The organism is Mycobacterium sp. ELW1 (genome assembly GCF_008329905.1).
GTDB lineage: Bacteria > Actinomycetota > Actinomycetes > Mycobacteriales > Mycobacteriaceae > Mycobacterium.
In genome coordinates, this window is sequence record NZ_CP032155.1 from 2745073 (window position 1) to 2975222 (window position 230150).

Consider the following 230150-nt stretch of genomic DNA (forward strand, 5'->3'; position numbering starts at 1 on the left):
CACTCAAAGTCATCGTTGAACGGATGCCATTCCCGATCCTGGGGGTGGACTCCGACAACGGAGCCGAGTTCATCAACACCCACCTACTGCAATGGTGCGTGGACAACGAGATCACCTTCACCCGGGCGCGGCCGGGCAATAAGAACGACGGCTGTCACGTCGAACAGAAGAACTGGGCGGTGGTCCGCACGGTGGTGGGCTATCACCGCTACACAACAGCGTCAGAGATGTTGTTGCTCAACGAGATATGGCAGTTGCAGTCCCAACTCACCAACTACTATCACCCGCAGCAGAAACTGGTATCGAAGGTCCGTCACGGTGCGAAGGTCACCAAGAAGCACGACGAGGCAGCCACTCCGTTTCGGCGCTTGATCAACCACCCGTCCATGGTCGACGAAGACCGGATCCTCGCGCTGACACTAGCCCAAAGCAACATCAACCCCGCCGCAATCCAACGCCGGATTCACGCATTGACCAACCAACTCCTCATCTTGACCACCAGCAAACCGGGAGACAGCGTCAACAAACGCGCACTCATACACAAGGCAGCCAAAACTCCTACGCGCGCATCTTGACATGAGGCAACAGGACCGACCTGTGGATGAACGCGGAACTGTGGAAAACCCTCAGCGCATTGGTAATTCCGCTAGCGGAACTCCTCGGCGGAGGCCTCGATCCAGTCCGACCGCCACGACTCCGGTGGATCGTCGAGCAGCTCCCCGGGCATCAGCCAGTCGTAGATCTCGGCGTAGGTACGGGTGCGCTGACCCTCGATGCGGCGGTTGAGCATCGAGGGCTCCAGCTCGTCGAATCCGTTGAGCCCCATCGAGGCGACGATCTGGGCAGCGCTGGCCACCGTGGCGCGTTGGAAGTTGACCACCCGCTCGGTCTTGTCGGGAACATAGAGCGCACGGGCCCTCGCCTTGTCCTGGGTGGCCACACCGGTCGGGCATCTGTTGGTGTTGCACTTCATCGCCTGAATGCACCCGATCGCGAACATCATCGCCCGGGCGGACATCGTGAAATCCGCACCCTGGCAGATGCGGCTGACGATGTCGACCCCGCTGGCGACCTTGCCCGAGGCCCCGATCCTGATGTGGCGGCGCAGCCCCGTCCCGACCAGGGCGTTGTGCACCAGCATCAGCCCCTCGGTCAGGGGCATGCCGACGTGGTCCTCGAATTCCTGTGGCGCCGCACCGGTTCCGCCCTCAGACCCGTCGACGATGATGAAGTCCGGGGTGATTCCCGTGTGCAGCATTGCCTTGCAGATCGACAGGAATTCGGTGCGCGCACCGATGCACAGCTTGAATCCGATCGGTTTACCACCGGAGAGGCTTCGCAGCGTCGCGATGAAATGCAGCATCTCCAGCGGGGTCCTGAACGCGGTGTGCGCCGGCGGGGACACCACCGTCTGCCCGATCGGCACACCACGGGTGGCGGCGATCTCCGCACTCACCTTGGCTCCGGGCAGCACCCCGCCGAGGCCGGGTTTGGCGCCCTGGGACAGCTTGATCGAGATAGCTTTCACCGTCGGCCAGGCCGCCTTCTCCTCGAACAGCGCGGCGTCGAAGTGCCCGTCGGCGTCGCGGCATCCGAAGTACCCGGAGCCGATCTCCCAGATCAGGTCCCCGCCGTGCTTGAGGTGATAGGGGCTGATGCCGCCCTCGCCGGTGTCGTGGGCGAATCCGCCGCGGGCGGCGCCGCCGTTAAGGGCCTCGATCGCATTGCCCGACAGTGCACCGAAGCTCATCGCCGAGACGTTCAACAACGCGATGTCGTACGGCCGGGTGCAGTCCGGACCGCCGAGCCGCACCCGGGGCGCCAGTTCGGATGCGAAGTGGGCCCGCAGGGAATGGCGGAGGAATTCGTAGCCCAGCGCGTTGACGTCCCGTTCGGTGCCGAACGGCTCATCGCTCTTGGTGCCCTTCGCTCGTTCGTAGACCATGTCGCGGGTCTCCCGGTCGAACGGACTGGCCTCGGTGTTCGACTCGATGAAGTACTGCCTGATCTCGGGGCGCATCGCCTCGGCCAGCCAGCGCGCGTGCGCGAGCACCGGGTAGGAGCGCAGGAGGGTGTGCCGGGTCTGCAGCAGGTCCCAGGTGCCCAATGCCGCGATCGCGCCCAACGGGGCGGCGATCAGCCACCACCAGGGACCGAAGGCCAGCGCGAGCCCCGCGGCGGCCAGCGCCACCACCCACAGGGACGTGACGGCGAGGGCTCTGAGCATCGGGCTCCCTTAGGGTGAAATGCCTGCGGGGCGTCATTCTGGCATCACCTATGATCGGCACTTGCGTCACATCCGTGGCGGAAATAAGCCCAGCTGCGAAAAAGGAGTGTCTTGCCGCGTGGGTGAGCAACCCGTCGACTTGTCGCAGGAATCGCTGACGGAGGCCGTCAGCGCGGCCCGGCGTGCCTTCGAGGAGGCCGCCGACCTGGATGCGCTGGCCCGCGCGAAGACCGATCACCTCGGTGACCGCGCGCCGCTGGCACTGGCCCGCCAGGCACTGGCAACGCTGCCCAAGGCCGACCGCGCCGAGGCAGGAAAGCTGGTGAACGTCGCCCGCGGCGATGCCCAGCGCAGCTACGACGAGCGACTGGCGGTGCTGCGCGCCGAACGTGACGCGGCAGTCCTGGTGGCCGAGGCCATCGATGTCACGCTGCCCTCGACACGGCAGCCCGTCGGGGCGCGGCACCCGATCACCATCCTGGCCGAGCACGTCGCCGACACCTTCATTGCGATGGGCTGGGAGCTGGCCGAAGGTCCCGAGGTCGAAACCGAGCAATTCAACTTCGACGCGCTGAACTTTCCGCCCGACCATCCGGCCCGCAGCGAGTCCGACACGTTCCACATCGCTCCGGAGGGGTCGCGCCAACTACTGCGCACCCACACCTCCCCGGTCCAGGTGCGCACGCTGCTCGCCCGCGAGCTGCCGGTCTACATCGTGTCGATCGGGCGCACGTTCCGCACCGACGAACTGGACTCCACCCACACCCCGGTCTTCCACCAGGTGGAGGGGCTCGCTGTCGATCGCGGGCTGACGATGGCCCACCTGCGCGGCACGCTGGACGCGTTCGCCCGCTCCGAGTTCGGCGAAGGCGCCCGCACCCGGATGCGGCCGCACTTCTTCCCGTTCACCGAGCCGTCGGCCGAGGTGGACATCTGGTTCCCGAACAAGAAGGGCGGCCCGGGCTGGGTCGAGTGGGGTGGCTGCGGCATGGTCAATCCGAACGTGTTGCGCGCCGCGGGTATTGACCCGGAGGTCTACTCGGGCTTCGCATTCGGGATGGGCCTCGAGCGCACCCTGCAGTTCCGCAACGGCATCCCCGACATGCGCGACATGGTCGAAGGCGATGTGCGGTTCTCGTTGCCGTTCGGGGTCGGCGTCTGATGCGCCTTCCCTACAGCTGGCTGCGTGAGGTCGTGCAGCGTGGCGCACCCGAGTGGGATGTCGAGCCGCAGGACCTGGAACACGCCCTCATCCGCGTCGGCCACGAGGTCGAGGACATCATCACCCTCGGCCCGGTGAGCGGTCCGCTGACCGTCGGGCGGGTCACCGCCATCGAAGAACTCACCGAGTTCAAAAAGCCCATCCGGGCGTGCAAGGTCGATGTGGGCGAAGCCGAGGATCGCGATATCGTCTGCGGTGCAACGAACTTCGCGGTGGGTGACCTTGTCGTCGTCGCGCTGCCCGGTACCACCCTTCCGGGTGACTTCCACATCGCCAGCCGTAAGACCTACGGCCGCCTCTCCGACGGCATGATCTGCTCGACGGCCGAATTGGGTTTGGGCGCCGATCATTCCGGCATTCTCGTACTGCCGCCGGACACCGCCGAACCCGGCGCGGACGGAATTGCCGTGCTCGGACTCGACGATGTGATCTTCGACCTGGCGGTGACGCCGGACCGTGGTTACGGCATGTCGGTGCGCGGCATCGCCCGCGAAATCGCCTGTGCCTACGATCTGCCCTTCGACGACCCGGCCGACGTTGCGCCGCTGCCCGCCGAGGGTGTGGCGCTGCCGGTCACCGTCGAACCCGGCACCGGCGTCAGCCGTTTCGCGTTGCGGCCGGTCACTGGCATCAATCCGAATGCAGTGTCGCCGTGGTGGTTACGTCGGCGGCTGATGCTCTCGGGTATCCGGCCCATCTCGCCGGCCGTCGACGTCACCAACTACGTGATGCTCGAGCTCGGCCACCCGATGCACGCACACGACCGCAGCCGCATCAACGGCGAATTCGTGGTCCGGTTCGCCAAGCCGGGGGAGACGGTCGTCACGCTCGACGACATCGAACGCAAACTCGACTCGGCCGACGTGCTGATCGTCGACGATGTCGCGACGGCGGCCATCGGCGGTGTGATGGGCGCGGGCACCACCGAGATCGACGACGACTCCACCGACATCCTGCTGGAAGCCGCGGTCTGGGATCCGGCCGCGGTGTCACGAACGATCCGCCGCCTGCACCTGGTCAGCGAGGCAGGCCGGCGCTACGAACGCTCGGTCGACCCCGCCATCTCCGTTGCCGCGGTCGATCGGTGCGCCCGGCTGCTCGCCTCGATCGCCGGCGGCGCCATCGAACCCACCCTCACCGACTGGCGCGGGGACCCGCCGCGCGACGACTGGTCCCCGCCGCCGGTGCGGATCCGTTTCGATCTGCCCGATCAGCTGGCCGGGGTGGAATACGAGGGCGGAGCCACGGTCAAGCGGTTGACCCAGATCGGCGCCGAGGTGACCGAGGACGACGCCGATCCGGCCATCCTCATCGTGACCCCGCCGAGCTGGCGCCCGGATCTGGCGCAGCCGGCCGACCTGGTCGAGGAAGTGCTGCGGTTGGAAGGCCTGGACAAGATCCCGTCGGTACTGCCCACGGCACCCGCCGGTCGCGGCCTGACCGCGGGGCAGAAGCGGCGACGGGCGGTCGGCAAGGCGCTGGGTCTGTCCGGCTATGTCGAGGTGCTGCCCACTCCGTTCCTGCCCGCCGGCGTCTTCGACCAGTGGGGCCTGCCGGACCGCGATCCGCGCCGGGTCACCACCACGGTGCTCAACCCGCTGGAGGCCGACCGGCCCAGCCTGGCCACCACGCTGCTGCCGGCTCTACTGGAAGCGCTGTCCCGCAACGTGTCTCGAGGCTTCGGAGATGTCGCGCTGTTCTCCATCGCGCAGGTGGTGTACCCCACCGACCAGACCAAGGGCGTCGAGCTGATCCCGACGCACCGCAGGCCGAGCGACGAGGAGATCGCGGCGCTGGACGCGTCTCTGCCCAGTCAGCCGGTGCACGTCGGTGCGGTGTTGACCGGTCTGCGCGAGCCTCGCGGACCCTGGGGTCCCGGGCGTGCGGTGGAGGCCGCCGACGCCTTCGAGGCGGTACGGATCATCGCCCGTGCATGCGGTGTCGACGTGACGTTGCGCGCCGCGCAGTACCTGCCGTGGCATCCCGGCCGTTGCGCTGAGGTTCTGGTCGACGGGCAGGTGGTCGGCCATGCCGGGCAGCTGCATCCGTCGGTCATCGAGCGGTCCGGGTTGCCGAAGGGCACCTGCGCACTCGAACTCGACCTGGATGCCGTGCCCATCGTCCAGACGCTGCCCGCCCCGCGGGTATCGCCGTTCCCGGCGGTGTTCCAGGACGTCAGCCTGGTCGTCGCCGGTGACGTCGCCGCGGCGGCGGTGGTCGACGCCGTCCGTGACGGAGCCGGGGAGCTGCTGGAGGACGTTGCGCTGTTCGACGTCTACACCGGGCCGCAGATCGGCGCCGACCGCAAGTCGCTGACTCTGGCGCTGCGCTTCCGGGCGCCGGACCGGACGTTGACCGAGGATGAGGCCAGCGCCGCCCGGGATGCGGCGGTGGCCGCGGCCGCCGAGCGCGTCGGCGCCGAGCTCAGGGCCTGATTCCGCGCTGCGCGGGCCGGCCCTGGAATGAATTTGCATACGGCTGCATAACCATGCAGAATCGCGGGATGACTTCGGTGGCGATTGCCGGCGCCAGCGGCTACGCCGGCGGTGAGATCCTGCGTTTGTTGCTCGGACACCCGGCCTATGCGGACGGCCGTCTGACCATTGGCGCGCTGACCGCCGCCGCCAGCGCGGGCACTCAGTTGTCCGAGCATCACCCGCACCTGTTGCCGCTGGCCGGCCGGATACTCGAACCCACCGAGACCGAGCTCCTCGCCGGCCACGACGTGGTGTTCCTGGCCCTGCCGCACGGCCATTCCGCAGCGTTGGCCGAGCAACTCGGCGATGACACCGTAATCATCGACTGTGGCGCCGACTTCCGGCTCACCGACGCCGACGACTGGCAGCGGTTCTACGGCTCGGAGCACGCGGGTAGCTGGCCCTACGGGCTGCCCGAACTGCCCGGCGGGCGGGACCGTCTGCGGGACGCCACCCGAATCGCGGTACCGGGCTGCTATCCGACCGCCGCGCTGCTCGCGTTGCTGCCCGCGGTCGCCGCGGACCTGGTCGAGCCTGCGGTCACCGTGGTGGCGGTCAGCGGCACCTCGGGCGCGGGCCGCGCCGCCAAGGTCGACCTGCTGGGCTCCGAGGTCATCGGGTCGGCGCGCGCGTACAACATCGCCGGTGCGCACCGGCACACCCCGGAGATCGCGCAGGGCCTGCGCGCCGTGACCGACCGTGACGTCACCGTCTCGTTCACTCCGGTGTTGATCCCGACGTCGCGCGGCATTCTGGCCACCTGCACCGCCCGCACCCAGGCGTCGGTGTCCGAGATCCGCGCGGCCTACGAAAAGGCCTATGACGCCGAACCGTTCATCCATCTGCTGCCCGAAGGGCAGTTGCCCCGCACCGGTGCGGTGATCGGCAGCAACGCCGCCCAGCTGGCGGTGGCGGTCGACGCCGACGCCGGCGTGCTGGTCGCGGTGTGCGCCATCGACAACTTGGTGAAGGGCACCGCCGGTGCGGCGGTGCAGTCGATGAACCTGGCGCTCGGCTGGGGCGAGACCGAAGGACTGTCGATCGTGGGAGTGGCGCCGTGACGCGTATCGGAGGGCAGGAGCGAAGCGACTCGGGAATGAACATCGATCAGACCAAACTGGTGCGGACGCAGGGGGTTACCGCGCCTGCCGGGTTCCGCGCGACCGGAATCGCGGCCGGTATCAAGAAATCCGGTGCGCTCGACCTGGCGCTGGTGTTGAACGAAGGTCCCGACTACGCGGCCGCCGGGGTGTTCACCCGCAACCAGGTCAAGGCAGCCCCGGTGCTGTGGAGCCAGCAGGTTCTCACCACCGGCCGGTTGCGTGCGGTGTTGCTGAACTCCGGCGGCGCCAACGCCTGCACCGGAGCGGCGGGTTTCCAGGACACCCACGCCACCGCTGAGGCCGTCGCCGCAGCGCTGTCGCAGTGGGGCACCGAGACCGGACCCGTCGAGGTCGCGGTCTGTTCGACGGGGCTGATCGGCGATCGGCTACCGATGGACAAGGTGCTGGCCGGTGTCACCGAGATCGTCCACGAACTCGGCGGTGGGCTGACCGGCGGTGAGGAAGCCGCGCGGGCCATCATGACCACCGATACCGTGCCGAAACAGGTTGCCCTGCACCATGCCCCGGAAACAGGGGAGAACTGGACCGTCGGCGGGATGGCCAAGGGCGCCGGCATGCTGGCCCCGTCCTTGGCGACGATGCTGGTGGTGCTGACCACCGACGCGGTGGCTGACGCCGCCGCACTCGACACCGCGTTGCGCCGGGCCACCGCCAAGACCTTCGACCGCCTCGACGTCGACGGCAGCTGCTCGACCAATGACACGGTGCTGCTGCTGGCCTCGGGTGCCAGCGAGATCGCGCCCAGCCAGGACGATTTGGACGCGGCCGTGCTGCGGGTGTGTGACGACCTCTGCGCGCAACTGCAGGCCGACGCCGAAGGCGTCACCAAGCGCATCGCGATCACCGTCACCGGGGCGCCCAATGACGACGACGCGGTGACCGCGGGCCGGATCATCGCGCGCGACAGCCTGGTCAAGACGGCGTTGTTCGGCTCCGACCCGAACTGGGGGCGGGTGCTCGCCGCGGTCGGGATGGTGCCGTTCGAGATCGACGCCCAACGGATCACCGTGTCATTCAACGGTTTCCCGGTGTGCGTCGACGGGGCCGGCGCGCAGGGAGCCCGCGACGTGAACCTGGCGGGCGCGGACATCGAGGTGACAGTCGACCTCAAGCTCGGGAACGGGCACGCGACCATCCGCACCACCGACCTGTCACACGCGTACGTCGAGGAGAATTCGGCCTACAGCTCATGACCGCGACCGTGAACACCAAGGCGGCGATCCTCGCCGAGGCGCTGCCGTGGCTCAAGCAGCTGAACGACAAGATCGTCGTCATCAAGTACGGCGGCAACGCGATGACCGACGACCGGCTCAAGGCGGCTTTTGCCGACGATATGGTGTTCCTGCGCAACGCCGGTATTCACCCGGTCGTGGTACACGGCGGCGGTCCGCAGATCAGCGCGATGCTCAAGAAGCTGGGCATCGAAGGCGAATTCAAGGGCGGGTTTCGGGTCACCACCCCCGAGGTGCTCGACATCGCGCGCATGGTGCTGTTCGGTCAGGTCGGCCGCGAGCTGGTGAACCTCATCAACGCCCATGGCCCGTACGCGGTCGGCATCACCGGAGAGGACGCCCATTTGCTCACGGCGGTGCGACGCGGGGTCACCGTGGACGGTGTTCTCACCGACATCGGCCTGGTGGGCGACATCGATCACGTCAATTCCGCCGCCGTCCTGGATCTCATTGCCGCCGGACGTATTCCGGTGATCTCGACCATCGCGCCGGACGCCGACGGTGTGGTGCACAACATCAACGCCGACACCGCCGCTGCCGCGGTGGCCAAAGCCCTGGGCGCCGAGAAGCTGCTGATGCTCACCGACGTCGAAGGCCTCTACACCCGGTGGCCCGACCGGGATTCGCTGGTCAGCCAGATCGACACCGTCACCCTGGCCGAGATGCTGCCGACCTTGGAGACCGGGATGATCCCCAAGATCGAAGCCTGCCTGCGGGCCGTGGAGGGTGGAGTACCCAGCGCGCACGTGATCGACGGACGGGTCGAACATTGTGTGCTGGTCGAACTGTTCACCGACGAAGGCACCGGCACGAAAGTGGTTCCATGAGCGGCGGGCAGGAGCGAAGCGACATGGGGAAGCGACACAGCCTGATTGAGCGTTGGTCCGACGTCATGATGGACAACTACGGCACCCCGCCGCTGGCATTGGCCAGCGGCGACGGCGCCGTCGTCACCGATGAGAACGGGAAGACCTACCTCGATCTGCTCGGCGGCATCGCGGTCAACATCCTCGGCCACCGCCACCCGGCGATCATCGATGCGGTCACCACCCAGTTGAACACCCTGGGCCACACCTCGAATCTGTATGCCACCGAGCCTGGCATCGCGCTGGCCGAGGCGCTGGTCGACCTGCTCGGCGCGCCGGCGCGGGCGTTCTTCTGCAACTCCGGCACCGAGGCCAACGAGGTCGCCTTCAAGATCACCCGGCTGACCGGTCGCACGAAACTCGTTGCCGCCCAGAACGCTTTCCATGGCCGCACGATGGGCTCGCTCGCGTTGACCGGCCAGCCCGCCAAGCAGGCGCCGTTCGAACCGCTGCCCGGCTTCGTCACTCACGTTCCCTACGGCGATGTCGATTCGCTCGCAGCAGCCGTCGATTCGGACACCGCGGCGGTGTTCCTGGAACCCATCATGGGTGAGGGTGGCGTGGTGGTGCCGCCCGAGGGCTATCTGGCCGCCGCGCGCGAGATCACCAGCCGCCACGGCGCGCTGCTGGTGCTCGACGAGGTGCAGACCGGCGTCGGGCGCACCGGGGCCTTCTATGCCCACCAGCACGACGGCATCACCCCCGACATCGTCACGCTGGCAAAGGGACTCGGCGGCGGGCTGCCGATCGGGGCGTGCCTGGCCATCGGCCCCACCGCCGACCTGTTGACCCCTGGGCTGCACGGCAGCACCTTCGGAGGCAACCCGGTGTGCACCGCGGCCGCGCTGGCAGTGCTCAAGGTGCTTGCCCAAGAAGACCTGGTGACCCGCGCCGACGTCCTCGGCAAGACGCTGAGCCACGGCATCGAGGCGCTGGACCATCCGCTGGTCGACCATGTCCGCGGTCGGGGTCTGTTGCGCGGTGTGGTGCTGACCGCGCCGCAGGGCAAGATCGTCGAAACCGCCGCCCGTGACGCCGGTTTCCTGGTCAACGCCGCCGCACCCGACGTGGTGCGACTGGCCCCGCCGCTGATCATCAGCGAAGCGCAGATCGACAGTTTCCTTCATGCACTACCCGCGATCCTGGATGAGGCGGCCCGATGAGCACCCTGAGGCATTTCCTGCGTGACGACGACCTGAATCAGCAGGAGCAGGCCGAGATCCTGGAACTGGCAGCCGTTCTCAAGAAAGACCCGATGAGCCGGCGCCCGCTGGAGGGCCCGCGCGGGGTGGCGGTGATCTTCGACAAGAACTCCACCCGCACCCGGTTCTCATTCGAGGTGGGCATCGCCCAGCTCGGCGGGCACGCCGTGGTGGTGGACGGCCGTGCCACCCAGTTGGGCCGGGAAGAAACCCTCGAGGACACCGGTCGGGTGCTGTCCCGCTACGTGGACGCGATCGTCTGGCGCACCTTCGCTCAGCAGCGGCTGAACGCAATGGCCTCCGCGGCAACTGTTCCGGTGGTCAACGCATTGTCCGACGAGTTCCACCCGTGTCAGGTGCTGGCGGACCTGCAGACGCTGGTTGAACGCAAGGGCTCGCTGAACGGCCTGCGGATGACCTACTTCGGGGACGGCGCCAACAACATGGCGCACTCCCTGATGCTTGGCGGCGTGACCGCAGGCATCCACGTCACGATCGCCGCGCCGGCCGGATTCGAACCGCACCCGATGTTCGTGGCCGCCGCCGAACACCGCGGCAGGCAGACCGGCGCCACCGTCACGCTCACGACCGATGCGGTCGCCGGGGCCAAGGGCGCTGACGTCCTGGTCACCGACACCTGGACGTCGATGGGGCAGGAGAACGACGGCCTCGACCGGGTTGTGCCGTTCCGGCCCTTTCAGCTCAACGCCGGCCTGCTCGACCACGCCGACTCCGATGCCGTTGTGCTGCACTGCCTGCCGGCCCACCGGGGACACGAGATCACCGACGGGGTGATCGACGGTCCACACAGTGCGGTGTGGGACGAGGCCGAGAACCGGCTGCACGCCCAGAAAGCTCTGCTGGTGTGGTTGTTGGAGAACAAGTGACCAGCGAGGTCAGCACCACACGAGCCGGGCGGCAGGCCCGGATCGTGGCGCTGCTGTCCGCGCAGTCGGTGCACAGCCAGAGTGAACTCGCCGCGCTGTTGGCCGACGAGGGCATCGAGGTCACCCAGGCCACTTTGTCGCGCGACCTCGAGGAGCTGGGGGCGGTCAAGCTGCGCGGCGCCGACGGCGGAAGCGGCGTCTACGTCGTGCCCGAGGACGGCAGCCCGGTGCGGGGGATATCCGGCGGCACCGAGCGGGTGTCCCGGCTGCTCGGTGATCTACTGGTGTCCACCGACGCCAGTGGCAACCTGGCCGTGCTGCGCACCCCGCCCGGTGCGGCGCACTACCTGGCCAGCGCGATCGACCGGGCGGCACTACCTGACGTCGTCGGCACCGTCGCCGGCGACGACACCATCCTGGTGGTGGCCCGCGAGCCGATGACCGGCGCGCAACTGGCCACCATGTTCGAGACCATCCACTAGACCCGCTTCAACTAGATCCCAAAGGCAAAGGAGCACTTCATGTCCGAACGCGTCATCTTGGCGTATTCCGGCGGCCTGGACACCTCGGTGGCCATCAGCTGGATCGGCAAGGAGACCGGCAAGGAGGTGGTGGCCGTCGCCATCGACCTCGGCCAGGGCGGCGAGGACATGGAGGTCGTTCGCCAGCGTGCCCTGGACTGCGGTGCCGTCGAAGCCGTCGTGGTCGATGCCCGCGACGAGTTCGCCGAGCAGTACTGCCTTCCGGCCATCAAGTCCAACGCCCTGTACATGGATCGCTACCCGCTGGTGTCGGCGCTGAGCCGGCCGCTGATCGTCAAGCATCTGGTGACCGCGGCCCGCGAACACCGCGGTGGCATCGTCGCGCACGGCTGCACCGGCAAGGGCAACGACCAGGTCCGCTTCGAGGTCGGATTCGCTTCGCTGGCGCCGGATCTCGAGGTGCTGGCCCCGGTCCGGGACTATGCCTGGACTCGGGAGAAGGCGATCGCGTTCGCCGAGGAGAACGCCATCCCGATCAACGTCACCAAGCGCTCGCCGTTCTCCATCGACCAGAACGTGTGGGGCCGCGCGGTGGAAACCGGCTTCCTGGAACACCTCTGGAACGCGCCGACCAAGGACGTCTACGACTACACCGAAGACCCGACGCTGAACTGGAGCACCCCCGACGAGGTGATCGTCGGCTTCGAGAAGGGGGTGCCGGTCTCCATCGATGGACGCGGCGTTTCCGTTCTACAGGCCATCGAGGAACTCAACCGCCGGGCCGGCGCCCAGGGGGTCGGTCGCCTCGACGTCGTCGAGGACCGGCTGGTCGGCATCAAGAGCCGCGAGATCTACGAAGCCCCGGGCGCGATGGTGCTGATCACCGCCCACACCGAACTGGAGCACGTCACGCTGGAGCGTGAACTCGGCCGGTTCAAGCGCACCACCGATCGCAAGTGGAGCGAGCTGGTGTACGACGGCCTGTGGTTCTCGCCGCTGAAGCGCTCCCTGGAGGCCTTCGTCGCCGACACCCAACAGCATGTGACCGGCGAGATCCGGATGGTGTTGCACGGCGGGCACATCGCGGTCAACGGCCGGCGCAGCCCCACGTCGCTGTACGACTTCAACCTCGCCACCTACGACGAGGGCGACACCTTCGACCAGTCGTCGGCCAAGGGATTCGTCCACGTGCACGGGTTGTCGTCGAAGATCGCCGCCCGCCGGGACTTGGCAGGCAATCAGACGTGAGCACCAACGAGGGCTCGTTGTGGGGCGGCCGCTTCGCAGACGGGCCGGCGCCCGCCCTGGCGGCGCTGAGCAAGTCCACCCACTTCGACTGGGTGCTGGCGCCCTACGACGTGGCCGCCTCCAAGGCACACGCCAAGGTGCTGCACACCGCTGGCCTGCTGACCGACGAGCAGCGCGACGGGTTGCTCGCCGGCCTGGACAGTCTGGGAAACGATGTCGCCGACGGCAGCTTCATCCCGCTGGTCACCGACGAGGACGTGCACGGGGCACTTGAGCGCGGCCTGATCGACCGGGTCGGTCCGGATCTCGGTGGCCGGCTGCGGGCGGGACGGTCGCGAAACGACCAGGTGGCCACCCTGTTTCGGATGTGGCTGCGGGACGCGATGCGGCGCATCGCCGACCTCGCGCTCGAGGTGGTGTCCGCCTTGTCGATGCAGGCCGCCGCTCACCCGACGGCGATCATGCCGGGCAAGACTCACCTGCAGGCCGCGCAACCGGTACTGCTGGCCCACCATCTGCTGGCGCACGCCCATCCGTTGCTGCGTGATGTCGACCGCATCGCCGACTTCGACGACCGCACCGCGGTATCGCCGTACGGTTCGGGCGCCCTCGCCGGCTCGTCGCTGGGATTGGATCCCGACGCCATCGCCGAGGAGCTGGGATTCGCTGCCGCAGCGGATAATTCGATCGACGCCACGGCCTCTCGTGACTTCGCCGCCGAGGCTGCCTTCGTGCTGGCGATGATCGGAGTCGACCTGTCCCGGCTTGCCGAGGACATCATCCTCTGGAGCACAACAGAATTCGGCTATGCGACGCTGCACGACGCCTGGTCCACGGGCAGTTCAATCATGCCGCAGAAGAAGAACCCGGACATCGCCGAACTCGCCCGTGGCAAGTCGGGCCGGTTGATCGGTAACCTGACCGGCCTGCTGGCCACCCTGAAGGCTCAGCCCCTGGCCTACAACCGGGACCTGCAGGAAGACAAGGAGCCGGTGTTCGACTCGGTGGCTCAACTCGAACTCGTGCTGCCCGCGATGGCCGGACTGGTCGCGACTCTGCGATTCGACACCGACCGGATGGCCGCACTCGCGCCGGCCGGCTACACCCTGGCCACCGACGTCGCCGAGTGGCTGGTGCGTCGCGGGGTGCCGTTCCGGGTGGCCCACGAGGCGGCAGGTGCGGCCGTGCGGACCGCCGAGAGCCGCGGCGTTGGCCTCGACGAGCTCACCGATGCGGAACTGGCTGAGATCAGCGGCGAGCTGACCCCGGAGGTGCGTGGCGTGCTGACCGTCGAGGGATCGGTGTCCTCCCGCGACGCCCGCGGTGGCACCGCGCCGACGCAGGTGGCCGCCCAGCTCAGTGTGGTGCGGGACAGTGTCGAGAACCTGCGGCTGCGTCTGCGGCGGTAGCGCACTGCCGGCGACCCATTACGATCGCCAGATATGGGGGGAGCGCCGGACACGGCCGCCGCACCGCGGCGGGGCGTTCGTGGCTGGTTGGCCGGCCTCAGTCTGAGCCAGATCGGTCAGCTGCTGACCGTCGTCATCCTGGCCGGCACCGCGTTGTTCGGTGGGCTCGACACTGTTGACTCGGCCGTCACCGAGTTTGCACCCGGTGACGAGTTCAGCGACAACGCATTCACCGTCACGCTCGAGCGCGCAACCCTGGTGGACGAACTGCGGGCGGGCACCACGCTCATCGCACCGAAGACGCCCGGCCGGACGTATCTGGGCATCGTCATGAAGATCCGCAACGACGGCACGGTCCCGGCGTATCTCGATGACGAGATCGACCTCCGCGACCAGCCGCAGAAGCGTTTTTACGGCGTCATCCGGCTGACCGACGGCACCCCGGTTCCGAGCCTCGGCCCAGGTTTGACCGAAGAAGTCGGCGTGCTCTGGACATTGCCCCGGAACGCGCTGCGCCCGGGTGATTCCGTGACCGTCCGGATCTGGAAGAAGAAATTCACCGAGCTCATGGTGACCTACGGCAAGACGTGGGTGGACAGCGAGACCGAATACGGCCAGGCGACAATTCCGGTGCGGGGTAAGCAATGAGCCGTCGCAGTGTGGTCGCGGCCGCGGCAACCGTGGTCGCGATCGCGTTGGCGACCCTGGTGTGGTTGCACCTGCCCGCCAACACGACCATCTATGCGCCGTTTGATGTTCATGCGGGCATCGCCAGCCGGGCCGTCGGCCAGAATCTGTCGGCAACCGTCACACACGCCGCGATGACCCCGACCGTCACGGCACAACAATCCCGGAAACCGTATGCGGCAGCGGGTGTCTGGGTGGTGGCGCTGACGACGCTCGAAGCTTCCCGGGAGCCGGTGTTGCCGCACGCCGACCTGCTGGTCGGCCCCAACACCTACGCGCCGACGACTCAGCTGTTGTCGGGTGCGGATCTGGTGCAACCCGGGATCGCTCAACAGCGCACCTGGGCGTTCGACGTGCCGCCCGATCTCCTGAAAACGGTCCCTTCGGTGGTGATGCGGCTCTGGGGAGGCGACGGTCGACTCGACTCACGGTTGGTGATCGACATCCCGCTCGCCGGTGTCGACCGGCCGGGTTCGATCGTCGTACCACCGTCGAAACTGGGGGCGCAATGAAGCTGCCCATGCCACGAAAACTGTGGCAGCGCAATGCCGTGGCGATGGTCGTCGTGGTCGCGGCTATCGCGGTCCTGGTTGTTGTCGACTTGTGGCCGGACTGGTCACGGTACCGAGACACCGTTCCCCGCCACACGTGATCGCCGCCGGGCGCAGCGGTACGGTCGACGGCCAAACCTGGTCGATATCGGAGGTTCGCCACCTCGACCGGACACCCGGACCGGGTGCTCGGCCGCTACCCAAAGGCACTGTCCTGCAGGTGGTGTCGATCGCCCGATCCAACGCCCGGGCCGGCGACCTGTGCACCGGTGTGATCACCGACGGCGCCCGGCGTTGGCAGGCCGAAGGCATCGGCGGTTACACCGCCGCCTTACCGGACAACGTCTCCGACCGCTGCACCAGGCCCGGTCCCGTTCAGTTCAGTTTCCTGCTTCCGCAGGACGTGGTGCCCACCGCCGTCGACGTGACGAACCTCGACGGCCGGATCAGGCTGCGGCTGCAGCTGTAGGCGACGCCTCGGGTTCGGGATCACGCGAGACGTGCTCGATGCAGTACGCGAATGTGCTGGCAACCAAACAGATCCGCAGCGGTTCCACGATGAGATGCGACACCAGGCTCAGCGTGCCGCCGAAGCCCTGCCAGAAGGGTTGGGGATGAGGGCCGATGACCCAGGCGACGCCGCGGAGGAGGTAGCCGTCACCGAGTTGTGCCCGGTAGAAACTTCCCGTCATGTCGAGCCACGCCAGTCCGAGGTAGCCCAGCACGTACAGCGTCAACGCCAGGACACCGCCGTGCAGCACGATGCGCGCCGAGTCGGTGATGGGCCGGAACTTGCCGACCTGATCCACCCCGTAGTCGACGACCTTCTCGCGGACGGCTTTCGGGACGACGCGCACGCGTTTCTGAAGGCGCTTACCGGTGGGCGCCGAGCGGTCGATCCAGGTGGTCGCGCGCTGACCGCCGATGCGCTGCACCACACTGCGCCAATCGGCTGTCGAGGTGACGCCGTACACGATGCCCGCCACGGCGAGCCAGATCAGCGGCACGGCGGCACCGCCGAACGCGGTACGCAGTGCCCACGTGACGACATCCCACACCTTCTCCAGCGGGGAGAAGTAGGAGAACGCGTCGGCGCGAGTATTGCTCAGCCACACCATCACTCGCCGGTGCGCAACCCAGTCCCCGGGCTTGGTGAGCAGGGTGAGACCCTGGTTGACCGAGAAGCTGAGCACCAGGAACACCCAAAGTGCGTCGACGTACAGTCGCACCGCCACCAACCAGGACGGCAACCGGTCCTTGACCTTGCTCAGCACCGTGCGCAGCACCAGGGCCGCGCCGATGAGCAGCCAGGCGCTCGCGCCCACGGGAAGTTCGGCGGGGTGCAGATCGGTGGGCGGCCCGCCCGCGACGGCCGCCATCATCGCCTCGCCGACGCGGTACTGCAGCGCACGCTGCTCGAACGCCAACCAGTCCTCGCGAAACATCTGCCATGCCAGATAGATCGCGAAGAACGGGACGACGATGGTGGAGAACAGGTCGATCCGCCGGGCCGGTCGGCGCCCGAGCGTCGCAAGCACCGGGAAAGCCGGGCGCAGCACCAGGAACATCGCCACGTAGGAGCCCAGCCGCGCCATCCCGGCCAGCGGCATGATCAGCGACGCCCACCACTGGTTGTCGTGGCCGGCCCAGGCAGCCCATTCGATGGCGCCGCGGCGGCCCAGCACGCCGAGCAGGTACAAGGCTGCCAGTTGCGGCCAGTACCGCGCGAAGACGCGCAACGGCCGCAGCAGGTAGCGCATGGCTGACATCTTACGAAGCGTCCCGTTGATTCACTCGAGTTGTTCCGAAAGTTCCAGCCAGCGCGCCTCTGCCGCGGCGACGGCGTCTTCAAGTGCGCGCAATTCTGTTGTCAGACGGCCGATTTCGACGTGGTCGGACTGATCGTGCGCGGCCAGCTCGGCGTGCATCGCGGTGATGCGGCCGTCGAGTTTGGCCAATGACCGCTCGATCGAGGTGATCTCCTTCTGCACGCTGCGTAGTTCGGCACCCGACAGCGCTTCAGACGAGGGTGCCGAGCCGGATCGGGTGGGCGAGCCAGGAGTCGCTGCGGCCGGTTGTGCCTTCGCCAGCCGCAGGTACTCGTCCACGCCGCCCGGAAGGTGTCGCAGCCGCCCGCCGAGTATCGCGTACTGCTGATCGGTGACGCGCTCGAGCAGGTAGCGGTCATGGGATACAACGATCAGGGTGCCCGGCCAGGAGTCCAGCAGATCCTCGGTGGCCGCCAACATATCGGTGTCGACATCATTGGTGGGCTCGTCGAGGATCAGCACGTTCGGCTCGGACAGAATCGTGAGCAACAGCTGGAGCCGACGTCGCTGGCCACCGGAGAGTTCCCCGACCCGCGCGGACAGGTGTTCGCGGCGGAAGCCGAGCCGTTCCAGCAGCTGAGCCGGCGTGACGTCCTTGCCGTCGACCTGAAAGTCGGTCTGCAGCTGGGCAAGAACTTCGCGGACCATATCGCCCTCGAGGCCGGCCAAGATGCCAGCCTGTTGGTCGAGCATCGCCAGCTTGACGGTCTTGCCGCGCTTGACCCTGCCGCTGTCGGGGGTGACCGTGCCTGCGATCAGGCCGAGCAGCGTCGACTTGCCTGCACCGTTTGCGCCGAGGATGCCGGTGCGCTCACCGGGCGCGATCCGCCACTCGATATCGCGCAGCACCTGTCGGTCGTCGTAGGTCACCCCGACGTCGATGAGGTCGACGACCTCTTTGCCCAGCCGGGCGGTCGCCAGTTTGGCGAGTTCGATCGGGTTGCGCAGCGGCGGCACGTCTTCGATCAGCTGGTTGGCGGCCTCGATGCGGAACTTCGGTTTGGACGTCCGCGCGGGCGCCCCGCGCCGTAGCCAGGCCAGCTCCTTCTTCATCAGGTTCTGGCGCTTGGCCTCGACCGTCGCGGCCTGCCGATCCCGTTCGACCCGCTGCAGAATGTAGGCCGCGTAGCCGCCGTCGAACGGTTCGACGATTCCGTCGTGAACCTCCCACGTGGTCAGGGCTACCTCGTCGAGGAACCACCGATCGTGGGTCACGACGAGCAGCCCGCCGCCGGTGCGGGCCCACCGCGTCTTGAGGTGCCCGGCCAGCCAGGTGATGCCCTCGACGTCGAGGTGGTTGGTGGGCTCGTCGAGCGCGATCACATCCCAGTCGCCCATCAGCAACCGGGCCAACTGGACGCGGCGGCGCTGACCGCCGGACAGCGTCGACACCAGCGCATCCCACCCGATGTCCGCGACCAGGCCACCGACGACATCGCGGACCTTGGGGTCACCGGCCCACTCGTGATCAGCCAGATCGCCGACCAGAACGTGCCCGACCGTGCTGGCGCCGTCCAGCGTGTCGGATTGGTCGAGTGCGCCCACCTGGACGCCCGTCCGACGGGTCACCCGCCCCGAATTCGGTGTCAGTTGCCCGGTCAGCATGCTCAACAGGCTCGATTTGCCGTCGCCGTTGCGGCCCACGATGCCGATGCGGTCGCCTTCGTTGACTCCGACGGTCACGGAGTCGAAGACCACCTGAGTCGGGAATTGCAGGTGTAGGGCTTCAGCTCCGAGCAGGTGTGCCACTGGCATGAGGCTACTGGGGAGAACTCAAAGCGACGGGACGCGGATCGGCCTTATGCCATGATGTGCTGGCTGTCGGGGCCTTACGCAGCAGCGATGTGGGACAGGGGAGAGCCGTGGATCTGAACTTGTCGGCGGTCACCAGGCCTGTGGAGCGCCTGATGGCGACGGCGCAGAACGGGTTCGAGGTCTTGCGCTGGGGCGGTCTGGAAACCGGGGCGGTGCCCTCACCTTTCCAGATCGTCGAGAGCAAGCCGATGTACAAGCTCCGGCGCTACTTTCCGCCCGACAGCAGGGCCCGCGAGCGGCCTGCCGGGCCGCCGGTCCTGATGGTCCACCCGATGATGATGTCGGCGAACATGTGGGATGTCACCCGGGAGGACGGCGCCGTCGGCATCCTGCACGAGGCGGGCATCGACCCGTGGGTGATCGACTTCGGTTCGCCTGACGAGGTCGAGGGCGGCATGGAACGCAACCTCACCGACCACATCGTCGCGCTCAACGAGGCCATCGACACCGTCAGGGACACCACCGGACAGAGCGTTCATCTGGCGGGCTATTCGCAGGGCGGCATGTTCTGCTACCAGACCGCGGCCTACCGGCGGACGAAGGACATCGCCAGCATCGTCGCGTTCGGCTCCCCGGTGGACACGCTGGCGGCGCTGCCGATGGGCATCCCGCCCAACATCGGTGCGGTGGCCGCGGACTTCATGGCCGACCACGTGTTCAACCGCATCGACATTCCGGGATGGTTGGCCCGCACCGGTTTTCAGATGCTCGACCCTCTCAAGACCGCGAAAGCGCGCGTCGATTTCCTACTCCAGCTGCACGACCGTGACGCCCTGCTGCCGCGCGAACAACAGCGGCGCTTCCTGGATTCCGAAGGCTGGATCGCCTGGTCCGGCCCCGCGGTCTCCGAGCTGCTCAAGCAGTTCATCTCGCACAACCGGATGATGTCGGGCGGGTTCAACATCAACGGGCAGCTGGTGACGTTGTCCGATATCACCTGCCCGGTACTGGCTTTCGTCGGCGAGGTCGACGACATCGGTCAGCCCGCCTCGGTGCGCGGCATCAAGCGCGCCGCCCCTGGCGCGGACGTCTACGAGGTGATGATCCGGGCCGGCCACTTCGGTCTGGTGGTCGGATCCAAGGCGGCGACGGCGACGTGGCCGACGGTGGCGGATTGGGTGCGCTGGCTTGCCGGACAGGATTCCCGCCCCGCCGCCATCGCGCCCATGCAGGACAGCGATGCCGAGCCGGACGAGTCCGGGGTGGCCTTGTCGGCGCGACTGATGCACGGCGTGGCCGAGGCGTCGGAGGTCGCCTGGTCGTTGGCGCGCGGTGCGGCCGGGGCGGTGGTGAACACCAGGAAGTCGATGCGAACGCTCGCGGTGGAGACCGCCCGCACGCTGCCGCGCCTGACCCGGCTGGGGCAGATCAACGACCACACCAGAATCTCGCTGGGCCGCATCATCGACGAGCAGGCCGACGGCGCCCCCAACGGCGAATTCCTGTTGTACGACGGGCGGGTGCACACCTACGAGGCGGTGAACCGACGGATCAACAACGTGGTCCGCGGCCTGATCTCGGTGGGCGTCCGCCAGGGCGTGCGGGTCGGCGTCCTCATGGACACTCGGCCGTCGGCGCTGGTGGCGATCGCCGCGTTGTCTCGCCTCGGTGCTGTTGCGGTGCTGATGCCGCCCGACGCTGACCTCGACGAAGCGGTCCGGATCGGCGGGGTCACCGAGGTCATCACCGACCCGGGCAACCTCGACGCGGCCCGCAAGCTCCCGGTCGAGGTGCTGGTCCTCGGTGGCGGCGAGACCCGCGACCTGAATCTGCCCGACGACAGCGACGTCGTCGACATGGAGAAGATCGATCCGGACGCCGTCGCACTGCCGGGGTGGTACCGGCCAAACCCGGGCTTTGCGCGGGACCTGGCGTTCGTCGCGTTCAACACGGTCGGCGGGGCGTTGGTGCCCAAGCAGATCACCAACTACCGCTGGGCGTTGTCCGCGTTCGGCACCGCCTCGGCCGCTGCGCTGGGCCGCGGTGACACCGTCTACTGCCTGACTCCGCTGCACCACCAGTCCGGACTGCTGGTCAGCCTCGGCGGCGCGGTGGTCGGCGGCACCCGTATCGCGTTGTCGCGCGGGCTGCACCCGGACCGCTTCCTCACCGAGATCCGGCAGTACGGCGTCACCGTCGTCTCCTATACCTGGACGATGCTGCGCAGCGTTGTCGACGACCCGGATTTCCGGTTACGCGGCAACCATCCGGTGCGGTTGTTCATCGGCTCGGGCATGCCGCCCGGGCTGTGGCAACGGACTGTCGACGCCTTCAGCCCCGCCACCGTGGTCGAGTTCTTCGCGACCACCGACGGGCAGGCCGTGCTGGCCAATGTGGCCGGCGCCAAGATCGGCAGCAAGGGCCGTCCGCTGCCCGGCGGCGGCCAGGTCGAGTTGGCGGCCTACGACGCCGACGACGACCTGATCCTGGAAGACGACCGCGGGTTCGTGGTGGTCGCCGAGCCCAACGAGGTCGGTGTGCTGCTGGCCCGGCCGTGGGGGCCGATCGATCCGACCGCGTCGGTCAAGCGCGGTGTGTTCGCGCCCGGAGACACCTGGATCTCTACCGAGTACGTGTTCCGCCGGGACGCCGACGGCGACTTCTGGCTGCTGGGCAACCGTCCGCTGCTGATCCGAACCGAGCGCGGCGTGGTGTTCCCGGAGCCGGTCACCGACGCCGTCAGCCGGATCAACGCCGTCGACCTGGCCGCCACCTACGGCGTCGAGGGGCCCGCCGGCGTCGTCGCTGTCACCGCGATCACGCTGCGCGACGGCATGTCGGTGACCACCGCGGACCTCACCGACGCCTTCGCGTCGATGCCGGTGGGGCTGGCGCCCGACGTGGTGCACGTGGTGCCGGAGATCCCGCTCAGCGCCACCTACCGGCCGACGGTGTCGGCGCTGCGCGCCGACGGAATACCGAAGGCATCTCGTAACGCCTGGCATTTGGAGCCCGATACGGGGAAGTACAAGCGTTTGACGGCTGCGGCACGAGCTCAGCTTTGCGGTACCGATGACTCGAGCGGTGCCGAGAACTGAGCCTCTGCCCAGGTCGCGCGGCGCTGTTAGGCTCGCCGATAATCGCAGATCGCCACGCGTCGGAGGAATGCATGACAACCCAGACCGTTTCACGTCACTGGCGTCGCGCCGTTCGCGGCACGGCGATCGGTGCCCTGACCGCTGGGCTGCTGGTCGGCGTGGGTACGCAACAGGCGCTGGCTGACCCGAGCGCCGCGCCTGCCACGCCCACGGCGCCGGCGACCGCCGATGCCAACGGCGTCCCGCAGTTCCAGAGTGCCGACCAGCTGCTGCTGTTCATCGACCAGAACTACGACCAGGGCTCCGGCGGGGGCCAGCTGTCCAACCTGATCAAATCGGTGATGAAGCTGCGCGCACAGGGCATCAAGCCGTCCAAGACGAATATCGCCGAGATCCAGAACGCGCTGCAGTACCGCCCGAATCAGAAACCGCTGATCCAAGCGCTCCAGAACACGTTGGGCTACCAGCAGAAGATCTTCGCCCAGATGCAGCTCCTGCAGCAGGCGCAGCAGCGGCAGCAGAACAATGCCGTGATGGGCGCCGGCCAGATGCCCAGTGACGGCTCACCGACCATCGGCGGCAACAACGCCCCCGCGGCGGCGCCGCCGGCTGTGAGCCCGTAGCCCCACATGCTCGACGAGAAACTGCTGAACATCTTGGTGTGCCCTGCCGACCGCGGGCCGCTGCTCCTGGTGGACGACGTTCTGTACAACCCCCGCCTGCACAAGGCCTACCGCATCGAGGACGACATCCCGGTGTTGCTGGTCGACGAAGCCGTCGACGTCAGCCCCGACGAGCATGAGCGTCTGATGGCGCACTCGGAGTCCTGACCCACCAGGCCGGGTCGGGCGTACCGTTGCGCCATGGGGGACGACGACGTCGCCGAGCCGATGCGTGGCGAACTCGCCAGCTGGGATCCTTCCTTCACCCGGCACGTGCTTGGCCTGATGTGGCCGTTGTTGCGGTTGTACTTTCGCGCCGAGGTGCGTGGTCTCGGGTTGGTGCCACCGTCAGGCGGTGCGTTATTGGTGTGCAACCACTCGGGGGGCATGCTGACGCCCGACGTACCGATCTTCGGGCCGGCGTTCTATGCCGAGTTCGGCTACGACCGACCCTTGTACACACTGGCGCATTACGGAATCTTCATCGCGCCATGGGGTCCGCTGCTGCCACGCCTCGGAGTGGTGCACGCCAGCCCGGAGACTGCCAGGGCGGCACTGAACGCCGGAGCGGTCGTGCTGGTGTTCCCCGGCGGGGATTACGACGCGTACCGGCCCACGTCGCGGCAGAACGTCATCGACTTCGACGGTCGAACCGGGTACGCGCGCACCGCGATCGAAACCGGTGTGCCGATCGTACCGATGGTCTCGATCGGCGCCCAGGAGACCCAGTTCTTCCTCGGCCGGGGCACGCGCTTCGCGAAGCTGTTGGGGCTCACCAAGATCCGGATGGATATTCTCCCTGCGACGGCCGGCCTTCCGTTCGGGCTGACGGTCACCTTTCCGCCGAATCTGCCGTTGCCGTCGAAAATCGTGATGGAGGTCCTCGAGCCGGTGGATCCGGCGGCGTTCGGGAAGAACCCGGACGTCGACGAGGTCGACACCCATGTCCGCCGCGTCATGCAACGGGCACTGAACCGGCTGTCGCGCCAACGGCGTTTCCCCATCCTGGGGTGACTCTCAAGACAGTGCGGGCAGCTCCCCGGTGAGGTAGCGCTGCAACGTGGGCGCGATCGTCGCGCTGATCTGTTCCGGTGTCAGGGACGCGAACGGCTCCAGCCCGATGATGTAGCGCGCCATGACCACACCCACCAGTTGCGAGGCCACGAACTGCACGCGCAATCGTCCCGTACCGGGTGGGTTGTCCACTCGGCGACCGACTTCGGCGGTGACGATCTCCTGGAGGAACGAGCGCACGAGACTCACGTCGGCACCCGCCAGCAGGGACCGCATCGTCGCGATCAACCCTTTGCCCATCTCCGAGTCCCACAGCGGCAGAAGAATCGACGGAAGGACGTGGCCGAGTTCGTCGATTGGCGTGTCGCGCAGCGGAACCAGCACGGCCATCGGGTCGATCGGGATATTGATCGCCGCCGCGAACAGTTGTTCCTTGGTGCCGAAGTAGTGATGCACCAGGGCCGAGTCGACGCCCGCGGCGGCGGCGATCGACCTGATCGACGTCTTGTCGATCCCGTTGCGGGCGAACAGCTCTCGTGCGTTGGTCAGGATCCGTTCGCGGGTGTCGGACGCGCCCCGCGGGCGTCCGGGGCGCTTGGCCTGCCGGGGTTCGCCGGTCACGGGGTGCGCCGTCGCAGGGTGGCCGCGGCCAGTGCCATCGCCGCCATCGCGAAAGCGAGGACCACGATGATGTCCCGGATCGCGACGGCGGTCAGGTCGGTGTGGCTGTTCACCTGCTGTAATGCCTCCAGTGCGTAGCTGGCCGGCATCGCATTGCTGATCCATTCCAGCCAGGTCGGCATCTGATTGCGCGGCACGATGATTCCGGCCAGCAACAGCTGGGGGACGATGACCACCGGCATGAACTGCACGGCCTGAAATTCGGTGCGGGCGAACGCGCTTGCCAGCAAGCCGAGGCCGACACCCAACACCGCGTTGATGACCGCGATGACGAACACCCACAGCGGGCTGCCCTTGGTGTCGAAACCCAACAGCCAGAACGCGACGACGCACGCCAGGATTGCCTGCGCAGCGGCCGCGACCGAGAATGCCGAGCCGTAGGCGGCCAGCAGGTCCAGCCGTCGTAACGGGGTGGTCAGGATTCGTTCCAACGTTCCCGAGGATCGTTCGCGCTGCATGGTGATCGAGGTGATCAGGAACATCACGAATAGTGGGAACAGTCCGAGCAGGATCAGGCATGTCGTCTGGAACGGCGAGACCGCGCCCGGGAACGTCGGCACGTCGTCGAACATGAAGTACATCAACGTAATCACGGCGCTGGGCACCACGAGGATCATTGCGACACTCCGGTGGTCGGCCCGCAGTTGGCGCAGAATGCGGCCGGTGGTGGCCAGGTAGGCGCCCAGGAAGGGACGCGGCCTCAGCTTGCTGGCGCTGCGGTGCTGTGCCTGATGATGGACAGGAACGCTTCCTCCAGTGATGTGCATCCGGTGTCCTCTCGCAGTCGTGCGGGGGTGGTCTGGGCCAGCAGTCGGCCTTCGCGCATGAGCAGCAGTCCCGCGCAGTGGTCGGCCTCGTCCATCACGTGACTGGACACCAGCAAGGTGGTGCCCCGGCGGGCCAGCGCGTCGAACTGGGCCCACAGGTCCACCCGCAGCACGGGATCGAGGCCGACGGTCGGCTCGTCGAGCACCAGCAGATCGGGCGCACAGACCAGCGCGCAGGCCAGCGACACCCGGGCGCGCTGTCCGCCCGACAGGTTGGCGCAGTACGCGGAGGCGTGATCACGCAGTCCGACGTCGTCGACCGCGCGATCGGCCACTGCGGGGCTGGCGCCGTACAGCGCGGCGAAGTAGCGGACGTTGTCGATGACCCGCAGGTCGTTGTAGATCGTCGGATCCTGGGTGACGTAGCCGACCCGGTGCCGCAGCGCGGGGGAGCCGGCCGGGTGGCCGAGCACGGTCACGGTTCCCGACGTGACGATCTGGGTTCCGACGATGCTGCGCATCAGCGTGGTCTTGCCGCAGCCCGACGGGCCGAGTAGCCCGGTGATCGAACCGCGGGGGATCGTGACCGAGATGTCGTGAAGGGCGACCCGCTTACCGCGCACCACGTGCAGGTGCTCGACCAGGATGGCGGCTTCAGTACCGCCGGCCATTAATTCATCAACCGATGAACTCATCACGCGATGAATAATGCTCCCGATCGCGGGGCAGGTCAAGGGCTGGGGCAGAATTTCGTCCGATGGGTGATCAGCTGGACACGGATCCGGTCTCGGCAGCGCGACTTCTGCTCGGCGGGGTCATCAGCTGCCGGGGTGTCAGCGCGCTGATCGTGGAGGTCGAGGCCTACGGCGGCCCGCCGGACGGCCCGTGGCCGGACGCCTCGGCCCACTCGTATCGGGGTCCGAGCATCCGCAACAACGTCATGTTCGGCCCGGCCGGTCACCTGTATACGTATCGAAGCCACGGCATCCATGTCTGCGCCAACGTGTCGTGCGGCCCCGACGGCACGGCTGCGGCGGTGCTGGTGCGGGCCGCGGCGATCGAGTCGGGTCTGGACGTGGCGCAGGTCCGGCGCGGCCCGTCGGTTCGCCCGGCGGCGTTGGCCCGTGGTCCGGGCAACCTCTGTTCGGCGCTGGGCATCGTGATGGACGACAACGGGGTCGACGTCTTCGATCCGGCCTCGCCGGTGACCGTCCAGCTCGGTGACGAGGATGGACCCGAGAGCTCGGGTCCGCGGGTTGGGGTCTCGCAGGCCGCCGATCGGCCGTGGCGATTGTGGCTCACCGGACGTCCGGAGGTGTCGGCCTACCGTCGCAGTCCCCGCGCGCCAATCCCGGGCGCGAGCGACTGAGCGCATCCCATGCGGGAAGATCAACCCATGAGCACGACGATTCTCGACGAGTTGGGCTGGCGGGAGCTGATTGCGCAGTCGACCGATATCGACGCGCTGGCCGCGGCAGCCGCGCAGCCCCCGATGACTGTGTATTGCGGGTTCGATCCGACCGCGCCGAGCCTGCACGCGGGAAATCTGGTGCCGTTGCTCACACTTCGTCGATTCCAGCGGGCCGGACACCGGCCGATCGTGCTGGCCGGCGGCGCCACCGGAATGATTGGTGATCCTCGCGACACCGGCGAGCGGACCATGAACACCACCGACACCGTCGCGCAGTGGGCCGAGCGAATCCGCGGCCAATTGGAGCGTTTCGTCGACTTCGACGAGTCATCCAGCGGGGCGGTCGTGGAGAACAACTTGAACTGGACCGCGCAGCTGAGCGCCATCGACTTCCTGCGCGACGTCGGCAAGCACTTCTCGGTGAACGTGATGCTCGACCGCGACACGATCCGTCGCCGGCTCGACGGTGACGGCATCTCGTACACCGAATTCAGCTACATGCTGCTGCAGGCCAACGACTATGTGGAGCTGCACCGGCGCTACGGCTGCTCGCTGCAGATCGGTGGCTCCGATCAGTGGGGCAACATCATCGCCGGGGTGCGGCTGGTTCGTCAGACGCTGGGCGCGAGCGTCCATGCGCTGACCGTGCCGCTGGTCACCGCTGCGGACGGGACCAAGTTCGGCAAGTCCACCGGAGGCGGCAGCCTATGGCTGGATCCGGAGATGACCAGCCCATACGCCTGGTATCAGTACTTCGTCAACACCGCCGACGCCGACGTGGTCCGGTACCTGCGCTGGTTCACATTCCTGTCTGCCGACGAACTGGCCGAGCTCGCGCAGGCCACGGCGGAACGTCCACATGAGCGCGCCGCACAGCGGCGGCTGGCCCAAGAACTCACCACGTTGGTGCACGGCCCCGCCGCCACTGAGGCCGTCGAGCACGCGTCGCAGGCGTTGTTCGGCAGAGGCGAGCTATCCCGGCTCGATGAACCGACTCTGTCGGCCGCGCTGCGGGAGACGACGGTGGCCGAACTCGGCCCGGGCGGTGCGGACGGCATCGTCGATCTGTTGGTGGCCACCGGTCTGTCGGCGAGCAAGGGCGCTGCCAAGCGCACCATCGCCGAAGGGGGCGTGTCGGTCAACAACGAGAAGATCAACAGCGAGGACTGGGTGGCACAACCGTCCCACTTCCTGCACGGGCGCTGGTTGGTGCTGCGCCGCGGGAAGCGGAATGTCGCTGGGGTGCAGCGGGTTTGAGCCTTCGGCGTGCGGGCGAAACGCCGATCTAGCAGGCGATTTGACTCCCTGTTAGCTCGTCTGTAACTTATTCCAAGTCGCCGCGACACGGCCAGCCCGGAGAGCGCGACGATATCCCCGGGAATAACCCTGGAATACAGGGTGTTCCTACTGTCCGCTCTACGTGATCCGCGGCCTTTTGGTCGCGGGATCGTTGCGCGGCCGGGAGGTTGCCAGGGACTGTTGTTTGAGAACTCAATAGTGTGTTTGGTGGTTTTTGTTTGTTGTTGTTTTTTGCCGCATTCTGATACCCCCGTGTTGGGGTGCGGTTTTTTTGATGCCAAGTGTTTGGTGTCTTGTTTTGTTAGGTCAGGCTTGTTCTGATTCGAATTCTGCCTTGCCTTTGGGTGAGGGGTTTTTGTTTGGAGAGTTTGATTCTGGCTCAGGACGAACGCTGGCGGCGTGCTTAACACATGCAAGTCGAACGGAAAGGCCCTTCGGGGTACTCGAGTGGCGAACGGGTGAGTAACACGTGGGTGATCTGCCCTGCACTTTGGGATAAGCCTGGGAAACTGGGTCTAATACCGAATAGGACCGCATGCTTCATGGTGTGTGGTGGAAAGCTTTTGCGGTGTGGGATGGGCCCGCGGCCTATCAGCTTGTTGGTGGGGTAATGGCCTACCAAGGCGACGACGGGTAGCCGGCCTGAGAGGGTGTCCGGCCACACTGGGACTGAGATACGGCCCAGACTCCTACGGGAGGCAGCAGTGGGGAATATTGCACAATGGGCGCAAGCCTGATGCAGCGACGCCGCGTGAGGGATGACGGCCTTCGGGTTGTAAACCTCTTTCAGCAGGGACGAAGCGCAAGTGACGGTACCTGTAGAAGAAGCACCGGCCAACTACGTGCCAGCAGCCGCGGTAATACGTAGGGTGCGAGCGTTGTCCGGAATTACTGGGCGTAAAGAGCTCGTAGGTGGTTTGTCGCGTTGTTCGTGAAAACTCACAGCTCAACTGTGGGCGTGCGGGCGATACGGGCAGACTTGAGTACTGCAGGGGAGACTGGAATTCCTGGTGTAGCGGTGGAATGCGCAGATATCAGGAGGAACACCGGTGGCGAAGGCGGGTCTCTGGGCAGTAACTGACGCTGAGGAGCGAAAGCGTGGGGAGCGAACAGGATTAGATACCCTGGTAGTCCACGCCGTAAACGGTGGGTACTAGGTGTGGGTTTCCTTCCTTGGGATCCGTGCCGTAGCTAACGCATTAAGTACCCCGCCTGGGGAGTACGGCCGCAAGGCTAAAACTCAAAGAAATTGACGGGGGCCCGCACAAGCGGCGGAGCATGTGGATTAATTCGATGCAACGCGAAGAACCTTACCTGGGTTTGACATGCACAGGACGCCGGCAGAGATGTCGGTTCCCTTGTGGCCTGTGTGCAGGTGGTGCATGGCTGTCGTCAGCTCGTGTCGTGAGATGTTGGGTTAAGTCCCGCAACGAGCGCAACCCTTGTCTCATGTTGCCAGCACGTAATGGTGGGGACTCGTGAGAGACTGCCGGGGTCAACTCGGAGGAAGGTGGGGATGACGTCAAGTCATCATGCCCCTTATGTCCAGGGCTTCACACATGCTACAATGGCCGGTACAAAGGGCTGCGATGCCGTGAGGTGGAGCGAATCCTTTCAAAGCCGGTCTCAGTTCGGATCGGGGTCTGCAACTCGACCCCGTGAAGTCGGAGTCGCTAGTAATCGCAGATCAGCAACGCTGCGGTGAATACGTTCCCGGGCCTTGTACACACCGCCCGTCACGTCATGAAAGTCGGTAACACCCGAAGCCGGTGGCCTAACCCCTTGTGGGAGGGAGCCGTCGAAGGTGGGATCGGCGATTGGGACGAAGTCGTAACAAGGTAGCCGTACCGGAAGGTGCGGCTGGATCACCTCCTTTCTAAGGAGCACCACGAGAATCAGGTCCGCCCACATCGTGTGGGGGTTCGGTGTCCTGGTCGATTCGTTGGATGGCCTCTCGCCTGTAGTGGGTGGGGGTCTGGTGCACGACAAGCAAACATCCAGGACGGGGACCTTCCTTTTGGGGGGTTGTCTGGTGCTGCCAAACACACTGTTGGGCTTTGAGACAACAGGCCCGTGCCCGGGTTCCCGGGTGGCTCTGCGTTGGCGGGGTCGGCGTGTTGTTGCTCCATCTTTGGTGGTGGGGTGTGGTGTTTGATTTGTGGATAGTGGTTGCGAGCATCTAGCGCGCACATGGTGCCTGTCTGGGGTTTCGGCTCTGGTGGGTGGTGTGTGGGTGCGATTGATGTGCAATTTCTTTTTTTCGAATTGGTTTTTTGTGTTGTAAGTGTGTAAGAGCGCATGGTGGATGCCTTGGCACTGGGAGCCGATGAAGGACGTGGGAGGCTGCGTTATGCCTCGGGGAGCTGCCAACCGAGCGTTGATCCGAGGATGTCCGAATGGGGAAACCCGGCACGAGTGATGTCGTGTCACCCGCATCTGAATACATAGGGTGCGGGGGGGAACGCGGGGAAGTGAAACATCTCAGTACCCGTAGGAAGAGAAAACAATTGTGATTCCGTTAGTAGTGGCGAGCGAACGCGGAGGATGGCTAAACCGTATGCATGTGATACCCGGCAGGGGTTGTGTGTGCGGTGTTGTGGGACGTTTCGTCTTCGGTCTGCCGGCCGGGGCGGGAGTGATAAACCGTGGTGTTAGGTGAAGTGGCCTGGGATGGCCTGCCGTAGTGGGTGAGAGCCCCGTAACTGAAAACATCACGGCTCCTGTGGAACTGTTCCCGAGTAGCAGCGGGCCCGTGGAATCTGCTGTGAATCTGCCGGGACCACCCGGTAAGCCTGAATACTTCTCAGTGACCGATAGCGGATTAGTACCGTGAGGGAATGGTGAAAAGTACCCCGGGAGGGGAGTGAAATAGTACCTGAAACCGTGCGCTTACAATCCGTCAGAGCCCTCCTTCGTGGTGGGGTGATGGCGTGCCTTTTGAAGAATGAGCCTGCGAGTCAGGGACATGTCGCGAGGTTAACCCGTGTGGGGTAGCCGTAGCGAAAGCGAGTCTGAATAGGGCGTATCCACACAACAGTGTGTGGTGTAGTGGTGTGTTCTGGACCCGAAGCGGAGTGATCTACCCATGGCCAGGGTGAAGCGCGGGTAAGACCGCGTGGAGGCCCGAACCCACTTAGGTTGAAGACTGAGGGGATGAGTTGTGGGTAGGGGTGAAAGGCCAATCAAACTCCGTGATAGCTGGTTCTCCCCGAAATGCATTTAGGTGCAGCGTTGCGTGTTTCTTGCCGGAGGTAGAGCTACTGGATGGCCGATGGGCCCCACAGGGTTACTGACGTCAGCCAAACTCCGAATGCCGGTAAGTGAAAGCGTGGCAGTGAGACGGCGGGGGATAAGCTCCGTACGTCGAGAGGGAAACAGCCCAGATCGCCGGCTAAGGCCCCTAAGCGTGTGCTAAGTGGAAAAGGATGTGCAGTCGCAGAGACAACCAGGAGGTTGGCTTAGAAGCAGCCACCCTTGAAAGAGTGCGTAATAGCTCACTGGTCAAGTGATTGTGCGCCGATAATGTAGCGGGGCTCAAGCACACCGCCGAAGCCGCGGCATCGAACTTGTTCGATGGGTAGGGGAGCGTCCTGCACACCGGTGAAGCAGCCTGGTAATGGAGCTGTGGAGGGTGTGGGAGTGAGAATGCAGGCATGAGTAGCGATAAGGCAAGTGAGAACCTTGCCCGCCGAAAGACCAAGGGTTCCTGGGCCAGGCCAGTCCGCCCAGGGTGAGTCGGGACCTAAGGCGAGGCCGACAGGCGTAGTCGATGGACAACGGGTTGATATTCCCGTACCCGTGTGTGAGCGTCCCTGATGAATCCATTCTGCTAATCGCCCAAATGGTGTCCCACCAATTCCTTCGGGAAGCGGGGGTCACCGGCTGCGCGAGACCCGGGTGGGTAGTAGTCAAGCGACGGGGTGACGCAGGTAGGTAGCCGTACCAGTCAGTGGTAATACTGGGGCAAGCCCGTAGGGAGTCAGATAGGCAAATCCGTCTGGCATATATCCTGAGAGGTGATGCATAGCCGAGTGAGGCGAATTCGGTGATCCTTTGCTGCCAAGAAAAGCCTCTAGCGAGCGCACACACGGCCCGTACCCCAAACCAACACAGGTGGTCAGGTAGAGAATACCAAGGCGTACGAGTGAACTATGGTTAAGGAACTCGGCAAAATACCCCCGTAACTTCGGGAGAAGGGGGACCTCCTACTGTCATGGCACTTGCTGCCGGCAGCGGTGGGGGGTGGCACAAACCAGTGAGAAGCGACTGTTTACTAAAAACACAGGTCCGTGCGAAGTCGCAAGACGATGTATACGGACTGACGCCTGCCCGGTGCTGGAAGGTTAAGAGGACCCGTTAACCCTTGGGTGAAGCGGAGAATTTAAGCCCCAGTAAACGGCGGTGGTAACTATAACCATCCTAAGGTAGCGAAATTCCTTGTCGGGTAAGTTCCGACCTGCACGAATGGCGTAACGACTTCTCAACTGTCTCAACCATAGACTCGGCGAAATTGCACTACGAGTAAAGATGCTCGTTACGCGCGGCAGGACGAAAAGACCCCGGGACCTTCACTATAGCTTGGTATTGGCGTTCGATACGGTTTGTGTAGGATAGGTGGGAGACTGTGAAACTCACACGCCAGTGTGGGCGGAGTCATTGTTGAAATACCACTCTGATCGTATTGGACTTCTAACTTCGGACCGTATATCCGGTCCAGGGACAGTGCCTGGTGGGTAGTTTAACTGGGGCGGTTGCCTCCTAAAATGTAACGGAGGCGCCCAAAGGTTCCCTCAACCTGGACGGCAATCAGGTGTTGAGTGCAAGTGCACAAGGGAGCTTGACTGCGAGACGGACATGTCAAGCAGGGACGAAAGTCGGGACTAGTGATCCGGCACCCCCGAGTGGAAGGGGTGTCGCTCAACGGATAAAAGGTACCCCGGGGATAACAGGCTGATCTTCCCCAAGAGTCCATATCGACGGGATGGTTTGGCACCTCGATGTCGGCTCGTCGCATCCTGGGGCTGGAGCAGGTCCCAAGGGTTGGGCTGTTCGCCCATTAAAGCGGCACGCGAGCTGGGTTTAGAACGTCGTGAGACAGTTCGGTCTCTATCCGCCGCGCGCGTCAGAAACTTGAGGAAACCTGTCCCTAGTACGAGAGGACCGGGACGGACGAACCTCTGGTCCACCAGTTGTCCCACCAGGGGCACCGCTGGATAGCCACGTTCGGACAGGATAACCGCTGAAAGCATCTAAGCGGGAAACCTTCTCCAAGACCAGGTTTCTCACCCTTTTAGAGGGATAAGGCCCCCCGCAGACCACGGGATCGATAGACCAGACCTATACGCACCGCAAGGTGTTCAGGGAACTGGCACTAACCGGCCGAAAACTTACAACAACCAAAACAAACAACCAGTTGATTCGGACACTGTAAGACGCACATCAACGCCCGCAACCACACCACAGCAGTCACAACACTGCACCCCACCACCAAAACTAAACCTCCCCCACACACGGGGGACACTCAAAAAAGAGTGAATAAAGTTACGGCGGCCATAGCGGCAGGGAAACGCCCGGTCCCATCCCGAACCCGGAAGCTAAGCCTACCAGCGCCGATGATACTACCCAACAGGGTGGAAAAGTAGGACACCGCCGAACACAATTTAGTGAAACGCCCCCCGAGAAATCGGGGGGCGTTTCCATTTGAATTCCGAATTCCATTCGCCGCTTTTCAATTATCCGAATTGTGACTGTCTGAGGCCTGCCCGTATCCTTTACGGGTGGTCGATGACAGGCAAGGCAATTCCGGCGGGCGTCCGCCCCGTCGTCCCTCGGCGGCCGGCGCTGGAAACCGCGACCGCTGGGGCAGCAACGCGCCACGCCGGTCGGGGCCGGGCCGTGCCCGTCCGGCACAGCCACGGCAGACCCCCGGCGACGACAGAAGCAGCGCAACCCAGGCCGGTCCGGTCATTCCGTCGTCTATCGAGGCCAAGCAACTCGCGCCCGAAATCCGCGGCGAGCTCTCGACTTTGGATCGTGCGACCGCCGACACCGTCGCCCGTCACCTGGTCGCGGCCGGCGAACTGCTCGACGAGGATCCGCAGGCCGCTCTGGAACACGCCCAGGCCGCGCGGGCCCGTTCGGGTCGGATCGCGGCGGTACGCGAAGCCGTCGGCATCGCTGCCTACCAGTGCGGTGACTGGGCCCAGGCGCTGTCCGAGTTCCGTGCCGCCCGGCGGATGGGCAGCAAGTCGCAATTGCTTCCGCTGATCGCCGACTGCGAACGCGGCGTAGGCCGGCCCGAACGTGCCATCGAACTGGCCCGCAGCCCCGAAGCGGCCGAGCTGACCGGCGACGACGCCGACGAGCTGCGGATCGTCGCTGCCGGGGCACGTGCCGACCTCGGTCAACTCGAGCAGGCGCTGGTGGTGTTGTCCACGCCCCAACCCGACCCCTCGCGCACCGGCTCGACCGCCGCCCGACTGTTCTACGCCTACGCCGAGACGCTCCTGGCCCTCGATCGCGGTGAGGATGCGCTGCAGTGGTTCATCCATGCCGCCGCCGCCGACGTCGAAGGCGTCACCGACGCCGAAGACCGGGTCGGCGAGCTGGCCTGAGATGACTACCCTTGCGCAGCAACATGATTGCTTGCTGCTCGATTTGGACGGCACCGTGTTCCGCGGTCATGAGCCGACCGAGGGCGCCATCGATGCCCTCGACGCCGCGCAGACCCGCAAGCTGTTCGTCACCAACAACGCGTCTCGCGCCGCAGAGGACGTGGCCGCCCATCTGCGCGAGCTCGGCTTCGTCGCGGACGCCGCCGATGTGGTGACCAGCGCCCAGAGTGCGGCACGGCTGCTGGCCCAGCAGCTGAAGCCGGGGTCGAAGGTGCTGATCGTCGGGACCGACGCGCTGGCCGGTGAGGTCGAGGCGGTCGGGCTGCAGCCGGTCCGACGGTTCGATGACGGACCCGTCGCCGTCGTGCAGGGACACTCGACGACGACCGGATGGCCCGACCTGGCCGAGGCTGCGCTTGCCATCCGCTCCGGTGCGCTCTGGGTTGCCGCCAACATTGACCGCACCCTGCCCACCGAACGAGGTCTACTCCCCGGCAATGGCTCGATGGTCGCCGCGCTGCGAACGGCCACCGACGCCAAGTACCAGGTGGCGGGAAAACCCGCTCCGGCACTGATGCGAGATGCGTTGGCGCGGGGTTCCTTTGACACTCCGCTGGTGGTCGGTGACCGCCTGGACACCGATATCGCCGGTGCCAACGCCGCGGATCTGCCCAGCCTCATGGTGCTGTGCGGGGTGAGCACCGCGGCCGAGGCGGTGCACGCGGTCCCGGAGCAACGTCCTACCTACATCGGCGCAGACCTCCGCGATCTGCACACCGGCTCCGAGGCGCTGCGGGTGGCCGAGCAGGCGGCCTGGCGTGTCGAGGTCAGCGACGGCTCGGTGATCGTGAGCGCGGCGGGCGCAGACCACAGCGACGACGGGCTCTCGGTGGTCCGTGCCACTGCTCGTGCGGTGTGGGATGCCGAACGCCAACTGGAGGTGCGCGCCGGTGACGATGCCGCACGCGCCGCGCTGCGGCGCTGGTCCCTGCTGACGGCGCCGGATCAGCTAGCGTGAACGGTGATATGAACGCCGACCCCGAACAGATTCGCGCCGATATCGACGCCGTGCTGGCCCAGGTGCCCAGCGTCGATCCAGACAGCGTCGACGTCGCCGGTGTCGACATCGATGCCGTCGGACGGCAGCTCGAGGAAGCGCACCAGATTCTGGTCAATGCGCTGGAATCGGTGGAGAAGGGCTGAGTTCGCGCATGACGCGGCGTGCCCGGGTTGACGCTGAGCTGGTCCGTCGTGGACTGGCGCGGTCACGACAGCAGGCGGCCGAACTCATCGGCGCCGGCCGGGTCAGCATCGACGGCATGCGTGCGGTCAAACCCGCCACCGCGGTCGCCATCACCGCCAACCTGACCGTCGAGGCCGGCGACGAACGCACCTGGGTGTCGCGCGGCGCCCACAAGCTCATCGGTGCCCTCGACGCCTTCGGCATCGACCCGGCCGGTCGGCGCTGCCTCGACGCCGGCGCCTCGACCGGCGGCTTCACCGAGGTGCTGCTGGACCGCGGCGCCACCGAAGTCGTGGCCGTCGACGTCGGCTACGGCCAGCTGGCCTGGTCGCTGCGCTCCGATCCGCGGGTGGCGGTCATCGAGCGCACGAATGTGCGGGACCTGACCCCCGATGCGATCGGCGGCCCCGTCGACCTCGTGGTATCCGACCTGTCGTTCATTTCACTGGCCACGGTGCTGCCCGCACTGACTGTCTGCGCGTCGGCGCACGCCGATATCGTTCCCATGGTGAAGCCACAATTCGAGGTCGGTCGCGAGCAGGTCGGTGCAGGCGGGGTGGTGTCCGATCCGGAATTGCGGGCCTCTGCGGTACTGGCCGTGGCCGCTCGCGCCGGTCAGCTCGGCTGGCAGACCGTCGGCGCGACCGCGAGCCCGCTGCCCGGCCCCTCGGGCAACGTCGAATACTTTTTGTGGCTGCGTGCCGAAACAGACAACGGATTGCACGGAGACGAACTGGACGCCGCGGTACGCCGCGCCGTCGCGGAAGGACCGCAATGACTTCTGAGCGGGCGATCCTGCTCGTCGTACACACTGCCCGCGAGGAGGCTATCGAGACGGCTCGTCGGGTGGAAAAGGTGTTGGGCGACAACGGCATAGCGCTGCGTGTGCTCTCTGCCGAGTCAGTGGATCGCGGCACCCATTTCGACCCCACCGAAATGCAGGCGGTGGGCTCGACCACCGAGGTGGTCGACGCCGATGCCAACGCGGCCGTCGGGTGCGAGCTGGTGCTTGTCCTCGGAGGTGACGGCACCTTCCTGCGCGCCGCCGAACTGGCCCGCAACGCGGAGATTCCCGTGCTCGGCATCAACCTGGGACGCATCGGGTTTTTGGCCGAGGCCGAAGCCGAAGCCATCGACACCGTCCTCGAGCATGTCGTCACCCGCACCTACCGCGTCGAGGAGCGGATGACCCTCGACATCGCGGTGCGCGCCAAGGGTGAGGTCATCGCCCGCGGTTGGGCCCTCAATGAAGCCAGTCTGGAGAAGGGCGCGCGGCTCGGGGTGATCGGCGTCGTGCTGGAGATCGACGGCAGGCCAGTGTCCGCCTTCGGCTGCGACGGTGTCCTGGTGTCCAGCCCGACCGGCTCCACCGCCTACGCGTTCTCGGCCGGCGGGCCCGTGGTGTGGCCGGATCTGGAGGCAATGATCGTGGTGCCCAACAACGCTCACGCGTTGTTCGCGCGCCCGATGGTGACCAGCCCGACTGCGCTGATCGCCATCGAGATCGAGGACGACAGCCACGAGGCGCTGGTGTTCTGCGACGGTCGCCGCGAGATGCGGGTGCCGGCCGGCGGGCGGCTCGAGGTGACCAAATGCACGACACCACTGAAGTGGGTGCGCCTCGACAGCGCGCCGTTCACCGATCGCCTGGTGCGCAAATTCCGGCTGCCGGTCACCGGCTGGCGGGGGCAGTGATCCGGCGATGCTGGCTGAGATCCGGATCGAGTCACTGGGCGCGATCAGCGCCGCCACCGCGGAGTTCGACCGCGGCCTGACCGTGCTGACCGGCGAGACCGGCACCGGCAAGACCATGGTGGTGACGGGACTGCACCTGCTGGGCGGGGCGCGCGCCGACGCCACCAGGGTGCGGTCGGGTGCGGAGCGGGCCGTCGTCGAAGGCCGTTTCGCCACTGCCGAACTCGACGATGCCACCGGCAAGAGGATCGACGAGATCCTGGATTCCTCCGGCGCCGACCGCGACGACGACGGCAGCATCATCGCGCTGCGCACGGTCAGCCGCGACGGGCCGTCGCGGGCCTATCTCGGCGGGCGCAGCGTGCCGGCCAAGTCGTTGTCGACGTTCACCTCGGAGCTGCTGACGCTGCACGGCCAGAACGACCAGCTGCGGCTGATGCGCCCCGAGGAGCAGCGAGCCGCCCTGGACCGCTTCACCGGCGTGGACGCAAAACTCGAGCGCTACAAGAAGCTGCGCGACCAATGGCAGGTGGCCCGGCGGGATCTGGTCGACCGGACGAACCGGGCGCGCGAGTTGGCTCAGGAGGCGGACCGGCTGAAGTTCGCGCTGACCGAGATCGACGGCGTCGACCCGACTCCGGGTGAAGACGAATCGCTGGTGGCCGACATCCGCCGGCTCTCCGAACTCGACGCGCTACGCGAAGCGGTCGCCGGGGCGCGCGCCAATCTCTCGGCCGACGACCTCACCGACGGCGAACCCCGTTCGGCCACAGATACGTTGGGGCGTGCGGCGGCCCTGCTGCAGTCCACCGACGATCCCGCACTGGGCGCGCTGGCCCGTCAGCTCACCGACGCGCTGACCGTCGCAGGCGACGTCGCCCGCGAACTCGGCGACTTCCTGGGCGACCTCCCCGATGACGCCAGCGCACTGGAGAGCAAGCTGGCGCGCCAGGCCGAGCTGCGCAACCTGACCCGCAAGTACGCCGCGGACGTCAACGGTGTGCTGGCGTGGGCCACGGAGTCCCGGGAGCGCCTGGCGCAGCTCGACGTCTCCGAGGACGCGCTGGCCGGGCTGGGCCGCCGCGTCGACGAGCTCGCCGGTCAGGTGGCGACGTCCGCCCTGGAGTTGTCCAAAGCCCGCACCAAGGCGGCGAAGGGCTTGGCCAAGGCCATCACGGCGGAGCTGACCGGGCTGGCGATGACGCACGCCGACTTCAGCGTCACGGTGTCGCTGATGCCGGCCCGCGACGACGACAGCGCACCGTTGCGGTTGCCGTCGGGCGAGACCGTGCATGCCGGTGGCGAGGGCATCGACCTGGTCGAGTTCGGGTTCACCGCGCACCGCGGCACCGATGTCCTTCCGCTGAACAAGAGCGCTTCCGGTGGTGAGCTGTCCCGCGTGATGCTCGCATTGGAAGTGGTGCTGGCCGCGTCGGCGGAAGGCACCACGATGGTGTTCGACGAGGTGGACGCCGGCGTCGGTGGCCGGGCCGCGGTGCAGATCGGCCGCCGGCTGGCACGGCTTGCCCGCAGCCATCAAGTCATCGTCGTCACCCATCTTCCACAGGTCGCCGCCTACGCCGACAGCCACCTCGTCGTTGACAGTGCCGGCAACGGGACCAGCGAGGTGCGCCGCCTGGACACCGAACAGCGGGTGGGGGAGCTGGCGCGGATGCTGGCCGGGTTGGGGGAGTCCGACACCGGCCGCGCGCACGCCCGAGAGCTGCTCGACGCCGCCCAGGGCGACCGGGGACTCAGCTGAGCTGGATGACGACGGCATAGCCGTCGTGGTCGCCGGTGGTGCTTGTCCGGCGGTCGAGCTCGTTGTCCATGTCGACCAGACCCAGATCGGTTGCGCCGGTGCGCACCAGCGCGGCGCGGACCGCGTCCCTGGCCCGATTGAACGACACGTAGACGTGGGTGGGGACCACATAGAAGAGGCCGGGACGCTCGCGGCTGAACGAGGCGGTCCACACGTAGCCGTTCCCGCCGGGGGCGGGCGCCGCGCCGAACACTCGGCCGTGATCGTTGGTCAGCAGCCAATGGGCGTTCGAGAACGCCTGCTCGGGTCCGGTGGGCTGCTGCCCGTAGACGACGCCGTCGATCAGACCCTGATACCCCGTGGAGTGGACCGGCTGCGCCGGGAACCCGGCCGCACCCAGGGCGGCGTTGAGCTTGCCGGCCGATTCCTCGGCGGTGGTCGACGTCGGATCGAGGATGATCAGGTTGATCGGTTGGTACAACGCCTTGAACGGATATTGCTGGTTCGGCCAGTCGGCGAGGCCGCCGCTGCGGCCGAGCATCCACTTCCCGATCGCCCCGTAGGCAGTTGTCGTCGTCTCGACCGGAGTGGGACGGGCCTCCGGGGCTCCGGTCAGTGAGTCGTGGAGGTCGTCGAAGAACGTCGTGACCGCCGCGACGAAAGCCGGCACCGGAGGCGGTGACCCCACAGGACGCGGCGCGGGTCTGGCGACGCCCGCCGCGGGGGTGGAAAGCCTTGACGCAGTGGGTGTCTTGCGGGCTCTGGGCACCGTCGCGGTCGACGGCGGCCGCGAGTGGCCGACCGAACCTGCCGAGGTGCTGGACCCGTGGGTCGCTGAACCGGTACCGGGCGACTCGGCGCTGGCGACGCCGCCCCCGGCCAGCAGAGCCGCGCCCACTCCCAGCCCGACGAGCAGCCCACTGACCCAGGTCGCGCGGGATATTCGGCTCATGTTCGGCTCCGTCGATCGGTTAGCTGACGGTAACCGGTGGGGGCCGCGGGGTGTGGGCAATCGCGTATCCGAACTGTGTTACTGCTGTGACAAAATGTGACTTGTGTGGCTGGTGTTACGGCGCGCCTCCGCGGATATCCGTCCGGTCGCCGACAGAATCCCAGCATGAAGATGTCAGCGCTTCTCTCCCGTAATACCGGTGCACGACCAGGAGTCGTGGGGACAGCCCGCGTCGATCGCGATATCGATCGCCTGCTGCGCCGCGTCGGCCCGGGGGACATCGTGGTGCTCGACATTCTCGACCTGGACCGGATGACCGCTGACGCTCTGGTCGACGCGAACATCGCCGGAGTGGTCAACGCCTCCCCGTCGATCTCGGGCCGGTACCCGAACCTCGGCCCGGAAGTATTGGTGGCCAACAACATCACGCTGATCGACAGCGCGGGCCCCGAAGTCTTCAAGAAGATCAAAGACGGCGCGAAGATCCGGCTGCACAACGGTGGGGTGTATGCCGGTGATCGACGGCTGGCCCTGGGCGTCGAGCGCAGCGACGAAGAGATCGCCGACCTCATGCAGGACGCCAAGACCGGGCTGGTTGCGCACCTGGAGGCGTTCGCGGGCAACACCATCGAATTCATCCGCAGCGAGAGCCCGCTGCTGATCGACGGTATCGGCATCCCGGACATCGACGTCGACGTGTACCGCCGCCACGTCCTGGTGGTGGCCGACGGGCCCGGCGCCGAAGACGACCTCAAGGCACTCAAGCCCTTCATCAAGGAGTACCAACCGGTGCTCATCGGTGTGGAGAGCGGCGCGGACCTGCTGCAGAAGAACGGCTACCGGCCCCAGCTGATCGTCGGCAACCCCGACCAGATGAGCGCCGACGTGCTCAAGAGCGGTGCGCAGGTGGTCCTTCCCGCCGACGCCGACGGGCACGCCAACGGCTTGGAACGCATTCAGGACCTGGGCATCGGAGCGATGACGTTCCCGGCGGCCGGCTCGGCCGCCGACCTGGCGCTGCTGCTCGTCGATCACCACGGCGCCTCGCTGATCGTGACGGCCGGTCACTCGGCGAGCATCGAGGAGTTCTTCGACCGCTCCCGCCAGCAGAGCAACCCGTCGACGTTCCTCACCCGGCTCAAGGTCGGCGAGAAGCTCGTCGATGCGAAAGCTGTTGCCACGCTGTACCGGAACCACATCTCCGGTGGCGCAATCGCCATGCTGATCCTCGCGGTGCTATTCGCGATCATCGCCGCATTGTGGGTGTCGCGGGCCGACACATTCGTCATCGACTGGATTGTGACCTACTGGAACCGCTTCTCGCTGTGGGTGCAGAGCTGGGTGACCTAGGCGTAGAGCAGAAAGGCTCACCGCTGTGATTTCGCTACGCCACCATGCCATTTCGTTGGCTGCGGTGTTCCTTGCGCTGGCCGTCGGCGTCTTCCTGGGCTCCGGCGTGCTGTCCGACACGTTGCTGTCCGGATTGCGCGACGAAAAGCAGGACCTCAGCAAACAGATCACCTCGCTCACCGATCAACGCAACGCGCTGAACGAAAAGCTCAGTGCTGCCGACGATTTCGACAAGCAGATGTCGAGCCGGATCGTCAAGGACGCGCTGGCCGGTAAGTCGGTGGTGTTGTTCCGCACCCCCGACGCCAACGACGATGACGTGGCGGCGACAAGTCGGCTGATCGGACAGGCCGGCGGAACGGTCACCGGCACGGTCGCGCTGACGCAGCAGTTCGTCGACGCCAACTCCGCGGAGAAGCTGCGCTCGGTGGTCAACTCCTCGATCGTGCCGGCCGGCGCGCAGCTGAGCACCACGCTGGTCGACCAGGGCTCGCAGGCCGGCGACCTGCTCGGCATCGCGCTGCTGATCAACCGCAACCCCGCGATCCGCCCGGCGGATGACACCCAGCGCGACACCGTGCTGGCCGCGCTGCGCGACACCGGCTTTCTGACCTACCAGGGCGATCGCCTGGCCGCTGCCAACACCGCGGTCGTGGTGACCGGCGGAGCTCTGGGCGATGACGCAGGCAACCAGGGCTCCACGGTCGCCCGATTCGCCGCGGGGATGGCCCCGCACGGATCGGGAACAGTGCTCGCCGGCCGGGACGGATCGGCCACCGGAACCGCGGCGCTCGCGGTGACGCGGGCTGACGCCGGGATGGCCGCCGACGTGACCACCGTCGACGACATCAGTTCCGAGTCGGGCCGCATCACCACCGTGCTGGCCCTGCAGAACCTGATCAACGGGGCACCGTCGGGCAAGTTCGGCATCGGGCCGGGCGCGGCGTCCCTCACCGTCCCGCAGTAGACGCCGGGCAACGCAGAGGTAACGAAGGCCACTGGCGTGTTAGCGCCGGCTTGTCGGCGTCGGTGTTAGGGTGAGATTCCGTGGGTAGGCAGGCCCCAGGCAGTTCCCAGCGATCCCCTGCCCGACGTCACGGAGGTTGCTCTTGCCCCCACTGCGCAAGCACCCGCAGACCGCCACCAAACACATCTTCGTCAGCGGTGGAGTTGTCTCGTCCCTCGGTAAGGGCCTGACTGCCAGCAGCCTCGGTCAGTTGCTGACCGCGCGCGGCCTGCAGGTGACGATGCAGAAGCTCGACCCCTATCTGAACGTCGACCCGGGAACGATGAACCCGTTCCAGCACGGTGAGGTGTTCGTCACCGAGGACGGCGCCGAGACCGACCTCGACGTCGGGCATTACGAGCGCTTCCTGGACCGCAACCTGTCCGGCTCGGCCAATGTGACCACCGGGCAGGTGTATTCGTCGGTGATCGCCAAGGAGCGCCGCGGCGAGTACCTCGGCGACACCGTGCAGGTGATCCCGCACATCACCGACGAGATCAAGGGCCGCATCCTGGCGATGGCCGAGCCCGATGCCGCGGGAAACCGGCCCGACGTGGTGATCACCGAGATCGGTGGCACCGTCGGCGACATCGAGTCGCTGCCATTTCTGGAGGCCGCACGCCAGGTCCGCCACGAGGTCGGCCGGGAGAACTGCTTCTTCCTGCACGTATCCCTGGTGCCGTATCTGGCGCCGTCGGGCGAGTTGAAGACCAAACCCACCCAGCACTCGGTGGCTGCGCTGCGCAGCATCGGTATCAGTCCCGACGCGCTGATCCTGCGCTGCGATCGTGACGTGCCCGAGCCGCTGAAGAACAAGATCGCGCTGATGTGTGACGTCGACATCGACGGGGTGATCTCGACGCCCGATGCGCCGTCGATCTATGACATTCCGAAGGTGCTGCACCGCGAGGAACTCGACGCCTATGTGGTGCGCCGGCTCAATCTGCCGTTCCGCGATGTCGACTGGACGCAGTGGAACGACCTGCTGCGTCGGGTGCACGAGCCCAAGGAAACCGTCCGAATCGCGTTGGTGGGCAAGTACGTCGACCTCTCCGATGCCTATCTGTCGGTGGCCGAGGCGCTGCGCGCGGGCGGGTTCGCACACCGCGCCAAGGTCGAGATGCGCTGGGTCGCCTCCGACGACTGCGAGACCGACAGCGGCGCGGCCGTTGCGTTGGGTGACGTGCACGGCGTGCTGATTCCCGGCGGGTTCGGCATCCGCGGCATCGAAGGCAAGATCGGCGCGATCCGCCACGCCCGCCAGCGTGGGCTGCCGGTCCTCGGCCTGTGCCTGGGGTTGCAGTGCATCGTGATCGAGGCGGCCCGGTCGGTGGGGCTGACCGAAGCCAACTCGGCCGAATTCGAACCGGCCACACCGGATCCCGTGATCTCTACGATGGCTGACCAGCGTGAGGCCGTCGCCGGTGAGGCTGATCTGGGCGGCACCATGCGGTTGGGTGCTTACCCGGCGACGCTGGAAGTCGGTTCGATCGTCGCCGAGGCGTACGACTCGACGCATGTGTCCGAGCGGCACCGCCACCGCTACGAGGTCAACAATTCCTATCGCGACCGGATCGCGCAGAGCGGCCTGCAGTTCTCCGGCACCTCACCGGACGGTCATCTGGTCGAGTTCGTCGAGTACCCGCGCGACGTGCATCCGTTCCTGGTCGGCACACAGGCCCATCCGGAGCTCAAGAGCCGGCCGACCCGGCCGCATCCGCTGTTCGTGTCGTTCATCGGTGCGGCCATCGACTACAAGGCGGGCGAGCGGCTGTCCCTGGAGATCCCAGAACAGCACTCCAACGGCAAGGAACGCCCGGAGGAGGCGGCCCAGCCGCTGGCCGAGCAGGTTCCAGAGCACTCAGCCCGTGGCTGACCACGACTTCGAGACTGTCTCCTCTGAAACCGCTTACCGCGGAAACATTCTCGCCCTGCGAGTCGATCAGGTCCGGATGCCGGGCGGCAACATCGCCAAGCGCGAGGTCGTCGAGCACTATGGTGCGGTGGCGGTCGTCGCGGTTGACGAAGCGGGTCGGGTTGCGATGGTCTACCAATACCGGCACCCGATCGGGCGCCGGCTGTGGGAGTTGCCCGCCGGGCTGCTCGACGAGCCGGGGGAGGACCCGACCGAGGCCGCGGCGCGCGAGCTGCGCGAGGAGACCGGCCTGACCGCCGAACGCTGGGACGTGCTGGTCGACCTGATGTCCTCGCCAGGGTTCAGCGACGAGGCTCTGCGTGTCTATCTCGCCCGGATTCTCACTGATGTCGGGCGGCCCGAGGGCCACGACGAAGAAGCCGATATGGAAGTGCACTGGGTCCACATCGCCGACGCGGTGCAGCAGGTGCTCTCCGGGGAGATCGTGAATTCCACTGCGGTAGCGGGCATTCTGGCCGCACACGCGGTGATCGTCGACGACAAGCGGCCCCGGCCCGTCGATGTGCCGTTCCCGGACCGCCCGACGGCGTTCGCCGCGGGGAAGGCCCGCCGATGACGACGTTCTCCGCTGATATCCCGGGTCGCTCCGCTCCTGCCCTCCGAACCGATCTCCCGGGTCGCTCCGCTCCTGCCCTCCGAATCGCTCTGGACGGGCAGCTGCAGGGCTACCTCGACCACCTGACCATCGAGCGCGGGGTGGCCGCCAACACCATCAGTTCCTACCGTCGCGACCTGCGCCGCTACGTCGAGCACCTGTCGTTGCGCGGTATCGACGACCTGACAGGAGTCAGCGAGAACGACGTTAGCGAGTTTCTGGTGGCGCTGCGCCGTGGCGATCCCGACGCCGGCGTGGTGCCGTTGTCGGCGGTCTCGGCAGCGCGCGCCCTGATCGCGGTGCGCGGCTTTCACCGGTTCGCCGCCGCCGAGGGGATCATCGGCATCGACGTCGCCCGCGCGGTCAAGCCGCCCACGCCGAGTCGTCGGCTCCCCAAGAGCCTCACTCTCGACGAGGTGCTGGCACTGCTCGAGGGCGCCGGCGGGGACAGCCCGTCGGACGGGCCGCTGACGCTGCGCAATCGCGCCCTGCTCGAGCTGCTGTATTCCACGGGCGCGCGGATCTCCGAGGCTGTCGGCCTGGACGTCGACGACGTCGACACCGAGGCCCGATCGGTACTGCTGCGCGGCAAGGGCGGCAAGCAGCGCCTGGTGCCCGTCGGCCGCCCGGCGATCGCGGCACTGGACGCCTACCTGGTGCGAGGCCGTCCCGACCTGGCGCGCCGGGGCCGCGGCACGCCGAAGATCTTCCTCAACGCGCGTGGCGGGCAGCTGTCGCGCCAGAGCGCCTGGCAGGTGCTGCAGGACGCCGCCGAACGGGCCGGCATCTCCTCGGCGGTATCACCGCACACGCTGCGTCACTCGTTCGCCACCCACCTTCTCGACGGCGGTGCCGACGTCCGCGTCGTCCAGGAACTCCTCGGCCACGCCTCGGTGACCACGACGCAGATCTACACGCTGGTCACGGTGCATGCCCTGCGCGAGGTATGGGCCGGCGCACATCCGCGGGCATGATGTCGCGGGTCTGCCTCGTGTGGCGACGACACACCGTTAGACTTTCGCGGATGTTCGCCACGCCGCCGAAAAGCCTGCTGACGGGGGGCACGGCGTGACCGACGAGGCAGACGAAGCCACACCGATCGGTCTCACCGGCCGCCCGCCCCGCCACATTCCCGAACCACAGCCGCTGACCTCGCACGGGCCGGCCACGGTCATCTCGATGTGCAACCAGAAGGGCGGGGTCGGCAAGACCACCTCGACGATCAACCTGGGGGCGGCGCTGGCGGAGTACGGCCGGCGGGTGCTGCTGGTGGATCTGGATCCGCAGGGCGCGCTGTCGGCGGGCCTGGGCGTACCGCACTACGAACTGACCCACACCGTGCACAACCTGATGATCGAGCCGCGGGTGAGCATCGACGAGGTGCTGATCAACACGCGGGTCAAGAATCTGGACCTGGTGCCGAGCAACATCGACCTGTCGGCCGCTGAGATCCAGCTGGTCAACGAGGTGGGCCGCGAGCAGACCCTGGCGCGCGCGCTGCACCCCGTACTCGATCGCTACGACTACGTCCTGATCGACTGCCAGCCGTCGCTGGGCCTGCTCACCGTCAACGCGCTGGCCTGCTCCGATGCGGTGGTCATCCCGACCGAATGCGAGTATTTCTCGCTGCGCGGGCTGGCACTGCTCACCGACACCGTCGACAAGGTGCGGGAGCGGCTCAATCCGCGGTTGACGATCAGCGGCATTCTGATCACCCGGTTCGACAATCGAACCGTCAATGCCCGTGAAGTGATGGCGCGGGTCCTGGAGCGCTTCGGCGACCTGGTGTTCGACACCGTCATCAGCCGCACCGTGCGGTTCCCCGAGACCAGTGTCGCCGGCGAGCCCATCACCACCTGGGCGCCGAAATCGGTTGGCGCACAGGCATACCGGTCGCTGGCCCGCGAGGTCATAGACCGCTTCGGCAAGTGACCGATTCACCGGCGCCTGAAAAGGGCTTCCGTGTCAGGCTGACCAACTTCGAGGGTCCGTTCGATCTGCTGCTGCAGTTGATCTTCGCCCACCGCCTGGATGTCACCGAGGTCGCGCTGCATCAGGTCACCGACGAATTCATCGCCTACACGCGGGAGATCGGTCCGAAGCTCGAGCTCGACGAGACGACCACCTTTTTGGTGATTGCTGCCACACTGCTCGACCTCAAGGCCGCGCGGCTGCTGCCCGCCGGTGATGTGCACGACGAGGAAGATCTGGCGCTGCTCGAGGTGCGCGACCTGTTGTTCGCGCGGCTGCTGCAGTACCGCGCGTTCAAGCATGTCGCCGAGATGTTCGCCGAGCTGGAGGCCGCAGCGCTGCGAAGCTACCCCCGGGCGGTGACGGTCGAGGATCGCTTCGCCGAGCTTCTTCCCGAGGTCATGCTGGGTGTCGACGCCGCAGCCTTCGCCGACATCGCCGCCGCGGCGTTCACCCCGCGCCCGGTTCCCACCGTCGCGACCGAGCACTTGCATGCGTCGCAGGTGTCGGTGCCGGAGCAGGCCGAGCTGCTGTTGGAGTTCTTGTCGGCGCGCGGGGCGGGGCAGTGGGCGTCGTTCAAGGAACTGGTGGCCGACTGCGAGGCGCCGATCCAGATCGTCGGACGGTTCTTGGCGCTGCTCGAACTGTATCGGGCCAGGACGGTAGCATTCGAGCAGCCAGAACCACTTGGTGTGCTCCAGGTTTCATGGACCGGCGACCGGGTTGTGAACGAAGAGCTGGTCCGAGCCGAGTGGGAAGAAGAGTAGAACCAATCATGACCGACGACGCAGCCGACATACCCGAGGTTGACCCTGGGGCCGACTCGGGGTCCGATCTCGGTATCGACGTCGCCCTCCCCGAGATGGACGACGACGAACTGGTCCGGGTGCTGGAGGCGCTGTTGCTGGTCGTGGACTCTCCGGTCAACGCCGAGACGCTCGCGTCGGTGACCGAGCAACCACAGGATCGGATCACCGCCACCCTGGAACGCATGGCGGCAGCGTTGGCGGACCGCGAGAGCGGCATCGACCTGCGCGAGGCGGGCGGTGGCTGGCGGATGTACACCCGGGCCCGGTTCGCGCCGTATGTGGAGCGGCTGTTGCTGGACGGGTCACGGTCGAAGCTCACCCGCGCGGCGCTGGAGACGCTGGCGGTGGTCGCTTACCGGCAGCCGGTGACCCGGGCGCGGGTCAGCGCGGTGCGCGGCGTCAACGTCGATGCGGTGATCCGCACGTTGGTGGCGCGCGGGCTGATCACCGAGGCGGGCACCGACGAGGACAGCGGCGCGACCACGTTCGCCACCACCGAGTTGTTCCTCGAGCGGCTCGGGCTTTCGTCACTGACCGACCTTCCCGACATCGCCCCGCTGCTTCCCGACGTCGATTCGATCGACGATCTGAGTGAAAACCTGGATGCCGAACCACGTTTCGCCAAGCTGGCCGGTGTCTCGGCAGCCGATCCGAACGTCTCGATCGATGTGGACACCGATGCCTGAACCAGAAGGAGTGCGGCTGCAGAAGATCCTGTCGCAGGCAGGAGTGGCCTCGCGACGGGTGGCCGAGCGGATGATCGTCGATGGCCGGGTGGAGGTCGACGGACGTATCGTCACCGAGCTGGGCACCCGGGTCGATCCGGCCAATGCCGACATCAGGGTCGACGGGTCACGGATCGTCGTGGACGACTCGATGATGTACCTGGCGATCAACAAGCCCATCGGAATGCATTCGACGATGTCCGACGAGCGTGGCAGGCCGTGTGTGGGTGATCTGGTGGAGCATCGGGTCCGCGGCAACAAGAACCTTTTTCACGTCGGGCGGCTGGACGCCGATACCGAAGGCTTGTTGCTGCTGATGAATGACGGCGAGTTGGCCCACCGATTGATGCATCCGTCGTATGAGGTGCCCAAGACGTACCTGGCGACGGTAACCGGCTCGGTGCCAAGGGGTTTGGGTAAGACGCTGCGCGCCGGCATCGAGCTCGACGACGGACCGGCCAAGGTCGACGACTTCGCCGTGGTCGACGCGGTGCCGGGAAAGACACTGCTGCGGGTCACGCTGCACGAAGGGCGTAAGCGGATCGTGCGCCGCCTGTTGGCGGCAGCGGGCTACCCCGTCGAGGCGCTCGTGCGGGTGAGCATCGGTGAGGTGACGCTGGGTGAACAGCGGCCCGGCAGCATCCGCGTGCTGACGCGCAAGGAAGTCGGCGATCTGTACAAGGCGGTAGGTCTGTGAGTTCATGCGTTGTGGCGGTCGACGGGCCGGCCGGAACCGGAAAGTCCTCGGTGTCAAGAGGATTGGCGCGTGCGTTGGGCGCCCATTACCTGGACACCGGTGCGATGTACCGGCTCGTGACGCTCGCGATTCTGCGCGCCCACATCGACTTGGCCGACGCCGAGGCCATCGCGGCAGCCTCCGATGTGGCGCTGTCGGTGGGTTCTGACCCGGACGTAGACCGGGCTTACCTTGGTGCTGAAGATGTTTCGGCTGAGATTCGGGGCGACGAGGTCACCCGCGCGGTCTCGGCGGTGTCGGCGGTCCCCGAGGTGCGCACCCGGATGGTGGCGTTGCAGCGTGAACTGGCGGCGGGGGCCGACAGGGTCGTGGTCGAAGGCCGTGACATCGGTACGGTCGTGCTTCCGGATGCCGACGTGAAGATTTTTCTGACCGCCTCGGCCGAGACGCGGGCGCGCCGCCGCAACGATCAGAACGTCGCGAGCGGGTTGCCCGATGACTACGAGACGGTGCTGGCAGATGTGATCCGCCGTGACCACCTGGATTCGACCCGCACGGTGTCACCGCTGCGACCGGCGGAGGACGCGATCATCGTCGACACCAGTGACATGACCCAGGACCAGGTGGTGGCCAGTCTGCTTGATCTGGTCGAAAAACGAAGTGGTGCAATGCGATGAGCGAGGACGGCACGTGGTCTGACGAAAGCGATTGGGAGCTTTCCGAGGAAGGATTCGACGACGACGAGGAGGCGCAGGCGCCGCCGCCGGTGGTGGCAGTGGTCGGTCGGCCCAACGTCGGCAAGTCCACGCTGGTCAACCGGATCCTCGGCCGGCGTGAAGCCGTCGTGCAGGACCTGCCGGGGGTGACCCGCGACCGGGTGTCCTACGACGCGTCCTGGACCGGGCGGCGCTTCGTCGTGCAGGACACCGGCGGGTGGGAGCCGGACGCCAAGGGCTTGCAGCAGTTGGTCGCCGAGCAGGCCTCGGTGGCGATGCAGACCGCCGATGCGGTGATCCTGGTCGTCGACGCGACAGTCGGCGCCACCAGCGGCGACGAGGCGGCAGCGCGAATCCTGCGCCGGTCGGGCAAACCAGTGTTCTTGGCGGCCAACAAGGTCGACAACGAGAAGGGCGAGGCCGACGCGGCCGCGCTGTGGTCGCTCGGGCTGGGGGAGCCGCACCCGATCAGTGCCATGCATGGCCGCGGGGTGGCCGACCTGCTGGACGAGGTCGTCGCGGACCTGCCTGCGCAGTCCGAGGTGGCCCAGGCCACCGGTGGACCACGACGGGTGGCGCTGGTGGGCAAGCCCAACGTCGGCAAGAGCTCGCTGCTGAACCGGTTGGCGGGTGCCGAGCGTTCGGTGGTGCACGACGTCGCAGGAACCACGGTCGACCCGGTGGACTCGCTGATCGAATTAGGTGGCAAGACATGGCGTTTCGTTGATACCGCCGGCTTACGCCGCCGGGTCGGGCAGGCCAGCGGCCACGAGTTCTACGCTTCGGTCCGCACGCACAGCGCGATCGATGCGGCCGAGGTGGTCGTCGTCCTGATCGATGCCTCGCAGCCGCTGACCGAACAGGACCAGCGGGTTCTGACGATGGTGATCGAAGCGGGGCGGGCGCTGGTGCTGGCGTTCAACAAATGGGATCTCGTCGACGAGGACCGGCGTTATCTGCTGGACCGCGAGATCGACCGCGAACTGGCGCAGCTGCAGTGGGCGCCGCGGGTGAACATCTCGGCCAAGAGCGGCCGCGCGGTGCAGAAGCTCGTGCCGGCGATGGAGACGTCGCTGGCGTCCTGGGATTCCCGCATCTCGACCGGGCAGCTCAACACGTGGATCAAGGAAGTCGTCGCGGCCACCCCGCCGCCGGTCCGCGGCGGTAAGCAGCCGCGGATCCTGTTCGCCACCCAGGCGACTGCACGCCCGCCGACGTTTGTGCTGTTCACCAGTGGTTTCTTGGAGGCCGGCTATCGGCGGTTCCTGGAGCGGCGGCTGCGCGAAACCTTCGGTTTCGAGGGCACCCCGATCCGGATCAATGTGCGGGTGCGGGAAAAGCGCAAGCTCAAGCCGCGTTGATTCGGCGGGTTTGACGGTATTTGGCCGCTGCTGGGCATAGATTGCCGGTCATGGAGTTTGCTACCTCATTGGCGCCCACCCGCCGACTGGTCTATGGCGTTGCCGGTTTGATGATCGCCGCGGCGCCCGCCGTCGCCGTGTTCTCAGGAGCGTTCGACGGCGCCGTGCCCCGAGTGCTGGCGTGCTCGGAATCCGACACCGAGGACAGCTTCTCGATGAACTGCGCGCCGTCGGTGATCCCCGATACCAGCGACATGCTGACCGAAGCCGAGGTCGCCGAGCCCGGGTGGAACGGCGGCGACCATGGTGGAGGTCCGGCCGGTGGCGCACCCGGAAGCGGCGGCCACCGCTAGGTCGTGAGCCCGCGGTTCCCGTACGTGTCGAAGTGGACGACGTCCTCAACCGGCCTGCGGGTGGTCGGGCCGTAGCGTCCGCGCGGCCAGCCGAGCGGAACCACACAGATCGGGGTCACCGACAGCGGTAGGCCCAGGATTCTGCGCGCCGAGGTGACGCTCCACAGCGGCATCGTGATCAGGGATGCACCCAGTCCCATGGCCCTGGCGGCGAGCAGCAGGTTCTGCACGCTGGGATAGATCGAGCCGAAGTACGACGTTTCGCCGACGAACGGCGTCGGGATGTAGGGCACTCGGGTGCCGCCGCGAAGGCAGGGAATCACCAGGACCGGTATCTCGCTGAAGTGCTCGACCTGCCACTCCACTGCCTTCAGGATCTTGAGCATCGACTCGTCGTTGGCGGCTTGCCGTCTGCCGAGGGTTCCGTAGATCGACCAGGGCTGGCGGTAGCGCTTGCCGAGTTGATCTTTGACCTTCTGGTCTTTGACGACGATGAACTCCCAGTTCTGTCCGTTGGACCCGGTGGGAGCCCGAAGTGCCAGTTCGATGCACTTCACCACGATGGCGTCGTCCACCGGATCGGGTTTGACCCGCCGGATGGCGCGCTGGGTCATCATCGCATCGAGCAGGGGCATGGAGAGGTTGGCCAGCGCCTCGCCGGTACTCGGAATCTCGCTCATGGGAATAACAGGCTAGGTGGCTTGCTGCCGGAGCAGGGCTGTGTGCTGTATCACGCTGCAGGCGAGCGTGTTTGGTGGCCGCTTCGGGCGCCGTCTGTGCTGATCGGTTCGCCGGATAGGGTTCCTTGGTGTCAGTTGCCCACATGATCGTGATCGTCCTGGCCGGGGTGGGGGCCGGCGCCATCAATTCGCTGGTGGGTTCGGGCACGTTGATCACCTTTCCGACGCTGGTGACGCTCGGGTTTCCGCCGGTGACGGCGACGATGTCGAACGCGATCGGCCTGGTGGCCGGCGGTGTATCGGGTACCTGGGGGTATCGCAAGGAACTGCGTGGGCAGTGGGATCGGCTGCGCTGGCAGATCCCGGCGTCGCTGATCGGCGCGGCGATCGGGGCGTTCCTGCTGCTCCACCTGCCGGAGAAGGTGTTCACGCAGATCGTTCCGGTGCTGCTGGTCGGCGCCCTGGTGTTGGTGGTGATCGGGCCGCGTATCCAGGCCTACGCACGGGCGCGCGCCGAGGCCGCAGGCCGCTCGGCCGAGCATGTGTCGCCCAAACGGATGACGGCCCTGGTGGTCGGGACATTCGCGGTGGGCATCTACGGCGGGTACTTCACCGCCGCACAGGGCATCCTGCTGATCGGGGTGATGGGCGCGCTGCTGCCCGAGGACATGCAGCGGATGAACGCGGCCAAGAACTTGCTGTCGCTGCTGGTGAACATCGTCGCGGCGGTGGCCTACACCATCGTGGCGTTCGACCGGGTGAGCTGGGAGGCGGCGGGGTTGATCGCCGCCGGATCGCTCGTCGGCGGGTGGCTGGGCGCGCACTATGGACGGCGGCTCTCGCCGAATGTGCTGCGGGCAGTGATCGTGGTGGTCGGGTTGATCGGGTTGTACCGATTGCTCACGGTGTAGCTGGCTCGCGCTGGACCAGATACTCGCGATAGGCAGACATCTGAATCGCCTTGAGACCGCCGACCGCGGCGATGGGGATCAGGTAGTAGTTGAAGTCGCCATCGATCACGAAGAAGTAGTCGATCTCATCTGGATCGTAGGTTGTACGTGTTTTGCCGGTCTTGGAGATCCATGCGGTCCAGGAAGACCCCTGTTTCACCGTGGTGGTTTTCACTTGGACCCGCCGGGCAGCGTTGTCGATCCAGACGAGTAAGTCGTAGCGGCAAGGCTCGAGTGGCCACGATACCGAGTGGCCACAGAGCTCAAACCACGCCGCAGCCATGAGTGATCCGGCACGAGAAAGATGGACGAGTCGCGGAGAAGATTTGAGATCGGAAACGGATGCATCCCGTGGCGGCGACAAATGGGCGGTATACAGGCCCAGGCGAACCGCATGGCCGCGGATCGTGGCCAGGCTGGACCCTCCGACGAGGCCAAGTGCCTCGCCGACCTGAGTCCACGACGTGGCGGAACGAATCGCGGCGGCTAGATGTACTCGGTTAGGACGTTGGTGTCAGTCTGCTGATCGGTGGTTGGCCTCCGATAGCTGAGTGGCGTCGTTGATTGTTGTAGTCCTCGAGCCACGGGGCAAGGGCGGCAGTGCGGGCGGCGTTGGTGGTGAATATCTGCCGGTAGGCCCATTCGGTCTGCAGTGTGCGGTTGTAGCGCTCCACCTTTCCGTTTTGCCAGGGGCAGTGCGGCTTGATGAAGACGTGTTTGGCGCCCAGGTTTGCGATGACTGCGGCGACATCGGCGGAACGCCGATAGCTCCAGTGGTTGTCGGTGATGACTCGCTCGATGGTCGAGATCCCGTGGGTTCTGAAGTACTCGGCGGCTCTGGCCAGAAACCCACCGCAGGTCGCGCCCTTTTCGTCGGGCAAGATCTCTGAGTACGCCAGCCGCGAATGGTCGTCGACAGCGGAGTGCACGTAGTCGAACCCGATGCGCGCGTTCTTACGGGCGGCGGTGTCGCCCATCTTTTTGCCGTGTGCCTTCCAGCCACCCCCGTCGGGGATGCGCCCAATCTTCTTGACGTCCATGTGAATCAGTTCGCCGGGGTGCGCCCGCTCGTAGCGCACCGCGGTTGTCTTCGATGCCCGGATTACCTCACCGGTCAGCGGGTCACAATCCCGCAGATACGGCATCTGGCGACGGCGCAAGATCGCCGACACCGTCCGGGCCGGCAGACCCAACTCGGCGGCGATCCAGTCCTGACCCCGCCTGCTGGTGCGGCGCAGCTCTATCACCGCATCTTCAACCACAGATGGTGTGCGACGTGGGCATCGACGCGGTCGTGAGGACCGATCCGACAGGCCGGCAAAGCCTTCAGCGTGGAACCGGCGAACCCACCGGTGAGCGCACTGGCGAGAAACTCCCAGTTCGGCGGCGACATGAGACACCGGACGGTGTCCCTCAACGATCCGCTCAACGAGCAGCAGACGACCATGAACGGTCAAACGGGCATTAGCGTGGGACACGAGGACCTCCGTGGACTGGTGAAGACGTCAGACATCTCCACTAAGCCCGGAGGCCCTCCCTACAGCAATAGCGATCCGTCACCAATGTCTAAGCCGAGTACAGCTAGAGCCTGGTCGGTCCACCGACGCTGACCGGTGAAATGTGTGTAATCGACTTCGAGTCGGTCGGCATGGGCACGGACCGACCGCATAGCCGCGGCCGAAGTACCGGCCAGCCCCAGGGTGCGTAAAACACCACGCCAAGATCGAGAGGCTCGGACAGCGTCGATCAATTCAGCGTCCGAATACTGCCGCATTATGCGGCGCGACCGCGTTGCATAACCATGGTGCAGTCATTCAAGTCGGTCGGGCTGACAGGATTTGAACCTGCGACCCCTTCACCCCCAGTGAAGTGCGCTACCAAGCTGCGCCACAGCCCGCGTGCCCGCCGGAAACAACCGATGGACGCCAAGGAACGATACATCAGGGGCGCCTGAAACTCCGAAACGGTCGACGCGCGCCCATGGAGAGTCGGCACCTCGTCCGGTCTCGCTCCCGAACAACAGCGACACCAGCCTGACTCACACCGGATCGGAAACGGCTTCCGGGCCGGGCCGGTAGGGCGGCAACCGCCATGCGCGAGAACGCTATTCGATCCGTCAGGTGGTCTGCCAGGAGGGCGACTCTGCGGCCAGCGCGGCGCTGAGTCCGCGGGTAGTCGCGGAGAGTTTTCGCCCATCCGGATGACGTCGGCGCCGCTCATCGCCTCAGGACTCGGAACAAGGCTCAGGATCAAGGCGATACGTGAGTACGCAGTCAAGACCGGCGAGTTGATGTGGCTCACCTCGTAGGTTCGGTCACTGTCCAGGCTGACCGGAAACCACTGTTCCTGATGGATCGGCTCGTCGGTCAACGCCTGCGCCAGCTCGCTGAGCCGGGTGGAACGGACCTCGGCACTACGGACGATGAGCGCCAGTTCCTGCAGGCGCAGATCGGGCAACAGATGAAGCCCGACCGCGTAGCCACGCCGTTCGGCGGGCGGTGCACAATGCGAAGGCTTCGATCCTGGCCAGTGTGGCTCGACGAGGCCGACGCCCGTCAGATCGAACAGCAACTCGTCGTTGAGGTCATGCGTTCCGCGGACGCCCAGGAGGGTCTCGCCGCGTTCGGCGAGAAGCGTGCGCCAGGATCCACGGGACGGTAAGAGAGTGGGTATGGAACACACTGGGCCGCTGCGCGGTATTCGCGTTCTGGAGTTGTCGCTGGCGCTCACCGGTCCCTACATCGGCGCACTGTTCGCCGACCAGGGCGCCGACGTGGTGAAAGTGGAACGCCCCGACATCGGCGACATCCTTCGGTGGATCGGACCGAGCGTGAACGGGTTGAGTGCGGTGTTCCGGGTGTGCAACCGCGGCAAGAAGTCGATCGCGGTGGATGTCCGAACCGACACCGGACGCGAGATCGCGCTGGAGTTGGCGGCGAAGGCCGACGTGGTGATCCAGAACTTCCGTCCCGGCGTGGCCGACCGGCTCGGTCTCGGGTACGACGACGTCGTCGCGATCAATCCGGGCGTCGTCTACGTGTCGCTGACGGGCTTCGGTGAGGTCGGCCCATATCGGGACCGCAGCGCATACGACACGGTGATTCAGGCCTACGGCGGGGTGGCCTCCAGCCAGGCCGCGCCCGACGTCGGCGAGCCGATCTTTCTGCAGCAGGTGCTGGCCGACAAGGTCACCGCGCTGTACGCCAGCCAAGCCGTCACCGCCGCTCTGTTCGCTCGCGCGACAGGCCGCGGCGGACAACACGTGCACGTCTCCATGGTGGATGCGGTGGTGTCCTTCCTGTGGACCGATGCGGCCGGCAACGAGGTCCTGCTCGATTCGGACAACTCGCAGCCGTCCAGCTTCACATCGGGATTCAAGCCGTTCCGCTTCATCGACGGGTGGGGCGTGGTGACCCCGATCTCGGATTCCGACTTCACCGGTATGTGCAGAGCTCTGGAAGCACCCGGCGCGGACGACCCGCGACTGCAGACCGCAGACCTTCGAAATCAGCACCGCCCGTTGATGGCCGAGGTGATGGCAGCGTGTTACGCCGGCGCGGAGAAGCTGACGGTGCGCGAAGCGACGGAGAGATTCGAAGCCGCCGACGTACCGTACGCGATGATCGTGCCGCCCGAGGAATTGCCCGACGATCCGCACGCCATCGCGATGGGGCTGTTCGAGGAACTTCACGACCCGGTGGTCGGCAGGGTCCGAATCCCGCGGCATCCCGCCCTCTTCGACGGGACCCCGGCTCAATTAGCCGGTCCGGCACCGAAATTGGGTGAGCACACCGAAGAGATACTCGCCCAGGTGGGTCGCGCGGGCCAGCGGGCCGACTTGCGGGAATCAAGGGTCATCGCCTGACGACGGTCGGCTAGACCGCGACCGCCTCCAGAATGCTGATCGGGCCGACTGTGTCGACCACTCGAGTCAGCCGGAATCCTGCCTTGTCGAGCAACTGACCGTATTCGGCCGCGGTGCGTTCGCGGGCGTCGGCGACGACAAGCATCTCGATGTCGACCCACTTGCCGTGAAAATTCCTGTCGTGGTCTGGAATCACGAACTCGATCAACAAGACTCGCGTGCCTCGGCGAGCGGCAGCGCGCACGGTCTGCAGAATGCGGACCGCATCGCCGTCGCGCCAGTCATGGATGACGTGCTTGAGCACGTAGGCATCGGCGCCGTCTGGAGCTGAATCGAAGAACGAGCCCGGGTCGATTCGGATGCGGTCCTCGACCCCGTACTGGCGGAGCAGCGCAGGTGCGCCGGCGACCACTTCGGGCAGGTCGAACAACACGCCGCGGGCCTGCGGCGCTGATTCGAGGATCGCGGCGAGCAGCCGGCCGTGACCGCCGCCGATGTCGGCGATCGTGGCGAAGCGGCTGAAGTCGTAGGCCGCGACGACAGCGGTGATCGACGACTCCGACAGTCCCGTCATGGCCTGGTTGAAGATCCCGGCGAGCTGGGGCTCATCGGCGAGGTAGTCGAAGATCGGCTTGCCCCGCAATGCCGGAACCACCGCAGACCCCGTTCGTATCGCGTCCGCCAGGTGGCTCCAGTGCTCGCGGTGTTGTGCTGAGCCAACCCAGCGGGCCATACCTGCCATCGAGACAGGGGAGTCGGTGCGCAACGTCTCCGCGAGGGCGGTGAGCTCATAGCGGCCGTCGCTGCGCTGCCGGAACACGCCGACACCGATGAGTGCCCGGAGCATTCGGCCCAGCGCGTTCTGGTCGACGTTGAGCCGGCGCGCGAGATCCTCGCCGGTCGCAGGTCCGTCTGCCAAGGCGTCGGCAACACCCAATTCTGCTGCAGCGGAGATCAATTGGGCGATCCATGCCCCCATGATGAGCTCCATCATCGCCGCGGCCGGCGGGACGGCGCGTTGATTGATCCGGGACAGGTGATGGCGGACGCGCTCGACGGCCCGGACAACTCTCGTCGGTGGCGCTTTGGTGGACGTCACGGGACCATCCCTTCCTGGTTCCTCGCGTAGCCGATAAGCGACCGAACCGTAACCCCACTTCCCATTTAATGCAAGTGGGCACTTGCATTAGTATCTGGGTGTGCCCAAACGCATCGACGAGGACGACCTGTTCCGGACAACTGTCGCGGTCTTCGCCGAATGTGGCTATCGGGCCACCACCACCCAGGAGATCGCGGCGCGGGCGGGTGTCAACGAAGCGACGCTGTTCCGGCGCTACGGAGCCAAGGCGGCTCTGATCAACACGGCCTTGGCGCACGTATTGGCTGACTCATCGTTCGCGAGCGTGGCGATCACGGACGATGTCACGGCCGACCTCACCGCGCTGGTGCGATCGTACGTCGAGACCGCACAGCGCTACGGCGGTGCGGTCGCGACGCTTCTCGCCGAGATTCCCCGGAATCCGGAACTGCGCGAGGCGATTACGGCGCTGATGCCCAATCTCGTCAATGCGGCCGGCGTGATCGCGGCGCATCAGGACGCCGGGCGACTGGCGGCAGGCGATCCACTGCACACGTTGGTGACATTGATCGGGCCATTGTTGGTGTTCGGCCTGTGGGCCCGCACCGGGGCGGCTCCGGCGGTCCCGGACATCGACGCGGGCAGGGTGGTCGCCGACTTTCTGGACGGGCATCGGGACCGCGGCTAGTCGGCCCCGGTGGCCGGCAGGCCGAGTTCGTCGGCAGGCGCGCTGAGGTAGCGCTGAACGCTCGGACCGATGAGTGTGACCACCTCGTCGGCGGTCAGCGTCGACAGTGGCGGCACTCGCATGACGTAGCGCAGCATCGCCGTACCGACGAGGCTTGTGGCGGCGAGCATCGCCCGTAGTCGCGCTTCGTCGGCGCCGCCCAGGGCGTCGGTAACCGCGGTCATCACATAGCTGTGCAAGAACTCCCGAAATGCCTCGTGCGCATCGCTGTTCGACGTCGCCGACTGCAACATCGAGACCATGCTCGTAGCGGTATCGGGCTGCTCCCAGATGCTCAGATAAGCCCGGACGATGCGGAACCCCAACGCGTCATCAGCGTCGGCAGTCAGCTGGTCGGTGAAGAGTTTCGGGTCGAGAACCAGCTTCATCGACTCGCGGAACAGCTCGGCTTTCGAGCCGAACAGATACAAGACCATCGACGGATCCACATGCGCTTCGTCGGCGATCGCGCGCAGCGTCGTCTTCTCGTAGCCGTGTCGAGCGAACTGGTTCTTGGCTGCACGCAGGACCACGTCCCGTGACACGGGTTCGCCATGGCGTCTGCCGCGTCGCTTGTCCATCGCCGCACGTGAAGGCATGTCTGACGATATCATTTCAATAGACATTGAATTATCTGCGCCCGCGGTTTACGCTCTGCTCATGATTTCATCCGTCGTTGAAAAAAATCCGGAAGCTCGGCCGGGGCATGCGGCGGAGCGGGTACGCGTGGCCTCGGGGGCGACCCGTGCGATGGGAATCGTCGTCGGCCTGTCCGTCGTGGTGGCGGTGTTGGCGATCGCGTTCGCGCTGCCGGCGGCCCGCAGCAAGCCACACGACCTGCCGATTGGCGTAGCCGGTCCGCAGGCGGGACAGATCGCAGCCCTGCTGCGGCAGAACGCTCCTGGATCGTTTCGCGTGACCACCTATCTCGACGAGCCGGAGCTACGGGGTGCCATTCGTGGCCGGATCGAGTACGGCGGTCTGACGCTCGGCCCTGCCGGCCCCGTCCTGCTCACCGCCACCGGTGCCAGTCCGGCTGTGGCTCAAACGCTTTCCCAGCTCGGTAATCAGCTCAAGACAGTGATCGCCGTCCCACTGCGAACCGAGGACCTTGCGCCCCCGACCGGCCGGGACCCACGCGGAGCGGGCCTCATCGCCTCCGGTCTGCCCATCACGATCGCGGGCCTACTTCCGGCAATCGTGTTGGTGTTACTGCTCCCGAACCGGGTATGGCTGAGAACCGTTGCACTGCTGATATTTTCAGCGACAGCAGCGGTGACGATCACCGCAGTCCTGTTGTGGGTCGTCGGTTCCCTCGACGGGAACGCCGGCGGTGTCGCCGCAGCTCTGATGTTGGGTCTGAGCGGTGCGGGCCTGGCCGTGCTGGGGCTGGGCACGCTATTCGGGCGCATCGGGTTGGCGCTCGGTTCGGCGTTGGCGTTGCTGCTGGGAAACCCATTGTCGGGCCTGGCCAGTGCGCCGGAAATGCTGCCCAGGCCCTGGGGTGAACTTGGCCAGTACCTTCCTCAGGGGGCGACGGCGACGCTGCTGCGTTCCACCGCGTTCTTCGACGGGGCGGGCGCCGGTTTCGCCACCGCGGTGTTGATCTGCTGGGCAGTGGGCGGCACGGTGCTGATGGGAATCGCAGCCGTGAGGTCCGCGGCGCATCGCGGTCCGACTGTTCGCCGCATTGGTGGCCCTGTTGTCTGGCTGGGTGCCGGTGCGATCGCGGTCGGCATCGGCGCTGCCCTGGCGCAGGGGTCTGCGGTAGCGAACGCCGACACCGGACATGGCGGTAGGAGCGACGCGCGTGGCAGCGCCGGACCTGCCGCGCCCGCCCGTCGTGGTGACGCCGTCAAAGTCACGGCGCCGAAGGCTATCCGGTCATCTGTCGGCGCCAATCGCGCCACGCCCGCGGGTCCGGTCAGGAAGGCTCTCCGCCCTCGTGACGTACTGGGCTGGCTTCGCCGCGAGTTGCGCTACACTCTGTTCAACAAGCCTCCCGTGATCGCCGCCGTTCAGCACTCGGAGGATCCCGTCACCGGTGTCGTCACGGGAGATCTCCACGACGCCAACGGATCTCGGGGTGAAGTGACCTATACGATCACCCAACCCGGCAACGCGGTCGTCCACGTCAACCCAGACGGCACCTTCACCGTTACTCCCGACGCGACTACTGCCCACCGTGGCGGTTCGGTGAGCTTCACCGCCACCGCAGATAACGGCAGCACATACCGGCTGCCCGGCGTACTGGGCCACATCCAATCGGTAATCCACTACTACGCACAGCGGTTGGGTATCAGCGGCCCTGACGCGGCCAGCGCGACGGTGACCGTCACGGTCGCGTCCATCAACAAGGCGCCGACCATCGGCGGCTACTCCGACACCACGTCGGCCGTCGACGGCACCGTCGCCGGGCAGATCGAGGCCACTGATCCCAACCAGGACAACCTCCACTTCAGCGGACCGGCGACGAGTGCAGCTGGGGGAGCCGTCACCGTCAACTCCGACGGTTCGTTCACCTACACGCCGACGTTTCAGATACGCCACGCCGCGGCCGCTGACAACGCACCCGAGGCGGCCGCCACCGACAGTTTCGCGGTCACCGTCGACGACGGCTACGGAGGTTCCGCCACCGAGACGATTACGGTGCCGGTGAGTGCTGCCAACGCAAAGCCCACCGGCGGCACGATCGCCGACTTGGCCGTCGACAACGTCATCGGCGTGGTCACCGGATCCGTCATCGGGGTCACCGACCCGGATTCGGACCCGCTGAGCTACAGCTCGAATCCGGCGACAACGGGCGGGGGTTTCGTCGATGTCTACGGTGACGGGTCATTCACCTACAACCCGACGGCTGAGCAACGTCATCTCGCCGCGGCGTTGGGCGCCCCCTTCACCGTGACCCACGACAGCTTCGTCATTTCGGTCGCGGACGGCCACGGCGGCAGCACCGCGATCACGGTCGTGGTCCCGGTCGCGCCCGAGGTGGATGAACCCCCGACCGGGGTCGCGGCCGGCTGACCCCGCGGGTGTCGAGAACCGACACAGTGACCGGGTAAAGGACTAGAGTTCGCTCGCCGGTCGAGAATTCTCGAAGACGGGAGGGTGGCGACGATGGGATACCTACCCGGTGCCGCCGCAGTGCTGACGGCGATCATGGCCATCGGATCGACAGTGGCGAGTCCGACAGCATCAGCCTCGCCTGCGTGCACATCCGATTCGCTTGCTCTGAGCACCGGCGCGCCTGGGTCACCCGGCGATGCGACGCAAATCCATTTCGAACTGATCGTCACCAACATCTCTCCTCAGCTGTGCGAGCTGAACGGGTATCCCGGCGTGGATCTCATCGGTCCCGACGACCCGATGTGGGGTCCGGATTATCAGTTGCCGCAACAAGCCGACGCTGCAGTGCCGATCACGCTCGCACCCGGCGCCTCCGCGAGCAGCCGTCTGACGTTCCTGGCGGAGCCCAATGGCTGGGTGCCGGACACCATCGCGGTGACGCTGCCGAATGCGCCTGGGCGGATGGAAGTTCCCTGGATCGCCGGCCGGGTGCCCGTTGCCCGGCAGGACGCTGCGAGTCACCCGGGGACCTACGTCGGACCGCTCCACGCGGTGGCGTCCGATGAATAAGGGGGAGCTGGCGGCCGAGCTCAGTCATCCGGGCGCTCAACACCTGCTGTCTGGGGCGATGGCTCGGCTCGCCTACAACGGGCACGACGGCTTCCCGCGGGTCATCCCCGTCGGGTTCCACTGGACGGGGGAACGGATCGTGGTGTCGACGGCGCCGACCTCACCGAAAGCCCGTGCGCTGGCGTCGCGGCCCCAGGTTGCCGTGACCATCGACGGCGGCTCGTCTCCGGACGAGGCCAAAGCGCTGCTGGTGCGGGGCCTGGCCACCCTGGAAACAGTCGACGGCGTCACCGAGGAGTACCTCACGTCGGCGCGAAACACCCTGAGCGGCAGCGAACTCGCCGAGTTCGAACGCACCGTGAAATCCACCTATCCGCAGATGGTGCGCATCTCGATCGACCCGGTGTGGGCACGGTTCTACGACTTCGGCGCAGGCCGGTTGCCGAAGTTCCTGTCGGACTTGATGAATGACGGCTAGGCCGTGATGCTTTGGGCGTAGGAGAACACGTTGGCCGGGTCGTAAGCGGCCTTGATCTGACGTAGCCGTTCGACATTGGCACCCCAGTAGGCGCGCTCCCAATCCGGCATGCCGGCATTCGGAACGTTGACGTAGGCGCCGTTGACGTAGGGCGCCAACGCTTCAGTGAGCTCCGCGACCCACGCCAGAACCGCCTCGGTCTGATCATCTGAGGCCGGCGGACCGCCTCGGACACCCCAACCTGCGCCCGGCTCGGCGTAGTACAGCGCGCCGCGGTGCGCGAACGCCGACCCGCCCGAGGGCTCACTGTCGGGCAGCGCGCCACCGAACGCGTTGGTGAAGTAGTTGCACCCCACTGGTGCCTTCGCCATGAACTCGGCGATGACGCGCACCGCGTCGGACGGCAAGGGCTCCGTCATGAACTGCGAAGCGAACTTCCAGTTCGCCGGTTCTTCTGTGATGGGGATCTGGAACCCGGAGTAGATCTCCGGCCACGCCGCGTCCTGCACGACGATGTCCGGGCTCCCGATCGACAGCATGGGTGAAAGAAGCTGCAGTGCTTCAGCTTCCGTCCCGCCGGCAAGCAGGGCATGTAGCCCGACCTTGTCGCCCTCGATCTCCAGCTGACTCGTCAGCCGACGGTCCGCGTACGGCGCCGACTGCTGCCAGGACTCGAACACCGCCTCCAAATCCTCGAAGCCGGGCCACGTGGCGACGACGAAGATCGCTTGTGTCAACGGATGAATTCGATACGTCAACGACGTGACGATGCCGAAGTTTCCGTTGCCTGCGCCGCGCAACGCCCACAACAGGTCAGGGTTGTTGTGTTCGTCGGCGACGATCACCTCCGCGCCGCCGTCGGCTGAGGCGACGACGATCTCGACCGCCAGCAGGTTGTCCGACGCCATTCCGTAGTTGCGTGTCAGCAGACCGAAGCCGCCCCCCAGCGTCGCGCCGGCCAGCCCGACGCTGCCTTCGGTTCCGGTCGGAGCCACGAAGCCGGCCCTGCCCAGGCCGGTGACCGCCTCGAGCTGGTTGAGCCCCGCGCCGACGGTCGCGGTGCGCGATTCGGCGTCGATCGTCACCGACTTCAACCCGCTGACGTCGATCACCACGCCGTCGTCGACGCCCGACCAACCTTCCAGGGCGTGGCCGCCACTGCGCACCCGGACGGCGAGCCCCTCCTGGCGCGCCCATGTCAGCGCATTGACGACATCCTCAGTGCTGCAGGCGAATACGACCACAGCGGGCCGGTGGACGAAGAGGTGGTTCCACCCCCTGCTGGCCTCGTTGTACTCGATATCGCCGGGGCGAACCACCCGGCCGGTGAGTGCAGCGGTCATGATCACTCCACCTCCGCGAACATATTGGGATCTCCAGGCTCTTGCTCGAGCACCGAGCGATTGAACTTCCACATGTAGAGGAAGTACACGCCGCCGGCCGCGGACAACCCGAAGGCCAGCACGATGGGCGCCCAACCCGGGGACGTCGTGATCACCACGAACAGTGAAATGACCACCCAGACAAGCGCTCCGATTGCGACAGGCCACTCCCAGCGACCCAGGTCGAATCCGCCCGGCTTGCTGTCGAGCTTGTGACGCGTTGCCAGATACAAGATGATCGTGAACAGATAGGGGAGAATCGTGACGATCGCACCGGCCATGATCAGTTGTAGCAGTGCGTCTCCCGGCATCATCGCCATCAGGACGACGCCGACAGCCAACACCAGGAATGTCGCAGGAATCGGTGTGCGGGTGCGCGGGTTGACCCGGCCCATCACCTTGTGGGCGGGAAAGCGCCCGTCGCGCGACATCGCGTAGATGTAGCGGGCTCCTGACACCATGCTGACCAAGGCGGCCCCGAAGAATGCCAGGGCGATCGCGGCCAGCAGTGGCCGCTCGAAGCCAGGCCCGAAGCGCTGATTCATGATCTCGGCGACCGGCGACTCGGTATTGGACACCTTGGCCATATCGGTGATCGACACGGTCAGGATAATCACGAACACCATCCCCAGCACTGAGGCCGCGATCACCGAGCCGATGATCGCCCGCGGAACGGTGCGCGTCGGATTCTTGGCCTCCTCAGCCATATTCGATGCCGTCTCGAAGCCCACCAGGGTGGACAACCCCATGATCGAAGCCGCCATCAATCCGCCGCCGATGATCCAGAAATTCGGGTTGCCTTCGGTGATGCCGCGCGAGAACAGGTTCGCAGGTGCGGCGTTGCCGCTCACCATGATTGCGATGGTCAGGGCGACACCGATGACGAGCAGGATGGCCAGTTCGACGCCAACGGACAGTGAGTTGACCCAACCGACGATCCGCGTTGCGGCGACGGCCAGGATGAATTGAATGATCAACAGCGCCACGGTCATCACGCGCGCGGTCGTCTCACTGGGCTCCATGCCGAAGAGCGGCATCAGGCACTGACTGGCCAGAGCGTTGTCGATGGTGACCGGACTGGCGACCGCACTGAGGACGGCCAGCCAGCCGAAGGCCCACCCGAGCTTCGGGCTGGCCAGCCGCGACGCCCACGCATAGGAGGAGCCGCTCAGCGGTATGCGGGCGGCGAATTGCGCGTACACCAACGCCACCAGAATCTGTCCGATCGCGACGATGGGGAACAGCCAGATGCCGACCGGCCCCGAATCGCGCAGAACGTCGTCGTAGGTCGCGAAGATTCCCACCGCCACCGACAGGGATGCGAACGAAATGGCAAAGACCTGAAAGCCATTCAGCGTTCGCTTGAGTTCCGGCTCGTAGCCGCAGTCCTCACAGAATTCGTCGGCGGCTTCATTGCCCGCTACAGTCTGCGTCATTTTGCCTGATCCTTGCAGTGGTGGGTTGGCAGGTCTTGGCGCGGGCTCAGTGACCGCGAAGGGTTGTGGTTGTGGCGCCGGCCGGATGGCTGGCGCCTGGGATGTGGGTGCCGCTGTCGTCGCCGTGAATCGGGATCGGATGCCCCCGGGGAATGACCTCCTGATCGCCGCGGTCGACAGACTGAAGTTGATGCGTGCCGGTCACCGGAGTCGGGGAGTCGGCCTGTGCCAGGCCGGTGCCGATGCCGAGAGCGGCGGCGCCGATGCCGCCGAGGAGTGCGCCATAGGCGGCCAACTTGGTGATGCCGGTGATCGTGTTCATGCTGTTGAACGTATGGCGCATGGGCACACCGACTCTTCGGCCGAACTATGTGTTCGTCATCGGCGGTATGGGTCAAATGATGTAGGACGTCCGATCATGCAACCGGGCCGGACTGGCCGGGCGCACCCCTGCCACCGCCGGTCCCGGTCACGCCCGTGTTGCCCGACGGTCCGATGGGCGTGTTGTCGCCCGACGGGGCGGGAGGAAGTTTTGCGGTGACGCCGCCGGTGCCGCCGGTGCCGCCGGTGCCGCCCACGCCTCCGCTACCGCCGCTGCCGGGTGCGCCATGGATACCGCTCGAACCGGTCTGACCGCCAAGACCACCCTCGCCGGGCGTACCGGCCATCCCACCGGTGCCGCCTTGGCCACCCGTGCCGTGGCCACCCGTGCCGCCCACTCCGCCACCGCCGCCTGCGCCGCCGTCCCCGCCGATCCCGGACTCGTTGGCGTTGCTGAGGGCGAACGCGCCGCCACCGTCGCCCCCGTGTCCGCCGTTGCCGGCCAGACCGCCGGTGCCACCGAATCCGCCTGTACCGCCCGATCCGGCGGCCCCGCCGACACCGAACCACAGCCCGCCGCGACCGCCGCTGCCGCCGACCCCGCCGTTGCCCCCGGCGCCGCCCGTTCCGCCGACGCCGCCGACCCCGCCGGAGCCTCCGCCGCCCCCGGCAACCGTCACGTCGCTGGTGCTCGACGTGATCGCGGTGCCGCCGGCACCGCCTGCGCCACCGTTGGCGGCCGTGCCTCCGGTGCCCCCGGTACCGCCCGTGCCGCCCCGTCCTCCGGCCCCGCCGCTGCCGAACAGCAGACCACCGGTTCCACCGACGCCACCGGAGCCCCCGGCCCCGCCGGCGCTCTCGGCGTCGCTCCCCACTCCTCCGAGACCACCTGCCCCGCCGGCACTGCCGGCCGCAGAAGCATTTGACAGGGGGACATTGGGGCCATAGCCCGCGCCGCCGGTCCCACCGATTTGACCTAGAGTGCCGTTGTCGCCCGCGCCTGCGGGACCGCCGACATAGCCGAGACTCGTGCCCGTCGTGCCGGTGGCTCCCGTGCCGTTGTCGGGGGTGACGGCCGCCGTTCCGGTGAGTCCGGTTCCGCCTTGGCCGCCCGCTCCGCCGCTGCCGAAGAGGGCGGCGCTGCCACCGGCGCCACCAGAGCCGGGGTTACTGCCGTTGATCCCGAGCGCAGCCTCGCCGCCGAGTCCGCCGGCTCCGCCGTCACCGGAAATGATTCCGCCGCTGCCGCCGCGGCCGCCGTTGGCACCCGCACCACCGGCGCCGCCGACCCCGCCCGTTCCGAACAGGCCTGCGCTGCCGCCGTTGCCGCCGGAGATCCCGCCGGTGGGGCTGCTGTAGCCCGCGCCGCCATTGCCGTACAGCAGGCCTCCGTCACCACCGTTGGGGTGCGCGGCCGTCCCCGCCGCGCCGTTGCCGACCAGCGGACGACCGAACACCGTCGTCGCGGGCGCGTTGATCATGTCCAGTAATGCGGCGTTGACTGCCGCATTTGCATTGGGCGATAGGGCAATTCGTGGTGCTCGCGGTGTCTGGGGAACCGAGGGTGTGCGGTTCGCTGCGCTGGCTCGAATGCGTTGACGGCTCGGCGACGGGTGCCTCGATGCCGGGCCGGTCTCGGCTTTCGGTGACCGGGCATCGGGGCCCGACGCCGAATGTCCGGTCGCCGAGCCAGTCGATGTGTCCGCCCACGCCGTCGCACCACCGCCGGCGATCATCGTGCCCACCCCCAGCGCCACGGCCAACCCGCCGACCCGTCCGATGTACTTGGCGGCGGCACGAGACGGCCGATTGATGCTGCGGTGTAACCCCATACGAATGCCTCCAGGCGAGTAGTCGACGGAGTGTAGCGATAAAGACGTCGTTGCGACGCGACTCCAGCAAAGCGATCCCGGCAACCGGATCATCGTGAACATCAGATGAGCCCCATGCGACGAGTTGTCGAGGGACTCGGCGAGTCCCGGGTGCGTCCGCCTGAAAAAGGTTATGAATCAACGGTGAGCAACCACCACGTGAACCTGACCCCGCAAGAAGAGTCACTGATCGGCGAGAGCCAACCCGAGGCGTTGGCTCGGATGGACGCCACGCAGTTGAAGGATCTGCAAAGCCGTCTCCGGCAGGCGCGGGAAAAGAACTTCAGCCTGTTGCGTCGCCAGGGCGCGGCTCGAGTGGAAACCGAGGGCGGCCGCGGCGCCGCGCAGCCGGCCAACGAAAAGCGTTCGGAGAAAGTCGACATCTTCGACGAGGCGCTGGCTCGGGTGACGCAGCGCCTCGAGCACGTCGCCGAGTAGGCGCTACCGCGCGGGGTCTCCGGGGCGGCCGCCCCGCCCCGCGAGGCCGCCCTTGCCGCCGGTACCTCCATTGGGCGGACTTCCGGCCCTGGCGCCCCGACCGGCTATGGTCCCGCCGACGCCCAGTCCGCCGTTGGCTCCCGAGCCGCCGTTGCCGCCGGACCCGGAATTGCTGTTGCCGCCGTTGCCGCCCGCCCCGCCCGAGCCGCCGACAATGCCGCCGGCCCCGCCGGAGCCTCCGCTGCCGCCTTGGCCGCCGGTGCCGGTGGTCGCGCTTCCGCCCTGACCCCCGACTCCGCCTTGGCCGCCGGAGATTCCGCCCGCACCCCCTGCGCCGCCGTTGCCGCCCAAGCCGCTGACCCCACCGGTGGTGCCGCCGCCGGTGCCGCCGTCGCCGCCACCGCCGCCGACCCCGAAGATGCCGCCACTACCACCGGTCCCGCCTTGGCCCCCTTTGAAAGATCCTCTGTTACTGCCATTTCCGCCGCCACCGCCGGACCCGCCGCGGCCGTCTATCGCGCCGCCGTTGCCGCCGCGACCGCCTTGCCCACCGGCTCCGCTGGTGCCGGCGTCACCCCCTTGCCCGCCGTCGCCGCCACCGTGGAACAGTCCGCCGTTCCCGCCGGCGCCCCCGCCCCCACCATTGCTGATGACAATGCCGACGCCGAGGCCGCCGTCACCACCGTTGCCGCCGTTACCGCCGACACCACCGATCAGACCGGAGTCGCCACCGCGGCCACCGGTGCCGCCGTTGCTGCCCGGGGATCCCATACCGCCGTCACCACCGTCGCCGCCATAGCCGCCGAAGATGCCGCCATTGCCGCCGCGACCCCCGTCGCCGCCGCCACCGGCGCCGAAACCACCGTCGCCGCCGTTGCCCATCAGGACACCGCCGTGGCCGCCGTTACCCCCGTCGATGTGCTCGGATGTCCCACCGCCGCCCCGTCCACCAGAGCCGAAAAGGCCGGCGCTGCCGCCGCTGCCACCGTTGGCCCCGTGTCCGCCGTTGCCGAGCAACCAGCCGCCGTTACCGCCGTTGCACGCGGTGCCACAGGTCGCGGGGTCGGGGCTATATCCGTTGCCGATCAACAGCCCACCATTGGGATGCTCGGCAGTACCCTCGCCGACGAGCATGATCGGGGCGGGCGTGACGGACACCAACATGGCGTAAACCGTGCGGCTGTCGCCGCAGGCCTGAATGTCCGAATTGCATTGTGGTGCAGCGCTTGCCGGGGTTGCGGCCGCCAACGCGACGAAAACATAGCCGGCGCCGGCGATCGCTGCGCCCGCGACACCGCCGCGCAGGCACTGGGTGGTCCTCATGCAGTGGCCCGTCCGATGGCGAGGGATGGACGACCGCCGCTGCCATTAGCCGCGCGCCGCTGCTCGTGCATACAGCCGCGGCCAGTACCGGCGAGGGATGGACGACCGCCGGCATCCCGTGCCATACCGCGGCATCAGCCTGCACTGTGAAGCCGCAGGCCGTCATCATCTGCAAGGTCGGGCGGTTGCACACACATCCGCCTGCGAAACCGCGCCATGGCCGCAGCATCACGTCCTGATACGCGGCAAGTAAACGTGAGCCCGAGCGGATGTGCTCGATGAACAACAGCTGTCCGCCCGGTCGTAGGACGCGGGCGATCTCCCGTAACGCGGCCTCCGGGTCGGGGACCGTACACAAGACCAGCGTCGAGACGACGGTGTCGACCGAGGCGTCGGTGAACGGCAGATGCAGGGCGGACGCATCAGAGATCCGCGCGGCGCGCCCGACCCGTTCGAGCCGCCGGGCGAGTTTGCGGCGCATCGCGGGTTCGGGTTCGGTGAGCACGAGCTCATCGATCCCGTCGGGGTAGTGCGGGAGATTGAGCCCTGTTCCTGCGCCGATCTCAACCACGCGTCCGCGCGCGTCGGCCACCAGCTCGCGCCGCCGGCGTCGCATGCCGATCAACTCGCCCATCCAGACGAAGGGGTCGTAGACCAGCGCCATGACGCGCAGCCACACCGCGTAGGCGGGCGTGGGGTGCTGATCCGTGCGGGAGTTCTCGCGGGCGGTCTCGGTCATGTCGAGAAACTACGGCCGCGCCGTGCCGAGCCGCATCGCGCAACCCGGCCATCTTGCCTGGATGGCCGGATCGGGTCATCCAGGGCCGATTGCCACCCTCGACTCCGGGAAATCAGGTGAACCCGACAGCACCGTGGCTCGTGTCGTAGCAGACGACAGTTCCGGGTCGCCCAACGAGACAAGGGGCACGCGCGCATCGTGGAACACAGTCTGATGGGACTGGCCTTCGGCGCCGGGTTGGTGGCAGTACTCAACCCGTGCGGCTTTGCGATGCTGCCTGTCTATATGACGCTGGTCGTGCGCGGCGACGCCGCCGGTCAGCTCACTGCGCTGCGCCGCGCCGGCGTGGCCACCATCGAGATGGTGCTGGGCTTCATGGCGGTATTCGGTGCTTTCGGCCTGCTCACCGTCTCCGCGGCCGCGGCTGTACAGCAGTACTTGCCGTACGTCACGGTGGCGATCGGCGTGCTCCTCGTCGCCCTGGGGATCTGGTCGCTGGCCGGCCGGCACCTGCCCGGCCTCAACCCGGTGACCCGAAGCAGCCGATGGGCGCCGACGGTGCGCGGCGGCTCGATGTTCGGCTACGGCGTCGGATATGCGATCGCGTCGCTGTCCTGCACCATCGGACCGTTTCTGGCCGTCACCGCGGCCAGCTTCCGCAGCGGCCTGATCGTCGACGGGTTGCTGACTTATCTGGTGTACGCGGCGGGCATGTCGCTGATCGTCGGCGTCCTGGCCATCGCGGCGGCCTTCGCAAACCCGATCGGCGTCTATCGAATGCGTCGAATCCTGCCGTATGTCAACAGGTTCGGCGGCGCCCTGGTGCTGCTCGTGGGGGTGTACGTCGGCTATTACGGTGTCTACGAGATACGCATCTTCACCGGTACCGCGGTGTCGGGCGACCCGGTGATCGCCGGTGCCGGACGCATCCAAAGCGGTCTGACGGTGTGGGTGCACGGCCATGGCGGCTATCCGTGGCTCGCGGCGTTGTCGGTGTTGATGCTGAGCGCGTTCGCGGTGTCCTGGACAAGGCGCCTGCGGCGCACCGCCCAGGTTCGCCGCGTCCTGCGGCTGCATTCCGGTGATTTGAGTCCGTCGTCGTCGTAACTGACCGAATTCCCTTGGTTTCCTGCTGAACCAACCGGAATCGCCACTCGTGACTCAAACTAGAGGACACTGAGTGCGCGATCAGGGAAAGTTCATCACAAAACAAGGAGTGTCGATGTCGACACCAATGGTTGAGGCGAACGACGGTGTCGGCCTGCCCGACATCACGCCTGGCGACGCTCGGCAACGAATCCTGGAGGCGACCGTCGAATGCTTCCGCGCCTACGGGTACGAGAAGTCGTCGATGCGTCTGATCGCCAACACGGCCAAGGTGTCCCAGACGCTGCTGCACTACCACTTCGAAACCAAGGAAAAGCTCTTCGACGCCGCTATCAACGATGTGGCGACGAAACTGTTTGCCGCGGCTGAGACCCAACTGATGCCTGCCGACTCCGTCGGCGACGGCCTGGCCGACGCGGCAGGCCTGCTGTACACCCTGTTCATCGACAACCTCGACACGGTCACCTTCGTCGTCGAGTTCGGGGCGGCCGCCAACCACAACGAGTTCCTGCGCACCGCCTACCTCGAATTCCGGGACACCCAGCGGCGGCAGTTCGCCGGGCTGCTGCGGTCCATCGCCGGTGAGGCGGCGCCGGACCATGTGATCGACGAATCGGTGCGACTCATGGAGGTTGTGCTGCTGGGGATGTCGATGCAGCGCCCTTTCGCATCCGATCAGGAACGGCTGCGTGGCGACTTCGACAGCTTTGTCCTCATGCTGATCACCCGGCTCTTCGAGGGCTTGGCCTCGGGGTGACGTGATGACCACAGTCGACGGTCCGTCGTCACCCGGCGACACCCACCCGTACGCGCTGTGGGATGCGGCATATGTGCTCGGCTCCCTGTCGTCGGCGGAGCGGCGCGATTTTGAGATGCACCTGAGGGCCTGCCCGTCCTGCGTCGATGCCATCAGCGACCTCAGCGGTATGCCGGCGCTCTTGGGGCAGATCGACCGTGGTTACGTCGACTCCCTTGACGATCGCGCCGGCCAGGCCGGGTTGCCGCCGCTGCGGGACGAATTGCTGGCCAGGGTCAATGCGCGACGGCGACGGTCACGGACGGCGACGTGGATGTGGTCCGCGGCCGCGGCGTTGGTCGTTGGGCTTACCGTCGTTGCCCTGCAGTCGAATCCGATCGTGGTGACGCCGGCCCCGGTTCAGGCGGCGGCGCTCACGATGACGCCGATGAGGCCGGTTCCTCTCACCGCCACAGTCACGCTCACCCGCAGGACGTGGGGTACCCGCATCGAGATGCAGTGCACCTACGAGGCGGGACCGATGGACCTCGATTACGACGACGGTGCGGCGAGCGACAAACTGGCGATGGTGGCGGTCGGTCGCGACGGGAGCCACACGCAGCTGGCCACCTGGACCGCGCGGATCGGGATGCCGGCAACACCAGGTGGCAGCACGTCGATGAGTGTCGACGACATCGCCTCAGTCCAAATTGTCTCCGTCGACGCCGGCACGGTGTTGCTCGAGCGCGACCTCTGATTTGCTACCGAAATACCTAGGCGACAACAACTTTCGGGATGGTGCCGGGTGCGGCACTCGAGGCCAGGCCGGCGAAGTAGGCGCCGGACCACATCCACAGTCCCGCCTGCAGCCGCAGTGAGCTGCGGCCGATGGCCGCATCGCCGTCGGCATAGGCGGTCATGCTGGACAACACCGCCGCCTTGCTGACCATCAGGTAGGCCGAACTCAACTGCACCAGTGCCGTATACGAGGCGGGGGAGAAGCCGGCCTGGGCCAACCCTTCCCACACGAACCGCCCCGCGCTGGTTGCACCCTGGAGCGCGGTGGTCCACATCGACACCTCCGACCAGCCAGGCGTGGCCGGGGCGTCGAGCTTGCCCAGTGCGCTGTCGTAACGCGTGGCGAGCTCCAGCGGGAACGCCGTCGAGTTGCACGCCAGGAAGCCGCTGCACGTCAACGTGTCCTGCATCGAGGGCACGCCCGCCGGCGGGTGCTCCAGCACCACCTGCAGATAGCCGCGGTTGTACCCGTACAGCGCCAGCAGCACCGGCACCGAGACGTGTGCGACCGCCGAGACGACCCAATCCGGCGCATTTGCCGCCGCGCCCGTCAACCCGGCCGACACGGCGTCGAACAACCGGATGCCGATCGCCGACGGGGACAGGTCGACTCCGGGGAACACCCCCGTGGGCACTGTGATCGCCGGGGTGCTGGTGGGGGTGGCGTGCAGGTTGTCGCGTAGCCAGATTCCGCCGAAGTAGCCCGATGCCGCCAGGTTGCCCATCAGCGACCGCACCTGTGGTGCCGAGATGTTGTCCTCAGCGAGCGCATCCAGACTCTTGACGGCCAGATCGCCGAAGAAGAACCGTGCGCTGTCGGCCGGATCGCCACCGGCAGCAACGAAATTCGTGGCGAACGGCTTCATGAAGTCGGCGGACACCGTGAATGACGCGCCGCTGACGACTGGCATCGGCGGCAGTGTCACCGATACGTCGGACGTGACGGTCGTTGTCGCGGCTGTCTTTTCGATTGATCGCGGAGCCGGGTGTGCTGCCTGTCGTGTGGCTGGGCGGCGATGTTCACTGCGGGCCGCGGCGGGGCGGCCGGCCTGCCGCGCCGACTTGGCGGCGGGCTTTGTCACGGACTTCTCTACCGAGGACCCGGCGTCGGGAGCGGCCGAGGCCACCCCGTGCCCGAGGAAGAGCCCAGCGCCGATCCCGAGCGCGAGCACACCGCCTGCGAAATACCCGGATACCTGCACGCTGCAGAGACTAGCAGTTCAGCAAATATTGGTGTCGGTGTTTTAACCGTTCAGCTCAGCGCGCGCCTCGGCCACCGTGTCCTCGTCGCAGAGACGCAGACTGCGGGCCAGTTCGGCGGCCTGCCCGGCGTCTGCCACCAGATGCATCGGAATGCCCTCGTCGCGCAGCGTCTGCGCATGCTCGCGCAACGACGCGTTGCGCTCATCGTCGTCGGCGCCGACCTGCCGGATGATGGCCGCGAGCACCCGTCCGGGAAATTCGCGCGCCACCTCCTCGTAGATCAGTGGGTCGCGCTGACCGCTGTCGCCGATCACGACGAAACGCATCCGCGGATAGGCCTCGAACAGCCGGCGAACGGCGGCTCGTTTGTGCTCGGCACCGCTTCGGCGCAGGTAGCGCTCGGTCGGACCCCAGTCGGTGAGAAACATCGGGCCTGGCGGAAAGGCGCGCAGTTCGACGAACTGTTCCAGCATCGAATAGAACGACCAGCTGCCCGTCGAGACGTAGAAGAACGTGGGTTCCGCTCGACGGCTCCCGGTGCGGCTCTCGACTCCGCGGGCCAGACCGCGGTAGAACGCTGCCATGCCGGGGATCGCGCTGCGCTGCTCCACAGCGTGCAGCAAGGTCCTGGCGACCATCGCCACACCCTCGGTCAGGCCGGTGAGAAGAATGGTGTCGTCGATGTCGGAGATCACCAGATACGGCGCGGCCAGCGACGGTTTCATCACCCAGCCGGTGCCGACGGCCGGTTCCTCGTCACTGATCCCCGCGGCGACCGCCTCCGCCGTGTGCCAGCCGACCCGCAGCTTGGGCACCGGCAGCGAGAAGTTGGCGAAGCCGTGGCTGTCGGTGACCTCGGTGGCCCGGTGCGCGCCGATGCGCAGCTCGACCTCGGTACCGACGATGGACAACGTCGCGTGCCGTCGCACATTGCTCTGCGCCACGTCCCAGTACGGGATCCGGCTGTCGCCGGGCAACTCCGGTGTCTCCATCACCCGGACCCGGACCTTGGCGACGTCGTCGGCGACGTACCCGCGGTAGACCACCACATGAACACCGCGGAAGGCGCCCAACTGCACCTTGAGGTCACGACGTCGCTCGGTGAGCTTGCCCTCCAGTCCGGCGACGACGGCGGTCAGATCCGAGGTGATCCGGCGGGGCAGACGAGGCATGAGAACAGCATGGCAGCCAGAGGTCCCCCGATTGGTGGACACCGGATTCATCCTCGGCATCCGCCGACCGACCGATGCCGTCGACGCTCGCAAACCAGCAGAGTGACTGGCAAGGACGTCAACACCGAACAGGGAGGTCAGCCATGAAGGCTCGAATCACGCGTTGGCTGGAGCGGGTGGGTAACAGCCTCGGCGGCGCGGATGCGCTGACCCCGATCGATCCCTACTACGGCGCGACGTGGACCGGTCGCGTGCCCGCCATGGTGGAAGGGCGCGGCATGAGCGCCGGCCGTCTGCCGATGATGGCGGCCGCGCACCTGCCGGTGTTCTGAGCCGGCGGTCTGGGACACTGTCGCGCATGGACTCGCTCGTCTCGAATGTCTCCGACACGGCCCGTTGGGTGACCGCGCATCGGGCGAAGGAATCGGCGCGGCCGGACGCTCTGTTTCGCGATCCGCTGGCGGAACGGCTTGCGGGGCAACAGGGTCACGCCATCATCGCCGCCGCGCCGCGGAGCATTCGCGATGGCTGGTGGCTGGTCGCCCGCACCAAGATCATCGACGACCTCATTGCGCAGGCCATCAGCGACGGGTGCGACCGGGTGCTGAACCTGGCGGCCGGTCTCGACACGCGGCCATACCGGCTGGACCTGCCGGCCGAGCTGGAATGGGTCGAAGCCGACCTGCCTGCCCTGGTCGCTGAGAAGGAGCAGCTGCTGGCAGATCAGACTCCGCGCTGCCGGCTGTCACGCCACGCCGTCGACCTGGCAGATCCGCGCGCGCGGGACGCCTTCCTCGACGAGGCTCTCGCCGGGGCGACGAAGGCCTTCGTGCTCACCGAAGGTCTGCTGATGTATCTGGACGAAGCCGACGTCATCGGGTTGTCCGCGGCATTTCAACGCCCCGAGATTGCTTGGTGGACATTCGATTTCGGATCCGGCGGGATCAAGACGACGATGAACGACAAGACCGACGGAATGATGCGCAACGCGCCGATCAAGTTCGGCCCGCCCACCGGGCTGGCATTCTTCGAAAACCTCGGCTGGTCGGTCGCTTCCGCCGAATCACTGTTGACGGCGGCCCGGCGGTTCCGGCGGTTGCCGCTGCTCCTTCGGCTCGCGGCCCGCTTGCCGCAACCCGATCCGCGTAACCCGGGCGACAGGATGTGGAGCGCGGCGGTGTGTGTCACCCCGCCGGCGCGCTCAGGCCAGTAGCGGTCCGATCGCCGAGCGCGGAACCAGCACCTGGGTGGCACCCGCCGCCTCGGGCAGCAGTTGGCCCTGGCTGAAGAAGAAGATCACGCCGTCGTTGGTGATCGCGAAGTCCCGGTAACTCGCTGGGTCCATGCCCGTGACCGGATCGACCGAGATCGGCTGGCCGGCCTGCTTCTGCAATTCGGCGACGACGATCGGGTACACCACCTTCAGTGGGTCGGCGTCCGCCCGCCACAGCGTGTCGTAGGTGATCGGCGTGCGGGAGGTCTGGTCCCAGTTGAATGTTCTGAACGATGTGTCGGGGTGTGCGCCGCCGATGTTCTCGTAGTTCTGCAGGACCAGGGACTCGCTACTCCGCGGCGGGACCGTCGAGGTGTACGAGGTCGCGGTGATGTCGAGCTCGAAGGGCACGTCGCCCGGATTGGACGCCTTGGCCACGTTGAGGAAGCCGTCGCGGGTCTGGCTGATGTAGTCAGCGACGGACTTGAGGTCCGGGTAGCGGCTGGGGAAGCTGATCTTGACCTGGTAGGCCGGATCGGATTGCTGGATGTCGCATGTCTGCCCGTTGTCGACGCCCTTGAGATCGGCGCAGTAGTTCGTGGGCGCGGCCGCAGCGACGCCGGGGGCGCCCACGATCGCGGCGGCGGTGATCAGCGTCGTCAATGTCACCCTGCGCATGTCCGGGTCCCTCCGCCGTGTCGAGCTCTTCACTGTAAACACTGCGTCCTTGGCTAGGACACGCCGAGCAGTGACTCGATCCCGCTGCGGGCGAAGTACAGCACGAATCCGGCCGCGACGATCCACAGCAGCGGGCTGATCTCGCGGGCCTTGCCGGCAGCGGAGCGCACCACCACCCAGGTCACGAACCCGACGCCGATGCCGTTGGCGATCGAATAGCTGAACGGCATCACCGCGACCGTGAGGACGACCGGCAGGGCGACCGAGAATTCCGAGACGTCGACGTGGCGCAGTTGGGAGAACATCATCGTCCCGACGATCACCAGCGCGGCCGCGGCGACTTCGGTCGGCACGATCTGCGCCAGCGGCCCGACGAACATCGCGGCGAGGAACAGTGCGCCGGTGACGAGGTTGGCCAACCCGGTCTTGGCGCCCTCCTCGATACCGGCACCGGACTCGATGAAGACAGTGTTCGACGAGGCCGACGTCGCGCCGCCGACCACTGCGCCGGCGCCTTCCACCACGAGCGCCGAGCGCAGTCGGGGGAAGTTCCCGCGCTCGTCGGCCAGACCCGCCTCGCGGGACAGCCCGGTGAACGTGCCCATCGCGTCGAAGAAGTTCGCGAACACCAAGGTGAACACGAGCATCGCCGCGGCCAGGACGCCGATCCGCCCGAAACTGTCGAAACTGAATGCGCCCACCAGAGAAAGATCGGGGAGCGCGAACGGCGATCCCGACAGGGTCGGCACCGACAGGGTCCAACCGCCGGGATTCTTGGTCGCCGGCCCGAGATGCCAGATCGCTTCGATGATGACCGCGACGACGGTGCCGGCCACCAGCCCCAACAGGATGCCGCCCCGGACCTTGCGCACCACCAGGATGCCGGTGAGCAGCAGGGTGAACACGAACACCACGGTGGGCACCGTGCTGATCGACCCGTAGCCGCCGGAGCCCAATCCGACCGGGGGAGAGGGCAATCCGGTTGATGAGATGAAGCCGGCGTCGACCAGGCCGATGAACATGATGAACAGGCCGATGCCGGCGGTGATCGCCAGTTTGAGTTGCATGGGCACGGCGTCGAAGACGAGCCGGCGCAGGCCGGTGACGGCCAGCGCGACGATGATGAGGCCGTTGATGACCACCAGGCCCATCGCTTCGGGCCAGGTGATCGTGCCGACCACGGTCGTGGCCAGGAATGAGTTGATGCCCAGCCCGGCGGCGAACGCGAACGGAAGCCGGGCGACCACGCCGAACAGGATGGTCATCACCCCGGCGGCCAGCGACGTGGTGGCCGACACCTGGGCGAAGCCGAGTTTGTGGCCGGTCACGTCAGCGGCCCCGGACAGGATGATCGGGTTCAGCACGACGATGTAGGCCATCGCGATGAACGTGACCAGGCCGCCGCGAACCTCGGCGCCGATCGACGACCCGCGGGCGGTGATCTCGAAGAAGCGGTCGAGACGATTCACGCTTCGCACCCTAAGCGACGACGTATGTCAGGCCGGTGCAGCGGTCATCGGGATGGTGACTGTGCCTTGGCAGGCGCCGCTTTCGATGGTGGTCTCGAATGTGCCCGCCAGCGATCCGTCGGGTTGCGGGGTGTAGGTCGTCACCGAATGCGCCGGGTCGTAGGTGATCGTGCCGTCCGGCAGCGCGCAGTCCCATCGCCAGCTGTTCGACCGCGACCATTGCGAGCCTGTCCACACGAAGCTGGTCGATTGCGCGGCGTTGTCCTTGGGCGTCGGGCCGTCGAGAACCGAGGCGGTGCAGATGTCGGCCGAGCAGTCCGTGGTGATCTTGAACGACGCGGTGTAGGGCGCTTCGGGTTGTGTCGCCGCTTTCGAGGTGCCCGACTTCTGATCGGTGTGGAAGGTGATCTTGTACCAACCACCCCAGAACGCCTCGTCGGCGTGCGCCACAGGTGCGGCGATCAGCAGAACAGCGGCACCCGACGCCACACCAAAAACTTTGAAGCTAGCCAAAATAACTCTCGCCACCGGTGGGATAGCCGCCACCGTTCGTGGCGATGTGAACGTGAGTGTAGTGGTTGGCGTCGTTCCCGCCGAGATTCGGCATGAGGGACGGTTTGCCGCCATGGTCGTACATGATGCGGCGCCAGATCACGTGATTCAGCGACAGCCGGTCGGCGTTGGCCAGGGCGAACGCCGCGATCCGGTCGCCGAGCTCCTTGCCTTCGGGCGTCTGCCAATTCGGGATCATCACGTCGATGGCCAATCCCATCGGATGCCACTTCAACGAGTCGGCCCGGACGCCGCCGATGTTGTGGATCTCCGGGAAGTAGGCACTGATGAGGCGTTCGGCCAGAACCGTTTTGAGCTGCAGGCCCTGTTCGATGCCGACGCCCGCGGGTAGCGCGTGCAGGGGGGTGCGGTTGACCGCACTTCTGCTGGCCACCAACTCGGCCTGGGTCATGACGACGTAGTGCGCACCGATGGGTGCGGCGGTCAGATCCATCGGGGCCGCGGCGACCAATTCGGCACAGCATTCGACGGTGCCTGAGGTCATCCTGGCGGGGCCGGCACCGGTGCTGCCGGACAGCACGGCGGCCAACGGGAGAGCGGCCAGCGCGACCACGGCGACAGACCATCGGCGCCGGGGCCTGGCTAACCGGTGCTTTCCCACGAACGGCACTCTACCTGGACAGTTCCGGCGCACATACACCGTTCGCTATCTTCTGGACTGGTGTCCAGGTCCGCGGTGAGGCGCCGGAATGTTGCTATCGAGCCGGGGTCGCGATCGGCATGGAACGCGCCGAATCGACGCAAAAATAAGCCTTGACGTGCCTGTTCATCTTCTGTTCACCGAACCGAATCCGGACCGATACTATCGTGATTACAGTTCGCTCAGTGGCCGTCAGATGGCGGCGTTCACTTCTTGAATCGGCCCGCGAATCCGCGCAGCGGCAGGTCCGCGCTCGTGATCAATCCCGGTGCGGCGGCCACCACCGCGGGAATGGCGTTGAGCGCCGGCAACCCCGTGACGGTCATGCCGATGGACGCGAACGACTCCACGTTGGACAGGTCGACGCCGGGCTTCGGGAAGATCATGTGCTTGTTGTAGACGTACGGGTCGCCGGCGATCTGGGTGATGTAGCACCCCTTGATGTCCCAGCTCGGATCGGTGTGCGGCGTCATCTGCCACTCGAGGTGCGTCTCGACCCGCGGTACACCGTCCACCATGCCCTGGTACTTGAGGTAATTGCCGCCGAGTGAGCCCTTGGGCAGCTGGTACCAGCCGAGGTCGACGTCCTTGGTGCAGGCGCCCAGTTCGTAGGTGAACTTCACCTCGTCGAGTTCGAGGTCGAAGCAGTCGGCCATCATCAGCACGCTGTCGGCGAAGACGCGGGTGTACTTCTCGAGCATGCCGGGCAGCGCCGGGTCGTCGACAGGCAGGCCGTAGCCGACCTCTTTCCAGGTGTCGGCCGAGTGGTGGCACGAGACGTCGACGGATTCGATGGTGGTGACGTTCTCGATCTCGGCGACGTCGGATGAACAGACCACACCCAGGATCTGGTTGACGCCGGGATTCATGCCGGTGCCGTAGAAGCTGGAGCCGCCCTTCTCACATGCCTCTTGCAGAAGCTGCGACACCTTCTTGCCGGAGTGGTGCGGATGGTTGGTGTCGCGATGCCAACCGGTGATCCAGTCCGCGGTCGTGACGATGTTGATGCCCGCCTCGAGCACCTTGACGTAGAGGTCCTCATCGGGGAACACCCCGTGGAAGGTCAGCACATCGGGTTTGGCGGCGATGATCTCGTCGACGGATCCTGTTGCGGTGACACCGATCGGCGCGATTCCGGCGATCTCGCCGGCGTCGCGGCCGATCTTCTCCGGGGAGTAGCAGTGCAGGCCGACCAGCTCCAGCCCGCGGTGCGCACCGATGCGCTTGATCATCTCGGTGCCGACGTTTCCGGTCGCCACCTGGAACACCCGGATCGGGTTACTGGCTGACATTCGCGGGATCTCCTTGAGGGTCGGATACATAGAACTGGTTGGCCCACTTGCGAATTGCGGTGAAGCCGTCGAATTCGGTGGTCGCGAGCGCGGGCCGGTGGGTGTAGCGCTGGTGCTGCCAAATCTGGATGTCGGCGGCGAACTGGTCGATCACGTCCTGGGCGAAGGCTTGCGCCTTGGCTTCGGCTCTGGGGCTGTCATCGCCGGGCTTGCGGCCGATGTAGACCATGAACCGGACGTCGGAGGTGAACTCGTCGACCGGGGTGACCGCGGAGATCGTGCGGTTGTCCACCATGCCCCAGCTCTTGGTGACGGCGACGCCGAGTCCGCCGTTGATGGCCTCGACGCCGCTGTTGATGTCGTCGATGATCTGGCCCTCGTCGCCTTCGAAGGTGATGGTGAAATCCACGTAGGACACCGGCTCGTCGAAGTCGTGGCGGGTGAACAGCGGGACGATGGGCGTCTGGTGCACGAACTTGAAATGTGCGAAATCCACGCCGTTTTCGAGCACGTACTGCGGGTGCAGTTCAAGCTGCGGGCGGTACAGCCGGGCCTGCGGGTAATAGTCGGCGGCGGTCCTGTCGTCGCCGAAGTCGGCGAAGATGTCCGGTGCCTCGAAGTACGGTTCCCGACCTTCCACGTCGTGCCAGATGTACACCGACGAATTTCGCTCGACGACCGGATAGGTGGGGATCCGGCGGCCGCGATTTGGCCTGTCCTGGTAGGGAATACAGACGTTGCGCCCCTCGTGGTTCCATTGCCAGCCGTGGAAGGGGCACTGGATCACCTCGCCGACCACCTGGCCGCCGTATCCGAGGTGGGCGCCGAGATGTTCGCAATAGGCATCCATCACGGTCAGTGCACCGGACTGCGCGCGCCAGGCGACCAGGTCGGTGTCGAAGTACTTCATGCGGTGGACGTCGCCGACCGCGATCTCGTCGGACCACGCCACCTGGAACCAGCCGGTGGGCTTCATCGACAGGGACGGTTTCGCCACGCTGGCGAGTCTAGAAAGAGATCATAGAAGTGTCAATGAATCTGGGTTAGGCTCTCGGTGTGGCCGAAGCGGACAGTGCGCGACGTCGGCCGAACCGGCGGGGTTCGGCCACGCGCGAGAGTCTGCTCGAAGCCGCGCTGACCGCGCTGGCGTCCGGTCAGCCCGGCGCGGTGTCGGCCAACCGGATCGCGAAGGACGCCGGCGCCACCTGGGGCACAGTGCAATATCAATTCGGGGATACCGACGGCTTTTGGGCGGCGGTATTGCGCTACACCGCCGAGCGGCGAGCCAACATCTTCACCCCGCCGGACACCTCTGCGAGCCTGCGTGAGCGGGTGGCCGGCATCATCGACACGCTCTATGACGGGTTGACGAACCGCGACTCGCGCGCGATCGAAAACCTGCGGGCCGCGCTGCCGCGGGAGCATGCCGACCTCGAGCAGCAGTATCCGCAGACCGCTGCCGAACTGTTCTCCTGGGGTCAGGGCTGGCAGGAGACCTGCCAGAAGGCATTCGCGGACCTGCACGTCGATCCGCAGCGCATCCGGGAGATGGCCTGGCTGATTCCCGGCGCGATGCGCGGGATCGCCTCCGAGAAGCAACTCGGCAGCTACGGCGATCTCGACGCGGCCCGTCGCGGGCTCACCAACGCGATCGTCGCCTATCTCGGGTCCGCCTAGTTCCGCGCCGAGATCGACGAAATGCAGCGATCTACTCGCACTTCCTCCGCGAAACGTCGGTTTCGCGGAGGAAGAGGCGCGCTCAATCCTCCTTGGCGATAAGCCGTTTCAGTGCCGCACGGTCCGGCTCCAGCAGCTCGGCAATGCGCTCCTGATTGACATCGGCGACGATGATCTCGCCGACGTCCTTGTGGACATCGCTGAAAATGCCGTGCGCCTTCATCTTGTCGGCCTGATAGATGTTGTCCTCGGTCGGCGTCACGTAGTAGACGGCGTCCGCCTTGAACCGGTGCACCATCCACAGGTGGATCAACGTCATCAGGCGCTTCTGGCGCAGCTTCTCGGCGTAGGTGTTCTGATCGCGCACCGTCAGAATGCTCCGGCCGTGCCGGTCCTTGATCGGGTCCACCAGCACATTGGCCAGCAGCTCCTGCTCGCCGCCCTGCTCCCGCTCACCCCAGATGCCGAGCTCCAGGACCTCGCCGCCCGCTCGCCGCGGCCGCAAGCTCACCCGCAGCTTCTCGCCGAGCTCGTAGTGCTCGCTCCACAGTGCCAACCAGTCTTCGAGCAGCTTCTTGGGCACTTCGGTCTGCACCAGATGCTGATGCTGGGTGGAACCCTTACCCATCGACTTGGTGGTAGCGGTGCGGCCCGAGGACGCCGCCAGCGCGGCATCGCTGCGCGGACCGCCGACCAGCGTTTGCGGTGTGCGGTAGGGCGATTCGACCAGTCTCATCTTCCGCTGCAGGCGCGCCAGCGCCAGCATGCCGTCCTGGCGCAGGGCGGTGGCGAACTCCTCGGCAGCGACACCGTCGATCTGGTGGCCGCCGTAGGTCATGAAGTTGAAGACGAAGCCCATCTTCCCGAGTTCCTCGGGGAAGGCCCGCATCTCCTCGTCGGTCATCCCGGTGGTGTCCCAGTTGAACGAGGGGGAGAGGTTGTAGGCCAGCATCTTGTCCGGGTACACCGCATGGATGGCTTCGGCGAACTCGCGGGCGTCGGCCAGATCGGCAGTCTTGGTCTCCATCCACAGCAGGTCGGCAAACGGCGCTGCCGCAAGGGATTTCGCGATCGCATACGGAATGCCACCGCGCACCTGGTAGTAGCCCTCGGGGGTCTTGGCCCGCTCGGGATCCCATGCCGCGTCGACGCCGAGTTCACGCGCCTTCTCCCGGGCCGCGTGCAGCGATGCGGTCTTGGCGAACTCGCGCCAGTCCGCGGCGCTCATCTCGTGCGGCTCGCCTTCGCTCTCCCGGAATGCGAGGAGTTCGGCCACCGCGTCGCCATAGGTGTCCAGCGAGGCGTCGTCCTGCCAGGCGTCGACGAATTTCGACTCGACCTTGTCGAACAATGCGTCCAGCGAATGTTCTTTACCGTCGCGCCATGCGCTGGCTTGTTCGGTGATGAGGTCGGAGATGCCCTGCCGCTGCAGCCAGGCGTCGGCCACCGCATATTCACCTTCGGGTAGCGCATAGAGCAGATGACCGTTGAGCTCGGTGACACCCGACTCGTAGAACCGGCGCACCATGGCCAGGAAGCACGACTTGTACGGCGGCACCTTGAGATTGGTCGCGCCGAGCAGGAACGGCTGGTCTCGCTCATCACCGCGGCTGTCGATGAGGTTGGCCGCCTCGGCATCGGTGCGGGCGACGATGATGCCCGGCACACCCATGATGTCGAGCTGGAAGCGGGCGGTGTTGAGTCGCTTGAGCTGCTCGTCCGACGGCACCAGCACCTTGCCGCCCTGATGGCCGCACTTCTTGGTGCCGGGGCGCTGGTCCTCGATGTGATAGCCCGCGACGCCGGCCTCAACAAATCGACGAATCAGGTTGCGCACGTGCGGGTCTCCACCGTGGCCCGTGTCGGCGTCGGCGATGATGAACGGACGGTAGTCGACGGCCGGCGTGGCCGCGCGCTGCTCGGGAGTCATCTGCAGGCGCAGGTACTGCTGGTTGCGGTCGGCGGTCAGCAGCGCGCGCACCAGGCCTGCCGCCTCCTCGGGCACCTGGCTCAGCGGGTAGCTCGCCAGGTCGGGGCCCGGGTCCTCGGTGGTCGAGCCCTTGGCCGAGGTGGCCCAGCCCCCGAGGTAGATGCCCTCGATGCCCATCCGCTTCATGGTCACCGCCTGGCCCGGCGAGTACGGCCCGAAGGTGGTGATGCTCTTCTTGGCTGCGAAGAGTTCTCGCAGCCTCTTGTAGAAGGCGGCCGACGCCTCGCGGGCGACGGTGTAGTCGACGGGGATCGTGCCGCGCTGCTCGACGACCTGGGCGGCGGTGTAGAGGCGGGTGATCCCCTCGAATCGCGGACTGTCGATGTATTGCTGGGTCTCGCTGACCGCGCGCTGATGGGGCGACTGGGTCGCTGCGTCCGCTTCGACGATGGACATAGGTCTCACGCTCCTCGCTGAGCTGTTCCCGCGCCGGCGACACCCCCGGGCGGCACAGTCGATTATCCCGACTCCACCGCTAACCGGAGCGGCTTTGGGGCCAGTTCTGGATACCGTCAGCATCCGGTCGGCGTCCGTCACCCGCCCATGGTCGGCGCTGCACGTGCAGAGCAAATATTGCAAAGGCAAATTCCCACCCCTATCGGCGGCATTGGTGGCGCACATTACTGGGCACGGAATTGCCTGGGCACCTGCGTATTTCACCGCGTGAATTCGCTCGGCCTATATTGACGACGATGCAACGAGAATTGCTGAATTAACGATATGGCTAATTGCGCGAATGGCGACCACTCGACTCTGAAATCAGGTACATTCCTGTGGTCCACATCACTGGCCACGGCCGGGAGGTGCGCTCGTTCGCTTGGGTCGGGGTTGAGGAGGGGCTGGAAGTGAACTGGCGCGACCGTCCGCCGTTGAAGGCCGCCGGCTTGATATTTCTTGCCGTGATCGTCCTGGTCCTGTCGTTGGTTTACCTGCAGTTTCGCGGCGACCTGTCACCGCGGGCGACGTTGACGATGGTCTCCGATCGCGGCGGCCTGGTGATGGACACGGGTTCGAAGGTCACCTTCAACGGAGTGGTGATCGGCCGGGTCATCAATGTCAGCTCCGGTGAGCGCGATGGAAAGAACATTGCGCGGCTGAGGCTCGACGTCGAGCCTCGCTATTTGGCCTACATCCCCGCCAACGTGCACGCCGACATCAAGGCCACCACGGTCTTCGGCAACAAATACGTCGCGCTGTCGACACCGAAGAACCCGGTGTCGGCCCGTCTGACGACGTCTGACGTCATCAACGCCTCCACCGTCACCACGGAGTTCAACACTCTTTTCGAGACGGTCACGTCGATCTCCGAGAAGGTGGATCCGGTCAAGCTGAATCTGACCCTGTCCGCGGCGGCGGAAGCGCTGAACGGGCTGGGCACCAAGTTCGGCCAGTCGATCGTCAACGGGAACTCGGTGCTCGACGACATCAACCCGCAGATGCCGCAGATCCGCCGCGACATCCAGCGACTGGGCGATCTGGCCGACGTCTACACCAAGGCCAGCCCCGACCTGTGGAATGCGCTCGACCACGCGGTGGTGACCGCGAACTCGCTCAACGGCCAGCAGCACGACATCGATGCGGCGCTGCTCGCCTCCATGGGGTTCGGCAATACCGGCGCCGATGTCTTCGAGCGCAGCAAGCCGTACTTCATTCGCGGGATGGCGGATCTGGTGCCCACCACCCAGCTTCTCGACACCTACAGCCCGGAACTGTTCTGCGGCATTCGCAACATCGCACAAGCGGCGCCCAGTGCACTGGATGCCTTCGGCGGCAACGGATATTCACTCAGCACGATGACCGAGATCCTCGGCGCGCCGAATCCCTACGTGTACCCGGACAACCTGCCCAGGACCAACGGTAGGGGTGGTCCGGGCGGAGCGCCCGGGTGCTGGCAGACGATCGACCGCAATTTCTGGCCGGCTCCCTACCTGGTGATGGATGACGGCGCCTCGATCGCGCCGTACAACCACTTCGAACTCGGCCAGCCTTTGCTCACCGAGTACGTGTGGGGGCGGCAGGTCGGCGAGAACACCATCAATCCCTGAGGCGCTTAGCGGAATCGGCGCGTGCGCTCGGGGCCCGAGGTTAACCTGAGCCGATGCGGGTCCGTCTGGAGAGCTCACGGTGCGTGGGCCATGCCCTGTGCTATTCCGTTGATCCCGAACTGTTCCCGGTCGATGACATGGGCTACTCGACACTCGAGGACCGTGACGTCGCCCCCGGAGACGAACAGCGCACCCGAGATGGGGTCGCGGCCTGTCCGGAGGAGGCGCTGGTCCTCGACGAGGGTGACTGATTGGCCGGGCAGGAGGTGTCCGGCGAACCCACGCTGCGCCGGACCCTCAACGTCTGGTCGGCGGTGGGTGTGTCGGTTGCTCTCATGGCGCCGTCGATGGCCGTCAACATCAATCCGCAGGCAACAGCCACCGCCGTCGGTCGTGCCGTTCCACTGGCATTCCTGTTGGCGACCGTCGGCGTGCTGCTGATCGCCCACACGTTCGTCCGGCTCGCGCAACGGTTCAGCCACGCCGGCAGTGTGTACGCCTTCGTCGGCGTCACGCTCGGACCCCGGGCGGGCAGTGTGGCCGGTTGGCTGAATGCGGGGACCTACGTGTTCTTCGGTGCGGTGACCGCGACCGCGGCGGGCATCTTTCTCACCGATCTGGTTCGAAAAGTGGCCGCTCCCAAAGAGTTACCGGATTGGCTGGCGTTCGTGTTCGCGTGGCTGGTGCTCGCCGCGGTGTGGTGGCTCGCGGCCCGCGAGATCAAAGGCGGAGCCACAGTCCTCCTGGTTACCGAAGGACTGACGGTCATGCTCATCCTGGTGGTGGCCGCGATCACGCTCGGCAAGGTGATCGCCGGACGCACTCCTGGCGGTCAGCACCTGGACCTGTCGGTGTTCACCGTGGCCCCCGGTACCTCGGTGTCGACGGTGTTCCTCGGAATCGTCTTCGGTTTCCTGTCTTTCGCCGGCTTCGAGGCAGCGGCGACGCTCGGTGAGGAGACCGAGGCGCCGCGGCGCAACATTCCCCGGGCCATCCTCGGTACCGCACTGTTCGGCGGGGTGTTCTTCGTGGCCATCACGGCGATCGAGATGATGGCATTCGGCACGGATGCTGCCGGGGTAACGGCATTCGGCAGATCCGACGCTCTGATGGGTGATCTTGCCCAGCAGTACGTCGCCTCGTGGCTGTCCTACGTGATCGTCGTCGGCGCGACGTTCAGCGCGGCGGCCTGCTGCCTGGCCAGCGTGGTGGGTGCGAGTCGGCTGCTGTTCGCGCTGAGCAGAGACGGCATCGGACCGGCCGTGCTGGCGGCGGTGCATCCCCGCCGCAACGTCCCGCAGGTGGCGGCGGCGACGGCGGTGGCAGCGGTGTTCGCGATCCAGGCCATCGGCTGGGTTGTCTTGCGGGCGCGTCCGTTCGACGTGTTCACCATCGCGGCCACAGCGGGCACGCTCATCTTGCTGGTGGCATACGGGCTGGCCACACTGGGAGCCATCCGGCTGTTGTTCCTCGCGCGTGACAATCAGATTCGCAGGTGGGAGGTGATCCTGCCGTTGCTCGGCCTGGCCCTTCTGGGATACACCCTGTACCGCAACGTGATCCCGTGGCCGCACGGCAGCGCGCTGTGGGGGCCGTGCCTTGCTCTTGCGGTCCTGGCGCTGGTCGTGGCGGGCGTACTTGCGCGGCCCGCCGCTGCCCGTGAGGCAGGATCGAAACTCATAGCCCAACAAGGATTTTGATGAAATACGCCGCACTGTCAGCGTGGACAGTGCGGCGTATTCGTCGACGTTCTATGCGGGTTGCGGAACGGAATCCCCTGGAGGAGGGGCGATATCGGCGCTGACCGGCACGATCTCGGGGGCCGGCGGAGGAACCTCGGCCGGCGGTGGCGGTGCGTTGATCGCATCGACGAACACCGGTGCGTCCGGAGCCGGCGGGGGAGCATCCGGCGCCGGTGGCGCGAGCGGATCCTGCATGTCCTCGGCGGGCATCGGCAGGTACATGTGGTGGGTGAACTGCGGCTGGTAGGCGCCGCCGCCGCCGACGCGCACGCCGCCGCCCTCACCACTGGAAACGGGGGTGCCGTCGGGCAGCGTGACTGCGGTGTGGCTGCCGTTCCAGCCGATCACCAGGGAATTGGGGGCCGTTCCGTAGTGGAATCCGCGGGCGAGGAGGGCGGATTCCTCGTTGCCGGTGTGGAACCGGCTGCCGAAAGCAGGCCGTCCAGTGGCCACATTGGACACCCAGGAGGCCAGTCCCGAGCAGTCGGTGCCAGCCGGTGTGTCCCCGCCGGGGACGTACGGCGTGCCTGACACCTGACTGATCAGAGTCATCAACGTCGCGATTGCAAACATGCGGCCGAAACTAACAACAATTTGCGCATATACCAAAGTCTGTGCTTTTCACCACGTTTCGCGAAATGGTGTGGCCTGCACAACAATAATTCTAAGAATTATAAGGATAATCCGATTGTGCAGCTTTGCGCACTCCGCGAATTAAACGCTATTACAAGGGATTTCGGCAAGGCCGCGTTGACAGCATTTCGGCAGTGGTTGTCCAACCGAGTGGCCCATCGATCACCGCTCGTGACGGCGCCGAGACTACTTGAACGATTCAGGTGAGCCGGAATCGGGACTTTGCCGTGATCGCGGCGGTGCGCCGAAGATCAGCCTTCGGCGCGGACCTGGTCCTTGACCGCGGGCACGGTCGGCGGGGCGGTCTTCCAGTTCGGCAGACCATCGGACTCCAGACCCACCGGCCAGCCCTCCTCGTGGACCTGTGCCCAATGCGAGTGATTGAGCTGGTGCAGCGTGAAGCAGGCGTTCAGCGCGTTGTAGAAGCCCATGTTGTCTTGCGTCTGATTGACCGCTTCTTTGGCCAGCAGCGCCGCCATCGTGGGCACCTCGGCGATCCGGCGCGCGAATTCCAGCGTCTTGTCCGCGAGCTCGTCTTGGGGGAAGACCTTCGAGATCATGCCCAGCTGATAGGCCTCGTCGACCTCCATGGCGTCACCGGTGAGCATCAGCTCCTTGGTCTTGCGCGGCCCGAACTCCCACGGATGGGCGAAGTATTCGACCCCGCACATGCCCAGCCGGGTGCCCACCACATCCGCGAACCGGGTGCCTTCGGCCGCCACGATCAAATCGCAGGCCCACATCAGCATCAGCGCCGCCGCGTAGACGTCACCGTGCACCTGGGCGACGGTGATCTTGCGCAGATCGCGCCAGCGGCGGGTATTGGCGAAGAAGTGGTGCCACTCCTGCAGCATCAGCTTCTCCGCGCCCTCCCGATTGGCGCCCAGGCCCTGGAAACTCGGGTGCTGGTCCGGCCCGGGGGTGTATTCGGCCCGCGACACCGCCGACCCGAGGTCGTGACCGGAGGAGAACATCGGGCCATGACCGCCCAGGATGACCACCCGAACCGTGTCGTCGGCCTCAGCGCGCAGGAACGCCTGGTTGAGCTCGACCAGCAGGCCGCGGTTCTGCGCGTTGCGCGCCTCAGGCCGGTTGAGCATGATGCGGACGATGCGGCCGTCATCGAGCTCTTCGTAGGTCAGGAAGCGGTAATCGGTGGACATAGCGGCATTCTATGCAGACGAGAACGCCGTTACCCGAGCCGGGCGCGCAATTCGCGCTTGAGCACCTTGCCGTAGCTGTTCTTCGGCAGTTCGTCGACGAAGACGTAGCGCTTGGGCCGCTTGAACCGGGCGATCCGGTCCAGCAGGTGGGCGTCGAGCGTCGGGCCGGCAGCGGAGCCCACGACGAACGCCACGACGACCTCCCCCCATTCCGGATCCGGCGCACCGACCACGCAGGCCTCGGCGACGTCCGGATGCTCCAGCAGCGCCTCCTCCACCTCCCGCGGATAGATGTTGCTACCACCGCTGATCACCACGTCCTTGGAGCGGTCGTGCAAGGTCAGGTAGCCACGGTCGTCGAACGAGCCCATGTCCCCGGTGTACAGCCAGCCCTGCCTGACGGTGTCGCGGGTGGCCTCCGGGTTATTCCAATACCCGGACATCACCACGTCGCCCCGGCACACGATCTCACCGATCTGGCCCGGCTCGGCGCGACCGCCGTCCGCGCGCAGCACTGCCACCTCGACCCCGGCCCGGGGGTATCCCACCGACCCGAGGATCGCGTCGTCGGCGAGTTCGTGGTCGTCGCGCCGCAATCCGGTGATCGTCATCGGAGATTCACCCTGGCCGTAGATCTGCGCGAAGACCGGCCCGAACGCGGCCATCGCTTTCTTGAGGCCGTCGACGTACATCGGGCCGCCGCCGTACACGATCATCCGCAGGGTGGCGGGTGCCTCGCGCCCGGTGTCGACCAGGCGCTGAATCATCGTGGGAGCCAGGAACGCCGACGATCCCGGATATGCCGCGCAGAGATCGAGAAACTCGTCCGGGTCGAACGCGCCGGATGCCGAAACCACCTGCCGCACGCCGCGCAGCACGTAGGGCGCGATGTAGAGACCGGAGCCGTGCGACATCGGGGCGGCGTGCAGCAGGCTGCAATTCTCATCCGGGGAATCGATGTCGGCCAGGTGCGCCACCGTCATCGCGGTGAGGCTGCGATGGGACAGCATCGCTCCTTTGGAGCGACCGGTGGTGCCGCTGGTGTAGAAGAGCCACGCCAGCGTCGACGGGTCGGTCACCGGGACTTCGGCGGGCGGGGCGGTGAACAGCCGGTCGTAGTCCGGGCCACCGATCCGCTCGACGTCGACCGGGCTGTACGGCGTCAGATCGGCCGCGATCTTCGGGGATGCGAATACCTTTGCCGCACCGCAGTCTTCGAGAATCTGTGCCATCTCGCGGGGATGGAGCTTGAAGTTGACCGGGACGACGACACATTCGGCCGCCCACACCCCGTAGAACAGTTCGATGATTTCCGCGCGGTTCTCGCTGGCGATAGCGATCCGCTGGCCTGGTGCGTGGACGCGCCGAAGCGATGCGGCCAATCGCAGCGCCCGCTGCCTGAGCTCGCTCCAGGTGTGCAGCTGCTGCTCGCCGCGGTAGACCGCGCCGCGGTCGGCGAACCGGGCCGCGGCCTGATCGAGGGTGGCGAACAGGTTCACCGAGCGACCCACTCCGAGGTCAGGGCGAAGTCCGACAGATACTTGGTCGAGCTCCAACCGCCGTCGACCACGATGGTCTGGCCGTTGATGAAACTTCCTGCGGGGGAGCACAGGAACGCCACCGTGCCGGCGATGTCCTCGACCCGTCCGAGTCGGGTGTGCGGTGTCATCTCCGTCTGCATCTTCCGGAAGCCGGGATCGTCCAGACGGTGCTCCACCATCGGGGTGACCGTGACGCCCGGCGCCACGGCATTGCTGCGAATTCCTTGTGCGCCATACTGGCACGCGATGTGCAGAGTCAGTGCGGTCAGGCCGCCCTTGGCTGCGGAGTAGGCACCGCCGCGCAGACCGCCGACCACCGCGAAGGTCGAGGTGACGTTGATGATCGCCGAGCCCGGGCGCATGTGCGGGATCGCCTCACGGGCGAGCCGGAACGGAGAGCGCAGCATGACGCCGAGGAAGTAATCCAGTGTCTCGTCGTCGGTTTCGTGCAGTGGTTTGGGGCTGCCGACGCCCGCGTTGTTGACCAGGAAGTCGATGTGTCCCCACCGGGAGACCGCTTCCTCGACGATCCGCTGCGGTGCGTCGTCGTCGGTGAGGTCGACGGCCAGGGTGGCGACCCGGTCGGGGGCACCGACGGCGTCCTCCAACGCAGTCAGCCGTCCCGCGTCGCGGCCGGTACCGAGGACGGCCATCCCCGCCGCGGCGAGTGTTGTGGCGCAGGCGAATCCGATGCCGCTGCTGGCGCCGGTCACTACCGCTACCTGGAAGTCACTCATTCGCTTTCGACCAATCTCGCTCGGATCCGGTGTTTGAGTACTTTTCCGGCGTCGTTCTTGGGCAGCGCGTCCCAGATCACGACCTGCTCGGGCCATTTGAACTTCGCGACACCGGCGGCCTGCAGGTAGTCGCGCAGATCGCCGACGTCTGGTCCCGGTGCCCGGTCGGTGACGATCACCGCGCAGGCGCGCTCCCCGGTGCGCGGATCGGGCACCCCGACGATCGCGATCTCGCTGATGCCGGGGTGGCCGAGCAGCAGATCCTCGACCTCCTTGGGCGCGATGTTCTCGCCGTTGCGGATCACGATGTCCTTGGCCCGGCCCGTGACGACGAGATAGCGGCCGTCCACCCAGTGACCGAGGTCGCCGGTGCGGAAGTAGCCGTCGGCATCGAAGGCGTCGGTGTCGTCGTCCGGGTGCAGGTAACCCAGCAGCATCTGCGGGCCGCGTGCCCGGATTTCACCGTCCACGATCGTGACGTCGGCGATGCCGGGTCGGCCGTCGGTGTCGGCGGCGTGGTCGCGATCGTCGGGAGCGCCGATCGTCGTGACCGGCACCTCGGTGGAGCCGTACACCCGGGTGACCATCGCCTGCTCGAAATAGTCGGCCGCAGTGCGGATCAGCTGCGGCGGGACCGAGGCACCGCCGCAGATGAACACCCGCAGGTCCGGCAACCGGGTGTTCGCGCGTTGGGCGGCGCCGAGAATCGCCTGCAGGAACGGCGTCGCGCCGGCGATGTGCGTGCAGTGTTCGGCGCTCAGCAGTGCGACCGCGTCGTCGGAGTTCCACCGATCCATCAGCACCGCGGTGGTTCCCAGCAGGACTGGGCATTCGAACGCATAAATCGACCCACCGATGTGGGCGATGGGGGAGGGAACCAGGAATGCCGACCCAGGGTCGATCAGCCAGTGCCCGCCGATCTGGCGAATCAAGGCGTGAATCGAATTATGGCTGTGAAGAACACCTTTGGGGTGTCCGGTGGTGCCGGAGGTGTAGAGGATCATCCGGACGGCGTCGGGGTCCAGAGTCGGAGCCGCGGCCGAAGCCGGCCGGCTCGGCAGCGAGTCGAATGCGAGCTGTCCGGACAGCGGGTCGCCGCGGACCACGATGACAACCGGTGGATCGGGCAGCGTCGCGGTGACCCGCTGGAGCATCGCCGCGTAGTCGTGACCGCCGATGTCGCCGGGGACGAAGATCATTCGCACATCGGCGTCAGCCAGGATGAACGCCAGCTCGTGGTCACGCAGCGACGGCAGAATCGGATTGACCACCATGCCGGCCGCCGTCGCTGCGTGGTAGACGATCGCCGCTTCATGCCAGTTGGGCAACATGAACGACACCACGCTCCCGGCGGGGATCCGGGTCAGCATCACGCCGGCCAGCCGGCTCGCCCGATCGTGAAGCGTTGCGCAGTCGAGGCGCACCGGGCCGTCGACGAGGACCTCCCGCCGTGGGGTGTCGCGGGCGGCGGCGGCCAACGCGTCCGCCAGGGTGTCGTGCACCCACGATCCGGAAGCGTAGGCCCGGGTGGCCAATTCGGCGTCACGCTGCGCGGTGCGCACGGCCCGTCAGCCCTTCACCCGTCGCATCGTCATCGAATGGCGGAATCGCGAGGCCGGGTGGGTGTTGACGGTGACCTGGGCGATCTCGCCATCGGACGTGATGTAGGTGCGCTGCATCTCGAGGGCGGGTGTGCCCGGTTCGACCTTGAGCCGTCCGGCCAGTTCGAGGCCGACCTGGACCGCGGAGATCTCTTGCCGCACTTCGACGATGCTGAGCCCGAACAGGTCCTCGATGAGCGGGAAGATCGGCCCGCTGTGGTTCTGCAACATCCGGCCCACCGCCGCGAATGCCCGGTTGATGTAGTACTCGGTCCGACAGACCGGGGCGTCTGCCCCGTCAGCGCCGCGGAATCCCCGCACCGCCAGCCATTCGTCGCCGGCCGCCAGCCCTGTCCGGTGCTCGAGTTCGTCGTCGATCGTGACCATGGCGATCGATTCGATGGCGAACCGGGCACCGGTCGCGAATGCCAGCAGATCGTTGATGGACACCACATCCTGGACGTAGGCGTGCGCCGACGGCCGCGGCACCACCATCGTGCCTGCCCGCGGCCGGGACGACACCAGGTTGTCCTCGCGCAGCCGTCGCAAGGCTTCGCGCACCGTATATCGGCTGACCGAAAATCGCTGACACAGTTCGTGTTCGGTGGGCAGCTGAGAACCGACGGGGTACACCCCGTCCACGATCTCCTTGCGCAGCGTGCGGGCCACCTGGATGTAGCGGTGGTCGCCGGACTCGGGATGCGGCATGTCAGCTCCTCCGGCGCAGGGCCAGGACACTGCCGTCGGCATCCGCCGAGACGTACACGGTGCCGTCCGGCGCGGCGGCGATCCCGGCGAAGGGCCCCTGGGGACCCGAGAACGGTGGCATGCCGCGCAGCGGCTTGGGGGTGACGCCGGGCGGGGCGCCGACCGGAAGACCCGAGGCGATCGTGGTGCGGGATCCGCTGTCCAGATCGACTTCGAGCAGCGACTTGGTGTCGGTGTCGACGATGTAGAGCCGGTTACCGTCCACCAGAATGCCCTGCGGACAACCCAATCCGTCCACCACCGGGTCGATCGTGCCGCCGTCGACCCTGACCACCCGGCCGCGTTCGCTGACCAGCGGGCTGCCGTCGGGCCCGAAGGTCACCCCGACCGGGGTGTCCAGTCCGGTTGCCAGTACCTCGGTGCGACCGGCGTCCGCCGACACCAGCCGCCCGGTGCCCTGCTCGACGGCGACTATGCCGCGCGCTCCGACGGCCACCCCGTAGAGCTGGTCCAATCCGTCTGCCAGAAAATCGCTTTCGCCGTCGGCGGGGCGGAACCGGGCGACCTGCCCGCCTGAGGTCGTCACCACGTATTCGCCCGGCCCTGTCGCGGTGACCCCCCGAATGAAACCGGGGTAGCCCGGGCTGAACAGCATGCCCAGGGTCTCGAGGGTGCCGTCGGCGCGCAGCGCATAGAAGTAGGTGCCGTCAGCGATGTACACCACGCCGTCGGGGCCGACCGTGAGATCCAGCGGCCAGTTCAGCCCGCCGGGCAACGCGGTGCGGGTCTGCAGTCCGTCGAGGATCTCGGTGATCTCACCGGTGAAGTTGGAGACGAACATTCTGTTCCCCACGAAGGTGAGGTTGTCCAGTCCGGGACTGAGATTGGCCAGCACCGTCTGCTGCCCGGTGCGCGGATCGATCTGCAGCACCTGGCCGCTGTGTACCTGGGTGGAGACCAGATTCCCGTTCGCGTCGAACTTGACCGCATCGGGCACGCCCAGGCCGCCGGCCACCACGTCGGGGCCGCCGCCATCCGGATCGATGCGCCAGATCTCGTTGGCCCCCATCACCGGGAAGTACAGCAGCCCGTCGGGTCCGACCTCCATCGCGTTCGGTGAGGGCACGTTCTCCAACAGGATGCGCGGCGGGCCGCCGGCCGGATCGAGCTCGAGGAGGCGGCCACCCTCGCGGCATTCACCGATGAAGAGCCGGCCGCGGTGCACGGTGATGCCGTTGGCGCACGGCAGATCGTCGCGCAGCACCCGGGTGGTGCCGTCGACGGCCCGCATGCTGACCCGCCCGTCCATCACCTCGGTGGCATACAGGTTCCCGGCATCGTCGAACGCGACGTCGTCCGGGGCGATGATGTCGCCGCCCTTGGCGCTGATCGTGTCGAGTGATCCGGTCCCGATGTCCAGGGCGCTGATCTGGCTGCCGGTCACCTGAGCGATGTACACCCGACCGTCCGGACCGGTCCGCAGACCGTTGGCGCCGAACAGCCGGCTGGGCGCGGTCCGGCGCTCGATGGTCCAGCCCTCGGCCACCACCGGGGGTTGGACGAGGGTGAAGCGGCCGTTCTGCTGCAGCATCACGGCGTGACCGTACCAAGCTGATTTAGTCCAGACAATAGCCGCCATAATTCTTCGCAGCGGCCCTTGACGGGCCTATAACCGCTGCGGAATCATGTTCTCCATTCGGCAGAGCGTAGATATTTGTCCGGACAAAGACGAGTGAAAGCAGGGCATGGCGGATCTCCTCAGGCTCGACGGCCGCATCGTGGTGGTGTCGGGCGCCGGCGGCGGCGGCATCGGAACCGCCGTCACCGACATGGCCGCACGGGCCGGCGCGACCGTCGTCGCCGTCAGTCGCTCACAGGACAACCTCGACACCCACATCGGCCCGCTGATCGCCGACGGACTGCCGATCGTGCCGGTGACGGCGGACGCCGCGACCGACGACGGGATCGCTGCCGTGCTGGCCGTGGTGCGCCGCACCGAGGGGCGACTGCACGGCCTGGTCAACGTTGCCGGCGGCGCCGCGCCCTCGACATGGATGCCCGCCACCCGGGTCAGCCGTGAGGACTGGCGAAACCTGTTCACCGCCAACCTCGAGACGATGTTCTTCATGAGCCAGGCGGTGGCCGCCGAGATCCGGGCGGCCGGCGGGCCCGGTTCGATCGTGTCGGTCTCCTCGATCAGCGGGATGAACACCGCGCCCTTCCACATCGCCTACGGCACGGCCAAAGCCGCGATCGTCGCGGCCACCCGCACCCTCGCGGTCGAACTCGCACCCGACGAGATCCGGGTCAATGCGGTGGCGCCCGGAGTCACCGAGACCGCGGCGTCGCGTACCTATGTCGACGCCGATCCGGAACGGGATCGAGCGGCGATCGCGATGGGACGGCGGGCACAACCGGAAGAACAGGCCGGCGCCATCCTGTTCCTGCTCTCGGACCTCGCCGGCTACATCACCGGCCAGACCCTGCTCGTCGACGGTGGTCTGGACCTGCGATGGAGCCATCTGCGCGCCGACAACACCTCGCTGTTCCTCGCCGACGACGACTTTCGCCGCGAGATCAGCAGGCCCTGAAAGGATTTGACGATGGGCGAACTGGAGACTGCCGAAGAACTCGCGGAGCCGATGACCATCGGTGTCGATGCGTACATCTCACCGGAGTACGCCCGTGCCGAACGCGACAAGCTGTGGCGCAAGGTGTGGCAGCAGGTTGGCCGGGTGGAGGAACTGCCCGAGGTGGGCAGCTATCTGACATACGACATCCTCGACGACTCGATCATCGTGGTTCGGACCGGTCCCGACGAGTTTGCGGCGCATCACAACGTCTGTATGCACCGCGGCCGTCGGCTGGTGGACACCCCGGCGGGGGCCAAACATGCTGTCGGACGGGCCCGTAAGTCGTTCGTGTGCGGATTCCACGGCTGGACATACGGTCTGGACGGCACCTGTACCCATATCCGTGAAGAAGCCGACTGGAAGGGTGCGTTGAAACCGGGCAACACCCGGTTGCGGCCGGTGAACGTCGACACCTGGGGCGGCTGGCTGTGGGTCAACATGGACCCCGACTGCGAGCCACTGGCCGACTACCTGTTCCCGGCCGCGAAGATCCTCGACCCGTTCGGGTTGGAGAACATGCGGTGCAAATGGCGCAAATGGGTGCACTTCGACTGCAATTGGAAGGTCGCACTGGAGGCGTTCAACGAGACCTACCACGTCTTCACCACCCACCCCGAGTTCAACAAGTTCGGTGAATTCAAGGGCTGGGCCAAGGCGCAGGGCAGGCACAGCAACATCGGCTACGACGCTCCGGAGGACATGGCCGAGACGAAGTCCAAGATCAGGCTCGGGACCGGCGACCCGCGGATCTCCACCGCGGAAATGCAGGTGTACACCATGGAGGAAACCAACGCCACCACCACGCAGACGCTGGTGGCCGCCGCGCTGCGGCTCGTCGACGAACTGCCCGAGGGCACACCGGCGGACAAGGTGCTCGAGCACTGGCTGGCCGCCGCGCGGCGCGACGACGAGGCGCGCGGGGTCGTCTGGCCGACGATCCCGGCCGACATCCTCGGGCAGAGCGGCACCGCGTGGCAGCTGTTCCCGAACTTCCAGATCGGGCAAGGCCTCACCAGTGCACTGTGCTACGGCGCGCGCCCCGACCCGGGCTACGACCCGGACAAGTGCATTTTCGAGGTGTCGGTGTTCGAGCTCTACCCGAAAGGCGCCGAGCCCCAGACAGAATGGGAGTACACCCCGGTCGGCGATCCGCGCTGGCGCAGTGTGCTGCCCCAGGACTTCTCCAACATGGCCGGCGTCCAGCAGGGGATGAAGTCGCTGGGTTTCCCCGGGACACAACCCAACCCGTACCGCGAGCGCAGCACGGTCAACCTGCACCACCAATTGTCGAAATACATGGGTATCGGGGAACCGAGACCGCTCGCAGAGGAGAACGGCCGATGACCGCCGAGTGCGGACCCACCCCGACGCCCGACGACATCGACATCGATGCGCTTCGGGAGAAGTACCGCGTGGAGCGGGAAAAGCGGCTACGTCCGGAAGGCTCCGCGCAATACCTTGAGCTCGACGGTGAGTTCGCCGAGTTCTACGAAGTCGATCCGTATACGCCGGTGGTGCAACGCGATCCGATCGTCGAAGACGTCGACGTGGTGGTGCTCGGCGGCGGTTTCGCCGGGTTGCTGGCCGGGGCCTACCTGAAGAAGGCCGGTGTGGAGGGCATCCGGGTCATCGAGATGGCCGGTGACTTCGGCGGGGTCTGGTACTGGAACCGGTTCCCGGGGATCCAGTGCGACAACGATGCCTACTGCTACATCCCGATGCTCGAAGAGCTGGGCTTCATGCCGTCGAAGAAGTTCGCCGACGGCGCCGAGATCTTCCAGCATTGCCGCAACATCGGCAAGCACTTCGGCTTGTACGACGGAGCGCTGTTCTCCACCCAGGTGCGTGAATTGCGTTGGGAGGACGACACGCAACGCTGGCGGATCAGCACCGACCGCGGCGACGACCTCAGGGCCAGGTTCGTCGTCATGGCCCAAGGCTCCTACAACCGGCCGAAGCTGCCCGGCATCCCGGGCATCAAAGACTTTCAGGCGGCCGGCGGTCACGTGTTCCACTCCGCGCGCTGGGACTACGACTACACCGGCGGTGACGCCGACGGCGGGCTGCACAAGCTGGCCGACAAGCGCGTCGCTCTGGTCGGCACCGGCGCGACCGGCATCCAGCTGGTTCCGCATCTGGGCCGCGATGCCCAGCAGCTCTTCGTCTTCCAGCGCACCCCGTCCTCGGTGGACGCGCGAACCAACCCGCCGACCGATCCGGCCTGGGCCGCGACGCTGCAGCCCGGCTGGCAGGAAGAACGCAAGCGCAACTTCCACAACTGGTCGCCGTTCGTCGGGGTGGTGTTCGGCGAACCGGACCTGGTGTGCGATTTCTGGACCGAGCTCGGGCGGAACCTGACCGCCCGGATCGCCGCCAGTGAGGATCCCGCATCGGTGTCGATCGAGCAGATCATGGCGTTCCGCGAGGAAGAGGACTTCAAGATCATGGAGCGGCTGCGCCGCCTCGTGGCCGAGATCGTCGAGGATCCGGCCACCGCCGAGGCGCTGAAGCCGTACTACCGCTTCATGTGCAAGCGTCCGACCTCCAGTGAGCACTACCTGGCTACCTTCAACCGTCCCAACGTCACCCTCGTCGACGTGTCGGCGTCCAAGGGCGTCGAACGGCTGACCGAGAAGGGGATCGTCGCGGACGGAGTCGAATACGAGGTCGACTGCGTGATCTTCGCCAGCGGTTTCGAGATCTCCACCGAGATCAGCCGGCGGTTCGCGATCGACGCCATCGTCGGGCGGGACGGGGTGTCGCTGTTCGACCACTGGCACGACGCCTACGCGACCTTGCACGGCATGACCAGTCGCGGCTTCCCGAATCAATTCTTCATGGGATTCATCCAGGGCGGAGTCTCGGCCAACACCACCGCCATGTTCGAGCAGCAGGCCAAGCACATCGCGTACATCATCGCCGAGGCCCAGCGCCGCGGCGCGACCACCGTCGAGCCCAGCCAGGAGGGACAGGACGCCTGGGTCAGCACCGTGCGTGAGCTGTCCATCGACAACTCGGCGTTCGAATTGTCCTGCACGCCGGGCTATTACAACAACGAGGGCCGTGGCGGTTCGGAGAACAACGGATCGTTTCTCGGCGACTTCTACTCGCCCGGCTTCTATGCCTTCGATGAACTCCTCGCCGACTGGCGTGCCGCGGGTGACCTCGACGGCCTGGTGCTCGGAAATTAGATGACACACGCACGATTCGACGACCGGGTCGCGGTCATCACCGGCGCAGGCCGGGGGCTGGGCCGCGAGTACGCGCTGCTGCTCGCCGGACTGGGTGCGAAAGTGGTGGTCAACGACATCGGCGGAGAGTTGACGGGGGAAGGCGCCGACGGCGGTCCCGCCCAGCGGGTCGTCGAGGAGATCACCGCGTCCGGTGGAGAGGCGATCGCGTCGACCGACTCGGTGGTCACCGCCGCCGGTGGTGAGGCGATCGTCACGGCGGCCACCGAGGCGTTCGGCCGGGTGGACGTGCTGATCCACAACGCCGGAAACGTCCGGCATGCAGCGCTGTCGGAGATGACGGTCGACGACTTCGACGCGGTGCTCGACGTTCACCTGCGTGGCGCCTTCCACGTGGTGCGGGCCGCGTTCCCGCTGATGTGTGCGGCCGGCTACGGCCGGATCGTCCTCACGTCGTCGATCGGTGGTCTCTACGGCAACCACGAAGTGGCCAACTACGCCGCCGCCAAGGCCGGGGTCATCGGGTTGTCCAACGTCGTGGCGCTCGAGGGTGCCGCCCACGGGGTGCGCTGCAATGTCATCGTCCCGGCCGCGGTAACGAGAATGGCCGAGGGGCTGGACACGTCGGTCTACCCGCCGATGGAGCCGCAGCTGGTCGCACCCGCCGTCGGCTGGCTGGCGCACGAATCCTGTTCGGTCACCGGCGAAATACTGACCGCCATCGCGGGCCGGGTGGCCCGGGTGGCCATCGTCGAGAGCGTGGGGGTGTACCAACCGGCGTGGACCGTCGACGACGTGGGCGCCCGCATCGAGGAGATCCGCGACCTGACCGTGCCGCTCCAGTTCCCGGTGGTCCCCGACGGACACAACGCGCACATCGGTCACAGCTTCGCCATGGCCAGGGGCACGACATGACCAGCACCGGTCCGCTGGCCGGGATCCGGGTGGTCGACCTCACCGCGATGGTGATGGGGCCCTACTGCACCCAGATCCTCGCCGACATGGGCGCCGACGTCATCAAGATCGAGCCACCGGCGGGCGATGACACCCGCTACGTCTCGGTCGGCCCCGCGCCGGGTCTGTCCGGGGTATTCGTCAACGTCAACCGCGGCAAACGCAGTGTGGTACTTGATCTTCGGTCCGAGCAAGGCCGGGCGGCCCTGCGCGCCTTGATCGCCGGCGCCGACGTCTTCATCCACTCGATGCGGGCGAAGGCGATCGCCAAACTGGGCTTCGCCTACGACGACGTCGCTGCCATCAACCCGTCGATCGTCTACACCAACTGTTACGGGTACGGCCACCGTGGGCCAGATCGCGACCGGCCCGCCTACGACGACACCATTCAGGCCGAGTGCGGACTACCGGCCGTACAGGCCGAACTGACCGGCGAAGCCAACTACGTCGCGACCATCGTCGCCGACAAGGTCGCCGGGCTGACCGCGGTGTACGCGACGACGATGGCGCTGTTCCACCGCGAACGCACCGGTGAAGGTCAAGAGGTCGAAGTCGCGATGTTCGAGACGATGGCCTCGTTCATGCTCGTCGAACACGCCAACGGGGCGATGTTCGATCCGCCACTCGGGCCGGCGATGTACCACCGGACCGTCGCGCCCAACCGAAAGCCGTACCGCACCAAGGACGGCTACATCTCAGCGCTGATCTACAACGACCGGCACTGGGCCAGCTTCATCAACGCGGTGCAGCCCGCGTGGAACACCGAGCGCTACACCACCCTGGCGGCGCGCGCCGCCGAGATCGACACGGTGTACTCGCTGGTGGCGCAGACCATGACCGAACGCACCACTGCGGAGTGGCTGGCATTGTTCCTGGCGTTGGAAATCCCGGCCGCACCGCTGAACACCCCGCAGGCACTGTTCGACAACGAGCAGCTCAATGCGGTCGGCTTCTTCGAGACGGTGGACACCCCGCAGGGCCCGGTCCGGATGCCTGGTGTGCCGACCTGGTTCTCCCGCACCCCGGGCCGCATCGGTGGGCCCACTCGTGAGCTGGGCGCCGACACCGCGGATGTGCTGGCTGAGCTGGGTCTGGCGGAGGTGGAGAACGCATGAGTTTGGACTTCGACATGGGTGCGCCCGCGGCGGCGCTGCGCTCACAGCTGCGCGAACTGGTGAAAGAGCATGTCCCCGACGGCTTTCTCGGGGCGTTCACCGACGACCCGGCGGATCTGGACGCCGCGCAGCGGTTCTGCCGGACGCTGGCCGCCCACGACCTGCTCTGTCTGGCGTGGCCGGCGGAGTTCGGCGGGCGGGGGGCCTCGGTGTGGGAGCAGACTGTGGTCCGCGAGGAGATGTGGGCCCATCACGAGCCGCGCGGCGCGCAATACATGGGGGTCAACTGGGTGGGCCCGACGCTGATGCGCTACGGCACCGAAGCCCAGCAGCGCCAACACCTTCCACCGATCGCACGCGGGGACGTCATCTGGTGTCAGGGCTTCTCGGAGCCGGAGGCCGGCTCAGATCTGGCATCGCTGCGCACGACCGCACGCCGTGACGGTGACGGCTGGCGGATCAGCGGACAGAAGATCTGGACGTCCTACGCGACCATGGCACAGTGGTGCTTCCTGCTGGTGCGGACCACCAAAGCCGACAAGAAACAACAGGGGCTGTCGATCTTCCTGGTGCCCATGGACGATCCGGCCATTCAAGTCCGGCCCATCCGCACGATGATGGGGCCGCATCACCTCAACGAGGTGTTCTTCGACGAATTGCGGGTCACCGAGGCCGATCTCCTCGGGCCGTTGGACGGCGGCTGGTCGATCGTGCAGGACGTGCTGTCGTTCGAACGGGTCGGGATCGCCCGCTACGCCCGCTGCGAACGACTCCTCACGCTGGCGCCGCAGGCGTTGGGGGACCGGTGGGAGCAGCTGCCCGAGGAGCTGCGCGCACGCTGGGTGCGAATGTTGTTGCACTGCAGGAGGGCCCGGTTGATGGCCTACCGGGTGGTGTCGCTGCAGAGCAGCGGCCGGATTCAGCCCGGAGATGCCGCGGCCTACCGGATCGCGGTGACGAAACTGGATCAGGACAGTGCTGAGGTGCTGATGGACATCATCGCCGAGGTGCCCCGTGACGACTCCGCGACGGCGTATTACCGTGCCGAGGTCGAAGACCATTGGCGCTACTCGCAGTCCGCGACCGTGGCCTCGGGCAGCATCGAGATGCAGCGCATTCTGATGTCGAGGGCGCTGCTGGCAGGTGCGCGATGAACATCGAACTATCCGACGACGCAGCCGAATACGGCCGTCAGGCACTGCGCGCCTTCGAGGCTGCCGGCGGGGATTCATTGGTCCAGCAGGCCGAGGCGAAGCCCGGTGAACGCGACGCGCTCGTTGTTCCGGTGCTGACCGAATTGGGCGCCTTCGACCTCGACGTGCGCACCGACCCGGAATCGGCCGAGGCCGCCGCCGCGCTGTGCCGCAGCGCCGGCTACTGGGCGCTGCCGTATCCGCTGGCCGAACGTCTGGCTCACCCGACCGACCTGGATGCCGACGGATTGATCGTGGTGTCCGCCACCGCGCCCGCCGCCGCAGTCCACGGCCTCCGCCATCAATGGATTGCGGTCACCCTCGACGGCGTGCGCAGTTCGGCGACGCCAACTGCAGCGGTGGGCCCGGGCTTCATCTGCGCGCTGGAGCTGACGCCGATCGACACCAGCGGCGCCGATGACGTCGCGCTCGGCCTGGTGCTGCCGTGCTGGACCCTGCTCGGGATGCTGGATCGCGCCATCGAACTGACCATCGCCCACATCACCCTGCGTAAGCAGTTCGGCCAGCCGCTGTCGGCCTTCCAGGGAGTGCAGTTCCAGCTGACCGACGCCGAAGTGGAGCGCAGCGGGCTCGAGGTGTTGGCCAAACACGCGCTGTGGAGCCAGGACACCGACGATGCGCTCGCGCTACGGCTGGCCGCCATCGAGGCTGCCGAGGTGGTGTTCCGGGTGTGCCACCAACTGCACGGCGCCGTCGGCTTCTGTGACGAGACCACCCTGTCGTGGTTGTCCCGGTACAGCCAACCGCTTCGCCGGCTTCCGTTCGGTCTGTCGGCGACCCGCGATCAGTTGGTCCGCCGTACGGGGCGGCGCGGCCTGACAGGGCTGTTCGCGTGAGCCTGGCGGATTTCCGTTCCGAGGTCCGTGCCTGGTGCGCCGACCATGTGCCGGCCGACTGGCGGTCTGCCCAAACCGGTGCCTCCGACGCCGAGTTCGTCGCCTTCCAGAAGGCCTGGTTCGCCGAACTGCACGCCGCCGGCTTCGCCGTCCCGCACTGGCCGGCGCAGTGGGGCGGCGGCATGCCGGTCGATCAGCAGATCGTGCTGTACTCCGAACTCGCAGCCCACGACGCCCCGCGGTTGGTCTTGGCGTTCGTCGGCATCCACCACGCCGCGTCCACCCTGCTGGTTGCCGGCACCGAGGAACAGCGCGCCCGCCACCTGCCCGCGATCCTGGACGGCGAGATCTGGGTGCAGGGATTCTCCGAACCCGAGGCCGGATCCGATCTGGCCGGCCTGCGTACCACCGCCAGACGGGTCGACGACACCTACGTGGTCAACGGTCAAAAGATCTGGGCCAGTGGGGGATTGCACGCCGACTGGTGCCTGCTGCTGGCCCGCACCGATCCGGAGGCGCCCAAACGCCGGGGGATCTCCTACTTCCTGCTGGACATGACCACACCGGGTATCGAGGTGCGGCCGATCCGCAACGCCGTCGGGGAGTCGCACTTCTGCGAGATATTCCTCGACGACGTGGTCATCCCGGCGGCCAACCTGATCGGCGCCGAGAACGAGGGCTGGCAGGTCGCCCAGGCGACATTGGGCGCCGAGCGCGGCATGACAATGCTGGAATTGACCGAGCGGCTGGGGAATGCGGGCTTCCGCTGGCTGGTGCAGGCCTGCTCGCCGGTCACGGATGCGCGGGTCGCCGATCGGCTGGCGCACTTCGAGATCGAGATCGCCGGGTTGCGCGGACTGTGCCGGGACCTGGTGTCACGCAGCCAGACAGAGGTCACCGGTGCCGCAGACGCCTCGGTGGTGAAGTTGTTCTACAGCGAGCTGTTGCAACGGATGACGGACTTCGGCGCCGAGATAGGCGGGCTGGCCGCCCACACCACACTCACCAAGCCCGCGTCCAGCGGATGGGAGTCCGGGGCGTGGATGCTGGACTTCATCGGTTCCTGGGAATGGACCATTCCGGGTGGCGCCAGCGAGATTCAGCGCACCATCATCGCCGAACGCGGGCTGGGGTTGCCGCGCGAACCGAGCCCGAGCGGGGCCTTGTGAGGCCGCGAGAATCGGGCAGGGCCTGATGACAAGCGAATTCGAGCAGTTCCACGCCGACCTCCGGTCGGTGGCCGGCGACCTCCTGGCCAAGGAGCGCACCGTCGAGTGGGCGGTGATCGCCGACGCGGGCTGGGCCGGACTGGAAGTGCCTGAGCACCTCGGCGGCTCCGGCGCGACGTTCGCCGAGGTGGCCGTCATCTGCGAGGAGATGGGCCGCGCAGCCAGCGCCACCAGCTTCCTGGGCAGCGCCGTGCTGGCGGCCGCAGTACTGAACAGCCTGGCGCCCAGCGCTACTCGCGACCGGCTGCTCGCCGGCATGGCCTCGGGAGCCATCAGGGTGGCCGTCGCGCTGGAGCCGCTCGACTTCGTGCCCGACGCCGAGGGCGCCGACACGATCCTGGTGCTCACCGACGACGGGGTCGCCGAGGTCGCTGCGACCATCACCGCCCACCCGGTACTCGACGAGACGCGCCGGCTGGCTCACGTCGCGATCGACCAGCATTCGGAGGTCATGACTTTCGACGGCGATCCCGCTGCTGCGGTGCGCCGGGTACACGACCGGGCCGCCGTTGCCGTCGCCTGCGACAGCCTCGGCGTGGCCGAGGCCATGCTCGCGGCGACCGTCGCCTATGTGACGATGCGGCACCAGTTCGACCGGCCCATCGGCTCATTCCAGGCTGTCAAGCACGCCTGCGCCGACATGCATGTGGCGATCGCGGTCTCCCGTCAACTGGTGCGCGCGGCCGTACGCGCCGTCGCCGAGAACCAGCCCGATGCCGGGGTGGCCGTGGCAATGGCGAAGTCGTACTCCTGCAGCACCGCCGTCGACGTGGCAGGCAAGGCACTGCAGTTGCACGGCGGCATCGGCTACACGTGGGAAAGCGGCATCCACATCTACCTCAAGCGCGCCGCGCTGAATCGTTCGCTGTTCGGCTCGCCGGCAGCGCATCGTCACCAACTCGCACAACGCTATCTGTAACGGAATCAAGGAGTTTCGCATGGGTGTACCGGTCTACAAACGCATTCTCGACCTGTTCGAGGCCGAGGGTGTGAACACACTGTTCGGCATCCCGGACCCCAACTTCGTGCACATGTTCACCGAAGCCGACGCTCGAGGCTGGTCGGTCGTGGCGCCGCACCACGAGCTGAGCGCCGGCTTCATGGCCGAGGCCGCATCCCGGATGACGGGCAAGCCCGGCTTGTGCATCGGCACGCTCGGCCCGGGCATGGCCAACATCGCCGGGGCCATCCAGTGCGCACTCGTCGAGAACTCACCGGTCATCTTCCTGGGTGGGCAGCGGGCCCGGGTCACCGAACGCCGGGTGCGCCGCGGACGCATCCAATTCGTCCAGCAGGAACCGCTTTTCGCCGCATCGGTGAAGTACAGCAGCTCGATCGAGTACGCCGATCAGACCGACGAGATCATCCACGAAGCCATCCGGCGGGCCATGTCCGGAACCCCCGGCCCGACCTACGTCGAGTTCCCGTCCCACGTCATCCTCGAAGAGCTGGACGTCGACGATGCACCCCCGCCGTCTGCGTATCGACTGGTCAACCAGGGCGCAGGCAGCCGCGAGGTGGCCGAGGCGGCCGCACTGATCCGCGACGCCCAGCGACCGGTGCTGCTGGTCGGTCACGGCGTGCACACCTCTCGCACGCAGCAGGAGGTCAAGGAACTGGCCGAACTGATGGCGTGCCCGGTGATCCAGACCTCCGGCGGTACGTCGTTCATCCCGGGTCTGCAGGACCGCACCTTCCCGTACCTGTTCTCCCCGGCCGCCAACGAGGCCGTCGAACAATCCGACCTGTGCGTCGCGCTCGGCACCGAACTCGGCGAACCCATGCACTACGGCAAGACCCAGCACTGGGCCGCCAACAGCGCGACGCGCAAATGGGTGATGGTCGAGCAGGACCCGACCGCCATCGGCGTCAACCGGCCCGTCGACGTGGCGCTGGTCGGTGACCTGCGCGGTGTGGTGCCGCAGCTGGTCGAGGCGCTGCGGGACACCCCTCGCTCCCCGTCGCCCAATCTCGAAACGCTGATCAAAGCCGACGCCGCCGAGCTGGTGCGGGTCGCCGACGAGGCGCCGAGCGGACGAACCCCGGTGCACCCGGCCCGGTACGTCGTCGAGGCGACCAAGGCGTTCGACGAACTCGACGACGGCATCCTGGTGCGCGACGGCGGTGCAACGGTGATCTTTCAGTGGACCTATTCGCAAACCAAGCCGCGGGACGTGATCTGGAATCAGAACTTCGGTCACCTGGGCACCGGACTGCCGTATGCCGTGGGCGCTTCGGTGGCCGAGGGCGGCAAGCGCCCGGTCATGTTGCTCACCAGTGACTCGGCCTTCCTGTTCCACATCGCCGAGCTGGAGACCGCGGCTCGGCTGAACCTGCCGCTGGTGTGCGTGGTGGGCGTCGACCACCAGTGGGGCCTCGAGGTGGGTGTGTACAAGCGGACCTTCCAGCAGCCGTCGCCGCAGCCGGGCGTGCACTGGAGCAAGGACGTCCGGATGGACAAGATCGCCGAGGGCTTCGGGTGCCACGGTGAGTATGTGGAGAAAGAAGAGGAAATCGGCCCGGCGATCGCCCGCGCCTACGCCAGCGGAAAAGTCGGCGTGGTGCACGTGTGCATCGACCCGAAGGCCAACTCCGAGGAGATGCCGAAGTACGACCGATTCAGGACCTGGTACGCCGAAGGCACCCAATAACCCACCCGGATTGAGGAGGATGTGATCATGCGCGAATATCTGAAGTTCTACATCGATGGCCAGTGGGTGGATCCGGTCGAGCTGCGGACGCTCGACGTCGACAACCCGACGCTCGAGCAGGTCGGCGGCACGATCGCCATCGGCAGCGACGCCGACGTGGACAAGGCGGTGAAGGCGGCCCGCAGGGCATTCGGCACGTGGTCGGTCAGCTCCAAGGAAGACCGCCTCGACGTCTTGCAGACGATCCTCGACGAGTACCAGAAACGTCTGAAGGATCTCGCTGATGCGGTGCACGAGGAGATGGGCGCACCTCCGACACTGGCCGCGGGGCCGCAGGTGATGATGGGTCTCGGCCACCTCTCGACCGCCATCGACGTGCTGAAGAACTACAGCTTCGAAACCGAGCGCGGCCAGACCATGGTGGTCAAGGAGCCGGTCGGGGTGTGTGGCCTCATCACGCCGTGGAACTGGCCGATCAACCAGATCGCCTGCAAGGTGTTCCCGGCCCTGGCTGCCGGTTGCACCATGGTGCTCAAACCGTCGGAGGTCGCGCCGTTCTCCGGGCAGATCTTCACCGAGATCATGGACGCCGCAGGGCTTCCCGCCGGTGTCTACAACATGGTCTTCGGTGACGGGCCGGGCGTCGGCGCCGCGCTGTCCAGCCATCCCGGCATCGACATGGTGTCGTTCACCGGCTCGACCCGGGCCGGCATCGAGGTGGCGCGCAACGCCGCCCCCAGCGTCAAGCGGGTCAGCCAGGAACTGGGCGGAAAGAGCCCCAACATCGTGCTCGACGACGAGGCGTTCGGCCAGAGCGTGGCGGCCGGCGTCGCAGTGATGATGATGAATTCCGGGCAGAGCTGTAATGCACCGTCGCGCATGCTGGTCCCGAAGTCGCGAATGGACGAAGCGGTGGCGGTGGCGAAGGCCACCGCCGAGGGCGTCAAGGTCGGCGACCTGTCCGACAGTTCGGCCATCGGGCCGGTGGCCTCCCGCATGCAGTTCGAGAAGGTCCAGGGCCTCATCGAGAAGGGCATCGCCGAGGGAGCGACGGTGGTGGCCGGCGGCCCGGGCCGTCCTGAGGGCCTCGACACCGGCTACTACGTGCGCCCCACGGTGTTCGCCGACGTGAACAACGACATGACGATCGCCCGCGAGGAGATCTTCGGACCGGTGCTGTGCATCCTGGGCTACGATGACCTGGACCAGGCCGTCGAGATCGGCAACGACACCGACTACGGCCTCTACGGCTATGTCTCCGGCGCCGACCTGGACCAGGCGCGTGCCCTGGCCCGGCGCATCCGTGCCGGCGCGGTCGCCATCAACCACGCGTTCGACATCAAGGCCCCCTTCGGTGGATACAAAACCAGTGGCAACGGCCGGGAGTGGGGCGAAGAGGGTTTCGCCGACTTCTTGGAGACCAAGGCGATTCTCGGGTACGCGCCGGTGGGCACCGGGGAGTAGGTCGGACCCGGCTGTCTCGCACTAGCATCGGCACCCATGCGGGTGCTGGTGCAGCGGGTGACGTCGGCGTCGGTCTCGGTGGGCGGCGAGGTGGTCGGGGAAATCCGGCCGTCCGGCCAGGGTCTGCTGGCCCTGGTCGGCGTCACCCATTCCGACACCGACGCCATCGCCCGCCGGCTCGCCGAAAAGCTGTGGCAGTTGCGGATTCTCGACGACGAACGGTCCGCGGCCGACACCGGCGCACCGATCCTGGTGATCAGCCAGTTCACCCTGTACGCCAACACCGTGAAGGGGCGCAGGCCGACCTGGAACGCGGCTGCACCGGGCGCCGTCGCCGAGCCGCTCGTCACGGCCTTCGCCGATGCGCTGCGGGAGCTGGGCGCCCACGTCGAAACCGGCGTGTTCGGTGCCGACATGGCGGTGACGTTGGTCAACGACGGCCCGGTCACGGTGCTGCTGGAGCTGTGACCGCGCTGCGGTGGCGCTGGGCGCCGGTCAGGAATCCTGTTGGCGCAGAGCCTGATAGGCGTGGCGACCTCGGGCGAATGTCGCGGTGTCGCCACCTTGATGACGATGATGGGCGTGGTGGGTGCTGTGGGACGAGGATTTTTTCCCGGGCCTTTCCGGGTGCCTCGTTCATGACCCCGTTTCTCTCTGCCGAGACTGGCGGTCGGCTGACCGTGCGGGGACCCGGAGATGCCGAGCCGTGCCCGTCGGCGATCGCGGTGGAAATCTGATCCGAGCCACCGGGCAGAAGTGGTTGACTGGCAGCTGACGCACGGCAGGACGGAGGTCGACCAATCGACGGCGAGGCGGAGCATACGGACGCCGGCGTCCCCGACGACGTCCGGCACACGGTGATGAAAGCCGCCTACGACGAGCTGACCCGGTGGGGCTTGGAGCGATTCGACATTCCGACGATGTGCTCTCGGCACAAGATCGACGAATCGCTGGTCACCAAATACTGGGGAGACGGCAGTCGGCTCGCCCTCGAGGCGCTCTTGTTCTGGAGCAACGATGTCCTCACCGCACCCGACACCGGGTCACTGCGCACCGATCTGCAGGCCCTGGCCACGGTGGTGGCCCAACAGGTCAACGACACGGTCGGTCGCAGTCTGCTGAGGGCGTTGGTGGTCGACGACCGCGCCGCTTTCGCAGACGACACCCGGATGGCGTTCTGGATGCGGCGGTTCGCGAGTATCCGCTCGGTGTTCGACCGCGCCGCCGCGCGCGGCGAGCTGCGAGACGGTGTCGACACGATCGCCGCGATGCAACTCGTTCTCGCCCCGATCAACGTGCGCGCCCTCTACACCCGGGAACCGATCGCCGAGCACTACTGCGCCGCGATCGCCGACCTGGCGTGGCATGCCGTTGCGAAGCGGTGACCTAGCCGCGCATCAGCGGAATCGCCGCGAGGCACGCGGACTTCCCCAAACTCCAAGAACCACAGGGCTTCCCGACGTCCGGTATCCTTGCCCTCCCCGGGCTGCGGCGTTCTGCTGGCCCAATGCCGAGGGTGAGGGGGAGGCGGTGACCGAGACGGGCGACGGGCCGTCGGCAGCCGACGTCGACGCGGTGTTGCGCGCCTGCCGCGCACTGGTCGGCATCGCGGCCGCCTCGATAGCCGAAATCTCCGACGTGGTCACGGTGCCGCAGCTTCGGGTGCTGGTGATGATCGACACCCGCGGCCCACTCAATCTCGCCTCGGTGGCGGCAGCGCTGGAGATCAGCCCGTCCAACGCCAGCCGGATCTGCGAACGGCTGATCAAAGCCGGGTTCCTGCACCGGCAGGATTCCGCAGCGGACCGGCGCAACATCTCACTGTCCCTGACCACCGAGGGCAGGCAGCTGGTTCGCAAGGTCACCCGCCACCGGCGCCGCGCCATCACCCGCGTCCTGAGCACCATGAACGGCACGGAGCGCGACTCCGTCATCACCTCGCTGGACGCTTTCGCGGCCGCCGCCGGTGAACCTGCCGACGACGTCGGGCTCCGTTTGGTGTGGCCGCCGGCCTGACACGACCGATTTGTTACCGGTCCGCGCTCTGGCGTGCACATCGGACGTGAGAACGTAGACCTCTATGCAATCCCACAGCTTCGTCACCTATGAGGAATTCGGGCGCCGGTTCTTCGAAATCGCGGTGACCGAGGAGCGGGTGGCTGCCGCGTTCGCCGAGATCGCCGGCGGCGAATTCGAGATGGGCCCGATGGCCCAGGGGCCTGGTGGCCTGGCCAAGGTCACCGCCAAAGTGAAGATCCAACAGCCGACCGCCCGGCGCAGCGTCGGCGAGACCATCACGTTCAACGTGCGCATCCCGCTGGTGATCGAGCTGATCGTGGACCTGCGGGTCGACAAGCAGCGGTTCAAGGTCGACGGCGACATCGCGCTGCGGGCTACCGCCCGGGCGGCCGAACCCCTAACCCTGGTCATCGACGTCGCCAAGCCGCGGCCCTCGGACATCGCGGTGCACGTGACGTCGAAATCGGTGCGCGGCGAGATCCTGCGGATCGTGGCCGGCGTGGACACCGAGATCCGCCGCTTCGTCGCGGCATACGTGGCCGACGAGATCGACAGCCCGGCCTCGCAGCAGGCGAAGGTCATCGATGTCGAAGAGGCTGTTGCCTCGGCCTGGGACTGAGCCGGCCGAATTGCCGGTCTACGCGACCACCACCCGTCGGGTCGGCCCGCCGCAGCCGGATTAACGGTGTCTTAACGAAATCTTGCGCAAATCGGGTAACCCCATGCGATGGACGGGTTGAGTGGACGGCGATGACCGCCGTCGATGTCGAGCCCGAAGCGCCGCAGCGCGGTCTGGACCCTGGAAGCAACCGGCTCACGCTGATACGTCGCATCGCCATCGGAATCTGGCTCGCGGGTATCGTATTGTGGACTGCCACAAATGGTTTGGCGATCAATCGCGAGCTCGTGCTGCTCTACGTATGCTCCGGGCTGCTGGCCGCCAGCATCGGGCGGCGCCAGGTGTTGCTGATCGTGCGCGATTGGCTGCCCTTCGCCGTGGTGCTGATCGTCTACGACCTGAGCAGGCGAGCGGCCGGGCTTATCGGCACCCCCACCCAGTGGCTGTGGCAGCCGGAGGTGGACCGCCTGATGTTCGGCGCGGTGCCCACCGTGTGGCTTCAGGAACACCTCAAGATGCCGTCCCCGCCCTGGTGGGAGGTGGTGATCAGCACGGTCTACATCTCGTTCTTCATCCTCCCGTACGTGGTGGCGGGCGTGCTGTGGCTGCGCGACCGGGCCGAGTGGAAGGCATTCGTCCGCCGTTTCCTGGTGCTGTCGTTCGCGGCGCTGGCCATCTACGCGGTGCTGCCCGCCGCGCCGCCCTGGGCGGCGGCCCGCTGCGAGCCGGCCGACGTGGCCGGCGGTCCGTCCGCGCCGCCGTGCATGTTCAGCCCGGTGCCGCCCGCCGATGGCGGGCTGCTGGGGCCGGTGATCAGCCAGCATCCGGGCGCCAATGACGTCGTGGAGCGGATCTCCGGCCGGGGCTTCGAGATGCTGCATCTGGGCGTGGCCCGCGCGCTGCTCGACGAGGGTCAGGCCAGCGTCAACCTGGTCGCCGCCATTCCGTCGCTGCACGCCGGCCTGTCGGCGATGATCGCGGCCTTCCTGTGGGGCGGGTTGCCCGGCGCTGGCGGCCACTGCTGGCCGGCTACGTGATGGTCATGGCCTTCACGCTGGTCTACGCGGCCGAGCACTACGTGGTCGATCTGCTGCTCGGCTGGGCGCTGGCCGCCCTGACGGTGCTGGCGGTCCGCCGCTACGAGCGCCGCCGGCTAGCCGCGGCGGGACCGCCCGGTGAAGTTGAGTGGCCGCCCGACGGCACTGAGCTGGGTGAGGACGTCCTCGACCCGCGCCCTGGGCACCTCGGCCCGCCACTGCGGGAGGCTACCCGTCAGCTGTAACGAGCTGGGCCCCAACGACAGACTGGTCAGGGTCAGGCCGCTGGCCAGTTCCGGGAGCCGCACCGGATAGGACGGCAACCGGGTCGGCAACGCCCACCGACGCCGAGTGGTGCGCAGCGCCCGCGGATGCAACCACAACGTGGAGCCGTCCAACTCCACGTCCACCTCCACACTGCCCAGCCGGGGGTGGCGAGTCCAGCGCAACCGCGCTATGCCGTCGTCATCGACATGGCCCGACAACCGCGGCAGCGACTCGGCGAACACCGCGTTGAGGGCCTGGGTGGAGACGACCATCGTCACGTCGACCGGTGCGGCCACCAGTACCGGTGGAACCCCCGGCTTCAAGTGCACATTGTGCAGAACCATCGTGGCACCCTCGAAATGGTGGTTGCCCCAACGGATGTCGGTCGCGGCTATCCGGACGTCGTTCAGCTGGCCGACGGCGAGGCCACGAACATCGAGGCGCGAGTTGAATTCGGTGACGGTCAGCGTGACGTCCCCGCCGTCGAGGCGCACGGTCATCGTGCGGCCGACCACCAACCGCCTGACGGTCATGAACAGGGTGCGGTACGCCATCGCCGCCCCGGTGCTCACCGGGAAGGTCGCCGCCGACGACCACACCGAGGACAGCAGACCCAGCGAACGTGCCATAGGGCTACCCATCCTGCTCGGTCGGCACGGCGCGGCGCAACAGTCCCAACCCTGAGTTTGCATTCGGCGGGCGAGGGTATAACTGGCCCGATGACGTCGGTTGTGGTGGTGGGAAGCGGCTTCACCGGGTTCGAGTGCGCGCGGCGACTGCAGCGGCGCCTGCACCGGCACCACGCGGATGTGCAGATCACCCTCATTTCGCCGATCGACTACATGCTCTACACACCGCTGCTGCCCGACGTGGCCGGCGGCCTGGTCGATGCGCGGTTCGTCTCCATCCCGCTGGCCGGATCCCTTCCCGGGGTCAGGGTGATCCGCGGGCGCGTCGACACAGCGGACCTGGCAGCGCACACGCTCGGCTACACCGATCCCGAGGGGCGAACCCACGAGCTGGCCTGGGATCGGCTGGTGCTCACGCCCGGCTCGGTGACCCGCCTTTTCGACATTCCCGGCCTGGCCACCTACGCCCGCGGGCTCAAGTCGATCGCCGAGGCGCTCTACCTGCGTGACCACGTCCTCGAGCAGCTGGAACTGGCCGGTATCGACGCCGACCCCGCAGTGGCCGCGGGCCGACGCACCGTCGTGGTGGTGGGCGCGTCGTATTCGGGCACCGAACTGGTCCTCCAGCTCCGGGCGCTGGCCGATGCCGCGGCCCGCCAGATGGGATTCGACCCGGAATCGGTGCGCTTCCTGCTGCTGGACCTGGCCGAACAGGTGATGCCCGAAGTGGGCGAGAAACTCGGCAAGGCCGCGAGGAAAGTCCTGCACGAACGCGGCGTCGACGTACGGCTGGGCTTGACATTGACGGAAGTGCACGCCGATCACGTTGTGCTCAGCGATGATTCGCGGGTCGACACCCGGACGGTGGCGTGGGTGACCGGGGTGACCGCCGCACCGCTGATCGAGACACTCGGCCTGCCGACCGAGAGGGGCCGGCTGACGGTCGGCGCGGACCTGCGGGTGCCCGGCCACCCCGACGTGTTCGCCGCGGGCGACGCCGCCGCCGTCCCCGACCTGACCCAGCCCGGCACGATCACCCCGCCCACCGCCCAGCATGCGGTGCGGCAAGGAAAAGCGTTGGCGCGCAACGTTGCCGCCAGCCTGGGATTCGGCACCCCCAAGGATTACCGGCATCGCAACATGGGTTTGGTCGTCGACCTCGGCCCGCGCAAAGCCGTCGCCAACCCGCTCAACATCCAGGTCTCCGGCCTGCCTGCGAAGGCCGTCACCCGTGCCTATCACCTGTATGCGATCCCGCGCGGAGTCAACCGGTGGGCGGTCGGGCTGGCCTACCTCACCGACCTGATCTTCCCGAGGACTCTGGTGTCGATGGGACTTGCCAGCCAGGAGGACGCCCAGTTCTCGACCAGCGAGGGCATTCCGATGCTCAAGGCCGACTGACTACAGATCCAGCGTCAGGTGGCCGCCCTCGGGAGCGCGTGACACACACGTCAGCATCATCCCCTGGGCCCGCTCGGGTTCGGTGAGAAGCGTATCTCGATGCTGCACAACACCATTGACGACGCGGGTGCGGCAGGTGCCGCAGAATCCCTGCTGGCAGGAGTACGGCGCCGCCACCTGCTCGCGCTGCAGCGCCGACAGCAGCGTCTCCTCGGGCCGCACCGTCACCGTGGCACCCGTCGAGGCCACCGTCGCGGTGAACGTCGTGCCGTCGACCACCGGTGGGGCGGCAAACCGCTCGAAATGCAGTTCGACGTCGCCGCGGCCGCTCAGCGCCGCCCGAACGGCGGTGAGCATCGGGGCCGGACCGCAGGTGTACACGCCTGCGCCATCCGGGCAATCGCCCAAAAGTTCAGCAGCGGTGGGGATTCCGTGTTCATCGTCGGTGCGGATCTGCACCCGGTCACCGAACCTGCGCAGCTCGTCGAGGAACGGGATGGACTCGTGACTGCGTCCGGCGTAGATCATCGACCAGTCGACACCCAGCCGCTGCGCCAGACCCAGCATCGGCAGGATCGGGGTGATGCCGATACCGCCGGCGATGAACCGCAGCTGCCGGGCGGGGGAGCCGTAGCCGGGAACGGTGAGCGGGAACGCATTTCGCGGGCCACCGGTGGTCACCGTCGCGCCGAGTCCGAGGCCATGCACCTCGATCGACCCGCCGCCACCGTCGGGAATGCGCCGCACCGCGATCCGGTAACTGGTGGGCACAGCGGGGTCGCCGCACAGCGAGTACTGCCGAACACGCCCACTGGGCAGCCGGATGTCCACATGCGCGCCGGGATGCCATGCCGGTAGCGCCCGTCGATCCGGCGCCGCCAGCGTGAGTGCCACCACGTTCTGATCCCGTGCGACCACACGGCGGTCGACGACCTGCAGCGTGAACGTGCGCTCGCGGGCCCGCGGCATCGCCGGGCGTCGCACCGCGCCGCTGATCGCCCACAGCGCCGTGATCGACGCATCGGTGAGGCGCAGCAACGGGTCGTGGCGAGTACGGCCCGATGCGCTCGGCGGCGCGGGCCGCAGCCGGGGCAGTCGCATCACAGGTGCGCGGCGCGGGCGGCCGGCGAACTGGCCAGGTAGGCGACCGCCTGCGCGGTGGACCCGACGTCCTCGGGCGAATAGTTCGGCCGGAAATAGGTCAGCGTCGTCGTGCCGAAGAGCTTGCGGTACTTGGGCAACAGGCCGCGTTTGGAGTCGTCGGCCCGCAGCTTCTGCATTCGCCACCAGCTCATGTCCAGGCTGGGGTCCGTCCGGCACAGAAACCAGGCGCCGCGGTTGAAGAAGCCGGCCATCAGTGTTGCCGCGATGGCCATCGAGCGGATCCGGTCGAGATAGCTGTCGTGGAAGTAGACCGCGACGTCGTGCGCAACGTTGCGGTGCTCGACCTCTTCGCTGCCGTGCCAGCGGAACACGTCGACCAGGGTGGGGTCGGCGCCGTAGTCGTCCCAGGCGCAGTTCAGCGCGAAGTCGCCCAGCACCGCGGTGTAGTGCTCGATCGCCGCGATCAGCCACAGGCGATCGCAGAGATTGTTCAGCCGCTTCCGTGGGTCAGCCGACGTGCTCGGCGAGAGCACCTGACCGAACACGTAGTCGAGCTGGCGCAGGATCGGCTCGGGGTCCACGCCGCGCGCCACCATCAGCTCCTGCAGGACCTTGTCGTGGGTGTCGGCGTGGGTGGCCTCCTGGCCGATGAACCCGCGCATGTCCTCGGCCAGCCGCGGATCCTTCACCAGCGGGAGCGCCTCATTGTAGGCGTCGACGAACCAGCGCTCGGCGACCGGGAGGACGATGTTGAGCAGCCCGACCATGTGCGATGCGACGGGATGGCCTGGAATCCAGTGCAACGGCGCGCCGGACACGTCGAAGGCGACCTTGCGGGCCTGGATCTGCACCGGACCCGGATCGATCTCGCGTTCGAAACGGCGTGGGCGCAGCATGGGCAAACCTCCCGGCAGTGACTGCCGAGGAGTCTAGCTCGTCCCGGGGCGGGGTCAGCCGACCTGAGTCGGCGTGACGATGACGGTTCCGGGGGCACCCGGAGTCGGGCGGGAACCACCGTCGGACGGGATCTGCTGGGCGGGGGCGGTACCCGGTGCGCTGGGTGCCGGCGCGTCGGGCTGGGCAGCCTTGGTGCAGTTCAGCATCAGCGACATCTTGCCGCTGGCCAGGTATTTCTGGCTCTGCACGATGCACTTGGCCTGCGGAACGTCGCTGCCCACCGAGCCGCCGAAGACCGTCGAGATGCCTTGGGCGTGCAGGATCGCGACCGCCTTGTAATACGGTTCGCCGAGGATGTTCATCGTGCCGCCGGCATTCGGGTCGGCGCTGCTGGCCCCCATGCTGAGGGCGGCTGCTGCCGAACTTGCGGCAAGCGCGCCGGCGGCCACCAGGATGAGCCTTTTCACTCCAACCTCCGTCTGTCTCTGCGGTCGAACATAGCCCAGGGAGCTTGGAGGTCGCTCTGCGAGCAGATCACACCAGCCTCTTGCGACCTCTATCGCCACAAGGGCATGGATTTGTTTCACCGGTGTGTGACTAGAACGTCTCGCGGTGCCGTTCCTGCTCGACGACGGCGTCCAGGTCGGCCAGCCGCGCCATCGACGACACCGCGCGCGCAGTGCGGTTGTTGCCGGCCAGCAGGTCCTGGTGACGGTGCACGAACGCCCAGTATCCCGCGGTGAAGGGGCATGCATCCGCTCCGATGCGGACCTTCGGGTCGAAGCTGCACGAGCGGCAGTGATCGCTCATCTTGTTCACGTAGGCACCACCGGAGGTGTACGGCTTGGTGGCGAGCAGGCCGCCGTCGGCGTGCTGGCTCATCCCGACCACATTCGTCGGCATCACCCACGCGAAGCCGTCGACGAAGGCGGTGGCGAACCACTCGGTCAGGGCCCGCGGCTGGTAACCGCGCTGCAGCGCGTGGCTGCCCAGCACCATCAGCCGCTGGATGTGGTGCGCCCAGCCGCGGTCCCGCACACCGCCGAGCGCCTGCCGCAGGCATTCGGCGGTGACCGAATCGGCGTCGAGTTCGGTCCACCAGGCCGGCAGCGGGGTCTCGGCGTCCAGGGCGTTGTTGTCCAGATAGTCCGGGCCGAAGTGCCAGTACAGGTGCCACATGTACTCCCGCCACCCCAGAATCTGGCGGATGAACCCCTCGGCGGCGGCCAGTGGGGCGTCGCCGTCCCGGTAGGCCTGCTCAGCGGCGTGCACGGCGTCCAGCGGGTGCAGCACCCCGAGATTCAGCGGCACCGACAGAAGCGAATGCGACATCGCCCAGTCACCGCCCATCATGGCGTCCTCGTAGCGGCCGAACAGCGGCAGTCGACGCTCGATGAATCTCGTCAGCGCCCGGCGTGCCTCGGCCGGGGTGACCGCGAACAGCCGCGGTCCGTCGACGCCGACCGTCGGCAGATTCATCGCATCCAGGTCGCGGCGCACCTGATCGTCGATGTCGTCTTCCCGCGGGTGGTACGGCGCGTCGACGCCGATCGAGTGACCGTTCTTGGGTGGGGACTCGCGGTTCTCGGCGTCGAAGTTCCACCGCCCGCCCACCGGCTCGGACCCGTCCATCAGCACGCTGAACCGGCGGCGCTGCTCGCGGTAGAAGTCCTCCATCCGGAACCGGCGGCGATCCCCGGCCCATTGGCGGAAGTCGTTCCGCGACAAGGCAAATCCGGGAGTGGGCAACACCTCGGCGACCACTCCGTCGCGCTGGAGACGCCGCACGAAGCGATCGGCGGCGAACGATGTCGGTTCGTGCACCAGCACCGGCCCGCCGTACTCGCGGAGCGCCTCGGTGTAGGTGTCCGCGCGTACCAGGGTTGCGCGCTCACCCAGGTCCGCTGCGGCGTGCCGCATCGCGGACAGCACCAGGTGCAGCTTCTGCCGGTGATAGCGGCGCCGTCGTAGCGCGGAGGTGGCCTCGACCAAGAACACCGGACGGTGCGCGTGTTCGCCGCCGTGGAACTCCCGCCCGAGCTGATCGGCGAACAGCCACAGCGGGGTGTCGTCAGCGCTCATCGGTTCGGTCCTACCCGCCGTTGCCGCGCAATATCTCCTCCGCACATCGCAATCGGGTATGCCCGGTTTCCTGCATGCAGACACGGACCGGGGACTCGGTCTCCGTCGGCGGAGCCGCCACGGCAGAAGTCGGCGACGACGTGACCACCGGATTGGGGATCTCGTCCTGATGCACCGACCACAGATAGCGGTTGGTGTACTGCAACTTCGTGCAGTAGGCGGTCGCCCCGTCGGCGGTGGTTCCGGTGGCGCCCGGCTCGGTGCAGTCCGAGCCGATCACCGCGGTGGGGGTCGGCTCGACGGTGACGGTGTCGGTCGCCGCGGTCGATGGTGTCGTCGTCGCGACCACCGGCGGCGGTGGCGGGACAACCGGGGTGGTCGCTGTCGTCGTGGCCGTGCGGACGTTCTGGGCGGCAACGTCCTCCCCGCGGTCGCGGCCGGCGATGAAGGCGATCGCGACACCGGCGACCAGCAGCACCGCCAGGACGGGAAGCAGGATCTTCAGCCACCGATTGTGGGACTGCGGGGACGGTTCGCCGGCGGGCGCCGCATCGGTGATCGGGGTCAGCCGGGTGGCCTCGGCGTCGGTGAGGCCGTCACCCGACACCGGGGTGGTGATGTGGTGGGCCAGGGCCCGCGCGAAGTCCACGCAGCGGTCGAACCGCTCCGCGGGATCCTTGGACAGCGCCTTGCGCAGCGCCCCGTCGAGGTTCGCAAGCTCCGGGCGGTGCTCGGCCAGGCTCGGCGGCAACGCCGACAGATGCTGGCTTATCACCACCGCGGGATTGGAATGCGGAAACGGCGGGGTGCCGGTGAGCAGGTGGTAGGCAGTGGCCGCCAGCGCATACTGGTCGGCCCGCCCGTCGAGGTCGCGGCCCATCAGCTGTTCCGGGGCGGCATACGACACCGTGCCGACCGTCATGTTGGTCTGGGTCAGCCCGCTGGCATCGTTGTCCCACCGGGCAATTCCGAAGTCCGCCAACAGGATCCGCTCCTCGCCGGAATCCTGCTTGGAGACCAGGATGTTGGCGGGCTTGACGTCGCGGTGCAGCAGATGGCGTTGGTGGGCGTAGTCCAGCGCCTCGGCGACCGCGGTGACGATGTTGAGCACCTCGGCCTGCGGCAGTCCGGTGGGGAAGTTCTTCAACAGATCGCCGGCATCGTTGCCGTCGACGAAATCCATCGCGATCCACAGCTGGCCGTCGGTTTCGCCCCGGTCGTGGACGCCGACGATGTGGGGGTGCCAGAGCGTGGCGGCGATGTCCGCCTCCCGCTCGAACCGCGCCCGGTACTCGGCATCGCTGCTCACCGAGGCCGGTAACACCTTGAGGGCGTCGCGGCGGGGGAGCCGGGGATGCTGGGCCAGGTAGACCTCACCCATCCCACCCGCGCCCAGCAATCGCAGGATCGTATAGCCCGCGAATGTCTCGCCTTCGGCCAGCGGCATGGCCTGATACTACAAATGTCCTGCCCGGGCGGGTTCGGACGCGCTGAGCGCGGCAAGCTGGTCCTCGGTGACACCGAGTACGCGAAGGCACGCGTCGGCAACGTGGCCGGCCAGCGTGCCGGGGTTCGGGTGTGGGGGCGGTGTCCACATGTTCACCAGAGACTCGACCAGACGGAACGGAAGGTCGGCCGCGTCGTCGGCGATCCCGGTCGCGACCAGAACCACGCGGCTGAGGTCGAGGTAGGCCTGGCGGAGCCGCTCGCGTTCGGTCCAGAAGGTGGCCAGTCGCGCCTCCCTGAGCTCGGGCAGAAGGTAGAGGGCGCCCAGGTTCCACTGCGCTGTCAGCAGCTGGGCGCCATCGAAGGCGGCCAGGGCGTGCAGAGTGCCTGCGGCCGAGCGGGGGTCGCCACCCTGCTCGAGGCCGGACAGGAACGTCAAAGTCGGCGTCACGGTCTGGTGCAGTAGTGCCGACAGCAGCTCGTCCTTGGTCTTGAAGTAGTGGTAGAGCGAGGCTTGCCGGATGCCGACCGCCTCGGCGATGGCCCGGGTCGAGGTGCTGGCATAGCCGCGGCTGGTGAACAGTTCCGCCGCGGCGTCGAGGATCTCGTCCCGGGCGGTCGTGCCGGGTCTGCGCCGTTCGGTCAAGCGCGGACGGCCCGCCCGCGTTGTCTCCATGGTCCGATGTTGACCTACATCACCTGCGAAAAGACAGACCCGGGGATTTTCTGTCACATGACAGAAACGCGGGATACCTATCGGTTACGCGCCGTCTTGGTTTGGTTACGCCAGCGACACCCACCGCGACGAGAGGCCCGCAAAACTGTCAATCGACAGGCTGATGGCTCACCGGTGAGCGCATCCTCGTGGACCCTCTGACCTTCCGGGAGACTCTGCATGGCGAGCGCCGCAAGTGTCGCGCTGCGACCTGACGCACCGGCGACGACGCCGGGTGATGTGGTCGCCGCGGTGGATGATCTCTGTGTCACGTTCCGCCGCAACGGCAAGGACGTGCACGCGCTGCGCGGAGTGTCGCTGCAGATCGCGCCCGGAGAAATCGTGGGCCTGGTTGGCGAATCCGGCTCGGGCAAGAGCGTTCTGGGATTCAGCATGCTCGGCCTGCTCGGCTCCGCTAAGACCGCGGGCAGTGTTGCGGTCTGCGGAACCGACATGCTCACCGGCGCTGCCAAGCAGCTGCGCAAGGTTCGCCGGCTCGACCTCGGCGCGGTGTTCCAGGATCCGATGACGTCGCTGAACCCGACGATGCGGATCGGCAAGCAAGTCGAGGAAGTGGCAGGCAGCAGCGACGAGGCCCTGAAACTGCTGACCGCAGTTGGCATTCCGGATCCCGAACGGCGGATGCGGGCCTATCCGCACGAACTGTCCGGCGGATTGCGCCAGCGGGTGATGATCGCGATCGCGGTGGCCGGGAACCCCGAATTGATCATCGCCGACGAGCCGACCACCGCACTCGACGTGACCGTGCAGGCGCAGGTGCTGGCGCTGCTGCAGCGGCTGCGTGCCGAGATCGGCTGCAGCATCGTTCTGATCACCCACGACCTCGGCGTCGCCGCGCAGATCGCCGACCGCATCGCCGTGCTCTACGCCGGGCGGATCGCTGAAATAGGACCCACCGCCGACGTTCTCGCCGCTCCCGCGCATCCCTACACTCACGGCCTGTTGCAGTCGCGGTTGACGCTGGACACGGCGCGGGACCGTCCGCTGGCGGCGATGGCCGGCCAGGTGCCCAGCCCGAGCGCGCCACTGCCCGGGTGCGCGTTCGTGCCGCGGTGTGCGCTGGCCCGCACCGAATGCTCCGCAACCCCGCCGGATCCGGTGGCATGCGCGGAGAACCGGGTGAGCGCCTGCATCATCGAGCCTGCGCAGATGCGCACCGAGTTGGCCGGCATCGTCGCCGCCGAGGTCGAGGCTTTCCCGGATCGTGCCGAGATCTCTCTCGAACAGCCGCCCGCCGTCGACGCCCGCACCGTCACCAAGACGTTCACCGTGCGCCGTCGCAGGCTGGACCGCTCCGGGGCATCCGGGGGCAAACTGCAGGCGCTGCGCGGAGTGTCGCTGACCGTCGCGCACGGCGAGTCGGTGGCGCTGGTCGGGGAGAGCGGCTCGGGCAAGTCGACGCTGCTGCGCATCATCGCCGGCTTGGAGAAGGCGACCACCGGCGAAGTCGAACTGGCCGGCGACACCCGCCCGCAGATGGTCTTCCAAGACGCCGGTGCCTCACTGACACCGTGGTTGTCCGTCGGCGAGCTGATCGGTGAACGGCTGCGTGGCACCTCGATGTCACGCAGCGAGCGCAAGGACGCTGTCGCAGCGGTGCTGGAGCGAGTCGGCCTTCCGCAGGATGTGGTCAAGTCGCGGGCCGCGCAGCTCTCCGGCGGCCAGCGGCAACGCGTCTCGCTGGCGCGGGCCACCGTGATCCCGCCGCAGGTGCTGCTCTGCGACGAGCCGACCAGCGCGCTCGATGTGTCGCTGGCCGCTTCGGTGCTCAACCTGATCGGCGAACTGCGCCGCACCCTGGACATGTCGGTGGTGTTCGTGACCCACGACCTGTCGGTGGCGCGGGTGGTCGCCGACCGCATAGCGGTGATGTATCTGGGGCGCATCGTGGAGATCGGCCCCGCCGAAGACGTGATCGGACGCCCGACACATCCCTACACCCAGGCGCTGGTCGACGCGATCCCCGACCTGGGTCGCGACTGCCGGGTGCTGGCAGGCGAACCCGCCAGCCCACTGTCACCGCCGACCGGCTGCGCCTTCCACCCGCGGTGCCCGATCGCGATCGACACCTGCAGCGACATCGAGCTCGACGTCCGCCTTGAAGGCACTCCCGGCAGCCCGCACCAGGTCGCCTGTATCGAACGGAAGGCGCGCTGATGGCCATCGCAGTCCCCGCCCCGGCACTGTTGCGCAGCCGCGCGAAGAGGATGTCGGCGCTACCGAAAGACCGTGCGCTGATCGTCAATTGGCTTGGTGTGTCGTTGCTGCTGCTGGTGACGGTGATCGCCGTCGCCGTGCCACTGCTGGCCCCGCATGACCCGCTGGTGCCGGTGGGTATGCCGCTGCAGGCGCCCGGCAAGAACGGCTTCCTGCTCGGTACCGACAGCGTCGGACGGGACATCTTGAGCCGCGTGCTGTTCGGCATCCGGTCGAGCTGGTTCGCGGCCCTGGTGGTGGTCGGCGTCGGGCTGCTCATCGGAGGGCTCGTCGGGCTCATCGCAGGCGCGACCGGCGGCTGGCTGGACGCAACCTTGATGCGGATCACCGACGGCTTCCTGTCGCTGCCCGCGCCGGTGCTGGCCATCGCCGTCGTCGCCGCACTGGGACCCGGGTTCGTGCACACCCTGATCGCGGTGTCGATCGTGTGGTGGCCGTTCTACGCGAGGCTGGTTCGCGGTGAGGTCGCGCGGTTGGCGGCCCGGCCCCACGTCGAGGCCGCCCGGCTGGCCGGGGTCGGACCCGTCCGGGTCGCCACCCGCCACCTGCTGCCCGGCGCTGTGCCCAATGCGCTGGTGGCCGCCAGCCTCGACCTCGGCACGTTGATCCTCACGCTGGCTGCGCTGTCGTTCCTCGGACTCGGGCAATCGGCCCCCGCCCCGGAACTCGGCGCCGACGCCGCCCGCAACCTGAGCTATTTCCTGCAGCAGTGGTGGGTGCCGGTGATGCCCGGCCTGGGTGTCCTTGTCCTCGCAGTGATCGGCAACGTCGCCGGTGACAGCCTGCGCAACCTGATGAAGACGAGCTAGGAGGCCCGCAGGTGAAAACGTTCATCGCCTCCCGACTGGCCGCGACGCTGGTGATCCTGGTCGCACTGACCGCCGTGATGTTTGTGCTGCAACATATTTCGCCACTGGATCCGGTCAAGGCCCAGATGGGTGCACAGGCGTCGGCCTCGGCGGTGGCCGCGCGCCGAGAAGCGTTGGGCCTCAACGATCCGATCGTGACCCAGTTCTGGCACTACCTCACCGGAGCGGTCCAGGGCGACCTCGGAACGTCGTACCGGACTCGGCACGCCGTCGCCTCCGATCTCGGTAGCTTCTTCCCGGCCACCCTGGAACTGGCCATCTACGGTATCGGCATCGCACTGGTTCTGGCCGTGCTGCTGGCATTCAGCACCACTTTGAAGTGGCGCGGTTCGGCTGTGCTGCGGGCGATCCTGTTCACCGGGTCCTCGGCGCCGATGTTCCTGCTCGGCATCCTCGGGCTGATCGTCTTCTACCAGAAGCTGGGCTGGGTGCCGGCCAACGGCCGCATCGGTATCAGCAATCCGCCGACCGGCCCCACCGGATTGCTCACCGTCGACGGACTGCTCAGCGGGCGTTTCGACGTCGTCACCGATGCCCTGCACCACCTGATCCTGCCTGCCCTGGTGCTGGCATTGGGCCCGGCGGTCGCCATCGGCCGGGTGCTTCGGTCCAGTCTGCTCACCGACATGGACAGCGACTATGTGCGAACCGCACGCGCGAAAGGTCTGTCGGAGAGCCGAATAGTGGCCGGTCACGTGCTGCGCAACTGCGTCGGTTCGGCGTTGTCGATGACCGGGCTGCAGGTCGGCCTGATGTTCGCCGGCGTGCTGGTGGTCGAGCAGGTCTTCGGCTGGCCGGGCATCGGCCAGTACATCGCCCAGAGCATTCCGGTGGCCGACTTCCCGGCGATCGCCGGCGTCACGCTGATGCTCGGCGCCCTTTACGTCTTCATCAACACGGTCGTGGATCTTCTCCAGGCCGCCGCAGACCCCCGCATCGCAGTTACAGGAGGATAGGTGCCGAAACAGCCACTGATAGTGGGCAATCCGGTCTTGGTCGTCGTCGACATGCAGGAAAGTGGCGACATGCCCGTCGAGGAGGTGGGCATCCCGCACATGGCTGGATACGCCGACCGAATCGGCCGGGCGCGGCAGCTGATCGCCGCCGCGCGTGCCGCGACGATCCCGATCGTGTTCTTCCAGGAAGTGCACCGCGCCAGCGGCATCGACTTCGGCCGGGAACTCGACGGTGTCGAAGGACCGCACTGCATCGACGGCAGGCCGGGCACCCCGCTGCATCCCGAGCTGTTACCCGACTTCACCGGCCCCAACCACGAGTTCCACATCGTCAAGCGGCGCTATTCCGGTTTCATCGGAACCGAATTCGAGATCGTGCTGTCCGGGCTGAAGGCCGACACGCTGATCCTGATCGGCGGCCTGACCGACGTATGTGTGCACTACACCTTCGCCGATGCCCATCAGCGCGACTTCCACGTGCGGGTGGTGTCCGACTGTGTCGGCGGCTCGTCGATCTACCGGCACGATGCCGCACTGGATGCCATGGAATACCTGCAAACCGGTGCAACGCGGACCACCGAGGAGATCCTCGACGCCTTTGCATCCCTGACCACCCCGGTACTCGAAGGAGCCGCCCGATGAAGAAACTCACTACGCTGCTCGCGATCGGCGCGACCGCAGCCCTGGCTCTGACCGCCTGTGGCGGTTCGAATTCCGGGGGCAGCAGCACTCCGAACGCGGCGCCGACCGACAAGGTGCTGAAGGTGTCGTTCCTGCAGGATCCGGGCCAGCCGCCGGACCCCGACATCTACTACGCAGGCCAGGGCCTGCTGCTGACCACCAACACCTATGAGGGTCTGCTGCAGTACAAGGCCGGCACCGACAAGGCGGAGCTCCAGCCGCTGCTGGCCACCGAGTGGACGGCCTCGCCGGACAACAAGGTGTTCAACTTCAAGCTGCGTCAGGGGGTGAAGTTCCACGACGGCACTCCCTTCACCTCGGCGGCGGTCAAGGCGTCCTTCGACCGGCGCGCGGCGGTGAATCAGGGGCCCGCTTACATGGTCTCCGACGTCGAATCGGTAACCACCCAGGGCGATTACGACGTGACCGTCACGCTCAAGGCGCCGAACTCGGCGTTCCTGGACTACCTGGCCTGCCCATACGGTCCGCGGATGATGAGTCCTGACGGCCTGCAGAAGAACGGGGGCACCGACCACGCGCAGGGTTATCTGACCACCCATGACCTGGGCACCGGCCCGTACACGCTGACCGCCGCCGAGGTCGGCTCGAAGTACCAGCTGACCGCCTTCGGCGACTACTGGGGCGCCAAGCCGTACTTCGAGAAGGTCGAACTGCCGGTGATCACCGACGTCTCGGCGCAGCAGCTGCAGTTCAACAATGGTCAGCTCGGCGCGATCCTGCACGACCTGCCGTCCTCGGCCGTGCAGTCCTATCTGGACAACAAGGCGTTCGCGAATTACTCACTGCCGACCATGATGTCGAACTTCGTCTACATCAACCCCAAGAAGGGGATGATGACCGACGCGAAGAACCGCAACGCCGTCATGCAGGCGATCGACGTCGACGAATTGGTCAAGCAGACCTACTTCGGCCGCGGCAAGAAGGCTGACCAGATCTACCCGGCGAACATGATGGCCGCTGAGTATGGCAAGCAGTCGGTGACCCATGATCCGTCCGTTCTGACCACGCTGGCTGCGAGCCAGCCGGCCGACCAGAAGTCCGTCACCATCGGCTACGACTCATCGAACCCCGATAACCAGTTGATTTCCAACCTGATTCAGACCCAGCTCGCCGCGGCGGGACTCAACGCCAAGGTTCAGGCCTACCCGACCTCGGAGATCTACGGGTGGGTCGGCGGTGACGGTCAGGCGGCACCGGAGATCATGACCTACCTCGGCTGGCCTGATGCACCGTCGCCCTACACGTGGGGGCACATCTCCTGGGATGCCGACGGTGGCCTGAACTTCTTCGGGTGCTCGGCCCCGCCGATCACCGACGCGTTGGCCAAGGGTCTGCCCACCGGTGACCTCGCGGACTTCTCCACCGCCGGTGAGGAAGCGGTGAAGACCGGTTGCTGGCTGAACATCGCCAATGTCAACGATTTCATGGTCGCCCAGCCGTGGCTGAAGGGTATCGAGCAGGCGCACGTGGTGACCGATCCGAACTCGCTGCGGTTGGCCGCGCTGTCGGTGGGCTGACGCGAGTGGGTCTCGGAGATGGCAAGGTTCGTCGTATCGTCCTGCTGACGCTCGGGTGGGAGGAGTTACCGAAGGCGGTGTCGGTGTACGGCTCGCCACCGGAACTCCGGCTGCGTGAACCGGTTCCGGGGGTGTTGTTGCAGACCGATGGCGGCTGGGTGCTGCTCGACACCGGCTTCAACACCGCGCTGATCCGGGATCCGGCGCTGTACCGGCGGTTCTATCCGACCGTCGAGTACATCCCGGTTCTGCCGGGGCCGGGTGAGCCGATCGAGGAGTCGCTGCACGACATCGGCATCGACGTCGACGACATCCACCTCGTGGCGCTGTCGCACCTGCACCACGACCACGCCGGCGGCGTGAAGTTGTTCGCCGGCAAGGTCCCGGTGCATGCGCAGCGGCGCGAGCTGGAGTACGGGCTCTCGAACCACCCGGAGCCGGAACGACATGCCATCGCCCGCATCGACTTCGACGATCCCCGCATCGACTGGGTGCTGGCCGACGGTGAAGCCGAAATCGCGCCCGGTATCACCGCGGTGCCCACCTACGGGCACACGCCGGGGCATCAGAGCTTCGTCGTCGATCTCGACGAGTCGGTGGGTGGCGGCGGGTTCGTGTTCGCGTTCGACGCCGCCGACCTCACCGAGAACATCGAGCACGAGTTGGCGATCGGCGGGTTCATCGACGTCGACCCGGCCGACACGGTCGAGCCGATCCGCAAGCTGAAGAGGCTGGCCACCGACAAGGGATACGAGCTGGTGCCCGGCCACGACCCGCATGTCTGGCCAGAGCTGACGAGGGCCTTCGCGGAGCGGTTCGGCCCGGTGCCGCCGCCGTGACCACGGCCGCCGTCGAGCACGTCATTCGCGCGCCGCGCGCGGTGATCGACGGCGTGGTCCGGCCCGCGGCGATCGGGTTGGCGGACGGCATGATCCGCGTTGTCGCCGGCGTCGACGAGAAGCTCGCCGGCGTCGGTGAAACGGTCTTCGGCCCTGATGTGGTGGTGTTGCCCGGTCTGGTGGACACCCATGTGCACATCGATGACCCGGGAACCGACTGGGAGGGCTTCGACTCGGCGACGGCGGCGGCGTTGGCCGGTGGCATCACCACGGTGGTGGACATGCCGCTGGACTGCGACCCGGTGACGACCACGGTGGCGGCGTTGGAGGCCAAGCGGTCCGCGGCAGACGGCGCCTGCCATGTCGACACCGGTTTCTGGGGCGGCATCGTGCCGGACAACCTCGAGTCGTTCGGTGAGCTGGCCGGCGCGGGAGTGTTCGGCTTCAAATGCTTTCTGTCCGAATCGGGAAACGCCGACTTTCCGCCGCTGGACCCCGACCAGCTTCGGACGGCGATGACCGTTGTGGCCGAACTGGATTCAGTGCTGCTGGTGCATGCCGAGAGCGAGCGGGTACTGACAGATTGCCCGGAGCCGGCCGGGCGGTTGTACGACGATTTCCTTCGGTCGCGGCCCGACGCTGCCGAGGAGGATGCGGTGCGCATGGTGCTCGACGCGGTCGCCGCGACCGGCGCCCGAGCCCATATCGTGCACGTGTCGAGCGCCGAGGTGCTGCCGATGATCGCCGAGGCCAAAGCGGCGGGACTTCCCGTCACCGCCGAAACATGCCCGCACTATCTGACTTTCGCTGCCGAGACCATCCCCGAGGGTGGGACGGTGTTTGCAGCCTGCCCGCCCATCCGCGGCGGCGACAACCGCGACCTGCTCTGGGCTGCCCTGGCCGACGGAACGCTGGACATGGTGGTATCCGACCACTCGCCGTGCGCGCCACACCATAAGGACCTCACCGGCGGTGACTTCGGCAGGGCCTTCGGTGGGATCAGCTCGCTGCAGATCGCACTGCCCGCGCTGTGGACCCAGGCGCGCCGGCGCGGATTCGCCGTGCACGAGGTATCCCGGTGGATGGCGCAGGCGCCCGCTGAACTCGCCGGCATGACCGACCGGGGAGCGATCGCCCCAGGCAGACGCGCCGACTTCTGTGTGTTCGACCCCGACGCCTCGTGGGTGGTCCGGGGTGCCGAGCTTCAGCACCGTCACCCGGTGACCCCGTATGAGGGCAGTGCGCTGACCGGTGCGATCCGTCAGACCTGGCGGGGCGGACGGCCGGCCGGTGAGGACAGCCGCGGCAACCTGCTGGCCGCCGGACTCCGGGAGCCGGCATGAAGATTCTGGTGCTCAACCCCAACACCTCGGCGACGATGACGGCGGAGATCGACGCCGCGGCCAGGGCGGCCGCCGCACCCGAGACCGACATCGTCACCGCGCAACCCGCTTTCGGATCCGTCGCGATCGACTCCGCTGCGGAGAGTTACCTGTCCGCCGTCGGGGTGATGGACGTCGTCGCCACCCAACTCGCCGCCGGAACGTTCGACGCCGACGCCGTGGTGCTGGCCGGTTTCGGCGAGCACGGCAAAGATGCGCTGCAGGAGATGCTCGACGTCCCTGTGCTCGATATCGCCGAATCGGCCGCCCACGTCGCTCAGCTGATCGGCAGGAGGTTCTCGGTGGTCACCACCCTGGCCCGCTCCATCGCGCCGATCGAGGACCGACTGCTGTTGGCCGGGTTGGCTGCCCACTGTGCGTCGGTACGGGCGTGCGGCCTCGGGACCGCCGAGGTCGATGCCGACCCGGCCGGCGCGGTCGCCGCGATCGTCGCCGAAGCCGAACGCGCGGTGACTCTGGACGGCGCCGACGTGATCTGCCTCGGTTGCGCAGGGATGGCCGGGGTGACCGCCGCGATCACCGAGAAACTCGGCGTGCCCGCCGTCGACGGGGTGGCCGCCGCAGTAGGTCTGGCGCAGATGCTGGTCGGCCTGAACCTGTCCACCAGTAAGGCCGGTGTGTATGCCGCCGGGCCGGAGAACGCCCGCACGCACCGGCCACTATCGCAGGGGTTACGCACATGACCGGACTGGACTTGGCCTGCCGTGCGGTCGGCGGCAGCGTCGTGGCGGCCAGCGACGAGTCGTTCGGTTTCAAGGAACGGCTGATCGACGCGGCCGAACCCGACTTCGTGCCAGGCACTTTCGACTTGCGCGGCGAAGTCGTCGACGGCTGGGAGACCCGCAGGCACGCACTCGCGCCGGACTGGGTCATCATCCGGCTCGGAGTGCCGGGCCGGCTGCACACCATCGACGTCGACACCCGGTTCTTCACCGGCAACCATCCGACCGGCGCCGCGCTGTACGCGGCGACGCTGGCCGCCGGCGCCGACCCGTGTGATGCACGGGTGGACTGGCGGGTGCTGTCGCCGTCGACGGCTCTGAAAGCCGACGCGCACAACCTGATTGCCGTGGACGACGCGCGCCGCTACACCCACCTCAAGGTGGTGATCGCATCTGACGGCGGGGTGGCCAGGCTGCGGGCCTACGGCGATCCTGTTCCCGACCCGGCGCTGTGGTCGGGGGTGACCGTCGAGGTTTCCGGCGCTGAGCACGGTGGGCGCGTCGAGCACTGCAGCGACACGTTCTACTCCGACGCGCGGGCGCTCATCGCCGCGGACCGGCCGCAGAACATGGGGTCGGGCTGGGAAGCCCGGCGCCGGCGCGACATCGGACCCGACACCCATGACGCGGTGACGATCTCCTTTCTGACGCCCACTGATCTGCTCCGCATTGAAATCGACACCTCCTACTTCGTGTTCAACGCCTCACGCGAGGTGTCCGTGCTCGGCACCCGTGACCGGCCCGATGCCCGACGGCCGTGGTGGGCGTTGCCGTTCGACGAGGTGGTGCTGCCCCGCACACACCTGATCGCCGACGCACGCCAAGTCTTCGTGGTCGATGCCCCCGCGATCACCGCCATTCGAGTCCAGGCCTACCCCGACGGCGGCATCGCGCGGGTGCGGGCGCTGGGCCGGCCCACGGCATCCGGATTGGCCGAGCTGCACTCGAGATGGGACGCGTCGCTGTGACCCTCTCGACCCCGGTGATCGCCGACTGCACCGGACTGTGGCGACGCACGCTGCTGGTCGAGGCCGACGGCTCCCGCGACATCGGCACGAATGTGCAATGGCTGCAGGGCATCTCCATGTTCGTCGATCTTCGCGGACCTGGCGAGGGTTTCGCCGGCCTGCTCAGCCAGCATGACGACGTCTTCGAATGGGCCCGCCTGGTCGACCTGCAGCCACCCGGCCTACCCGACGCGGGACGGATGAGCTGGAATGGTGACACCCTCGTGGAGATCGGCGTGCACGCCGACTACACCGAGCACTGGCAGCGCGAAGCCGTTGCGACACAACCCTGCTGGGGACTTGTGCTGTCGGCGTCGGCCATGACGGGTGTGCTGGTGCGAGTGGGGGACCGGTTCGGCTGGGCTCACCCCCAGGAGATCTCGCTGGGGACGGTCGACGGAACCGGTTGGCGGATCGACGAATCCAGCCATCCACACCGGGTCGGGGCGCGGCTGCAGCCGAGAATCCAGTCAGGACGGCTACGAGTCGACGACGACATCGCCTGGGACATCAACGACAGCGAAGGAAGCGTGACAGTGTGAGTGGGGCGACATCATTCCAATCGGTACCTGTGATCGACATCAGCGGGTTGCGGTCCACCGATCCTGCCGACCGGGAGCGCGTCGCGGCCGAACTCGGCACGGCGGCACGTGACGTCGGCTTCTTCTACATCTCGGGGACTTCGGTCAGCGACGAGCTTTTCGATCGGCTACTGGAGGCCACCAAACAGTTCTTCGCCCTGCCGCTGGCGGAGAAGATGAAGTCCTACATCGGGCTGTCGAACTGTCATCGCGGTTATGTGCCGGTGGGTGAGGAAGGGTTCTACAGCGACAAGCCAGACTTCAAGGAAGCATTCGACACCGCACTGGACCTGCCCGCCGACGACCCCGACCACCTGGCGGGAAACCCGATGCTCGGACCCAACGTGTGGCCCGACCTTGCGGGCTTCGCCGAAACGGTCACCGAGTACTACCAGGCGGTGCTGGGCGTCGGACAGGATCTGTTGGGCGCCTTCGCCGTCGCGCTCGGAGAAGATCCGGACACCTTCACCCGGCACGCCACCAAGACGCCGAGCCAGTTGCGGCTGATCTACTATCCGCACAACCCGCACGCCGAAGACGCCCAGGGCATCGGCGCACACACCGACTACGAGTGCTTCACACTGCTCAAGCCCACCGCGCCCGGGCTCGAAGTCCTCAACGGCGCCGGGGAATGGATCGACGTCCCACCGATTCCCGGAACGTTCGTGGTCAACGTCGGCGACATGCTCGAACTGTGGACCAACGGGGCCTTCGTCGCCACGTCGCATCGGGTGCGCAAGGTCAAGCAGGAGCGGTACTCGTTCCCGCTGTTCTTCAACGTCGACTACCACACGGTGGTGCAGCCGCTGCCGCAGTTCGTCACCGCAGACGAGGAGTCACGACCGGCTTTGGTGGCCGGCGAGCACCTGTTCGCCCAGACCGCGCAGACGTTTGCCTACCTGCGGTCCCGGCTCGAGAGTGGCGATCTGGTGTTGCCGGACGGCTCGCTGGAGACCGGTACCTTCGGCCAGCAGGCGCTGCAGTCCCGCAACTGAGTGCGCAGGCTGCGGGCGTCAGGGCTCACCTCGATGCGGCAGTCGGTGAGCAGGCTTGACCTGTGCGTGGTGCGCGGCCGCGTGCTGCCCTTCGATCGGCGTCGACCTGCCGTTGATGGTGACGCCGGGACCGCTCCTCAGAACGGTCGTCGAGGTTTGGAACAGCGATCCCACGATGGACCCGGGCCCGTGGGCTTCGATGTCGTTTCGCCGGCCAAACCCGCTGAATGCAACATTTCGGGTGCCGGTCTGCTGCTTGCCGCCGAAGCCGGCGAAGACCTGGCTGTCACGGGAAAAGAAGCTGGCGGCAACGTTGAATGAGCCCACGGCGAGCACGTTGCTGCCGAACGGTGTGGTCGACGACGGGCTGAACACATTGAGTGCGATGTTGCCGATGCCCTCCGCCGCGGCCTGGGCCACGTATCGGCTGGTTCCCACGGCGATGGCGATGTTGCCGAAGGCCTTGTCTGCCAACGGTGTCCGGCCCGCATATCCCACCGACGAGTCGCCCAGCGCCGCCGCGAAATTCAGGTCACCGCCGGCCAAGATGGCTGTCGCATCGTTGCCGACGGCCACGGAGGTGCCCAGGCGGCTGCCGCGGTTGGCGTAGGCGCCAGCGCTGTAGCCGAGCGCGGTGACCGAATTCAACACGGTGTCTTCCTCGATCTTCGAAAACGAAAGCTTCCCTACCGAGATGGCGCTCCCGAGCGTGCCCAGGGCGTAGGCCTGTGCCCCGGGACCCAGCGCGATGGCGACACTGGTGGGGGTGCTGAAACAGTTGGTGCTGTTGCCGATCCCGAAAAACGATGCGCAGCTCGCACTCGCCTGCGGTGCGGACCCGAGTGCGGCCGCCACCGCGCCGGCGCCAAGCGACGCCAGTAGTATTCCGCCGGCGACCTTGTTACGTGCGAATCCTGTCATGCCCCGAACCTATGAGCGGCCAGGCATTCGGCGCATCACCCAGCCCGGCCATCTTCAGCAGATGGCCGTTCGCGGCCATCGGGGTGGCTATCTCAGCCGACGGGTGGGGCGCGTCTCGATCGCATCGATCGTCAGGGCACGCCGGCTCAGCACCCAGCCGGGTTCGGCTCGCTGGTACTCGTCGTCGTAGTGCAGGTACCACACCAGATCGGTGAAGCCCTCGGAACGGCGGCTGAAATGGTGTGCGGTCGCCGCGATACGCCCCTGCGCAACATCGGGATTCGAGCCGGCCGCGTACACCTCGGAGTCGATGCTGTGGTGGGTCCGTCCGACGCTGGTCGCCGCGGCGAGCGCATCGCGAATGGCGTCGGGGCCGCGGTGCGACCGTGCCGGGGTCAGCACATCCGGGGGATCCGGCAACACCAATTCGCCGTCAGCCGCGAACACTGCGATCACGGCCTCGATATCCCGATCGTCGACCGCCGCCGCATAGCGATGCACCACGTCCGACAGATCCGACCGGTCGGGGACCGAAAGGCTCACGGCCGCAATCCCAGCCGCTGCGCGCAGTCCGACAACAGATCCTTGGCCTCGGAGAGATCGGTGACCGCAGGCATACCGAGCACCAGCCGCCCGGCTCCGACCTCGGCCAGCCGCCCCGCCCGGTCTGCGTCGACCTTCGTCACCAGATGGCCCAGCGACAGCTCGAGGGAGTCGGGGTCACGTCCGGCGTCCTCGGCGGCCAGTCGCATCACCTCGACCAGCGTCGCGAGCTCGGCACCGCCGACCCCGAGTGGCTGGAAACCGTCACCGAGGCGCCCCGCCCGGCGCGCCGCCAACCGGCTGTGCCCACCGATGTGAATCGGAATTCCCTCGGCTGCAACCGGTTTCGGGTATGACATCGCATGGTCGAAGTCGTAGAACTCGCCGTGGTGGCTCACGCCGCCGGGTGCGTCGGCCCACAGTGCCCGCAGCACCTCGATCTGCTCGTCCGCGCGACGGCCCCGGCTGGTGAAACCTGCTCCGCAGGCTTCGATCTCCTCCCGCAACCAGCCGACCCCGACGCACAATCGCAGCCGTCCGCCGGACAACACGTCGACGGTGGCGGCCCGTTTGGCCAGCATCACCGGATGGTGGTTGGGCACCACCAGTACCCCGGTGGCCAGACCCAACGTGGTGGTCTGGCCGGCCAGGAATGCCAGCATCTCCAGCGGGTCGGGCACCGGGCACTCCTGGGCAACGTCGACCCGACCGGACGGGTCGTAGGGATACACGCTGGTGTACTGCGTCACCAGCACCGTGTGCTCGGCCATGATGATCGACTCGAAACCACACGCCTCGAGATGGCGGGCGAACTCCGTCATCCACACGGGGTCCGCGGTGACCCCCGCGGCAATGGGAGCGACGACGGCGAACTTCACGTCGTGAGGCTAACCCGCAGGCTCCGGATCGCCTTCGCCCAGTCCCGGCAGATGAGCCATCAGCCGGTCCAGGAACGCCACATGGCCCTTGAGCAACTTGCGGCGCGCCTGAGCCACCGAAAACCATCCGACTCGGTCCAGTTCGGGGAACTCCTGCATCCGCCCCGACCCCTTCGGCCACTCCAGGGAGAAGGTATTGCTCTGTGCCTGCGCCACATCCAGGTCCGCTTCGACGGCGAACACCGTCAGCACCTTGCCGCTCGGCTGCTTGACCGCGTCGAGGTCGATCCGGACGCCTTGCGGCACATCGGATCCCAGCTCTTCGGCGAACTCACGCCGTGCGGCGTCCCACGGATCATCCGTGTCGGGGTCGTACTCGCCCTTGGGAATCGACCATGCGCCGTCGTCCTTGCGCGCCCAGAACGCGCCACCGGGATGCCCGATGAGGACCTCCACGACACCGTCGACGTGTCGGTGCAGCAGTACGCCCGCGCTGTATTTCGGCATCGCTACTCCGGGTGTGGCGCGGTCGCGGCTTGCATCGCCGCTGCCAGCGTCTGCGCCCGCGGGTCGGTCAGCACATCCTCGAGCAACAGCGGCGAGCCGTCGGGCCCGGTCAGCGGGACGCGCCAGTTCGGATACTCGTCGGTGGTGCCGGGCTGGTTCTGGGTGCGCCGGTCGCCCACCGCGTCGGTCAGCGCCAGCGCCAACAGCCGCGACGGGGTCCGGGCCAGATACCGGTACAACGCCAGGATGACCTGCTCCTCGTCGGCATCCTCGCCGAGAAGGCCGACCCGGCGAAGCTCGGCCAGCCAGGCTGCCTGCTCGGCGCGATCGTCGGCCAGTTCGTCCTCCGCCGGCCGGGTGAGCAGGCCGAGCTCACCACGCAACCGCACGTGCTCGCCCGCGAGGTAACCGGCCGTCGGCGGCAGGTCGTGCGTGGTCACCGAGGACAAGCACAACTCCCGCCAGCGCTCGGCCGGCAGCGGCCCGCCGCCCGCGTCGCGGTCCAGTTCGAACCACAGGATCGACGTGCCCAGCAGGCCGCGAGCACGCAGGTAGTCACGCACCCACGGTTCCACCGTGCCCAGATCCTCGCCGACGACGACGGCGCCGGCCCGGTGCGCTTCGAGCGCGACGATCCCGATCATCGCGTCGTGGTTGTAGCGCACGTAGGTGCCCTTCGTCGGCGCGGCGCCGGACGGGATCCACCACAGCCGGAACAGTCCGATGATGTGATCGATGCGAACCCCGCCGGCGTGCCGCAGGATCGCCGCAATCAGATCCCGAAAAGGTTGGTAGCCAAGCTCTTCGAGTTGGTCTGGCCGCCAGGGTGGCTGCGACCAGTTCTGGCCCAGCTGGTTGAACTCGTCGGGCGGGGCGCCGGCGGCGACCCCGGTGGCCAACACGTTCTGCAACGCCCAGGCGTCCGCGCCGTCGGGATGAACACCGACGGCCAGGTCGTGCATGATGCCCAGTGCCATCCCGGTACGGACCGCCTGGGACTGTGCGGCGGCGAGCTGATCGTCGAGCTGCCACTGCAGCCAGCGGTGGAAATCCACCGCCGAGCCGTGCCGTTGGACGAACTCGGCCACCTCGGGGCTGCCCGGATGTCGCAGGCCTTTCGGCCACTTCCGCCAGTTGGCGCCGTACTTCTCGGCCAGCGCCGACCAGGTGGCGAAGTCGTCGAGGGCCTGGCCTTCCCGCTGTGTGAAGGCCTCGAAGGCGAGTTGGCGGCCCGCCGACCGGGGTACCCGGTAAATCGCTTTCAGCGCAGTACGTTTCGCCGCCCACGCCGAGTCGCGGTCGATGGCGTCGATCTTGCGGAATCGGGCCTGTACCGCGGCCCGCAGTTTCCACACCCGGCCGCGCTTGGGCAGCTGGGCGAACTCGGGAACGGACTCGACGCGCAAGTAGATCGGATTGGTGAACCGCCGCGACGTCGGCAGGTAGGGGGAGGGCTCCATGGGCCGGGTCGGTGCGGCGGCGTGCAGCGGGTTGACCACGATGTAACCGGCTCCGTGGCGGGCGCCCGCCCATACCGCAAGATCGGTGAGGTCACCAAGATCGCCTACGCCCCAGGAGTTTTCGGATCGAACGCTGTAGATCTGGGTGGCCAGACCCCAGATTCGGCGCGCGCCGAGCCGTGCAGGTAGCCCCAGCCAGGCCGGGGTGACGATCAGCGGGGTGCTGAACTCCTGACCACCCGAGCTCAGATGGACGCGGTGATAGCCCAACGGCAGATCGGCGGGCAGCACGAATGTCGCCTCACCCACCAGCCTGCCGTCCAGGTCGTGCGGCGGGGTGAAGTTGTCGGCCTGGCGCACACCGGTGCGCACCGTGCCGTCCTCCAACCGGACCCAGATGTGCGCTGGGTCGCCGTGGGTGACATGCACCCAGAACGAGGTCTCGCTGCCGGCGGTCCCGATCACCGTCGGCGGCAGTGACCGGGACCAATACCGGGTGTCGTCGGCCGAAAGCGCTGCGGCGCGGCCCTCTTCGGTGCGGGCCTCGACACCGAGCGCGGCCAGCACCGCCACCAGGGTGTCTTCCTCGACCGGCACGGACCGCCCGGTCCAGTCGTGGTACTCGGTGGCCACACCGAACCGATGGGCGAGTTCGGCCAGCGACGAAGCAGTCATGGATGCCATCTTGCTTGGTTGCCCGTAACCTCGCCTCACATGGGCGGCCCCGGACTCGCTGTGCGGAATCGGCGAGCCCGCATCGCCAGCGCCGCGCTGTTCCTGACGAACGGCGCGTTGTTCGCCAACCTGCTGCCGCGTCTCCCCGAGATCAAGGCTGACCTCGGCCTGTCCAACTCGGCGTTCGGTCTGGCGGTGGCCGCGTTCTCGGCGGGCGCGCTGCTGACCGGGGTGACCGCGGCGGCCTTGGTCCGCCGCTACCGCTCCTCGGTGGTCGCGGTCGCGAGTTCGGCGCTGCTCGCCGTGTTCACCGTCCTCGCCGGGCTGGCACCCACCGGCCTGACGCTGGCGGCTGCGCTGTTCTGCGCCGGTGCGGCCGACTCGGTGACCGACGTCGCCCAGAACGTGCACGGGCTGCGCGTGCAACGCGCGTACGGCCGCTTCATCATCAACTCGCTGCATGCGGTGTGGTCGTCCGGGGCGGTGCTGGGCGGCCTGATCGGCGCGGGCGCAATCTATCTCGGCATTCCCCGCGTCGCTCAGCTCTCGGCATCCGCTCTGCTGTTCAGCGCGGTGTGCCTGGTCGCCTACCGGTACCTGCTGCCCGGTCCCGACCACGACGACACCGACACCCGGGTGGGCGCGCGGGCCGCGGAGCGCGCGGGTCGCGGGGTGTATGTCGCGTTGGCCGCACTGGTGGCCATTGCCATCGCCGGTGCCGCCGTGGAGGACGCCGGCAGCTCATGGGCGACGTTGTATCTGCGAGATTCCTTGTCGGCGCCTGCGGCGCTGGCCGCGTTCGGCTACGTCGCACTGGTCGGCTTCCAGTTCGTCGGCCGACTCGTCGGCGACCGGATGACCGACCGATGGGGGCCGTGCACGGTGGCCCGGACCGGTGGCGTGATCGTCGCCGTCGGCATGGCGGCCGCCCTGGCGTTCCCCAGCATCCCCGGCACCATCGCGGGGTTCGCCGCCGCCGGATTCGGCTCGGCCACCCTGGTGCCCGGCGCCATGCACGCCGCCGACGAGCTGCCCGGACTGCGGCCGGGCACCGGGCTGACGGTGCTGACCTGGCTGATGCGAGCGGGATTCCTCGGCTCACCGATCCTGGTCGGCGCGCTCGCCGACGCCGTGTCGCTGCGAGTCGGTCTGCTGACCGTCCCGGTGGCGGGACTGGCGGCGGTCCTGCTGGCCCGCGCCCTCAGCCCACCGCGCCGGTCAGTTCGATCGTGAGCACACCCGCGATGATCAAAGCGATGCCACCCATCATCAGCGGCGTCAGCGGCTCGGCGAACAGCACACGGGCGATCACCGCGATCAGCGCGACGCCGGCCGCCGACCACACGCCGTAGGCCACCCCGACCGGCATGCCCAGCGACAGGGTCACCGACAGCAGGGTGAACGACACCAGATAGCCGAGCAGCATCGGTGCGACCCACACCTTCTTGCGGAAGCCGTCCGAGGCGCGCAGACACAGCGTCGCGCATACCTCGATGAGGATGGCCCCGGCCAGCGTCAGCCACATCATGGCGTGCCCTCCCCGCCGGCGTGATGCCGCGAACCGAGCTCGACCAACAGGACACCGGCGATGATCAACGCGATCCCGGCGACGATCGGGAGGGTGAACGGGTCACCGAAGATCACCGCCGCCAGGATGGCCGTCGCCGCGGTCCCCACCGCACCCCAGACGCCGTAGGCCACCCCGACCGGCATGCCGGCCCGCAACACTTGCGCCAGGAAGTAGAACGAGGCGAGATAACCGGTCACCACCAGAACCAGCCACGCCGAATGGTCTTGCGACGCCCGCAGCGACAGCGTGCCGGTGACCTCTACGGCGATAGCGGCTGACAGCAGCGCCCATTTCCGCACGCGGGCCAGGATAGCTGGGCGCTCACGTGTGGCCGCCGTCATACGTGGCCGTCGCGGTGACCGGATAGACCAGCGGCCGCCTGCCCAGACGCGTTACCCGTCGGTAGCGTGGACGGGTGGTGTGGTTCGTCGACATCGCATGACGTGGCAGGAGGACATCGATGACAGCGGATGCGAGCGTGCGGCTGATCGTGGACAGCCCGATCGTCGAGACCCGTTACGGGCCGGTCCGCGGGGCCGACGACGGCCGGGTCACGACGTGGAAGGGCATTCGCTATGCCGCCCCGCCGGTCGGCGACCTGCGCTGGCGGGCCCCGGTTCCTCCGCAGCCGTGGACCGAGGTCGCCGACGCGACGACATTCGGTCCGGTCAGTCCGCAGCCGCGCAGCCCCATCCCGATGGGCTTGGGCACCCACGCCGACGAGGACTGCCTGTTCCTCAACATCTGGGCGCCATCCGGGACCGGGGCCTCGGCCACGGCCACCGGTGAGCCCAAGCCGGTGATGGTGTGGGTGCACGGCGGCGCCTACATCTTCGGGTCGGGCAGCCAGCCGATGTACGACGGCACCGTGCTGGCCACCGGCTCCGACGTCGTCGTCGTCACGATCAACTACCGGCTCGGTGCGCTGGGCTTCCTCGATCTTTCCTCGGCCGGGTTCGACAGCAACGTCGCCTTGCGCGACGTGCTGGCCGCGCTGCGCTGGGTGCAGGACAACATTGCCGGCTTCGGCGGCGACCCGGACCGGGTGACGTTGTTCGGTGAGTCCGCCGGAGCCGCGATCACCACCACGCTGCTGGCCGTGCCGGAGGCCGCCGGGTTGTTCTCCCGTGCGATCGCCCAAAGCGCGCCGGCCACCTCGATCTACGGCGCCGAGCGCGCAGGCACCATGGCCCAGCAGTTCCTCGACCGGCTCGGCATGACAGCCGACGAGGCGCACCGGGCGCCCGTCGAGACGTTGGTCGATGCCGCACAGCACGTCTTCGACCATGTCCCGGCTTCCACGCCCGGCTTGCTGGCGTTCGCGCCCACCGTCGACGGCGACCTGGTCCCGGACTATCCGGTGACGCTGGCCAGGGCAGGCAAGACGCACCCGGTGCCGTTGCTGATCGGCACCAACAAGAACGAGGCCGCGCTGTTCCGGCTGATGCGCTCACCGCTGATGCCCATCGCGCCCAAAGCGGTCAAAACCATGTTCAGCGAGATGGCCAACGACCAGCCGGGCCTGCAGCTGCCGACCGCCGAGCAGGTCAGTTCGGCATACCCGGCGAAGATGGCCCGCACCCGCAGCCTGTGGGTGGCCAGCGATGTCGGCTTCCGGATGCCGACGGTGTGGTTCGCTGAGGGGCACACCGCCGTGGCGCCGGTCTATCTCTACCGATTCGATTGGGCCACACCACTTTTCAAGACGATCCGGCTGGGTGCCGCCCATGCCACCGAGCTGATCTATGTGTGGGGCAACCTGATCTCGGGTCCCCGCGACGTCACGTTCAAGCTCGGTGGACTCAAAACCGGCGAGGAGCTGTCGGAGCGGATGCGCGCCCGCTGGACGAGGTTCGCGGCAACCGGTGACCCCAACGTGCCGGTGGGTCAGCCGCACTGGGCGCCGTATCGGATCGACGACCGCGCGACGCTGGTCATCGATCGCCGGGATCGCGTCGTCGACGACCTGGACGGGCCGATCCGCCAGGCCTGGGGCGACGAGGTGCTGAGCTTCCGCTGACGCTTCTTGACGCGGTGTCTAACAACGGGCTCCGATCGCGTTAGACTCCCGCCCGGAGGTGTCGCGTGGATCGAATCGGTGAACTGCTGTCTGTGCTCCCGCCGCAGATGCGCGAGCCGGTGTTGTTCGCGATCCCGTTCTTTCTCCTGCTGCTCATCCTCGAGTGGACCGCGGCCCGCAAGCTGGAACGACTGACCGAGGCCGACCAACCCGCGTCCGGCGCCTACCACGCGCGCGACGCGTGGGCCTCGATCTCGATGGGCCTCATGTCGGTCGCGACCATGGGCGTCTGGAAGTTCTTCGCCCTGCTCGGCTACGCCGCGCTCTACGCGTACGTCGCGCCGTGGCACCTCTCGGCGACCAAGTGGTACACGTGGGTGATCGCGATCGTCGGAGTGGACGTGCTGTTCTACCTCTACCACCGCACCGCCCACCGGGTCCGGCTGATCTGGGCCACCCACCAGGCGCATCACTCCAGCCGCTACTTCAACTTTGCGACCGCGCTGCGGCAGAAGTGGAACAACAGCGGCGAGATCATCATGTGGATTCCGTTGCCGCTGCTGGGCGTTCCGCCATGGATGGTGTTCACCAGCTTCTCGATCAGCCTGATCTACCAGTTCTGGATCCACACCGAACGCATCGACAAGCTGCCGCGGGCCTTCGAGTTCGTGTTCAACACGCCGTCGCATCACCGGGTGCATCACGGGATGGACCCGGAGTATCTCGACAAGAACTACGGCGGCATCCTCATCCTGTGGGATCGCCTGTTCGGCACATTCCAACCCGAGCTCTACCGACCGCACTACGGACTCACCAAGCCGGTCACGACGTTCAACATCTGGAAACTGCAGACCCACGAGTACGCCGCGATCGCCCGCGACGTCCGCTCGGCGCGCCGCTGGCGTGACCGGCTGGGCTACGTCTTCGGCCCGCCCGGCTGGGCGCCCAGCACCACACCGCAGCCGGCGACTACGGTGGCCGCAAGCTAGTCAACATCGGTGCCGCCACCCGAGGATGGAGCCCATGGAGGTCAAAGAAGTCCTGCTGCCCGGAGTCGGGCTGCGGTACGAGTTCGACAGCGCCGATGGCAATCGCATCGGTGTGATCGCCCGGCGCGGCGGTGATTTCGAAGTCGTCGTCTACGGCGCGCGGGACCCCGACCAAGCTCGCCCGGTGTTCCGCCTCACCGATGAGGAAGCCGACGCGCTGGCCCAGATCCTCGGTGCCCCGCGGCTGGTGGAGAGCTTCGCCGACCTGACCAAGGAAGTGCCGGGCCTGGACGCCGGCCAGGTCGAGATCGTTGCGGGGTCACCGTTCGTCGACCGGCCGCTGGGCGACACCAAGGCCCGCACCCGTACCGGCGCATCGATCGTGGCGATCGTGCGCGACGAAGAGGTGCTGGCCTCGCCGAAACCCGACCAGGTGCTGCACGCCCGCGACGTTCTGGTCGTGATCGGCACCGAACACGGCATTTCCGGCGTCCGTCGAATCGTCGACCAAGGATGATCTGAGTGGCTGTGTCGGCGGCGCTACTCCTCGAACTCGGCGTCATCTTCACGGTCCTGACAATCCTCGGAACCCTGGCGCGCCGGTTCGCGCTGTCACCGATCCCGCTCTACCTGCTGGCCGGACTGGCCCTGGGCAACGGCGGTATCGCGCCGGTGCCGGCGGCAGGGGAGTTCGTGTCCACCGGCGCCACGATCGGCGTGGTGCTGCTCCTGCTGACCCTGGGCCTGGAGTTCTCCATCGGCGAGTTCGCCGCCAGCATGCGCCGGCACCTGCCCTCGGCCGGCGTCGACCTCGTCCTCAACGCCACCCCGGGCGCGATCGCGGGCTGGCTGCTCGGCCTGAACTTCGTCGGCATCCTGGCGATGGCCGGTATCACGTTCATCTCCTCGTCGGGTGTGATCGCGCGCCTGCTCAACGACCTACGCCGGCTGGGTAACCGGGAAACGCCTGCCGTGCTGTCGATCCTGGTGCTCGAGGACTTCGCGATGGCCGCCTACCTGCCGCTGCTGGCCGTGCTGGCGGCCGGCGGCACCTGGTGGGAGGCGCTGCTGTGGATGGGCGCCGCGATGGTCGCTCTGGTGGTGGTGTTCGCGGCGTCGTATCGCTGGGGTCATCACCTGGGACGGCTGATCAGCCATCCCGACGACGAGCAGCTCCTGCTGCGCATCCTCGGACTGACGCTGCTGGTGGCCGCGGCGGCCGAACACTTGCACGCCTCGGCCGCCGTCGGCGCGTTCCTGGTCGGCCTGACGCTGACGGGGGAGACCGCCGAGCGGGCCCGCGCTGTGCTCACCCCGCTGCGTGATCTGTTCGCGGCGGTGTTCTTCCTGGCGATCGGATTGTCGGTGGCGCCGGCGGACCTGGTGCCGATGTTGCCTGCGGCCGCGCTGCTGGCCGCGGTCACCGCGATCACCAAGGTGGCCACCGGGGTGTACGCCGCCCGCCGCGACGGAGTCGGCAGGCCGGGCCAGCTTCGCGCGGGCACCGCGCTGGTCGCCCGCGGCGAGTTCTCGCTGGTGATCATCGGGCTGGCGGGGACCACCGTCGCCGCGGTGGGGACGCTGGCCACGCCGTATGTTTTCGTCCTGGCCATCGTCGGGCCCCTACTCGCGCGGTTCGCCCGGTAGGACGCCGCCGTCATGGCACCATGCTGGGGTGCAGACCGTATTTGACCGCGACGTCGACCCCGCCCTGATCGCCCGGGCGCTGGGCTCCGCCGCGTTCGGATCGATGTGGCTGGACTCGTCGCTGGTCGCCCGTCCCGACTACCCCCGGCTGTCCGGCGACCTGACCTGTGACCTGTTGGTCGTCGGCGGCGGCTACGCCGGGCTGTGGTCGGCGCTGCACGCGAAGGCGCGCAACCCCGGGGCGCGGGTGGTGCTCATCGAAGCCGAGCGGGTCGGCTGGGCGGCATCGGGGCGCAACGGCGGCTTCGTCGAGGCCAGCATCACCCACGGCGCCGAGAACGGAAAGTCGCGCTGGCCCACCGAGTTCGACCGTCTGGAGAAGCTCGGCCTGGCCAACCTCGACGGCATGCAGGCCGATATCGCCTCCTACGGCATGAACGTGGACTGGGAACGCACCGGCATGCTCACGGTCGCCACCGAACCGCATCAGGTCGAGTGGCTGGCCGAGGGCGCCGACGACGGCGAGGGCCGGTTCCTTGATCAGGCGGCGGTGCGCGCCGAGGTCGACTCACCGACCTACCGGGCCGGTCTGTGGGCGACCGACAGCTGCGCGATCGTCCATCCGGCCCGGCTGGTCTTCGAGCTCGCCCGGGCCTGCTCGGAGGCCGGGGTCGAGATCTTCGAACACACCGCGGCGGCGTCGGTGCAACGCGAACAGCGGGGGATACGGGTGGAAACCTCCGCCGGGGTGCTCCAGGCCGACCAGGTTGTGTTGGCCACCAACGTGTTTCCGAGCCTGCTGAAGCGAAACCGGTTCCACACCATTCCGGTGTACGACTACGTGCTGTCCACCGAGCCGCTCACGGGCGACCAGTTGGACCGCATCGGATGGCGCAACCGGCAGGGCATCGGCGACAGCGCCAACCAATTCCACTACTACCGCCTCTCGGCGGACAACCGGATCGTCTGGGGCGGCTACGACGCCGTCTATCACTACGGTCGTCGCGTCGACGCGATGTACGAGGACCGGCCGGAGTCGTACCGCAAGCTGGCCGCCCACTTCTTCATCACCTTCCCGCAACTCGAGGATGTCCGGTTCAGCCACCGCTGGGCCGGCGCGATCGACACCAACACCCGGTTCTGTGCGCACTGGGGTCTGGCCGGCCGAGGGCGGATCGCCTACGTCAACGGATTCACCGGTCTGGGTGTCGGCGCCGCACGGTTCGCCGCCGACGTCTGCCTCGACCTGCTCGACGGTCACCCCACCGAGCGAACCGAGCTGGAGATGGTCAACCGCAAGCCGTTGCCGTTTCCGCCCGAACCGGTGGCCAGTGTGGGCATTCAGGCCACCCGGTGGTCGTTGGACCGGGCCGATCACAACGAGGGCAAACGCAACCTCATCCTGCGCACCCTCGACCGCCTGGGCCTGGGGTTCGACTCCTAACTCCGGCTTTTAACCCCATCTGCGGCGATTCCTGCGGCGACACGCCGGGTACGCCATAGTTCGTTGGTAACGATTTGAAATCGGCGCCGATACACAGTCGAGATACTTCCGCGGCGCGTCCTTGACGTACCGCCGACCGATCGGGGTGTAGGGTGACTCGTTTTTCGCTGGGCTTCGTCTCTACCGCTGTGGCCCTGGCCGCGTCCGCGATCATCGCCCCGCTGGCCCACGCAACACCCGGTGCTGTCGTCTCGCCCGGTATGGAGATCCGCCAGGCCAGCAATGTCTGCACCCTTGGTTATGTGGACCCGGTGGCGCGGGTCGCCTACTCCGCCGGTCACTGCCAGGCGGACGGCCCGGTCACCGATCGCGACGGGCGCTTCATCGGCATGGTGACGACCTTCCAGGACAACACCCCGGACGGCGCCGTGGTGCGCACCGATCAGGTGATCTCGGACTACGAGATGATCGCTCTGGGCGCCGATGTCACGGTCAACAACATCCTGCCCGGCGGCCGCCAGCTGGTTGCCGATGCGGCGCCACCGATGACCAACGGCCAGCCGGTCTGCCATTTCGGCGTGATCACCGGCGAGAGCTGCGGCTCGATCGAGCGCGTCAACAACGGCTGGTTCACCATGGAGAACGGCGTGGTCAGCCAAAAGGGTGACTCCGGCGGCCCGGTGTACATGCCGATCGACAACAACAAGGCCGTGATCGTCGGGCTGTTCAACAGCACCTGGGGCAATCTGCCCGCGGCGGTGTCGTGGGTGGCGACCAGCCAGCAGGTGCGTGCCGGCGCCGACGTGGTCAATGTGGCCGCCGCCGAGCAGGCCAACGCCAACTAGCGCGCGAGCGCAAACACCGGGATTGCCGGTGCGGCCGAACGTAATTCGGCGGCCGTCGACTCCGGCGTGAGGCCGGCGATGCGGCCTTTGACCTCCCAGTACCACCGGTCGAGATAGCTCTTGAGCAGGGCCGGCTTGGCATCGTCGTCGACCTCGGTGAGGGTGACCACGGTGCGTCGGTAGCGCGGGCCGAGTTCCACCTCGCCTGCTGCCCGTGCGTTGCGTGCCCACTGGGTGTTGCCGCGCGGGGAGACCAGGTACTCGGTGTCGCCGACCCGCAGCACGTTGACGACCACATTCTGCGGCGCGCCGGATTTGCGGCCGCGTACGCGAAGCGCCCGCGTGCCCGCGATGCTGATGCCCGCCTCGGCGAGCCGGCGGATGACGGCGTTGGCGGCGCGGGCGGCGGCGTTCGGGCGGTCGTAGTGCTGGTTCATGGCGTGTCCCATCGACTCGGATTTAGAGAGCGATGCTCTCGTATCGAGGATGCCAGCGGACTCGGCGAAAAGCAAGAGCAGTGATCTCGGATGTGTCAGACTCGGCGAGTGGGGAAACGCGAGGACACGCGGCAACGCATCGAAGCCCAGATCGTCGAGCTCGGTCGCAGGCAGCTGGCCACCGTGGGCGCGGCCGGACTGTCGGTGCGGGCCATCGCCCGCGAACTGGGGATGGTGTCCTCTGCGGTGTACCGCTACGTCGCCAGCCGTGACGCGCTGCTGACCCTCCTGCTGGTCGATGCCTACTCCGACCTCGCCGATGCGGTCGGGCAGGCCCGGGCGGCCGCCGACGGCGGCTGGCGAGCCGACGTCGCGACGATCGCCCACGCCATCCGCGGCTGGGCACTGGACCAGCCCGCCGAGTGGGCCCTGCTGTACGGCAGCCCGGTGCCGGGCTACAAGGCGCCGGCCGAGCTGACCACCGGACCCGGCACCCGGGTGATCGGCATGCTGTTCGACGCGGTCGCCACCGGCGTGGCCACCGGCGATATCGCCCTGACGGAACACCATGTCGCCCAACCGATGTCGACCGACCTGGTCCATGTGCGCGACGAATTCGGCTTTCCCGGCGACGATGCGCTGGTGATCCGGTGCACCGCGATCTGGGCCATGATGATCGGGGCCATCAGCCTCGAGGTCTTCGGTCAATACGGCACCGACACCTTCACCGATCCGCGGGCGTTGTTCGACGAGCAGCTGCAGCTGGCCATCGATCTGCTGACCGCGGAGCCACCGAACTCGAACGCGTTCTAGTTCCGTGGCGCAAAACTAGAACACGTTCTAGCCACACCGGCGGGCCGGGGATATCCTCGAACCGATGACCGACCAGACACCTGTCCAGATCGCGTGGGTGACCCGCGACCTGGACGCCACCGAGGCGGCGCTGACCACGCTGCTCGGGGCCAGGAAATGGATTCGCATGCCCGATGTGCACTTCGGGCCGGACACGTGCGAACACCGCGGCCGGCCCGCCGACTACAACGCCGACATCTCGCTGAGCTACGCCGGCGACACTCAGCTCGAACTCATCGCACCGACGAGCGGCGAGAGCATTTACACCGAGTTCCTCGACCAGAGCGGTCCCGGTCTGCACCACATCTGCACGGAGGTCCCCGACGCCGACGCGTTCGAGGCCGCGCTGACCGGCGGCGGCCCGTCGGTGGAGATCGTCGCCCGCGGTGTGATGCCCGGCGGCATGCGGTTCGCGTACCTGTCCGCCGCGGCGGCCGGCGTCCCCTACCTCGAAATCGCCTACATCCCCGACGAGATCCGCACGTTCTTCGACTATGTGAAACAGGAGCAGCAATGAGTGGCCTGGACATTCCCACGACCGTCGCCGCCTCGGATGTGACCGACTGGTCCGACGAGGTCGACGTCGTGGTGATCGGCTTCGGCATCGGCGGCGGGTGTGCGGCAGTCAGCGCCGCGGCCGCAGGCGCGCGGGTATTGGTGCTCGAGCGCGCCGCCGTCGCCGGCGGCACCACATCCATGGCCGGCGGCCACTTCTACCTCGGTGGCGGAACCGCCGTCCAGCAGGCGACCGGGCATGCCGACAGCGTCGAAGAGATGTACAAGTACCTCGTCGCGGTCTCGCGCGAGCCCGAACTCGACAAGATCCGCGCCTACTGCGAGGGCAGCGTCGAACATTTCAACTGGCTCGAGGAGCTGGGGATCGCGTTCGAGCGCAGCTACTACCCGGAGAAGGCGGTGATCCAGCCCAACACCGAGGGGCTGATGTTCACCGGCAACGAGAAGGTGTGGCCGTACAAGAACATGGCGGTGCCCGCCCCGCGCGGCCACAAGGTCCCGGTTCCCGGCGACACCCAGGGCGCGGCGATGGTGATCGACCTGCTGCTCAAGCGGGCCGCCGAACTGGATGTGCAGATCCGCTACGAAACGGGCGCAACGAATCTCGTCGTCGAGGACGAGGCCGTCGTGGGCGTCTCATGGAAGAAGTTCACCGAGACCGGGTCGATCCGGGCGAAGGCGGTGGTGATCGCCGCGGGCGGTTTCGTGATGAATCCCGAGATGGTCGCCAAGCTCACGCCGAAGCTCGCCGAGAAGCCGTTCGTGCTCGGCAACACCTACGACGACGGCCTGGGCATCCGCCTCGGCGAGTCGGTGGGCGGGGCCACCAAGCACATGGACCAGATCTTCATCACCGCTCCCGTCTACCCGCCGTCGACCCTGCTGACCGGGATCATCGTCAACAAGGAGGGCAAGCGGTTCGTCACCGAAGACTCCTACCATTCGCGCACGTCGGGTTTCGTGATGGACCAACCCGACAGTGCGGCGTACCTGATCGTCGACGAAGCGCACATGCAGCGCCCGGAGATCCCGCTCATCACCTTCATCGACGGCTGGGAGACGGTCGAGGAGATGGAGGCCGCGCTGGGCATCCCGACGGGCAACCTCGTCGAGACGCTGAACAACTACAACGAGCACGCCGCCAAGGGCGAGGACCCGGAGTTCCACAAGCAGCCGGAATTCCTTGCGCCACAAGACAAGGGGCCGTGGGGAGCCTTCGACCTGACGCTGGGCAAGGCGATGTACTCCGGCTTCACCGTCGGTGGTCTGGCCACTGACGTCGACGGCGAGGTGTTGCGTGCCGACGGCACCGTGATTCCGGGCCTGTACGCGGCGGGCGCATGCGCGTCCAACATCGCCCAGGACGGCAAGGGCTACGCCAGCGGCACCCAGCTGGGGGAGGGCTCCTTCTTCGGCCGGCGCGCCGGAACGCACGCCGCCAAGGTGGCCGCCGAAAGTGCCAGTGCCGCAGGCTAAACCGCCAGCGCCGCAGGCTAGACGGTAGCGGGCTCGTTACCCTCGACGTGGCCGAGGCGCCACTGGCCCTCGCCGAGCAGTTCCAGGTGCCTGGCGTGGTGCTGCTCGACCGTGCTGCGGTGGCTGACGCTGACCAGGATGGTGTCCGGTAGCTCGGTGCGCACCATCTCGTAGAGCGCGAACTCCAGACCCTCGTCGAGCGCCGAGGTGGCTTCGTCGAGGAAGACCGCCTTGGGTTTGGTCAGCAGCACTCGGGCGAACGCGATGCGTTGTTGCTCGCCCGGCGACAGCACCTTGGCCCAGTCCTGCGACTCGTTGAGGCGAATCGTCAAGTGCGACAAGGCGACCTTGGACAGCGCATGTTGCAGGTCCTCGTCGCTGATCTCGCCGGAGGTGGCCGGGTAGGACACCACGGTCCGCAGATCGCCGAGCGGGACGTACGGCATCTGCGACAGGAACATGGTGTCGTCGTCCTCGGGCCGGCAGAGGGTGCCGGAGGTGAACGGCCACAGCTGGGCCAGGCTGCGCAGCAGCGTGGTCTTGCCTGCACCCGAAGGCCCGGTGATGACCAGCGTCTCGCCCGGCTCCAGCCGCAGATCGATCGGATCGACGAGCTGGCTGCCGTCGGGTTTGCGAACCTCGACCCGGCGCAATTCCACCGACCCGTCCTGGCTGGTGACTGTCGTCAGCTTGGGCAGCTCGCGCGCCTCGGCGTTGGTTTCCACCAGGCCGTGCAGACGGATGATGGCAGCCCGGTAGGAGGCGAACGAGTCGTAGGCGTTGCGGAAGAACGACAGCGAGTCGTGGATCGACCCGAATGCGCTCGACGACTGGGTGACGTCACCGAGGTCGATCTGCCCGGCGAACAGCCGCGGCGCCTGGATCACCAGCGGCAGCGGGTTGATGATCTGGCTCATCGACAGGTTCCAGCCGGTCAGCGCGATCGTGCGATTCACGTAGCGCTTGTAGTTGGCGATGATCTGGGCGAACTTGGCGCGCAGCAGGCCCCGCTCGGCGTTCTCGCCGCGGTAGAAGCCGACGGCCTCGGCCGAATCACGCAGCCGGACCAGCGCGTAGCGGAAGACGGCGTTGGTGAGCTCGTTGCGGAAACTGAGCCGGATCAGCGGGTGGCCGATCCAGAACGCGATGATCGTCGCCACCAGCACGTAGACCAGCACCACCCAGAACAGCGCGTGCCCGAGGGTGACACCGAGGAAGGTCAGCGGACCCGACAGGTTCCACAAGATCACGGTGAACGAAACCACCGTCACCAACGAGTTGATGGCGCCGAACAGCAACGTGCTGGAACTGCCGATCATCGGCGTGTTCGGCGAGGACCCCACCCCGGCGGTGAAGATGTCGATGTCGTACTGGATGCGCTGGTCGGGGTTGTCGATGTCGCTGTCGGTGAACCGGGTGCGGTAGTACGCGTGGTCGTCGAGCCAGTCGCAGGTGAGCCGGTCGGTGAGCCACACCCGCCAGCGAATGATGAACCGCTGCATGAGGTAGATGTCCAGCATCACCCGGCTGATGTAGATGGTCGCCAGGATGCCGAACAGGATCAGCGCCGCCCAGAATCCGCTGATACCGGACTGGCGAACTTCCTCGTTGCCGCCGCCCGCGCCCTGGAACGCCACCTGCAGCGACGTGAACAGGTCATTGCTGTAGTAGCTGAGCAGGACGTCGAGGCGCACCGAGATGATCGTCGAGAGCAACAGCACGGCGATCCAGACCCACACCTTGATGCTCTGCCGGCCTTTGAAGTAATCCCCGGTGATCCGCCAGTACTGCCGGCCCCACACCGTGTAGCGGGCCAGCAAGACCAGCACGATGAGACTCAAAACGGCGCTGATCGCCCACGCTTTGGAAATCCAAATCAGGGACGGGACGAGCTCGTGTCCCCAGTCCATGGACGGGGTGAACTTCTCCAACGCGCTTCTCCTCCTGCGGCGCCGACCACCCGACGCCCGATCTGCTGGCTTTCCCGGCGAACCTACCCCGGCATCCCGGCTAAGGCGCGCGTGTGTGCCAGATGGCTAGCGAAATGTGAGCTTCAGCGTCCTCGTCAGACCCGCCCCCGGGGTCGAGTCGCGGTCCCTGAAGCACAAATATCCGTCCGGGCCGATAACGAAGGCTGCGCGCCGTCGCCGTGGGCAGCGCGTCGGGAACTCACCGCGACGAGTACGTCGACGTCGGTCATGGCGCCGACGGTACCGTTGACCCGTGGCGAAAACTCGCAAGGACAGCGTTGCCGGACCCGGCCGGATCAGCCGGGGCTTCTGGCGCATGCTCGGTGCCACCACCGAGAAGACCAAGGCTCAATCGATGGCCGAGGTGGACGCCTCGGCCGAGTTCGACGACAAGGCCAAGGGCCTCGACGACGAGCAACTCGCCAAGGCCGCGAAGCTGCTGGACCTCAGCGACCTCGCCTCGTCGTCCGACATCCCGCAGTTCCTGGCCGTCGCCCGCGAAGCCGCCGAACGCACCACCGGCCTGCGTCCGTTTGATGTCCAGCTGTCCGGTGCGCTGCGCATGATGGCCGGCGACGTCATCGAGATGGCCACCGGTGAGGGCAAGACCCTCTCGGGTGCGATTGCCGCCGCCGGCTACGCCCTGGCCGGGCGCAACGTCCACGTCGTGACCATCAACGACTACCTGGCCCGTCGCGACGCCGAGTGGATGGCGCCGCTGATCGAGTCGATGGGTCTCACGGTCGGCTGGATCACCGCCGAGTCGACCGCACAGGAACGCCGCGCCGCCTACAAATGCGATGTCACCTACGCCTCGGTCAACGAGATCGGCTTCGACGTGCTGCGCGACCAGCTGGTCACCGATGTCGCCGACCTGGTGTCGCCCAACCCCGACGTCGCGCTGATCGACGAGGCCGACTCCGTGCTCGTCGACGAGGCCCTGGTGCCGCTTGTACTGGCCGGCACCACCCACCGGGAGACCCCGAAGGTCGAAATCGTCCGGCTGGTGGGCGATTTGAGGGCCGGCATCGATTACGACACCGACGCCGACAGCCGCAACGTGCACCTCACCGACGAGGGGGCCAGGAAGCTCGAGGCCGCGCTCGGCGGTATCGACCTCTACTCCGAGGAGCACGTCACCACCACGCTGACCGAGGTGAACGTCGCGCTGCACGCGCATGTGCTGTTGCAGCGCGACGTGCACTACATCGTCCGCGACGGCGCCGTGCAGCTGATCAACTCCTCGCGCGGGCGGATCGCGTCGCTGCAACGCTGGCCCGACGGACTGCAGGCCGCGGTCGAGGCCAAGGAAGGCATCGAGACCACCGAAACCGGCGAGGTGCTGGACACCATCACGGTGCAGGCCCTGATCAACCGGTACCCGACGGTGTGCGGCATGACCGGTACCGCGCTGGCCGCCGGTGAACAGCTGCGCCAGTTCTACAAGCTCGGCGTCTCGCCGATCCCGCCGAATACGCCGAACATCCGCGAGGACGCCGACGACCGCGTCTACATCACCGCCGCGGCCAAGATCGAAGCGATCATGGAGCACATCGTCGAGGTGCACGCCACCGGGCAGCCGATCCTGGTCGGCACGCACGACGTCGCCGAGTCCGAAGAGCTGCACGAGCGGCTGGTTCGCCGCGGCGTCCCGGCGGTGGTGCTCAACGCCAAGAACGACGAGGAAGAGGCCGCCGTCATCGCCGAAGCCGGCAAGCTCGGCACCGTCACGGTGTCCACCCAGATGGCCGGCCGCGGCACCGACATCCGGCTCGGTGGCTCCGAATCGGACGACCATTCCGCCGATAAAAAGGAAGTGGCCGAGCTCGGCGGTCTGCACGTCATCGGCACCGGGCGGCATCGCACCGAGCGGCTGGACAACCAGCTGCGCGGGCGCGCCGGCCGCCAGGGCGACCCGGGTTCATCGGTGTTCTTCGCCAGCTGGGAGGACGACGTCGTCGTCGCGCATCTCGACGAGGGCAAGCTGCCCACCGAGGCCGACGAGACCGGACGGATCACCAGCCCGAAGGCGGGCGCCCTGCTGGACCACGCCCAGCGGGTGGCCGAAGGCCGGCTGCTCGACGTCCACGCCAACACCTGGCGCTACAACCAGCTCATCGCCCAGCAGCGCGCGATCATCGTCGAGCGCCGCAACACCCTGCTGAGCACGCCGGCAGCCCGCAACGAGCTCAAGGAACTCTCGCCCGACCGGTACGAGGAGCTCGTCGAGAAGTCCGGCGAGGACCGGCTCGAGACGATCTGCCGCCAGATCATGCTGTTCCACCTGGACCGCGGCTGGGCCGACCACCTGGCCTACCTGGCCGACATCCGGGAGAGCATCCACCTGCGCGCGCTGGGCAGGCAGAACCCGCTCGACGAGTTCCACCGGATGGCGGTCGACGCGTTCGCGCACCTGGCCGCCGACGCCATCGAGGCCGCCCAGCAGACCTTCGAGACCGCCAACATCCTCGAAGAGGAGCAGGGCCTGGACCTGTCGAAGCTGGCCCGCCCGACCTCGACCTGGACATACATGGTCCACGACAACCCGCTCAACGACGACACGTTGTCGGCGCTCAGCCTGCCCGGGGTCTTCCGCTAGGGCTAAGTTCATCACCATGGACCGTCGCGACCGGGTGCTGACGATCCCGAACATCCTGTCGGTGATCCGGCTCGTGCTGGTGCCGGTGTTCCTGTACCTGCTGTTGGCCACCGACGCGTACGGGTGGGCCGTGGCGATCCTGATGTTCAGCGGCTTCTCCGACTGGGCCGACGGCAAGATCGCCCGCCTGGTGCCCAACCAATCGTCACAGCTGGGCGCACTGCTGGACCCGCTGGTGGATCGCGTCTACATGGTGGCCGTTCCGGTCGGGATGGGCTTCGCGGGCGTCGTGCCGTGGTGGCTGGTGGCGACGCTCGTCGGCCGCGATCTGGTGCTGGCCGCCACCCTTCCGGTGGTGCGCAGCCGCGGGCTCACCGCGCTGCCGGTCACCTACATCGGCAAGGCGGCGACGTTCGCGCTGATGTCCGGCTTCCCGCTGGTGCTGCTCGGCCAGTGGGACGCGACGTGGAGCCGGGTGATCGGCGCCTGCGGCTGGGGCTTCCTGCTGTGGGGCGTCGGCATGTACCTGTGGTCAGCCGTCCTCTACCTGCTGCAGGTCCGTCTGGTGGTGACCACAATGCCCAAGGCCGGCGTCAGCGATGCCCGCACCTGACAGCGCACTCGGCGGCTACGACCCGCGGGCCGGCCGCAGCGAGCGCCACGAGCAGCGGCCGGCCCTCATCCCGCTGCCGGGCCTGCTGCGTTCGCTGCTCACCGAACACCTCGACCCCGGCTACGCCGCCGCTGCCGCTGCGCGCGAGAAGAGCAGACAGACCACGCGAACGATCGCCGACCGGGCCTGGCAGGCAGTGGCGGCAGTGCTGATAGCGGTGGTGTTCGCCGCCGCGGTCGCGCAAGCCCGGACCACCGCGCCCGGCGTCAACGCCGCCCAGCAGGTGCTGGCCGCCAGCGTGCGATCCGCCGAAGGCACCACCGACCGGCTCACCCAGCGCCGCGACGAGCTGGCCACCCAGGCCGACAGCATCCAGCGCCGTCAGCTGCGCGACGACGCGGCAGGCCGAGATCTGCTCAGCAGGCTCGATGCGCTCAGCCTGGCCGCGGCCACCACCGCCGTCATCGGGCCCGGCCTGTCGGTCACGGTGACCGACCCCGGCGTGGGGCGCGACCTGTCCGACGTGTCCAAGCAGCGGGTGGCCGGCAGCCGGCAGATCATCCTGGATCGCGATCTCCAGCTGGCCGTGAACTCGTTGTGGGCCAGTGGGGCCGAAGCGATCTCGGTCGGGGGAGTGCGGATGGGGCCCAACGTGACGATCCGTCAGGCGGGCGGCGCCATTCTGGTCGACAATCATCCGATCAGCAGCCCGTACACGATCCTGGCGGTGGGGCCGCCGGGCGCGATGCGCGATACCTTCGATCGGAGCAGCGGGCTGCAGCGGCTGCGGCTCCTCGAGGTCTCCTATGGCGTGGGGGTCAGCGTGAGCAGCGGCGACGGCCTGTCGCTGCCGGCGAGCGCGGTACGGGAGATTAAATTTGCCAAGCAGATCAGCCGGTAGGGGGCGTATCAGCAGATGATCGGAATCGCCGCACTCATCGTCGGCATCGTGCTGGGGCTGGTGTTGCACCCCAGCGTCCCTGAGGTCATCCAGCCGTACCTGCCGATCGCGGTCGTCGCCGCGCTCGATGCGGTGTTCGGCGGTCTGCGGGCCTACCTGGAGAAGATCTTCGACCCCAAGGTGTTCGTGGTCTCGTTCGTGTTCAACGTGCTGGTGGCCGCACTCATCGTCTACGTCGGCGATCAACTCGGGGTGGGCACCCAGCTGTCGACGGCGATCATCGTCGTGCTGGGCATCCGCATCTTCGGCAACGCCGCCGCACTGCGGCGCCGGCTGTTCGGGGCCTGAGGTGACCGACGAAGAACACGGCCGCCACGAATTGCCGGGCCCAGCCCCGGCGCCGCTGCGGCGGCCCCGCACCCGCATGCAGATCATGTTCGGCGCGCTCGGCGTACTGCTGTGCCTGATGCTCGGTGTGGCGATCGCCACTCAGGCGAGGCAGACCGAGACAGGCGACGCACTGGACACCGCGCGCCCAGCCGACCTGCTGGTCCTGCTCGGCTCGCTGCAGCAGCGTGAAGCAACGCTCAACACCGAGGTGGCCGATCTGCAGCGCAACCTCGCAGCCATGCAGACAGCGGGCAGCAGCGACCAGGCTGCGATCCAGAACGCGCAGGCCAGGCTGGCCGCGCTGTCGATCCTGATCGGCACCGTCGCCGCCACCGGCCCCGGCGTGACGATCACGATCGACGACCCTGGACCCGGCGTCGCCCCGGAAACCATGCTCGACGTCATCAACGAACTGCGGGCCGCCGGCGCCGAGGCGATGGAGATCCGCTCCGGGCAGCAGGCCGTCCGCGTCGGCGTCGACACCTGGGTGGTCGGCAGCCCCGGCGCGCTGGTGATCGACACGCAAACTCTGGGCCCGCCGTATTCTGTTCTGGCCATTGGCGATCCGCCCACCCTGGCTGCCGCGATGAACATCCCGGGCGGCGCCGTCGACAGCGTCGAACGGGTGGGCGGGCGAATGACCGTCGCGCAGTCCGACCGGGTGGACATCACCACCTTGCGGCAACCGAAAGCGCGCCAATACGCTCAGCCCGTCAAATGAGCAGCCCGACACAATGAGCACCCGAGACCGAGGAGCACCGTGAGCGAAATCCCAGCCGACCTGCGCTACACCGCCGAGCACGAGTGGGTGCTGCGTACCGGTGACGACACCGTGCGCGTCGGCATCACCGACTTCGCCCAGTCCTCACTGGGTGACGTGGTGTTCGTGCAGCTCCCCGAGGTGGGCAGCGACGTCACGTCCGGTGAGTCGTTCGGCGAGGTGGAGTCCACCAAGTCGGTGTCCGATCTCTACGCACCGGTGTCGGCCAAAGTGATTGCCGTCAACGGCGAATTGGAAGGCAGCCCCGGACTGGTGAACTCCGATCCCTACGGTCAGGGGTGGTTGTTGGAGTTGCAGGTCGACGGCGATACCCTCGAACAGGGGTTGGCGGCGTTGCTCGATGCGGACGCCTATCGGGACACAGTGACCGAATGACATTGTTAGGGTGCCTGCCAGCCACCGATCCGGCGGTGGTGGGTACAACGACGACCACTGCGCGGTACGGTCGTCGTAAGTGATTGGTGAGGCGGACGGGCGCCTTGTGCGGATTCCCGCCAAGTACAGCCACGGCAGCCAGTGAAGGAGCAGCGGGTGACCGACAAGGACCAGAACTCTGACGAAGTCACCGTGGAGACGACGTCCGTCTTCCGGGCCGACTTCCTCAACGAGCTGGACGCCCCGGCGGCCACCAGCGGCGAGAGCGGGGTGTCCGGGGTCGAAGGTCTCCCGGTCGGCTCGGCGCTGCTGGTCGTGAAGCGCGGCCCGAATGCGGGGTCGCGGTTCCTGCTGGACCAGGCGACAACGTCGGCGGGCCGCCATCCGGACTCCGACATCTTCCTCGATGACGTGACCGTCAGCCGCAGGCATGCCGAGTTCCGCTTGGACGGCAACGAATTCCAGGTCGTCGACGTCGGCAGCCTCAACGGCACCTACGTGAACCGCGAACCGGTCGACTCGGCCACCCTGGCCAACGGCGACGAGGTACAGATCGGCAAGTTCCGCCTGGTGTTCCTCACCGGACCGAAGTCGTCCGAGGACGACAGCGTTCCAGGAAGCTAGTGACGGCGATGAGCGCTCGCGCGAAGAGCTGACGATGCAGCCCGATAGTCCCGCGCTTGCCGGGATGTCTATCGGAGCGGTCCTGGACCTGCTGCGACCGGACTTCCCGGACGTGACGATCTCCAAGATCCGATTCTTGGAAGCCGAAGGTCTCGTCACGCCGGAGCGCAGCGCATCGGGGTATCGGCGGTTCACCGCGTACGACTGCGCACGGTTGCGGTTCATCCTGACCGCGCAGCGCGACCAGTATCTACCTCTCAAAGTCATCAAGGCGCAGCTCGACGCCCAGCCGGACGGCGAGCTGCCGCACACCGGATCGCCTTACGCTGTACCGCGTTTGGTGACGGTGGCGGACGGCAGCCAATTCGGCGACGACGCCGACGTCGAAACCGACGTGGCGCGCACCCAGGTCCGGCTGAGCCGCGAGGATCTGCTGGAACGCTCCGGGGTGGGCGAGGAGTTGCTGACCGCGCTGTGCAAAGCGGGCGTGATCACCACCGGCCCGGGTGGGCTGTTCGACGAGTATTCGGTGGTCATCGCGCAGTGTGCGCGGGCGCTGGGGGAGTACGGCGTGGAACCGCGGCACCTGCGGGCGTTCCGGTCGGCGGCCGATCGGCAGTCCGATCTGATCGCGCAGATCGCCGGGCCGGTGGGCAAGGCGTCGAAGACCGGGGCGCGCGATCGCGCGGACGACTTGGCGCGTGAGGTCGCCGCGCTGGCAATCACATTGCACACATCGCTGATCAAGTCCGCTGTACGAGACGTTCTCGACCGCTGAGGACTAGACTCCAAAGGACTGCAACGAGCGCGGAGGTCAGACACAGATGGGCGAGGTTCGTGTGGTGGGCATTCGCGTCGAACAGCCCCAGAACCAGCCGGTCCTGCTGCTGCGGGAGTCCAACGGCGACCGGTATCTGCCGATCTGGATCGGCCAGTCCGAGGCCACCGCGATCGCGTATGAACAGCAGGGTGTCGAGCCGACCCGCCCGCTGACCCACGACCTCTTCCGAGATGTCATTGGCGCACTGGGGCATTCGCTCAAAGAGGTGCGCATCGTGGATTTGCAGGAAGGCACCTTCTACGCCGACCTGATCTTCGACCGCGACATCAAGGTGTCCGCGCGCCCGTCGGACTCGGTGGCGATCGCCCTGCGGATGGGTGTGCCGATCTACGTGGAGGAGGCGGTGCTGGCCGAGGCCGGGCTGCTCATCCCCGACGAGAACGACGAGGAATCCACCGGCGCGGTCCGCGAGGACGAGGTCGAGAAGTTCAAGGAATTCCTCGACAGCGTGTCGCCGGACGACTTCAAAGCGACCTGACCACCAAGATCACGGACGCGTATCACTTGGCCCAAGCGGTTCGACACGCCCGAGGGATGACCGGTGGCACGCGCAAGGGCAGCCATACTTTCATCACGACGACGAGCACGACCGCCCGTCGAAAAGCGTATGCTCGGTGGACTCGGACTGGGCAAACGTGGTTGGTGGAGCGGTGAGCGGGCCATAGGTTCGAACGGCGAGAGGAAGCATCGTGGGCGAGCAGCCACGTCAGGGACAGTTGGACCTTGCTGGCACGGGCTCTGGTTCCGACGGCCGCTTTGAGGCGGATACGCCCGCCGGCGCGCCAGTGAGCGAGGCGGTGCAGCAGGGCCTGTTCCCCGACGACTCGGTTCCCGACGAATTGGTCGGCTACCGCGGGCCGAGCGCCTGCCAGATCGCCGGAATCACCTACCGCCAGTTGGACTACTGGGCGCGCACCTCACTGGTGGTGCCGTCCATCCGCGGTGCGGCCGGCTCCGGCAGCCAGCGGCTGTATTCGTTCAAGGACATCCTGGTCCTCAAGATTGTCAAGCGTCTGCTCGATACCGGCATCTCGCTGCACAACATCCGGGTCGCCGTCGACCATCTGCGTCAGCGCGGCGTGCAGGATCTGGCCAACATCACCCTGTTCTCTGACGGCACAACGGTGTACGAGTGCACGTCGGCCGAAGAGGTCGTCGACCTGCTGCAGGGCGGCCAAGGTGTGTTCGGCATCGCGGTCAGCGGAGCCATGCGGGAACTGTCCGGCGCGATCGCCGATTTCCCGGGCGAGCGGGCCGACGGCGGCGAGTCGATCGCCTCACCGGAGGACGAGCTGGCCTCCCGGCGGAAGAGCCGCGACCGCAAGATCGGTTAGCAGCTAGAATCTTTTTCGTATCGCCCTCGCGCGGGAGAGTTTCGTGGCAGCCAGTCACGGACGCCGAAGGAGCAACACCTCTCCGTCAACCTCTCAGGCCCCCGGACCGCGCGTGGCCACGATGCCTCTGGAAAGCGGTGACCTCGCGGTCGCCCGCCCATGGGGAAAGGCAGCACCGCTGACACGCGGACTGACCGAATCTCTCAGGCACCCGGTCCGGGTCGACGACAGAGGGAGAGGACGCCGCTGACGGCTGCGCCGTAAGTCAGGAGTCCCCCATGTCGGAACAAGCAGGGTCCAATCACAGCCAGCCCACCTTCGCCGATCGTCACATCGGACCCGATTCCGATGCGTTGGCCACCATGCTCGACGTGATCGGGGTCGCCTCGCTCGAGGAACTGGCGGCCAAGGCGCTGCCTGCGGGCATCCTCGACGCGCTCTCCGCCGACGGCATCGCCCCCGGCCTCGATCAGCTGCCCGCCGCGGTCGGCGAGCATGAGGCGCTGGCCGAGCTGCGGGCGCTCGCCGACACCAACACCATCGCGGTGTCGATGATCGGGCAGGGCTACTACGACACGCTCACCCCGCCGGTGCTGCTGCGCAACATCCTGGAGAACCCCGCCTGGTACACCGCGTACACGCCGTATCAGCCCGAGATCAGCCAGGGCCGGCTCGAGGTGCTGCTGAACTTCCAGACCATGATCGCCGACCTCACCGGGCTGGATCTCGCCAACGCCTCCATGCTCGACGAGTCCACCGCGGCCGCCGAGGCGATGACGCTGATGCACCGCGCATCGCGGGGCTCGGCCAACCGGCTTGCCGTCGACGAGGACATGTTCGCCCAGACCGCGGCCATCCTGGCGACCCGCGCGGAGCCGCTGGGCATCGAGATCGTCACCGCCGACTTGCGCAACGGTCTTCCCGACGGTGAGTTCTTCGGCGTCATCGCACAGCTGCCCGGCGCCAGCGGACGGGTGACCGACTGGTCCAAGCTGGTCGAGCAGGCCCACGAGCGCGGTGCGCTGGTGGCGCTGGGCGCCGACCTGTTGGCGATGACGCTGATCGCCCCGCCGGGTGAGTTGGGCGCCGACGTCGCGTTCGGAAGCGCGCAGAGATTCGGTGTGCCAATGGGATTCGGTGGACCGCACGCCGGTTTCCTTGCGGTGCACAACAAGCACGCCCGCCAGCTGCCCGGCCGCCTGGTGGGGGTGTCGGTCGACAGCGACGGAGCGCCGGCCTACCGGCTGTCGCTGCAGACCCGTGAACAGCACATCCGCCGCGACAAGGCGACCTCCAACATCTGTACCGCCCAGGTGCTGTTGGCGGTGATGGCCGCGTCGTACGCCAGCTACCACGGTCCCGAGGGCCTGACCGGCATCGCCCGCCGCGTCCACGGGCACGCCCGCTCACTGGCCGCCGGCCTGAGCGAGGCCGGCGTCGAGGTGGTGCACGACACCTTCTTCGACACCGTGCTGGTGCATGTCCCGAACCGCGCTGCCGCGGTGCAGGCCGAGGCCAAGGGTCGCGGCATCAACATCTGGCGGGTGGACGCCGACCACGTGTCGGTCACGTGTGACGAGGCCACCACCGCGGCCCATGTCGCCCTGGTGTTGGAGTCCTTCGGCGCCAGCCTGGCAGGGGATTACGCCGGTCCCGAAATCGAGTCGCGGACAAGCGAATTCCTGACCCACCCGGCGTTCCACCGGTACCGCACCGAAACCGAGATGATGCGCTACCTGCGCATGCTCGCCGACAAAGACATAGCGCTGGACCGCAGCATGATCCCGCTCGGGTCGTGCACGATGAAGCTCAACGCCGCCGCCGAGATGGAGTCGATCACCTGGCCGGAATTCGGTAAGCAGCATCCGTTCGCCCCGGCCGGTGACACCCCGGGCATGCGCAAGCTGATCGCCGATCTGGAGGGCTGGCTGACCGGCCTGACCGGGTACGACGCAATCTCGTTGCAGCCCAACGCCGGATCGCAGGGTGAATACGCCGGACTGCTGGCCATCCGCGAGTATCACCTGGCCAATGGCGACACCGGCCGTGACGTCTGCCTGATCCCGTCCAGCGCGCACGGCACCAATGCCGCGTCCGCGGCGATGGTCGGTATGCGGGTGGTCGTGGTGGCCTGCCGGGAGAACGGCGACGTCGACCTCGACGATCTGCGCGCAAAAGTCAGCGAGCACGCCGAGCGGCTGGCCGCGCTGATGATCACCTACCCGTCTACGCACGGGGTCTACGAGCACGACATCGCCAACATCTGCGCCGCGGTGCATGACGCCGGCGGGCAGGTGTACGTCGACGGCGCCAACCTCAATGCTCTTGTCGGGCTGGCCCGGCCGGGCAAGTTCGGCGGCGACGTCAGCCACCTGAACCTGCACAAGACGTTCTGCATCCCGCACGGTGGCGGCGGCCCCGGTGTCGGACCGGTGGCGGTGCGCTCGCACCTGGCGGCGTTCCTGCCCGGCCACCCGATGGCCGAGGAACTACCGAAGGGACATCCGGTGTCGGCGGCCCCGTACGGGTCGGCGTCGATCCTGCCGATCACCTGGGCCTACATCCGGATGATGGGTGCGGGCGGCCTGCGCGATGCCACGCTGACCGCGATCGCCTCGGCCAACTACATCGCGCGCCGCCTCGACGAGTACTACCCGGTGCTCTACACCGGCGAGAACGGCATGGTCGCCCACGAGTGCATCCTCGATCTGCGGGGCATCACCAAGTCCACCGGCGTCACCGTCGACGATGTGGCGAAGCGGTTGGCGGACTTCGGTTTCCATGCACCGACCATGAGCTTCCCGGTCGCCGGCACGTTGATGGTGGAGCCCACCGAGAGCGAAAGCCTGGCCGAGGTGGACGCGTTCTGCGAGGCGATGATCGCGATCCGCGCCGAGATCGACAAGGTCGGCTCGGGGGAGTGGCCCGCCGACGACAATCCGCTGCGCAATTCGCCGCACACCGCCGAATGCCTGCTGGTCGACGAGTGGACACACCCGTACAGCCGTGAGCAGGCGGCATACCCGTTGGGCAAGGGAAACCGGGCGAAGGTATGGCCGCCGGTGCGACGCATCGACGGGGCGTACGGCGACCGGAACCTGGTGTGCTCGTGCCCGCCGGTGGAGGCGTTCGCCTGATCTGGGCGCGACGTCGCTGATAGCGTGCAAGCCGTGCTGCCTGCCGAGGTCCGCCAGTGGCAAGAGGGTGGCCGGATGCTGTCCACCAGCGTGGGGTCGGTGTTCGTCCGATCCCACGCTGGCTCGTCCGGCCCGACCTTGCTTATGCTGCACGGCTTCCCGTCGAGTTCCTACGATTTCCGCGGGGTCGTCGATCGCCTGGGTGACCAGGCCTGGCTGACGCTGGACTTCCTCGGCTTCGGGCTGTCGGACAAGCCCCGCCCGCATCGCTACAGCCTGCTCGAGCAGGCCGACATCGTGCAGCAGGTCGTCGCCGACGCCGCACCGGGTCCGGTGGTGCTGCTTGCCCACGACATGGGCACGTCGGTGGCCACCGAGCTGCTGGCTCGCGACATCGCCGGCACGCTGCCCTTCGACATCCAGCGCGCCGTCCTCACCAACGGCAGCGTCATCATCGAGCGCGCCAGCCTGCGCCCCAGCCAGAAGATCCTGCGCGGCCCGCTCGGCCCGCTGTTCGCCCGGCTGACCAACGAGCGTGGCTTCCTACGCGGGTTCGCGAAGCTGTTCAGCGCCGCGCATCCACTGTCGGACGAGGAGGCCCACGCCCAGTGGGCGCTGCTGGCACGCGACGACGGCCACCGCATCCTGAACCTGCTGTGTGCCTACCTCAACGAACGGGTGCGCTTCGCCGACCGATGGCACGTGGCCGTCCGCGACTGGGACAAGCCGCTCGGATTCCTCTGGGCCACCGGCGATCCCGTGGCCACCACCAACGTCCTGGCCGGCCTGCGGGAGTTGCGGCCGGCGGCTGAGGTGATCGAGCTGGCCGGCGTCGGCCACTACCCGCAGATCGAGGTGCCCGACGAATTCACCGCGGGCGTCCGACAGTTGCTGCGGCTCGGCTGACGGATCAGGACAGCAGCGTCGACACGGCCGTCGCCAGATCCGGCGAATCGGACGTCGCGACGTTCTGATACGTGCCGCCCGAGGTTTGGGCGACCGCTTCCCACGTCGACCGGTCAGAGTCGTCACCGAAGTCGATGACGTTGATCGCCACCGGCTTGGCCGGATCGGTCGCCGACTTCACGTACTGAACCAGCCCGGGGCCGTCCAGCGTCTGATCGGTGTGAGGACCCTGCGTGATCACCAGCATCGAATTGGTCTGCCCCTGCCGGAAGTTCGCCAGCGCCTCGCCGTAGGCCAGCCGCAACGTCGTGAACGACACGGCACCGCTGCCCGACGGCGACAACCCGCCCAGTGTGCCGGTCAGTGCCGCCGAGCGTGGCTGCCCGTTGACATCGTCGGTCAGCGGCCCCATCGGCACCGCCGACTTGCCCTCGACACCGTTGAACGTCCACAACCCCACCGCCGCGTTCGACGGCAGTGCGCCGATCCGGTTGGTCAGCGCGGTCACCACATTGGCCAGCCGGGACTTGCCGCCTTCGTCGGTACCCATCGCCTGGTCGAGCATGATCGTGGTGGCCGACCCGGTGGCCGGGGTGGACACCGCCGCGGCCAGGGTGGCCCGCACCGACTCGTCCTCGATGGTGAGCGGCGATCCCAGTTGCGGGAAGCTCACCACATCGTTGCCCGGCGGGGTGGTGCCCTCGGCCCGGAAGCCGGCCTTCGCCAGGGCGCTGAGCTGTTCGGGTTTACGCATGAACCGGGCGAACTGGCTGGCCGCACTGACCTGCTCCTCGGACAACCAGGTTCCGGCCAGCAAGACGGTGGGGTAGTCGGCCAGGGCCACCGGTCCCGACGGCAACCATTCGGCGACACTGTTTTTGGCGTCCGGCGTGGACGACGCGCGGGCGAACAGCTGCTGCTCGGTGGTCGCCACCGCGTGAACCGGCGCACCGGGGTCCCCGGTACCCAGCAGAGACTTCCAGGCCGTGTCGGTGGTGTCGTCGGCGAGCTTGGGCTGCCCGGCGACCAGACCGTTGACCGCGCCGATGCCGGCGGTGGCCGGTGAGTTCGGCGGCGCCGACGCAGCTGCCACCGCTTCGGCGGCAAGATACGTGGCGTCGGCATTCCCGACGGTGGGCAGCGCCAGTCGCAGCGATCCCCAGCCGGGCAGGTTCAGGCCGTCGAGCGCCGTCGGATTGGACTGCAACCCCGGCAGCGCCGACCACCCCTGTTGTCCCAGGGCGTCTTTGAGCTGCGGTCGCACCGCGAGCACGACGGGTGAGCTGACCAGTGAGCGGGCGTCGCTGACGACTTCCTTGCCCGCGCTGGACTGCAGGCGGGCCGCACCGATGGAACTGGCCGGGATCCACAGGGCCGGACGCTCGCCGAGATCGCCGGGCCAGTTGGACACGAAACCGTCGACCACGCGATCCGAATCGGCTGCGGTGACAATCATTTTCACGCAGCGATCGCCGACCGGGGTGACCGTGGCGTTGAAGCCCTGGGCGAACTTGCTGACGTTGTCGGCGATCGACGGGTCGGCGACCACCCCGACGTTGAGGGTGCCGCCCAGACATTTCTGGGCGGCGTCGGTCGACCGATGGGACAGCGCATCGCCGAAGAACCGCCACAGGATCACCGCGCCGACGACCACCACGACCGTGATCAGCGCGGCGATCACCCCGAGACTCACCCCGCGGCGGCCGCTCTCACTGCGGTGCCCGCCCTCGAAAGCGATTCTGCGCCGGGCGGTGTCGGTCAGCGGCGACGAGCCGGTGTCGTCGCGTGCGTCATCGCTGTCGGGACCATCGGAGTCACCGGGACGGGCGAAGCGACCGGTCGGACTGTCGTCGGCAGGCTCGTCACCGAATGAACCCCCGGGACCCGGTCTGCTGTGCCTGCCCATGGCGGTGCTTGATCCTCTTCCCTGTCAACGGTGATGCGGTGTGGACGTGCTTGTCAGGCGCCGGTGCTGGCCTTGTACTCCCGGCGTCGCCGGTGCAGGATCGGCTCGGTGTAGCCGTTGGGCTGCGCGGCGCCGGCCAGGATCAGCTCCTGGGCGGCCTGGAAGGCGATGCTGTTGTCCGGATCCGTCGCCATCGGCTTGAAGTCGGGATCGGACGCGTTCTGCTCGTCGACCACCGCCGCCATCCGGCGCAGGCTTTCCCGGACGGCGTCCTCGGTGATCACACCGTGCCGCAGCCAGTTCGCCAGCAGCTGGCTCGAAATACGCAGCGTCGCACGGTCTTCCATCAGAGCGACGTCGTGGATGTCAGGTACCTTGGAGCAGCCGACACCGGCGTCGATCCAGCGCACCACGTAGCCGAGGATCGACTGGCAGTTGTTGTCCACCTCTTCGTGGATCTCCTCGGGCGACCACGCCAGCTCCTTGGCGAGCGGGATCGTCAGCAACTCGTCGATGCTGGTGCGGGTCTTGCCGGCCAGCTCCTTGTGCACCGCGTAGACGTCGACGTAGTGGTAGTGCATGGCGTGCAGGGTGGCCGCCGTCGGCGACGGCACCCACGCGGTGGTGGCGCCGGAGCGGGGCTGGCCGATCTTCTGCTCGACCATGTCGGCCATCAGATCGGTCATGGCCCACATGCCCTTACCGATCTGCGCCTTGCCGGAGAACCCGGTCGCCAGGCCGATGTCGACGTTCTGGTCCTCGTAGGCCTTGATCCACGGCTGGGACTTCATGGCGCCCTTGCGGATCATCGGGCCGGCTTCCATCGAGGTGTGGATCTCGTCCCCGGTGCGGTCCAGGAAGCCGGTGTTGATGAACGCCACCCGGTCGGCGGCGGCCTTGATGCAGGCCTTGAGGTTGGCCGAGGTGCGGCGCTCCTCGTCCATGATGCCGACCTTGATGGTGTTCTGCGGCAGGCCCAGCACGTCCTCGACGCGGCTGAACAGTTCGCAGGTGAACGCGACCTCATCGGGCCCGTGCATCTTGGGCTTCACGATGTAGATCGACCCGGTCCGGCTGTTCTGCCGCGGGCTGCCGTCCTCGGCCTTGAGGCCGTGCACCGCGATCAGGCTGGTGAACAGCGCGTCCTGGATGCCTTCGGGGATCTCGTTGCCCTCAGCATCGACAATCGCGTCGTTTGTCATCAGGTGCCCGACGTTGCGGACGAACAGCAGGCTGCGCCCGGGCAGCGTCAACTCGCCGTCGCCCGGCGTCTTGTAGGTCCGGTCGTCGTTGAGCACGCGGGTGAAGCTCTTGCCGCCCTTGCTGACCTCTTCGGCCAGGTCACCCCTGTTCAGGCCGAGCCAGTTGCGGTAGCCGAGCACCTTGTCGTCGGCGTCGACGGCGGCCACCGAGTCCTCGAAGTCCATGATCGTGGTGATCGCGGACTCCAGCACGACGTCCTTGACGCCGGCTTTGTCGGTCTTGCCGACGGGCGACTCGGGGTCGATCAGGATCTCGATGTGCAGGCCGTTGTTGACCAACAGCACCGACCAGGCGGGTTCGCCGAGCTCGCCGGTGTAGCCGACGAACTTCTCCGGGCTGGCCAGCCCGGTGGACTCGTCGCCCAGCGCGATCTCCAGGGCGCCGTCGGCGACGCTGATGCCCGTCGCGTCGGCCCATGATCCCGACGCCAGCGGAACGGCCTTGTCGAGGAAGTCGCGGGCGTAGGCGATCACCTTGTCGCCGCGGATCTGGTTGTAGCTGGTGCCCGGCTCGGCGCCGCCCTCGGTGCTGATGACGTCGGTGCCGTAGAGGGCGTCGTACAGCGAACCCCAGCGGGCGTTCGCGGCGTTGAGCGCGAAGCGGGCGTTGAGGATCGGAACCACCAGCTGCGGGCCGGCGGTGGTGGTGATCTCGTCGTCCACGCCGGAGGTGGTGATGCTGAAGTCACCCGGATCCGGCTGCAGGTAGCCGATGTCGGTGAGGAACTGCTGGTACTCACCGGCGTCGATGCCGCCGATGATCCGCTGCCGATGCCACCTGTCGATCTGCGCCTGCAGATCGTCGCGGCGGGCGAGCAGATCCTGATTCTGCGGCGTCAGGTCGGTGACGACCTTGTCCACCCCGGCCCAGAAGCTGTCGGCATCAATCCCGGTGCCGGGCAGCGCCTCGTTGGTGATGAAGTCGTACAACACCTGCGCCACACGCAGGTTGCCCACGGGCACGCGATCGCTCATCTGTCCTCCCTCACGACAATCAATTCATCTTACCCGCAGGTAGGAACCCCTCCGACAGAGTGTCGTAGGCCACCTCCGCACCCAGCAGCCGCTCACACCACGCCAGCAGCGCCGCCCGCAACGGCGCGGCGCGCTCGGCTATAACCCCCTGGCGCCGGACGTATTCCGCTCGCCCGGCGGGTTCCTCGACGGTGATGGGCTCAAACCCGAAGTCCGACAGGTCATAGGGACTCGCCCGCATGTCGAGCTCACGTGCGTCCGCGGCCAGCTCCAGGCAGCCCACCAGCAACTCCGAATTCACCAGCGGTCCGAGCTTGAAGCACCACTTGTAGAGATCCATGTTCGCGTGCAGACACCCCGGCTGTTCCCAGTCGCGCTGCGCGGCGCGGGTCGGTATTCCGCGGTTGCGTGGCGCGGCCGCGGCCGTGAAGAACCGATAGGCGTCGAAATGAGTGCAGCGCAGCGGCATCGACTCCACCACCGCATCGGTACCCGGCCCGCCGAGTCGCAGCGGCACCGCGCCGTGGCGAACCGCGTCGGAGCGGTAGACCATCGCCCATTCGTGCAGCCCGAAGCAGCCGAACTGCGGCGCGCGTGCTTCGGTGCGGCGCAGCAGGTCGGCCACGAAACCGACCGTGGACAGCCGGGAGTGCAGGAAGCCGGAGCCGACGGTCACGCCGTCGGGCGTGGCGTGATAGCCCGCGCGGTCGAGGTATTCCGCACTCGCCGGGCCGGCCAGCGAGGTGCCGTAACCGGGATGCCACACCCGCAGCTGGCGCGGTCGCAGGCTGTAGTAGGTGAACAGGAAATCCCACACCGGATGCGCCTCGCCGCGGCGGGCGCGCTGCAGATGCGGGCCGGTGAACCGCTCCACCCGGGCGCGGTGAGCCGCCGCCATCCCCAGCCATGTGTGTTCGGCCAGCGGGCCGTCACGCACGGTGCATCCCGTCGCGCACCGTGCCGATCAGGTCCTCGACCAGGTCCTCCAGCGCGACCATGGCGCATACCGACTCATCGCCGTCGGTGACCAGGGCCAGGTGGCTGTTGTCGCGACGCAGCTGGGACAGCGCGTCCGGCAGCGGCATGTCGTTGGTAACCCGCGGCAGCGGACGCACCACGGAGCCGTCGACGACCGCGTCGCGCTCGTCGATCCGGTCGAGGATGTCCTTGATGTGGACGAAGCCGATGAAGTCGCCGCCGGCATCGGTGACCGGGAACCGGGAGTAGCCCGTCTCGTTGAGCGCCTGCTCGATGGCGCTGACGGTCGGCCCGCTGCCGGGCCGGGCGACCGGCACCGTCCGGATGTCGCGCACCGGCACGGCCACGTCGTTGACCACCCGGTTGCGGATCTGCAGCGCCCGGGTCAGCCGCATGTGTTCCTCCGGGTCCAGCAGCCCTTCGGATCGCGATTCGGCGATCATCTCCGCGAGTTCGACGGTGGACACCGTGACGTCGAGTTCGTCCTTGGCTTCGACGCCGAAGGCGCGCAACGTGGTGTTGGCCGCCCAGTTGTAGAAAGCGATGAACGGCCGGGCGAACCGCACGTAGACCAGATACACCGGGATCACCAGCATCGCCGTCTTCTCCGGACCGGCGATCGCGATGTTCTTGGGCACCATCTCGCCGAGCAGCACATGCAACGTCACCACGACGCCCAGCGCCACCACGAACGACACGGTGTGCAGGACGGCGTCGGGAACCCCGACCAGATCGAAGGGCTTCTCCAGCAGGTGGGCCACCGCGGGCTCGCCGACCCGGCCGAGCAGGATCGAACACACGGTGATGCCCAGCTGGGCGCCGGCCAGCATCAGGGACAGTTGCTCACCGGCCCGCAGCACCGTCACCGCGCTCCGTTTGCCTTGTTCGGCAAGGGCTTCCAGTCGGTCGCGGCGGGCCGAGATCAGCGCGAATTCGGACCCGACGAAGAAGGCGTTGGCGCCCAGCAGCGCGATGGTCAGCAGAACGCCCAGGAAGTCGCCCATCAGCCCTCCCGCCCCGGGTCGCCGCGGCGGCCCAACTCGGTCAGCACGAGCTGATCGATCCGGCGGCCGTCCATCTCGACGACGGTGGCCCGCCAGTGAACCGGGTCGTCGAAGAGGCCGTCCGGGTCGAAGGCGGACAGTTCGACCGATTCGCCGGGCTCGGGAATGTGGCCCAGCTTCTCCAGCACCAGCCCGCCGATCGTTTCGTATTCGCCTTCGGGGGCGCGGAATCCGGTGGCTTCCGACACCTCGTCGATGCGCAGCAGCCCCGACACCTGCCAGCCCTGCCCTGCCTTCTGGAAGTCGGGTGTGGAGTCGTCGTGCTCGTCGCGGACGTCACCGACGATCTCTTCGATCAGGTCCTCGACGGTGACCATGCCCGCGGTGCCGCCGTATTCGTCGACCACCATCGCGGTCTGCAGGCCGTGGGCGCGAAGCTGGGCCATCAGCGCGTCGCCGTCCAGCGACGCCGGGACCGTGGGCACCGGGATCGCCATCGACACCAGCCGGGTGGTCGAACGCTCCTCGGCGGGCACGCCGAACACCTGCTTGACGTGTACCAGGCCGATGGTTTCGTCCAGGTCGCCGCGGACGATGGGGAAGCGGGAGAAGCCGGTGCTCGCCGAGGCGGTGACCAGGTCGGCGACCGTGCTGTCGGCGTCGAGTGCCTCGATCTCGGTGCGCGGGGTCATGAACTCCTCGGCGATCCGCGACCCGAACTGCAGCGACCGGTTCACCAGCGCCGCCGTGGCCTCGTCGAGCGAGCCATGCTCGGCCGAGCTGCGGACCAGCGACCCGAGTTCTTCGGGGAGCGCGCCGAGCGCAGTTCCTCGGCCGGCTCGATGCCCATCCGGCGCAGGATCCAGTTGGCGGTGCCGTTGGTGAGCTTGATGATCGGGGTCATCACTGTCGAGAACATCAGCTGGAATCCGGCGGTGGCGCGCGCGGTCGGCACCGGCCGCGCGACCGCGAGGTTCTTGGGCACCAGTTCGCCGAACACCATCGACAAGGAGGTGGCGATCAGGATCGCCAGGGTCAGCGAGATCACGGCGGCCGCCCGCTGCGGCACATGCAGCAGCTCGAGGACCGGATCGAGCAGCCGCGCCAGGACGGGCTCGGCGAGATAACCGGTGGCCAGCGTGGTGATCGAAATGCCCAATTGCGCGCCGGACAGCTGGAAGGACAGCGTGCGATGCGCTTTCGCGACGTTCTGGTCGCTGCGGTCACCGGTGCGGGCGTTCGCGTCGACGGTGCTGCGTTCCAGGGCGGTCAGCGAGAACTCGGCGGCGACGAACAACGCCGTTCCGAGGGTCAGCACGACGATCGCCAACAGGCTCAACGCGGTGTACATGGCGGTCATGAGCGGGTGGGGCAGCCGGGCCACATGCCCGGCCGGCTAGAAGAAGGTTCGGCCTCGGCCTCGTCTGCGGGGCGCTCGCCCCAGGCAGCCCGATCCGCGGGGACCTCGATGGGTGCCTGCGGCACAGGTTCCCTTTCCTCGGGGAGCAGAACAAATCCCTATGTTAGCGGCTTCGCCGACGATGACCGGCTCACCAGCCGGTCGGCAGGGGATGCCCCTCGGCGAACCCGGCCGCCGACTGGATGCCCAGCACCACCCGTTCGTGCAGCTCGGCGATGGTGGTGGCACCGACGTAGGTGCAGGTGCTGCGGACTCCCGAGGTGATGTGGTCGAGCAGATCCTCGACGCCGCCGCGTTCGGGGTCAAGCGCCATCCGCGAGGTCGAGATGCCCTCCTCGAACAGCGCCTTGCGGGCGCGGTCGAAGGCGCTGTCGGCGCTGGTGCGGGCGGCCACGGCCCGCTTGGAGGCCATGCCGTAGCTCTCCTTGTAGGGCCGGCCGTCACGGTCGCGCATCAGGTCACCGGGGGATTCGTAGGTGCCGGCGAACCAGGACCCGATCATCACGTTCGACGCGCCCGCCGCCAGCGCCAGCGCCACGTCGCGCGGATGCCGCACGCCGCCGTCGGCCCACACGTGCGCGCCGAGTTCTCGTGCGGCAGAGGAGCATTCGACCACGGCAGAGAATTGCGGGCGCCCGACGCCGGTCATCATCCGGGTGGTGCACATGGCGCCGGGGCCGACTCCCACCTTGACGATGGAGGCGCCGGCCCCGATCAGGTCGCGCGTCCCTTCGGCGGACACGACGTTGCCTGCTGCCAGCGGGACGCCGAGGTCCAGGGACGACACGGCCTTGATCGCGTCGAGCATCTTGAGCTGGTGGCCGTGCGCGGTGTCGACCACCAGCACGTCGACGCCGGCCTCGGCGAGCGCCCGCGCCTTGGCGGCCACGTCGCCGTTGATGCCCACCGCGGCGGCGATCCGCAGCCGGCCCGCCGCGTCGACGGCCGGGGTGTAGATGCCCGCGCGGATGGCGCCGATGCGGGTGAGTACCCCGGCCAGGGCGCCGTCGACATCGGTGAGGACGGCCACGTCCACCGGGGCGTGCTCGAGCAGCTCGAACACCTGCCGTGGATCGGTGTGGGCCGGAGCGGTGACGAAGTCGCTGACCGCGATGTCGCGCACGCGCGCAAACCGGTCGACGCCGACGGTGGCGGCTTCGGTGACCAGGCCGATGGGCCTGCCCTCGAACACCACCACGGCCACCCCGTGGGCCCGCTTGTGGATCAGCGCGACAGCGTCGGACACCGAGTCATCAGGCGCCAGCACCACCGGGGTGTCGGCCACCAGGTCGCGGCTCTTGACGAAGTCGACGGTCTGCTTGACAGCGTCGATCGGCAGGTCCTGCGGCAGCACCACGATGCCGCCGCGGCGGGCCACCGTCTCGGCCATCCGACGGCCCGCCACCGCGGTCATGTTGGCCACCACGACCGGGATCGTCGTCCCCGTGCCGTCGGAGGTCGACAGGTCGACATCGAACCGGGACGCGACGTCGGATCGGCTGGGGACGACGAAGACGTCGTCGTAGGTCAGGTCGTACTGAGGTAGCTGGCCGTCGAGAAAGCGCACCCGATCAGCCTAACGGCGCTACGCCTCGACTTCGGTGCGGTCACCGCTCCACAGGGTGTGGAATCGGGCGGCCGGGTCGGCGTCGGTCCGGCCGTAGGTGTGTGCGCCGAAGAAGTCGCGCAGGCCCTGGGTCAGCGCCGCGGGCAGCCGTTCGGTGCGCAGCGCGTCGTAGTAGGACAGCGCCGAGGCGAACCCGGGGATCGGAATGCCCAGCTCGGTGGCCTTCACCACGACGCGACGCCAGCTGTCGATCCCGGCCTCGACCGCATCGCGGAAGTACGGCGCGGCGATCAGCGTCGCCAGGTCGGCGTTCTCGTCGAACGCTTCCTTGATCCGGTTGAGGAACTTCGCGCGAATGATGCAGCCGCCGCGCCAGATCGTGGCCATGTCGCCGGGGGTGATGTTCCAGTCGTACTCGTTGCTGCCGGCCTGGATCTGGTTGAAGCCCTGGGCGTAGGCGATGATCTTCGAGGCGTAGAGCGCCTTGCTGACGTCATCGATGAATTGCGCTGCGTCCGTGGGTCGTTCACCCAGGTCGCCGGAGGCCAGGCCGGTCGTAGCCTTGCGCTGCGGGACCGAGCCCGACAGTGCGCGGGCGAAGACCGCCTCGGCGATACCGGTCACCGGCACTCCGAGATCCAGCGCCGACTTGACCGTCCAGCGGCCGGTGCCCTTCTGCTCGGCCTCATCGACGATGACGTCGACGAGCGGCTTGCCGGTCTTGGCGTCGGTCTGGCGCAGCACCTCGGCGGTGATCTCGATCAGGTAGCTGTCCAGATCGCCCTTGTTCCACTCCGCGAAGATCTCGGCGATCTCGGGTGCGGTCTTGCCGAGCCCGTCGCGCAGCAGCTGGTAGGCCTCGCCGATGAGCTGCATGTCGGAGTACTCGATGCCGTTGTGCACCATCTTGACGAAGTGGCCGGCACCGTCGGGGCCGATGTGGGTGCAGCACGGAACGCCGTCGACGTGCGCGGAGATCTCCTCGAGCAGCGGCCCCAGCGACTTGTAGGACTCGGCGGGCCCGCCCGGCATGATCGACGGCCCCTTCAATGCGCCTTCCTCACCGCCGGAGATGCCGGCGCCGACGAAGTGCAGTCCGCGCTCGCGCACCGCCTTCTCGCGGCGGATGGTGTCGGTGTACAGCGCGTTGCCGCCGTCGATGATGATGTCGCCCGGCTCGAAGACCTCGCACAGCTCGTTGATCACCGCGTCGGTCGGGTCGCCGGCCTTGACCATGATCAGCGCACGACGTGGCTTCTCCAGCGCGGCGGCGAATTCGGCCATCGTCTCGGTGCGCACGAAGTTGCCCTCGGATCCGTGCTCGGCGAGTACGGCATCGGTCTTGGCGACCGACCGGTTGTGCAAGGCGACGGTATAGCCGTGGTGGGCGAAGTTCCGCGCGATGTTCGATCCCATCACCGCCATTCCGGTAACACCGATCTGTGCAGTACCGTCCGTTTGCGGTGAGCTCATCTCGCGCCTTTCGATTGTGTGGATTTTGTTGTCGCAGAACAGATTCAGGAAAGAAATAGTCGGTGCAGCTCGGTCAGCCACGGCACCGCGACCGCGACCGTGGGCACCACCAGCACCGCGGCCGCCGTGGCGTAGGCGGCCAGTGACAGCGCCAGACTGTTGGGATCGCCGGCGAGCCGGCGCACCCGGATCAGCGTGGTCGGGCCGCCACCGGCCAGGGCACCTTTCGGCGTGCGGGCGGCCGCGCAGGCCACCAGCGCGCGGGCCAGCGGAGCGGGTCCTGCGGTGCGCACCGCGGCATCGTCGGCGAGCATCTCCACGAGCAGCCGAACCGCATTGAGCGCGCTGCCGCTGCGGACGAAGCGGGGGAACGCCGTGTGCACGGCGATGAACGCCTCGAGCACCAAATCGTGGCGGGCCCGCAGATGCGCCCGCTCATGGCTGAGGATCGCGGTGAGTTCGGTGTCGCTCAACGCCGACAGGGTGCCCTGGCTGAGCACGACCCGGCTGCGCACTCCGGGCAGGCAGTAGGCCAGCGGTTCGGACACGTCGAGCACCCGCAGCCCGTGCATACCGTGCCGGCAGTCGCCCAGCAGGTCGACGACCATCCGGTGGTGGGCCCGGCGGCGCCGGGTGGCGACCGCGACCTGCACCGCCGCGACCACCAGTCGAGCGCCGATGAGCAGGGTGATCGCGAAGACCACGACGTATGCCGTCCACAGCGGCCAGCCCAGCACTTCGATCTCGCTGGTGATCGTCGCGGTGGGACGGCCGTCCGGGCCGGGGGCGAACAGCCGGCTCGCGATGGCCAGTCCGGCGCTGAATGCGGAGAGCACGGCGGCCACCGCAATCGACTGCCAGAGCACGATCGCGGCCCGCGGCGCGCGCATCGGCCATGAGGCCCGGGCCAGCAGCGCGGGCACAGGACCAACCAGCATCAAGGCGAGGAAGGTGAAGGCCAGCGCGGACACGCTGAAATTGTCCCTCAGGCGTTGGGCATGCCGCCAGCGGGCCAGGTGGAACGGTGCTTGGACTCCAATTCGGCCAATGCGCGCCGCAATGCGTCCGCCTCGTCGACGCCCACGCGCTCGACGAAGTGCACCAGGGCGGCCTGCCGGCCGCCGGAGTCGGAGGCCTGATCCAGTGCGTCGACCATCAGGCCGGCGACCAGTTCGTCGCGGCCGTGGACCGGTGCGTACTGGTGGGCGCGGTCATCCCGGATCTGGGAGACCAGGTTCTTGCGGGCCAGGCGCTGCAGGACGGTCATCACCGTGGTGTAAGCCAGGTCCCGTTCGGTACAGAGCGCCTCGTGGACCTGACGAACCGTCAACGGCTCACCAGCGGCCCACAAGTGGTCCATCACCGCGCGTTCAAGTTCGCCGAGACGAGTCAACTTGGCCATTTCCGTTCATCTCCGTAGGCAGTCAAATCAGAGTACTCCCGATTACTACCGCGCGTCGTATCCAATAAGTCGATCAACTCCGCTCCGGACGGTGGTGTTCCCGCGGAGCCCCCGGTGACCGGGTCGGCGCAGGCCACCCGGCATAAAACGGTCAGAGTTGTGACAGCACTCACAGTAGCCACGCAGGCTTGCCATCCCTTCTTATGGTTAGGCTTACCTAACCATAGACGAGGAGGTGTCGTGACCGCAGCCGTGCTTGACCCATTGATCGACGGGATGACCATTCGCCGGGTCCTGCCGTTGCACGAATCCAGCCGCCGATTGCGCGACCTGACCCCGGAATCACCCCGTGTTCACGGGGTGGCGGTGATGGCCGATGTGTCCCGGCGACGTTGGTGGCCGCTGGATTCGGTGACCTCCGGACGGCTGGCTGCAATGTTCGAGTCGGCGGCCGACGAACTGGGGGACCGGCGGGCCGCCGCTCATCAGCTCGCGGCCACGTTCACCCATGCGGTTCTGGGCCGGGCGGTCACCCTGCTCGTCCTCGAGGGGCGGGCCTGGGACGCCGGGCCGGGAAATCTCTGGATGCACATCGACTCGGAGGGGTCGATCGACTGGGCCGCCGTCGTCGACCCCACACTGCGGGTGTTGCCCGATGATCCCGCGACCACCGGCGTGGTCCGGCTGCCCAACGAGCGCGCGCTGGCCACCTGGACCGCGCACCGCTGCCATCGCTCGCTGGAGCCCATTTTCGACGGCCTGCACCACCTGAGTCGTGGCTCGCTTACGCCGGCTGCCATGTGGCAGATGGTCGGGTCGGCGGTGGTCATCACCGCCACCCAGGTGCCGATGCTCACCGGCACCGGCGAACTCACCTGCATGCGGCGTGGCCAGGCGGTGCTCGACGCGCTGAGCGGATTCGGGCTGCCGGTACGGGCGCTGCGTCGCACGGGGTAGCTCTTGTAACTTAGGCAAGGCTTGCCTAGTCTGTGATGACCAGACCAACGGACCGAGCCGGAGTTTCTGAGGGCTGCAGAAACCCCCGGTCCATGCCGAGGACGGGCCCCGCGTTCACACGCGGGGCCCGTCCCTCGTCTCCACCCGGCTGGTGTAGACACAGTTGCGTGCAATCAGAGCAGTCGCCGAGCGAGCAGATCGCTTTCTCCGCCCCGTTCGACAACGAACTCGGGCTGGTGTTCACCGAATTGACCGTCGATGGCGCCAAGGCGCAACTGGACGTGGCGCCCAAACTCCTGCAGCCGATGGGCATCGTCCACGGTGGGGTGTACTGCTCGATCATCGAGTCGATGGCCAGCACGTCGGCGTACGTCTGGCTGTCCGCCAACGGCGGCGGCAACGTCGTCGGTGTCAACAACAACACCGACTTCCTGCGGGCGATCTCCGGCGGCACCGTGTACGGGGTGGCCGAGCCCCTGCACCGCGGCCGTCGCCAGCAGCTGTGGCTGGTGACCATCCGCGACGACAAGGATCGCCTCGTCGCCCGCGGACAGGTGCGCCTGCAGAACCTCGAGCCCGAGGCCTGAGCGACCTCGCCGCCCTGCTGATCCCGTGTGGGCGTGGCAGGATCGCGCACTATGCAACTGACACCCCACGAAACCGACCGGTTGCTGCTGTCCTATGCCGCCGATCTCGCCCGGCGCAGACAAGCGCGCGGGCTGAAGCTCAACTACCCCGAAGCGGTCGCGCTGATCACCGATCACGTGCTGGAAGGCGCCCGCGACGGTCGCACCGTCGCCGAGCTCATGGTCACCGGGCGTGACGTGCTGGGCCGCGACGACGTAATGGAGGGTGTCCCCGAGATGCTGCACGACGTGCAGGTCGAAGCCACGTTCCCGGACGGCACGAAGCTGGTCACCGTCCACCACCCGATCCCGTGAGTTTGTGGAGGACACCATGATTCCCGGTGAGGTTTTCCTCGGCGACGGTGACATCGAGATCAACGCCGGTGCCGCGCGGATCGAACTGGAGATCGTCAACACCGGCGACCGGCCGGTGCAGGTCGGCAGCCACGTACACCTGCCGCAGGCCAACGCCGCGCTGTCCTTCGACCGTGCCGCGGCGCACGGGCATCGATTCGACATCCCCGCCGGCACCGCCGTCCGCTTCGAACCCGGTGTGGCGCAACGAGTCCGACTGGTGCCGCTGCAAGGCCTGCGCGAGGTGCACGGACTGAGCCTCAACCCACCCGGAAGGCTGGATGCATGACCGAGCTGTCCCGGGCCCGCTATGCCGCTCTGTTCGGGCCCACCACCGGCGACCGGATCCGCCTGGCCGACACCGACCTTCTCGTCGAGATCACCGAGGATCGCAGCGGTGGCCCCGGCCTGGCCGGCGACGAGGCGGTGTTCGGCGGGGGCAAGGTGCTGCGTGAGTCGATGGGTCAAGGCCGCGCCACCCGTGCCGACGGCGCGCCGGACACCGTGATCACCGGTGCGGTGATCATCGACTACTGGGGAATCATCAAGGCCGACATCGGGATTCGCGACGGCCGCATCGTCGGCATCGGCAAGGCGGGCAACCCTGACATCATGTCCGGTGTGCACCCGGACCTGGTGGTCGGTCCGTCGACGGAGATCATCGCCGGCAACGGGCGCATCGTCACCGCCGGGGCGATCGACTGTCACGTCCATCTGATCTGCCCACAGATCATGGACGAGGCCATCGGCAGCGGCATCACCACGATCGTGGCCGGTGGCACCGGTCCCGCGGAGGGGTCGAAGGCCACTACGGTCACCCCGGGCGCCTGGCATCTGGCCCGCATGCTCGAGTCGCTGGACCACTGGCCGCTCAACGTCGCGCTGCTGGGCAAGGGCAATACCGTCAGCCACGAGGCGATGTGGGAGCAGTTGCGCTCGGGCGCAGCGGGTTTCAAGCTGCATGAGGACTGGGGCACCACGCCCGCCGCGATCGATGCCTGCCTCACGGTGGCCGAGGCCGCCGGGGTTCAGGTCAACATCCACACCGACACCCTCAACGAGGCAGGCTTCGTCGAGGACACCCTGGCGGCGATCAAGGGCCGCAACATCCACGCGTATCACACCGAGGGCGCCGGCGGCGGCCACGCACCCGACATCATCACCGTCGCGGCCTATCCGAACGTGCTGCCGAGCTCCACCAACCCGACCCGGCCGCACACGGTCAACACCCTCGACGAACACCTCGACATGCTGATGGTCTGCCATCACCTGAACCCCAGCGTCCCTGAGGATCTCGCGTTCGCCGAAAGCCGCATCCGGCCGTCGACCATCGCCGCCGAAGACCTGCTGCACGACCTCGGCGCCATCTCGATGATCGGCAGCGACTCCCAGGCCATGGGCCGTATCGGCGAGGTGGTGTTGCGCACCTGGCAGACCGCCCATGTGATGAAGCGCCGCCGCGGCGCACTCGACGGTGATGGTGCAGCGGACAACAACCGGGTGCGCCGCTACGTCGCGAAGTACACGATCTGCCCGGCGCTGGCCACCGGCATCGACCACGAGGTCGGCTCGGTGGAGGTCGGCAAGCTGGCCGACCTGGTGCTGTGGGAGCCGGCGTTCTTCGGGGTGCGCCCGCACGCGGTGCTCAAGGGCGGCATGATCGCCTGGGCGGCGATGGGCGACGCCAACGCCTCCATCCCCACTCCGCAGCCGGTGCTGCCGCGCCCGATGTTCGGTGCCGCGCCGGCCGCCGCCGCCGCCACCTCGGTGCACTTCGTCGCTCCGCAGGCCATCGAGGACGGGCTGGCCGACCGAATCGCGGTCAACCGGAAGTTGGTGCCGGTCGGCAACGTGCGCGCCATCGGTAAGGCGCAGATGCCGCTCAACAATGCGCAGCCCCGCATCGAGGTCGATCCCGACACGTTCACCGTCCGCATCGACGGCGAGGTGTGGGCCGAACAACCCGCCACCGAACTGCCGATGGCGCAGCGCTACTTCCTGTTCTGATGAGCTCGCTGACCACCCTGCTGACCCTGGCCGACTCGCGGCTGCCGACCGGCGGCCACGTGCATTCCGGCGGGGTGGAGGAGGCGGTCACCAGTCGGATGGTCGTCGACCTGGAGACGCTGGAGGCCTATCTGCGCCGCCGGATCCGCACCAGCGGGCTGGTGACCGCGTCGGTCGCGGCCGCCGTGCACCGCGGCGATCTCGCCGTGGCCGATGCCGACGCCGAAACCGATGCGCGCACACCGTCACCCGCGGCACGCCTGGCCTCCCGCGCGCAGGGCCGCGGACTGCTGCGGCTGGCCCGCCGAGTCTGGCCCGATCCGGAGACCGGATGGAGCTGGGACGCAGTGGGTCCGCGACCGCACCTGGCGGTGACCGCGGGCCGGGTCGGGGCCGTCAGCGGGCTCGACCCCGAACAGACCGCGCTGTCGCTGGTGTACACCACGATGACCGGCACGGCCACCGCCGCACAGCGGCTGCTGGCGCTCGATCCCGCCGACGTCGCGGCGCTCACGTTCGGCCTCGCGCAGCTGTGCGAAGACACCGCCGACCTGGCCGCCAAGGGACTGGCCGACCTGTCCGATCCGCTGCTCGACGAGCTCGCGCAGCGGCACGCCCAACGCGAACGCCCGCTGTTCGTCTCCTGAAAGTAGCTGTATGCCTCCACATTTCATTGACGGTCAGCCGCACGCCCACCCGGACCGGCCCAAGCGGACCCGGCAACCGGGCGAGCCGTTGCGGATCGGCATCGGCGGCCCGGTCGGTTCGGGCAAGACCGCGCTGGTGGCTGCGCTGTGCCGCCAGCTGCGCGACGACTTGTCGCTCGCGGTGCTGACCAACGACATCTACACCACCGAGGACGCCGACTTCCTGCGCCGCCACGCGGTGCTGCCCGACGACCGGATCGCGGCCGTGCAGACCGGGGGCTGCCCGCACACTGCGATCCGCGACGACATCACCGCCAACCTCGACGCCATCGACGATCTGATCGCCGGACACGACGACCTCGATCTGATTTTGGTGGAATCCGGCGGCGACAACCTGACCGCGACGTTCTCCTCCGGGCTGGTGGACGTCCAGATCTTCGTCGTCGATGTGGCCGGGGGAGACAAGGTGCCGCGCAAGGGCGGTCCGGGCGTGACGTTCTCGGATCTGTTGGTGGTCAACAAGACCGACCTGGCTCCGCTGGTGGGCGCTGACCTGGAGGTGATGCGTCGCGACGCCGCCAAGGTTCGCGAGGGTCGCCCGACGGAGTTGATCTCACTGACCGACGATCCGGCGGCATCCCCGGTCCTGGCGTGGGTGCGCGAACAGCTGCGCGTCAACCAACTCACCTGAGCCGTAATGCATTCTGATGTCGTGGTGGTGGCGCAGCCGGGACGGCTGCCCCGCATCGAATGCCGTGGGGCGCTGGCCGCCCGGCATACCGAGCCCGACACCGTGCACCTGGTGTCCGCGGCGGCGACGCCGCTGGGCGGGGACGTCATCTCGATCCGGATCATCGTCGAACCCGGTGCGCGGCTGCGGCTGCGCAGCGCCGCAGCGACCGTCGCGTTGCCCGGTGCCGCCACCACCGACTCGCACGCGTGCTGGCACATCGAGGCCTGCGGTGAGCTCGACCTCGACCTCGAGCCGACGATCGTGGCCGCCAACGCTCGGCATATCAGCGAGCTCGCGGTCGGTGTGGGCGACGCCGCCCGCCTGCGGATCCGGGAACGTGTGCAGATCGGTAGAACCGGTGAGCGCGAAGGGTTTTGGAGCGGTGCCATGCGCGCAGACGTGGCGGGCGTGCCGCTGCTGAGACATCGGGTGGAACTCGGGCCGTCGTCGGTGGCCGACGACGCGCTCGGCACTCCGCTGGCCTGTGTCAGCGAGTTGCGCTACCCGGAGCCCGCCACCGATGCCGCGGGGGTCACCCTCGCACTGGCGGCCGGTGGCAGTTTGTCGACCTGGCAGGGGCAGCGGCTCTACTCGTGACGGCCGGCCAGGGTCAGGACCAGGCGGGCGCCACCCAGCGGGCTGGTGGTCAATGACGCTGTGCCGCCGTGCAATTCCGCCTGCTGGGCCACCAGCGCCAACCCGAGTCCAGACCCGGACCGGGACGCGGTCGAGCCGCGGGAAAACCGCTCGAACACCGTGGCCCGTTCGTCTTCGGGAACCCCGCTGCCGTCGTCGTCGACGGTGATTTGAACACCGTCGGCCGAACTGGACACCGACAGCTGAATCTCGGTAGCGCCGCCGTGCTTGACGGCGTTCGCGATCGCGTTGTCGATGACCAGCCGCAGCCCCACCGGCAGTCCGACCATCAGCACCGCGGGGGAGGGCACCAGCGACACCGCCAGATCGCGGTAGATGCGCTCGGCGTCATGCGCGGCGCGGTCGAGCAGTTCGGTGACATCGAACGGCACGAAGTCCGCGGCCGTGGTCAGTTCGCCCTGGGCCAGCCGCTCCAGCGCGGTCAGCGTGGCCTCGATGCGGCTCTGGGTGCGGATGACGTCGCCGATCACCTCATTGCGCTGTTCGGGTGCCAGGTCGAGGGTGGAGAGCACCTCGAGGTTGGTGCGCATGGCGGTCAGCGGGGTGCGGAGCTCGTGGGATGCGACGGCCGCGAAGTCCCGGGCCGACTCCAGCGCGGCTCTGGTGCGATCCTGCTCGTCACCGATGCGGGCCAGCATTCCTTCGACCGCCTCGGCGATCTCCACGGCTTCCTTGACGCCGCGCACCTGGACCTCGTCGGGGTTGGACTGGGCGTTGATCGCGCGGGCCTGCTGGGCGAGCACCCGGAACGGGTTGATCATGATCAGCGAGATCAGCCAGCCGACCACCACGGTCCCGGCGATGACCCCCGCACAGATCAACAAAACCCGCAGGTGCAGTTCGGCGATCCGCCGCTGGGTTTCGGCGAGGGGAGCGCCCAGCGCGATCGTGGCGCCGCCGACGGCGAACGTCCGCACCCGGTACTCGACGCCGTCGATCGTGGTGTTGGCGTAGCCGTTGTCCAGCGCGGGCAGCACCACATCCGGCGGTACCGACATCGCCATCGCGCCCACCCGGATCGTGCGCACCAGGTTTCCGTCGGGAGTGGGAGTGCCGCCGGCGTCCGGCTTGGAGGTGGTCAGCAGCGAGCTGACGTCCCCCAGGCTGCTGACCGAGTCCAGCCGGCGGTCCAGCTGGCTGTATTGGTCGTTGGTGACACCCAGCCACACCCACGTGCCCAGCGTCAGCACGAGGATCACCACGGACAGCGCAGCGACGATCACGATCGTGCGCAGCGACAGCATCCGGGTGGGGAGCCGCTGCAGCACGCGGTAAACGATCTCGTCGGGCTTCACGACCACGCCGACCACCTTAGGGCGCAGCGTGCGACGAGCGTGGGACCGCGCCGGGGCGCGGCTAGATCACGCCGGGTGCCAGCGGACGCTGAATGAGTCCGCAGCGGTTGCGGAAATCGGTCGACGGCTGGCGAATGCCATCCAGCTCGGCGCGGACCTGCGGGTTGGCGTCCAGGTACTGCTGCGTCTGAGCCTTGACCTGATCCTTCGGCAGCCCCTGCAGGCCGGTGAAGAATCCGTTGACGTCCGGGTGTGTGAACAGATAGTTCGACATCGCCGCCGACACTCCCGCCATGATTCCGGTCATGTCCGCGGTGGTGCAGTTGGGCGGCGGGTCTGCCGAAGCGGGGCCGGCCACACTGAGCAACACCGCGCCGGCGCCGATCGCTGCCGCAGCCGCGCGACGCACGGAACGATTGGATGTCATCGAGCCCCCTCGTAGTCAGACTGTCTTCGCCGATCATGCTAAGGCAGCCGGTGGCTGAACACGCTCATTTCGCCTGCGCTCACGGGCAACTCCCAGCAGCGCAGGCGCGGTCAGCTGGCGGCTTTCTCGTCCTCGACCGCAGCGGCAATCTCCTGGAGTTGCTCGATTGTCGTGCGGGCGTAGGCCTGCTGCTCGGTGATCGTCAGCTGTCCGCGATGGCTGCCGATGAACGTGCTGATCCACGACAACGACGTGGTGAGGCGCGCCTTGAACCCGACCAGATAGATCAGGTGCAGGAACAGCCAGGCCAGCCAGGCGATGAAGCCGCCGAATTCGATCTTGCCGATCTTGGCCACTGCCGAGTACCGCGACACCGTCGCCATCGACCCCTTGTCGAAGTACTGGAACGGTTCGCGGGCCGCCGGGTCTGCGCCCTTCAACTCGGCCTTGACCAGCTTGGCGGCGTATTTGGCGCCCTGGATGGCACCCTGCGCCATACCGGGAACGCCCTCGACGAACGCCATGTCGCCGACCACGAACACGTTCGGGTTCCCCGGAACGGTGAGATCCGGCAGCACCTTGACGCGGCCGGCGCGGTCGATCTCGGCGCCGGACTGGTCGGCGATGATCTTGCCCAGCGGGCTGGCCGACACACCGGCCGACCACACCTTGGTGGCGCATTCGATGCGGTCGAGGGTGCCGTCGCCGCGTTTGACGGTGATGCCGTTGCGGTCGACGTCGGTGACCATCGCGCCCAGCTGGATCTCGACGCCGAGCTTCTCCAGCCGGTCGGCGGCCTTCTTGCCGAGCTTCTCGCCCATCGGCGGCAGCACCGACGGGGCGGCATCCAGCAGGATCACCCGAGCCCGGGTGGAGTCGATGTGGCGGAACGCACCCTTGAGGGTGTGGTCGGCGAGTTCGGCGATCTGCCCGGCCATCTCCACACCGGTCGGGCCGGCGCCGACGACGACGAAGGTCAGCAGCTTCTCCCGGCGCACCGGGTCGCTCGACCGCTCGGCCTGTTCGAAGGCGCCCAGGATGCGGCCGCGCAGTTCGAGCGCGTCGTCGATGGTCTTCATGCCGGGGGCCCACTCGGCGAAGTGGTCATTGCCGAAGTAGGACTGACCGGCCCCGGCGGCGACGATCAGGGTGTCGTACGGGGTGCGGTAGGTGTGACCCAGCAGGATCGAGTCGACCGTCTTGTTGGCCAGGTCGACGTTGGTGACCTCGCCGAGCAGAACCTGGCAGTTGCGCTGGTCGCGCAGCACCACGCGGGTGGGCGGGGCGATCTCGCCTTCCGAGATGATGCCCGTCGCCACCTGGTACAGCAGCGGCTGGAACAGGTGGTGGGTGGTCTTGGCGATGAGCTTGATGTCGACGTCGGCTCGTTTGAGCTGCTTGGCGGCGTTCAGGCCACCGAATCCCGAACCGATGATGACGACCTTGTGCTTATCCGATGGGGTGGCACCGGGGTGGGTCATTTCTGCTCCTCAACGACTTGCACAGGACACCTACTACGGTAGTCGCCCGGGCAACGGGTTTCTCACCCATACCCGGGCCAATCGGGTGATGTGGACCACCTATGGGGGCTAACCGCTACAACAGCGGGCGTACGGCCTCCGCGACGGCGGTGATTCGGCCGGGGTGATAGCCGTCCAGGTGGGTGACCGGACTGAGCATGACGCCGTCGACGCTGGCGTCGACGCCGGCAACTACAGGTGAACCGTCAGCCGAAATTGGCGAGTGCGCCCCGGCCGACGTGCACCGTCTGACCGGTGATGTGCCGGGCCGCGGGCGTGGTCAGGAACAGCGCGAGGCGGGCGATCTCGGCCGCCACCGACGGCGGGGTGGTCGACAGCCCGTCGTAGGACGGCTCGGCGCTGCGGCCGCACGCCACCGTGTTGACGGTGATGCCGCGGGTACCGAAGTAATCCGCTTGTCCCGCAGTCCAATTCGACAGTGCGGCCTTGACCGCGGCATCGGCGCCACCGTCGCGAGGATTCTCCGGCACCACCGTGACGATCGATCCGCCGGAACGCAGGTGATCGCCGATGTTCTGCACCAGCAGCACCGCGGACAGGACGCTGGCGTCCAGCGCGGTCCGCCACGCCTTGGCGGTGTCGGTGAGGCTGAAGGTGCGGGGGTCGCCGCCCACCCAGGCGGGTGCGGGCACGTGAACGATGGTGTCCAGATGATGCGGGAACGCGGTGCGCAGCCCACCCAGCGTCTCCGCATCGGTGGCGTCGCACACGATCGCATCGACGTCGAGTTCCTTGGCGGCCACCTCGAGATCATCGCGGCGTGCACCGCTGATGACGACCTTGTGGCCGGCGTCGCGAAAACCTTCCGCAATCGTCCGACCCAGTTCGGTGTCACCTCCGGTGACCAGCACGTCCATCCCGTCAACCTCCTTGTTGGATTAGAGCGAAATGTTACTGGACGGTAGCTAAAGAGGCCAATGCCGCGCCGACACGATCCGGACACGACATCGCGTTTCGCCCTAGGGTGTGTCGGGTGAAGCGCAGCCGGGCGCACCGGACGCAGCCGCCGCTGCCGCGGTGGGTTTACGTCCCTGCAGCGCTCGGCGCGGCCTTCGTCGTGCTGCCCCTGGCGGCGATGGCGGTCAAGGTCGACTGGACGAATTTCTGGTCCCTGATCAGCAGCACGCCGTCACAGGCCGCGCTGCTGCTGAGCCTGCGCACCGCGGCGGCCAGCACGACGATGTGCCTGATCTTCGGTGTGCCGATGGCGCTGGTACTGGCCCGCAACGACGGCCGAATCGTGCGGACGTTGCGACCGCTGATTCTGTTGCCGCTGGTGTTGCCGCCGGTGGTCGGCGGTATCGCGCTGCTGTACGCCTTCGGCAGGCTCGGCCTGCTGGGCAGCTATCTGGAGGCGGCGGGCATCCGGATCGCCTTCACGACCACCGCGGTGGTGCTGGCGCAGACGTTCGTCTCGCTGCCGTTCCTGGTGATCGCGCTCGAGGGCGCTGCCCGCACCGCGGGCGCCGACTTCGACATCGTGGCGTCGACGCTGGGGGCCAGGCCGGCGACCGTGTGGTGGCGGGTGACGTTGCCGCTGCTCACGCCCGGCCTGGTCTCCGGCGCGGTGCTGGCCTTCGCCCGCTCGCTCGGCGAGTTCGGGGCCACGCTGACCTTCGCGGGATCGCGACAGGGTGTCACCAGGACGCTGCCGCTGGAGATCTATCTGCAACGGGAGAGCGACGCCGACGCGGCGGTCGCGTTGTCGCTGCTGCTGGTCGTCGTCGCGGCGGTGGTGGTGCTGGGTCTCGGGGTGCGACGGCTGTCCGGCTGGACCGGCAATGGCTGAGCTGCAGTTCGCGGCCGCGGTGGCCGACCGCTCGTATGAGGTGGCATTCGAGGTCGCGGAAGGGGAAGTGCTGGCCATTCTCGGGCCGAACGGTGCGGGCAAGTCCACCACGCTGCACGTGATCGCCGGTCTGCTGCAGCCGGATTCGGGCCTGGTCCGCGTCGGCGGCCGCACGCTGACCGACACCGCGGCGGGGATCTCGGTGCCCACCCACGATCGTCGCGTCGGCCTGCTGCTGCAGGATCCGCTGCTGTTCCCGCATCTGACCGTGCAGGCCAATGTGGCATTCGCCCCGCGCAGTCGCGGGGCGGGTCGCGAGGCGGCCCGGCACGCCGCAGCGCACTGGCTGGCCGAGGTGGGGTTGGCCGACCTCGCCGACCGCAAGCCGGATCAGCTTTCCGGCGGGCAGGCGCAGCGGGTGGCCATCGCGCGGGCGCTGGCCGCCGAGCCGCAGGTGTTGCTGCTCGACGAGCCGCTGGCGGGGCTCGACGTCGCGGTGGCCGCCTCGGTGCGAGCGCTGCTGCGGCGGGTCTCCTCGGCGGGCCGGGCGACGCTACTGATCACCCACGACCTGCTCGACGTACTGACGCTGGCGGACCGCGTGCTGGTGCTCGACGCCGGCGGTGTCGCTGAGATCGGCGAGGTCGGCGACGTGCTGGCGGCGCCGCGCAGCACGTTCGGCGCCCGGATCGCCGGCGTCAATGTGGTCCGGGGCGTGCCGGCCGGCCCGGACGCGGTGCGTGCCGCGGACGGGACGCTGTGGCACGGCAGGCACGCCGCCCCGCCGTCCGCCGAGGGCGCACTGGTCGCGGTGTTCACCCCGGCCGCGGTCGCGGTCTACCGCGACCTGCCGCACGGCAGCCCGCGCAACAGCGTCCAGATCCGGGTCGCGGAGCTCGACGCCGACGGCGCGCGGGTGCGGGTGCGGGGACAGGAGCAGGCCGACGGCGCGCCCGGCCTGGCGGCCGACATCACCGCGGAGTCGGCAGCCGCCCTGCGGCTCGCGCCCGGCGACCCGGTGTGGTTCACAGTCAAGGCACAGGAGGTCGCCTTGCACCCCGCAGCGCGCTGACGACGCGTCGGCGACCTGCATTGTCGGCCGATTTTGTAAGCTCGCAACAGCGTTACAGTGCGCCACATCGTGAGCAGGCCACACTTGCGTCACGGCCGTAACACGGTAGGTTCATCGCCATGACGCAGCCGGACTCGATTTCGCGACGGCCAGGCCTGTGGACGGCGTTCGCGATCACCGCGGTGACCGCCGCCACCGCCGTCACGATTGCCCTGCCGTCGTCAACTGCCGTCGCGGATCCCGCGACACCGACACCCACCACGGCGGCCCCCGCCGTACCGCCGGCGACGCCGCCGGCCACCGATCCCAACGCCCCGGTCGTACCGCCGCCGCCCGCGGATCCCAACGCTCCGCCGCCGCCTCCGGCCGATCCGAACGCACCGCCGGTCGCACCGCCGCCGCCCGCGGATCCCAACGCGCCGCCGGTCGACCCGAACGCCCCGCCGCCGCCCGCGCCGCCGGAGCCGGGTCGGGTCCCGAACTCCTCAGGTGGCTTCAGTTATCTGCTTCCCGCCGGCTGGGTGGTGTCGGACGCGTCGCGGCTCAACTACGGCCAGGCGTTGCTGAGCAAGACCACCGCCCCGGCCGAAAACGGGCAGCCCGCTCCGACGGCCAACGACACCAGCGTCATCCTCGGCCGGCTGGACCTGAAGCTGTTCGCCGGAGCCGAGCAGGACAACAGCAAGGCCGCGATCCGGCTGGCGTCGGACATGGGCGAGTTCTTCATGCCGTTCCCCGGCGTCCGGCTCAACCAGCAGAGCGGGGCGCTGCAGGCCGGTGACATGCCGGGCTACTTCTCGTCCTACGAGGTGAAGTTCACCGACACCACCAAGCCCAACGGCCAGATCTGGGCCGGTGTGGTCGGCACGTCTGTCCCGAACGCGCCGCGCGATCAGCGCAACCAGCGCTGGTTCGTGGTGTGGCTGGGCACGGCCAAGGATCCGATCGATCCGGCCGCCGCCAAGGCGCTCGCCGAGTCGATCCGGCCGTACACGCCGCCGCCTGCACCGGCGGGAGATCCCAACGCGCCGGTGGCTGATCCGAACGCCCCGCCGCCGACTGCGGGTGGGCGCATCCCGCTCGGTGTTCCCGTCCCGGTGGAGACGCCGGTCCCCGGGATGACCCCCGGCCAATAGGTGATCGTGGCCGTTTGATGCGGCCAATCGTTACCTGCCAGGCGTATACCAAGGGATAGCGGTCGGCATTCACGCTGGCCAGCCAACCGGAGGAGACCGTCATGGACATGGTTGCAGCGACTGAATTCCTCGCCCGTTCGACGACGCTGACCAGCGTCGGCTGGATCGGCTACATCATTATCGGCGCGCTGGCGGGCTGGATCGCCGGCAAGATCGTCAAGGGCGGCGGGTCGGGCATCCTGATGAACATCGTCATCGGGATCGTCGGCGCGCTCATCGGCGGATTCCTGCTGAGCTTCTTCCTGGACACCGCCGCGGGCGGCTGGTGGTTCACCCTGTTCACCGCGGTCCTGGGCTCGGTGATCCTGCTCTGGATCGTCGGTATGGTCCGCAAGACCTAATGCGCGCCTGGCGGGTACGTCGGCCCGGGCCGATGCGCACCCACCCGCTGGAGCTGGACAGTGCCGCAGCAGTCCCGCGCCCGGCGCCCGGCGAGCTGCTGGTGGCGGTGCTGGCCTGCGGCGTCTGCCGCACTGACCTGCACGTCACCGAGGGCGACCTGGCGGTGCACCGGCCGCACGTGACGCCCGGGCACGAGGTCGTCGGCGAGATCATCGCCGTCGGATCTGCCGTCGGGTCCGGCGTCGGCGCGGAATTCGCGGTGGGGGACCGGGTCGGCATCGCATGGCTGCGCCACACCTGCGGGGTGTGCCAGTACTGCCGACGCGGCGCGGAGAACCTGTGCCCGAATTCGCGCTACACCGGGTGGGACGCCGACGGTGGTTATGCCGACTTCGCCACTGTCCCAGCCGATTTCGCCCATCGCCTGCCGGCGGGCTATAGCGACAGCGAGCTGGCGCCGCTGCTGTGCGCCGGGATCATCGGCTACCGCTCGCTGCTGCGCGCCGAGCTTCCGCCGGGCGGGCGGCTGGGGCTTTACGGGTTCGGCGGCAGCGCCCACATCACCGCGCAGGTGGCGCTGGCGCAGGGTGCCGAGGTTCACGTCATGACGCGCGGCAGCCAGGCGCAGGAGCTGGCGCTGAGTCTGGGGGTGGCGTCCGCGCAGGGCCCGGCCGACCCGCCGCCGGTTCCGCTGGACGCGGCGATCATGTTCGCCCCGGTCGGTGACCTGGTGCTGCCGGCCCTCGAGGCGCTCGATCGGGGCGGCACGCTGGCGATCGCGGGCATTCACCTCAGCGACATCCCGGCCCTGAACTATCAGCGACATCTGTTCCAGGAACGCCAGGTTCGGTCGGTGTCGTCGAACACCCGCGCCGACGCCCGCGACTTCCTGGCCTTCGCGGGCCGTCATCGCATCGAGGTCACCACCCCGGAATATCCGCTCGAACAAGCGGACCGGGCCCTGACCGACCTGGTTGAGGGTCGTATCGCGGGGGCCGCGGTCCTGCTGCCGTGACTCAGAGGGCGGCTCAGAGAGCGGCAAGGACTCCGCGCAGTGCGGCGGCGAGGCTGCCCCGCCCGCTGCGGTACAGCGGACCGGTTCCGTCGGACAGCAGGATCCGCAGCCGGGCCATACCGCGCGCCCGCACCGGTTGCGGGGCGTGCAGTCGCAACGTGATGTCGTCGACCACGTCGCGGCAGGTCGCCAATCGCTGCGGATGCACCGGGATGTGCGACGAGAACGCCGGCCGGTCACGGTGCAGGTCGCCGAGGGCGTGGCGCAGACTGCGGGCCAGCGCTTCGCGTTCGGAGATCGAGGTCAGTCGCGCCAGGTGGACCGCCAGCGGGCTGCCGGGCAGTGGTGCGATGCCGTCCTCGACGTCGCGGTCGAGCCGGCCGGCGAACAATCGCGCCCGTAGCCGCGCGGTGACCGTCGCGTCGTGATGCGACGCGGCCGGCGCGGGGGCGTCGAGGCCGCCCGTCAGCCGGGTGTTAATCTCGCCGAAGTTATCGTGAAATTGGTTGAGCCCCATGGGCGTTTCCTGTTCCGAGCAGGCCTCGTTGCCTCACTCTAAATGACCACCCAAAACGTTACACCGGTCATTCATGACCAGTCAAGTTGTTTTGATGGTCACCGATATCTACACTCGACGCCATGGCCGACTGGCTGGCAGAACCCGAGAGCAAGCCGGCGCCCGAGCCGCTCGACCGGGTTCAGGCGCTGGTCAACACCGCCGACCTCGAATCTGGTGCCGACCGGCTGGCCGCCGCCGACGACGCCGAGCTCTGGTTGCGATCCCACGGCCTGCTCGCGGCCGACGGAACTGTCACGCCGCAGGAACTGGACCAGATCCGCGAGGTGCGGGAGGCGCTGCGTGCACTACTGGTGCACAACGCGGGCGGTCCTGCGCCGACACCCGACGACCTTCGCCCGCTGAGCCGGATCACCGACACCGCCACCGCGCGGGTGCACCTCGGTCCGGACGGCGCGCTCGACGTGGCCGCCGACGCCGATTCCCTGCCGGGACGGCTGCTGTCGCTGCTGCTGATCGTCTCGGAGGCCCAGCGCGACGGGACGTGGGCGCAGCTGAAGGCGTGCGGCAACGCGAACTGCCGGTGGGCGTTCTACGACCGCTCCCGCAACCACGGCGGCACCTGGTGCGACATGGCCACGTGTGGCAACAAGCTCAAGAACCGGGAGTTTCGCGCGCGGCGCACCCGAACCTCAGGTTGACAGGTGCCACACCAGCGCGGCGGCCAGCGCACCGAGGCCGTTGAGCGACCAGTGCAACGCGATCGGCGCGATCAGGCTGCCGCTGCGCCGCCGTAGCCAGGTGAACACGAAGCCGGCCGCACCGGTGGCCAGCACCGCCATCACCACCCCGGCGAGCATGCCCAGGAATCCGCCGCCGAACAGCCGGGTGAAACCGACGTTACTGCTGGTCAAACCCAGCGAGGTGGCGACGTGCCACAGACCGAACAGCAACGAGCCGGCGGCGGCCACGCCGCGAAAACCCCAGGCCCGGTCGAGCGCCCCGTGCAGCACACCGCGGAAGGCCAGCTCCTCGGGGATCACGGTCTGCAGCGGGATGATGATCATCGAGGCGACCAGCGCGCCCGACAGCGTCGCGTAGTGGTTGTTCAGGAACATCGGGCGAGTCCAGGGGAGCAGGGCGCCGACCGCGATCACGGTGAACACCAGCAGCACCGCACCGAGCGCGTAGAGCGCGCCGGACTTCCAGTGTTCGCGACCCAATCCCAGTTCGGCCCAACCCAACCCGCGGGAGCGCACCAGCAACAGCAAGCCCGCGGCGGCGGCGGGCACCACGGCGATGTTGGCCCACGGCGTGGTGAAGTGGGCGAGCAGGTTCGTCATGGCGAGCACGACGACGACGACGCCGATATCGACGTAGACGCGGAAGTGATGCAGGGCGGCCAGCTGCGATACCGCGGGGTGGGGCGGCGCGGCCACTGCGCTGAGCTCAGACATAACCCGTCCGAGTGTACCCGCGCTCAGCGGTGCCCCAGCAAAGTTCTACTCGTTGTCCCCGCCGGTCGCGGTGGTCGCGTCGACCACCGCACCCGCCTGCGTTCCGCGCGCATCCGGCCACACCCAGTCGCGCACTTCGGGGATGTCGTCGCCGTGCGTTCGGGTGTACTCGCGGGCCGCCAGCCGTTTGTCGACCATCTGCTGGCGCAGTGTGGCGCAGCTCGACTGCAGGTGCGGCACCCGATCGATGACGTCGATGACCAGGTGATAGCGGTCCAGGTCGTTGAGCATCACCATGTCGAACGGTGTCGTGGTGGTGCCCTCTTCCTTGTAGCCGCGCACATGGATGCGGCTGTCGTTGCTGCGGCGGTAGGTCAGCCGGTGAATCAGCCAGGGATAGCCGTGATAGGCGAAGATCACCGGCTTGTCCGCGGTGAAGACCCCGTCGAACGCCCGGCTCGACAGCCCGTGCGGGTGTTCGGTGTCGTCCTGCAGCCGCATCAGGTCGACGACGTTGACGAACCGGACCCGCAACTCCGGCAGGTGCTGGCGCAGCAGGTCGACGGCGGCCAGGGCCTCCAGCGTCGGGACGTCACCGGCGGCGGCGATCACCACGTCGGGATCCTCGCCGATCGTCTCGTTGCCGGCCCACTCCCAGATGCCCAGGCCCCGGGTGCAGTGCGCGATCGCCTCCTCCATGGTGAGGAAGTTGGGGTGCGGCTGCTTGCCTGCGACGACGACGTTGACGTACTGGCGCGAGCGCAGGCAGTGGTCGTAGGTGGAGAGCAGGGTGTTGGCATCCGGGGGAGGTACACCCGCACCACTTCGGCCCGCTTGTTGACGACGTGGTCGATGAACCCCGGGTCCTGATGGCTGAACCCGTTGTGATCTTGGCGCCAAACATGGCTGGACAGAAGGTAATTGAGGCTGGCGATCGGCCGGCGCCACGGAATGTGGTTGGTCACCTTCAGCCATTTGGCGTGCTGGTTGAACATCGAGTCGATGATGTGGATGAACGCCTCGTAGCAGTTGAACAACCCGTGCCTGCCGGTCAGCAGGTAACCCTCCAGCCAGCCCTGGCACTGATGTTCCGACAGCATCTCCATCACTCGCCCCGCGCGGGCCAGATGTTCGTCGACCTCGGGTCCGAGAAGTTCGGCACTCCACTGCTTGTCGGTCACGTCGAAGACCGCCTGCAGCCGGTTGGACGCGGTTTCGTCAGGCCCGAAGATCCGGAAGTTGTCCGGATTGAGCCGGATCACCTCGGTCAGCCACTGGCCGAGCACCCGGGTGGCCTCGGAGACCGTGGCGCCCGGTGCGGGCACGTCTACCCCGAACGCCCGAAAGTCGGGCAGCCGAAGGTCTTTGAGCAACAACCCGCCGTTGGTGTGCGGGTTGTCGCTCATCCGCAGCTGACCCTGCGGCGCCAGCGCGGCGATACGTGGGTCCAGCGTGCCGTCGGCGTCGAAGAGTTCCTCGGCGCGATAGGACGCCAGCCAGTCGGCGAGCACCTGCAGATGCTCAGGGGTGTCTCTGGCGCTGGCCAGCGGGACCTGGTGCGCGCGCCACGATCCGGTGGTCTTCTTGCCGTCGATATAGGCCGGGCCGGTCCATCCCTTGGGGGTGCGGAACACGATCATCGGCCAGGCCGGCCGCTCATCCGAGGGCGAGGCCTTGATCTCGGCGATCCGGTCCAGCACGTCGTCGAGCAGTGCCGCGAACCGGCGGTGCGCGTCGGCGTGATCCGCCGCCGCGTCCTCGGTCACCTCGAAGAAGTAGGGCTCGTGCCCGAATCCGACCATGAGGCTGCGTAATTCGTCCTCGGGGATACGGGCCAGCACCGTCGGGTTGGCGATCTTGTAGCCGTTGAGGTGCAGGATCGGCAGCACCACACCGTCGCGCGCGGTGTTGACGAACTTGTTGGAATGCCAGCTGGTGGCCAGTGCGCCGGTCTCGGCCTCGCCGTCGCCGACCACCGCGACCACCAGCAGGTCCGGATTGTCGAAGGCGGCACCGTAGGCGTGCGACAGCGCGTAGCCGAGCTCGCCGCCCTCGTGGATCGACCCGGGTGTCTCCGGAGCGACGTGCGAGGGAATGCCGCCGGGGAAGGAGAACTGGCGGAACAGCCGGCGCAGGCCTTCGGCGTCCCGGGTGATGTCGGGGTAGGTCTCGGTGTACGTGCCGTCCAGGTAGGCATTGGCCACCAGGCCGGGGCCGCCGTGACCGGGTCCGGTGACGTACACGGTGGACTGCTCGCGCGCCGTGATGGTGCGGTTGAGGTGGGCGTAGAGGAAGTTCAGCCCCGGGGTGGTGCCCCAGTGGCCGAGCAGCCGGGGTTTGACGTGCTCGCGGGTCAGCGGCGTGCGCAACAACGGATTGTCCAGAAGATATATCTGTCCGACCGAGAGATAATTGGCTGCCCGCCACCAGCCGTCGAGTTGGTCAATGGTCTCTTCGCTTATCGAGTCCATGGGTCCATCAAACCCCGATCGCGGCGACCGCGCTGCCGGGGCACCGATTGTTCACTACTACGCTGTCCGACGTGCTCGGCTTGGCGATGGACTCGTGACCGCTCCCGCGCTGCTCGCCGGCGTGCGAGTGCTGGATCTGTGCGACCAGACCGGCGACCCGGTCACCCGGCTGCTGGCCGACCTTGGTGCCGATGTCATCAAGGTCGAGGCGCCGGGAGGTAGCCCCGCCCGCCGGGCGCTGCCCACCCTCGACGGCGTCAGCATCCCGTTCGCGCTACACAACGCGAACAAGCGCGCCCTGGTGCTCGATCCCGCCGCCGACGCCGACCGGCGCCGGTTCGTCGAGCTGGCCGGCGAGGCCGACATCCTCGTCGACAGCGGAACCCCCGGTCTGGTGGCGGAGTTCGGCACCTCCGGAGCCGCGTTGGCCGACCAGTTCCCGCAGCTGGTCGCGATGTCGGTCACCGACTTCGGCGCCGAGGGTCCGCGGGCGTCGTGGCGAGCCAGTGACCCGGTGCTCTACGCGATGTCCACGGCGCTGTCTCGGTCGGGACCGATGACGGGCACACCGGTGCTGCCCCCGGACGGTATCGCCTCCACCACCGCGGCCGTGCAGGCGGCATGGGCGGTACTGGTGGCGTACTTCAACCGATTGCGCTGTGGGACCGGCGATTACATCGACTTCTCCCGGTACGACGCCGTGGTGCTGGCATTGGATCCGCCGTTCGGGACGCAGGGTCAGGCCGCGACCGCCCGCAACGCGGCCGAGCGCTGGCGCGGCAGGCCGCGAAATCAGGATTCGTATCCGATCTTCGCCTGCCGCGACGGCTATGTGCGGATCTGTGTGCTGGCGCCCCGGCAGTGGCGCGGCATGCGGGCATGGCTGGGGGAGCCAGAACAGTTCCAGGACCCGGTCTTCGACTCGATTGCCGCCCGCACCAAAGCCTTCGGTGAGCTCGGCCAGTTGATGGCCGCGCTGTTCGCCGACAAGACGATGGCTCAGCTGGTTGCCGAGGGTCAGGCGCACGGCGTACCGATCGCCGCAGTGCTGACTCCGTCGCAAGCGCTGGAGTCCGAGCATCTCACCGAGGTCGGGGCGCTGCTCGACGCCGAGTTGGCGCCCGGCGTGACGGCTCGGGTACCGGCCGGCTACTGGGTGGTCGACGGCAGCCACGCCGGATACCGCACACCGGCACCCGGCCTCGATGGCAACGACACCCGTTGGGCATCAGCGCAATTCGCGCCCGCTTCCACCCAGGCGGTGGGTGCCCGGCCGCTGGCCGGGGTCCGGGTACTGGACCTCGGCGTCATCGTCGCCGGCGGTGAACTGAGCCGGCTGTTCGGCGACCTCGGCGCCGAGGTGATCAAGATCGAGAGTGCCGGCTACCCCGACGGCCTGCGCCAGAAGCGTCCCGATCAGCAGATCAGCGAGTCGTTCGCCCGCGCTCATCGCAACCAGCTCGGCCTGGGCCTGGAGTTGCGCAGCCCCGCGGGTGCCGAGGTGTTCGGCAGGCTGGTGGCCGCCTCCGATGCGGTGTTCGCCAACTTCAAGCCGGGAACCCTGGCCGCACTTGGCTTTACCGCCGAACGACTGCGGGAGCTCAATCCCGGCCTGGTACTGGCCGAAAGCAGCGCATTCGGGGACACCGGCCCGTGGAGCAAGCGCCTGGGGTACGGCCCGCTGGTACGCGCGACGATCGGCGTGACCCGGCTGTGGACGTCGCAGGAACCTGCTGCGCCCACTGCGCGGCATGCGTTCTACGACGCGACGACGATCTTCCCTGACCATGTCGTGGGACGGATCAGCGCGATCGGGGCGCTGGCCGGACTGATCCGACGCGAGCGGGACGGGATCGGCGCCCGGACCCACGTGTCGCAGGCCGAAGCCGCGATCAACCAACTCGACACCCTCTACGTCACGCTGGCCGCCGCCGCGACCGGAGTCGGGCACATCGAGCCGGATCCCGCCGCGCATCTGGTGCTTGCGTGCGCCGGGGATGACGAATGGTGCGTGGTGTCTATTCGGTCCGATGCCGACCGCAAGGCGGTGGCCGCCGTCATCGGCGACACGGAGCTGGCGGACTGGACCAGGGCGCGCTCGCCGCTGCAGGTTGCCGAGGCGCTGCAGGCCGCCGGGGTGCCCGCCGGCCCGATGAACCGGGTCGCCGACCTGGCCGACGACCCGCAGCTGACGTTGCGAAAAGTGTTCAGCGACATGGTCCATCCGCTGCTCGAGCATCCGCTGCCGACCGAGGCCGGGCCGGCGCCCTACCGCCACATCCCGCCCGCGCCCCAGCGCCCCGCGCCGCTGCCCGGCGCAGACACCCGCCAGATCTGTCGCGACGTGCTGAACATGACGGCCGACGAGATCGACCAGCTGATCGCCGACGGCGTGCTGTTCGCTGCGGCCGCCGAAACCCAGGAGCGATGAGATGACCACCGCCGCAGAGATTTTCGTCGATGGAAAGTTCCTCAAGGCCGATCAGGTGCAGCCGGTGATAGAAGCGGCGACCGGTGAGCCGCTGGGCGACGGCGCCAGCGCCACCGAGGCCGATATCGACGCCGCGGTGGCCGCCGCGCGGGCCGCCCTCGCGCAGTGGCAGTCCACCTCGCCCGATCACCGGGCCGACGTGCTCACCGCCTTCGCTGCAGCCCTGGAGAGCCGCGCGCGGTCCACCGACGAACTGGTGAGCCGTGAGAACGGCATGCCGATGTCGCTGTCGCGCGGTGCCAACGGGCGCTTCCCGGCCGCCCTGATGCGCTACTACGCGCAGCTGATCACCGATACACCGATCGAGGAAATCCGCCCGAGCATGATCGGGCACACCGTCGTGCGCCGGGAAGCCATCGGTGTGGTGGCCGCGATCGTGCCGTGGAACTATCCGCAGGCGCTGGCCGCGTTCAAGCTGGCGCCCGCGCTGGCGGCCGGCTGCACGGTGGTGCTCAAGGCCGCCCCCGAAACCGCACTGGACGCCTTGGTGTTCGCCCACGCCGCCCAGGAGGCCGGGCTGCCCGCGGGCGTGCTCAACATCGTTCCCGGCGGCGCGGCGGCCGGCGCCTACCTGGTATCGCATCCCGGCGTGGACAAGGTGACGTTCACCGGGTCGACGGTCGCCGGCCGGGCGATCGGCGAGGTGTGCGGCCGGTTGCTGCGCCCGGTCACCCTCGAGCTGGGCGGAAAATCGGCCGCGATCATCCTCGACGACGCCGACCTGGACGCCACCGTCCAAGGCCTGCGGAACGCGTCGTTCGTCAACAACGGCCAGACCTGCCACCTCAGTTCGCGGATCCTGGCGCCTCGATCGCGCTACGGCGAGGTGCTCGACGCGCTCGTCGGCATGGTCGGTGACCTCACTGTCGGTGATCCGCTGGACAGGTCGACCGATATCGGCCCGCTGGTCAGCGCCCGTCAACGCGAGCGGGTGCTGGGCTACATCGAATCCGGGAAGGCAAGCTCGGCGAAACTGGTTGCGGGCGGCTCGGTTCCGGCCGATCAGCCGCGCGGCTGGTTCGTCTCGCCGACGGTGTTCGCCGACGTCGACAACTCTGATCAGATCGCCCAGGAGGAGATCTTCGGGCCGGTGCTCGCGGTGATCCCGTACGACGGCGACGACGAGGCCGTCGCGCTGGCCAACGACAGCGAGTTCGGCCTGGCGGGCACGGTGTGGTCGACCGACGACGAGCGGGCCATCGAGATCGCCCGTGCGGTGCGCACCGGCACCGTCGGAATCAACGACTACCAGCTGGACTTCCGTGCGCCTTTCGGGGAGTGAAGGCCAGCGGTATCGGCCGCGAGCTCGGCCCGGAGGGTCTGGACGCCTTCTTCGCCCTCAAGTCGATCTACCGGGTCGGACCCGCAGACGACTGAGTGGCCACCCGTGACGCGTCCGCGTCACGAATGGCCACTCAGCTAAGGGTGTGGTTAACCCGGTGCCAGCCCGTGCTAGCCCGTTCCGAGGCAGCCCACGCCGTTGACGCAGCCGCCGGCTCCGCCCGGTCCTGCGCCGCCCTGGACGCCCGGAGCCGATCCGCTGACACCGCCCGGTCCGGCGCCGCCCTGGACACCTGGAGCCGATCCGTTGACACCGCCCGGTCCGGCGCCGCCTTCGACACCTGGAGCCGATCCGCTGACACCGCCCGGTCCGGCGCCGCCTTCGACACCTGGCGCCGTGCCTGTCACGCCGCCGGGCGCCGTGCCCGTCGCGCCACCAGGCGCTGTGGTGTCACCGCCGGCCGGACTGGTCGTCACAACCACGGACGAGGTCGGCGACGTCGTCGTGGTCGTCGACGTGCTCGTCTTGGAACTGTCATCGCTGCTGCCGCAGCCGACGGCAAGCGTCAGTACCGCGGCGCCACCGACCAGTGTCATAGCGGCCCTTGACATCACTCCCGATCCCACAGCCATGCGGCCCTCACTTCCTTGTTAGGGGACGCTTGGGCTTTACCCGCCGCGGCGGTAAACAAATCCTGAACGCGGGCGGGGATCAGTCGAGGGAGTCCCAGAACTGCGTCAGCGCGGTGGCGCCGCGCACCGGATCCTGCAGCATCCACCAGTGTCCGAGCCCGTCGAGCACCTCGGTGCGGGCCCCGGCCTGCTCGGCGGCCGCGCGCCGCTGCTCCTCGGTGCCGACGAAGTGGTCCTCGGTGGCCAGCAGTGACAGACCAGGGCGCGCGGTGGCGTTGACCAGGTGCCGTCCCGCCTCGGCGACGGCGGGCTGCGCTGCCGAGCGGTACAGCGTCAGGATGGCCCGGCCCATCTCGGGTCCCTGCGCGAGCGCCATCTCGGTGGCGACGGCCGCCGAGATGCCCAACCCCGTCATCTGGGCGACGCGGTCGTCGAGCGAACCGCCGATCATCGCTTCGATCAGTGCTTCGCCTTCGCCGGGGGTCTGCCAGACCTGAGCCATGTCGTGCCAGACGTAGTCGGGATGCAGGATCCCCAGCACGTCACTGGCCCAGCTGCGGACCAGTTCGGGGCGGTGGATGACGGCGTTGAGCACATGGCCGCCGCCCCAGTCGTGGCCGACGAGGTCGACGGGGTCGTCGAAGCGCTCCAATTCGCCGATGAGCCAGTCCCGGTAGGCGACCATGGTCGCCGGGAAGTCGTCGGGTAGCGGCGCACCGAAGCCGGGCGGCGACAGCCGCACCACGTCGTCGCGACCGAGTGCCTCGACCAGCGGGCCCCAGATCACGTCGGTTTCCGGATTGCCATGCACCAGAACGACCGTCATGGCGCCATCCTGGCACGGCTGCCTGCGCAGGAGAACCGCCCATCTGGCCGGCGGCCGGCCGATGCTAGGTTTTGACAGGCGTCAAACGCCGTCACGACTACAGATAGGGGCCGTCGATGGATCCTCGGACGCCGGTATTGGTCGCGGCGGGACAGGTCAACCAGCGCGACGACGCGCAGATCGAACCCGTCGACCTGATGGTTGCGGCCGCGCGCGAGGCCGCCGATTCGGCGGTTCTGCAGGCCGTCGACGCCATCCGGGTGGTCAACCTGCTGTCGTGGCGCTACCGCGACCCGGGCCTGCTGCTGGGCCAGCGGATCGGCGCCCGCAACCCTTCGACGTACTACACCGGGGTGGGTGGCAACACGCCCCAGTCCCTGGTCAATCAGGCCTGCCTGGACATCCAGCAGGGTCGCGCCGAGGTCGTCCTGCTCGCCGGCGGGGAGACGTGGCGAAACCGAAAGCGTATGCAGGCCGGCGGAATCAAGCCTGACTGGACTCGTCAGGGTGAGGATGTCGCAGTGCCGCCGGGTGCCGAGGACGAGGTCCCGATGTCCAGCCCGGCCGAAGAGCGCATCGGGCTGCTGCTGCCGTCGCACGTCTATCCGCTCTTCGAGCAGGCGCTGCGGATCGCGCGCGGCGAGAGCGTCGCCGATCACCAGCGCCGGGTCGCCGAGATGTGGTCGCGGTTCAGCGCGGTGGCCGCCGACAACCCGCATGCATGGAGCCGCGAAGCGCGCAGCGCCGAGGAGATCGGGCAGGCCGGTCCGGACAACCGGATGATCAGCTGGCCGTACCCGAAGCTGATGAACTCCAACAACATGGTCAACCAGGCCGCCGTGGTCATCCTGTGCTCGGCCGAGAAGGCCACCGCGCTGCAGATCCCGCGCGATCAGTGGATTTTCCCCTACGCAGGCACCGATTCGCACGACACCTACTCAGTGGCTGAACGCCACGAGCTGCACCGGTCACCCGCGATCCGGATCGCCGGGCGCCGCGCGCTCGAACTGGCCGGGGTCGGCGTCGACGACCTGGCGCACATCGACGTCTACTCGTGCTTCCCGTCGGCGGTGCAGGTGGCCGCCGGCGAGCTCGGCCTGCCCACCGACGACCCGCGGCGACCGTTGACCGTCACCGGCGGGCTGACCTTCGCCGGCGGCCCGTGGAACAACTACGTCATGCACTCCATCGCCACGATGGCCGGGCTGCTGCGCGACGCCCCCGCGGCCTACGGCCTCATCACCGCCAACGGCGGGTTCCTCACCAAGCACAGCTTCGGTGTGTACAGCGCGACCCCGCCGCCGGCGGCCTTCCGATGGGAGGACGTCCAGTCCGAGGTCGACCGCGAACCCACCCGCACCGCGGTGGTCGAATGGGAGGGCGAGGGCACCGTCGAGTCCTGGACCACGCCGTTCGATCGCGACGGCCGCCCGGAAAAGGCGTTCCTTGCGGTGCGGACCCCCGACGACGCCCGCGCGATGGCCATAATCGACGACGCCGACGCGGCGGCGGTCACCGTGGCCGAAGACATCGCCGGTGCGAAGGTCCGGGTGCACGCCGACGGCCGGGCCAACCTGTCCTGATCCGCTTCTCCCGTGGCGAGAAACGGCGATTTTTTCCCCGCGACCTGCTTATTCTCGTCGAAGCACGACGGGGGAACTAGGGGCGTGGCATGCGGATCTTGGTCACGGAAGTCACCGGAGAGCTAGGTCGCGCCCTCGCCCAGAGCCTGCTGGCCGCGGGCCATGAGGTCTACGGCATCGCCGAGCGTGCGCACCGCGACCTCGATGCGGGCGTCGAGTTCGTCGCGGCGGCGCTGAGCCACCCGGTGCTGTACCGGTTGGCCGAGCTGGCCGACGTGGTCGTCCAGTTGCCCGCCGAAGGGCGCGATCTGACCCGCCCCGCCGATGTCGCCCGGGTCTGTGACGCCGCCGCCCGCAGCGGTGCGCGGATCGTGTTCCCGTCGCTGTCCCTGCTGGCTCCGCGCGGCTTTCAGCAGGTGGAGGACCTGGTCAGCACGGGCTGGGCGCCGAGCCTGGTGGTGCGCATCGCCGCGCCGATGGGCCGGCAGGCCGACGCCCTGGTCTGCCGCTCTGTTGCAGCCCTGTTGGACGCCGACGCCACCGGACCGCTTCACGTGCTGCACATCGACGACCTGATCCGATTCCTGGTCCTGGCCGTCGGCACCGACCGCACCGGTGTTGTCGACCTGGCGGGGGTCGACACCACCAACGTCGTCTCCGCGGCGCGGCTCCTCGGCGGTGTGGACCCGCGACCCAGGGTGCGCGGTGTGCCGGGCTGGCCGCAGTTGTGCCCCCCGCTCGACCTGGGCCCCTTGCGAACCGAGTGGGATTTCGAATGCGGTTGGGGTGCAAGCGATGCCGTCGCCGACACGGTACGCGGGCTGCAGGGCCGCAAGATCGGTGCGGGCGGCGCGTTCGCCGTCCCCGGGCGAGTGCCGCTGCCGGTCACCACCGTTCCGCGGGCGACCGGCACCAGGGCCGCACCCGAGGGCACCGACGGTGAATTCGACGACCGCATCGATCCGCGCTTCCCGGTGTTCGTGGCCGGCCCGCTGAGTGAGGCCACGGCAGGCCCGCTCACCCCGATGTCGCTGGATCTTCATCTGAGCGGGTTGCGGCTCGCCGGCCGGTCGCTGGCTGCGCTGCTGGATCTGCGCGGTGCGGTTGCCTGCGAATGGGAGAGCCGCCTGGTCGCGTCCTTCGGCCATCGCATTTATCTGGGCGCCTCGGCCCTCGCGGCCGCCGAGCCGCGACTTCCGGCCCGTGTGGCTGGTCTGTCGCGCCGATTGCGTGCCGCGGCTGACGTGCCGACGCCGGGCCCCGCTGCGCTCGCCACGGTCACCGGCGCCATGTCAGCGACTCGTCTGCAGGCCGGCGCCCGCATGTTCGGCCGCCACCTGCGGGCATACCGCGGCGCCGCGGACGCCGAACGGTGCGACACCACCAAGCTCGAGATGATGCGCGATGCCAAGCTGGATGCCCGAATCCGGCTGCTGCGCAGCAGAGTTCATGAAGGTTGGACGTTGAGTGCGCTTGCGGTCGTGCTCGCCGAGGCGGTCCCGGCGCAGCTGAGCGGGGTGGATCAGCCGGTGAGCATCAGCGCCGAGATCACGTCGCTGGCGCGGGTGTTGCGCGCCCATCCGTACGCGCGCGCCGCGTTGGAGGCAGGTGATATGGCGGCCACCCGCACCGGTGCGCCGATGCTGGCGAGTGCATTCTCCTCGGCGCTGGGCCATCTCGGGCATCGCGGGCCGGGAGCCGTGGAGCTCGCGACGTCGCTGCTCGGTGATCGTCCGGACGCACTGCTGGCGGCGGCCGCCCGGGTGCGCGACTCAGGAGACGATGACCACGCGACGGTGCCTGGTCCGCGGGCCTGCCGGGTGTTGGCCTATGACACCACCCTCCGGTACACCCATCAACTTCGGCTCGCGGTAAGGGAATTGGGCCTTCGGCTGGTGGCGGCAGACAAGATCGCGGTGCTCGACGACGTCTTCGCGCTGACCATCGACGAGGCGCTGGCCGTCCCCGCCGACACCCGGCTGCGCATCAAACGCCGCATCGCCGAACGCGAGCGGTTGCAGGCGGTACGACTGCCTGCCGTCATCGACGGTGCCTGGACGCCCGTGGCCGTAACAGAACCCGCGCAGGTCTCCGACGAGCTGCGCGGAACCGGACTGTTCCCCGGCGTCGCGGAAGGCACTGTCCGGGTGGTCGATTCGGCCGCCGACGCCGGGCTGGGTGCCGAGGACATCGCCGTCTTCTCCGCGGCCGACATCGACGCGGTGGCGCTGCTGGGCACACCTGCCGCAGTGCTGACCGACGGCGGTGCCACGCTGGGCGATGTGGGCGCGGCCGCCACCCACATCGGTGTGCCGTTCGTCGCGGGGGTCGCCGCCGGGTTGTGCACCGGCATGCGGGTCCGGGTGGACGGCTCGGCCGGGCTGGTCACCGTGCTGGCACCTGCCTGCGACGTGGTGCGGGTGTGACGCGGTATACCGTGGCCCGGTGATGTGGCGGACCATAGCGAGGCTCTCGGCACTGTGGTGGGTGCTGATCGCCGGGCCGGCGTTGATCGCCACCCGGTTGCTCGACCACGCCGGCGCCACCTCGGCCAAAGGCTGGGTACTCGGTGTCTGGCTCGGCGGTTACGTCGCGCAGTTCGTTGTGTTCCTGGCGATTTCACGCAGGTCGCCCCGTCCGGCGTTGCTCGGATGGCTGATCGCGTCGACGGTGCCGTGGGCTGCTGACTGGACGAGCCCGCTGTCGTTGTGGTGGCTGGTGCTGTGGAGTGCGGTCGTCGTCGGCTACGCGGTGCGGCTGGTCGTCGCCGTGTCTCGGGTGGATCAGCTGCGCAGCGCCGGGGTGACTGCCACCGGTGTCGTCCTGGAGGTCATCAGGCCGACGTTCAACGTGGTGGTCAACAAGGATGCCAGCCGCCGCGTGCTGCGGCTGCGCGTCGAAGGCGTCGACGGCGCAACACCTTACGAGGCCCGGCTGGCGGCGACGTTCACCCTCGGTGAGCTGCCCGAGTCCGACGACCGGGTGGCGGTGCGGGTCGATCCGGCCCGGCCGCAGCTCGTCGAACTCATCGAGGACGAGCCCATTGTCCGGGCCGCGCCGCAGCCGGAGGACCTGCCGCCCGAGCTGGCCGAACGACTGCAGACCCTGAAGACCATGCGCGACCGCGGTGACCTCACCGACGCCGAATTCGCCACGGCGCGAACGAGACTCCTCGAATCACCCGCCGAGTAGTTCCCGCAGCCGCAGCGCGTTCCGGACGGCGTGACCCTGCCCGTCGTTGTTGAAATACACCAGCACCCGCCGGTCCTGGTCCTGCCATTCCCCGATCCGGTCGGCCCACCAGCGCAGGTCGCTCTCGGTGTAGTCGCCGGCGTAGACCGGCGCGGTGTCGGGCCCGTGCATTCGCACGTAGACCAGATCGGTGGTGGCACGAAGTACGCAGGGCATACCGGGCCCGCTGATGACCACATAGGCGGCGCGATAGCGCTCCAGGAGCTGGTAGACCTGCGGGTCGTCCCAGGACGGGTGACGCATCTCGAGGGCGACCCGGATCCAGTCGGGGATCAGCGACAGGAAGCGAGCAAGTCGGGCGTCGTCGCGTTCGAGATTCGGATGCAGCTGGACGAGAACGGCTTCGCGCTTCTCACCCAAAGCCTGCTGGCAGCGTTCCAGCCGGTCGATCCACGGCTCCGGGTTGTTCAGGCGGCGGTAGTGGCTCAAGCCGCGGTGCACTTTGACCGTCATGGTGAAGCCGTCGCGCAACCGGGTGCGCCAGCCTTCGAAGGTGGTGTCCTTGGGCCAGCGGTAGAAGCTGGCGTTGAGTTCAACGGTGTCGAACACCTCGGCGTAGCGGGCCAGCCGCTTGGCCACCGGCAGCCCCGGGCGGTACAGCACCGAATCCCAGTGGTCGTACGACCACCCTGACGTGCCGATCCGGACGGTCACGCGTCAGCCGGCGATGCGCTGCCGCACGTCGTCGTCCAGGGAGACCCGCACCAGCCCGGCGGCGAGCGGCGCGATCGCGCGGCCGGTGAGGGCAGCCAGCTTGTCGGGGTCGCGGGGGAGGCCGAGTTGCTCGGCGCTGTCCAGTGAGCGTTTGTCGAAATAGGGCCGCACCCATGGCCAGACGTCTTGGACCTCGCGCAGGAAGATGTCGGATCCGGTATCGCCGATTCCAGTGAACTGTTTGAGCGCCTGCCTGGCATTCTTCACGTCGGGTTTGGTGATGCGGGCGAGGGTGCGCAGGTCGTTGCGGTATTCGTCATTGACCCTCGTCGCCAATTCGGTCAACCGCGACGCCGAGCTCTCGTCGTAGCGCACGTAGTGGGCACGGGCGAACGCCTCGATCATGGTCTGTCGATTGGCCGCCATCACGGCGCGCGGTGTGCGCAGGCCCGCCCGAAACAGTTCCCGGGCGGCATGCATCGCGATCGCGGCATCGATCGGCTTACTGGCCAGCATGCACAGCACCAACAGCTGGAACAGCGGCATCGGGGTGTCCCGCAACGTGATTCCCGCTTCCGCAGCATAGGTTCTGCCCGCATGCTGACGTAGGCGCTGAATGAGGCGCCTGGCCTCCGCGTCATCCATCTGCCAGGCGATACCCGCGCAGCGAGCCGACGAAACGACGCGTCATTGTCGCGTCAGACATTCTCAGCGTTTCGTGTCACGCCAGTCGATCATCTTCTCGACCGTGCTCAGGTCGTACCTGCCCTCGGCTGCGCGGACCTCGGTGTGGAACAACGTCGCACCGGCCGCCAGGTAGCCGTCCGCCGACTGCGGATCTGTCCAGAACGTCGAGCGCTCGATATCACCGTCGGCGCGCCCGAAGCCGGCGGCCAGCTCGGCGACCCGGGCACTGGCCTCTCGATACGAGTCGAGGGGCAGGAAGGTGTGCCAGATGTCGGCGTGGCGCGCGACGGCGGGCAACGTGCGCTTGGGGCCGGATCCGCCGATCAGGATCGGGATCTTGCGCAGCGGTGCCGGTTTCAGCAGGCCGAACCGGTGCTCGATGCGCAGCAGGCCCTCGTCGAAGGCGTCGGCCCGGGATTTGACCGTACCGAAGTCGAAACCGTATGTGGTGTAGTCCTTCTCGTACCACCCCGCACCGACACCGAGGATGGCGCGGCCGCCGCTGATGTGATCGACGGTACGTGCCATGTCCGCGAGCAGGTCCGGATTCCGGTAGCCCATGCCCGACACCAGCAGCCCGAGCTCGGCCCGTGTGGTGATCTCACCCCAGGAGGCCAGGGCGGTCCAGCCCTCGAAATTGTTGACGTCCGGCTGCGTGGCCGCCAGCACCGGTTTCGCGTCGGCGATCGAGGCGATGAACGGCGCGTGGAAGTGGTCGTAGCCGAAGATGACGTCGACACCGATGTCCTCGGCGTGCAGAACGGCCCGCCGCCAGGTGGCGTAGTCAGGGGTGTCGGCGGGCTGAATCTGAACGGCGATGCGCACGGGACGGGTCATTCACGCGACAAGCCCGACTTACCCGGATTTATTCCGGCGCTACTTCGGCGGCAGGGTTTTCGCGTAGTCGACGCCGCGGGTGGCCCAGCTCTGCAGCTGACGCTTCGTCCGCACCCCGCCGTCACCGATGCGGATCCAGCCGCGAGTTTCCCGCCCCGCCATGATCATCGGTGCGGTGTGTTCTCGTTCCAGCAGGCCGGCGGTGTCCTCCGGCGGCACTCGCACCATCAGGCCGCCCTGACCGCTGGCGCACACGGCCATGTTGCCGTTGATCAGGAACGCCACCCCGCCGAACATTCGCTTCTCGTCGACGCCGCGTTCGGTGGCGAGCAGTTCCCGCAAGCGGTTCGCGAGGTCCTCGTCGTAGGCCATGTAGAGACGGTAATGCCGGCCGCCGACAACTGTCGGGGCCGGCATCACCTGTGGACTACGCCGCGGCGGTGGCCGCCTCGGCGGCCGGCTCCAGCGCCTGCGCGACGATGTCGGCGACATCCGTCATCGGCTTCACGGTCAGCGCCTCGAGCACCTCGGCCGGGACGTCATCCAGGTCGGCCTCGTTGCGCTGCGGGATGAAAACCGTTGACAACCCTGCACGTTGCGCGGCCAGCAGCTTCTGCTTGACACCGCCGATGGGCAGCACGCGCCCGTTCAGGGTGACCTCGCCGGTCATCCCGACGTCGGAGCGGACCTGCCGCCCGGTGGCCATCGACACCAGGGCGGTCACCATCGTGACGCCTGCGGACGGACCGTCCTTGGGCACCGCGCCGGCCGGCACGTGCACGTGGATCTTGCGGTTCAGCGCCGCGGGATCCACGCCCAGCTGCTCGGCGTGGCTACGCACATAGGACAGCGCGATCTGCGCCGACTCCTTCATCACGTCGCCCAGCTGACCGGTCAGCTGCACGCTCGGCTCGCCATCGGTCGACCCGGCTTCGATGTAGAGCACATCGCCGCCCAGGCCCGTCACCGCCAGTCCGGTCGCCACGCCCGGCACGGCGGTGCGTTCCGCCGATTCCGGGGTGAACCGCGGACGGCCAAGGTAGCCAACCAGATCCGGCTCATCAATGGTCAACGCCTCGTCGGAGGCAGCCAGCTTGGTCGTCGCCTTACGCAACGCCTTGGCCAACAGCCGCTCGAACTGCCGCACACCGGGCTCCCGGGTGTAGTCCGCGGCGATCTTGCGCAGCGCCGCGTCGGTGACCGTGACCTCCTCGGGGGTCAGCGCCGCGCGGTCGCGCTGCCGGGGCAGCAGGTACTCGCGGGCGATGGCCACCTTGTCGTCCTCGGTGTAGCCGTCGATCTGCACCAACTCCATGCGATCCAGCAGGGCCGAGGGGATGTTCTCGATCACGTTGGCCGTCGCCAGGAACACCACGTCGGACAGATCCAGATCCAGGTCCAGGTAGTGATCGCGGAACGTGTGGTTCTGCGCGGGGTCCAGGACCTCCAAGAGGGCGGCCGACGGGTCGCCCCGGTAGTCGGAGCCGACCTTGTCGATCTCGTCGAGCAGCACGACCGGGTTCATCGAACCGGCCTCGCCGATCGCCCGGACGATCCGGCCGGGCAGTGCGCCGACGTAGGTGCGCCGGTGCCCGCGGATCTCGGCCTCGTCGCGCACGCCACCCAGGGCGACGCGAACGAACTTGCGGCCCAACGCCCTGGCCACGCTTTCTCCCAGTGACGTCTTGCCGACACCGGGAGGACCGACCAGCACCATCACCGCACCCGAGCCGCGGCCACCGACGACCTGCAGACCACGTTGTGCGCGACGGGTACGCACGGCCAGATACTCGAGGATGCGGTCCTTGACGTCGTCCAGCCCGTGGTGGTCGGCATCCAGGATGTCGCGGGCCGCCGTCAGATCGGTGGAGTCTTCGGTGCGGGTGTTCCACGGCAGGTCCAGGACGGTGTCGAGCCAGGTGCGGATCCAGCCGCCTTCGGGGCTCTGTTCGCTGGAGCGTTCCAGCTTGCCGACCTCGCGCAGCGCGGCCTCCCGGACCTTCTCCGGCAGGTCGGCCGCCTCGATGCGGCCGCGGTAGTCATCAGAACCGTCGGGTTCGCCTTCGCCGAGTTCCTTGCGAATCGCGTTGAGCTGCTGGCGCAGCAGGAATTCCTTCTGCGTCTTCTCCATGCCCTCGCGGACGTCCTGCGAGATCTTGTCGCTGACCTCCACCTCGGCCAGATGCTCCGACGTCCAGTCGATCAGGACCTGCAGGCGGGCGGCCACGTCCTCGGTCTCCAGCAGCTGACGCTTCTGGACGTCGGACAGATACGACGCGTAGCCGGCGGTGTCGGCCAGCGCCGACGGGTCGGTGATCTTGTTGACCACGTCGACGATCTGCCAGGCCTCGCGGCGTTGCAGCATCGCCAGCAGCAGCTTCTTGTACTCCGCGGCGAGTGCCTTGGTGTCCTCGGTGGGCTCGGCCGCGGTTATCTCGTCGACCTCGACCCACAGCGCGGCGCCGGGCCCGGTGGTTCCGGACCCGATGTGGGCGCGGCTCTCACCGCGCACGACGGCAGCGGCGCCGCCGCCGGGGATGCGGCCCACCTGCACGATCGACGCGATGACGCCGTAGGTGGGGTAGCGATCGTCCAGTCGTGGGGCGATCAAGAGCTTGCCGGTCGGGGTGGCCTGCGCCGCGTCCACCGCGGCACGCGCGGCGTCATCGAGTTCGATCGGCACCACCATTCCCGGCAGCACGATCGGCTCGCTGACAAACAGGACCGGCACAGATTTGGCTTCAGCCATCAATCCTCCAAAGTTCAGTCTGACCGACTCAACCTTGACCGGTTCCAGTTTGTTCCCCGCGCGAACCGCACAGACAAAGCAGCGAGCCTGCCGCCGGGGGGTGGCGACAGGCTCGCTGTTGTTCGGGGTGGATCAGCCGGCGGAAGGAGTTGCTCCCAGAACCCGCTGCATGTCCGGGATCATCGCCTGGAGCTGCTGTCCCCAGTAGCCCCAGCTGTGGGTGCCGTTCGCGGGGAAGTTGAACACGCCGTTGCGTCCACCAGCCGCGAGGTAGTTGTCCATGAAGGTCTTGTTGGTGCGCAACGTGAAGCCTTCGAGGAACTGAGCGGCCATCAGGTTGCCGCCGCCACCGGAGGTATCGAGATCCGACGGCGTACCGGTGCCGCAGTAGATCCAGATCCGGGTGTTGTTGGCGACCAGCTGGTTGATGTTGACCATCGGGTCGTTGCGGCGCCACGCCGGATCAGACGACGGACCCCACATGCTCTGCGCGTTGAACCCGCCCGCGTCGTTCATCGCCAGACCGATCAGCATCGGCCACCAGCCCTCGGAGGGGTTCAGGAAGCCGGACAGCGATGCGGCGTAGGTGTACTTCTGCGGGTAGTAGATCGAGTAGGTCAGCGATGCGCTACCGGCCATCGACAGACCGACGACAGCGTTGCCGTTCGGGTCGACCCCGTAGTTGGCGGCCAGGTACGCCGGCAGCTCCTGGGTCATGAACGTTTCCCACTTGTAGGTGTAGTTCTGCCCGTTGCCCTGCGACGGCTGGTACCAGTCGGTGTAGAAGCTGGACTGTCCGCCGACCGGCATGACGGTCGACAGGCCCGAGCCGTACAGCCACTCGAACGCCGGGGTGTTGATGTCCCAGCCGTTGTAGTCGTCCTGGGCGCGCAGGCCGTCGAGCAGGTACACCGCGTGCGTGCCGCCGCCCTGGAACTGGATACGGATATTGCGTCCCATCGCGGCGGACGGGACATCGAGGTAGAGAACCGGGAGTCCGGGCTTGGAGAAGGCGGCCGAGGTCGCCGACCCGCCGACGACACCGATCAGGCCGGGCAGAGCGAGTGCGGCCACGAAGGCTGCGGCCACGCGGCGCAACCAAGTGCCTCGCATCTTATCGACGATCTTCATGACGGAAACCATCACCTTTCGTACGTGTATCACAGTGGAGAAGTGCTGTGCTCTGGCAGCTAATCACGGTGCGTAGCGCCGACTCGGCACGCGCAGCGGTGTGGCATATCGCGGTTCGCTAACGATCAGGCGACGCGGGGGACTCGGGATCGCCAGTACACCAACGGCTTTGACCGCACATCGATAACAGGAAGGTCACGCTGCGACAACGATAGAGTGGAGGCATGGACCCCTTCGAGCTGCACCGCTTCGTCGACGCCCAGGACCGCGTGTACGACCAGGTGCTCGCCGAGTTGCGGGCCGGGGCCAAGCGCAGCCACTGGATCTGGTTCATCTTCCCTCAGCTCGCTGCGCTCGGAAGTAGTTCCACCGCAAAGCGTTTCGGCATCTCATCGCTCGCCGAGGCGCAGGCCTACCTGGCGCATCCGGTGCTCGGGCCGCGGCTGCGAGAGTGCGCGCGCCTGGTCCTGGCGATCGAAGGCCGCACTGTCGACGACATTTTCGGCTGGCCGGACAATCTCAAGGTGCGCTCGTCGATGACGCTGTTCAGTGCGGCCACCGATGACGACGCCGATTTCGTGGCGGTGCTTGACAGGTTCTACGGCGGCGAGCGGGATACCCGGACGCTGGAGCTGCTATAGCGGGCGCAGCACCAGCCAGCCCTGGGGCGGGACCACCACCTCGTCGACGATCTCTTCGGGAGGTGCCGCGGTGCCGCCCACCAATTGGGCCTGCCTGCCGATGAGCGTGGCGACCGGCAGGGCCATCGGCACGTCGTCGATGTTGAGCGCGACGATCAATGCGTCATCACCGTTGCGTGTCTCGTAGGCGTAGCCGCGGTTGTCCACTTGCAGCGCTGTGGTTTTCGCCTCGTACAGCCAGGGATTGCGCCGACGCAGGCCGATCAGGTACTGGTGCAGATTCCAGGTCTCGCGCCCCGCGGCGTCCAGCGGGACGGGTGGCGCTCCGAACTCGGGACGTACCGCGTCGTCGCCGCCGGCCCGTTCTTCCTTGACGCCGCGGTAGCCGAGTTCGTCTCCGGCGTAGACGCTGGGGACACCGCCGGTGGTGAACAGCAGCACCAGCGCGTGGGCCACCTGCTCGGGGCGGTCCAGCTTGCTGGCGATCCGGGTGACGTCGTGGTTGCCGACGAACGTCAGCGGCGCGAATCTGGCCAGGAAGTCGTTGTGGCGCTGCAGCGCCCAGTCCAACTCGTGGAAGTTGCCGTCGTTGAGGCTGCTCCAGATCGCCTTCCACAATTCGTACTGGGTCACCGAGTCGACTCCGGAGCCGTCGACGAATGCGGCGTAGTCGCCGTGGATCACCTCGGCGACAAACCAGGCGTCGGGATGGGCTTCGCGGACCCGGGGGAGCACCTGTGCCCAGAACGACTCCGGTACCGCATACGCGGCGTCGAGCCGCCAGCCGTCGGCGCCCCGGGCCAGCCAGTGGTTCATGACGTCGACGGTGTAGTCGACGACGGCCGGGCTCTTGTGGTTGAGGGTGATGAGCTCGCCGTGACCCTCGAAGGTGTGGAAGTGGCCGGGGCGGCCGCGAAACCACGACCGCGCCTCGGGGTCACTGCCCTCGACGGCGCGCTGATAACGCTCGAATTCGGTTCCCACATGGTTGAACACGCCGTCGAGCAGGACCCGCAGTCCACGCTGATGTGCTTCGGAGACAAGGTGATCGAAGTCGTCGTCGTCACCGAGCCGCGGGTCGATGCGGAAATGATCGGTGGTGTCGTAGCCGTGGGTGCGGGAGGCGAAGACGGGGCCCAGCGCAAGTCCGGAGGCGCCGAGCTCGACGGCGTGGTCGAGCCAGTCGACGAGGCGGCGGAGCCGGTGCTCTCCGGGGCCGGGCGGTTCGGCGGCGGGGAAGGCGCCGACGAAGCCGAGCGGGTAGACGTGCCACCAGATCGCGTGGCGCACCCAGTCGCTCATGGCGCGAACTTCGCGGCGTAGAGGGCCATCATCTCGTCGCGGTACTCAGGGGCTGGGCCGTCGACCGTCAGCCGTGGGGCGACCGCGGTGATCGGCAGGGTGGCCACCGGCGGCAGTGGCACCTGCCAGCCGGTGAGCCATTCGGCCAGCTGGGCACCTGCGACGGCAAACACGATGCGGCCCAAGCCAACCCAGGCGTGGGCGGCCGCGCACATCGGGCAGTGTTCGCCGGAGGTGTACACGGTGGCGCGGGCCCGCTGCTCGGGGGAGAGGTGGGCGGCCGACCACTGTGCGATCGCCAGTTCGGGGTGGGCGGTGGCGTCGCCGCCCGCGACGTGATTGTGGTCCTCGAACAGGACCGTGCCGTCGGCGTCGACCAGGATGGAGCCGAACGGTTCATCTCCGGCGTTCAGCGCGGTCCGGGCAAGCTCGACGCAGCGGCCGAGCCGCCGGAGGTCCTGCTCGTCGAGCGCCACGTCCTCACCTTACGCAACCGGTGTCGGTGGATGGCGGAAGCGCCAAAGCTCCAGTAGCCGCATCGGATCGACCGGTGAACCGGGACGGCCGCGGGCCAGTGGGTAGCAGGCGAATCCGACGAACAGCGCAACCAGGTGTCCGACCGGGGTGAATGTCGGCGTGATCGCCACCGCGCCCACGCAATAGGCGAGCGCGATGAACAGGTAGAGCCAGCGCCACGGACGCGCGATGTGGTAGGTCAGCAGTCCGACGATCCCGACGGCGAAGTAGCTGACGCCGATGTCGCGGGCGTTGAGGTAGCGCGGTGAGATCAGCGCCTCCTGGATCTGCCAGTACAGATAGCCCTCACTGGCGTAGGTGGCGACGATGTGGGCGATCAGCCCGGCGATCACGAAGCGCAGACGGCCCAGCCAGCGTTCGGCCGGGGCCAGGAAGAGGCAGAACATCACCAGATACGGCCACCAGGCTGCGCCGTCGAGCCACAGCAGGCTGGTGATGAGCACCCGGATCGGGTCGGAGGCCAGGTGGTGGAGGTTCGTCGAGTCTTTGCGCAGCAGTTCCAGCAGGTGCCAGCGCGGTAGGAGGTGCTGGGCGATGGTCGTCAGGAACAGCACCGCCAACCAGCCGAACGTGACCGGTGCGGTGCCGATGAAGTGCACGACTCGGCCTGGCCAGCCGCGCCGGGTCGGCAGGACCGGCGAGGGGGGTTCGAGGCCGTCGTGCACCCACCGAGATTACTGCCTCAGTGGCAACAGTCCTTGCTGAGAACCTCCAGCCGGCACAGGCACGACGCCAGGATCGGGACGTCGGCGCGGGCTTTGGCCAGTTCGAGCTGCCGCCCGATGATCACCGCTTCGGCGTCACGGCCGAGCCGCTGAAGACATTCGTGGTAGCCGTGCAGGCTCCACACGTTGCCCGGATGCTGGCACGGCCGGCTCAGCGTCGGGTCGAGGCCGAGGTCGGCGGCGTACACCGCGGCGGCGTCCTCGACGCGCCCCTGCTCGAGCAGGAGTGCACCGTAGGCGTGCCGGGTCGGCTGCATCCAGCCCCACGGTTCGTCGTAGGGAAGCTCGTCGTCGAGTGCGATCGCCCGCCGCAGATGCTCAAACGCCGCCTCGAAATCGCCCTCCCGGTAGGCGATCTCACCGTCGAGCATGGCCGCCGCGACAGCCAAGATGTCGCGGCTGGTGTTGTTGAACAGATACCGCGAGTCCGGGACGCGCGCATAGGCGGCGGCGAACGCCTCGCGCTCGGCGGCGGCCTGGGCCAGCTGCCCCTTGGCGGCATGCGCGACCCCGCGCCCGTAGTGAATGGTTGCCGTTGTCGTGCAATACAACTCGGTATCGGCCGGGAGGGGCTCGGCGATCAGGTCGTCCCAGCGGCCGAACCGGATCAGCACATGCACCCGCAGCGGTACGAACGCTTCCAGCCAGTCGGCCATCGGCGGCGACTCGATGGTGAGCAGTTCGGGGGTCAGCTGCCCGGACAGCTCGTCGGCGGCCGCCAGCGCGATCTGCGACTGGCCGGCGAACATCGCCGAATAGACGATGAAGTGCAGATCGTGGGCCCGGTAGAGCGAATAGAAGTTCAGCGGCCCGGCGTGCGCGACGAAGCGCCGATCCGCCGCCACCGCGGATTGGTTGGCCAGCACCGAATCTCGGTAGTTGCCGCACAGCACGTCGATGTGCGACGGCATGTGCTGCAGATGGCCGGCGTCGGGCACCAGGCCGCGCAGCAGGTCGGCGGCAGGCAGCGCGTCCTCGGGATGGGCCGACATCTCCATCGCGTGGATGTACAGGTGCAACACACCGGGATGGGCGCGCCCGGCGTCGGTGCGCAGCGCCGCGTCCAGCAGGGCCTTGGCCTCCACCACCCGTGAGCCGGGGGCCGGCTCTCCGGTTGCGGTGTCCCACAACGCCCATGCCGTGATGTTCACCAGCGCATCGGCGGCCAGCGCCAGGACGTCGACGTCATCGGGGTACGCCCGCGCGAGTTCGGCCATGGCTTCGGCGTAGGCGACGTGGCCGGCCGCCAGAGCGTCGGCGTCGTCGGGATCGTCGGTGGGGAACCGGGTTGCCAGCGCCGCGATCAGGGCGTGCTCGACGACGCTGCCGCGGCTCGTGGCGGCCAGCTTCAGTTCCATCCGGGCCCGGGCCAGTGAGGCGGTCAGGTCGACGGGATCGAAGGCGTCCCAACCCTTGTTGTAGTTCGGGCCGATCGCGTACGCGATGCCCCACCGGGCGATCGCGAGATCGGCGTCGAGCGCCAGCGCCCGTTCGAAGCAGGTGATCGCCTCTTCGTGGTTGAAGGCGTAGGCCCACACCAGTCCGCGGTCGAACCACACCTGCGCCTGCGGCGACGGGGTGTCGACGGGCCGGTGGTAGGCGCCGAGGTCGTAATACGGCTCGGTGTCGCCGAGTGGAACCGTCATGCTGCACACCCTAGGTCAGCGCGGCGAGGGCGGATACCGTTGCAACCGACCAGAACGAAAGGGTGCACACGTGATTCGCTGCGTGCGTTTGTTCACCGGAGCCGACCAGCAGTCCCACGTCGAGATCGGCCGTCTCGACCTGACGCCGGGGCGCAACGACGACCTGGTGTCGGCGGCGATGTCGTCGACGCGGGTGACGGCGGAGGAGACCGCCAGCGGCGGCACGCTGGCCTGGCACACCGCGCCGGTGCGCCAGCTCGTCGTGACGCTGGCCGGCACGCTGGTGTTCACCACTCGCGACGGCGAGGAGTTCACGCTCGCTCCCGGCGACGTGCTGCTGGCCGAGGACACCGCCGGCTCCGGCCATCAGTGGAGGTTGGTCGACGCCAACCCGTGGCGCCGGCTCTACATCGTGCTCGCCGACGGCGCCGAGGTCCCGTTCGTCGCCGACTGACCCGGCCTAGTGCCCGGCGACGATGTCGGATTCGTCGACGGTCACCGGCTCCTTCGCCGCGGGCAGCAGCGAGTACAGCAGACAGACCACCGCGAAGAACAGATAACCCAGCGCCACTTGGGGATTGGCGGCCCACGCGATCTCGGGTGCGTGGATCAGGCCGACGAACGACAGCGCCGCGGCCACCACCGACGCCAGTGCGGCGTAGCGGAACTTCTTCTCCAGGATGAACGTCACCATCGTGCCCAGCAGCAGGCCGACCAGGATGGCGCCCTCACCGAGGGTCTGCAGCCCGTCGTAGACCACGCCGGCGCCGCCGAGGGCGTCCATGCCGACCTTGGCCGCCGATGTTCCGGCCGCGTTCAGGGCGTTGTCGATCAGCCCGCTGGCCCACTGCGCCAGGTTGGGCAGCAGCGCAGCGACGACTGCCACCGCGTGCAACCGGGGCACGGCCTGGAAGGCCTGCGCGCCGATCAGCAGACCGATGTAGAGCAGGATCGGGACGATCGCCGGCACCGGCAGCAGCGCGGCCAGTACCCCGAACAATCCGAGGAAGCACAGCAGACCGATCACCACGCCGCTGGCCAGGGAGTAGCCCGCGCGGCCGCCGGCGTCCTTCCAGCCGGGGTGGCCGATGTAGACCGCAGGCGGGAACGGGGAGCCGAACGCCGAGCCGACCACCGCGCCGGCGCCGTCGGCCAGCAGCACGCTGCGCAGGTTGTAGTTGTCACCCGCGGCCGCGGCGCTCTCCACGTTGCTCATCGCCTCGGTGAAGTTGTAGACGCCCAACGGGATTGCGGTGCCCAGCAGCGGAGCCAGATGCGCCAGGCCCGAGCCCAATAGATCGAGCCGCAGGTCGGGGATGCCGATCGCGATGTCGGAGACGGCCTGGCTGACATCGGGCGCCGACATGAACCCGCCGATCCAGCCGATCGCGGTGCCGACCAGCAATGCCACCAGACCGACGGGGATGTTGCCCGGGAGCTTCACGTCGGTGAAGAAGCCGATGAGGATGATCGCCAGCACCGGCAGGCCGATCCAGGCGGCCTCCCACATCTGCGCGGCCGGGCGCATCGAGATGAACGTGATCGAGATGCCGGCCAGGGTGCCCAGCATCGCCGCGCGCGGGGTGAGCTTGCGGATGTAGGGGCCGACGAACCCGCCGATGATGACGATGACGCCGATCATGAACGCCCAGGCCAGGCCTGACTTCCAGGCCTCGATCGGATCCTTGGTGGCCAGGTAGACCGGCAGCATCACGACGAAGACCACAATGAACATGTGCGGGACGCTCGGCCCGTACGGCAGGGCGGTGACGTCGGTGCGATTCTCGCGCCGGGCCAGCCGCCGGGCCAGGAACGTGTAGTAGAGGTTGCCCAGCACGAGGGCCACGCCGAGCGCGGGCAGCACGGTGCCCAGCACATCGTCGGCAGGCAGCTTGACGACGCCGATCATCAGCGTGGTCAGGGTGAGGACGTTGACCAGGATGTTGAATCCGAGCCCGAAGAAGGCGTTGAGATCGCCGCGGGTCCACCACGGGATCTTCAGCTCGCTCGACGGTGTCGCGGGCTCGGTGACGTCGGTGCTCATCGGCATGCCTTTCTGGCGCGTCGGGACGTCGAGCGCTACCTGGTGATTCTCGACGCCAGCGTTCCAACCAGGGGTCAGTTGTGTGTCGTTTGTGTTAGTGCGCGGCGAGACCCTCGTTCGACAGCGCGGCGGCGCCATGTTCTAGTGCTGAGGTGCTGGAGTTCACCGTCGAGGACCTGTCCGCCGAGGACATCGAACGGCTGCGGGCGATCTACGAACCGCTGGCCGTCTCGGTGCGTGAGCTGGTCGATGCGACGATCCGGACCGAGGTGGACGCCGAGACCGTCGCCGCGGTGAAGGCCGACATCGACGCGGCGACGGCCCGGCTGCGGAGCAAGCAGATCGACGGCGCATTCGGGGTGAAACGGACCCCGTCGGGACGGAGCATCAGTTGGGGCAATGCCGTCATCGGTCTGCGCAATCCGACCGCCCCGCCGCTGGTGATCCACCGCGGTGAGGATGACCGGCGCTGGGCCGACTTTCATCTCGGTGCGGCCTACGAAGGCCCGCCCGGACATGTGCACGGGGGAGTGTCGGCGCTGATTCTGGATCATGTGCTCGGCGAGGCGGCCAGTCCCGACGCCAAACCCCGCTTCACCGGCAGCATCACCGTGCGGTACCTGCGGGCCTGCCCGCTCGGGCCGCTGCATGCGGAAGCACAGATCACCCGCGTCGACGGTGTGAAAACCTTTGTCTCCGGCCATATTTCCGACGCCGAGGGCATCACAGTGGAGGCCGAGGGCGTCTTCATCACTCCGCGCTGGCTGCGCGACTGACTGAGGTAGGTTCGCGCCATGGAGAAGGTGATTGTCACGCTGCGCACCGGTGCGGCCGACGACGAGTGGGCTGAACAACTGCGAGGGCCGGTCGCACAGGAACTGCTCGCGCTCGGGCTGCCGGGGCTGACGATCAACGTCCGAGACCGCGACGTTCGCGAGTCGATGATGACGCTGACGACGCTGGATCCACCGGTCCAGGGGCTGGTCAGTGTGTGGACGCAGCAGTACTACGGCGACCAGATGCTGATGGCGCTGGAACTGCTCGGTCACTACGCCGAGGAGATCGCCGCGTACCTGGTGACCGAGTCCGCGCCCCTGCCGCCGCCGTCGACCCCGCCGGGGGAGCGCTCGCCTGGGCTGGCCAACATGGCGCTGCTGCGCCGGCCGTCCGACATGGACGAGCGCACCTGGCTGTCTCGCTGGCACGGCAACCACACGCCGGTGGCGATCGCGACCCAGTCGACGTTCACCTACGTGCAGAACTATGTGGTGCGCGCGATCACCGAGGACGCCCCAGTGATCAACGCGATCGTCGAAGAGCATTTCCCCATCGAGGCGGTCGGGAGCCTGCACGCATTCTTCGGCGCCGCCGACGATGCCGACTTGCAGAGCCGCATGGAGCAGATGGTCGCCAGCACAGCGGCATTCGGTGCGAACGTGAACATCGACGCGGTGCCGACCAGCCGGTACAACTTTCGTAGTCCGTTCGTGGCTGAGCAGCCATGACCACGCTGGACGAGGCAGTCACGCTGGCCCAGGCGGACCGGGGCCTGGCGGTGGTCGCGACACTGCGCGCCGATGACACCATTCAGGCGTCATTGGTGAACGCGGGGATCGTCGCGCACCCGGCCACCGGCGAACCGGTACTGGGCTTCGTCACCTATGGCCGGGTCAAGCTGGCGAACCTGCGGGCCCGGCCCGCAGTGACGTTGACGTTCCGCGACGGCTGGCAGTGGGCGTCGGTGGAGGGCCGGGCCGAACTCGCCGGTCCCGACGACCAGCCTGGGTGGCTGGCGTCGGCAGACCAGTTGCGGCTGTTGTTGCGTGAGGTGTTCACCGCTTGCGGTGGCACGCACGACAACTGGGCCGAATACGACCGGACGATGGTCGAGCAGGGCCGCGTCGTGGTGTTGGTGGCGCCGACCCGGGTGTATTCCAACGGCTGACCTGGGTTTATCCCCAGATCCGCTTTCATCCCCAGACTGTTTCCTGTTGCCTCATGTCAAGATGCGCGCGTAGGAGTTTTGGCTGCCTTGTGTATGAGTGCGCGTTTGTTGACGCTGTCTCCCGGTTTGCTGGTGGTCAAGATGAGGAGTTGGTTGGTCAATGCGTGAATCCGGCGCTGGACGGCGGCGGGGTTGATGTTGCTTTGGGCTAGTGTCAGCGCGAGGATCCGGTCTTCGTCGACCATCGACGGGTGGGTGATCAAGCGCCGAAACGGAGTGGCTGCCTCGTCGTGCTTCTTGGTGACCTTCGCACCGTGACGGACCTTCGATACCAGTTTCTGCTGCGGGTGATAGTAGTTGGTGAGTTGGGACTGCAGCTGCCATATCTCGTTGAGCAACAACATCTCTGACGCTGTTGTGTAGCGGTGATAGCCCACCACCGTGCGGACCACCGCCCAGTTCTTCTGTTCGACGTGACAGCCGTCGTTCTTATTGCCCGGCCGCGCCCGGGTGAAGGTGATCTCGTTGTCCACGCACCACTGCAGTAGGTGGGTGTTGATGAACTCGGCTCCGTTGTCGGAGTCCACCCCCAGGATCGGGAATGGCATCCGTTCAACGATGACTTTGAGTGCGCGGAAGACACATGTCGCCGCCTTGCTGGGAATGGAGCGGTTCTCGGTCCACCCGGTGCAGATATCGGTCACGGTCAACGTGAAGGCGAACTGACCCCAGGCGCAGCCTCCGTCGTGGGAGACCAAATCGATCTCGACGAAACCGGGCCGGTCGTCCTGCCAGTCGGCCCAGGTTCTGACCGGGATCTGACTCTTGAGCAGCGACCCTGGCTTCGTGGTGGCACGCCCCCTGAGCTGGTGTTTGCGCCGTTCGGGAGCCAACCGTCGATCGATGGTGGCCGCCGACATCGACACCACCAACGCTGCAGTCTGGTCATCGATGACCAACTCCTGAAAATGGCGCAACACCGCCACCAATTCGCCCAACATCGGCGCCAATCGCTTGCCGGCCGGCATCCCCAGCACCGTCCAGCACACCGTCAGCGCGGCAATGACCTCTGGCCCGTACTTCACTGGTCGCGGCCTCTGCGAGGCCGCGACTTTCGGCGTCAACGCCGCCATAAGCGCCTTACGTGCGTGATTGCGATGCCAGCCGGTCGTGGCACACAACTCATCGAGAATCACGCCCTTGGCCCGCTTGTCGGCTCGCACATAGCGAACCGCAATCGCCTCGGTTACCGCCCTGCGTTCGGCCAACGTCAACCCCATCACCCGGGCCTACCGACGACATTGCTGACCGTTCACCTAGGCACGCCGCACGCGCGCATTTTCAGTGAGGCAACGAACAACGAATTCGCCGCCCTTCGCGCGCATTTCAGATGAGTCAACGCGTGTTTTACGGGATCCATTTCTGTCGGAGGTTCGCACTAGTGTTCGAAGTGTGAGCGTGGTCGACGCTGTGCGTGAGGCACGGGATCGGTATCTCGAGTCCGTGGCTGCGGTCGATTTCGATGAGCTTTCCCCTACTGATCGTTTTGTCGTGCTCGAAGAGTGGGAGACCGCACGGCGCCAGCAGGTCGCGGTCTCTCACGCATTGATCTCTCGGCTGGAACACGTCGAGGGTTGCCCACCGGTAGCGATCACCCTGGCCGATGTGTTGCGGATCAGCCCGCGGGAGGCCAAACGCCGGATCCGCGATGCCGAGCAGGTGTCGCCGCGTCGGGCGTTGACCGGGGAACCGTTGCCCCCGTTGCTACCCGAGACCGCCACAGCCTGGGATGCCGGACTACTGGACGCCGAGCACCTGCGGGTGATCCAGAAGTTCTTCCGTGATCTGCCCGACCACGTCCCGGCGGCGGAGGTGGAGAAGGCCGAACGCACACTGGCCGGCCACGCCCAAACGTTGCGGCCCGATCAGTTGGAGAAGATCGCCCACCGGCTCGCACTGCACCTCAACCCCGATGGCACGTTCTCCGATGAGGACCGGGCCCGCAAACGCGGATTCGTCTGGTGCGGTGGGCAACAGGTCGACGGGATGAGTGTGGGCCGGCTGATCGCCACGCCGGAGTTGCGCTCCCTGCTCGATGCCTGGTTCACCAAGTTCGCCGCACCCGGGGTGTGCAACCCCGCCGACCAGACACCTGCCCTCAGCCCATCCGAGGAGGTGGCCGACCGTGACCTGCGCAGCCACGGCCAACGTCAGCACGATGCGTTGACCGCGTTGGTGCGTGGTCAACTCGGTGACCCGAAGTTGGGGCAGCACAACGGGTTACCGGTGACGGTGATCGTCTCGGCCACCCTGCAGGACCTTCAGGCCACGACCGGGCACGCGGTCACCGCCACCGGCACCCTGCTGCCGATCCCGGACGTCATCCGGATGGCGAGCCACGCTTACCACTACCTGGCTCTGTTCGACGGGGTGCGCGGGCAGGCCCTGTGGCTGGGCCGCACCAAACGGGTGGCTTCGGCTGATCAGCGGATCATGTTGCACACCAAGGACCGCGGCTGCACCCGCCCCGGCTGTGATGCACCGGGCTACCTCACCGAAGTCCATCACGTCGACGAGTGGGCCCAGGGCGGGTTGACCAACATCGACACACTCACCCTGGCCTGCCCGGCCGATCACCGACTCCTCGACCACGGCTGGAAAACCCGAAAACTCGCCAACGGCGACACCGAATGGATCCCCCCACCACACCTACCCATGCTGCGCGGCGGCGTCAACGACTACCACCACCCCGAACGACTACTGGGGAGCTAGGTCTCACCTGCCGGGCTGTGGCTGCACGCCGCAGCGCGCCCCACCGTTAGGGTGTGCCGCGTGACGCTGCTCATCGACGACGAGAACCGGGTCCGCACGATCACCCTCAATCGCCCGGACGCTCTCAACGCCTTCAATGAGGCCCTCTACGACGCCACCGCCGAGGCACTGCTCGCCGCCGCCGACGATCCCGAGGTCGCCGTCGTCATGATCACCGGAGCGGGCCGCGCATTCAGTGCCGGCCAGGATCTGGGCGACATGCAGGAGCGCATCACCAATCCCGACTTCGTCCAGGGCGCGCACGGATTCCCGGGCCTGATCACCGCGCTGAGCCAATTCCCCAAGCCGCTGATCTGTGCGGTCAACGGGGTCGGCCTGGGTATCGGCACCACGATCCTGGGCTACGCCGACCTGGCGTTCATGTCGTCGACAGCGCGGCTGAAATGTCCCTTCACCAGCTTGGGGGTAGCTCCGGAGGCGGCGTCGTCATACCTGTTGCCGCAGTTGATCGGTCGGCAGAACGCGGCGTGGCTGCTGATGTCCTCGGAGTGGGTGGATGCCGCCGAAGCGTTGCGCATGGGTCTGGTCTGGCGGGTCAGTGAGCCCGACGACCTCATCGCGGATGCCCGAAAGCACGCCGAAGTGCTTGCCTCCCGGCCTATTTCGAGCCTGATGGCCGTCAAGCAGACCATGGTCGCGCCGTTCCGGCAGGGCATCGCCGATGCCACCGCGCGGGAGAACGCCCTCTTCGAGAAGTTGATGGGCGCCGCCGCCAACGCCGAGGCGCTGGCGGATTTCCACCGCGGAAAGTCGTAGTTCAGCTCGCCCGTGCCGTGTCGCCGACCGACGCGAAATGCTGTTCGATGATGGCCCGCACCGTGCGGCGGCACCGGCCGCAATCGCCGCCCGCACCGCATGCCGCGGCGACCTGCTTGGACGTGCACGCGCCGCGGGCAACGGCCTCGCTGACCGTGGCGCTGGTCGCCCCCGCGCAGAGGCACACGTACATCAGCGGTTCACTCTCGTCGCAGGGCGGCGTCGCACACCGGTCATATTAGCCGAGACTAACCTTAGTTAGGTACCCCTACAACATGCCGTCTCGTTCAGCTGAACAAAACCGCCCTCGTCCTTGCATTAGGGTGATTCCGGCAGCCAGGCAGTCAGCAGATGCGGGGAGAAGTCATGCAAGGTGATCCGGAAGTTCTTCGCTTGCTCAACGAGCAGCTGACCAGTGAACTGACCGCCATCAACCAGTACTTCCTGCACTCCAAGATGCAGGACAACTGGGGCTTCACCGAGCTGGCCAAGCACACCCGCGAGGAATCCTTCGACGAGATGCGCCACGCGGAGGCCATCACCGATCGCATCCTGCTGCTCGACGGCCTGCCCAACTACCAGCGGCTCGGCTCGCTTCGCGTCGGGCAGACCCTGCGCGAACAGTTCGAGAGCGACCTGGCCATCGAGTACGAGGTGGTCGCCCGGCTCAAGCCGGCCATCATCGTGTGCCGCGAGAAGCTGGACTCCACCACGGCCAACCTCTTCGAAGAGATCGTGGCCGACGAGGAGCACCACATCGATTACCTCGAGACGCAGCTCGAGTTGATGGACAAGCTGGGCGTGGAGCTGTACTCCGCGCAGTGTGTGTCACGACCCCCGAAGTAACCTACGAGCGGTCTTCGGCCCGCCACGCGTAGACCATGCACACTTCGCTCTGCACGGCGCCGTAACGCTCGCGCTCACTGGCGTACCAGTACGTGGTGAACCCATGTGCTTCGAGCATCTCGATGATCACGTCTTTGGTGGCGAAGTACTCCACCTCCAAAACCACCTGACGGACCATGTCCCACTGGGTCGGCGTGATGCCCTGCAGCACTGCGATTTCGGCGCCCTCGACATCGAGTTTCAGGATGTCGATGCGGGTCAGGCCGTACTCCTCGATGACCGACGACAGCGGGACCAGGGTGGCCGTCACCGTGGTGGTGCGGCCCATCCACGCGACCACCGGGCGCACCGCCGCCCGGCGGACGGCGATGGGAGCGACGGGGATGAAACCCGCCACATCGGCGACGAACCGGTCCAGTCGCTGCCGCGCGAACTCGGCATCCCGTGTGCTCCACAGCGAGAAGTTGGGGTGGTGCTGGAATACTGCCGTCTCGCTGGTCGCAGACAGTCCGCGGTTGATCGGGTGGATCATCAGGGACGCACCGGGTCGGGCGCCCATCACCGCGGAGTACTCGCCGCGATTGGCGGCCTCGGCGTTGACCGCCAGCACCGAGTAGGTGGTGGGAATCGGTTCGAACGCGAACACCTCCGCCTCGCCGCGGCAGCGCAGGGCCGCGAACAAGGTGAACATGCCGATGTTCGCGCCGGCGTCCACAATGATTGCGCCGGGCTGGAAGTCGATGTAGTCGCCCTTCGCGTACACCGAGTCCGGGCCGAAGATCTCCGGGTACAGGAAGTTGGTTTCGATCCGCTGCCACTGATGGATGCGCATGCCGTTGGGCAGCGTCATCGGTGTGCCCCCCGGTCGCGTCCGGAGCATCGTCCTGGCCCGCCAGCCCGCCGCCACAACCACCGCCCCCGCAAGACCGCCGACCAGCGCACGCCGGCCCGGGAGAGAGTTCACCCCGGTATTGTCCCTGAGCTCACGCCACGTCGGTGAAGAACTAGAACACGTTCCAGATCTGCGTCTCCCGGCGTACCATCACGCCATGAGCCGAATCGGAAACTTTCCCGACGACGACGTCGCGGGCTGGATCGTCAAGTCTCCCGACCTGGGAACGGCAATGGCCGCCTTCTCCCAGGCGGTCTACAGCGACAAGAACCGGCTGCCCATGCGGGTGCGCGAGCTGGCCCGTGCGGTGATCGCCCAGGACAACGAATGCGTCTTGTGTCAGAACACCCGGGACGCCGACGGTCCGGCGGCCGGTGTGGACGAGGAGCTCTACGACCACGTGCTGGAGTGGAAGACGTGGGAGGGCTACAGCGAGCAGGAGCGCATCGCCGCCGAGTTCGCCCACCGGTTCGGAACCGATTGGGCCAAGCTCAAATACGACGACGACTTCTGGGATCGTGCCCGCGAGCATTTCTCCGACGAGCTGATGGCCGACCTGACGTTGTCCTGCGCGATGTGGGTCGGCATGGGCCGGATGCTCAGCACGCTGGACATCGGCCAGAGTTGCAAGCTGACCCTGCCGAGCCGCGCGTAGCCGCTATTCGTCGCATCCGGCGGGTGCGGTCGGCACAATAGCTGCCATGACCACACCGCCGGGCGGCGCAGCTATCGGGCAATTGGATGCCGACGGGGTGGATACCGTCGTCGGAACGTTCGTCAATCCCGCCGGCCTGACCCACGCCAAAACCGTGCCGGCCCGCCGGATCAACGCGTTCGCCGATCCCGGGCTGGGGTTCAGCCCGGTCACCCACGGGTTCGCCATCGACCGTGCCGGGATCGCCTTCGCGCCGGGCATCAGCGTTGTCGGCGACCAGCGCGTCCGCATCGATCTGGACGCATTGCGGGTCATCGGAGATGGCCTGGCGTGGGCACCTGCCTCGTTCTTCGACCAGGACGGCAACCCCGTCCCGGCCTGCGCGCGCGGAACGCTGGCGCGCATCGAGGCGCGGTTGGCCGACGCCGGCCTCCAGGCGCTGGTCGGGCACGAGATCGAGTTCCTGCTGGTCGATCCCGACGGCAACCGGCTGCCCGGCAACCTGTGGGCGCAGTACGGGTTGGCCGGCGTGCTGGAATACGAGGGTTTCGTACGGGACGTGACGGCCGCGGCCGCGACGTCCGGTGTGGGCATCGAGCAATTCCATCCCGAGTACGGCATCAACCAGTTCGAGATCTCGCTGGCCCCGAAGTCGCCGGTGGCCGCCGCCGATCAGCTGATCCTGACCCGCATCATCATCAGCCGGGTGGCCCGCAAGTACGGGCTGCGGGTGAGCCTGTCACCGGTGCCGTTCGCCGGGAGCGTGGGTTCGGGCGCGCATCAACACTTTTCGCTGTCACGAGCCGACACCCCGGTGTTCTCCGGCGGGACCGGCGCGCAGGGGATGACCCCCGAAGGGGAGCATGCCCTCGGCGGCATCGTCTCCGGGCTGCCACAGGCGCAGCTGATCTTCTGCGGGTCCATCGTGTCCGGTCTGCGAATGGAACCCGGCAACTGGGCCGGCGCCTACGCGTGTTGGGGCACCGAGAACCGGGAAGCGGCAGTGCGTTTCGTCCGCGGTGGACACGGCAACCCGTACGGGGCCAACGTCGAGGTCAAGGTTGTCGACCCGTCGGCCAATCCGTACTTCGCCACCGCCGCGATCCTCGGACTCGCGGCCGACGGCATCGAGAGCGGCACCGCACTGCCGCCCGAGACGTCGGTCGACCCGGCCACCTTGTCCGACGATGACCGCACCGCCGCGGGAACCGTAGCGCTGAGCACCGACCAGGCACAGGAGATCACGGCACTCGACGGGTCGGCCCGGTTGCGGGCGATCCTCGGTGATCCCGCCGTCGACGTACTGGTCGCGGTCCGCCGCTACGAGCACGAAATGTACTCGCACCTGGACTCCGAGGCGCTGACCGAGAAGTTCCGGATGGCCTGGAGTTTATGAGTGCACGCGTCCTCGGCGCTCGACGACCACATCGCCGGTCTCCGCCTGGTGGACAACCACGTCCACGGCTACTGGCTGACCCCAGGTGACCGCAGGCGCTTCGAAAACGGGCTCAACGAGGCCAACATCGAGCCGCTTGCCGACTTCGACTCCGGCTTCGACACTCAACTCGGTTTCGCGGTGCGCGCTCATTGCGGTCCGATCCTGGGGCTCACCGAACATGTTGATCCGCAGCGCTATTGGGAACGCCGCAGCGAGCTGACCGAAGAGCAACTGGCACGGCTGTTCCTGCCGGCCGCCGGGGTGAGCGACTGGCTGGTCGACACCGGCCTGCCCGGCGGGATCGCCGGGCTGCCCGAGATCGCCGACGCATCCGGAGGCACGGTCGGCGAGATCGTGCGCCTCGAGCAGGTCGCCGAGCAGGCGGCCGCATCCCCGGGCGACTACGCCGACGCGTTCCGCCGGATCCTGCACCAGCGCAGCGAGACCGCGGTCGCCACCAAGACGGTGCTGGCCTATCGCGGCGGCTTCGACGGCGATCTGTCCGACCCCGACCCGCGCGATGTCAGTGCCGCGGCA

Annotated in this window: 214 protein-coding genes, 1 tRNA gene, 3 rRNA genes, 5 pseudogenes and 2 riboswitches (2 of these 225 only partly in view); of the genes and pseudogenes, 140 read left to right on the forward strand and 83 right to left on the reverse strand. The window is 67.6% G+C overall.

All coding sequences use genetic code 11. The features are described from left to right. Positions 1-575: the 3' end of an integrase catalytic domain-containing protein gene (locus D3H54_RS12775; protein WP_149379351.1), read on the forward strand. It extends 649 nt beyond the left edge of the window; the window shows 575 of its 1224 coding nt (coding positions 650-1224); the start codon falls outside the window, past its left edge; its stop codon occupies positions 573-575. A 71-nt stretch (positions 576-646) separates the two neighbouring features. Here the strand turns inward: D3H54_RS12775 and D3H54_RS12780 are convergent, their stop codons facing one another. Beyond that, the gene (locus tag D3H54_RS12780; protein ID WP_149379352.1) at positions 647-2227 is read right to left on the reverse strand and encodes an FMN-binding glutamate synthase family protein; all 1581 of its coding nucleotides are present in this window, start codon (positions 2225-2227) and stop codon (positions 647-649) included. Positions 2228-2345: 118 nt separating this feature from the next. On the opposite strand from D3H54_RS12780, the gene pheS reads away from it, so the two are divergent. Genes pheS through D3H54_RS12845 form a run of 14 tightly spaced genes read left to right on the forward strand, consistent with a single transcriptional unit; the run spans position 2346 to position 16083 of the window. Continuing rightward, on the forward strand, positions 2346-3389 hold the full coding sequence (gene pheS / locus D3H54_RS12785; RefSeq protein ID WP_168214847.1) for a phenylalanine--tRNA ligase subunit alpha: 1044 nt from the start codon (positions 2346-2348) through the stop codon (positions 3387-3389). Further along, a complete protein-coding gene (pheT, locus tag D3H54_RS12790) occupies positions 3389-5884 on the forward strand; it encodes a phenylalanine--tRNA ligase subunit beta (RefSeq protein ID WP_149379354.1) in 2496 nt (831 codons plus the stop codon). Before pheS ends, pheT begins: the two co-directional genes overlap by 1 nt. Before the next feature lie 53 nt (positions 5885-5937). Then, entirely contained in the window at positions 5938-6987 is a 1050-nt protein-coding gene (argC, locus tag D3H54_RS12795) for an N-acetyl-gamma-glutamyl-phosphate reductase (RefSeq protein ID WP_149379355.1), read from the forward strand. A 35-nt stretch (positions 6988-7022) separates the two neighbouring features. Continuing rightward, positions 7023-8243, forward strand: coding sequence for a bifunctional glutamate N-acetyltransferase/amino-acid acetyltransferase ArgJ (gene argJ / locus D3H54_RS12800; protein ID WP_149383507.1), 1221 nt, complete (start codon positions 7023-7025; stop codon positions 8241-8243). After that, complete coding sequence (gene argB, locus D3H54_RS12805) at positions 8240-9109, forward strand: acetylglutamate kinase (RefSeq protein WP_149379356.1); 870 nt, start codon at positions 8240-8242, stop codon at positions 9107-9109. The genes argJ and argB overlap by 4 nt, the downstream gene beginning before the upstream one ends. A 23-nt stretch (positions 9110-9132) precedes the next feature. After that, positions 9133-10311 carry an acetylornithine transaminase gene (locus D3H54_RS12810; RefSeq protein WP_149383508.1) on the forward strand — a complete coding sequence of 393 codons (1179 nt, stop codon included), beginning with the start codon at positions 9133-9135 and terminating at the stop codon, positions 10309-10311. Next, a complete protein-coding gene (gene argF, locus D3H54_RS12815; RefSeq protein ID WP_149379357.1) occupies positions 10308-11237 on the forward strand; it encodes an ornithine carbamoyltransferase in 930 nt (309 codons plus the stop codon). The genes D3H54_RS12810 and argF overlap by 4 nt, the downstream gene beginning before the upstream one ends. Continuing rightward, positions 11216-11719: an arginine repressor gene (locus D3H54_RS12820; protein WP_210419685.1), complete on the forward strand. Its 504-nt coding sequence runs from the start codon at positions 11216-11218 to the stop codon at positions 11717-11719. Before argF ends, D3H54_RS12820 begins: the two co-directional genes overlap by 22 nt. Before the next feature lie 39 nt (positions 11720-11758). Next, a complete protein-coding gene (locus tag D3H54_RS12825) occupies positions 11759-12967 on the forward strand; it encodes an argininosuccinate synthase (RefSeq protein WP_036344796.1) in 1209 nt (402 codons plus the stop codon). Continuing rightward, the gene (gene argH, locus D3H54_RS12830; RefSeq protein ID WP_149379358.1) at positions 12964-14376 is read left to right on the forward strand and encodes an argininosuccinate lyase; all 1413 of its coding nucleotides are present in this window, start codon (positions 12964-12966) and stop codon (positions 14374-14376) included. Before D3H54_RS12825 ends, argH begins: the two co-directional genes overlap by 4 nt. Before the next feature lie 33 nt (positions 14377-14409). Continuing rightward, positions 14410-15024: a hypothetical protein gene (locus tag D3H54_RS12835; RefSeq protein ID WP_149379359.1), complete on the forward strand. Its 615-nt coding sequence runs from the start codon at positions 14410-14412 to the stop codon at positions 15022-15024. Continuing rightward, positions 15021-15575, forward strand: a complete 555-nt coding sequence (locus tag D3H54_RS12840) for a hypothetical protein (RefSeq protein WP_149379360.1) — start codon at positions 15021-15023, stop codon at positions 15573-15575. The genes D3H54_RS12835 and D3H54_RS12840 overlap by 4 nt, the downstream gene beginning before the upstream one ends. A gap of 8 nt (positions 15576-15583) precedes the next feature. After that, complete coding sequence (locus tag D3H54_RS31770) at positions 15584-15715, forward strand: hypothetical protein (protein WP_286199223.1); 132 nt, start codon at positions 15584-15586, stop codon at positions 15713-15715. Continuing rightward, a complete protein-coding gene (locus D3H54_RS12845; RefSeq protein ID WP_149379361.1) occupies positions 15712-16083 on the forward strand; it encodes a hypothetical protein in 372 nt (123 codons plus the stop codon). Before D3H54_RS31770 ends, D3H54_RS12845 begins: the two co-directional genes overlap by 4 nt. On the opposite strand, the gene D3H54_RS12850 is transcribed toward D3H54_RS12845, so the two are convergent. Both D3H54_RS12850 and D3H54_RS12855 read right to left on the reverse strand, forming a co-directional pair. Next, complete coding sequence (locus D3H54_RS12850) at positions 16061-17374, reverse strand: hypothetical protein (RefSeq protein ID WP_149379362.1); 1314 nt, start codon at positions 17372-17374, stop codon at positions 16061-16063. The two genes, D3H54_RS12845 and D3H54_RS12850, sit on opposite strands and share 23 nt — an antisense overlap. A 30-nt stretch (positions 17375-17404) precedes the next feature. Next, the gene (locus tag D3H54_RS12855; protein ID WP_149379363.1) at positions 17405-19192 is read right to left on the reverse strand and encodes an ABC-F family ATP-binding cassette domain-containing protein; all 1788 of its coding nucleotides are present in this window, start codon (positions 19190-19192) and stop codon (positions 17405-17407) included. A gap of 158 nt (positions 19193-19350) precedes the next feature. On the opposite strand from D3H54_RS12855, the gene D3H54_RS12860 reads away from it, so the two are divergent. The 4 genes from D3H54_RS12860 (at position 19351) to D3H54_RS12875 (ending at position 23972) form a co-directional block, all read left to right on the forward strand. Next, the gene (locus D3H54_RS12860; protein WP_432246588.1) at positions 19351-22296 is read left to right on the forward strand and encodes an acyl-CoA synthetase; all 2946 of its coding nucleotides are present in this window, start codon (positions 19351-19353) and stop codon (positions 22294-22296) included. Positions 22297-22367: 71 nt separating this feature from the next. Continuing rightward, positions 22368-22919 (forward strand): hypothetical protein, encoded by a 552-nt coding sequence (locus D3H54_RS12865; RefSeq protein ID WP_149379364.1) that lies wholly within the window; start codon positions 22368-22370, stop codon positions 22917-22919. Positions 22920-22925: 6 nt separating this feature from the next. Then, positions 22926-23126: a Trm112 family protein gene (locus tag D3H54_RS12870; protein WP_149379365.1), complete on the forward strand. Its 201-nt coding sequence runs from the start codon at positions 22926-22928 to the stop codon at positions 23124-23126. 33 nt (positions 23127-23159) lie between these two features. Then, complete coding sequence (locus tag D3H54_RS12875; RefSeq protein ID WP_149379366.1) at positions 23160-23972, forward strand: lysophospholipid acyltransferase family protein; 813 nt, start codon at positions 23160-23162, stop codon at positions 23970-23972. A gap of 3 nt (positions 23973-23975) precedes the next feature. On the opposite strand, the gene D3H54_RS12880 is transcribed toward D3H54_RS12875, so the two are convergent. The 3 genes from D3H54_RS12880 to D3H54_RS12890 are packed head-to-tail and all read right to left on the reverse strand — an operon-like array spanning position 23976 to position 26118. Then, the gene (locus D3H54_RS12880) at positions 23976-24593 is read right to left on the reverse strand and encodes a TetR/AcrR family transcriptional regulator (RefSeq protein ID WP_149379367.1); all 618 of its coding nucleotides are present in this window, start codon (positions 24591-24593) and stop codon (positions 23976-23978) included. After that, complete coding sequence (locus D3H54_RS12885; protein ID WP_168214848.1) at positions 24590-25420, reverse strand: ABC transporter permease; 831 nt, start codon at positions 25418-25420, stop codon at positions 24590-24592. Before D3H54_RS12885 ends, D3H54_RS12880 begins: the two co-directional genes overlap by 4 nt. Then, complete coding sequence (locus D3H54_RS12890; protein WP_149379368.1) at positions 25354-26118, reverse strand: ABC transporter ATP-binding protein; 765 nt, start codon at positions 26116-26118, stop codon at positions 25354-25356. The genes D3H54_RS12885 and D3H54_RS12890 overlap by 67 nt, the downstream gene beginning before the upstream one ends. 59 nt (positions 26119-26177) lie before the next feature. Between D3H54_RS12890 and D3H54_RS12895 the strand changes: the two genes are divergently transcribed. The 11 genes from D3H54_RS12895 to recN all read left to right on the forward strand — a co-directional run bounded on the left by D3H54_RS12895 (position 26178) and on the right by recN (position 39444). Then, positions 26178-26789, forward strand: coding sequence for a DNA-3-methyladenine glycosylase (locus tag D3H54_RS12895; RefSeq protein ID WP_149379369.1), 612 nt, complete (start codon positions 26178-26180; stop codon positions 26787-26789). Positions 26790-26816: 27 nt separating this feature from the next. Further along, a complete protein-coding gene (tyrS, locus tag D3H54_RS12900; protein WP_149379370.1) occupies positions 26817-28088 on the forward strand; it encodes a tyrosine--tRNA ligase in 1272 nt (423 codons plus the stop codon). 398 nt (positions 28089-28486) lie between these two features. Next, positions 28487-30006, forward strand: a 16S ribosomal RNA gene (locus tag D3H54_RS12905). Positions 30007-30408: 402 nt separating this feature from the next. Further along, positions 30409-33525, forward strand: a 23S ribosomal RNA gene (locus tag D3H54_RS12910). Positions 33526-33672: 147 nt separating this feature from the next. After that, positions 33673-33785: ribosomal RNA gene (gene rrf, locus D3H54_RS12915) — 5S ribosomal RNA — on the forward strand. Together the 16S, 23S and 5S rRNA genes form the textbook arrangement of a ribosomal RNA operon. Positions 33786-33907: 122 nt before the next feature. Continuing rightward, positions 33908-34744: a tetratricopeptide repeat protein gene (locus tag D3H54_RS31480; protein ID WP_149379371.1), complete on the forward strand. Its 837-nt coding sequence runs from the start codon at positions 33908-33910 to the stop codon at positions 34742-34744. 1 nt (position 34745) lies between these two features. Beyond that, a complete protein-coding gene (locus D3H54_RS31485) occupies positions 34746-35762 on the forward strand; it encodes an HAD-IIA family hydrolase (protein WP_149379372.1) in 1017 nt (338 codons plus the stop codon). A gap of 8 nt (positions 35763-35770) precedes the next feature. Next, positions 35771-35947, forward strand: a complete 177-nt coding sequence (locus tag D3H54_RS31205; RefSeq protein ID WP_168214849.1) for a hypothetical protein — start codon at positions 35771-35773, stop codon at positions 35945-35947. 8 nt (positions 35948-35955) lie between these two features. Further along, the gene (locus D3H54_RS12930) at positions 35956-36765 is read left to right on the forward strand and encodes a TlyA family RNA methyltransferase (protein WP_149379373.1); all 810 of its coding nucleotides are present in this window, start codon (positions 35956-35958) and stop codon (positions 36763-36765) included. Further along, positions 36762-37682 carry an NAD kinase gene (locus D3H54_RS12935; protein ID WP_149379374.1) on the forward strand — a complete coding sequence of 307 codons (921 nt, stop codon included), beginning with the start codon at positions 36762-36764 and terminating at the stop codon, positions 37680-37682. The genes D3H54_RS12930 and D3H54_RS12935 overlap by 4 nt, the downstream gene beginning before the upstream one ends. A 7-nt stretch (positions 37683-37689) precedes the next feature. After that, positions 37690-39444: a DNA repair protein RecN gene (gene recN / locus D3H54_RS12940; RefSeq protein WP_149379375.1), complete on the forward strand. Its 1755-nt coding sequence runs from the start codon at positions 37690-37692 to the stop codon at positions 39442-39444. On the opposite strand, the gene D3H54_RS12945 is transcribed toward recN, so the two are convergent. Continuing rightward, a complete protein-coding gene (locus tag D3H54_RS12945) occupies positions 39437-40396 on the reverse strand; it encodes a hypothetical protein (RefSeq protein ID WP_149379376.1) in 960 nt (319 codons plus the stop codon). The two genes, recN and D3H54_RS12945, sit on opposite strands and share 8 nt — an antisense overlap. A gap of 165 nt (positions 40397-40561) precedes the next feature. Between D3H54_RS12945 and steA the strand changes: the two genes are divergently transcribed. From steA to D3H54_RS13005, 12 genes are all read left to right on the forward strand, one after another. Then, a complete protein-coding gene (gene steA, locus D3H54_RS12950) occupies positions 40562-41746 on the forward strand; it encodes a putative cytokinetic ring protein SteA (protein ID WP_149379377.1) in 1185 nt (394 codons plus the stop codon). Positions 41747-41771: 25 nt separating this feature from the next. After that, positions 41772-42713 carry a copper transporter gene (locus D3H54_RS12955; RefSeq protein ID WP_149379378.1) on the forward strand — a complete coding sequence of 314 codons (942 nt, stop codon included), beginning with the start codon at positions 41772-41774 and terminating at the stop codon, positions 42711-42713. A 151-nt stretch (positions 42714-42864) separates the two neighbouring features. Then, positions 42865-44628: a CTP synthase gene (gene pyrG, locus D3H54_RS12960; protein WP_168215069.1), complete on the forward strand. Its 1764-nt coding sequence runs from the start codon at positions 42865-42867 to the stop codon at positions 44626-44628. Further along, a complete protein-coding gene (locus tag D3H54_RS12965; RefSeq protein ID WP_149379380.1) occupies positions 44621-45244 on the forward strand; it encodes an NUDIX domain-containing protein in 624 nt (207 codons plus the stop codon). Before pyrG ends, D3H54_RS12965 begins: the two co-directional genes overlap by 8 nt. Continuing rightward, positions 45241-46257, forward strand: a complete 1017-nt coding sequence (gene xerD, locus D3H54_RS12970; RefSeq protein ID WP_286199224.1) for a site-specific tyrosine recombinase XerD — start codon at positions 45241-45243, stop codon at positions 46255-46257. Before D3H54_RS12965 ends, xerD begins: the two co-directional genes overlap by 4 nt. A gap of 94 nt (positions 46258-46351) precedes the next feature. Next, positions 46352-47215: a ParA family protein gene (locus tag D3H54_RS12975; protein ID WP_036344816.1), complete on the forward strand. Its 864-nt coding sequence runs from the start codon at positions 46352-46354 to the stop codon at positions 47213-47215. Beyond that, the gene (locus D3H54_RS12980) at positions 47212-48021 is read left to right on the forward strand and encodes a segregation/condensation protein A (RefSeq protein ID WP_168214850.1); all 810 of its coding nucleotides are present in this window, start codon (positions 47212-47214) and stop codon (positions 48019-48021) included. Before D3H54_RS12975 ends, D3H54_RS12980 begins: the two co-directional genes overlap by 4 nt. Before the next feature lie 8 nt (positions 48022-48029). Then, positions 48030-48749 (forward strand): SMC-Scp complex subunit ScpB, encoded by a 720-nt coding sequence (gene scpB, locus D3H54_RS12985; RefSeq protein ID WP_210419687.1) that lies wholly within the window; start codon positions 48030-48032, stop codon positions 48747-48749. After that, the gene (locus tag D3H54_RS12990; protein WP_149379383.1) at positions 48742-49485 is read left to right on the forward strand and encodes a pseudouridine synthase; all 744 of its coding nucleotides are present in this window, start codon (positions 48742-48744) and stop codon (positions 49483-49485) included. The genes scpB and D3H54_RS12990 overlap by 8 nt, the downstream gene beginning before the upstream one ends. After that, positions 49482-50162 (forward strand): (d)CMP kinase, encoded by a 681-nt coding sequence (gene cmk, locus D3H54_RS12995; RefSeq protein WP_149379384.1) that lies wholly within the window; start codon positions 49482-49484, stop codon positions 50160-50162. The genes D3H54_RS12990 and cmk overlap by 4 nt, the downstream gene beginning before the upstream one ends. After that, complete coding sequence (gene der / locus D3H54_RS13000; RefSeq protein ID WP_149379385.1) at positions 50159-51562, forward strand: ribosome biogenesis GTPase Der; 1404 nt, start codon at positions 50159-50161, stop codon at positions 51560-51562. Before cmk ends, der begins: the two co-directional genes overlap by 4 nt. Positions 51563-51612: 50 nt before the next feature. Beyond that, positions 51613-51915, forward strand: a complete 303-nt coding sequence (locus D3H54_RS13005; protein ID WP_149379386.1) for a hypothetical protein — start codon at positions 51613-51615, stop codon at positions 51913-51915. On the opposite strand, the gene D3H54_RS13010 is transcribed toward D3H54_RS13005, so the two are convergent. Further along, the gene (locus D3H54_RS13010; RefSeq protein WP_149379387.1) at positions 51912-52595 is read right to left on the reverse strand and encodes a nitroreductase family protein; all 684 of its coding nucleotides are present in this window, start codon (positions 52593-52595) and stop codon (positions 51912-51914) included. The two genes, D3H54_RS13005 and D3H54_RS13010, sit on opposite strands and share 4 nt — an antisense overlap. Positions 52596-52738: 143 nt before the next feature. On the opposite strand from D3H54_RS13010, the gene D3H54_RS13015 reads away from it, so the two are divergent. Beyond that, positions 52739-53506, forward strand: a complete 768-nt coding sequence (locus D3H54_RS13015; protein ID WP_432246589.1) for a sulfite exporter TauE/SafE family protein — start codon at positions 52739-52741, stop codon at positions 53504-53506. Here the strand turns inward: D3H54_RS13015 and D3H54_RS13020 are convergent. From D3H54_RS13020 to D3H54_RS13030, 3 genes are all read right to left on the reverse strand, one after another. After that, entirely contained in the window at positions 53496-53828 is a 333-nt protein-coding gene (locus D3H54_RS13020) for a group I intron-associated PD-(D/E)XK endonuclease (RefSeq protein ID WP_149379389.1), read from the reverse strand. The two genes, D3H54_RS13015 and D3H54_RS13020, sit on opposite strands and share 11 nt — an antisense overlap. Positions 53829-54045: 217 nt before the next feature. Beyond that, on the reverse strand, positions 54046-55023 hold the full coding sequence (locus tag D3H54_RS13025) for an IS481 family transposase (protein ID WP_149378470.1): 978 nt from the start codon (positions 55021-55023) through the stop codon (positions 54046-54048). Between the two features lie 345 nt (positions 55024-55368). After that, positions 55369-55442, reverse strand: a tRNA-Pro gene (locus tag D3H54_RS13030). 452 nt (positions 55443-55894) lie between these two features. Here D3H54_RS13030 and D3H54_RS32350 point away from each other — a divergent pair. Both D3H54_RS32350 and D3H54_RS13040 read left to right on the forward strand, forming a co-directional pair. Further along, positions 55895-56206 (forward strand): hypothetical protein, encoded by a 312-nt coding sequence (locus D3H54_RS32350; protein WP_210419688.1) that lies wholly within the window; start codon positions 55895-55897, stop codon positions 56204-56206. A 10-nt stretch (positions 56207-56216) separates the two neighbouring features. Further along, positions 56217-57410, forward strand: a complete 1194-nt coding sequence (locus D3H54_RS13040) for a CaiB/BaiF CoA transferase family protein (RefSeq protein ID WP_149379390.1) — start codon at positions 56217-56219, stop codon at positions 57408-57410. Between the two features lie 10 nt (positions 57411-57420). Here the strand turns inward: D3H54_RS13040 and D3H54_RS13045 are convergent, their stop codons facing one another. After that, positions 57421-58509, reverse strand: coding sequence for a methyltransferase (locus tag D3H54_RS13045; RefSeq protein WP_149379391.1), 1089 nt, complete (start codon positions 58507-58509; stop codon positions 57421-57423). Positions 58510-58609: 100 nt separating this feature from the next. On the opposite strand from D3H54_RS13045, the gene D3H54_RS13050 reads away from it, so the two are divergent. After that, complete coding sequence (locus tag D3H54_RS13050) at positions 58610-59176, forward strand: TetR/AcrR family transcriptional regulator (protein WP_149379392.1); 567 nt, start codon at positions 58610-58612, stop codon at positions 59174-59176. On the opposite strand, the gene D3H54_RS13055 is transcribed toward D3H54_RS13050, so the two are convergent. Beyond that, positions 59173-59814: a TetR/AcrR family transcriptional regulator gene (locus tag D3H54_RS13055; protein WP_149379393.1), complete on the reverse strand. Its 642-nt coding sequence runs from the start codon at positions 59812-59814 to the stop codon at positions 59173-59175. The two genes, D3H54_RS13050 and D3H54_RS13055, sit on opposite strands and share 4 nt — an antisense overlap. Positions 59815-59875: 61 nt before the next feature. Between D3H54_RS13055 and D3H54_RS31775 the strand changes: the two are divergent. The 4 genes and pseudogenes from D3H54_RS31775 to D3H54_RS13070 form a co-directional block, all read left to right on the forward strand. Further along, positions 59876-60877: pseudogene (locus D3H54_RS31775) on the forward strand (ABC transporter permease); the annotation flags it as partial. Next, on the forward strand, positions 60851-62239 hold the full coding sequence (locus D3H54_RS31780) for a cadherin-like domain-containing protein (RefSeq protein WP_286199279.1): 1389 nt from the start codon (positions 60851-60853) through the stop codon (positions 62237-62239). The pseudogene D3H54_RS31775 and the gene D3H54_RS31780, both read left to right, overlap by 27 nt. 93 nt (positions 62240-62332) lie before the next feature. Further along, a complete protein-coding gene (locus tag D3H54_RS13065; protein WP_149379394.1) occupies positions 62333-62851 on the forward strand; it encodes a DUF4232 domain-containing protein in 519 nt (172 codons plus the stop codon). Continuing rightward, positions 62844-63329, forward strand: a complete 486-nt coding sequence (locus D3H54_RS13070; RefSeq protein WP_149379395.1) for a pyridoxamine 5'-phosphate oxidase family protein — start codon at positions 62844-62846, stop codon at positions 63327-63329. The genes D3H54_RS13065 and D3H54_RS13070 overlap by 8 nt, the downstream gene beginning before the upstream one ends. On the opposite strand, the gene D3H54_RS13075 is transcribed toward D3H54_RS13070, so the two are convergent. The 4 genes from D3H54_RS13075 to D3H54_RS31785 all read right to left on the reverse strand — a co-directional run bounded on the left by D3H54_RS13075 (position 63326) and on the right by D3H54_RS31785 (position 68204). Then, on the reverse strand, positions 63326-64672 hold the full coding sequence (locus tag D3H54_RS13075; protein WP_149379396.1) for an FAD-binding oxidoreductase: 1347 nt from the start codon (positions 64670-64672) through the stop codon (positions 63326-63328). The genes D3H54_RS13070 and D3H54_RS13075 overlap by 4 nt on opposite strands. 2 nt (positions 64673-64674) lie before the next feature. Continuing rightward, a complete protein-coding gene (locus tag D3H54_RS13080) occupies positions 64675-66147 on the reverse strand; it encodes an APC family permease (protein ID WP_149379397.1) in 1473 nt (490 codons plus the stop codon). 46 nt (positions 66148-66193) lie between these two features. Further along, positions 66194-66469 carry a hypothetical protein gene (locus D3H54_RS13085; RefSeq protein WP_149379398.1) on the reverse strand — a complete coding sequence of 92 codons (276 nt, stop codon included), beginning with the start codon at positions 66467-66469 and terminating at the stop codon, positions 66194-66196. 94 nt (positions 66470-66563) lie between these two features. Next, complete coding sequence (locus D3H54_RS31785) at positions 66564-68204, reverse strand: PGRS repeat-containing protein (RefSeq protein WP_502707763.1); 1641 nt, start codon at positions 68202-68204, stop codon at positions 66564-66566. A gap of 294 nt (positions 68205-68498) precedes the next feature. On the opposite strand from D3H54_RS31785, the gene D3H54_RS13100 reads away from it, so the two are divergent. Next, positions 68499-68777: a hypothetical protein gene (locus D3H54_RS13100; RefSeq protein WP_286199225.1), complete on the forward strand. Its 279-nt coding sequence runs from the start codon at positions 68499-68501 to the stop codon at positions 68775-68777. Positions 68778-68780: 3 nt separating this feature from the next. Here D3H54_RS13100 and D3H54_RS31220 read toward each other — a convergent pair whose 3' ends face one another. Then, positions 68781-69911 carry a hypothetical protein gene (locus tag D3H54_RS31220; protein ID WP_502707764.1) on the reverse strand — a complete coding sequence of 377 codons (1131 nt, stop codon included), beginning with the start codon at positions 69909-69911 and terminating at the stop codon, positions 68781-68783. After that, positions 69847-70839, reverse strand: a complete 993-nt coding sequence (locus D3H54_RS13115; protein ID WP_149379402.1) for a class I SAM-dependent methyltransferase — start codon at positions 70837-70839, stop codon at positions 69847-69849. The genes D3H54_RS31220 and D3H54_RS13115 overlap by 65 nt, the downstream gene beginning before the upstream one ends. 198 nt (positions 70840-71037) lie before the next feature. Between D3H54_RS13115 and D3H54_RS13120 the strand changes: the two genes are divergently transcribed. The 3 genes from D3H54_RS13120 to D3H54_RS13130 all read left to right on the forward strand — a co-directional run bounded on the left by D3H54_RS13120 (position 71038) and on the right by D3H54_RS13130 (position 73439). Beyond that, positions 71038-71946 (forward strand): cytochrome c biogenesis CcdA family protein, encoded by a 909-nt coding sequence (locus D3H54_RS13120; RefSeq protein ID WP_149379403.1) that lies wholly within the window; start codon positions 71038-71040, stop codon positions 71944-71946. 115 nt (positions 71947-72061) lie between these two features. Further along, on the forward strand, positions 72062-72703 hold the full coding sequence (locus D3H54_RS13125; RefSeq protein ID WP_149379404.1) for a TetR/AcrR family transcriptional regulator: 642 nt from the start codon (positions 72062-72064) through the stop codon (positions 72701-72703). 4 nt (positions 72704-72707) lie between these two features. Continuing rightward, positions 72708-73439 (forward strand): anti-sigma factor family protein, encoded by a 732-nt coding sequence (locus tag D3H54_RS13130; protein ID WP_149379405.1) that lies wholly within the window; start codon positions 72708-72710, stop codon positions 73437-73439. 16 nt (positions 73440-73455) lie between these two features. Here D3H54_RS13130 and D3H54_RS13135 read toward each other — a convergent pair whose 3' ends face one another. Next, on the reverse strand, positions 73456-74682 hold the full coding sequence (locus tag D3H54_RS13135) for a hypothetical protein (protein WP_149379406.1): 1227 nt from the start codon (positions 74680-74682) through the stop codon (positions 73456-73458). A 42-nt stretch (positions 74683-74724) separates the two neighbouring features. After that, positions 74725-75855, reverse strand: coding sequence for a phosphatase domain-containing protein (locus D3H54_RS13140; protein WP_168214854.1), 1131 nt, complete (start codon positions 75853-75855; stop codon positions 74725-74727). Between the two features lie 143 nt (positions 75856-75998). Between D3H54_RS13140 and D3H54_RS13145 the strand changes: the two genes are divergently transcribed. Both D3H54_RS13145 and D3H54_RS13150 read left to right on the forward strand, forming a co-directional pair. Beyond that, complete coding sequence (locus D3H54_RS13145) at positions 75999-76187, forward strand: hypothetical protein (protein WP_149379408.1); 189 nt, start codon at positions 75999-76001, stop codon at positions 76185-76187. Between the two features lie 26 nt (positions 76188-76213). Then, a complete protein-coding gene (locus D3H54_RS13150; RefSeq protein ID WP_149379409.1) occupies positions 76214-77068 on the forward strand; it encodes a class I SAM-dependent methyltransferase in 855 nt (284 codons plus the stop codon). On the opposite strand, the gene D3H54_RS13155 is transcribed toward D3H54_RS13150, so the two are convergent. From D3H54_RS13155 to D3H54_RS13180, 6 genes are all read right to left on the reverse strand, one after another. Next, on the reverse strand, positions 77057-77746 hold the full coding sequence (locus D3H54_RS13155; protein ID WP_149379410.1) for an esterase: 690 nt from the start codon (positions 77744-77746) through the stop codon (positions 77057-77059). The genes D3H54_RS13150 and D3H54_RS13155 overlap by 12 nt on opposite strands. A gap of 53 nt (positions 77747-77799) precedes the next feature. After that, positions 77800-79215: an NCS2 family permease gene (locus D3H54_RS13160; protein WP_149379411.1), complete on the reverse strand. Its 1416-nt coding sequence runs from the start codon at positions 79213-79215 to the stop codon at positions 77800-77802. 27 nt (positions 79216-79242) lie between these two features. Next, positions 79243-79704: an Rv2253 family sensor-like surface protein gene (locus D3H54_RS13165; RefSeq protein WP_149379412.1), complete on the reverse strand. Its 462-nt coding sequence runs from the start codon at positions 79702-79704 to the stop codon at positions 79243-79245. Positions 79705-79720: 16 nt separating this feature from the next. Next, a complete protein-coding gene (locus D3H54_RS13170; protein ID WP_149379413.1) occupies positions 79721-80389 on the reverse strand; it encodes a VldE C-terminal domain-containing protein in 669 nt (222 codons plus the stop codon). A gap of 245 nt (positions 80390-80634) precedes the next feature. Next, the gene (locus D3H54_RS13175; RefSeq protein WP_149379414.1) at positions 80635-81720 is read right to left on the reverse strand and encodes an NAD(P)H-dependent amine dehydrogenase family protein; all 1086 of its coding nucleotides are present in this window, start codon (positions 81718-81720) and stop codon (positions 80635-80637) included. Next, positions 81707-82717 (reverse strand): aromatic ring-hydroxylating dioxygenase subunit alpha, encoded by a 1011-nt coding sequence (locus D3H54_RS13180; RefSeq protein ID WP_149379415.1) that lies wholly within the window; start codon positions 82715-82717, stop codon positions 81707-81709. Before D3H54_RS13180 ends, D3H54_RS13175 begins: the two co-directional genes overlap by 14 nt. Before the next feature lie 59 nt (positions 82718-82776). Here D3H54_RS13180 and D3H54_RS13185 point away from each other — a divergent pair, with 59 nt between their 5' ends. Continuing rightward, a complete protein-coding gene (locus D3H54_RS13185; RefSeq protein ID WP_149379416.1) occupies positions 82777-83397 on the forward strand; it encodes a TetR/AcrR family transcriptional regulator in 621 nt (206 codons plus the stop codon). An 82-nt stretch (positions 83398-83479) separates the two neighbouring features. Here D3H54_RS13185 and aceA read toward each other — a convergent pair whose 3' ends face one another. After that, positions 83480-85783, reverse strand: coding sequence for an isocitrate lyase ICL2 (gene aceA / locus D3H54_RS13190; protein ID WP_149379417.1), 2304 nt, complete (start codon positions 85781-85783; stop codon positions 83480-83482). Between the two features lie 449 nt (positions 85784-86232). On the opposite strand from aceA, the gene D3H54_RS13195 reads away from it, so the two are divergent. The 3 genes from D3H54_RS13195 to D3H54_RS13205 are packed head-to-tail and all read left to right on the forward strand — an operon-like array spanning position 86233 to position 89132. Continuing rightward, entirely contained in the window at positions 86233-87432 is a 1200-nt protein-coding gene (locus tag D3H54_RS13195; RefSeq protein ID WP_149383512.1) for an MCE family protein, read from the forward strand. A gap of 53 nt (positions 87433-87485) precedes the next feature. Then, complete coding sequence (locus D3H54_RS13200) at positions 87486-87683, forward strand: ferredoxin (protein ID WP_149379418.1); 198 nt, start codon at positions 87486-87488, stop codon at positions 87681-87683. Then, entirely contained in the window at positions 87684-89132 is a 1449-nt protein-coding gene (locus D3H54_RS13205) for an APC family permease (protein WP_210419691.1), read from the forward strand. It abuts the gene before it with no gap. A 51-nt stretch (positions 89133-89183) separates the two neighbouring features. Here the strand turns inward: D3H54_RS13205 and D3H54_RS13210 are convergent, their stop codons facing one another. From D3H54_RS13210 to D3H54_RS13240, 7 genes are all read right to left on the reverse strand, one after another. Next, complete coding sequence (locus D3H54_RS13210; protein WP_149379419.1) at positions 89184-89747, reverse strand: NlpC/P60 family protein; 564 nt, start codon at positions 89745-89747, stop codon at positions 89184-89186. Between the two features lie 311 nt (positions 89748-90058). Then, a complete protein-coding gene (locus D3H54_RS13215; RefSeq protein WP_149379420.1) occupies positions 90059-90970 on the reverse strand; it encodes an enoyl-CoA hydratase in 912 nt (303 codons plus the stop codon). Positions 90971-90999: 29 nt separating this feature from the next. Further along, entirely contained in the window at positions 91000-92469 is a 1470-nt protein-coding gene (locus D3H54_RS13220; RefSeq protein ID WP_432246302.1) for an AMP-binding protein, read from the reverse strand. After that, positions 92466-93248, reverse strand: coding sequence for an SDR family NAD(P)-dependent oxidoreductase (locus D3H54_RS13225; RefSeq protein WP_149379422.1), 783 nt, complete (start codon positions 93246-93248; stop codon positions 92466-92468). Before D3H54_RS13225 ends, D3H54_RS13220 begins: the two co-directional genes overlap by 4 nt. Next, positions 93245-94810 carry an AMP-binding protein gene (locus tag D3H54_RS13230; RefSeq protein ID WP_149379423.1) on the reverse strand — a complete coding sequence of 522 codons (1566 nt, stop codon included), beginning with the start codon at positions 94808-94810 and terminating at the stop codon, positions 93245-93247. The genes D3H54_RS13225 and D3H54_RS13230 overlap by 4 nt, the downstream gene beginning before the upstream one ends. A 6-nt stretch (positions 94811-94816) precedes the next feature. After that, the gene (locus D3H54_RS13235) at positions 94817-95557 is read right to left on the reverse strand and encodes a GntR family transcriptional regulator (protein WP_149379424.1); all 741 of its coding nucleotides are present in this window, start codon (positions 95555-95557) and stop codon (positions 94817-94819) included. 1 nt (position 95558) lies between these two features. Continuing rightward, positions 95559-97148, reverse strand: coding sequence for a Vgb family protein (locus tag D3H54_RS13240; RefSeq protein ID WP_149383514.1), 1590 nt, complete (start codon positions 97146-97148; stop codon positions 95559-95561). Positions 97149-97302: 154 nt separating this feature from the next. On the opposite strand from D3H54_RS13240, the gene D3H54_RS13245 reads away from it, so the two are divergent. From D3H54_RS13245 to D3H54_RS13320, 16 genes and pseudogenes are all read left to right on the forward strand, one after another. Further along, positions 97303-98148 carry an SDR family NAD(P)-dependent oxidoreductase gene (locus tag D3H54_RS13245; RefSeq protein ID WP_149379425.1) on the forward strand — a complete coding sequence of 282 codons (846 nt, stop codon included), beginning with the start codon at positions 97303-97305 and terminating at the stop codon, positions 98146-98148. A gap of 12 nt (positions 98149-98160) precedes the next feature. Beyond that, complete coding sequence (locus tag D3H54_RS13250) at positions 98161-99534, forward strand: aromatic ring-hydroxylating oxygenase subunit alpha (protein ID WP_149379426.1); 1374 nt, start codon at positions 98161-98163, stop codon at positions 99532-99534. Next, positions 99531-101381 (forward strand): flavin-containing monooxygenase, encoded by a 1851-nt coding sequence (locus D3H54_RS13255; RefSeq protein WP_149379427.1) that lies wholly within the window; start codon positions 99531-99533, stop codon positions 101379-101381. Before D3H54_RS13250 ends, D3H54_RS13255 begins: the two co-directional genes overlap by 4 nt. Next, positions 101382-102296 (forward strand): SDR family NAD(P)-dependent oxidoreductase, encoded by a 915-nt coding sequence (locus D3H54_RS13260; RefSeq protein ID WP_149379428.1) that lies wholly within the window; start codon positions 101382-101384, stop codon positions 102294-102296. Beyond that, complete coding sequence (locus D3H54_RS13265) at positions 102293-103450, forward strand: CaiB/BaiF CoA transferase family protein (RefSeq protein WP_149379429.1); 1158 nt, start codon at positions 102293-102295, stop codon at positions 103448-103450. Before D3H54_RS13260 ends, D3H54_RS13265 begins: the two co-directional genes overlap by 4 nt. Continuing rightward, positions 103447-104604, forward strand: a complete 1158-nt coding sequence (locus D3H54_RS13270) for an acyl-CoA dehydrogenase family protein (RefSeq protein ID WP_149379430.1) — start codon at positions 103447-103449, stop codon at positions 104602-104604. Before D3H54_RS13265 ends, D3H54_RS13270 begins: the two co-directional genes overlap by 4 nt. Further along, complete coding sequence (locus D3H54_RS13275) at positions 104601-105500, forward strand: acyl-CoA dehydrogenase family protein (protein ID WP_149379431.1); 900 nt, start codon at positions 104601-104603, stop codon at positions 105498-105500. The genes D3H54_RS13270 and D3H54_RS13275 overlap by 4 nt, the downstream gene beginning before the upstream one ends. After that, a complete protein-coding gene (locus tag D3H54_RS13280; protein ID WP_149379432.1) occupies positions 105497-106669 on the forward strand; it encodes an acyl-CoA dehydrogenase family protein in 1173 nt (390 codons plus the stop codon). Before D3H54_RS13275 ends, D3H54_RS13280 begins: the two co-directional genes overlap by 4 nt. A gap of 25 nt (positions 106670-106694) precedes the next feature. After that, positions 106695-107648 carry an acyl-CoA dehydrogenase family protein gene (locus tag D3H54_RS13285; RefSeq protein WP_149379433.1) on the forward strand — a complete coding sequence of 318 codons (954 nt, stop codon included), beginning with the start codon at positions 106695-106697 and terminating at the stop codon, positions 107646-107648. 19 nt (positions 107649-107667) lie between these two features. After that, entirely contained in the window at positions 107668-109380 is a 1713-nt protein-coding gene (locus D3H54_RS13290; RefSeq protein WP_149379434.1) for a thiamine pyrophosphate-binding protein, read from the forward strand. Positions 109381-109407: 27 nt separating this feature from the next. Next, positions 109408-110844 (forward strand): aldehyde dehydrogenase family protein, encoded by a 1437-nt coding sequence (locus D3H54_RS13295; protein ID WP_149379435.1) that lies wholly within the window; start codon positions 109408-109410, stop codon positions 110842-110844. 36 nt (positions 110845-110880) lie between these two features. Beyond that, on the forward strand, positions 110881-111312 hold the full coding sequence (dtd, locus tag D3H54_RS13300) for a D-aminoacyl-tRNA deacylase (protein ID WP_149379436.1): 432 nt from the start codon (positions 110881-110883) through the stop codon (positions 111310-111312). 392 nt (positions 111313-111704) lie between these two features. Continuing rightward, positions 111705-112229 carry a TetR-like C-terminal domain-containing protein gene (locus tag D3H54_RS13305; protein ID WP_286199226.1) on the forward strand — a complete coding sequence of 175 codons (525 nt, stop codon included), beginning with the start codon at positions 111705-111707 and terminating at the stop codon, positions 112227-112229. Positions 112230-112374: 145 nt separating this feature from the next. Then, a complete protein-coding gene (locus D3H54_RS13310; RefSeq protein WP_286199227.1) occupies positions 112375-112860 on the forward strand; it encodes a MarR family winged helix-turn-helix transcriptional regulator in 486 nt (161 codons plus the stop codon). 64 nt (positions 112861-112924) lie between these two features. Continuing rightward, the gene (locus tag D3H54_RS13315; protein WP_149379439.1) at positions 112925-113482 is read left to right on the forward strand and encodes a hypothetical protein; all 558 of its coding nucleotides are present in this window, start codon (positions 112925-112927) and stop codon (positions 113480-113482) included. A 131-nt stretch (positions 113483-113613) separates the two neighbouring features. After that, positions 113614-114668, forward strand: a pseudogene (locus tag D3H54_RS13320) (phosphatase PAP2 family protein); the annotation flags it as partial. On the opposite strand, the gene D3H54_RS13325 reads toward D3H54_RS13320, so the two are convergent. After that, positions 114636-115415, reverse strand: coding sequence for an LmeA family phospholipid-binding protein (locus D3H54_RS13325; protein WP_286199228.1), 780 nt, complete (start codon positions 115413-115415; stop codon positions 114636-114638). The pseudogene D3H54_RS13320 and the gene D3H54_RS13325 overlap by 33 nt on opposite strands. A gap of 90 nt (positions 115416-115505) precedes the next feature. On the opposite strand from D3H54_RS13325, the gene D3H54_RS13330 reads away from it, so the two are divergent. After that, entirely contained in the window at positions 115506-116816 is a 1311-nt protein-coding gene (locus tag D3H54_RS13330) for an NAD(P)/FAD-dependent oxidoreductase (protein WP_149379440.1), read from the forward strand. On the opposite strand, the gene D3H54_RS13335 is transcribed toward D3H54_RS13330, so the two are convergent. The 6 genes from D3H54_RS13335 to D3H54_RS13360 all read right to left on the reverse strand — a co-directional run bounded on the left by D3H54_RS13335 (position 116817) and on the right by D3H54_RS13360 (position 123021). Beyond that, positions 116817-117917, reverse strand: a complete 1101-nt coding sequence (locus tag D3H54_RS13335) for a PDR/VanB family oxidoreductase (protein WP_149379441.1) — start codon at positions 117915-117917, stop codon at positions 116817-116819. Next, positions 117917-118816 (reverse strand): metal-dependent hydrolase, encoded by a 900-nt coding sequence (locus tag D3H54_RS13340; protein WP_149379442.1) that lies wholly within the window; start codon positions 118814-118816, stop codon positions 117917-117919. The genes D3H54_RS13335 and D3H54_RS13340 overlap by 1 nt, the downstream gene beginning before the upstream one ends. A 54-nt stretch (positions 118817-118870) precedes the next feature. Then, positions 118871-119284, reverse strand: coding sequence for a hypothetical protein (locus D3H54_RS13345; RefSeq protein ID WP_149379443.1), 414 nt, complete (start codon positions 119282-119284; stop codon positions 118871-118873). A 130-nt stretch (positions 119285-119414) separates the two neighbouring features. Beyond that, positions 119415-120899 carry a cryptochrome/photolyase family protein gene (locus tag D3H54_RS13350; protein ID WP_149379444.1) on the reverse strand — a complete coding sequence of 495 codons (1485 nt, stop codon included), beginning with the start codon at positions 120897-120899 and terminating at the stop codon, positions 119415-119417. Positions 120900-120909: 10 nt separating this feature from the next. Next, positions 120910-122346, reverse strand: a complete 1437-nt coding sequence (locus tag D3H54_RS13355; protein WP_149379445.1) for a serine/threonine-protein kinase — start codon at positions 122344-122346, stop codon at positions 120910-120912. Between the two features lie 9 nt (positions 122347-122355). After that, positions 122356-123021 (reverse strand): TetR/AcrR family transcriptional regulator, encoded by a 666-nt coding sequence (locus tag D3H54_RS13360; protein WP_149379446.1) that lies wholly within the window; start codon positions 123019-123021, stop codon positions 122356-122358. A gap of 219 nt (positions 123022-123240) precedes the next feature. Between D3H54_RS13360 and D3H54_RS13365 the strand changes: the two genes are divergently transcribed. Genes D3H54_RS13365 through D3H54_RS13415 form a run of 11 tightly spaced genes read left to right on the forward strand, consistent with a single transcriptional unit; the run spans position 123241 to position 134889 of the window. Beyond that, positions 123241-125238 (forward strand): dipeptide ABC transporter ATP-binding protein, encoded by a 1998-nt coding sequence (locus tag D3H54_RS13365; RefSeq protein ID WP_115320249.1) that lies wholly within the window; start codon positions 123241-123243, stop codon positions 125236-125238. Further along, on the forward strand, positions 125238-126107 hold the full coding sequence (locus D3H54_RS13370) for an ABC transporter permease (protein ID WP_115320248.1): 870 nt from the start codon (positions 125238-125240) through the stop codon (positions 126105-126107). The genes D3H54_RS13365 and D3H54_RS13370 overlap by 1 nt, the downstream gene beginning before the upstream one ends. A gap of 11 nt (positions 126108-126118) precedes the next feature. Next, complete coding sequence (locus D3H54_RS13375; RefSeq protein WP_115320247.1) at positions 126119-127123, forward strand: ABC transporter permease; 1005 nt, start codon at positions 126119-126121, stop codon at positions 127121-127123. Further along, entirely contained in the window at positions 127124-127765 is a 642-nt protein-coding gene (locus D3H54_RS13380; RefSeq protein ID WP_115320246.1) for a cysteine hydrolase family protein, read from the forward strand. Further along, positions 127762-129342, forward strand: a complete 1581-nt coding sequence (locus tag D3H54_RS13385; protein WP_149379447.1) for an ABC transporter substrate-binding protein — start codon at positions 127762-127764, stop codon at positions 129340-129342. The genes D3H54_RS13380 and D3H54_RS13385 overlap by 4 nt, the downstream gene beginning before the upstream one ends. Before the next feature lie 5 nt (positions 129343-129347). Beyond that, entirely contained in the window at positions 129348-130181 is an 834-nt protein-coding gene (locus tag D3H54_RS13390; protein WP_115320244.1) for an N-acyl homoserine lactonase family protein, read from the forward strand. Further along, positions 130178-131524 carry an allantoinase AllB gene (gene allB / locus D3H54_RS13395; protein WP_149379448.1) on the forward strand — a complete coding sequence of 449 codons (1347 nt, stop codon included), beginning with the start codon at positions 130178-130180 and terminating at the stop codon, positions 131522-131524. Before D3H54_RS13390 ends, allB begins: the two co-directional genes overlap by 4 nt. After that, entirely contained in the window at positions 131521-132267 is a 747-nt protein-coding gene (locus D3H54_RS13400) for an aspartate/glutamate racemase family protein (protein ID WP_149379449.1), read from the forward strand. Before allB ends, D3H54_RS13400 begins: the two co-directional genes overlap by 4 nt. Then, positions 132264-133274 (forward strand): allantoicase, encoded by a 1011-nt coding sequence (locus D3H54_RS13405; protein ID WP_149379450.1) that lies wholly within the window; start codon positions 132264-132266, stop codon positions 133272-133274. The genes D3H54_RS13400 and D3H54_RS13405 overlap by 4 nt, the downstream gene beginning before the upstream one ends. Beyond that, positions 133256-133855: a hypothetical protein gene (locus D3H54_RS13410; protein WP_149379451.1), complete on the forward strand. Its 600-nt coding sequence runs from the start codon at positions 133256-133258 to the stop codon at positions 133853-133855. Before D3H54_RS13405 ends, D3H54_RS13410 begins: the two co-directional genes overlap by 19 nt. Then, complete coding sequence (locus D3H54_RS13415) at positions 133852-134889, forward strand: isopenicillin N synthase family dioxygenase (protein WP_149379452.1); 1038 nt, start codon at positions 133852-133854, stop codon at positions 134887-134889. The genes D3H54_RS13410 and D3H54_RS13415 overlap by 4 nt, the downstream gene beginning before the upstream one ends. Before the next feature lie 18 nt (positions 134890-134907). Here D3H54_RS13415 and D3H54_RS13420 read toward each other — a convergent pair whose 3' ends face one another. The 5 genes from D3H54_RS13420 to malQ form a co-directional block, all read right to left on the reverse strand. Then, positions 134908-135810, reverse strand: a complete 903-nt coding sequence (locus D3H54_RS13420; protein WP_149379453.1) for a hypothetical protein — start codon at positions 135808-135810, stop codon at positions 134908-134910. Positions 135811-135897: 87 nt separating this feature from the next. Next, a complete protein-coding gene (locus D3H54_RS13425) occupies positions 135898-136353 on the reverse strand; it encodes a nuclear transport factor 2 family protein (RefSeq protein WP_149379454.1) in 456 nt (151 codons plus the stop codon). Beyond that, positions 136350-137231, reverse strand: coding sequence for an LLM class F420-dependent oxidoreductase (locus D3H54_RS13430; RefSeq protein WP_149379455.1), 882 nt, complete (start codon positions 137229-137231; stop codon positions 136350-136352). Before D3H54_RS13430 ends, D3H54_RS13425 begins: the two co-directional genes overlap by 4 nt. 9 nt (positions 137232-137240) lie before the next feature. Then, positions 137241-137738: an NUDIX hydrolase gene (locus tag D3H54_RS13435; RefSeq protein ID WP_149379456.1), complete on the reverse strand. Its 498-nt coding sequence runs from the start codon at positions 137736-137738 to the stop codon at positions 137241-137243. Between the two features lie 2 nt (positions 137739-137740). Then, positions 137741-139882 carry a 4-alpha-glucanotransferase gene (gene malQ, locus D3H54_RS13440; RefSeq protein ID WP_432246303.1) on the reverse strand — a complete coding sequence of 714 codons (2142 nt, stop codon included), beginning with the start codon at positions 139880-139882 and terminating at the stop codon, positions 137741-137743. A 30-nt stretch (positions 139883-139912) separates the two neighbouring features. Here malQ and D3H54_RS13445 point away from each other — a divergent pair, with 30 nt between their 5' ends. Continuing rightward, entirely contained in the window at positions 139913-141106 is a 1194-nt protein-coding gene (locus D3H54_RS13445) for an MFS transporter (protein ID WP_149379458.1), read from the forward strand. On the opposite strand, the gene D3H54_RS13450 is transcribed toward D3H54_RS13445, so the two are convergent. Beyond that, positions 141075-141398, reverse strand: a complete 324-nt coding sequence (locus tag D3H54_RS13450; protein ID WP_149383515.1) for a DMT family transporter — start codon at positions 141396-141398, stop codon at positions 141075-141077. The genes D3H54_RS13445 and D3H54_RS13450 overlap by 32 nt on opposite strands. Next, positions 141398-141742 (reverse strand): DMT family transporter, encoded by a 345-nt coding sequence (locus D3H54_RS13455; RefSeq protein WP_149379459.1) that lies wholly within the window; start codon positions 141740-141742, stop codon positions 141398-141400. Before D3H54_RS13455 ends, D3H54_RS13450 begins: the two co-directional genes overlap by 1 nt. A 161-nt stretch (positions 141743-141903) precedes the next feature. Here D3H54_RS13455 and D3H54_RS13460 point away from each other — a divergent pair, with 161 nt between their 5' ends. The 6 genes from D3H54_RS13460 to D3H54_RS13485 all read left to right on the forward strand — a co-directional run bounded on the left by D3H54_RS13460 (position 141904) and on the right by D3H54_RS13485 (position 148388). Then, entirely contained in the window at positions 141904-143463 is a 1560-nt protein-coding gene (locus D3H54_RS13460) for a carboxylesterase/lipase family protein (RefSeq protein WP_149379460.1), read from the forward strand. Between the two features lie 107 nt (positions 143464-143570). Beyond that, positions 143571-144452, forward strand: coding sequence for a sterol desaturase family protein (locus D3H54_RS13465; RefSeq protein ID WP_168215070.1), 882 nt, complete (start codon positions 143571-143573; stop codon positions 144450-144452). A gap of 34 nt (positions 144453-144486) precedes the next feature. After that, positions 144487-144969 (forward strand): cation:proton antiporter regulatory subunit, encoded by a 483-nt coding sequence (locus tag D3H54_RS13470; RefSeq protein ID WP_149379462.1) that lies wholly within the window; start codon positions 144487-144489, stop codon positions 144967-144969. Between the two features lie 5 nt (positions 144970-144974). Then, entirely contained in the window at positions 144975-146099 is a 1125-nt protein-coding gene (locus tag D3H54_RS13475; protein WP_149379463.1) for a cation:proton antiporter, read from the forward strand. 28 nt (positions 146100-146127) lie between these two features. Beyond that, a complete protein-coding gene (locus D3H54_RS13480; RefSeq protein ID WP_168214856.1) occupies positions 146128-147543 on the forward strand; it encodes an NAD(P)/FAD-dependent oxidoreductase in 1416 nt (471 codons plus the stop codon). A gap of 152 nt (positions 147544-147695) precedes the next feature. After that, positions 147696-148388 (forward strand): Rv1815 family serine proteinase, encoded by a 693-nt coding sequence (locus D3H54_RS13485; RefSeq protein ID WP_149379465.1) that lies wholly within the window; start codon positions 147696-147698, stop codon positions 148386-148388. Here D3H54_RS13485 and D3H54_RS13490 read toward each other — a convergent pair. Further along, complete coding sequence (locus tag D3H54_RS13490; RefSeq protein ID WP_149383516.1) at positions 148385-148825, reverse strand: nitroreductase/quinone reductase family protein; 441 nt, start codon at positions 148823-148825, stop codon at positions 148385-148387. The two genes, D3H54_RS13485 and D3H54_RS13490, sit on opposite strands and share 4 nt — an antisense overlap. 108 nt (positions 148826-148933) lie before the next feature. Here D3H54_RS13490 and D3H54_RS13495 point away from each other — a divergent pair, with 108 nt between their 5' ends. From D3H54_RS13495 to D3H54_RS13505, 3 genes are all read left to right on the forward strand, one after another. Further along, positions 148934-149638, forward strand: a complete 705-nt coding sequence (locus D3H54_RS13495; RefSeq protein WP_210419692.1) for a TetR/AcrR family transcriptional regulator — start codon at positions 148934-148936, stop codon at positions 149636-149638. Between the two features lie 64 nt (positions 149639-149702). Continuing rightward, the gene (locus D3H54_RS13500) at positions 149703-150194 is read left to right on the forward strand and encodes a VOC family protein (RefSeq protein WP_149379467.1); all 492 of its coding nucleotides are present in this window, start codon (positions 149703-149705) and stop codon (positions 150192-150194) included. After that, positions 150191-151669 carry an FAD-binding protein gene (locus D3H54_RS13505; protein WP_149379468.1) on the forward strand — a complete coding sequence of 493 codons (1479 nt, stop codon included), beginning with the start codon at positions 150191-150193 and terminating at the stop codon, positions 151667-151669. The genes D3H54_RS13500 and D3H54_RS13505 overlap by 4 nt, the downstream gene beginning before the upstream one ends. A 17-nt stretch (positions 151670-151686) precedes the next feature. Here the strand turns inward: D3H54_RS13505 and D3H54_RS13510 are convergent, their stop codons facing one another. Beyond that, positions 151687-153600: an ABC transporter ATP-binding protein/permease gene (locus D3H54_RS13510; RefSeq protein ID WP_149379469.1), complete on the reverse strand. Its 1914-nt coding sequence runs from the start codon at positions 153598-153600 to the stop codon at positions 151687-151689. 355 nt (positions 153601-153955) lie between these two features. Between D3H54_RS13510 and secA2 the strand changes: the two genes are divergently transcribed. From secA2 to D3H54_RS13570, 12 genes are all read left to right on the forward strand, one after another. Then, complete coding sequence (gene secA2, locus D3H54_RS13515; protein ID WP_286199281.1) at positions 153956-156238, forward strand: accessory Sec system translocase SecA2; 2283 nt, start codon at positions 153956-153958, stop codon at positions 156236-156238. A 16-nt stretch (positions 156239-156254) separates the two neighbouring features. Further along, the gene (locus D3H54_RS13520; protein ID WP_149379470.1) at positions 156255-156851 is read left to right on the forward strand and encodes a CDP-alcohol phosphatidyltransferase family protein; all 597 of its coding nucleotides are present in this window, start codon (positions 156255-156257) and stop codon (positions 156849-156851) included. Further along, the gene (locus D3H54_RS13525; RefSeq protein WP_149379471.1) at positions 156838-157752 is read left to right on the forward strand and encodes a DUF881 domain-containing protein; all 915 of its coding nucleotides are present in this window, start codon (positions 156838-156840) and stop codon (positions 157750-157752) included. Before D3H54_RS13520 ends, D3H54_RS13525 begins: the two co-directional genes overlap by 14 nt. Positions 157753-157767: 15 nt before the next feature. Continuing rightward, positions 157768-158100, forward strand: a complete 333-nt coding sequence (locus D3H54_RS13530; protein WP_036344963.1) for a small basic family protein — start codon at positions 157768-157770, stop codon at positions 158098-158100. A 1-nt stretch (position 158101) separates the two neighbouring features. Continuing rightward, positions 158102-158863, forward strand: a complete 762-nt coding sequence (locus tag D3H54_RS13535) for a DUF881 domain-containing protein (protein ID WP_210419694.1) — start codon at positions 158102-158104, stop codon at positions 158861-158863. 39 nt (positions 158864-158902) lie between these two features. After that, positions 158903-159298 carry a glycine cleavage system protein GcvH gene (gcvH, locus tag D3H54_RS13540; RefSeq protein WP_149379472.1) on the forward strand — a complete coding sequence of 132 codons (396 nt, stop codon included), beginning with the start codon at positions 158903-158905 and terminating at the stop codon, positions 159296-159298. Positions 159299-159454: 156 nt separating this feature from the next. Further along, positions 159455-159922, forward strand: a complete 468-nt coding sequence (gene garA / locus D3H54_RS13545; RefSeq protein ID WP_286199229.1) for a glycogen accumulation regulator GarA — start codon at positions 159455-159457, stop codon at positions 159920-159922. A gap of 34 nt (positions 159923-159956) precedes the next feature. Beyond that, complete coding sequence (gene ftsR / locus D3H54_RS13550) at positions 159957-160700, forward strand: transcriptional regulator FtsR (protein WP_149379474.1); 744 nt, start codon at positions 159957-159959, stop codon at positions 160698-160700. 46 nt (positions 160701-160746) lie between these two features. Next, on the forward strand, positions 160747-161241 hold the full coding sequence (locus tag D3H54_RS13555) for a bifunctional nuclease family protein (protein WP_036344970.1): 495 nt from the start codon (positions 160747-160749) through the stop codon (positions 161239-161241). Between the two features lie 211 nt (positions 161242-161452). Further along, positions 161453-162097, forward strand: coding sequence for a MerR family transcriptional regulator (locus D3H54_RS13560; RefSeq protein ID WP_149379475.1), 645 nt, complete (start codon positions 161453-161455; stop codon positions 162095-162097). 21 nt (positions 162098-162118) lie between these two features. Then, positions 162119-162216: riboswitch (glycine riboswitch) on the forward strand. Then, positions 162217-162338: riboswitch (glycine riboswitch) on the forward strand. Between the two features lie 37 nt (positions 162339-162375). After that, a complete protein-coding gene (gene gcvP / locus D3H54_RS13565; RefSeq protein ID WP_149379476.1) occupies positions 162376-165234 on the forward strand; it encodes an aminomethyl-transferring glycine dehydrogenase in 2859 nt (952 codons plus the stop codon). A gap of 33 nt (positions 165235-165267) precedes the next feature. Next, the gene (locus D3H54_RS13570; RefSeq protein ID WP_286199230.1) at positions 165268-166140 is read left to right on the forward strand and encodes an alpha/beta fold hydrolase; all 873 of its coding nucleotides are present in this window, start codon (positions 165268-165270) and stop codon (positions 166138-166140) included. Positions 166141-166144: 4 nt separating this feature from the next. On the opposite strand, the gene D3H54_RS13575 is transcribed toward D3H54_RS13570, so the two are convergent. From D3H54_RS13575 to D3H54_RS13615, 9 genes and pseudogenes are all read right to left on the reverse strand, one after another. Beyond that, positions 166145-168046, reverse strand: a complete 1902-nt coding sequence (locus tag D3H54_RS13575; protein ID WP_149379477.1) for a substrate-binding domain-containing protein — start codon at positions 168044-168046, stop codon at positions 166145-166147. Positions 168047-168099: 53 nt separating this feature from the next. After that, entirely contained in the window at positions 168100-170283 is a 2184-nt protein-coding gene (locus D3H54_RS13580) for a malate synthase G (protein ID WP_149379478.1), read from the reverse strand. Between the two features lie 19 nt (positions 170284-170302). Beyond that, complete coding sequence (locus D3H54_RS13585; protein WP_149383520.1) at positions 170303-171181, reverse strand: 3-methyladenine DNA glycosylase; 879 nt, start codon at positions 171179-171181, stop codon at positions 170303-170305. Between the two features lie 31 nt (positions 171182-171212). Next, the gene (locus D3H54_RS13590) at positions 171213-172265 is read right to left on the reverse strand and encodes a hemolysin family protein (protein WP_149379479.1); all 1053 of its coding nucleotides are present in this window, start codon (positions 172263-172265) and stop codon (positions 171213-171215) included. Beyond that, positions 172265-173625, reverse strand: a pseudogene (locus D3H54_RS13595) (hemolysin family protein). The gene D3H54_RS13590 and the pseudogene D3H54_RS13595 overlap by 1 nt, the downstream one beginning before the upstream one ends. Positions 173626-173815: 190 nt before the next feature. Next, positions 173816-175252 carry a GuaB1 family IMP dehydrogenase-related protein gene (locus tag D3H54_RS13600; RefSeq protein WP_149379480.1) on the reverse strand — a complete coding sequence of 479 codons (1437 nt, stop codon included), beginning with the start codon at positions 175250-175252 and terminating at the stop codon, positions 173816-173818. 18 nt (positions 175253-175270) lie between these two features. Beyond that, positions 175271-176725: an NADP-dependent phosphogluconate dehydrogenase gene (gnd, locus tag D3H54_RS13605; protein ID WP_149379481.1), complete on the reverse strand. Its 1455-nt coding sequence runs from the start codon at positions 176723-176725 to the stop codon at positions 175271-175273. A 44-nt stretch (positions 176726-176769) separates the two neighbouring features. Beyond that, complete coding sequence (locus D3H54_RS13610; protein WP_149379482.1) at positions 176770-177696, reverse strand: M56 family metallopeptidase; 927 nt, start codon at positions 177694-177696, stop codon at positions 176770-176772. 14 nt (positions 177697-177710) lie between these two features. Next, the gene (locus D3H54_RS13615) at positions 177711-178127 is read right to left on the reverse strand and encodes a BlaI/MecI/CopY family transcriptional regulator (RefSeq protein WP_149379483.1); all 417 of its coding nucleotides are present in this window, start codon (positions 178125-178127) and stop codon (positions 177711-177713) included. A gap of 240 nt (positions 178128-178367) precedes the next feature. Here D3H54_RS13615 and D3H54_RS13620 point away from each other — a divergent pair, with 240 nt between their 5' ends. The 8 genes from D3H54_RS13620 (at position 178368) to D3H54_RS13655 (ending at position 184048) form a co-directional block, all read left to right on the forward strand. Beyond that, positions 178368-179084, forward strand: coding sequence for an iron reductase (locus D3H54_RS13620; protein ID WP_149379484.1), 717 nt, complete (start codon positions 178368-178370; stop codon positions 179082-179084). A gap of 167 nt (positions 179085-179251) precedes the next feature. Beyond that, a complete protein-coding gene (locus D3H54_RS13625) occupies positions 179252-179671 on the forward strand; it encodes a PaaI family thioesterase (protein WP_149379485.1) in 420 nt (139 codons plus the stop codon). A gap of 51 nt (positions 179672-179722) precedes the next feature. Next, positions 179723-180025 (forward strand): urease subunit gamma, encoded by a 303-nt coding sequence (locus D3H54_RS13630; RefSeq protein ID WP_149379486.1) that lies wholly within the window; start codon positions 179723-179725, stop codon positions 180023-180025. Positions 180026-180041: 16 nt separating this feature from the next. Next, on the forward strand, positions 180042-180353 hold the full coding sequence (locus D3H54_RS13635; RefSeq protein WP_149383521.1) for an urease subunit beta: 312 nt from the start codon (positions 180042-180044) through the stop codon (positions 180351-180353). Further along, positions 180350-182071, forward strand: coding sequence for an urease subunit alpha (locus D3H54_RS13640; RefSeq protein ID WP_149379487.1), 1722 nt, complete (start codon positions 180350-180352; stop codon positions 182069-182071). Before D3H54_RS13635 ends, D3H54_RS13640 begins: the two co-directional genes overlap by 4 nt. Continuing rightward, on the forward strand, positions 182071-182718 hold the full coding sequence (locus D3H54_RS13645; RefSeq protein WP_149379488.1) for an urease accessory protein UreF: 648 nt from the start codon (positions 182071-182073) through the stop codon (positions 182716-182718). Before D3H54_RS13640 ends, D3H54_RS13645 begins: the two co-directional genes overlap by 1 nt. 10 nt (positions 182719-182728) lie before the next feature. Beyond that, a complete protein-coding gene (gene ureG, locus D3H54_RS13650; protein WP_149379489.1) occupies positions 182729-183409 on the forward strand; it encodes an urease accessory protein UreG in 681 nt (226 codons plus the stop codon). 6 nt (positions 183410-183415) lie between these two features. After that, positions 183416-184048, forward strand: coding sequence for an urease accessory protein UreD (locus D3H54_RS13655; protein ID WP_149379490.1), 633 nt, complete (start codon positions 183416-183418; stop codon positions 184046-184048). On the opposite strand, the gene D3H54_RS13660 is transcribed toward D3H54_RS13655, so the two are convergent. The 4 genes from D3H54_RS13660 to D3H54_RS13680 all read right to left on the reverse strand — a co-directional run bounded on the left by D3H54_RS13660 (position 184039) and on the right by D3H54_RS13680 (position 188228). Then, positions 184039-185352 (reverse strand): sensor histidine kinase, encoded by a 1314-nt coding sequence (locus tag D3H54_RS13660; RefSeq protein WP_149383522.1) that lies wholly within the window; start codon positions 185350-185352, stop codon positions 184039-184041. The genes D3H54_RS13655 and D3H54_RS13660 overlap by 10 nt on opposite strands. A gap of 112 nt (positions 185353-185464) precedes the next feature. Then, complete coding sequence (locus D3H54_RS13665) at positions 185465-185830, reverse strand: heme-binding protein (RefSeq protein WP_149379491.1); 366 nt, start codon at positions 185828-185830, stop codon at positions 185465-185467. Positions 185831-185940: 110 nt separating this feature from the next. Beyond that, on the reverse strand, positions 185941-187311 hold the full coding sequence (locus tag D3H54_RS13670; RefSeq protein ID WP_149379492.1) for an NAD(P)/FAD-dependent oxidoreductase: 1371 nt from the start codon (positions 187309-187311) through the stop codon (positions 185941-185943). Positions 187312-187556: 245 nt separating this feature from the next. Beyond that, entirely contained in the window at positions 187557-188228 is a 672-nt protein-coding gene (locus tag D3H54_RS13680; RefSeq protein WP_149379493.1) for an SDR family oxidoreductase, read from the reverse strand. Positions 188229-188344: 116 nt separating this feature from the next. Between D3H54_RS13680 and D3H54_RS13685 the strand changes: the two genes are divergently transcribed. The 5 genes from D3H54_RS13685 (at position 188345) to D3H54_RS13705 (ending at position 192785) form a co-directional block, all read left to right on the forward strand. Continuing rightward, on the forward strand, positions 188345-189160 hold the full coding sequence (locus tag D3H54_RS13685; protein WP_168214857.1) for an ABC transporter permease: 816 nt from the start codon (positions 188345-188347) through the stop codon (positions 189158-189160). Beyond that, positions 189153-190232, forward strand: a complete 1080-nt coding sequence (locus D3H54_RS13690; protein WP_149379494.1) for a sulfate/molybdate ABC transporter ATP-binding protein — start codon at positions 189153-189155, stop codon at positions 190230-190232. Before D3H54_RS13685 ends, D3H54_RS13690 begins: the two co-directional genes overlap by 8 nt. A gap of 119 nt (positions 190233-190351) precedes the next feature. Next, the gene (locus D3H54_RS13695; RefSeq protein ID WP_149379495.1) at positions 190352-191368 is read left to right on the forward strand and encodes an APA family fibronectin-binding glycoprotein; all 1017 of its coding nucleotides are present in this window, start codon (positions 190352-190354) and stop codon (positions 191366-191368) included. A 101-nt stretch (positions 191369-191469) separates the two neighbouring features. Continuing rightward, positions 191470-191769 carry a GlsB/YeaQ/YmgE family stress response membrane protein gene (locus D3H54_RS13700; protein WP_083119098.1) on the forward strand — a complete coding sequence of 100 codons (300 nt, stop codon included), beginning with the start codon at positions 191470-191472 and terminating at the stop codon, positions 191767-191769. After that, positions 191769-192785 carry a zinc-binding alcohol dehydrogenase family protein gene (locus D3H54_RS13705; RefSeq protein ID WP_149379496.1) on the forward strand — a complete coding sequence of 339 codons (1017 nt, stop codon included), beginning with the start codon at positions 191769-191771 and terminating at the stop codon, positions 192783-192785. The genes D3H54_RS13700 and D3H54_RS13705 overlap by 1 nt, the downstream gene beginning before the upstream one ends. 13 nt (positions 192786-192798) lie before the next feature. On the opposite strand, the gene D3H54_RS13710 is transcribed toward D3H54_RS13705, so the two are convergent. Then, positions 192799-193302, reverse strand: a complete 504-nt coding sequence (locus tag D3H54_RS13710) for a hypothetical protein (protein WP_286199231.1) — start codon at positions 193300-193302, stop codon at positions 192799-192801. A gap of 122 nt (positions 193303-193424) precedes the next feature. Here D3H54_RS13710 and D3H54_RS13715 point away from each other — a divergent pair, with 122 nt between their 5' ends. After that, positions 193425-194003 (forward strand): CGNR zinc finger domain-containing protein, encoded by a 579-nt coding sequence (locus D3H54_RS13715; RefSeq protein WP_149379497.1) that lies wholly within the window; start codon positions 193425-193427, stop codon positions 194001-194003. Here the strand turns inward: D3H54_RS13715 and D3H54_RS13720 are convergent. Continuing rightward, positions 193995-194759 (reverse strand): CPBP family intramembrane glutamic endopeptidase, encoded by a 765-nt coding sequence (locus tag D3H54_RS13720; RefSeq protein ID WP_149379498.1) that lies wholly within the window; start codon positions 194757-194759, stop codon positions 193995-193997. The two genes, D3H54_RS13715 and D3H54_RS13720, sit on opposite strands and share 9 nt — an antisense overlap. A gap of 45 nt (positions 194760-194804) precedes the next feature. After that, a pseudogene (locus tag D3H54_RS13725) lies at positions 194805-197230 on the reverse strand (phosphoketolase family protein). A 94-nt stretch (positions 197231-197324) separates the two neighbouring features. Here D3H54_RS13725 and D3H54_RS13730 point away from each other — a divergent pair. Both D3H54_RS13730 and D3H54_RS13735 read left to right on the forward strand, forming a co-directional pair. Further along, a complete protein-coding gene (locus tag D3H54_RS13730) occupies positions 197325-199661 on the forward strand; it encodes a CaiB/BaiF CoA transferase family protein (protein WP_286199232.1) in 2337 nt (778 codons plus the stop codon). A gap of 1 nt (position 199662) precedes the next feature. After that, positions 199663-201098, forward strand: a pseudogene (locus D3H54_RS13735) (aldehyde dehydrogenase). A gap of 75 nt (positions 201099-201173) precedes the next feature. Here the strand turns inward: D3H54_RS13735 and D3H54_RS13740 are convergent. Continuing rightward, complete coding sequence (locus D3H54_RS13740) at positions 201174-201614, reverse strand: hypothetical protein (protein ID WP_149379499.1); 441 nt, start codon at positions 201612-201614, stop codon at positions 201174-201176. Positions 201615-201714: 100 nt separating this feature from the next. Further along, positions 201715-202461 carry an alpha/beta fold hydrolase gene (locus tag D3H54_RS13745; RefSeq protein WP_149379500.1) on the reverse strand — a complete coding sequence of 249 codons (747 nt, stop codon included), beginning with the start codon at positions 202459-202461 and terminating at the stop codon, positions 201715-201717. 116 nt (positions 202462-202577) lie between these two features. On the opposite strand from D3H54_RS13745, the gene D3H54_RS13750 reads away from it, so the two are divergent. The 3 genes from D3H54_RS13750 to D3H54_RS13760 all read left to right on the forward strand — a co-directional run bounded on the left by D3H54_RS13750 (position 202578) and on the right by D3H54_RS13760 (position 207236). Beyond that, positions 202578-204044 (forward strand): acetyl-CoA acetyltransferase, encoded by a 1467-nt coding sequence (locus D3H54_RS13750; protein WP_149379501.1) that lies wholly within the window; start codon positions 202578-202580, stop codon positions 204042-204044. Positions 204045-204133: 89 nt separating this feature from the next. Then, positions 204134-206470, forward strand: coding sequence for a hypothetical protein (locus D3H54_RS13755; RefSeq protein WP_210419695.1), 2337 nt, complete (start codon positions 204134-204136; stop codon positions 206468-206470). Between the two features lie 22 nt (positions 206471-206492). After that, positions 206493-207236 carry an SHOCT domain-containing protein gene (locus D3H54_RS13760; protein ID WP_168214858.1) on the forward strand — a complete coding sequence of 248 codons (744 nt, stop codon included), beginning with the start codon at positions 206493-206495 and terminating at the stop codon, positions 207234-207236. On the opposite strand, the gene D3H54_RS13765 is transcribed toward D3H54_RS13760, so the two are convergent. The 6 genes from D3H54_RS13765 to D3H54_RS13790 form a co-directional block, all read right to left on the reverse strand. After that, a complete protein-coding gene (locus tag D3H54_RS13765; RefSeq protein ID WP_149379503.1) occupies positions 207222-207950 on the reverse strand; it encodes a DUF72 domain-containing protein in 729 nt (242 codons plus the stop codon). The genes D3H54_RS13760 and D3H54_RS13765 overlap by 15 nt on opposite strands. Positions 207951-207953: 3 nt before the next feature. Next, a complete protein-coding gene (locus D3H54_RS13770; RefSeq protein ID WP_149379504.1) occupies positions 207954-208595 on the reverse strand; it encodes an endonuclease in 642 nt (213 codons plus the stop codon). 63 nt (positions 208596-208658) lie between these two features. Next, on the reverse strand, positions 208659-209474 hold the full coding sequence (locus D3H54_RS13775) for an LLM class F420-dependent oxidoreductase (protein ID WP_149379505.1): 816 nt from the start codon (positions 209472-209474) through the stop codon (positions 208659-208661). A gap of 39 nt (positions 209475-209513) precedes the next feature. Beyond that, complete coding sequence (locus D3H54_RS13780) at positions 209514-209846, reverse strand: TfoX/Sxy family protein (RefSeq protein WP_149379506.1); 333 nt, start codon at positions 209844-209846, stop codon at positions 209514-209516. Between the two features lie 55 nt (positions 209847-209901). Then, positions 209902-212223, reverse strand: a complete 2322-nt coding sequence (lon, locus tag D3H54_RS13785; protein ID WP_149379507.1) for an endopeptidase La — start codon at positions 212221-212223, stop codon at positions 209902-209904. Positions 212224-212355: 132 nt separating this feature from the next. Continuing rightward, positions 212356-213354 (reverse strand): esterase family protein, encoded by a 999-nt coding sequence (locus D3H54_RS13790; protein ID WP_149379508.1) that lies wholly within the window; start codon positions 213352-213354, stop codon positions 212356-212358. A 224-nt stretch (positions 213355-213578) separates the two neighbouring features. Between D3H54_RS13790 and D3H54_RS13795 the strand changes: the two genes are divergently transcribed. Further along, positions 213579-213995, forward strand: a complete 417-nt coding sequence (locus tag D3H54_RS13795; protein ID WP_149379509.1) for a DUF1810 domain-containing protein — start codon at positions 213579-213581, stop codon at positions 213993-213995. Here D3H54_RS13795 and D3H54_RS13800 read toward each other — a convergent pair. Genes D3H54_RS13800 through D3H54_RS13815 form a run of 4 tightly spaced genes read right to left on the reverse strand, consistent with a single transcriptional unit; the run spans position 213990 to position 218205 of the window. Then, positions 213990-215297, reverse strand: a complete 1308-nt coding sequence (locus tag D3H54_RS13800) for an alpha-amylase family glycosyl hydrolase (protein WP_149379510.1) — start codon at positions 215295-215297, stop codon at positions 213990-213992. The genes D3H54_RS13795 and D3H54_RS13800 overlap by 6 nt on opposite strands. Next, on the reverse strand, positions 215294-215773 hold the full coding sequence (locus D3H54_RS13805; RefSeq protein ID WP_149379511.1) for a nucleoside deaminase: 480 nt from the start codon (positions 215771-215773) through the stop codon (positions 215294-215296). The genes D3H54_RS13800 and D3H54_RS13805 overlap by 4 nt, the downstream gene beginning before the upstream one ends. A gap of 9 nt (positions 215774-215782) precedes the next feature. Continuing rightward, the gene (locus D3H54_RS13810; protein WP_286199233.1) at positions 215783-216499 is read right to left on the reverse strand and encodes a rhomboid-like protein; all 717 of its coding nucleotides are present in this window, start codon (positions 216497-216499) and stop codon (positions 215783-215785) included. A gap of 17 nt (positions 216500-216516) precedes the next feature. After that, positions 216517-218205: a tetratricopeptide repeat protein gene (locus tag D3H54_RS13815; protein ID WP_149379512.1), complete on the reverse strand. Its 1689-nt coding sequence runs from the start codon at positions 218203-218205 to the stop codon at positions 216517-216519. 70 nt (positions 218206-218275) lie between these two features. Here D3H54_RS13815 and D3H54_RS13820 point away from each other — a divergent pair, with 70 nt between their 5' ends. Further along, positions 218276-218659: a cupin domain-containing protein gene (locus tag D3H54_RS13820; protein WP_149379513.1), complete on the forward strand. Its 384-nt coding sequence runs from the start codon at positions 218276-218278 to the stop codon at positions 218657-218659. 6 nt (positions 218660-218665) lie between these two features. Here the strand turns inward: D3H54_RS13820 and D3H54_RS13825 are convergent, their stop codons facing one another. Beyond that, complete coding sequence (locus D3H54_RS13825; protein ID WP_149379514.1) at positions 218666-220249, reverse strand: SulP family inorganic anion transporter; 1584 nt, start codon at positions 220247-220249, stop codon at positions 218666-218668. 152 nt (positions 220250-220401) lie between these two features. On the opposite strand from D3H54_RS13825, the gene D3H54_RS13830 reads away from it, so the two are divergent. The 3 genes from D3H54_RS13830 to D3H54_RS13840 are packed head-to-tail and all read left to right on the forward strand — an operon-like array spanning position 220402 to position 222194. After that, entirely contained in the window at positions 220402-221025 is a 624-nt protein-coding gene (locus D3H54_RS13830; protein ID WP_149379515.1) for a PaaI family thioesterase, read from the forward strand. Between the two features lie 18 nt (positions 221026-221043). Then, the gene (locus tag D3H54_RS13835) at positions 221044-221754 is read left to right on the forward strand and encodes a hypothetical protein (RefSeq protein ID WP_149379516.1); all 711 of its coding nucleotides are present in this window, start codon (positions 221044-221046) and stop codon (positions 221752-221754) included. Then, the gene (locus tag D3H54_RS13840) at positions 221751-222194 is read left to right on the forward strand and encodes a TIGR03618 family F420-dependent PPOX class oxidoreductase (RefSeq protein ID WP_149379517.1); all 444 of its coding nucleotides are present in this window, start codon (positions 221751-221753) and stop codon (positions 222192-222194) included. The genes D3H54_RS13835 and D3H54_RS13840 overlap by 4 nt, the downstream gene beginning before the upstream one ends. Positions 222195-222250: 56 nt before the next feature. Here D3H54_RS13840 and D3H54_RS13845 read toward each other — a convergent pair whose 3' ends face one another. Next, entirely contained in the window at positions 222251-223474 is a 1224-nt protein-coding gene (locus tag D3H54_RS13845) for an integrase catalytic domain-containing protein (RefSeq protein ID WP_149379518.1), read from the reverse strand. A gap of 172 nt (positions 223475-223646) precedes the next feature. Between D3H54_RS13845 and D3H54_RS13850 the strand changes: the two genes are divergently transcribed. Continuing rightward, a complete protein-coding gene (locus tag D3H54_RS13850; protein ID WP_149379519.1) occupies positions 223647-224966 on the forward strand; it encodes an HNH endonuclease signature motif containing protein in 1320 nt (439 codons plus the stop codon). Between the two features lie 60 nt (positions 224967-225026). Beyond that, on the forward strand, positions 225027-225782 hold the full coding sequence (locus D3H54_RS13855; RefSeq protein ID WP_149379520.1) for an enoyl-CoA hydratase/isomerase family protein: 756 nt from the start codon (positions 225027-225029) through the stop codon (positions 225780-225782). A 1-nt stretch (position 225783) separates the two neighbouring features. On the opposite strand, the gene D3H54_RS13860 is transcribed toward D3H54_RS13855, so the two are convergent. Further along, positions 225784-225975: a (2Fe-2S)-binding protein gene (locus D3H54_RS13860; protein WP_149379521.1), complete on the reverse strand. Its 192-nt coding sequence runs from the start codon at positions 225973-225975 to the stop codon at positions 225784-225786. Between the two features lie 173 nt (positions 225976-226148). Here D3H54_RS13860 and bfr point away from each other — a divergent pair, with 173 nt between their 5' ends. Beyond that, positions 226149-226628: a bacterioferritin gene (bfr, locus tag D3H54_RS13865; RefSeq protein ID WP_036345068.1), complete on the forward strand. Its 480-nt coding sequence runs from the start codon at positions 226149-226151 to the stop codon at positions 226626-226628. Between the two features lies 1 nt (position 226629). Here bfr and D3H54_RS13870 read toward each other — a convergent pair whose 3' ends face one another. Beyond that, the gene (locus D3H54_RS13870) at positions 226630-227592 is read right to left on the reverse strand and encodes an FkbM family methyltransferase (RefSeq protein WP_149379522.1); all 963 of its coding nucleotides are present in this window, start codon (positions 227590-227592) and stop codon (positions 226630-226632) included. Between the two features lie 85 nt (positions 227593-227677). On the opposite strand from D3H54_RS13870, the gene D3H54_RS13875 reads away from it, so the two are divergent. The 3 genes in view from D3H54_RS13875 to D3H54_RS13885 are tightly spaced (at most 46 nt apart) and all read left to right on the forward strand, a layout consistent with a single transcriptional unit that may run on beyond the window. After that, on the forward strand, positions 227678-228175 hold the full coding sequence (locus tag D3H54_RS13875; protein WP_149379523.1) for a carboxymuconolactone decarboxylase family protein: 498 nt from the start codon (positions 227678-227680) through the stop codon (positions 228173-228175). A 46-nt stretch (positions 228176-228221) separates the two neighbouring features. Next, positions 228222-229571, forward strand: coding sequence for a type I glutamate--ammonia ligase (locus D3H54_RS13880; protein ID WP_149379524.1), 1350 nt, complete (start codon positions 228222-228224; stop codon positions 229569-229571). Continuing rightward, positions 229572-230150, forward strand: the 5' portion of a protein-coding gene (locus D3H54_RS13885) for an amidohydrolase family protein (protein WP_149379525.1). The gene runs 534 nt beyond the window's last position; 579 of the gene's 1113 nt are visible here — the first part of the coding sequence; it begins with the start codon at positions 229572-229574; the stop codon falls past the right edge of the window.

Excerpts from the sequence above, each read along its gene's own strand:
- D3H54_RS12780 (WP_149379352.1), bottom strand. The coding sequence starts at position 2,227 with ATGCTCAGAGCCCTCGCCGTCACGTCCCTGTGGGTGGTGGCGCTGGCC.
- pheT (WP_149379354.1), top strand. The coding sequence starts at position 3,389 with ATGCGCCTTCCCTACAGCTGGCTGCGTGAGGTCGTGCAGCGTGGCGCA.
- argC (WP_149379355.1), top strand. The coding sequence starts at position 5,938 with ATGCAGAATCGCGGGATGACTTCGGTGGCGATTGCCGGCGCCAGCGGC.
- argJ (WP_149383507.1), top strand. The coding sequence starts at position 7,023 with ATGAACATCGATCAGACCAAACTGGTGCGGACGCAGGGGGTTACCGCG.
- argB (WP_149379356.1), top strand. The coding sequence starts at position 8,240 with ATGACCGCGACCGTGAACACCAAGGCGGCGATCCTCGCCGAGGCGCTG.
- D3H54_RS12810 (WP_149383508.1), top strand. The coding sequence starts at position 9,133 with ATGGGGAAGCGACACAGCCTGATTGAGCGTTGGTCCGACGTCATGATG.
- argF (WP_149379357.1), top strand. The coding sequence starts at position 10,308 with ATGAGCACCCTGAGGCATTTCCTGCGTGACGACGACCTGAATCAGCAG.
- D3H54_RS12825 (WP_036344796.1), top strand. The coding sequence starts at position 11,759 with ATGTCCGAACGCGTCATCTTGGCGTATTCCGGCGGCCTGGACACCTCG.
- D3H54_RS12835 (WP_149379359.1), top strand. The coding sequence starts at position 14,410 with ATGGGGGGAGCGCCGGACACGGCCGCCGCACCGCGGCGGGGCGTTCGT.
- D3H54_RS12840 (WP_149379360.1), top strand. The coding sequence starts at position 15,021 with ATGAGCCGTCGCAGTGTGGTCGCGGCCGCGGCAACCGTGGTCGCGATC.
- D3H54_RS31770 (WP_286199223.1), top strand. The coding sequence starts at position 15,584 with ATGCCACGAAAACTGTGGCAGCGCAATGCCGTGGCGATGGTCGTCGTG.
- D3H54_RS12850 (WP_149379362.1), bottom strand. The coding sequence starts at position 17,374 with ATGCGCTACCTGCTGCGGCCGTTGCGCGTCTTCGCGCGGTACTGGCCG.
- D3H54_RS12860 (WP_432246588.1), top strand. The coding sequence starts at position 19,351 with ATGGCGACGGCGCAGAACGGGTTCGAGGTCTTGCGCTGGGGCGGTCTG.
- D3H54_RS12865 (WP_149379364.1), top strand. The coding sequence starts at position 22,368 with ATGACAACCCAGACCGTTTCACGTCACTGGCGTCGCGCCGTTCGCGGC.
- D3H54_RS12870 (WP_149379365.1), top strand. The coding sequence starts at position 22,926 with ATGCTCGACGAGAAACTGCTGAACATCTTGGTGTGCCCTGCCGACCGC.
- D3H54_RS12875 (WP_149379366.1), top strand. The coding sequence starts at position 23,160 with ATGGGGGACGACGACGTCGCCGAGCCGATGCGTGGCGAACTCGCCAGC.
- D3H54_RS12885 (WP_168214848.1), bottom strand. The coding sequence starts at position 25,420 with ATGCACATCACTGGAGGAAGCGTTCCTGTCCATCATCAGGCACAGCAC.
- D3H54_RS12895 (WP_149379369.1), top strand. The coding sequence starts at position 26,178 with ATGGGTGATCAGCTGGACACGGATCCGGTCTCGGCAGCGCGACTTCTG.
- tyrS (WP_149379370.1), top strand. The coding sequence starts at position 26,817 with ATGAGCACGACGATTCTCGACGAGTTGGGCTGGCGGGAGCTGATTGCG.
- D3H54_RS31485 (WP_149379372.1), top strand. The coding sequence starts at position 34,746 with ATGACTACCCTTGCGCAGCAACATGATTGCTTGCTGCTCGATTTGGAC.
- D3H54_RS31205 (WP_168214849.1), top strand. The coding sequence starts at position 35,771 with ATGAACGCCGACCCCGAACAGATTCGCGCCGATATCGACGCCGTGCTG.
- D3H54_RS12930 (WP_149379373.1), top strand. The coding sequence starts at position 35,956 with ATGACGCGGCGTGCCCGGGTTGACGCTGAGCTGGTCCGTCGTGGACTG.
- D3H54_RS12935 (WP_149379374.1), top strand. The coding sequence starts at position 36,762 with ATGACTTCTGAGCGGGCGATCCTGCTCGTCGTACACACTGCCCGCGAG.
- recN (WP_149379375.1), top strand. The coding sequence starts at position 37,690 with ATGCTGGCTGAGATCCGGATCGAGTCACTGGGCGCGATCAGCGCCGCC.
- D3H54_RS12945 (WP_149379376.1), bottom strand. The coding sequence starts at position 40,396 with ATGAGCCGAATATCCCGCGCGACCTGGGTCAGTGGGCTGCTCGTCGGG.
- steA (WP_149379377.1), top strand. The coding sequence starts at position 40,562 with ATGAAGATGTCAGCGCTTCTCTCCCGTAATACCGGTGCACGACCAGGA.
- xerD (WP_286199224.1), top strand. The coding sequence starts at position 45,241 with ATGACGACGTTCTCCGCTGATATCCCGGGTCGCTCCGCTCCTGCCCTC.
- scpB (WP_210419687.1), top strand. The coding sequence starts at position 48,030 with ATGACCGACGACGCAGCCGACATACCCGAGGTTGACCCTGGGGCCGAC.
- D3H54_RS12990 (WP_149379383.1), top strand. The coding sequence starts at position 48,742 with ATGCCTGAACCAGAAGGAGTGCGGCTGCAGAAGATCCTGTCGCAGGCA.
- der (WP_149379385.1), top strand. The coding sequence starts at position 50,159 with ATGAGCGAGGACGGCACGTGGTCTGACGAAAGCGATTGGGAGCTTTCC.
- D3H54_RS13005 (WP_149379386.1), top strand. The coding sequence starts at position 51,613 with ATGGAGTTTGCTACCTCATTGGCGCCCACCCGCCGACTGGTCTATGGC.
- D3H54_RS13010 (WP_149379387.1), bottom strand. The coding sequence starts at position 52,595 with ATGAGCGAGATTCCGAGTACCGGCGAGGCGCTGGCCAACCTCTCCATG.
- D3H54_RS13015 (WP_432246589.1), top strand. The coding sequence starts at position 52,739 with ATGATCGTGATCGTCCTGGCCGGGGTGGGGGCCGGCGCCATCAATTCG.
- D3H54_RS13020 (WP_149379389.1), bottom strand. The coding sequence starts at position 53,828 with ATGGCTGCGGCGTGGTTTGAGCTCTGTGGCCACTCGGTATCGTGGCCA.
- D3H54_RS32350 (WP_210419688.1), top strand. The coding sequence starts at position 55,895 with ATGGATCGGCTCGTCGGTCAACGCCTGCGCCAGCTCGCTGAGCCGGGT.
- D3H54_RS13040 (WP_149379390.1), top strand. The coding sequence starts at position 56,217 with ATGGAACACACTGGGCCGCTGCGCGGTATTCGCGTTCTGGAGTTGTCG.
- D3H54_RS13055 (WP_149379393.1), bottom strand. The coding sequence starts at position 59,814 with ATGCCTTCACGTGCGGCGATGGACAAGCGACGCGGCAGACGCCATGGC.
- D3H54_RS31780 (WP_286199279.1), top strand. The coding sequence starts at position 60,851 with ATGGGAATCGCAGCCGTGAGGTCCGCGGCGCATCGCGGTCCGACTGTT.
- D3H54_RS13065 (WP_149379394.1), top strand. The coding sequence starts at position 62,333 with ATGGGATACCTACCCGGTGCCGCCGCAGTGCTGACGGCGATCATGGCC.
- D3H54_RS13070 (WP_149379395.1), top strand. The coding sequence starts at position 62,844 with ATGAATAAGGGGGAGCTGGCGGCCGAGCTCAGTCATCCGGGCGCTCAA.
- D3H54_RS13075 (WP_149379396.1), bottom strand. The coding sequence starts at position 64,672 with ATGACCGCTGCACTCACCGGCCGGGTGGTTCGCCCCGGCGATATCGAG.
- D3H54_RS13080 (WP_149379397.1), bottom strand. The coding sequence starts at position 66,147 with ATGACGCAGACTGTAGCGGGCAATGAAGCCGCCGACGAATTCTGTGAG.
- D3H54_RS13085 (WP_149379398.1), bottom strand. The coding sequence starts at position 66,469 with ATGAACACGATCACCGGCATCACCAAGTTGGCCGCCTATGGCGCACTC.
- D3H54_RS31785 (WP_502707763.1), bottom strand. The coding sequence starts at position 68,204 with ATGATCGCCGGCGGTGGTGCGACGGCGTGGGCGGACACATCGACTGGC.
- D3H54_RS31220 (WP_502707764.1), bottom strand. The coding sequence starts at position 69,911 with ATGCTCGTCGGCGAGGGTACTGCCGAGCATCCCAATGGTGGGCTGTTG.
- D3H54_RS13115 (WP_149379402.1), bottom strand. The coding sequence starts at position 70,839 with ATGACCGAGACCGCCCGCGAGAACTCCCGCACGGATCAGCACCCCACG.
- D3H54_RS13125 (WP_149379404.1), top strand. The coding sequence starts at position 72,062 with ATGTCGACACCAATGGTTGAGGCGAACGACGGTGTCGGCCTGCCCGAC.
- D3H54_RS13130 (WP_149379405.1), top strand. The coding sequence starts at position 72,708 with ATGACCACAGTCGACGGTCCGTCGTCACCCGGCGACACCCACCCGTAC.
- D3H54_RS13140 (WP_168214854.1), bottom strand. The coding sequence starts at position 75,855 with ATGCCTCGTCTGCCCCGCCGGATCACCTCGGATCTGACCGCCGTCGTC.
- D3H54_RS13145 (WP_149379408.1), top strand. The coding sequence starts at position 75,999 with ATGAAGGCTCGAATCACGCGTTGGCTGGAGCGGGTGGGTAACAGCCTC.
- D3H54_RS13150 (WP_149379409.1), top strand. The coding sequence starts at position 76,214 with ATGGACTCGCTCGTCTCGAATGTCTCCGACACGGCCCGTTGGGTGACC.
- D3H54_RS13155 (WP_149379410.1), bottom strand. The coding sequence starts at position 77,746 with ATGCGCAGGGTGACATTGACGACGCTGATCACCGCCGCCGCGATCGTG.
- D3H54_RS13175 (WP_149379414.1), bottom strand. The coding sequence starts at position 81,720 with ATGTCAGCCAGTAACCCGATCCGGGTGTTCCAGGTGGCGACCGGAAAC.
- aceA (WP_149379417.1), bottom strand. The coding sequence starts at position 85,783 with ATGTCCATCGTCGAAGCGGACGCAGCGACCCAGTCGCCCCATCAGCGC.
- D3H54_RS13200 (WP_149379418.1), top strand. The coding sequence starts at position 87,486 with ATGCGGGTCCGTCTGGAGAGCTCACGGTGCGTGGGCCATGCCCTGTGC.
- D3H54_RS13210 (WP_149379419.1), bottom strand. The coding sequence starts at position 89,747 with ATGTTTGCAATCGCGACGTTGATGACTCTGATCAGTCAGGTGTCAGGC.
- D3H54_RS13215 (WP_149379420.1), bottom strand. The coding sequence starts at position 90,970 with ATGTCCACCGATTACCGCTTCCTGACCTACGAAGAGCTCGATGACGGC.
- D3H54_RS13225 (WP_149379422.1), bottom strand. The coding sequence starts at position 93,248 with ATGAGTGACTTCCAGGTAGCGGTAGTGACCGGCGCCAGCAGCGGCATC.
- D3H54_RS13235 (WP_149379424.1), bottom strand. The coding sequence starts at position 95,557 with ATGCCGCATCCCGAGTCCGGCGACCACCGCTACATCCAGGTGGCCCGC.
- D3H54_RS13240 (WP_149383514.1), bottom strand. The coding sequence starts at position 97,148 with ATGCTGCAGCAGAACGGCCGCTTCACCCTCGTCCAACCCCCGGTGGTG.
- D3H54_RS13245 (WP_149379425.1), top strand. The coding sequence starts at position 97,303 with ATGGCGGATCTCCTCAGGCTCGACGGCCGCATCGTGGTGGTGTCGGGC.
- D3H54_RS13250 (WP_149379426.1), top strand. The coding sequence starts at position 98,161 with ATGGGCGAACTGGAGACTGCCGAAGAACTCGCGGAGCCGATGACCATC.
- D3H54_RS13255 (WP_149379427.1), top strand. The coding sequence starts at position 99,531 with ATGACCGCCGAGTGCGGACCCACCCCGACGCCCGACGACATCGACATC.
- D3H54_RS13260 (WP_149379428.1), top strand. The coding sequence starts at position 101,382 with ATGACACACGCACGATTCGACGACCGGGTCGCGGTCATCACCGGCGCA.
- D3H54_RS13265 (WP_149379429.1), top strand. The coding sequence starts at position 102,293 with ATGACCAGCACCGGTCCGCTGGCCGGGATCCGGGTGGTCGACCTCACC.
- D3H54_RS13270 (WP_149379430.1), top strand. The coding sequence starts at position 103,447 with ATGAGTTTGGACTTCGACATGGGTGCGCCCGCGGCGGCGCTGCGCTCA.
- D3H54_RS13275 (WP_149379431.1), top strand. The coding sequence starts at position 104,601 with ATGAACATCGAACTATCCGACGACGCAGCCGAATACGGCCGTCAGGCA.
- D3H54_RS13285 (WP_149379433.1), top strand. The coding sequence starts at position 106,695 with ATGACAAGCGAATTCGAGCAGTTCCACGCCGACCTCCGGTCGGTGGCC.
- D3H54_RS13290 (WP_149379434.1), top strand. The coding sequence starts at position 107,668 with ATGGGTGTACCGGTCTACAAACGCATTCTCGACCTGTTCGAGGCCGAG.
- D3H54_RS13295 (WP_149379435.1), top strand. The coding sequence starts at position 109,408 with ATGCGCGAATATCTGAAGTTCTACATCGATGGCCAGTGGGTGGATCCG.
- dtd (WP_149379436.1), top strand. The coding sequence starts at position 110,881 with ATGCGGGTGCTGGTGCAGCGGGTGACGTCGGCGTCGGTCTCGGTGGGC.
- D3H54_RS13305 (WP_286199226.1), top strand. The coding sequence starts at position 111,705 with ATGAAAGCCGCCTACGACGAGCTGACCCGGTGGGGCTTGGAGCGATTC.
- D3H54_RS13315 (WP_149379439.1), top strand. The coding sequence starts at position 112,925 with ATGCAATCCCACAGCTTCGTCACCTATGAGGAATTCGGGCGCCGGTTC.
- D3H54_RS13325 (WP_286199228.1), bottom strand. The coding sequence starts at position 115,415 with ATGGCACGTTCGCTGGGTCTGCTGTCCTCGGTGTGGTCGTCGGCGGCG.
- D3H54_RS13330 (WP_149379440.1), top strand. The coding sequence starts at position 115,506 with ATGACGTCGGTTGTGGTGGTGGGAAGCGGCTTCACCGGGTTCGAGTGC.
- D3H54_RS13335 (WP_149379441.1), bottom strand. The coding sequence starts at position 117,917 with ATGCGACTGCCCCGGCTGCGGCCCGCGCCGCCGAGCGCATCGGGCCGT.
- D3H54_RS13340 (WP_149379442.1), bottom strand. The coding sequence starts at position 118,816 with ATGCTGCGCCCACGCCGTTTCGAACGCGAGATCGATCCGGGTCCGGTG.
- D3H54_RS13350 (WP_149379444.1), bottom strand. The coding sequence starts at position 120,899 with ATGAGCGCTGACGACACCCCGCTGTGGCTGTTCGCCGATCAGCTCGGG.
- D3H54_RS13355 (WP_149379445.1), bottom strand. The coding sequence starts at position 122,346 with ATGCCGCTGGCCGAAGGCGAGACATTCGCGGGCTATACGATCCTGCGA.
- D3H54_RS13360 (WP_149379446.1), bottom strand. The coding sequence starts at position 123,021 with ATGGAGACAACGCGGGCGGGCCGTCCGCGCTTGACCGAACGGCGCAGA.
- D3H54_RS13365 (WP_115320249.1), top strand. The coding sequence starts at position 123,241 with ATGGCGAGCGCCGCAAGTGTCGCGCTGCGACCTGACGCACCGGCGACG.
- D3H54_RS13370 (WP_115320248.1), top strand. The coding sequence starts at position 125,238 with ATGGCCATCGCAGTCCCCGCCCCGGCACTGTTGCGCAGCCGCGCGAAG.
- D3H54_RS13385 (WP_149379447.1), top strand. The coding sequence starts at position 127,762 with ATGAAGAAACTCACTACGCTGCTCGCGATCGGCGCGACCGCAGCCCTG.
- D3H54_RS13400 (WP_149379449.1), top strand. The coding sequence starts at position 131,521 with ATGAAGATTCTGGTGCTCAACCCCAACACCTCGGCGACGATGACGGCG.
- D3H54_RS13405 (WP_149379450.1), top strand. The coding sequence starts at position 132,264 with ATGACCGGACTGGACTTGGCCTGCCGTGCGGTCGGCGGCAGCGTCGTG.
- D3H54_RS13410 (WP_149379451.1), top strand. The coding sequence starts at position 133,256 with ATGGGACGCGTCGCTGTGACCCTCTCGACCCCGGTGATCGCCGACTGC.
- D3H54_RS13420 (WP_149379453.1), bottom strand. The coding sequence starts at position 135,810 with ATGACAGGATTCGCACGTAACAAGGTCGCCGGCGGAATACTACTGGCG.
- D3H54_RS13435 (WP_149379456.1), bottom strand. The coding sequence starts at position 137,738 with ATGCCGAAATACAGCGCGGGCGTACTGCTGCACCGACACGTCGACGGT.
- malQ (WP_432246303.1), bottom strand. The coding sequence starts at position 139,882 with ATGGCATCCATGACTGCTTCGTCGCTGGCCGAACTCGCCCATCGGTTC.
- D3H54_RS13445 (WP_149379458.1), top strand. The coding sequence starts at position 139,913 with ATGGGCGGCCCCGGACTCGCTGTGCGGAATCGGCGAGCCCGCATCGCC.
- D3H54_RS13450 (WP_149383515.1), bottom strand. The coding sequence starts at position 141,398 with ATGTGGCTGACGCTGGCCGGGGCCATCCTCATCGAGGTATGCGCGACG.
- D3H54_RS13460 (WP_149379460.1), top strand. The coding sequence starts at position 141,904 with ATGACAGCGGATGCGAGCGTGCGGCTGATCGTGGACAGCCCGATCGTC.
- D3H54_RS13465 (WP_168215070.1), top strand. The coding sequence starts at position 143,571 with ATGCGCGAGCCGGTGTTGTTCGCGATCCCGTTCTTTCTCCTGCTGCTC.
- D3H54_RS13470 (WP_149379462.1), top strand. The coding sequence starts at position 144,487 with ATGGAGGTCAAAGAAGTCCTGCTGCCCGGAGTCGGGCTGCGGTACGAG.
- D3H54_RS13490 (WP_149383516.1), bottom strand. The coding sequence starts at position 148,825 with ATGAACCAGCACTACGACCGCCCGAACGCCGCCGCCCGCGCCGCCAAC.
- D3H54_RS13500 (WP_149379467.1), top strand. The coding sequence starts at position 149,703 with ATGACCGACCAGACACCTGTCCAGATCGCGTGGGTGACCCGCGACCTG.
- D3H54_RS13505 (WP_149379468.1), top strand. The coding sequence starts at position 150,191 with ATGAGTGGCCTGGACATTCCCACGACCGTCGCCGCCTCGGATGTGACC.
- secA2 (WP_286199281.1), top strand. The coding sequence starts at position 153,956 with ATGCTCGGTGCCACCACCGAGAAGACCAAGGCTCAATCGATGGCCGAG.
- D3H54_RS13520 (WP_149379470.1), top strand. The coding sequence starts at position 156,255 with ATGGACCGTCGCGACCGGGTGCTGACGATCCCGAACATCCTGTCGGTG.
- D3H54_RS13525 (WP_149379471.1), top strand. The coding sequence starts at position 156,838 with ATGCCCGCACCTGACAGCGCACTCGGCGGCTACGACCCGCGGGCCGGC.
- D3H54_RS13530 (WP_036344963.1), top strand. The coding sequence starts at position 157,768 with ATGATCGGAATCGCCGCACTCATCGTCGGCATCGTGCTGGGGCTGGTG.
- ftsR (WP_149379474.1), top strand. The coding sequence starts at position 159,957 with ATGCAGCCCGATAGTCCCGCGCTTGCCGGGATGTCTATCGGAGCGGTC.
- D3H54_RS13555 (WP_036344970.1), top strand. The coding sequence starts at position 160,747 with ATGGGCGAGGTTCGTGTGGTGGGCATTCGCGTCGAACAGCCCCAGAAC.
- gcvP (WP_149379476.1), top strand. The coding sequence starts at position 162,376 with ATGTCGGAACAAGCAGGGTCCAATCACAGCCAGCCCACCTTCGCCGAT.
- D3H54_RS13575 (WP_149379477.1), bottom strand. The coding sequence starts at position 168,046 with ATGGGCAGGCACAGCAGACCGGGTCCCGGGGGTTCATTCGGTGACGAG.
- D3H54_RS13580 (WP_149379478.1), bottom strand. The coding sequence starts at position 170,283 with ATGAGCGATCGCGTGCCCGTGGGCAACCTGCGTGTGGCGCAGGTGTTG.
- D3H54_RS13585 (WP_149383520.1), bottom strand. The coding sequence starts at position 171,181 with ATGGCGGCGGCTCACCGCGCCCGGGTGGAGCGGTTCACCGGCCCGCAT.
- D3H54_RS13590 (WP_149379479.1), bottom strand. The coding sequence starts at position 172,265 with ATGGGCGACTTCCTGGGCGTTCTGCTGACCATCGCGCTGCTGGGCGCC.
- gnd (WP_149379481.1), bottom strand. The coding sequence starts at position 176,725 with ATGAGCTCACCGCAAACGGACGGTACTGCACAGATCGGTGTTACCGGA.
- D3H54_RS13615 (WP_149379483.1), bottom strand. The coding sequence starts at position 178,127 with ATGGCCAAGTTGACTCGTCTCGGCGAACTTGAACGCGCGGTGATGGAC.
- D3H54_RS13630 (WP_149379486.1), top strand. The coding sequence starts at position 179,723 with ATGCAACTGACACCCCACGAAACCGACCGGTTGCTGCTGTCCTATGCC.
- D3H54_RS13635 (WP_149383521.1), top strand. The coding sequence starts at position 180,042 with ATGATTCCCGGTGAGGTTTTCCTCGGCGACGGTGACATCGAGATCAAC.
- D3H54_RS13640 (WP_149379487.1), top strand. The coding sequence starts at position 180,350 with ATGACCGAGCTGTCCCGGGCCCGCTATGCCGCTCTGTTCGGGCCCACC.
- D3H54_RS13645 (WP_149379488.1), top strand. The coding sequence starts at position 182,071 with ATGAGCTCGCTGACCACCCTGCTGACCCTGGCCGACTCGCGGCTGCCG.
- ureG (WP_149379489.1), top strand. The coding sequence starts at position 182,729 with ATGCCTCCACATTTCATTGACGGTCAGCCGCACGCCCACCCGGACCGG.
- D3H54_RS13655 (WP_149379490.1), top strand. The coding sequence starts at position 183,416 with ATGCATTCTGATGTCGTGGTGGTGGCGCAGCCGGGACGGCTGCCCCGC.
- D3H54_RS13660 (WP_149383522.1), bottom strand. The coding sequence starts at position 185,352 with ATGCTGTCGCTGCGCACGATCGTGATCGTCGCTGCGCTGTCCGTGGTG.
- D3H54_RS13665 (WP_149379491.1), bottom strand. The coding sequence starts at position 185,830 with ATGACATCCAATCGTTCCGTGCGTCGCGCGGCTGCGGCAGCGATCGGC.
- D3H54_RS13670 (WP_149379492.1), bottom strand. The coding sequence starts at position 187,311 with ATGACCCACCCCGGTGCCACCCCATCGGATAAGCACAAGGTCGTCATC.
- D3H54_RS13680 (WP_149379493.1), bottom strand. The coding sequence starts at position 188,228 with ATGGACGTGCTGGTCACCGGAGGTGACACCGAACTGGGTCGGACGATT.
- D3H54_RS13690 (WP_149379494.1), top strand. The coding sequence starts at position 189,153 with ATGGCTGAGCTGCAGTTCGCGGCCGCGGTGGCCGACCGCTCGTATGAG.
- D3H54_RS13695 (WP_149379495.1), top strand. The coding sequence starts at position 190,352 with ATGACGCAGCCGGACTCGATTTCGCGACGGCCAGGCCTGTGGACGGCG.
- D3H54_RS13700 (WP_083119098.1), top strand. The coding sequence starts at position 191,470 with ATGGACATGGTTGCAGCGACTGAATTCCTCGCCCGTTCGACGACGCTG.
- D3H54_RS13705 (WP_149379496.1), top strand. The coding sequence starts at position 191,769 with ATGCGCGCCTGGCGGGTACGTCGGCCCGGGCCGATGCGCACCCACCCG.
- D3H54_RS13710 (WP_286199231.1), bottom strand. The coding sequence starts at position 193,302 with ATGGGGCTCAACCAATTTCACGATAACTTCGGCGAGATTAACACCCGG.
- D3H54_RS13715 (WP_149379497.1), top strand. The coding sequence starts at position 193,425 with ATGGCCGACTGGCTGGCAGAACCCGAGAGCAAGCCGGCGCCCGAGCCG.
- D3H54_RS13720 (WP_149379498.1), bottom strand. The coding sequence starts at position 194,759 with ATGTCTGAGCTCAGCGCAGTGGCCGCGCCGCCCCACCCCGCGGTATCG.
- D3H54_RS13740 (WP_149379499.1), bottom strand. The coding sequence starts at position 201,614 with ATGTCAAGGGCCGCTATGACACTGGTCGGTGGCGCCGCGGTACTGACG.
- D3H54_RS13745 (WP_149379500.1), bottom strand. The coding sequence starts at position 202,461 with ATGACGGTCGTTCTGGTGCATGGCAATCCGGAAACCGACGTGATCTGG.
- D3H54_RS13750 (WP_149379501.1), top strand. The coding sequence starts at position 202,578 with ATGGATCCTCGGACGCCGGTATTGGTCGCGGCGGGACAGGTCAACCAG.
- D3H54_RS13755 (WP_210419695.1), top strand. The coding sequence starts at position 204,134 with ATGCGGATCTTGGTCACGGAAGTCACCGGAGAGCTAGGTCGCGCCCTC.
- D3H54_RS13760 (WP_168214858.1), top strand. The coding sequence starts at position 206,493 with ATGTGGCGGACCATAGCGAGGCTCTCGGCACTGTGGTGGGTGCTGATC.
- D3H54_RS13770 (WP_149379504.1), bottom strand. The coding sequence starts at position 208,595 with ATGGATGACGCGGAGGCCAGGCGCCTCATTCAGCGCCTACGTCAGCAT.
- D3H54_RS13775 (WP_149379505.1), bottom strand. The coding sequence starts at position 209,474 with ATGACCCGTCCCGTGCGCATCGCCGTTCAGATTCAGCCCGCCGACACC.
- D3H54_RS13780 (WP_149379506.1), bottom strand. The coding sequence starts at position 209,846 with ATGGCCTACGACGAGGACCTCGCGAACCGCTTGCGGGAACTGCTCGCC.
- lon (WP_149379507.1), bottom strand. The coding sequence starts at position 212,223 with ATGGCTGAAGCCAAATCTGTGCCGGTCCTGTTTGTCAGCGAGCCGATC.
- D3H54_RS13790 (WP_149379508.1), bottom strand. The coding sequence starts at position 213,354 with ATGAAGATCGTCGATAAGATGCGAGGCACTTGGTTGCGCCGCGTGGCC.
- D3H54_RS13795 (WP_149379509.1), top strand. The coding sequence starts at position 213,579 with ATGGACCCCTTCGAGCTGCACCGCTTCGTCGACGCCCAGGACCGCGTG.
- D3H54_RS13800 (WP_149379510.1), bottom strand. The coding sequence starts at position 215,297 with ATGAGCGACTGGGTGCGCCACGCGATCTGGTGGCACGTCTACCCGCTC.
- D3H54_RS13815 (WP_149379512.1), bottom strand. The coding sequence starts at position 218,205 with ATGACGGTTCCACTCGGCGACACCGAGCCGTATTACGACCTCGGCGCC.
- D3H54_RS13825 (WP_149379514.1), bottom strand. The coding sequence starts at position 220,249 with ATGAGCACCGACGTCACCGAGCCCGCGACACCGTCGAGCGAGCTGAAG.
- D3H54_RS13835 (WP_149379516.1), top strand. The coding sequence starts at position 221,044 with ATGGAGAAGGTGATTGTCACGCTGCGCACCGGTGCGGCCGACGACGAG.
- D3H54_RS13840 (WP_149379517.1), top strand. The coding sequence starts at position 221,751 with ATGACCACGCTGGACGAGGCAGTCACGCTGGCCCAGGCGGACCGGGGC.
- D3H54_RS13845 (WP_149379518.1), bottom strand. The coding sequence starts at position 223,474 with ATGGGGTTGACGTTGGCCGAACGCAGGGCGGTAACCGAGGCGATTGCG.
- D3H54_RS13860 (WP_149379521.1), bottom strand. The coding sequence starts at position 225,975 with ATGTACGTGTGCCTCTGCGCGGGGGCGACCAGCGCCACGGTCAGCGAG.
- bfr (WP_036345068.1), top strand. The coding sequence starts at position 226,149 with ATGCAAGGTGATCCGGAAGTTCTTCGCTTGCTCAACGAGCAGCTGACC.
- D3H54_RS13875 (WP_149379523.1), top strand. The coding sequence starts at position 227,678 with ATGAGCCGAATCGGAAACTTTCCCGACGACGACGTCGCGGGCTGGATC.
- D3H54_RS13880 (WP_149379524.1), top strand. The coding sequence starts at position 228,222 with ATGACCACACCGCCGGGCGGCGCAGCTATCGGGCAATTGGATGCCGAC.